The organism is Vibrio sp. St2 (assembly GCF_947311885.1).
GTDB classification, from domain to species: domain Bacteria; phylum Pseudomonadota; class Gammaproteobacteria; order Enterobacterales; family Vibrionaceae; genus Vibrio; species Vibrio coralliilyticus.
In genome coordinates this window covers 115,344-294,480 of record NZ_CAMZNA010000005.1, presented here as the reverse complement: position 1 = coordinate 294,480, position 179,137 = coordinate 115,344, and the positions used below count along the sequence as shown (strand labels likewise).

The 179,137-nt window shown below is 45.0% G+C and carries 168 protein-coding genes, 3 tRNA genes, 1 pseudogene and 2 riboswitches (1 of these 174 running past the window's edge); of the genes and pseudogenes, 91 read left to right on the top strand and 81 right to left on the bottom strand.

Annotation, left to right across the window (positions count from 1 at the left end):
* Positions 1-2: 2 nt before the first annotated feature.
* Positions 3-75 (bottom strand) — tRNA-Asn (locus tag QMA41_RS16870).
* Between the two features lie 551 nt (positions 76-626).
* Between QMA41_RS16870 and uvrB the strand changes: the two genes are divergently transcribed.
* From uvrB to luxU, 3 genes are all read left to right on the top strand, one after another.
* Entirely contained in the window at positions 627-2,657 is a 2,031-nt protein-coding gene (gene uvrB / locus QMA41_RS16865) for an excinuclease ABC subunit UvrB (protein ID WP_281630218.1), read from the top strand.
* Positions 2,658-2,920: 263 nt separating this feature from the next.
* A complete protein-coding gene (gene luxO, locus QMA41_RS16860; RefSeq protein ID WP_019275536.1) occupies positions 2,921-4,315 on the top strand; it encodes a quorum-sensing sigma-54 dependent transcriptional regulator LuxO in 1,395 nt (464 codons plus the stop codon).
* Positions 4,316-4,318: 3 nt separating this feature from the next.
* A complete protein-coding gene (luxU, locus tag QMA41_RS16855; protein WP_029236080.1) occupies positions 4,319-4,663 on the top strand; it encodes a quorum-sensing phosphorelay protein LuxU in 345 nt (114 codons plus the stop codon).
* Here the strand turns inward: luxU and QMA41_RS16850 are convergent.
* Positions 4,649-5,536: a YvcK family protein gene (locus tag QMA41_RS16850; RefSeq protein WP_281630217.1), complete on the bottom strand. Its 888-nt coding sequence runs from the start codon at positions 5,534-5,536 to the stop codon at positions 4,649-4,651. The two genes, luxU and QMA41_RS16850, sit on opposite strands and share 15 nt — an antisense overlap.
* A gap of 179 nt (positions 5,537-5,715) precedes the next feature.
* Positions 5,716-5,853, top strand: a riboswitch (molybdenum cofactor riboswitch).
* On the opposite strand from QMA41_RS16850, the gene moaA reads away from it, so the two are divergent.
* From moaA to moaE, 5 genes are all read left to right on the top strand, one after another.
* Positions 5,842-6,831 carry a GTP 3',8-cyclase MoaA gene (gene moaA / locus QMA41_RS16845; protein ID WP_171346949.1) on the top strand — a complete coding sequence of 330 codons (990 nt, stop codon included), beginning with the start codon at positions 5,842-5,844 and terminating at the stop codon, positions 6,829-6,831. It overlaps the preceding riboswitch by 12 nt.
* An 89-nt stretch (positions 6,832-6,920) precedes the next feature.
* The gene (moaB, locus tag QMA41_RS16840) at positions 6,921-7,433 is read left to right on the top strand and encodes a molybdenum cofactor biosynthesis protein B (protein WP_006963014.1); all 513 of its coding nucleotides are present in this window, start codon (positions 6,921-6,923) and stop codon (positions 7,431-7,433) included.
* A gap of 12 nt (positions 7,434-7,445) precedes the next feature.
* A complete protein-coding gene (moaC, locus tag QMA41_RS16835) occupies positions 7,446-7,925 on the top strand; it encodes a cyclic pyranopterin monophosphate synthase MoaC (protein ID WP_006963013.1) in 480 nt (159 codons plus the stop codon).
* On the top strand, positions 7,922-8,167 hold the full coding sequence (moaD, locus tag QMA41_RS16830) for a molybdopterin synthase sulfur carrier subunit (protein ID WP_281630216.1): 246 nt from the start codon (positions 7,922-7,924) through the stop codon (positions 8,165-8,167). Before moaC ends, moaD begins: the two co-directional genes overlap by 4 nt.
* On the top strand, positions 8,167-8,622 hold the full coding sequence (moaE, locus tag QMA41_RS16825) for a molybdopterin synthase catalytic subunit MoaE (RefSeq protein ID WP_281630215.1): 456 nt from the start codon (positions 8,167-8,169) through the stop codon (positions 8,620-8,622). Before moaD ends, moaE begins: the two co-directional genes overlap by 1 nt.
* A 41-nt stretch (positions 8,623-8,663) precedes the next feature.
* Here moaE and QMA41_RS16820 read toward each other — a convergent pair whose 3' ends face one another.
* Positions 8,664-9,617, bottom strand: a complete 954-nt coding sequence (locus QMA41_RS16820; protein WP_281630214.1) for a GGDEF domain-containing protein — start codon at positions 9,615-9,617, stop codon at positions 8,664-8,666.
* A gap of 85 nt (positions 9,618-9,702) precedes the next feature.
* On the opposite strand from QMA41_RS16820, the gene nrtS (QMA41_RS16815) reads away from it, so the two are divergent.
* The 6 genes from nrtS (QMA41_RS16815) (at position 9,703) to QMA41_RS16790 (ending at position 16,329) form a co-directional block, all read left to right on the top strand.
* Positions 9,703-9,912: a nitrate/nitrite transporter NrtS gene (gene nrtS / locus QMA41_RS16815; RefSeq protein WP_006963009.1), complete on the top strand. Its 210-nt coding sequence runs from the start codon at positions 9,703-9,705 to the stop codon at positions 9,910-9,912.
* A gap of 114 nt (positions 9,913-10,026) precedes the next feature.
* The gene (locus QMA41_RS16810) at positions 10,027-10,443 is read left to right on the top strand and encodes a CBS domain-containing protein (RefSeq protein WP_006963008.1); all 417 of its coding nucleotides are present in this window, start codon (positions 10,027-10,029) and stop codon (positions 10,441-10,443) included.
* Positions 10,444-10,522: 79 nt separating this feature from the next.
* Positions 10,523-11,986, top strand: coding sequence for an MATE family efflux transporter (locus QMA41_RS16805; RefSeq protein ID WP_281630213.1), 1,464 nt, complete (start codon positions 10,523-10,525; stop codon positions 11,984-11,986).
* A 61-nt stretch (positions 11,987-12,047) separates the two neighbouring features.
* Positions 12,048-14,354: a zinc/cadmium/mercury/lead-transporting ATPase gene (locus QMA41_RS16800; protein ID WP_281630212.1), complete on the top strand. Its 2,307-nt coding sequence runs from the start codon at positions 12,048-12,050 to the stop codon at positions 14,352-14,354.
* Positions 14,355-14,622: 268 nt separating this feature from the next.
* The gene (udp, locus tag QMA41_RS16795) at positions 14,623-15,381 is read left to right on the top strand and encodes a uridine phosphorylase (protein ID WP_006963005.1); all 759 of its coding nucleotides are present in this window, start codon (positions 14,623-14,625) and stop codon (positions 15,379-15,381) included.
* 219 nt (positions 15,382-15,600) lie between these two features.
* On the top strand, positions 15,601-16,329 hold the full coding sequence (locus QMA41_RS16790) for an outer membrane beta-barrel protein (protein ID WP_281630211.1): 729 nt from the start codon (positions 15,601-15,603) through the stop codon (positions 16,327-16,329).
* Positions 16,330-16,364: 35 nt separating this feature from the next.
* Here QMA41_RS16790 and QMA41_RS16785 read toward each other — a convergent pair whose 3' ends face one another.
* The 4 genes from QMA41_RS16785 to metG form a co-directional block, all read right to left on the bottom strand.
* Complete coding sequence (locus QMA41_RS16785) at positions 16,365-16,835, bottom strand: hypothetical protein (protein WP_281630210.1); 471 nt, start codon at positions 16,833-16,835, stop codon at positions 16,365-16,367.
* The gene (locus tag QMA41_RS16780) at positions 16,832-17,554 is read right to left on the bottom strand and encodes a winged helix-turn-helix domain-containing protein (protein WP_281630208.1); all 723 of its coding nucleotides are present in this window, start codon (positions 17,552-17,554) and stop codon (positions 16,832-16,834) included. Before QMA41_RS16780 ends, QMA41_RS16785 begins: the two co-directional genes overlap by 4 nt.
* 127 nt (positions 17,555-17,681) lie before the next feature.
* A complete protein-coding gene (locus QMA41_RS16775; RefSeq protein ID WP_019276533.1) occupies positions 17,682-18,494 on the bottom strand; it encodes a hypothetical protein in 813 nt (270 codons plus the stop codon).
* A gap of 203 nt (positions 18,495-18,697) precedes the next feature.
* Positions 18,698-20,758, bottom strand: coding sequence for a methionine--tRNA ligase (metG, locus tag QMA41_RS16770; protein ID WP_281630223.1), 2,061 nt, complete (start codon positions 20,756-20,758; stop codon positions 18,698-18,700).
* Between the two features lie 155 nt (positions 20,759-20,913).
* Between metG and apbC the strand changes: the two genes are divergently transcribed.
* The 4 genes from apbC (at position 20,914) to QMA41_RS16750 (ending at position 26,096) form a co-directional block, all read left to right on the top strand.
* Entirely contained in the window at positions 20,914-21,987 is a 1,074-nt protein-coding gene (gene apbC / locus QMA41_RS16765; RefSeq protein WP_281630207.1) for an iron-sulfur cluster carrier protein ApbC, read from the top strand.
* 235 nt (positions 21,988-22,222) lie between these two features.
* Positions 22,223-22,864: a uridine kinase gene (udk, locus tag QMA41_RS16760; protein ID WP_006962998.1), complete on the top strand. Its 642-nt coding sequence runs from the start codon at positions 22,223-22,225 to the stop codon at positions 22,862-22,864.
* A 157-nt stretch (positions 22,865-23,021) separates the two neighbouring features.
* On the top strand, positions 23,022-25,187 hold the full coding sequence (locus QMA41_RS16755; RefSeq protein WP_281630206.1) for an AsmA family protein: 2,166 nt from the start codon (positions 23,022-23,024) through the stop codon (positions 25,185-25,187).
* A gap of 135 nt (positions 25,188-25,322) precedes the next feature.
* Positions 25,323-26,096 carry a hypothetical protein gene (locus QMA41_RS16750; protein ID WP_281630205.1) on the top strand — a complete coding sequence of 258 codons (774 nt, stop codon included), beginning with the start codon at positions 25,323-25,325 and terminating at the stop codon, positions 26,094-26,096.
* 63 nt (positions 26,097-26,159) lie between these two features.
* Here the strand turns inward: QMA41_RS16750 and QMA41_RS16745 are convergent.
* A pseudogene (locus tag QMA41_RS16745) lies at positions 26,160-26,336 on the bottom strand (cob(I)yrinic acid a,c-diamide adenosyltransferase); the annotation flags it as partial.
* Between the two features lie 222 nt (positions 26,337-26,558).
* Here QMA41_RS16745 and QMA41_RS16740 point away from each other — a divergent pair.
* From QMA41_RS16740 to QMA41_RS16705, 8 genes are all read left to right on the top strand, one after another.
* Complete coding sequence (locus tag QMA41_RS16740) at positions 26,559-27,059, top strand: toxin-activating lysine-acyltransferase (RefSeq protein WP_021458402.1); 501 nt, start codon at positions 26,559-26,561, stop codon at positions 27,057-27,059.
* Entirely contained in the window at positions 27,049-28,410 is a 1,362-nt protein-coding gene (locus tag QMA41_RS16735) for a protein adenylyltransferase SelO family protein (RefSeq protein ID WP_281630204.1), read from the top strand. The genes QMA41_RS16740 and QMA41_RS16735 overlap by 11 nt, the downstream gene beginning before the upstream one ends.
* Before the next feature lie 11 nt (positions 28,411-28,421).
* Positions 28,422-29,597 (top strand): glycosyltransferase family 2 protein, encoded by a 1,176-nt coding sequence (locus tag QMA41_RS16730; RefSeq protein WP_281630203.1) that lies wholly within the window; start codon positions 28,422-28,424, stop codon positions 29,595-29,597.
* 51 nt (positions 29,598-29,648) lie between these two features.
* On the top strand, positions 29,649-29,924 hold the full coding sequence (locus QMA41_RS16725) for a hypothetical protein (RefSeq protein WP_021454904.1): 276 nt from the start codon (positions 29,649-29,651) through the stop codon (positions 29,922-29,924).
* Between the two features lie 507 nt (positions 29,925-30,431).
* On the top strand, positions 30,432-31,364 hold the full coding sequence (locus QMA41_RS16720) for a radical SAM protein (protein ID WP_281630202.1): 933 nt from the start codon (positions 30,432-30,434) through the stop codon (positions 31,362-31,364).
* A 28-nt stretch (positions 31,365-31,392) separates the two neighbouring features.
* Positions 31,393-32,679 carry an HlyD family efflux transporter periplasmic adaptor subunit gene (locus QMA41_RS16715; RefSeq protein WP_281630201.1) on the top strand — a complete coding sequence of 429 codons (1,287 nt, stop codon included), beginning with the start codon at positions 31,393-31,395 and terminating at the stop codon, positions 32,677-32,679.
* A 2-nt stretch (positions 32,680-32,681) separates the two neighbouring features.
* Positions 32,682-34,832, top strand: a complete 2,151-nt coding sequence (locus QMA41_RS16710) for a peptidase domain-containing ABC transporter (RefSeq protein WP_281630200.1) — start codon at positions 32,682-32,684, stop codon at positions 34,830-34,832.
* Positions 34,819-35,475 carry a DapH/DapD/GlmU-related protein gene (locus QMA41_RS16705; RefSeq protein WP_006962988.1) on the top strand — a complete coding sequence of 219 codons (657 nt, stop codon included), beginning with the start codon at positions 34,819-34,821 and terminating at the stop codon, positions 35,473-35,475. The genes QMA41_RS16710 and QMA41_RS16705 overlap by 14 nt, the downstream gene beginning before the upstream one ends.
* Before the next feature lie 56 nt (positions 35,476-35,531).
* Here the strand turns inward: QMA41_RS16705 and cobO are convergent, their stop codons facing one another.
* The 5 genes from cobO to folK form a co-directional block, all read right to left on the bottom strand.
* The gene (cobO, locus tag QMA41_RS16700; protein ID WP_171352386.1) at positions 35,532-36,137 is read right to left on the bottom strand and encodes a cob(I)yrinic acid a,c-diamide adenosyltransferase; all 606 of its coding nucleotides are present in this window, start codon (positions 36,135-36,137) and stop codon (positions 35,532-35,534) included.
* A 72-nt stretch (positions 36,138-36,209) separates the two neighbouring features.
* Positions 36,210-36,923 (bottom strand): dihydromonapterin reductase, encoded by a 714-nt coding sequence (gene folM / locus QMA41_RS16695; RefSeq protein WP_281630199.1) that lies wholly within the window; start codon positions 36,921-36,923, stop codon positions 36,210-36,212.
* Complete coding sequence (folE, locus tag QMA41_RS16690) at positions 36,920-37,558, bottom strand: GTP cyclohydrolase I FolE (RefSeq protein ID WP_006962985.1); 639 nt, start codon at positions 37,556-37,558, stop codon at positions 36,920-36,922. Before folE ends, folM begins: the two co-directional genes overlap by 4 nt.
* Positions 37,555-37,932: a dihydroneopterin triphosphate 2'-epimerase gene (folX, locus tag QMA41_RS16685; protein ID WP_281630222.1), complete on the bottom strand. Its 378-nt coding sequence runs from the start codon at positions 37,930-37,932 to the stop codon at positions 37,555-37,557. Before folX ends, folE begins: the two co-directional genes overlap by 4 nt.
* A 113-nt stretch (positions 37,933-38,045) precedes the next feature.
* Complete coding sequence (folK, locus tag QMA41_RS16680; RefSeq protein ID WP_281630198.1) at positions 38,046-38,537, bottom strand: 2-amino-4-hydroxy-6-hydroxymethyldihydropteridine diphosphokinase; 492 nt, start codon at positions 38,535-38,537, stop codon at positions 38,046-38,048.
* A gap of 273 nt (positions 38,538-38,810) precedes the next feature.
* On the opposite strand from folK, the gene QMA41_RS16675 reads away from it, so the two are divergent.
* Positions 38,811-39,266, top strand: a complete 456-nt coding sequence (locus QMA41_RS16675) for a low molecular weight protein-tyrosine-phosphatase (protein WP_281630221.1) — start codon at positions 38,811-38,813, stop codon at positions 39,264-39,266.
* Between the two features lies 1 nt (position 39,267).
* Here QMA41_RS16675 and QMA41_RS16670 read toward each other — a convergent pair whose 3' ends face one another.
* The 3 genes from QMA41_RS16670 to sodB all read right to left on the bottom strand — a co-directional run bounded on the left by QMA41_RS16670 (position 39,268) and on the right by sodB (position 41,355).
* Positions 39,268-39,930: an SDR family oxidoreductase gene (locus QMA41_RS16670; RefSeq protein WP_006962981.1), complete on the bottom strand. Its 663-nt coding sequence runs from the start codon at positions 39,928-39,930 to the stop codon at positions 39,268-39,270.
* 198 nt (positions 39,931-40,128) lie between these two features.
* Positions 40,129-40,638 carry a VC2046/SO_2500 family protein gene (locus tag QMA41_RS16665; protein WP_019276522.1) on the bottom strand — a complete coding sequence of 170 codons (510 nt, stop codon included), beginning with the start codon at positions 40,636-40,638 and terminating at the stop codon, positions 40,129-40,131.
* 132 nt (positions 40,639-40,770) lie between these two features.
* Positions 40,771-41,355, bottom strand: coding sequence for a superoxide dismutase [Fe] (gene sodB, locus QMA41_RS16660; RefSeq protein WP_006962979.1), 585 nt, complete (start codon positions 41,353-41,355; stop codon positions 40,771-40,773).
* Between the two features lie 255 nt (positions 41,356-41,610).
* Between sodB and QMA41_RS16655 the strand changes: the two genes are divergently transcribed.
* A complete protein-coding gene (locus tag QMA41_RS16655; protein WP_006962978.1) occupies positions 41,611-41,946 on the top strand; it encodes a Grx4 family monothiol glutaredoxin in 336 nt (111 codons plus the stop codon).
* A 94-nt stretch (positions 41,947-42,040) separates the two neighbouring features.
* Positions 42,041-44,005 carry a DNA topoisomerase III gene (locus tag QMA41_RS16650; protein ID WP_281630197.1) on the top strand — a complete coding sequence of 655 codons (1,965 nt, stop codon included), beginning with the start codon at positions 42,041-42,043 and terminating at the stop codon, positions 44,003-44,005.
* On the opposite strand, the gene QMA41_RS16645 is transcribed toward QMA41_RS16650, so the two are convergent.
* The 3 genes from QMA41_RS16645 to QMA41_RS16635 all read right to left on the bottom strand — a co-directional run bounded on the left by QMA41_RS16645 (position 44,002) and on the right by QMA41_RS16635 (position 46,137).
* Positions 44,002-44,787, bottom strand: coding sequence for an AraC family transcriptional regulator (locus QMA41_RS16645; protein WP_281630196.1), 786 nt, complete (start codon positions 44,785-44,787; stop codon positions 44,002-44,004). The two genes, QMA41_RS16650 and QMA41_RS16645, sit on opposite strands and share 4 nt — an antisense overlap.
* A gap of 14 nt (positions 44,788-44,801) precedes the next feature.
* The gene (locus tag QMA41_RS16640; protein WP_171354488.1) at positions 44,802-45,335 is read right to left on the bottom strand and encodes a YbhB/YbcL family Raf kinase inhibitor-like protein; all 534 of its coding nucleotides are present in this window, start codon (positions 45,333-45,335) and stop codon (positions 44,802-44,804) included.
* 121 nt (positions 45,336-45,456) lie between these two features.
* Positions 45,457-46,137: an SDR family oxidoreductase gene (locus tag QMA41_RS16635; RefSeq protein WP_281630195.1), complete on the bottom strand. Its 681-nt coding sequence runs from the start codon at positions 46,135-46,137 to the stop codon at positions 45,457-45,459.
* A 258-nt stretch (positions 46,138-46,395) separates the two neighbouring features.
* On the opposite strand from QMA41_RS16635, the gene QMA41_RS16630 reads away from it, so the two are divergent.
* On the top strand, positions 46,396-47,322 hold the full coding sequence (locus QMA41_RS16630; protein WP_082314230.1) for a histone deacetylase: 927 nt from the start codon (positions 46,396-46,398) through the stop codon (positions 47,320-47,322).
* 9 nt (positions 47,323-47,331) lie between these two features.
* Positions 47,332-47,814 carry an NUDIX domain-containing protein gene (locus QMA41_RS16625; protein WP_281630194.1) on the top strand — a complete coding sequence of 161 codons (483 nt, stop codon included), beginning with the start codon at positions 47,332-47,334 and terminating at the stop codon, positions 47,812-47,814.
* Between the two features lie 178 nt (positions 47,815-47,992).
* Here the strand turns inward: QMA41_RS16625 and QMA41_RS16620 are convergent.
* The 4 genes from QMA41_RS16620 to QMA41_RS16605 form a co-directional block, all read right to left on the bottom strand.
* Positions 47,993-48,083, bottom strand: a tRNA-Ser gene (locus QMA41_RS16620).
* A gap of 246 nt (positions 48,084-48,329) precedes the next feature.
* Positions 48,330-50,456, bottom strand: a complete 2,127-nt coding sequence (locus QMA41_RS16615; RefSeq protein WP_281630193.1) for a TRAP transporter permease — start codon at positions 50,454-50,456, stop codon at positions 48,330-48,332.
* Between the two features lie 29 nt (positions 50,457-50,485).
* Positions 50,486-51,496, bottom strand: a complete 1,011-nt coding sequence (locus QMA41_RS16610) for a TAXI family TRAP transporter solute-binding subunit (protein WP_281630192.1) — start codon at positions 51,494-51,496, stop codon at positions 50,486-50,488.
* A 290-nt stretch (positions 51,497-51,786) separates the two neighbouring features.
* The gene (locus tag QMA41_RS16605) at positions 51,787-53,142 is read right to left on the bottom strand and encodes a sigma-54 dependent transcriptional regulator (RefSeq protein ID WP_281630191.1); all 1,356 of its coding nucleotides are present in this window, start codon (positions 53,140-53,142) and stop codon (positions 51,787-51,789) included.
* Positions 53,143-53,309: 167 nt separating this feature from the next.
* Here QMA41_RS16605 and QMA41_RS16600 point away from each other — a divergent pair, with 167 nt between their 5' ends.
* Positions 53,310-55,364 carry an ATP-binding protein gene (locus QMA41_RS16600; protein WP_281630190.1) on the top strand — a complete coding sequence of 685 codons (2,055 nt, stop codon included), beginning with the start codon at positions 53,310-53,312 and terminating at the stop codon, positions 55,362-55,364.
* A 61-nt stretch (positions 55,365-55,425) separates the two neighbouring features.
* Here the strand turns inward: QMA41_RS16600 and QMA41_RS16595 are convergent, their stop codons facing one another.
* The 4 genes from QMA41_RS16595 to nrtS (QMA41_RS16580) all read right to left on the bottom strand — a co-directional run bounded on the left by QMA41_RS16595 (position 55,426) and on the right by nrtS (QMA41_RS16580) (position 58,271).
* Positions 55,426-56,175, bottom strand: a complete 750-nt coding sequence (locus QMA41_RS16595; RefSeq protein ID WP_281630189.1) for an antibiotic biosynthesis monooxygenase — start codon at positions 56,173-56,175, stop codon at positions 55,426-55,428.
* 167 nt (positions 56,176-56,342) lie between these two features.
* Complete coding sequence (locus tag QMA41_RS16590) at positions 56,343-57,062, bottom strand: EAL domain-containing protein (protein ID WP_043008788.1); 720 nt, start codon at positions 57,060-57,062, stop codon at positions 56,343-56,345.
* Positions 57,063-57,099: 37 nt separating this feature from the next.
* Positions 57,100-58,029 carry a methyl-accepting chemotaxis protein gene (locus QMA41_RS16585; RefSeq protein WP_006962965.1) on the bottom strand — a complete coding sequence of 310 codons (930 nt, stop codon included), beginning with the start codon at positions 58,027-58,029 and terminating at the stop codon, positions 57,100-57,102.
* A gap of 2 nt (positions 58,030-58,031) precedes the next feature.
* Positions 58,032-58,271 carry a nitrate/nitrite transporter NrtS gene (nrtS, locus tag QMA41_RS16580; RefSeq protein WP_019275264.1) on the bottom strand — a complete coding sequence of 80 codons (240 nt, stop codon included), beginning with the start codon at positions 58,269-58,271 and terminating at the stop codon, positions 58,032-58,034.
* A gap of 426 nt (positions 58,272-58,697) precedes the next feature.
* Between nrtS (QMA41_RS16580) and QMA41_RS16575 the strand changes: the two genes are divergently transcribed.
* The gene (locus tag QMA41_RS16575; protein WP_281630188.1) at positions 58,698-60,611 is read left to right on the top strand and encodes a methyl-accepting chemotaxis protein; all 1,914 of its coding nucleotides are present in this window, start codon (positions 58,698-58,700) and stop codon (positions 60,609-60,611) included.
* A 158-nt stretch (positions 60,612-60,769) separates the two neighbouring features.
* Here QMA41_RS16575 and QMA41_RS16570 read toward each other — a convergent pair.
* From QMA41_RS16570 to QMA41_RS16560, 3 genes are all read right to left on the bottom strand, one after another.
* Positions 60,770-60,846: transfer RNA gene (locus QMA41_RS16570), tRNA-Pro, on the bottom strand.
* A gap of 53 nt (positions 60,847-60,899) precedes the next feature.
* A complete protein-coding gene (locus tag QMA41_RS16565; RefSeq protein WP_281630187.1) occupies positions 60,900-62,705 on the bottom strand; it encodes a DUF3413 domain-containing protein in 1,806 nt (601 codons plus the stop codon).
* 27 nt (positions 62,706-62,732) lie between these two features.
* Complete coding sequence (locus QMA41_RS16560; RefSeq protein ID WP_006962962.1) at positions 62,733-62,957, bottom strand: YejL family protein; 225 nt, start codon at positions 62,955-62,957, stop codon at positions 62,733-62,735.
* A gap of 85 nt (positions 62,958-63,042) precedes the next feature.
* Between QMA41_RS16560 and yejK the strand changes: the two genes are divergently transcribed.
* Positions 63,043-64,044, top strand: coding sequence for a nucleoid-associated protein YejK (gene yejK, locus QMA41_RS16555; protein ID WP_006962961.1), 1,002 nt, complete (start codon positions 63,043-63,045; stop codon positions 64,042-64,044).
* A 109-nt stretch (positions 64,045-64,153) separates the two neighbouring features.
* On the top strand, positions 64,154-65,386 hold the full coding sequence (locus QMA41_RS16550; protein ID WP_043008778.1) for an Hpt domain-containing protein: 1,233 nt from the start codon (positions 64,154-64,156) through the stop codon (positions 65,384-65,386).
* Positions 65,387-65,444: 58 nt separating this feature from the next.
* Here the strand turns inward: QMA41_RS16550 and QMA41_RS16545 are convergent, their stop codons facing one another.
* Positions 65,445-66,047 carry a class I SAM-dependent methyltransferase gene (locus QMA41_RS16545; protein WP_065741421.1) on the bottom strand — a complete coding sequence of 201 codons (603 nt, stop codon included), beginning with the start codon at positions 66,045-66,047 and terminating at the stop codon, positions 65,445-65,447.
* A 217-nt stretch (positions 66,048-66,264) separates the two neighbouring features.
* Here QMA41_RS16545 and QMA41_RS16540 point away from each other — a divergent pair, with 217 nt between their 5' ends.
* Positions 66,265-66,693, top strand: a complete 429-nt coding sequence (locus QMA41_RS16540) for a VOC family protein (protein ID WP_006962957.1) — start codon at positions 66,265-66,267, stop codon at positions 66,691-66,693.
* Between the two features lie 47 nt (positions 66,694-66,740).
* Here the strand turns inward: QMA41_RS16540 and nhaC are convergent, their stop codons facing one another.
* A complete protein-coding gene (nhaC, locus tag QMA41_RS16535) occupies positions 66,741-68,174 on the bottom strand; it encodes a Na+/H+ antiporter NhaC (RefSeq protein WP_019275259.1) in 1,434 nt (477 codons plus the stop codon).
* A gap of 448 nt (positions 68,175-68,622) precedes the next feature.
* Here nhaC and asd point away from each other — a divergent pair, with 448 nt between their 5' ends.
* Positions 68,623-69,738, top strand: a complete 1,116-nt coding sequence (asd, locus tag QMA41_RS16530) for an aspartate-semialdehyde dehydrogenase (protein ID WP_281630186.1) — start codon at positions 68,623-68,625, stop codon at positions 69,736-69,738.
* A gap of 102 nt (positions 69,739-69,840) precedes the next feature.
* On the opposite strand, the gene QMA41_RS16525 is transcribed toward asd, so the two are convergent.
* Both QMA41_RS16525 and QMA41_RS16520 read right to left on the bottom strand, forming a co-directional pair.
* Complete coding sequence (locus QMA41_RS16525; RefSeq protein ID WP_006962954.1) at positions 69,841-70,683, bottom strand: ion transporter; 843 nt, start codon at positions 70,681-70,683, stop codon at positions 69,841-69,843.
* Between the two features lie 51 nt (positions 70,684-70,734).
* Positions 70,735-71,373, bottom strand: a complete 639-nt coding sequence (locus tag QMA41_RS16520; RefSeq protein ID WP_006962953.1) for a YchE family NAAT transporter — start codon at positions 71,371-71,373, stop codon at positions 70,735-70,737.
* Positions 71,374-72,010: 637 nt separating this feature from the next.
* On the opposite strand from QMA41_RS16520, the gene adhE reads away from it, so the two are divergent.
* Positions 72,011-74,713 (top strand): bifunctional acetaldehyde-CoA/alcohol dehydrogenase, encoded by a 2,703-nt coding sequence (gene adhE / locus QMA41_RS16515; RefSeq protein WP_038156109.1) that lies wholly within the window; start codon positions 72,011-72,013, stop codon positions 74,711-74,713.
* A 205-nt stretch (positions 74,714-74,918) separates the two neighbouring features.
* On the opposite strand, the gene minE is transcribed toward adhE, so the two are convergent.
* The 3 genes from minE to minC are packed head-to-tail and all read right to left on the bottom strand — an operon-like array spanning position 74,919 to position 76,678.
* Positions 74,919-75,182, bottom strand: coding sequence for a cell division topological specificity factor MinE (minE, locus tag QMA41_RS16510; RefSeq protein ID WP_006962951.1), 264 nt, complete (start codon positions 75,180-75,182; stop codon positions 74,919-74,921).
* Positions 75,183-75,995 carry a septum site-determining protein MinD gene (gene minD / locus QMA41_RS16505; RefSeq protein ID WP_006962950.1) on the bottom strand — a complete coding sequence of 271 codons (813 nt, stop codon included), beginning with the start codon at positions 75,993-75,995 and terminating at the stop codon, positions 75,183-75,185.
* 20 nt (positions 75,996-76,015) lie between these two features.
* Positions 76,016-76,678: a septum site-determining protein MinC gene (gene minC, locus QMA41_RS16500; protein WP_006962949.1), complete on the bottom strand. Its 663-nt coding sequence runs from the start codon at positions 76,676-76,678 to the stop codon at positions 76,016-76,018.
* 162 nt (positions 76,679-76,840) lie between these two features.
* On the opposite strand from minC, the gene QMA41_RS16495 reads away from it, so the two are divergent.
* From QMA41_RS16495 to QMA41_RS16480, 4 genes are all read left to right on the top strand, one after another.
* On the top strand, positions 76,841-77,122 hold the full coding sequence (locus QMA41_RS16495; protein WP_006962948.1) for a YcgL domain-containing protein: 282 nt from the start codon (positions 76,841-76,843) through the stop codon (positions 77,120-77,122).
* A 61-nt stretch (positions 77,123-77,183) separates the two neighbouring features.
* Entirely contained in the window at positions 77,184-78,155 is a 972-nt protein-coding gene (locus QMA41_RS16490; RefSeq protein ID WP_019275252.1) for a lytic murein transglycosylase, read from the top strand.
* Positions 78,156-78,205: 50 nt separating this feature from the next.
* A complete protein-coding gene (locus QMA41_RS16485; RefSeq protein WP_281630185.1) occupies positions 78,206-79,153 on the top strand; it encodes a LysR family transcriptional regulator in 948 nt (315 codons plus the stop codon).
* Positions 79,154-79,374: 221 nt separating this feature from the next.
* Positions 79,375-80,574: a NupC/NupG family nucleoside CNT transporter gene (locus QMA41_RS16480; protein WP_045984969.1), complete on the top strand. Its 1,200-nt coding sequence runs from the start codon at positions 79,375-79,377 to the stop codon at positions 80,572-80,574.
* A 34-nt stretch (positions 80,575-80,608) separates the two neighbouring features.
* On the opposite strand, the gene QMA41_RS16475 is transcribed toward QMA41_RS16480, so the two are convergent.
* Entirely contained in the window at positions 80,609-80,857 is a 249-nt protein-coding gene (locus QMA41_RS16475; protein WP_080748865.1) for a YkgJ family cysteine cluster protein, read from the bottom strand.
* Positions 80,858-81,119: 262 nt separating this feature from the next.
* Here QMA41_RS16475 and QMA41_RS16470 point away from each other — a divergent pair, with 262 nt between their 5' ends.
* The 3 genes from QMA41_RS16470 to QMA41_RS16460 all read left to right on the top strand — a co-directional run bounded on the left by QMA41_RS16470 (position 81,120) and on the right by QMA41_RS16460 (position 83,939).
* Positions 81,120-81,527, top strand: coding sequence for a DUF2850 domain-containing protein (locus tag QMA41_RS16470; protein WP_281630184.1), 408 nt, complete (start codon positions 81,120-81,122; stop codon positions 81,525-81,527).
* Between the two features lie 148 nt (positions 81,528-81,675).
* On the top strand, positions 81,676-82,116 hold the full coding sequence (locus QMA41_RS16465; RefSeq protein WP_043008763.1) for a YcgN family cysteine cluster protein: 441 nt from the start codon (positions 81,676-81,678) through the stop codon (positions 82,114-82,116).
* Positions 82,117-82,331: 215 nt separating this feature from the next.
* A complete protein-coding gene (locus tag QMA41_RS16460) occupies positions 82,332-83,939 on the top strand; it encodes a mechanosensitive ion channel family protein (RefSeq protein ID WP_235284679.1) in 1,608 nt (535 codons plus the stop codon).
* Positions 83,940-83,988: 49 nt separating this feature from the next.
* On the opposite strand, the gene QMA41_RS16455 is transcribed toward QMA41_RS16460, so the two are convergent.
* The 10 genes from QMA41_RS16455 to gap all read right to left on the bottom strand — a co-directional run bounded on the left by QMA41_RS16455 (position 83,989) and on the right by gap (position 94,035).
* On the bottom strand, positions 83,989-84,273 hold the full coding sequence (locus tag QMA41_RS16455) for a putative quinol monooxygenase (RefSeq protein WP_281630183.1): 285 nt from the start codon (positions 84,271-84,273) through the stop codon (positions 83,989-83,991).
* Positions 84,274-84,310: 37 nt separating this feature from the next.
* Complete coding sequence (locus QMA41_RS16450) at positions 84,311-84,706, bottom strand: VOC family protein (protein ID WP_281630182.1); 396 nt, start codon at positions 84,704-84,706, stop codon at positions 84,311-84,313.
* Positions 84,707-84,790: 84 nt separating this feature from the next.
* On the bottom strand, positions 84,791-85,096 hold the full coding sequence (locus QMA41_RS16445; protein ID WP_019275315.1) for a ribbon-helix-helix domain-containing protein: 306 nt from the start codon (positions 85,094-85,096) through the stop codon (positions 84,791-84,793).
* Positions 85,097-85,221: 125 nt separating this feature from the next.
* Positions 85,222-86,799 carry an alkaline phosphatase gene (locus QMA41_RS16440; protein WP_281630181.1) on the bottom strand — a complete coding sequence of 526 codons (1,578 nt, stop codon included), beginning with the start codon at positions 86,797-86,799 and terminating at the stop codon, positions 85,222-85,224.
* Positions 86,800-87,212: 413 nt separating this feature from the next.
* A complete protein-coding gene (locus QMA41_RS16435; RefSeq protein ID WP_019275317.1) occupies positions 87,213-87,569 on the bottom strand; it encodes a hypothetical protein in 357 nt (118 codons plus the stop codon).
* A gap of 201 nt (positions 87,570-87,770) precedes the next feature.
* Positions 87,771-88,697: a ChaN family lipoprotein gene (locus QMA41_RS16430; RefSeq protein ID WP_281630180.1), complete on the bottom strand. Its 927-nt coding sequence runs from the start codon at positions 88,695-88,697 to the stop codon at positions 87,771-87,773.
* Between the two features lie 83 nt (positions 88,698-88,780).
* Complete coding sequence (gene rlmA / locus QMA41_RS16425) at positions 88,781-89,605, bottom strand: 23S rRNA (guanine(745)-N(1))-methyltransferase (RefSeq protein ID WP_281630179.1); 825 nt, start codon at positions 89,603-89,605, stop codon at positions 88,781-88,783.
* 120 nt (positions 89,606-89,725) lie between these two features.
* Entirely contained in the window at positions 89,726-91,762 is a 2,037-nt protein-coding gene (locus tag QMA41_RS16420; RefSeq protein ID WP_281630178.1) for a methyl-accepting chemotaxis protein, read from the bottom strand.
* Between the two features lie 238 nt (positions 91,763-92,000).
* Positions 92,001-92,885, bottom strand: coding sequence for a D-hexose-6-phosphate mutarotase (locus tag QMA41_RS16415; protein WP_281630177.1), 885 nt, complete (start codon positions 92,883-92,885; stop codon positions 92,001-92,003).
* A gap of 154 nt (positions 92,886-93,039) precedes the next feature.
* Positions 93,040-94,035 carry a type I glyceraldehyde-3-phosphate dehydrogenase gene (gene gap, locus QMA41_RS16410; RefSeq protein ID WP_006962931.1) on the bottom strand — a complete coding sequence of 332 codons (996 nt, stop codon included), beginning with the start codon at positions 94,033-94,035 and terminating at the stop codon, positions 93,040-93,042.
* Between the two features lie 336 nt (positions 94,036-94,371).
* On the opposite strand from gap, the gene msrB reads away from it, so the two are divergent.
* Positions 94,372-94,791 carry a peptide-methionine (R)-S-oxide reductase MsrB gene (msrB, locus tag QMA41_RS16405; RefSeq protein ID WP_019275322.1) on the top strand — a complete coding sequence of 140 codons (420 nt, stop codon included), beginning with the start codon at positions 94,372-94,374 and terminating at the stop codon, positions 94,789-94,791.
* 38 nt (positions 94,792-94,829) lie between these two features.
* Here msrB and QMA41_RS16400 read toward each other — a convergent pair whose 3' ends face one another.
* Positions 94,830-95,651: a DUF2989 domain-containing protein gene (locus tag QMA41_RS16400; RefSeq protein WP_171352356.1), complete on the bottom strand. Its 822-nt coding sequence runs from the start codon at positions 95,649-95,651 to the stop codon at positions 94,830-94,832.
* Positions 95,652-95,758: 107 nt separating this feature from the next.
* On the opposite strand from QMA41_RS16400, the gene QMA41_RS16395 reads away from it, so the two are divergent.
* Positions 95,759-96,046 carry a DUF1315 family protein gene (locus tag QMA41_RS16395; protein WP_019275324.1) on the top strand — a complete coding sequence of 96 codons (288 nt, stop codon included), beginning with the start codon at positions 95,759-95,761 and terminating at the stop codon, positions 96,044-96,046.
* A gap of 66 nt (positions 96,047-96,112) precedes the next feature.
* Here QMA41_RS16395 and QMA41_RS16390 read toward each other — a convergent pair whose 3' ends face one another.
* From QMA41_RS16390 to QMA41_RS16375, 4 genes are all read right to left on the bottom strand, one after another.
* Entirely contained in the window at positions 96,113-96,607 is a 495-nt protein-coding gene (locus QMA41_RS16390; protein WP_171340652.1) for a YchJ family protein, read from the bottom strand.
* 18 nt (positions 96,608-96,625) lie between these two features.
* Positions 96,626-97,843 carry an EAL and HDOD domain-containing protein gene (locus QMA41_RS16385; RefSeq protein ID WP_281630176.1) on the bottom strand — a complete coding sequence of 406 codons (1,218 nt, stop codon included), beginning with the start codon at positions 97,841-97,843 and terminating at the stop codon, positions 96,626-96,628.
* Positions 97,844-97,908: 65 nt separating this feature from the next.
* Positions 97,909-98,655, bottom strand: coding sequence for a UDP-2,3-diacylglucosamine diphosphatase (gene lpxH / locus QMA41_RS16380; RefSeq protein WP_019275327.1), 747 nt, complete (start codon positions 98,653-98,655; stop codon positions 97,909-97,911).
* A gap of 56 nt (positions 98,656-98,711) precedes the next feature.
* The gene (locus tag QMA41_RS16375; protein WP_006962924.1) at positions 98,712-99,206 is read right to left on the bottom strand and encodes a peptidylprolyl isomerase; all 495 of its coding nucleotides are present in this window, start codon (positions 99,204-99,206) and stop codon (positions 98,712-98,714) included.
* A 203-nt stretch (positions 99,207-99,409) separates the two neighbouring features.
* On the opposite strand from QMA41_RS16375, the gene cysS reads away from it, so the two are divergent.
* Both cysS and QMA41_RS16365 read left to right on the top strand, forming a co-directional pair.
* Positions 99,410-100,792, top strand: a complete 1,383-nt coding sequence (cysS, locus tag QMA41_RS16370) for a cysteine--tRNA ligase (protein ID WP_019275328.1) — start codon at positions 99,410-99,412, stop codon at positions 100,790-100,792.
* A 73-nt stretch (positions 100,793-100,865) separates the two neighbouring features.
* The gene (locus QMA41_RS16365) at positions 100,866-101,444 is read left to right on the top strand and encodes a thymidine kinase (protein WP_281630175.1); all 579 of its coding nucleotides are present in this window, start codon (positions 100,866-100,868) and stop codon (positions 101,442-101,444) included.
* Between the two features lie 90 nt (positions 101,445-101,534).
* On the opposite strand, the gene infA is transcribed toward QMA41_RS16365, so the two are convergent.
* The 3 genes from infA to aat all read right to left on the bottom strand — a co-directional run bounded on the left by infA (position 101,535) and on the right by aat (position 103,251).
* The gene (gene infA / locus QMA41_RS16360) at positions 101,535-101,753 is read right to left on the bottom strand and encodes a translation initiation factor IF-1 (protein ID WP_001040192.1); all 219 of its coding nucleotides are present in this window, start codon (positions 101,751-101,753) and stop codon (positions 101,535-101,537) included.
* A gap of 80 nt (positions 101,754-101,833) precedes the next feature.
* A complete protein-coding gene (locus QMA41_RS16355) occupies positions 101,834-102,532 on the bottom strand; it encodes an arginyltransferase (RefSeq protein WP_038156056.1) in 699 nt (232 codons plus the stop codon).
* Entirely contained in the window at positions 102,529-103,251 is a 723-nt protein-coding gene (gene aat, locus QMA41_RS16350; RefSeq protein WP_038156054.1) for a leucyl/phenylalanyl-tRNA--protein transferase, read from the bottom strand. The genes QMA41_RS16355 and aat overlap by 4 nt, the downstream gene beginning before the upstream one ends.
* A 17-nt stretch (positions 103,252-103,268) precedes the next feature.
* Here aat and QMA41_RS16345 point away from each other — a divergent pair, with 17 nt between their 5' ends.
* On the top strand, positions 103,269-103,724 hold the full coding sequence (locus QMA41_RS16345) for a glycine zipper 2TM domain-containing protein (protein WP_019277764.1): 456 nt from the start codon (positions 103,269-103,271) through the stop codon (positions 103,722-103,724).
* A gap of 159 nt (positions 103,725-103,883) precedes the next feature.
* Positions 103,884-105,164 carry a 3-phosphoshikimate 1-carboxyvinyltransferase gene (gene aroA, locus QMA41_RS16340; RefSeq protein WP_006962918.1) on the top strand — a complete coding sequence of 427 codons (1,281 nt, stop codon included), beginning with the start codon at positions 103,884-103,886 and terminating at the stop codon, positions 105,162-105,164.
* Positions 105,165-105,208: 44 nt separating this feature from the next.
* Here aroA and QMA41_RS16335 read toward each other — a convergent pair whose 3' ends face one another.
* Positions 105,209-105,457, bottom strand: coding sequence for a YciN family protein (locus QMA41_RS16335; protein ID WP_019277762.1), 249 nt, complete (start codon positions 105,455-105,457; stop codon positions 105,209-105,211).
* 365 nt (positions 105,458-105,822) lie between these two features.
* On the opposite strand from QMA41_RS16335, the gene topA reads away from it, so the two are divergent.
* The 4 genes from topA to QMA41_RS16315 all read left to right on the top strand — a co-directional run bounded on the left by topA (position 105,823) and on the right by QMA41_RS16315 (position 112,604).
* On the top strand, positions 105,823-108,450 hold the full coding sequence (topA, locus tag QMA41_RS16330) for a type I DNA topoisomerase (RefSeq protein WP_095571737.1): 2,628 nt from the start codon (positions 105,823-105,825) through the stop codon (positions 108,448-108,450).
* 519 nt (positions 108,451-108,969) lie between these two features.
* Positions 108,970-110,187 carry a glucose-1-phosphate adenylyltransferase gene (gene glgC, locus QMA41_RS16325; protein ID WP_038510427.1) on the top strand — a complete coding sequence of 406 codons (1,218 nt, stop codon included), beginning with the start codon at positions 108,970-108,972 and terminating at the stop codon, positions 110,185-110,187.
* On the top strand, positions 110,177-111,634 hold the full coding sequence (gene glgA / locus QMA41_RS16320) for a glycogen synthase GlgA (RefSeq protein ID WP_281630174.1): 1,458 nt from the start codon (positions 110,177-110,179) through the stop codon (positions 111,632-111,634). Before glgC ends, glgA begins: the two co-directional genes overlap by 11 nt.
* Before the next feature lie 166 nt (positions 111,635-111,800).
* On the top strand, positions 111,801-112,604 hold the full coding sequence (locus QMA41_RS16315) for an alpha/beta hydrolase (RefSeq protein WP_281630173.1): 804 nt from the start codon (positions 111,801-111,803) through the stop codon (positions 112,602-112,604).
* Here the strand turns inward: QMA41_RS16315 and QMA41_RS16310 are convergent.
* The 5 genes from QMA41_RS16310 to torD form a co-directional block, all read right to left on the bottom strand.
* Positions 112,601-112,912 carry a DUF2007 domain-containing protein gene (locus QMA41_RS16310; protein WP_281630172.1) on the bottom strand — a complete coding sequence of 104 codons (312 nt, stop codon included), beginning with the start codon at positions 112,910-112,912 and terminating at the stop codon, positions 112,601-112,603. The two genes, QMA41_RS16315 and QMA41_RS16310, sit on opposite strands and share 4 nt — an antisense overlap.
* Positions 112,909-113,604, bottom strand: coding sequence for a TVP38/TMEM64 family protein (locus QMA41_RS16305; protein ID WP_006962911.1), 696 nt, complete (start codon positions 113,602-113,604; stop codon positions 112,909-112,911). Before QMA41_RS16305 ends, QMA41_RS16310 begins: the two co-directional genes overlap by 4 nt.
* A 139-nt stretch (positions 113,605-113,743) precedes the next feature.
* Positions 113,744-114,337, bottom strand: a complete 594-nt coding sequence (locus QMA41_RS16300; protein ID WP_006962910.1) for a TfoX/Sxy family DNA transformation protein — start codon at positions 114,335-114,337, stop codon at positions 113,744-113,746.
* Positions 114,338-114,523: 186 nt separating this feature from the next.
* A riboswitch (cyclic di-GMP riboswitch) is annotated at positions 114,524-114,610 on the bottom strand.
* Positions 114,611-114,755: 145 nt separating this feature from the next.
* Complete coding sequence (gene purR, locus QMA41_RS16295; RefSeq protein WP_281630171.1) at positions 114,756-115,763, bottom strand: HTH-type transcriptional repressor PurR; 1,008 nt, start codon at positions 115,761-115,763, stop codon at positions 114,756-114,758.
* 216 nt (positions 115,764-115,979) lie between these two features.
* Positions 115,980-116,627, bottom strand: a complete 648-nt coding sequence (gene torD, locus QMA41_RS16290) for a molecular chaperone TorD (RefSeq protein WP_019277757.1) — start codon at positions 116,625-116,627, stop codon at positions 115,980-115,982.
* Between the two features lie 237 nt (positions 116,628-116,864).
* Here torD and torR point away from each other — a divergent pair, with 237 nt between their 5' ends.
* Positions 116,865-117,578 (top strand): two-component system response regulator TorR, encoded by a 714-nt coding sequence (gene torR, locus QMA41_RS16285; RefSeq protein WP_019277756.1) that lies wholly within the window; start codon positions 116,865-116,867, stop codon positions 117,576-117,578.
* Positions 117,579-117,630: 52 nt separating this feature from the next.
* Here torR and elyC read toward each other — a convergent pair whose 3' ends face one another.
* Positions 117,631-118,434: an envelope biogenesis factor ElyC gene (gene elyC / locus QMA41_RS16280; RefSeq protein WP_019277755.1), complete on the bottom strand. Its 804-nt coding sequence runs from the start codon at positions 118,432-118,434 to the stop codon at positions 117,631-117,633.
* Between the two features lie 114 nt (positions 118,435-118,548).
* Here elyC and cmoM point away from each other — a divergent pair, with 114 nt between their 5' ends.
* From cmoM to mukB, 4 genes are read left to right on the top strand one after another with little or no spacing between them, the layout of a single operon-like run.
* Positions 118,549-119,340 (top strand): tRNA uridine 5-oxyacetic acid(34) methyltransferase CmoM, encoded by a 792-nt coding sequence (cmoM, locus tag QMA41_RS16275; protein WP_038156044.1) that lies wholly within the window; start codon positions 118,549-118,551, stop codon positions 119,338-119,340.
* A gap of 2 nt (positions 119,341-119,342) precedes the next feature.
* Complete coding sequence (gene mukF / locus QMA41_RS16270) at positions 119,343-120,680, top strand: chromosome partition protein MukF (RefSeq protein WP_006962904.1); 1,338 nt, start codon at positions 119,343-119,345, stop codon at positions 120,678-120,680.
* Positions 120,661-121,389, top strand: coding sequence for a chromosome partition protein MukE (gene mukE / locus QMA41_RS16265; protein WP_006962903.1), 729 nt, complete (start codon positions 120,661-120,663; stop codon positions 121,387-121,389). Before mukF ends, mukE begins: the two co-directional genes overlap by 20 nt.
* On the top strand, positions 121,386-125,846 hold the full coding sequence (gene mukB / locus QMA41_RS16260; protein ID WP_281630170.1) for a chromosome partition protein MukB: 4,461 nt from the start codon (positions 121,386-121,388) through the stop codon (positions 125,844-125,846). Before mukE ends, mukB begins: the two co-directional genes overlap by 4 nt.
* Positions 125,847-125,875: 29 nt before the next feature.
* Here the strand turns inward: mukB and QMA41_RS16255 are convergent, their stop codons facing one another.
* On the bottom strand, positions 125,876-126,925 hold the full coding sequence (locus QMA41_RS16255) for an AraC family transcriptional regulator (protein WP_281630169.1): 1,050 nt from the start codon (positions 126,923-126,925) through the stop codon (positions 125,876-125,878).
* A 179-nt stretch (positions 126,926-127,104) separates the two neighbouring features.
* Between QMA41_RS16255 and QMA41_RS16250 the strand changes: the two genes are divergently transcribed.
* A complete protein-coding gene (locus QMA41_RS16250; RefSeq protein ID WP_281630168.1) occupies positions 127,105-128,583 on the top strand; it encodes a coniferyl aldehyde dehydrogenase in 1,479 nt (492 codons plus the stop codon).
* A 98-nt stretch (positions 128,584-128,681) separates the two neighbouring features.
* Positions 128,682-130,316, top strand: a complete 1,635-nt coding sequence (locus QMA41_RS16245; RefSeq protein ID WP_281630167.1) for a GMC family oxidoreductase N-terminal domain-containing protein — start codon at positions 128,682-128,684, stop codon at positions 130,314-130,316.
* Positions 130,317-130,377: 61 nt separating this feature from the next.
* Here QMA41_RS16245 and QMA41_RS16240 read toward each other — a convergent pair whose 3' ends face one another.
* The 6 genes from QMA41_RS16240 to QMA41_RS16215 all read right to left on the bottom strand — a co-directional run bounded on the left by QMA41_RS16240 (position 130,378) and on the right by QMA41_RS16215 (position 136,591).
* Complete coding sequence (locus QMA41_RS16240; RefSeq protein WP_006962898.1) at positions 130,378-131,367, bottom strand: alpha-L-glutamate ligase-like protein; 990 nt, start codon at positions 131,365-131,367, stop codon at positions 130,378-130,380.
* A gap of 3 nt (positions 131,368-131,370) precedes the next feature.
* Positions 131,371-132,876 (bottom strand): inactive transglutaminase family protein, encoded by a 1,506-nt coding sequence (locus QMA41_RS16235; RefSeq protein ID WP_043008715.1) that lies wholly within the window; start codon positions 132,874-132,876, stop codon positions 131,371-131,373.
* Positions 132,877-132,884: 8 nt separating this feature from the next.
* Positions 132,885-133,631: an ATP-dependent zinc protease gene (locus QMA41_RS16230; protein WP_019275894.1), complete on the bottom strand. Its 747-nt coding sequence runs from the start codon at positions 133,629-133,631 to the stop codon at positions 132,885-132,887.
* A 216-nt stretch (positions 133,632-133,847) separates the two neighbouring features.
* Positions 133,848-134,828 (bottom strand): tRNA 5-methoxyuridine(34)/uridine 5-oxyacetic acid(34) synthase CmoB, encoded by a 981-nt coding sequence (gene cmoB, locus QMA41_RS16225; RefSeq protein ID WP_021454969.1) that lies wholly within the window; start codon positions 134,826-134,828, stop codon positions 133,848-133,850.
* 65 nt (positions 134,829-134,893) lie between these two features.
* The gene (cmoA, locus tag QMA41_RS16220) at positions 134,894-135,631 is read right to left on the bottom strand and encodes a carboxy-S-adenosyl-L-methionine synthase CmoA (RefSeq protein ID WP_021454970.1); all 738 of its coding nucleotides are present in this window, start codon (positions 135,629-135,631) and stop codon (positions 134,894-134,896) included.
* 93 nt (positions 135,632-135,724) lie between these two features.
* Positions 135,725-136,591 carry a DUF72 domain-containing protein gene (locus QMA41_RS16215; RefSeq protein WP_065741452.1) on the bottom strand — a complete coding sequence of 289 codons (867 nt, stop codon included), beginning with the start codon at positions 136,589-136,591 and terminating at the stop codon, positions 135,725-135,727.
* Between the two features lie 276 nt (positions 136,592-136,867).
* Here QMA41_RS16215 and aspS point away from each other — a divergent pair, with 276 nt between their 5' ends.
* On the top strand, positions 136,868-138,646 hold the full coding sequence (aspS, locus tag QMA41_RS16210) for an aspartate--tRNA ligase (protein WP_281630166.1): 1,779 nt from the start codon (positions 136,868-136,870) through the stop codon (positions 138,644-138,646).
* Between the two features lie 79 nt (positions 138,647-138,725).
* Here the strand turns inward: aspS and QMA41_RS16205 are convergent, their stop codons facing one another.
* Entirely contained in the window at positions 138,726-139,418 is a 693-nt protein-coding gene (locus tag QMA41_RS16205; protein ID WP_281630165.1) for a pseudouridine synthase, read from the bottom strand.
* Positions 139,419-139,720: 302 nt separating this feature from the next.
* On the opposite strand from QMA41_RS16205, the gene QMA41_RS16200 reads away from it, so the two are divergent.
* The gene (locus tag QMA41_RS16200; protein WP_281630164.1) at positions 139,721-141,946 is read left to right on the top strand and encodes an NADP-dependent isocitrate dehydrogenase; all 2,226 of its coding nucleotides are present in this window, start codon (positions 139,721-139,723) and stop codon (positions 141,944-141,946) included.
* A 94-nt stretch (positions 141,947-142,040) separates the two neighbouring features.
* On the opposite strand, the gene cspD is transcribed toward QMA41_RS16200, so the two are convergent.
* Positions 142,041-142,262: a cold shock domain-containing protein CspD gene (gene cspD / locus QMA41_RS16195; protein ID WP_006962882.1), complete on the bottom strand. Its 222-nt coding sequence runs from the start codon at positions 142,260-142,262 to the stop codon at positions 142,041-142,043.
* A 464-nt stretch (positions 142,263-142,726) separates the two neighbouring features.
* Between cspD and clpS the strand changes: the two genes are divergently transcribed.
* Together clpS and clpA are read left to right on the top strand one after the other, a co-directional pair.
* On the top strand, positions 142,727-143,047 hold the full coding sequence (gene clpS, locus QMA41_RS16190) for an ATP-dependent Clp protease adapter ClpS (RefSeq protein WP_006962880.1): 321 nt from the start codon (positions 142,727-142,729) through the stop codon (positions 143,045-143,047).
* 42 nt (positions 143,048-143,089) lie between these two features.
* A complete protein-coding gene (gene clpA, locus QMA41_RS16185; protein ID WP_171340633.1) occupies positions 143,090-145,363 on the top strand; it encodes an ATP-dependent Clp protease ATP-binding subunit ClpA in 2,274 nt (757 codons plus the stop codon).
* Between the two features lie 52 nt (positions 145,364-145,415).
* On the opposite strand, the gene QMA41_RS16180 is transcribed toward clpA, so the two are convergent.
* Together QMA41_RS16180 and QMA41_RS16175 are read right to left on the bottom strand one after the other, a co-directional pair.
* The gene (locus QMA41_RS16180) at positions 145,416-146,048 is read right to left on the bottom strand and encodes a YdcF family protein (protein ID WP_281630163.1); all 633 of its coding nucleotides are present in this window, start codon (positions 146,046-146,048) and stop codon (positions 145,416-145,418) included.
* A gap of 15 nt (positions 146,049-146,063) precedes the next feature.
* Complete coding sequence (locus tag QMA41_RS16175; protein ID WP_281630162.1) at positions 146,064-146,885, bottom strand: NAD-dependent epimerase/dehydratase family protein; 822 nt, start codon at positions 146,883-146,885, stop codon at positions 146,064-146,066.
* 247 nt (positions 146,886-147,132) lie between these two features.
* Between QMA41_RS16175 and QMA41_RS16170 the strand changes: the two genes are divergently transcribed.
* Complete coding sequence (locus QMA41_RS16170) at positions 147,133-147,843, top strand: transporter substrate-binding domain-containing protein (protein ID WP_242704121.1); 711 nt, start codon at positions 147,133-147,135, stop codon at positions 147,841-147,843.
* On the opposite strand, the gene QMA41_RS16165 is transcribed toward QMA41_RS16170, so the two are convergent.
* On the bottom strand, positions 147,836-148,069 hold the full coding sequence (locus QMA41_RS16165; protein ID WP_019275767.1) for a TIGR02647 family protein: 234 nt from the start codon (positions 148,067-148,069) through the stop codon (positions 147,836-147,838). The genes QMA41_RS16170 and QMA41_RS16165 overlap by 8 nt on opposite strands.
* Before the next feature lie 457 nt (positions 148,070-148,526).
* On the opposite strand from QMA41_RS16165, the gene focA reads away from it, so the two are divergent.
* Positions 148,527-149,369, top strand: a complete 843-nt coding sequence (gene focA, locus QMA41_RS16160; RefSeq protein WP_029236100.1) for a formate transporter FocA — start codon at positions 148,527-148,529, stop codon at positions 149,367-149,369.
* Positions 149,370-149,427: 58 nt separating this feature from the next.
* Here the strand turns inward: focA and QMA41_RS16155 are convergent, their stop codons facing one another.
* Positions 149,428-149,568 (bottom strand): hypothetical protein, encoded by a 141-nt coding sequence (locus QMA41_RS16155; RefSeq protein WP_019275766.1) that lies wholly within the window; start codon positions 149,566-149,568, stop codon positions 149,428-149,430.
* A 215-nt stretch (positions 149,569-149,783) separates the two neighbouring features.
* Positions 149,784-150,581 (bottom strand): ABC transporter permease, encoded by a 798-nt coding sequence (locus QMA41_RS16150; protein WP_281630161.1) that lies wholly within the window; start codon positions 150,579-150,581, stop codon positions 149,784-149,786.
* Positions 150,582-151,066: 485 nt separating this feature from the next.
* On the opposite strand from QMA41_RS16150, the gene torE reads away from it, so the two are divergent.
* The 4 genes from torE (at position 151,067) to QMA41_RS16130 (ending at position 157,278) form a co-directional block, all read left to right on the top strand.
* On the top strand, positions 151,067-151,246 hold the full coding sequence (gene torE, locus QMA41_RS16145) for a trimethylamine N-oxide reductase system protein TorE (protein ID WP_006962866.1): 180 nt from the start codon (positions 151,067-151,069) through the stop codon (positions 151,244-151,246).
* 50 nt (positions 151,247-151,296) lie between these two features.
* Positions 151,297-152,481 (top strand): pentaheme c-type cytochrome TorC, encoded by a 1,185-nt coding sequence (torC, locus tag QMA41_RS16140; protein WP_006962865.1) that lies wholly within the window; start codon positions 151,297-151,299, stop codon positions 152,479-152,481.
* A 24-nt stretch (positions 152,482-152,505) separates the two neighbouring features.
* Positions 152,506-154,968: a trimethylamine-N-oxide reductase TorA gene (torA, locus tag QMA41_RS16135; RefSeq protein WP_021454981.1), complete on the top strand. Its 2,463-nt coding sequence runs from the start codon at positions 152,506-152,508 to the stop codon at positions 154,966-154,968.
* Positions 154,969-155,346: 378 nt separating this feature from the next.
* The gene (locus QMA41_RS16130; protein WP_281630160.1) at positions 155,347-157,278 is read left to right on the top strand and encodes a metallophosphoesterase; all 1,932 of its coding nucleotides are present in this window, start codon (positions 155,347-155,349) and stop codon (positions 157,276-157,278) included.
* A gap of 133 nt (positions 157,279-157,411) precedes the next feature.
* Here the strand turns inward: QMA41_RS16130 and QMA41_RS16125 are convergent, their stop codons facing one another.
* Positions 157,412-159,115: a protein adenylyltransferase SelO family protein gene (locus QMA41_RS16125; RefSeq protein WP_281630159.1), complete on the bottom strand. Its 1,704-nt coding sequence runs from the start codon at positions 159,113-159,115 to the stop codon at positions 157,412-157,414.
* 164 nt (positions 159,116-159,279) lie between these two features.
* Here QMA41_RS16125 and QMA41_RS16120 point away from each other — a divergent pair, with 164 nt between their 5' ends.
* A complete protein-coding gene (locus QMA41_RS16120) occupies positions 159,280-159,945 on the top strand; it encodes an SDR family NAD(P)-dependent oxidoreductase (RefSeq protein WP_281630158.1) in 666 nt (221 codons plus the stop codon).
* Positions 159,946-159,965: 20 nt separating this feature from the next.
* On the opposite strand, the gene QMA41_RS16115 is transcribed toward QMA41_RS16120, so the two are convergent.
* Positions 159,966-160,706 (bottom strand): transporter substrate-binding domain-containing protein, encoded by a 741-nt coding sequence (locus tag QMA41_RS16115; protein ID WP_281630157.1) that lies wholly within the window; start codon positions 160,704-160,706, stop codon positions 159,966-159,968.
* Between the two features lie 353 nt (positions 160,707-161,059).
* Here QMA41_RS16115 and QMA41_RS16110 point away from each other — a divergent pair, with 353 nt between their 5' ends.
* The 18 genes from QMA41_RS16110 to nadA all read left to right on the top strand — a co-directional run bounded on the left by QMA41_RS16110 (position 161,060) and on the right by nadA (position 178,407).
* A complete protein-coding gene (locus tag QMA41_RS16110; RefSeq protein WP_038510504.1) occupies positions 161,060-162,031 on the top strand; it encodes a porin in 972 nt (323 codons plus the stop codon).
* A gap of 377 nt (positions 162,032-162,408) precedes the next feature.
* Positions 162,409-164,148 carry an alpha-galactosidase gene (locus QMA41_RS16105; protein WP_281630156.1) on the top strand — a complete coding sequence of 580 codons (1,740 nt, stop codon included), beginning with the start codon at positions 162,409-162,411 and terminating at the stop codon, positions 164,146-164,148.
* A 68-nt stretch (positions 164,149-164,216) separates the two neighbouring features.
* Complete coding sequence (gene ruvC / locus QMA41_RS16100; RefSeq protein ID WP_006962853.1) at positions 164,217-164,738, top strand: crossover junction endodeoxyribonuclease RuvC; 522 nt, start codon at positions 164,217-164,219, stop codon at positions 164,736-164,738.
* Between the two features lie 123 nt (positions 164,739-164,861).
* Positions 164,862-166,313: a methyl-accepting chemotaxis protein gene (locus tag QMA41_RS16095; RefSeq protein ID WP_281630155.1), complete on the top strand. Its 1,452-nt coding sequence runs from the start codon at positions 164,862-164,864 to the stop codon at positions 166,311-166,313.
* Between the two features lie 78 nt (positions 166,314-166,391).
* Positions 166,392-167,009: a Holliday junction branch migration protein RuvA gene (gene ruvA, locus QMA41_RS16090; protein WP_029236098.1), complete on the top strand. Its 618-nt coding sequence runs from the start codon at positions 166,392-166,394 to the stop codon at positions 167,007-167,009.
* A gap of 20 nt (positions 167,010-167,029) precedes the next feature.
* A complete protein-coding gene (gene ruvB, locus QMA41_RS16085; RefSeq protein WP_229630384.1) occupies positions 167,030-168,034 on the top strand; it encodes a Holliday junction branch migration DNA helicase RuvB in 1,005 nt (334 codons plus the stop codon).
* A 459-nt stretch (positions 168,035-168,493) separates the two neighbouring features.
* Positions 168,494-170,080: a cytochrome ubiquinol oxidase subunit I gene (cydA, locus tag QMA41_RS16080; protein WP_281630154.1), complete on the top strand. Its 1,587-nt coding sequence runs from the start codon at positions 168,494-168,496 to the stop codon at positions 170,078-170,080.
* 15 nt (positions 170,081-170,095) lie between these two features.
* Positions 170,096-171,232 carry a cytochrome d ubiquinol oxidase subunit II gene (cydB, locus tag QMA41_RS16075; RefSeq protein WP_281630153.1) on the top strand — a complete coding sequence of 379 codons (1,137 nt, stop codon included), beginning with the start codon at positions 170,096-170,098 and terminating at the stop codon, positions 171,230-171,232.
* A 12-nt stretch (positions 171,233-171,244) separates the two neighbouring features.
* Positions 171,245-171,352, top strand: coding sequence for a cytochrome bd-I oxidase subunit CydX (cydX, locus tag QMA41_RS16070; RefSeq protein WP_000270284.1), 108 nt, complete (start codon positions 171,245-171,247; stop codon positions 171,350-171,352).
* Positions 171,345-171,647: a cyd operon protein YbgE gene (ybgE, locus tag QMA41_RS16065; protein WP_281630152.1), complete on the top strand. Its 303-nt coding sequence runs from the start codon at positions 171,345-171,347 to the stop codon at positions 171,645-171,647. The genes cydX and ybgE overlap by 8 nt, the downstream gene beginning before the upstream one ends.
* Before the next feature lie 165 nt (positions 171,648-171,812).
* Positions 171,813-172,232, top strand: coding sequence for a tol-pal system-associated acyl-CoA thioesterase (gene ybgC / locus QMA41_RS16060; protein WP_281630151.1), 420 nt, complete (start codon positions 171,813-171,815; stop codon positions 172,230-172,232).
* Entirely contained in the window at positions 172,222-172,920 is a 699-nt protein-coding gene (tolQ, locus tag QMA41_RS16055; protein ID WP_019275754.1) for a protein TolQ, read from the top strand. The genes ybgC and tolQ overlap by 11 nt, the downstream gene beginning before the upstream one ends.
* Positions 172,921-172,925: 5 nt before the next feature.
* Positions 172,926-173,369, top strand: coding sequence for an ExbD/TolR family protein (locus QMA41_RS16050; RefSeq protein ID WP_006962844.1), 444 nt, complete (start codon positions 172,926-172,928; stop codon positions 173,367-173,369).
* A gap of 13 nt (positions 173,370-173,382) precedes the next feature.
* A complete protein-coding gene (tolA, locus tag QMA41_RS16045) occupies positions 173,383-174,456 on the top strand; it encodes a cell envelope integrity protein TolA (protein WP_006962843.1) in 1,074 nt (357 codons plus the stop codon).
* Between the two features lie 10 nt (positions 174,457-174,466).
* Positions 174,467-175,819, top strand: a complete 1,353-nt coding sequence (tolB, locus tag QMA41_RS16040; RefSeq protein ID WP_031342152.1) for a Tol-Pal system beta propeller repeat protein TolB — start codon at positions 174,467-174,469, stop codon at positions 175,817-175,819.
* 37 nt (positions 175,820-175,856) lie between these two features.
* On the top strand, positions 175,857-176,396 hold the full coding sequence (pal, locus tag QMA41_RS16035) for a peptidoglycan-associated lipoprotein Pal (protein WP_006962841.1): 540 nt from the start codon (positions 175,857-175,859) through the stop codon (positions 176,394-176,396).
* 15 nt (positions 176,397-176,411) lie between these two features.
* On the top strand, positions 176,412-177,188 hold the full coding sequence (gene ybgF / locus QMA41_RS16030; RefSeq protein ID WP_281630150.1) for a tol-pal system protein YbgF: 777 nt from the start codon (positions 176,412-176,414) through the stop codon (positions 177,186-177,188).
* Between the two features lie 157 nt (positions 177,189-177,345).
* Positions 177,346-178,407, top strand: a complete 1,062-nt coding sequence (nadA, locus tag QMA41_RS16025) for a quinolinate synthase NadA (RefSeq protein ID WP_006962839.1) — start codon at positions 177,346-177,348, stop codon at positions 178,405-178,407.
* A gap of 68 nt (positions 178,408-178,475) precedes the next feature.
* Here nadA and QMA41_RS16020 read toward each other — a convergent pair whose 3' ends face one another.
* Complete coding sequence (locus QMA41_RS16020) at positions 178,476-179,015, bottom strand: disulfide bond formation protein B (RefSeq protein ID WP_281630149.1); 540 nt, start codon at positions 179,013-179,015, stop codon at positions 178,476-178,478.
* A 10-nt stretch (positions 179,016-179,025) separates the two neighbouring features.
* Positions 179,026-179,137, bottom strand: the 3' portion of a protein-coding gene (locus tag QMA41_RS16015) for a DUF5993 family protein (RefSeq protein WP_281630148.1). It continues 44 nt past the right edge of the window; the window shows 112 of its 156 coding nt (coding positions 45-156); its start codon lies beyond the right edge, outside the window — the gene reads right to left on this strand; it ends in the stop codon at positions 179,026-179,028.

Here is a 179,137-nt window from a genome sequence, read left to right as displayed (position 1 = left end):
GGCTCCCCCTGCGGGACTCGAACCTGCGACATACGGATTAACAGTCCGCCGTTCTACCAACTGAACTAAGGGGGAATTGCGTTTAAGCGCTGCGAATATTATCGGTGAGACGAAACGCTGTCAACCTCAAAATCGCCTGAATGGTCTAAATTTTTTTGCTAAAAAGTGCTTTACTTTTTTGTAGCCCTTGATGTGCCTAAGCTAGATTTACTTATCCACCAAAATTGTGGATAACTATGTTGATGAATCTTGAGCAATGAATAAGCTGAGCAATAATAGGTGTTTAGCTCTAAAAATAATCATAAAAGATCATTAGCTAACTTGTTGTATATTAAAGCATCAGGTGAAGGTTAGATCTGTTCTTATGATTTTTAGGATTTTTTGATCAATGTGGACAAGTTGAGATTTTAACTAGAAATGTGAATAAGCTGTGTGAGAATTTTGGGAGATTATTAAGATGGTTCCCGAGTAGGGCGAGAGATAATAGCAGGATTGAATATTGGGATCTAGCGCTAACAGTGCAAAATTTCTAAAACAGAGAGTTATTTTCTCTCTAGCTATTGTTTCTGTATATTTATACAGTCAAAATAGACCGAATTTATTCTTCATGTGCGGGTGAGGTGCAAATGAGCAAAGTTTTTGATTTGGTTTCGGATTACCAACCGTCAGGTGACCAGCCAACAGCGATTAACCAGTTACTGGAAGGGTTGGATTCAGGTCTCGCTCATCAAACTTTACTGGGGGTTACTGGCTCAGGTAAAACTTTTACCCTTGCCAATGTGATAGCACAGGCTCAGCGCCCTGCGATTCTACTCGCACCGAATAAAACTCTGGCTGCACAGCTTTATGGTGAGATGAAATCATTTTTCCCTAATAACGCTGTCGAGTACTTCGTCTCTTACTACGACTATTACCAGCCTGAAGCCTACGTACCGACGACCGATACATTTATAGAGAAAGATGCCTCTGTAAACGCCCACATTGAACAAATGCGCCTGTCCGCGACCAAAGCCTTACTTGAACGCAAAGATGCCATTATTGTGGCGTCTGTTTCCGCAATTTACGGTCTGGGTGATCCTCAGTCTTATCTACAAATGATGTTGCACGTACGCCGCGGGGATGTAATGGATCAGCGAGATATTTTGCGCCGTCTGGCTGAATTGCAATACAGCCGCAACGATGTGGCATTTGAGCGAGGACAGTTCCGTGTTCGTGGTGAAGTGATCGATGTTTTCCCGGCGGAATCCGATCAAGATGCGGTACGTATTGAAATGTTTGATGATGAAGTCGACTGTATCAGTATCTTCGACCCACTGACGGGTGTGGTCAAGCAGCGCGATTTACCTCGTTTTACCATCTATCCGAAAACGCACTATGTTACGCCAAGAGATAAGATCTTGGATGCGATTGAAAATATTAAGGTTGAGCTGGAAAGTCGCAAAAAGCATTTGTTGGATAACAACAAGTTACTTGAAGAGCAGCGCATTTCTCAGCGGACTCAATTTGATATTGAAATGATGACAGAGCTTGGCTTCTGCTCTGGTATCGAAAACTATTCTCGCTACCTCAGTGGTCGCAGTGAAGGCGAGCCGCCACCGACCCTATTTGATTACTTGCCCCATGATGGTTTGTTAGTGATCGACGAATCTCACGTAACCGTGCCGCAAATTGGCGCCATGTTCAAAGGTGACCGTTCACGTAAAGAAACGCTGGTGGAATTTGGCTTCCGTTTGCCTTCTGCTTTGGATAACCGGCCGCTCAAATTCGAAGAGTTTGAATCTCTCGCACCACAAACCATTTTTGTATCCGCAACGCCAGGTAACTACGAACTAGAGAAATCAGATGGCGAGGTGGCTGATCAGGTCGTTCGTCCAACAGGTCTGCTTGATCCTGAATTGGAAGTTCGCCCAGTGGCGACTCAGGTGGATGATCTGCTATCAGAAATCCGTATTCGATCTGCTAAGGACGAACGTGTGTTGGTCACCACGCTAACAAAACGTATGGCAGAAGATTTAACAGAGTACCTGACGGAACATGACGTACGTGTTCGTTATCTCCACTCTGATATCGACACGGTTGAACGTGTGGAAATTATTCGAGATCTGAGACTGGGTGAATTTGACGTTTTGGTCGGGATCAACTTGCTTCGAGAAGGTTTGGATATGCCGGAAGTGTCGTTGGTCGCTATTCTGGACGCTGACAAAGAAGGTTTCCTACGTTCCGAGCGTTCGCTGATTCAGACTATTGGTCGTGCGGCACGTAATATTAGCGGTAAAGCTATTCTTTATGCCGATAGTGTAACGAAATCTATGCACAAGGCGATGGGAGAAACCAACCGTCGTAGAGAGAAACAACAAGCCTATAATGATAAGATGGGCATCGAGCCGCAGGCACTAAAACGTAATATTAAAGATATTATGGAACTTGGCGATATTGCTAAGAGCAAAAAACAACGAACTAATAAGCAGGTTCCGTTGTCCAAGGTCGCAGAGCCGTCCCAGTCTTACAATGTGATGACACCACAACAGCTTGAAAAAGAGATTAGCAAGTTGGAAGCACAGATGTATCAGCATGCTCAAGATCTGGAGTTTGAAGCGGCGGCTGAGAAACGAGATCAAATTGAAAAATTGCGTCAGCAGTTCATTGTGAATAGCTGATTTCGTGTTATGGCCTCCGACTGACAGATAAAAAAATAGCCAGTAGAAATAAATTCTATTGGCTGTAATTTGTGAATACTAAGTTCACTAACAACGTCAGTTGGCTAGGTGACCCATAAGGGTCAATGTTATAACAGCATTTAACGTGCCAATTTTTTTACGCCAATTTTAGGGCGTTTCTCGTTTTTTAAGCATTAAATTTGCAAAATGCAAAGCGCAATGCAATCATTTATACAAATTGCGAAGAAAAATTCGGCTAGGTTATGCAACATAATACGCAAACACAAAAGTCCAAATATCTTTTGATGGTTGAAGACACTGCGTCGGTCGCGGCGTTGTACCGTTCTTATCTCACCCCTCTGGGTATCGATATCAACATTGTTGGTACCGGGCGCGATGCCATTGAAAGCCTCAACTTTCGCACTCCTGATTTAATCCTATTGGACCTTCGTCTTCCCGACATGACAGGTATGGATGTTTTGCATGCAGTGAAACAGAAAATGCCTGATGTTCCAGTGATCTTCATGACGGCCCATGGCTCGATTGATACCGCTGTAGAAGCGATGCGTCATGGTGCTCAGGATTTCCTTATCAAGCCGTGTGAAGCGGACCGACTCCGTGTCACGGTTAACAACGCTATTCGCAAAGCGACCAAGTTGAAAAATGAAGCTGATAATCCGGGTAACCAGAATTATCAAGGCTTTATCGGTAGTAGCCACACTATGCAGGCTGTGTATCGTACCATCGACTCCGCCGCATCCAGTAAAGCCAGTATTTTCATCACTGGTGAAAGTGGTACGGGTAAAGAGGTGTGTGCAGAGGCCATTCATGCGGCAAGTAAGCGTGGTGACAAGCCCTTCATCGCGATCAACTGTGCGGCTATTCCAAAAGATCTGATTGAAAGTGAATTGTTTGGTCATGTGAAAGGCGCGTTTACCGGCGCTGCCACTGATCGACAAGGCGCGGCTGAGTTGGCTGATGGAGGCACGCTGTTCCTTGACGAACTGTGTGAGATGGATCTGGATCTGCAAACTAAGCTACTACGTTTTATTCAGACGGGTACCTTCCAGAAAGTCGGCTCTTCGAAAATGAAAAGCGTCGACGTGCGTTTCGTCTGTGCAACCAACCGAGACCCTTGGAAAGAGGTGCAGGAAGGTCGCTTCCGTGAAGACTTATATTATCGTTTATACGTAATTCCTTTGCACCTACCTCCTTTGAGGGAGCGTGGCGATGATGTCATAGAAATTGCTTATTCTCTGCTAGGCTTTATGTCTAAAGAGGAAGGAAAAGACTTTGTCCGACTGGCACCAGAAGTCGTAAGCCGCTTCGCTCAATACGAGTGGCCGGGTAATGTTCGTCAATTGCAAAACGTACTGAGAAACGTCGTGGTTCTTAACAACGGTGAAAACATCTCCATGGATATGTTGCCGCCTCCATTGAATCAGCCAGTCGAAAATCAGATCAGGGTAGACTTGCAGGACAAAGACAGTTTTTCTGTGCATGACATTTTCCCTCTGTGGTTAACAGAGAAGAAAGCTATTGAGCAAGCGATTCAGGCCTGTGAAGGGAATATTCCTAAAGCCGCGGGCTATTTAGATGTCAGTCCATCAACGCTTTATCGCAAGCTGCAAAACTGGAACACGAAGGAAACACAGTAATCGATCATGGAAGTGTTAAATCAAACTAAAATAGACCGACTGGCAAGTGAAATTGGTGCTGATAATGTACCGATTTTGCTTGATATCTTTCTTGGGGAACTAGCGCAGTACATCGAAAAGCTCAGTACCGACGAAGGACTGGATAAAGATGCTTATCTCAAAGAAATTAGTCATGCTCTGAAAAGCAGTGCTGCAAGTTTTGGGGCTGAATCTCTATGTGCGTATGCGGTGGAAGTGGACGCGAAAGCTAAATCAGGTCAGACGCTCGATATCTCAGCGACGCAGCAACAGATGGTAGCGCTGTTGAGTGAAACCCAACAGCGCTATAAAGCGTTACTCGCACAATAACGACTCAACGGCAGACTGTAATTTGCTTCTGTCGTGTCGCCAGTCTCGATTCGGTGAAGCGAGAGGAATTGTTATGCAATTCCAATCACTTAACTCAGGGTGAGGTTCCTCGCCCAATACCACATCAATCTTTCGACCGCGGCAGGCGCGTTCGCACCATTCCAACTTCTCTTTCAGAGTCATCTTACCCGCAGGACCGTATTCTGGAGAGAGGTTCTCGACGAAGACAAGCTGGGCTTTTTGGTTGTCCTCAATGGCTCGGCCAATTTCAGGTAACAGCAATGGTGGCATAATACTGGTTAGAAAACTGCCCGGGCCAAGAATGATCGCATCCGCTTGTTCTATCGCAAATACACCCTCACTGGTTGCGGGAACTTCAGGCTCCAAGTCGAGACGAACCAGTTTTTCAGGCATTTCATCGACACTGGTTTCTCCTGTTACCCACTGACCGTTAGGAGCAAGCGCTTTAAGGTCAGCAGGGTGCTCCGTCATTGGGATGATATTCACATCGACTTTAAGCATGTTGCGGATAAGGTTAATGGCATCCAAAGGTCGAACTGAGAGGTTATCGAGGCCAGTCAGCATTAAGTTACCTAAGTTGTGACCATCCAATTCGCCAGACCCTTTGAAGCGATATTCAAACATCATCGAACTGATTGAGGGTTCAGTAATTAACTGGTTAATGCAGTTGCGGGTGTCACCCCAGGCGATACCGCCCTGACAATTACGTATCCTACCAGTTGAGCCGCCATTATCTGTAGTGGCAACAATGCCTGTCGCATTTTCACCAAAGTCTTTCAAAGCCGCCAGCATGCGTCCAAGGCCGTGGCCACCACCAACGGCGACCACTTTTTTCGTGCAGTACAGAGTCATTAATTTTGTTCTTATTTGATTATATTCATCTACAATCTAGAATAATCGAACCGCTCAAAGTACTCAATACGGGGTATTTTGGGCGCTGGGTGTGATTTTTTTATCTTGAGGGTAGAAACACGCACAATTATTAAGTATTTTATCGTCAGCTACTGTTGTTAAGTATTGGTCTTAATAGGCAGTTGCCATAACTCCGAGCTCATCAGGCTAAGTTCATAGTGAATAAGCGTGCTGAGCCAGTGACAAATTGTCACAAGGGCATAATTGGAAATGATTATCGCCTCCCGTGTTTGGAAAGGTGTTCCGTGGCGCAACAATTCGAAGATAGATTTCAACGCAAGTTTTATTACTTGCGTCTCTCCGTTACAGATGTCTGTAACTTTAAATGCACATATTGTCTGCCTGATGGTTATAAACCTTCGGGACAGAAAAACTCGTCTTTTTTAACGCTTCCTGAGATAAAACGTGTGGTCAGAGCATTTGCTGACTGTGGTACGTCGAAAGTTCGTATCACAGGAGGTGAACCGAGCTTGCGTAAAGACTTCACTGATATCATTCATACTGTGGCCGAAACTGAAGGTATCAATAAGGTGGCAACGACCACCAATGGCTACCGAATGGAGAAGCAGGTTGCTGACTGGAAGCAGGCTGGACTGACACATATTAACGTTAGCGTTGATAGCCTCGATCCTCGCATGTTTTATCAGATCACTGGTGAAAACAAATTTACCGAAGTGATGGCTGGTATCGACCGAGCCTTTGAAGTCGGCTATGAGCAGGTCAAGGTGAACGTGGTATTGATGAAAGACCTCAATTCTCATGAGTTGCCAGCGTTTCTAAACTGGATCAAAGACCGCCCAATTCAGCTGCGTTTTATTGAACTGATGCAAACTGGTGAGATGGATCAGCTCTTCCACAATCATCATGTTTCAGGTGTAGCGATTCGTAATCAGCTGATTGCCAATGGTTGGCTACTTAAAGCGCGTGCAAACAACGATGGACCTGCTCAGGTGTTTATCCATCCTGACTATCAAGGTGAAATCGGTCTGATTATGCCTTACGAAAAAGACTTTTGTGAGAGCTGTAACCGCTTACGTGTATCGGCCAAAGGCAAATTGCACCTGTGTCTGTTTGGTGAACATGGTGTTGAGCTGCGTGATTTACTACAGCAAGACTCGCAAGAAAATGCGTTAATTCAGCGTATTCAGGAGCAGTTACAGACTAAATCAGTGAGCCACTTCCTCCACGATGGTAATGCGGGCATGACGCCGCATCTGGCGTCGATTGGTGGCTGAACACTGATACTCAATTCTCAAATCATATTATGTTGGGCTAAGCCTCAGCTTGGCGCAATCTGAACAAATCGAAATAGGTAGGTGAACAAATGGGTCACGCAGAAAGTAAATTTCAACCAGCAAACATTGCCGTACTAACCGTCTCTGACACACGCACAGAAGAGAATGATACTTCTGGCGCGTATCTGGTTGAGAACGCAAAAGAAGCGGGTCACAACGTTGTGGACAAGCAGATCGTGATTGACGATATGTACAAAATCCGTGCGATCGTTTCTCAGTGGATTGCGGATGAAAGCGTGCAAGCTGTGATGATTACCGGTGGTACGGGCTTTACCTCTCGTGATAGTACACCAGAAGCACTTAAGCCTCTGTTTGACAAAGAAGTAGAAGGTTTTGGTGAGCTGTTCCGTCAGGTGTCGTACGAAGAAATCGGTACATCGACCATTCAATCACGCGCGATTGCGGGCTTTGCGAACCATACTGTCATTTTTGCAATGCCGGGTTCGACAGGTGCTTGTCGTACTGGCTGGACAAAAATCATTAAGCAGCAGTTGGATGCCAGCCATCGCCCTTGTAACTTCATGCCACACCTTTCTGTATAAGCAGGTAGCACTATGAGTCAGTTCACTCACATTAATGCCTCCGGTGAAGCCAATATGGTCGACGTATCGGCAAAAAATGACACTGTTCGTGAAGCGCGAGCTGAAGCTTTCGTTCATATGGCACCGGAAACCTTGCAGTTGATTGTTTCGGGTCAACATCATAAAGGGGACGTGTTTGCGACCGCTCGTATTGCGGGTATTCAGGCAGCGAAGAAAACTTGGGATCTGATCCCGCTTTGCCATCCGCTTCTTCTTTCAAAAGTCGAAGTTCAGTTGGAAGCGATTGAATCTGAAAACATGGTTCGTATTGAGTCTGTGTGCAAACTTGCAGGTAAGACCGGGGTTGAGATGGAAGCTCTAACCGCGGCGTCAGTGGCGGCGTTAACCATCTACGACATGTGTAAAGCGGTGCAGAAAGACATGGTTATTGGTCAGGTTCGTCTGCTGGAGAAAACCGGCGGCAAGTCAGGTCATTTTAAGGTGGATGCATGATTAAAGTACTGTTCTTTGCCCAAACCCGTGAATTGGTTGATACCAATGAACTTGAACTAGAAGCTCGTTTTGAGACCGTTGAAGCACTACGCGCAGACCTTGCTACCCGTGAAGGTAAATGGGACTTAGCGCTGGAGCCTGGTAAATTACTGGCAGCGGTTAACCAGTCCATTGTGCCTTTTGAGCATCCTTTGAACGATGGCGATGAAGTGGCTTTCTTCCCTCCTGTGACAGGAGGTTGATGATGGAACGTGTGTCTGTTCAGTTCGAAGACTTTTCTGTTGGCGCTGAGTACGAAGCTCTCGCACAGTGCACAGCCTCTGGCGCCGTCGTTACATTTGTTGGCAAAGTACGAGACATGAACCTTGGCGACAATGTTACAGGGCTCTCTCTGGAGCATTATCCGGGGATGACAGAAAAAGCACTCGGCGAGATTTGTCAGCAAGCCGAGCTGCGCTGGCCTTTGCTTGATGTTCGCGTTATTCACCGTGTCGGTGATTTGGATATTGGTGATCAAATCGTATTTGTTGGTGTGTCTAGTGCGCACCGCGGTGCGGCGTTTGAAGCGTGCGAATTCATCATGGATTATCTAAAGACCAAAGCACCGTTCTGGAAAAAGGAACGCACAACGGAAGAGACTCGCTGGGTTGAATCCCGAGAGTCGGATGCGAAAGCCGCCGAACGTTGGAAATCATAAAAAACAGGCCCTCTTGATGACGGGCCTGTTTTGTATTTGATTTACATTTTGTGGATGGTGCCTCGTTGGTGTTTTTTGGCAAAGAACAAGGCTTTGTCTGCAATTCCCACAAACTTTTCTGCGGTCATATCTGCGGGGATTGGATCGCAATGACGAATTCCAACGGTAATTGTCAGGTATTGGGTAACGTGTGATGTCCTATGCTCCAGCGCAAGTTGCGCGATCGCATCAAGTAGGTCTTGTGCGTGCTGAATACACGTATGTTCCGATATGCCGGGAACAAACACCAGAAACTCATCGCCACCATAACGAAAGCATAGATCGTTGTTGTGCGCCCACTGTTTGATTGCACTACCGACCGCTTTTAATGCTTCATCTCCTTTGATGTGCCCATAGTGATCATTGAACTCTTTAAAGCAATCGATATCGATCATAAACACGGCTGCTCCCATGCCCTTTACTCTTGCCAGCTCAATAGAATCCGGTAATAAAGCATCCATGGCATAGCGGTTATAAACTTGGGTCAAGTGCTCAATTAAGGTCAGCCGCTCGAGCTCACTTTGCTGCTCTGCCAGTTTATTGAGAGCGCGTTGATATTCAGAGATGTTGCGTACGGTCCAAAGCACATACTCCGTATTGGGTAAAGGGATTACCAGAGCGCTAAAGTATTGGATCTCCGCTGGTCCCTGGATGCCTTCAAAGCAAGTGAGGTCTTTGGGATCAAGCGAGTAGCTGAGCTCAGCGGGTTTTTGATTATCGATGACATCAACAATCACTTGACTGAACCACACTGCTTTGTCTGCAGGTAGCACCTGATATTGATTGAGCCCGATTAGTGATGCTGGGTTGTGATGGCGTTTGGTGTCTGTGCCACCCCAAGCCTCAACATAGATACCGGATTTATTGATCAGAAAGGTAGGCTCAGGCAGTGATTCAAAAACAGCATGCATGAGGTCTGGGTTTCTGGCGATTGCCGCTGAAAATGTCGAATTCACGAGCCTCATCCTTAACTGCTTTCTGTCTTCTAACTATAGTTTATTCAGAGAACACAGTACTTATACAAACATAAGGCTCAATAAGATGAATGTGCAAATGACGAAAAGAGCGCTGATCATTGCGGCGGTGGTGGGCACCTTACTCAATTTGATCAATCAGTATGATGCAATTCTGGGAGAAGGTTCTGTTAATTGGGCCAAAGCGTCTTTGACCTACTGTGTGCCATTTTGCGTCTCACTATTCAGTAGCTGGTTGGCGGCACGTGACGCTCAGGCTAACTGTCCCGGCGAGTAGTTTTGTGATAGGTAACGCCTATTGGAAAAATTGTTGTTTTCAATTTAGTAAAATCAAGAAATTAGACAACAATTACAATATGGCAAGCGTGACTTGCTCGTTAAGGAGACACAAATGGAATCATTGAAAGTAAGAGATTACATGACATTGCAAGCCGTGACGTTTAAACCTGAAATGTCACTAAGTGCTGCGCTGGAAAAAGTGATGAAGTCGAGTTATCTCGGTGGACCGGTTATTAACGAAAAAGAAGAAGTGATTGGTTTTCTTTCAGGACATGACTTGCTAGATAAACTGGTTAAGGTCAGTTACTACTGTCAGGATACTCACATTGTGTCGGACTGCATGCATCCTGATGTTATTTCGGTTGGTCCAGATACCTCGATTATTGAGCTGGCAGATATGATGCAAGTGGGTAAACCGAAAGTGTATCCGGTGATTGATAACGGCAAGCTCGTCGGCATTATTACGCGTCGAGATGTGCTCAGAGCGGTGGCGAAGAATCTGGACGATTGCTTTAAGCATCCGGTATAGTGATGTGTTACAAACTGTAAAAGAGGCGCAAATATGCGCCTCTTGTTGTTATTGATACCAGCAAAGTCCGGGGAGAAGCATGCAGAATCAGAGCGCTAAATTTGTTGAAGGTTCAACCATGCGCCACATATTGGTGATGTCCGGCGCAGGTTCTGTTGGTTTAATGGCCCTGTTTGTTGTCGACTTACTGGATATGCTGTTTATCAGTATGTTAGGGCAAGTGGAGCTGGCGGCTGCGGTCGGCTTTGCTGGCACACTGGTGTTTTTCTCTACTTCAATTTCTATTGGTACATCCATCGCAATGGGGGCACTAGTCTCTAAGGCAATAGGGGCTAAGCAGCGCGATCATGCCAGGCAACTGAGTAGCAGCATTATTGCCACCGCTTTTGTCATCAGCAGCGTAGTCAGTGCGGTCATGTTTTTCTATATTCCCGAATTGCTGCACGCGATAGGTGCTAAAGGGTACGTGGCAGAGCGCGCCGAAGCTTATCTGAGAATCCTTATTCCGAGTGGCCCTGTGATTGCCATTGCCATGTCTGCGGGCGCGGGCTTAAGAGCAGCTGGAGATGCGAAACGCTCAATGTGGGCGACACTGGCAGGTGGTATTGCTAACGCTATTCTCGATCCAATTTTCATCTTTGGTTTTGGATGGAATGTGGAAGGTGCCGCGATTGCTACCGTTTTTGCTCGATTTACCGTGCTGTTTTTCTCTATCTACCCTCTGATTCGTGTTCATAACTTGGTTGCACGCTTGTCGCTGCCTGCGTGGAGTAACAATCTCAAAGCAATTCTGACTATTGCGATTCCAGCCATTATCACCAATATCGCGACCCCGATTGGCAACGCAATCGTAACAACGTCAATCGCGCAATATGGCGAAGATTTTGTTGCAGGTTATGCGGTTATCGGACGATTGATTCCTGTATGTTTTGCGGTGATATTTGCTCTGTCTGGGGCCGTTGGGCCAATCATCGGCCAAAACTTCGGAGCAGAGCGATTTGATCGTGTACGTGACACGTTAAACAACTCACTAATCGTGACCACCACCTACACGATTCTGGTTTGCTTCATTCTCTACTTCGCACAATCGTTGGTGATTTCTGGGTTCAGCTTGAAAGGTGATGCCGCCGTTATTGTCTCCGCCTTTTGCACCTATGTGGCCGTGAGCTTCATTTTTAATGGGGCGCAATTTGTCGCCAACACCTCTTTCAATAATCTTGGTAAACCGCTTTATTCGACAGCATTAAACTTAGGTAAAGCGACGTTAGGGACGTTGCCGTTTGTTTATTTAGGTTCGAGTTGGTTTGGGGCACTGGGCGTGCTGTATGGTCAAGCGCTTGGCTCGATTGTATTTGGCATCCTGGCGACCTTTGTTTTACGCATGCACTTGGCTGATTTAATGAAAGGTGAAACCACTGAGCTGGTGGAGGAAGATCCGTCGATTACCAGTATCAACTCTCAGCCGTTTTGTACTCATGATGCAGTCTTGATTGATGAAGTAGCCAGTCAGAAAGAAATTTTGCCTCAGGAAGCAAAAAAATAGTTGACCTTGGAGTAGACTCCAAGGTTTATGATTAAGGTGTACATTCAATGGAGATAAGTTTATGTGCACCAAACATCAAGCATGTCGTTCAGACAAAGTGGCGGTTAATCCCTCAAATACAGGCTCTTGTGCCAGCCCAAAAATTTCAACTATTAAGATGGTAGGCGTAGAAACGGCGGATTCTGGCTGCTGCAGCTCAGACAGTTGTGGCAGTGGCACTGATCCAGCCGATGAAGAAAGTGACTCCGGTCTGTCACAAAACCCTCGAATGACGCAAAGCTGGAAAATCGGTGGTATGGACTGCCCATCCTGCGCGCGAAAAATTGAAACTGCCGTTAACAAAGTTGATGGTGTTGTTGAAGCCAAAGTTCTGTTTGCGACAGAAAAATTGGTTGTAAAAGTAGACCACTCTGGTGTGGCGCAACTGGTAGAACAAACCATTCTAGATACTGGCTTTAGCTTTGCCAGCCCCAACTCTTCTTCTAATCAAAAAACGGCTTCTGGCTGGAAACATATCTTTAAGCAAAACGCGCAGATTATCGCCATTGCATCGGCGATGGCAATTGCAGCAGTGCTCAAACCCGCTCTTCCTCTGGTCAGCGAATGGATGTTTATCCTGACGTGTTTGGCTGGCCTGTATCCTATCGGTAAGAAAGCCATTGTATTAGCCAAATCAGGTACGCCCTTTGCCATTGAAACACTAATGAGTGTGGCTGCACTGGGTGCTCTTTATCTGGAGGAGACCGTTGAAGCGGCCATGGTATTACTGCTGTTTTTGATTGGTGAGCAGTTAGAGGCCTTTGCGGCTTCTCGTGCCCGCAGCGGCGTGCAAGCCTTGATGGAATTGGTGCCGGAAACCGCGACCAAAATCATTGACGGTCAGCGCGTTGAAGTCTCAGCCAGTGAGTTACAACCTGGCGATATCATCGAGGTCTCGCCCGGAGCAAGATTGCCTGCAGATGGCAAATTGGTCGGTGATGCAGCCAGTTTTGATGAAAGTGCATTGACTGGTGAATCCATCCCAGTCGAGCGTTACCAAAACGAATCTGTCATGGCTGGTGCTGTTGTGGTGGACAAAGTGGTGCGCTTCACGATTACCTCTAAACAAGGTGAGAATGCCATTGATCGTATTCTTCATCTGATTGAAGAAGCAGAATCACGTAAAGCGCCTCTGGAACGTTTCTTAGATAAATTTAGTCGTTGGTACACACCACTCATGATGATGGTGTCGCTGTTTGTGATTATCGTGCCGCCAATGTTCTTTGCTCAGCCATGGGAAACTTGGGTATATCGTGGTCTGGCGTTGCTGTTGATTGCATGCCCTTGTGCACTGGTGATCTCCACACCAGCTGCGATTACATCGGGGCTGGCTGCGGCAGCAAAACGTGGGGCTCTAATCAAAGGTGGAGCGGCGCTAGAACAGCTTGGAAAGATTGAAACCATCGCCTTCGACAAGACGGGTACTTTGACTAAAGGTAAACCGGAAGTAACGGACATCATTACTCTTGGTGATGTGCAAGAGTCGGAGTTGCTTGAGAACATTGCGGCTATCGAAGTCGGCTCAAGTCATCCGCTGGCTGTCTCGCTGGTTAACAAAGCCAAATCAGCAGGTATTCACTTACCAGAAGCTTTGGACAAACAGGCATTGATAGGTAGTGGTGTTCGCGGTGTGGTGAATGGGGTTGTGTATCAGGCAATTGCACCAAGTAAGCTTGGGTTTGAGATGAGCGGTGATATCGAATCTCGTATCCAGCAGATGGAAGAGCAGGGCAAAACGGTAGTAGTAGCCGTGCAGAACGAAAACACAGTAATGGGCCTGATTGCTTGGCAAGATACCTTGCGTGAAGACTCCGCGCAAGCAGTGAAAGCGTTGAGAGGCTTAGGCATCAATTCGATTATGTTAACGGGGGATAACCCGCGCAGTGCGCAAGCGATCAGCTCAATGATCGATATTGATTTCAAAGCCAGCCTGCTGCCTCAGGATAAAGTAACCTATGTTGAGGAGCTGTCCTCCAACGCGAATGTCGCTATGGTTGGTGACGGCATCAATGATGCTCCTGCGATGAAAGCATCAAGCATCGGTATTGCTATGGGTGGCGGTACGGACGTTGCTCTTGAAACCGCAGATGCTGCAATCACTCACAACCGTTTAGTGGAGCTGGCAGGTATGATTGATCTGTCGCGTGCGACACTAAGCAATATTCGTCAGAATATCTTCTTAGCTCTGGGTCTGAAGGGAGTGTTCTTAGTGACCAGTTTATTGGGTATTACTGGCCTCTGGGTGGCAGTATTAGCAGATAGTGGGGCAACAGCGATTGTGACGCTGAATGCGCTTCGGCTATTGAAATTCAAGTCTCAGCAGGATTAGCCCATTCACAACATTTCTGGTTAAACGCTCAGCCTCTGTATCTATGGTGCAGAGGCTGTTTTTTATGCAACACCAGAAGCTGATTTGTATAAAAATGTGATGCCAACCGATTTTATGTGCAATGCTAATACTGTTTGCGCTCATCAATGTGAGTTTTATCACTCTTTGGGGGGCGTGAGTCAGATAAAGTATTCCTGTACCCAATGAAATTTATAGAACGAACAGGTTCGTGTGTTGAATCAAGTTTCGTCAAACTAAGGAGCCCCCTATGTCTCAAGCCGTATTTCACTTAGGCGTTACTGAAGCTGATCTTGCAGGTGCAACATTAGCGATTATTCCAGGTGACCCTGCGCGCGTTCAAAAGATCGCAGAAGAAATGGAGAATCCGGTATTTTTGGCAAGCCACCGCGAATACACGCTTTACCGTGCTGAACTAGACGGTAAGCCGGTTGTTGTTTGTTCTACTGGTATCGGCGGCCCTTCTACTTCAATCGCTGTTGAAGAGTTAGCGCAGCTAGGTGTTCGTACTTTCTTACGCGTGGGTACAACGGGCGCAATTCAGCCACACGTTAATGTTGGTGACATGATCGTTTCAACAGGTTCTGTTCGTCTAGATGGTGCAAGTCTTCACTTTGCTCCAATGGAATTCCCAGCAGTTGCTGATTTTGAAGTAGCTACAGCAATGAAAGCTGCTGTTGAAGAGTCTGGTGCAGATGTCCACATGGGTGTAACTGCATCTAGTGACACGTTCTACCCTGGTCAGGAACGTTACGATACTTTCTCAGGTCGTGTAGTGAAGCGTTTCCAAGGCTCTATGAAAGAGTGGCAAGATATGGGTGTGCTGAACTTTGAAATGGAGTCTGCAACACTGCTAACGATGTGTGCGAGCTCAGGCTTGAAAGCTGGCTGTGTGGCGGGTGTTATCATCAACCGTACTCAGAAAGAGATCCCGGATCATTCAACGCTAAAAGAAACTGAAGCGCGTTCAATCAAAGTTGTGGTTGAAGCTGCACGTAAGATGCTTTAATCAAGCAAACTTTTCCCTTTCTAAAGCCCTGCTCATTGAGCGGGGCTTTTTATTTACTCTATACACATATGCTCTCAAAAAAGCTAAAAACACGGTTTTAGCTTTTTCAGAACCAGTAAGAAACCTTCCGTTCCTATCTCAGCCTAGCTTCTTTACTTTGTGCCAGCTTTGAACGACAGCCAGTCGTTAGGAATTACACAAGTTTTATGAGGGAAATCCGTGTCAAAAATATTCTTCGCTATCAGCACACTTATTCTAACCAGTCAGTGTTATGCCCTAGAAAACCCATTTGATCACGTTTCAGCTGGCCTGCACATTAGCAATGCGGGTGAGGGACTGTATGGAGACGAGGATGCAAGAGAAGGTTTAGGAGCCTATTTGGATGCTTCTTGGAACTTCTATGATCAGCTTTTTATTCAGGCTCGTTACGATGAGTCAAGTATAGAGGGAGCTGAGCGTCAGACCAGCAACGCATCTTCGCAGTACTCAGGTAAAGAACATTTCGGGAGCGCGAATCAATACATTGGTCTGGGTTATTTCTTGTCGTTGGGAAGATTTAAGCCATATGCAGCTGTTGGTTGGAGTGAGCTTAAAAAGAGTCAAAGGTCTTTCACCAATGAAGAATACGATTCTATGCATCCGGAAGATTATGTTGCTGTACGTGATGAGGTGATTCGGTTTGAAGATGGTATGTCGTTGGAATTAGGAAGCGTCGTTAGCTTAAGTGACAATGATAGACTGAACATTTTTTACAACATCAGTTATTTCGAAGAGGACGGCATGGACATCTATAAGCACGAAATCCACTTAAACAATGACTATTACTTTTCGAATCACTGGGCGCTCAACACCAATTTTGTCTATCGAGAGCTAAAATTTGCAGATTTTGATTTGGAAAAAAAAGCGAACGACAACATTTTTCAGATAGGGGCGACGTACTCCTTCTAGACAGATTTAGCTGCCTCTTCGGTAAGAGGCAGCCTCTATTCTCTAGTGATCATTAGCGTTTTTAGTTCACCTTCTTTTGCTTCGACTATCAGCTTATCTTTGTCACGATAGATAACGTTGAATGAATCGACCAAGGTCAAGTCTTCAGAAAAGTACAGTTGTGTGTAGGGTTCCGAAATCAGCTCCGGTAGTGAAGTCTCTTGCATTGATTTAGTTTTAGAAACGATCTGATAGGCATATTCGGCATCTTTATTGAGTTGGCCAAATACAGAGAAGACTTCAGTTCGTGGCAGCTCATTCCCTTCTAGGATGAGTGTTGCATGAAAGCTACCATCTTCATTGATCAAAATATTGATATTCTCTTGCCATTTTTCTGCTTTGTATGGGTGAGTAATAATATTGCTGTTGAATACGCCACCTCTGAAATTAATATCACTTTCAAAAACAACAGAACCCCAAATCGCTAAAGAACTAATGATAAGTAAAATATAATACCGCTTCATCATTCATTGCCCCATTTTTTTATAAATACATCCCATTCTTCTTTATCAATAAAGTAATTGTTACTACTCTTATTTTTTGAACTAAATGTTGATAATTCATAAGTGTCTTTATTCTTATAATAAAAATAGGAACACTCGCAAGGCATATCCTTTATTCTATCGATAAGCTCTTGAGGTAAAGGCTGATCCTTGCGTTTTAATACCGTCTTAGTTGATATTTTCATAATGTGGTATTGTTCATCAATAAAGGTTGTATTAAAAAAGTAATTGTTACTGACAGACCACAGCGCAGTGCTAAGCATTATCGCTGAAAGAGAGACAATACTTGCTTTGATGAATTTTTGGGGGACTTTTTCAACCCGAGAGGCGGCCATATTCTCGCTTTCTCTTTCAACACGTTTTGCTTCAAAATAATTGCAAACCCACATATAGCCTTTATTAGGAATAGTTTTTATTTCGATGGTTTTGGAGTGTCGAGTTGCTGAGCGAAGATTAAAAATAGCTTTGTGCAACGAGGAGTCAGTAACAATACTGTCTGGCCAGCCTACTGAGATAAGGTGATTCTTTGATATGACCTGATTATTATTTTCCATAAAGTGGATAATAATCATTAGTTCATTATAGTTTAGTTTGTTTTCATGACTATCTATTTTTATAGACATTTCTTTTCTGTCTAAGATTAAGTCATCACAATAATAAACGATACTATCGTTTTTACTCATAGAAAAATAGAATTAAGATTTTAAGTCAATTCTATAATTTTAGACTAAGTTGTAAAGTTTGAATTAAGATATTTTATGTAATTTTTACATTATAAGAGCGCCACAAATCATGTGGCGCTACTACTCATTAGTTAAAAGCAACTTTAGGCAGGGGTAAATACAAACTTTCAGTGATGTTTGACAACATCTGGTCGTACACCTGAGAAATGATTAGGGAGATGTCTGTCGTCAGTTGGTATAGCTCTTCTACGGAAAGCACCATGTCATCGGAAGCCCCGATTTCAGACAAAGTATGCATGGACTTTGAGCTTAGCGGTGAGGCAATCGACATTGGGCAAATCAGTGATAGCTGATTGAGCTTACGCCTAGATTTATCACAATAGTATTTCACACGCAACATTCCTTCAGGGTAGTGAGCTTCCTGAATGGAAACACGCAGTTGAGTGAGCACTTCCATGCTGTCGAGGACTTGTTGCCAGTTAAGGTGATACTCATCACTCAATTCTCCTCGCCCAGATTCGATCAACCAAGCGATGGCGACTTCATCCATTAAGAACATACAGTGGCGAATGGCGTGTCCGTGAACGACTTGATTGCGAGCGATTGAACGATGAGACCATTCTTTATGTAATCCCTTGAGTTTCAATTGCAGAATTCGATACATAGGTTTGTTTTCAAACTGTGCAACTGCAATAAGCTCGCCCGATTTCTCCATCATTTGGTCATAAATTCGTTCTAACTCAGGAAAGCTCTGAGATTGATTTTGGTTGGATAGCGCTTGATGAGTGAGCGATCTGTGCTGTCGACCAAGCAGCAAAACTTGCCTAAGTAATACGAGAATGTCGAATTTTCTCTGTAGTGTCGTTTGACGATGTTTTGAAAAGTGAAACAGCGTCAGCAAAATGCCTACGGATATAATGATAGAAATGAGTACAAACATGACTGACTCCTTGTTGCTTGATACCTCTTAATGGGTAGAGCAGCTTTGATGCCAGAATTTTATCTATTATATTTCAATAACTTAATTTTATTAGGTGCTCTTCTGTGCTCTTAGAAGGTGCATGAACTCACCAAAAGTGTGAATTAGGGCACAAAAAAGCCCCGCTTTAGAAGCGGGGCTTATGTAACTAAAAGTCAGTTGACTTACATGACACGCATGCCTGGCTGGGCACCTTCGTGCGGCTCTAGGATCCAAAGATCACTGCCACCTGGGCCTGCTGCCAGTACCATGCCTTCAGACATGCCGAACTTCATCTTACGTGGTTTAAGGTTTGCCACCATCACCGTGTGCTTACCGATCAGATCTTCAGGTTTGTAAGCGGACTTAATGCCTGCAAATACCTGACGCACTTCACCACCGATATCCAACTTCAATTTGAGAAGCTTGTTTGCTTTTGGTACTTCTTCACACTCAACGATTTTAGCAATACGAAGATCAACTTTCGCAAAGTCATCGAATTCGATTTCGTCCGCAATTGGCTCTTTATCAAGCTCAGTCTGACTCGCTTTGTTCTTTGCTGCTTCTGCCGCTTCTTTTGCTGCAACTTCTGCTGCTGCGTCTTCTTTTGAAGCTTCAACCATTGCTTCAACCTTCTTAGGATCGATGCGGTTGAATAGCGCTTTGAACTTAGTGATTTCGTGACCAGTTAGTGGTGCAGCGATACCTTCCCAAGTCAGTTCTTCGTTTAGGAAGCCTTCAGTTCGTGCAGCAAGCTCTGGCATAACTGGTTTCAGATAAGTCATCAGAACGCGGAATAGGTTAATACCCACAGAACAGATGTCTTGCAGTTCTTGGTCTTTACCTTCTTCTTTCGCTACAACCCACGGTGCTTTTTCATCAACGTATTGGTTTGCTTTGTCTGCCAGTGCTGTGATTTCACGGATAGCACGGCCAAACTCACGAGTCTCAAAAAGCTCTGCGATACGATCAGCAGCTGCAACGAATTCGTTGTATAGCTCAGGCTCAGCGAAGTTGTCAGACAGCTTGCCTTCGAAACGCTTACTGATGAAGCCTGCGTTACGAGACGCTAGGTTAACGATCTTGTTGACCACGTCAGCGTTAACGCGCTGAGTGAAATCTTCAAGGTTAAGATCGAGATCATCGATACGGCTGTTTAGCTTAGCAGCGTAGTAGTAACGCAGACATTCTGGGTCTAGGTGGTTTAAGTAAGTAGCGGCTTTGATGAATGTGCCTTTTGACTTAGACATCTTAGCGCCGTTTACGGTTACGTAGCCGTGCACAAATACGTTGTTTGGCTTACGGAAACCACTGCCTTCAAGCATTGCAGGCCAGAATAGAGAGTGGAAATAAACGATGTCTTTACCGATGAAGTGGTAAAGCTCAGTGGTACTGTCTTTCTTCCAGTACTCATCGAAATCTAGGTCATCGCGCTTGTCACATAGGTTTTTGAATGAACCCATGTAACCGATAGGGGCATCTAGCCATACGTAGAAGAACTTGTCTTTCTCACCTGGGATTTCAAAGCCGAAATATGGTGCATCACGAGAGATGTCCCACTGTTGAAGGCCTGACTCAAACCACTCTTGCATCTTGTTTGCAGTTTCCGCTTGCAAAGAGCCAGAGCGAGTCCACTCTTGCAGCATGCTTTCAAACTGAGGTAGATCGAAGAAGAAGTGCTCAGAGTCTTTCATTACTGGAGTTGCACCAGATACTGCTGACTTAGGATCAATCAGTTCAGTCGGGCTGTAAGTCTCACCACAGTTATCACAGTTATCACCGTATTGGTCTTCTGACTTACACTTAGGACAAGTACCTTTTACGAAACGGTCCGGTAGGAACATCTCTTTTTCAGGGTCAAACAGCTGAGAGATAGTGCGGCTAGAGATAAAGCCGTTCTTTTTCAGCTCTAGGTAGATGTGTGAAGCCAGCTCACGGTTCTCTTCAGAGTGTGTGCTGTGGTAGTTATCAAAGCTAATATCGAAGCCAGCGAAGTCTTTCTGGTGCTCTTCACTTACTGCAGCGATCATCTCTTCTGGCGTAATACCCATCTGTTGTGCTTTTAGCATGATTGGCGTGCCGTGAGCATCGTCAGCACAGATGAAGTTTACAGTGTTGCCACGTAGGCGTTGGTAGCGAACCCAGATGTCAGCTTGAATGTGCTCAAGCATGTGACCTAGGTGAATCGAACCGTTAGCGTACGGGAGGGCACAAGTGACCAGTAGTTTTCTTGGATCGTTTGCCATACTTAATAATCGCTTCTTAAGGTGTATAAAAATAGAGAGTAATACTACCTTATCCCACCAGTGACTCCAAGGAGTCATCAGCGCGATTACCTTAGTTTTTTCGGGGTTCAGTCCTGCGCTGCTCAGTGCTACGATTAGATGCATAAGGAGGACCTATGCGTCAGTTCACTTCAAAGCAAGATTTTTGTGCTTGGTTAAACCAATTTGAGCACCCGAGCTTAGCTCCGCAATGGGCATCTGTGGCCAATATTGTCACGGTCGGAGCAAATGCTATCCAGATCGCCATTCCATTTGCTGCTAAAGCACTCGTTAGCGAGTTGTCTGAATGGGTTCAGTCTCAGCAACAAGGCGGTGAGGTTGCCGCTTTTGAGTGCGAGATTACCGTGGTACCTAAACCATTGGAAACTCATGTTGGCCATGAAGTTAAAGGGGTGAAAAATGTCATCGCAGTGACGTCTGCGAAAGGTGGTGTCGGTAAATCCACAACTTCAGTCAACCTAGCGCTCGCCATGGCGCAATCAGGGGCAAAAGTCGGGTTACTTGATGCGGATATTTATGGGCCGTCCGTACCTATGATGCTTGGCCAGCAAAATGCGACACCGGTTGTTCGCGATGATAAGTGGATGCAGCCTATTGCTGCGCATGGCATTTACACACATTCGATTGGTTATCTGGTATCGAAGGATGAAGCAGCCATCTGGCGCGGGCCGATGGCGTCTAAAGCGCTGGCTCAATTGCTAAATGAGACAGAGTGGCCAGAGCTGGATTATCTGGTGATCGATATGCCGCCGGGGACGGGAGATATTCAGTTGACACTCGCGCAGCAAATTCCGGTGACCGGAGCTGTGATAGTGACCACACCACAAGATCTCGCATTAGCAGACGCGCGCAAAGGTGCGGCAATGTTTGAGAAGGTGCAAGTTCCAGTTGTGGGGTTAGTTGAGAACATGAGTTACCACATTTGCAGCCATTGTGGTGGTAAAGAACACATCTTTGGAGCGGGTGGCGCCGAGAAGATGTCGAGTGAATATGGTCTCGATTTATTGGCTCAAGTTCCTCTGCACATCTCTATGCGTGAAGACATTGATAACGGTTGTCCGACGGTGGCAGCGCGGCCAGATTCTGAACATGCAGCTCAGTATATTCAACTGGCTGAATCCGTATGTGCCCGAATGTACTGGCATGGCAAAGAAAAGCCGGCATCTATCCAATTTACAATGGTCGAGTAACGATAAAATGAGTGCTTTTTAAGCACTCGTTTCTTCATCTTATAGCTTGTAATCGTTTGCGTTGCGCTTATTTATTCCATTTGTAGGTTTGGGCTAAATCCTCACTAGTAACTGCAGGCCGAACTCCCTATAATCAGGCGGTTTATCTATTACACACTAATACACAATGTGTGCTTTTATGCACAATGCTAGTATTAGAACACGACACCAATTCAATTCATCGGGTGCAAGAATAATGTCTGATAATAATCAATGCGTCATCGTCGGTATTGCTGGCGCGTCTGCTTCTGGAAAAAGTTTAATCGCCAGCACTATCTACAACGAGCTTCGTGAGAAAGTGGGCGATCATCAAATTGGTGTGATTACGGAAGATTGCTACTACAACGATCAGGGTCACCTGAGCATGGAAGAGCGTGTTAAGACCAACTACGACCACCCGAGCGCGCTGGATCATGACCTTCTGTGTGAGCATCTTGAAATGCTGACTCGTGGCGAAGCAGTCGAAGTACCAGAATACAGCTATACAGACCACACACGTACAGAAAATACCTCATCTATGACACCAAAGAAGGTGATCATTCTGGAAGGTATTCTTCTTCTGACTGATCCACGTTTGCGTGATTTGATGCACGCGACCGTCTTTATGGACACGCCTCTCGACATTTGTTTGCTGCGCCGTGTGAAGCGCGACGTGGAAGAGCGAGGCCGTACAATGGAATCAGTACTGAAGCAGTACCAAGAAACAGTGCGTCCTATGTTTATGCAATTTATCGAACCTTCAAAGCAATACGCGGACATCATCGTTCCTCGTGGCGGTAAAAACCGTATTGCTATCGATGTACTAAAAGCTCACATTGCAAAACTTTTGAAAGCTTAAGCCCTTATCTCATTCAGGCGCTTTATTTTTTATGTAAGAAGTGGCACTTTAAGTGCCACTTTCTTTTTATGTCTCATAAAAGTTTTCCGACAAGACTTATACTTGGGATATTTGTCCACTCACGTCTGGCAATACCCGAATAGCAAGGATAATGCTGATGAAGAAACTGTTCCTATTTATAGCGATTCCTCTAGTAATCATTATCGGTGCTCTATTGGCACTGGTACTTTTGGTTAACCCAAACCAATTTAAACCTCTTATTGTTGAGCAAGCGCAGAAACAAACTGGCCTTGAGCTAGTGATTGAAGGCGATATCAGCTGGCAATTCTTCCCATCTATCGGCTTTGAGCTAGGCAAAACGGAACTGCGTAACCCACAGGGTTTTAGCCAGCCAAACATGTTCAAAGTAGAAACTGTGGGCGTTGATGTCTCCGTTATGCCTTTATTCAGTCAGCAGCTTGAAATTGGCAACATCACTCTTGATGGCGCAGAGTTTTACCTCGAAACACTCAAAGATGGCCGTAAGAACATTGATGCTTTGACACAGGCTCAAAATACGCAGACGGAAGCCGTGACAACGGATGCGCCAAACACAGAAGCGCCTGCGGATTCTGCTCCGACAGAGTCAAGCCCAAGCCCAGCTTCTACTTGGACGATCAATCTTGCTGGAGTCACAGTCTCTAATGCTGCGGTTGAAATTCAGGATAAGCAGGCTGGTTCCTACACTAAGCTCTACGATGTGTCGCTCAACTTGTCTGAGTTTGCGGTAGATACTTGGACCAAAGCTGATTTTGCCGCCAAAGGCGAAAACAACCAGCAAAAGTTCACGGCGCAAGGTAGTGCCGAATTTAAGCTAGCAAAAGGCTTTGCTGAGTATGCGCTGCGTAACATTGACCTCAATGCGAGCTTTAGCGACCCGGCAACCAAGATGGATTCAATCAAGTTAGGGTTGGAAACGTTTGAGTTTGATAAAGCAAATGCTTTGACTTACAGCATTGCAGGTCAAGCGGCTGGTCTTGACATCAATATGAAAGGCGCTGGTGCACTGACGGTAGACAAAGCGATTTCTAAAGTGGTGATGAACAAACTGACGTTGGATGCAACATTCAAAGGTGACTCGCTGCCGCAATCGCCAATGAAAGTGGATATGGCATCCGATCTGACGTTTGATCTGACAAAAAGTCACTTGAGCTTTGTGTTAGAGAAGTTAACCGCCAACGCACTCGCTTTTGATGGTAAGGCGGACGTGACGCTAGGTGATATTCCAAAAGTGCGTTTTGCTCTGCACAGTCCAAACATTGACTTGGATGAGTTCCTTGGTCTGAATAAGACAGCAGAGAATACTTCAGCATCAGGTACAGCAGGTACGCAAAATACAGGCTCGACAAGCTCTAGTAGCGCTTCTGCATCGACAAGTAAGCCACAGGCCGAAGTAGAACCTGATCTGTCAGCGTTGAAGACGTTGGACGTCAAAGGTGACATTACCATTGATGAGTTCAAAGCCAGCAACGCCAGAATGCAGAACGTCAAAGCGAGCTTCTATGTCAATCGAGGTATTGCTGAGTTGACATCGTTCTCATCAAACTTGTACCAAGGTTCAATTACTGCAACCGCTAAATTGGATGCACGTAAGAGCCCAGCTTCTTACACAGCGAAGAAGAAAATCAAAGGAGTTAAAGTTCAGCCGTTGCTGAAAGACGTGGCAAATAATGACATGCTGGAAGGGACGGGTAATATTGATGTTGACGTTAAAGGCAGTAGCTTGACGCCAACAGGTATTCAGAAAAACTTGGTAGGGACTATTGGCATTAACTTCACCGATGGTGCCGTTAACGGCATCAACGTTGCACAATTGATTCGTGAAAACTACGCCAAAATAAAAGGCCAGAAAGTTGAGTCCAGCAATGAGACGCAAAAGACGGACTTTAGTGCGATGAAGGCGACGCTGAAACTAAACAAGGGCAACGTGTCGACCAACGACTTAACCATGCAATCACCACTGCTGCGCATTCGTGGTAATGGTAGCGCCAATTACCTGAATCAAACTGTCGACTTCACGGTCAGCACTTCAATCGTTGGCTCGCTAGAAGGGCAGGGTGGTAAAGACATTGATGAGTTGCGTGATGTAACGATTCCAATCAACATCTCTGGTTCTTGGCAGCAGCCTAAATTCAAGCTGGTTTTCGATGATGTTCTGAAGCAAAAAGCGCAGAAAGAAATTGATCGCGGCCTGAAGAAGCTCGATGAAAAACTGGGCGACAAGATCAAAGATGAAAAGACCAAAGAAGCGGTGAATAGCTTACTGAAAGGTTTATTTAACTAATCTACTTGGATATCAATTGAAAGCGCACCCTAGGGTGCGCTTTTTTGTTTCTGGCCCGCTTACAAAGTCATTACAAGTGCTTACAGATTCATATTGTGAATGTGAGTAGAGTGGAGTTCTGACTAAGGAGGGAACATGAAACGACTGATTTTTCTTTTACCATTTATGGCCGTGCCAGCGCAGGCTGGGGAATTCGATCCTAGCCCCTACGCTAAACAAGGCTGTCCGGCTGATTTCCTTACACAAAAAGCAACGGTGTTTAATGCTGTTACGATTTGTGCAACGAACCAGGTGCCGATTGATAAACTGCGCCACGCTGCGAATGTTGCCGCACAGTGGTTGGACAACGATCAAGATGGTCAGGTTGACCAAACGGGTATGGTTAATGAGCTTCAGGGTAATCGAGCAACCTTGGTTATGAGTGCCAGAGGATTTAGTGACCAAGCGTTTGAGCAAATGGACATCGATGGCATTGTTGGGCAGGACTTGTCCGCCGAAGAAACCAATCCAGATGCGGATCGAGATGCCTCCCAAGAAGAGATTCATCATTTGATCCTGAACGCAGGCTGGCAGGGGCTGTTTCCGAATGTATTCAGCGATCAAAATTCGCAGCAGAGTGAATTGTATCGCCAATGGCAAACGGCAGAACAGAAAGGTTACTACTTTTATGATGACCCGACCTGCGATGATGCGTGTAAAGTTACCGAGTTCTTCTATCTGGCAACCGCTGCGTATTCAGGCTCTCAGGCGGATTTGTTTTCTGATGAGATGAGACTTAAAACGAGAAAAGCATTGAGCGATAAATTGCCCGGTACAGTTGCTATCATGGAATCAGAAAGCTATCACTACCCCAATCACATATGGCCTGATGGACATTATAAGCATCAAAACAACATCCATATTGAATAGAGATACAGTGCCAACGGCACGTAAGAGTGGCGTAGACTGACTACGCCACTGACCAGCAAATCTTTACCAATCAACACCCTTGAGCGCTTTCACCCCAGATTCAAAAGCATGCTTGACGTTTTTCACTTCTGAAACAGTATCGGCCATTTCGATCAACGTACGATGCGCGCCGCGACCTGTGATGACAACAGATTGCATCTTTGGTCAGTTGTTCAATGTTTCGACGATTTCATCAAGATCACATCGATAGAGCTTATTGTTTTTTATGCCACATATTTTACATGTGGCATAAAAATGACAAGCAGTTTGCGATCAAAAATGAAGTATCTTGCAACTGATATATTTGTCATAGGCATACTTTAAAGAGGTCATTCGAATACGTTTCTTACCATTATTCTCTTTCGTCATAACTACCTGTAATTTAGCCACCAACAGAAAGTCATTATAGATCATAGTGTTGTTATGAAAGAAAAGACAGTTTCGTATTACAACAACCAGATAACAGGTATGCCTTATGGAGCTCTATCGAAAGCAGAAGCAACGCATGAGCTAGGCCGATTTGTTGAAACCATGTCTAAGAGTAAGTTGCGACAAAATTTAAACTTGTCGTCCTTCATACATTGGATCAAACCAGCTGTTCTCCATCGGCAATATAAGTTCCTTAAGCTAACTAGTGATGTTGAATATACCGGATATGTATTATGGGCATGGGTGGATGACTCGACTTTGACAAAGTACATGACTCAGCCTCGATTCTTTTTAAAACCAATGCACTGGAATGAAGGTAATAACTTAATAATTGTCGATTGGTTTGTTGAAAAAAACAAGAATAGCCAATTAAGAGAATTATATAGATACATTACTTCATCCACAGATATTAATAGAAGTGCGGTCAATATTTGTATTCGAGACGATCAAGGTCGGATTGTTAGAACAAATAAGCGGAGTATTTATGGGTACTGAACTACTAAAAACGCACAAGCTAGTTGGAGTAGATAACACCCCGTGCATAGGAAATTTATTACCAGAGGAATCTTTTGTCTCTTTTGATGCTTATAAATTGTCAGGAACAGAGGTTGTCTGGATTAATAAAAAACTTCTTCAAGATTATGGAATTAACGGCGACGAGAATTTAATTAAAAATGAGTTAGTTAAAAATTTTAGCTATGTTTCCAAAGATTATGCTAAGAAGGATCGGATTAATATAAATGATAAGAAACAATTCATGGCTGATCAATACGGCTCTCGACATGAAGTTTGTAATGGAGGCAGTGCTAGATGTGGAATAAATGGTAATTTTCAGGTCAAAGGTATTGGACGAAATCCACTAATCTCTCAAAATGTTTCTGAAAGCCACTCTCATGGAAAGTTATTTATCGACGAAGCCATTAGCGAAGCTATATGGGGTGAGATCTGTCACAAACATTTACCATATGGAGCAATACGTACATTAGCCATTATTAAAACCAATACCAAACATGCTTTTACGTATCAAGATGGTACTCCAAATAAGCACTGTGCACTAGCAATCAGAGAAATGTCAGTTCGTCCGGCACATTTTGAACGATGCACATTTTTTTGGCCAGAGGAGAGTTACAGCTTCCTGCGTGATAATGATGCTAACCGTGTAAGGAAAGCAGTACCGTATCTCTCTAAATTGTTAGGTGGGATGGAGGATATCCCTCTTGGTGAAGTTCTAAACGAATTGATAAACCGCCTTGCTTCTCAGGTCGCTGCGTCGAGAGTAAAAGGAATTCCACATGGCTCACTAACGAGTTCAAATATATCGATAGATGGTAGGTTTTTGGACTTTGGAACGATAACAGCGGTTCCAGACTTTGGAAACTACGTACTGGCTAATGGAGTGGGTGCCGTATGGGATGACCACGAACTAATCGAATCTTGGCTAGAAAATTTGTTTGATACAGTTAATCACTATTCAAAAGGTGAACTTACTCCAAATCAAATTAAAGACTTATCGTATGGTTTCTCAAAAGCACTTTGTGACTATGAAAATCGGTATTTATTAGATGAATTAGGAATCGAGGATCACTCCGAGAGGAATTTGCAAAGTGCAAATACTTTAAAGGAGCGACTAAAGGGAGATGAAAGGAAATTTATTACTCGATTCAATGATAATGAGTTTCGACAGAAAGTTTTAGTTGAGTCAAAAAAATTAGGTTTCAATATTAGCCATACAAAATTTCCTTTAAGAGAAGGAAAGTATTCAGCATTTAATATGCATCAAAATCACCTACATAAAAAATATGATTATAAATCTATTAGTTGTCTTATTAATAGTTATTTATCATAAGTGGAATAATTATGATTGATGTGATCGAAATGATATTAATTTCTACGTCCCTATTGTCATTTATTACAACTCTTGTTTTATTTGGTTGTTATAAACTGAGAAAGTCTAAGTGTAAAAATGATAACGACCCAGAAGTTTCCGTATTTCTGCCTTTTTACAACGAAAATGAAGAGCATTTAATATGTGCACTGAACAAGCTAAATGAGCAAAACTATTCAAGTCGACTTCAGGTTATTGTTATTGATGATGGTTCTACAAACGATGCAATAAGTAGGGTTAAAGCGTGGATTACTAGCACCGAGATAAACCACGACTTCCAAATTGTAGAAAGGGCAGTAAATGGTGGTAGAAAAGGTTTCGCCTTAGATCATGTCCTTCATCTTGGCGTTGCAACTGGGGATGTTTACGTCGTGGTAGATAGCGATACTTATATCGAACCCAATGGCATCTATGAGCTGGTCGCGAAGCTTTGGTCTGATGAAAAATACGCTGCAGTTTGTGGGTATATCACACCAGAGAACCATGAAGTCAGTTTTATAGGTAAATTGCAACACTATGAACATATTAGCTTTTATGGTGCGATAAGAGCCGCGCAAGACAAACTTGGTTGTGTTCCAGTATTAGCTGGCGCGTTTGTAGCCCACCGAGCTTCAGTTGTGAAAAAGCTAGGGGGATGGAGCGAGTGGTTAGTCGAAGATATCGCTTGGTGCTGGAAGGCCATTTCTAACGGCTATCGAACAGGATATGCACCTAAGGCAAAGGCAACAACACAATGCCCTACCGATGCTAAAGGGTTGTTTAATCAACGCAGGCGATGGGCGCGAGGTCGGGTGGAAGCCTATACGGAAGCATGGAAAACTCATTGGAGCGCGGGTTTGTGTGCATCTCCTTGGTTTTTACTTACGGCGGCACAGTATATATTCCCATCTAGCATTATTTTGTTTGTATTTATGGTTGCGACAGGTATTTGGGTTCCGATTGCTATAGGTACTTTAAATATTATGTTTTATTTTTTACTTGTTAATTCATATGTAAGAGATTTTGATCTTTCGGATGATTTATCAAACCAGCAAGTTATTAAAGCGCCAATATATTCAGCCTTATTAGAGTCAATTACGTGGATACCTAATTTACTCGGATATTCAGATGAAATCCTAGGCAAGAAGAAAGGATGGCTAACAAGATAGATTCTATGAGCACAGTACTCTTTTACTGTAAAAAATATAAGGAAATAACTTATGTATAACTTAAGCGTTGATGAGATTTCAATGGTTGATGGTGGTGGTGATGGTAGTGTAGGGACTATTATAGGCAATATCGGCTGTGGAATAGCAGGGACAGTAGTTGGTGCAGCTACGAGAAATGTGATAGTAGGGACTGCTTCCGGTATTTTGTGTTCCCAAATGGTCAGTAATAGTGCTAACGGCAACAGTGGAAGCAATGGTCGGGGTGGTAGCATGAGTATGAGCAATGTTCAAGGTAATGCAGGCTTCGCAGGTGGTCGAGGGTTGTAACCTATAAATATCCCCACCGACATATTGTGGGGATAATTTATAGAGACAGTATGAATGCTTTCCTAATTGTAATGTTGAACATCTAAATGATAGTTACTTAGATATAAAACATCCTTCACGACGAGAATTAAGGAGGGATGATAGGAATGAATGCAATGAAAAAATGCCCTTCATGTAAAAATAACGTTAATCTTTTTCGACTGTTAACTGGTTTAAAATTGAATAGACCTTTTAAGTGTTCCAACTGTGGTTTGAGATTAAGTATTTCTAAATGGTTTTATTTATATTTTATGCTGCCCCCATTTATTGTTTTGCTATTAAATGACTATACTAATCTAGATTGGTTATCTGTAACTATAGCCTCCTTTGTATTATCGATGGTTGCCGCATATTTATCGTTAGCTTTATCTATTGTTTCAAAATGAAGTTTTGAGGGAAGTGATGTGTAGTTATAGTTATTTATATAACAAAAGGGTTAGAAAGGGTTTTTATATAAACTGGGCTTTGATGAATACTTGTAATTATAAGTGTCGTTATTGTCACTCAGATTTGAATGGGGGAACTATTAAGGCTCCTAGTTATCAAGCTGTACTAGGTTTTGTTAAGCATATACTTGATAGTATAGAAGATCCCAATGATAAACCATATTTTGAGTTCGGTGGGGGGGAAGTAACACTTCTAAGCTATTTTAGCGATTTATTACAGTATATTTCATGGGGAGGAGGGGATGTAACAATTGTGTCTAACGGATCAAAAAAAGTTTCTTGGTGGCGAGACAATGCTGAGTACTTATCGGGCGTGAGCCTTAGTTATCATATTAACGATATCAAAAGCGAATCCCATTTTGTTGCGGTATCCAAAGTTCTTGAGGCATCTCAAAATACACGCTTCCATGTCAATATCATGATGATTCCAGAGCGTTTCGATGACTGCTTAGAGTTTGCAAATAGGCTAAAACAAGAAGTTCGTTGCTCTATTGCTCTCCAGCCACTTTTTGAAGGCTTCGGCAATGGTGGAATTACTAAGAAGTATTCGTATACCCCTGAACAAGAACAGATAATGAAAGACTTTCGTGGTAGGCCGGAACTTAAAACACTACCCCCGTCAATGGCTGAACTAGAAGTTAAATATATTGATGGTACAGCTAGGAATTTGTCTACCTTTGACCTAATCGCTAATAATCAAACCAACTTTGTTGGGTGGGATTGCTATGCTGGTATTGATAGTTTAGTCGTGACGTTTAGCGGAGATATTTATCGCTCTTGGTGTATGCAAGATAGACCTATTGGTTCTATTTATGACGAAAATTTTGAACTTCCCGATACTCCAACCAAGTGTAGAACTAAGATTTGCCAATGTGGTGTAGACCTGTCGGCTACAAAGGTGAATACAAAGTTAATTTCACATAAGCAACAAGAAATTTCAGTAACGCAGGTTTAGCCTTATTTGTTTCGGGAAAGGATTACCAGTGTTAGCAAGAGCCAAGCATTTATACCGGCCAGAGTATTTTGAGGCGCAAAGATCAGACAATCAAGGTTCAATTTTAATTGATGCTTCAGTTAGTCAGAACTTGTTTGTTGGCTCATCTGTATTCGTTTTATTGACGATCATTTTTTTCGTTGTTTTTGCTGAATATACTCGGAGAGATACACTGACTGGAGTGGTAAGCCCTACGGGCGGTATTGTTAAGATACAGTCTAACGATGAAGGGTATGCCGAAAATGTATTTGTTACTGAAGGCCAGAAAGTTCTCGCTGGAGAAGCGTTGTACGAGATAAAAACAGAGCGATATGATGAGTTTGGCCAAGGTGTAAAAAAGCGCATTGTTAGTACCATTGAAAATCAAATCACCTTGCTAAATGAACGTCGAAATAAAGAAGTAGAAAAATCCCAACATCAACGAGAAGTCATTGAGGATGACCTAGTGCGCCTGTCAGAAGAAGAAAGCATACTGAAAGTTGTCGTTGATTTATCTGAACAAGAACTAAGCCTTGCACAAAGCCTAGTTGATAAGCAACAAGTGTTAGCCAACAAACAATTCATCTCTTCTATTGAGCTTCAAAAACAAAGGCTTGAGCTAATAACACTAGAGGCTAAGGTACAAACTCAACGTCTTAGTTTACAGCGCTTGGTCAGAGAAAAAGCTAAGCTGGAAGAATCGAAAGATACCCTCCAATTGGAACTTGATATTGCCCTACAGGAAATAGACGGCCAGCTTCAGCAAATTACTCAAAACAAAATAGAATACTTTTATCAGACAGACACTCAGGTTGTGTCACCGATAGACGGTGTCGTCGCGTCAATCTTCGTCAAGGAAGGCCATTCAGTTAATAAAGGTCAGCCTTTACTTGTTGTTATTCCAGAGGGTGAAGACCCAGTCGTTGTTGAGCTTTATGCCCCCAGTCGTAGCATTGGTTTTATTGAAGAAGGTCAGGATGTTCGCTTACGGTTTGACGCGTTCCCTTATGAAAAATTTGGTGTTCAGCAAGGCGTTATCGCATCTATATCAAAATCTGCAGTCTCCGCGGAGATGTTACCAAATAGTCCACTAATACAAAGTCAGCTTTCTCGTACTCTTGGTGGTGTTGGTTTGTACCAAGTGAGAGTTAAATTAGATAAGCCAACCATCACGGTATATGGGGAGGAGCAAGTATTTGTGTCAGGAATGACGTTAACTGCAGACATTGAATTGGATACACGTAAGGTCTACGAGTGGCTTTTAGAGCCTTTGTACACGATTAATGGGCGAATATAGCGATGCATGCAGATGGTCTAATAGGTTGGGGGTGGGGAAAGAAACTCCCATTGATCCGACAGACTGAAAAGGCGGAATGTGGTATTGCTTGCTTGGCGATGGTTGCCGATTGGTATGGTTACAAAACCGATCTTAGGTCATTGAGGGTAAAATGCGGCATTACCCAGCATGGGATGTCGTTTGCCCGGCTAATTGAATGTGCTTCTCTTCTCAAGCTTTCTGGCCGAGCGGTGCGCTTGGACCTGCATGAATTAGAACAGTTAGCCACACCTTGTATTTTGCACTGGAATCTAAATCATTTTGTTGTGTTAAAGAAAGTGAGTGGGAGGAGAATTGAAATTCATGATCCTGCAAATGGAGCATTGACACTGAGTTATGATGAGGTGAACAAACATTTTACAGGTATTGCTCTAGAGTTAACACCCACTCATGACTTTGAAGAAAAAGTCGAAAGCAAAGCCGTTCGGCTATCAACCCTTATTGGTAAAACAGTTGGCCTAAAAGGGGCACTAGGGCGAATTTTTGTTTTTGCATTGGTATTGGAGGTATTAGCCCTTACGTTACCTATCTTCAATCAAATCGTGATTGATGAAGTGTTGGTTGGGTATGACAAAAATCTACTTGTACTCGTCATTGGAGCCATCCTTATGATAACGGCGACTCAAACCTTAATCGGTCTCGCCCAGCAATGGGCGACAATCAAGCTTTCAGTAAATTTTAATATGCAGTGGGCTGCGAATGTTTTCCATCATTTGTTCCGATTACCGATAGATTGGTTTGAAAAAAGGGATATAGGGAGTATTAATGCTAAATTTTCTGCTGTAAATGTCATTCAGCAGACGTTAACAACCAGTGTAATTCAAGCTCTACTCGACTTAGTATTAGTCGTTGGCACGCTGTCGGTTATGTTGGTTTATAGTCCTCAACTCTCATTCATTGCCATCGCTGCTGCGTTGGGCTACATCGCTCTCAGGTTGGCATGGTTTGGTGCGTTTAAACGCGCTGAAGAAAATACTTGGGAAGCTAGTACTCAAGAAGAAAGCTATTTCATTGAGACTGTTCGCGGTGTATTAAGTTTGCGAGTAAATGGGACGCTACCTTGGCGAGAGTCGTCATGGAGAAACCTTAACATTAATCGCAGAAATGCGCAGCTATACGAGCAAAAGCTAGGAATGATCTACAACACAATGAATGTGAGCATTGTTAGCCTTGTATCTGCGAGTGTTCTTTGGTTTGGTGCGAATTTGGTGTTAGATGGACTCTTTACTATCGGTATGTTAATGGCGTTCCTGTCTTATCAAGGGCGCTTTTCGGCCAGCATTAGCTCCCTAATAGATAAGTATTTCGAGTTTAAGATGTTATCCGTGTATAACGAGCGTCTTGCAGATATTGTCTTAACGGAAAAGGAAACAGATAGCGCTCCAGATGTTACGGAACTACCTAGTGTGATTAATGACCAGAATGAGAGTGCCATCGAGTTCGACGATGTATACTTTTCCTATGGGAAAGACCTGCCCCCTATTCTTAGTGGTGCTAGCTTTAGTATCAAAAACGACGAAATTGTTGCGTTAGTCGGGCCATCTGGTTGCGGTAAATCTACGATCTCTAAGCTTCTATTAGGCATATACTCAGTCACATCTGGAGACATTTGCTATTTTGGTAATAGATCGACAGCTTCTAAATCACTTAGAGCTCAAGTCGGAGCAGTATTACAAGAAGATCAGCTATTTAGTGGTTCGATTATCGAGAATATTACGTTCTTTTCAGGCGATCTAGATGAAGAGTGGCTCGTTGAGTGTGCTCGAAGGGCAGGTGTTCATGATGATATTGAACGTCTAAATATGGGGTATCACACACTGGTTGGTGAAATGGGCTCCAGTCTCTCCGGAGGTCAAAAGCAAAGAATCCTTATCGCGCGAGCTTTGTACAAGAAACCTAAATTTTTGGTGTTGGATGAAGCCACAAGTAGTTTAGACATCTATACCGAGTCGTTTGTCTGTCAGATGTTTAAAGAAATTAATATTCCCATCCTGATGATCGCTCATCGCCCAGAAACCATAGCATCGGCCGATCGAGTTTTACTTATGGACGGAGGGGTAGTCCAGGAGATACCTAATAATTTTAGGCAGGAGGGTTCAAATGTATCACTCTGAACGCATACTGTGTCCGGATAAGCATTCTGGATTGTCAGGGACTGAATTGATGCAACAGTTTGGGGAGTACTGTGGTGTAGATAATTGGGTGACATTTTCGGGCTGTCCATCAGTGACGCTAACTAAAGTTGGAACAGATAGTTTTGGTAACCACCCCAAAACCAATGAAGTTATTTGTATCGGTTCTAGCTGTTATATTGAGTCCACTCATCTTCCTGCATTTCCTTCGGGAATAACAAAGTTAACTAGTGTATCTATTAAAAACCGTCCATTTGGAAAAATTGAAATCGGGAACAGCTGTGTTCTCCAAGGTACTTCTATCTGTTCTTATCAAGAGATAAAGATAGGGAACAATGTCATTTTTGGCCCTAATGTAGTCATTATGGATTGCAGTGGTCATTCTTTGGCTAATCGAGGTCACGCGAATGAGCTAGATAGCCTAGAAGCTAAGCCTGTTACGATAGGTAACGACGTCTGGGTTGGATACGGGTGCATTATTTTACCTGGCGTCCATATTGGTGATGGGGCAGTTATCGGAGCAGGTAGTGTTGTCACGAAAAGCATCCCTTCCTACTGTCTGGCGGCGGGCAATCCATGTAATATCAAGAGAAAGAACTTACAGGGTCAAAGCACTGAGCGATAGTCATTGTCAGTGCTGTCATTCGTGTTGTTGTTTGTAATGATAGTGGGCAGCCTAGACTACCAATCAACACCCTTGAGTGCTTTCACTCCAGATTCAAAAGCATGCTTGACGTTTTTCACTTCTGAAACAGTATCGGCCATTTCGATCAACGTACGATGCGCGCCGCGACCAGTGATGACAACAGATTGCATCTTTGGTCGGTTGTGCAATGCTTCTACGACTTCATCAAGTTCAATGTAGCCGTAGCTGATCATGTAGGTTAATTCATCAAACAGAATCACGTCGATAGACTCATCGCTCAACATTCGCTTACATTCTTGCCAAACTTTCTGCGCGGCTTCGGTGTCGGTGGCTTTATTCTGAGTTTCCCAAGTAAAGCCAGTCGCCATGACTTGGAATTCTACTCCGAGTTTTTCTAGCAAGTTACGCTCACCGTTGTCCCACGTTCCTTTAATGAACTGGGCGACTGAGCATTTGAAGCCATGGCCAACAGCGCGCGCGATAGTGCCAAACCCTGAAGTGGATTTACCTTTACCGTTACCAGTTATGACCAGTAGCAGGCCTTTTTCTTCCTGAGCAGCAGCAACTTTAGCGTCGATTTGCTCTTTCACTTTTTGCTGACGCGCTTGATGGCGTTCTTGCTTTGAATTTTGATCAGGCATGAATGCTTCCTTAAGTGTATTTGGCCTTATCATAACCAAAAAAATTGCTGGTAAATACCAGCAATCGTTGTGTCATTTCAAGTGCCTACCACCATCGAGATAGATGTTCCTGCCAGTCATGTATTCGCTAGACATGATAAACCGAATCGCTTCTATCACTTCTTCAAAACCTGCTTCATGGGGTATAAGCGCTTTGGTCAGAGCCTTTTGCTTGTACGCATCATCATCATGATCATTAAACTTAAGAAGGGCTGGAGAAACGGTGTTCACTTTAACCTTTGGCGCTAACATAGCTGAGAACGAGAGCGTAAGATTGTTAAGCGCAGCTTTACTGGCTGCATAGGCTGCATGCTTTTTACTGCCTTTTTCAGCAACATAGTCACTAATGTGAATAATATCGCTGGTGCCAGAGCCCTTGGAGAGTAATCCTTGTAGTGCCAAGTTCATCTGGTATGGTGTGCTCACATGAACCGCCATCATTTTTTGCAACACCTGAGCGTGATTGTTGGACCCTGCAGGCTCATCCGGGCTCCAGTCTGAAGCATTATGAATAACCGCCCGCAGCTCAGAGTACTCAAGATTGAGATATTGGATAAAAGCATCGAGGCTTGCAGGCTGATAGAAATCAACTTGATGCAAGTCAGCTCCTTGTGCCTGTAAAGTTTCAAGTTCTGGGTATGCGGTGCGATAAGTACCGATCACTCTATAATCTTGAGCGAGAAAATCTTTCGCCAATGCTAATCCCAGTCTTTTACCAACACCTGTTATTACCACCGCTCCTTTCATCCTAGAAACTCCGCGCGGGTCTGAGGGTTGGTTTTGAAGATGCCACCCAGTGCAGTAGTCGATGTCTCTGAGCTAGTATCCATGACACCTCGAGATTTAACGCAGTAGTGAGTGGCTTTTATAGACACTGCGACATTTTCAGTTTCCGTCAGGGTTTGAATCGCCACTAAGATTTGTTGAGTGAGGCGCTCTTGTACCTGTGGTCGCTGTGCAAAGAAGCGTACAATGCGATTTATTTTCGACAAACCAATGATTTTGTTCGACGGAATGTAAGCGACTTGAGCTAGGCCATCAATAGTGATGAAGTGATGCTCACAGGTCGACGTGATGTTCACATCCGATACTTTGACCATTTCATCAACGGCCATTTTGTTTTCAATCACACTGATTTTTGGAAAGTTCTGGTAATCCAGACCAGAGAAAATCTCATGCACGTACATTTTTGAAATACGATGAGGTGTTTCAGCCAAGCTATCGTCGGTAAGATCCAGTCCTAATGTGCTAATGACTTCGGTGAGTAGACCTCGAATACGTTGATATTTCTCATCTGCCGTCATTTCAGAGGGAACGAGTGGCGTTTCCAATCCACGTGCGATTAATGCTTCTTGTACTTTTTGAGCTTCTGGTGAAATCATGCCTTGTCTCCTGTTTCTGCCGTGTAGTTCAAAGTGAGAGAAACAGAGTCTGCAAATCTCAGAGCATGAGGTTTATCAATCTTAACTTGAGCATAAGAGACCCAAGGATGATCGATACAGATGCCGAGAACGTCGCTGGTGAGTTTTTCTAACAGTAAGAACCTGCCATTTTCGACATAGTTAATGATTCCTTTACAGATGGTTTTGTAATTCAAGGCATTATCAATATTGTCTTCTAAACAAAGTTTATTAGCTGGGTAGTGGATTTCTGCGTTGATAATGATGTCTTGCTGCTTCTTTTTTTCCTCTTCGTTGAAACCGATGTAGGTACGAAGTCTGAGGTTAGTAATTGTTATTATTGCGTTGTGATTCATCATATTTTCCTAATTTAGGACCGTATCAACCTTTACGTAATAGCCGCTTGCTGAGATCAATTTGCATATAGCGGTAAGAGGGAAGACTGATTGAGATAGGAAGGATGAGCAGATTAAGGCCAAGTGAAATCGGTCACGGTGACATGCTGACTGCTTTTGTCGTATTCACTCCAAAGTTGCTCGTATGTCTTTGTTGTTAGTGGATGAGTTTCGTGTGGAATAATGTCTGCTAGCGGGCGAAGCACAAACGCGTTTTCGGTGATTTCGCCTCGAGGGAGCTCAACACCATCAATGATTCCGACTAGATCATCGAAAGTGAGTATGTCGAGGTCTAGTGTTCTTGAAGCGAATTTTTCTCCACTTCTAACGCGATCACTTTCATCTTCGATTTGTCTAAGTAATGTTGCTAGGTCACTTACGGATTGAGAGCACTCAAACCCCACTACCAAGTTTAGAAAGTTTTCACCCTCAAAGCCAACAGGTACACAGTCATAAGATTTAGATACGGTCAGAGGCGCGAAAAAGTGATCAAGTGCGTTCAACGCTTTGTAAACGTAAAACTCTCTGTCGATGTTGCTGCCAATGCTGACAGTTACGTGATGCATTGTCGTAGGCTTCCCTATGTCTCTTCTCAAACGGTGCCAACCAAAGTTTGTTTTTGGTTAACGCACCCTTGCCTTACTACTTGAATTACGTCCTTAAGTTACGTGAAGTGGGGCAGAAAGGATCATGAATTGATTGGTATTCGACATATGCAAAAATAGAGTTTTGAGATCTGCACTTTACTGGTAATAACTTGAGAAGGTGTTTTAATATTAAATTATGTGAATATTGAGTACGGGATTTGGCAGCGTTATAGGTTTAAAGCTATGAATAATATAAAGAAACCATCAATACTTGTGGTATGCATGGGAAACATTTGCCGTTCTCCCACGGGAGAGGCAATTCTGCGCGCGAAAGCAGAGCAAATGGGCGTGGATGTCGAAGTGGATTCCGCGGGTACGATTGGCTACCACCAAGGTAACCCAACAGATCCTCGCTCGAAAGCCGCGGGTGAACAACGAGGTTACTCATTCAAAGGGATTCGTTCTCGCAAAGTTGTTGATAGCGACTTTGAGCACTTTGACCTGATTTTAGCGGCTGATCGAGACAATTTAGCTGACTTGAAAGCACAATGCCCATCTCAGTATCAAGAGAAGCTCAGGCTGTTTCTTAGCTTTGGAGAAGCGTGTGAAGAGGAAATTCCAGATCCCTACTACGGCGGTGATAAGGGGTTTGAGTTGGTGTTGGATTTGATCGAAGAAGCATCAGAAAAACTTCTTCGATCTCTTTAGCTTAGGCGGCCATCACTCGGCCGCTGAAATAATCGTTTGAAACAATGTATTCCGTATTGCGGATCAGCTCATCGTGGATTTTAGCCCAGTGGGTTTCTTCTTGTTCGTAGCAAGGGACCACACCACCGACTCGAATATTAAACGGTGTCAGTTCTTTTGCCCAGCTCTGGGTAAATCCGGCAACCATAGAAGTCGCGTTTTCAAATCCGGATAAATCATGGTAATCCGCGTGAGCAATCACATTCACAATCACACCGTTTTTCTTATCCTGACGCATTTTTTCTGCTGTAGCCTGGCCAAAACTAAACAATGTCGCGGCCATTAGTGATAAGTGCTGCGTAAAGACATCTCCCGCTCGATCATCAAAAAACTTGGGCATAGCCTGACTGGTCAAGGCATTGATCAAAACATCCGGTGATTGATGAACCGATTGATCAATAAATCCGAAAAGAGAGTGGATAGAGTCCACTGAATGATCCGGCAAAGCGTATTGATATATATCTGGTGAAATGGCTTTGCAACGGACAAAAGTTTCATTCAATTGAGCCGCGCTTTTATCGCAAAGAACAACGGTGGCACCCAGTGAAGCAAAGTGCGTAGCGAGCGTACTACCAAGCTGTGAGCCTGCCGAAGTGATTAAAATCACGGCACTTTTTATATCCATATAGTGAGCCTCCGTCCATAGCTAAAAAGGTTGTCCACATAGCATGGTAGATTAGTTGTTGCTTAAGTGTGAATAAGCTCAAATAACTTGTGCATATCTTGTGCTTGGGGTAAATAATTTGCACTCATTCACATTTATAAGTGATTGATTGAATATAAAGGAAAATCGAAGACAGGATTGTGTGATCTCGATTGATCTTCAAACTTGCGTTTGGATCTGGAAGGTTCGCTGGGCTTTGATCAGCTGATTGTAGAGATCGATAGGTATCAGTTCCTTGGCGTCTTTTTCGCCTAACTGGCGGCGTTGATGGCCAGATAAATTATTGTAAATCTCTTCAGGAAGGTTGTGAGTATCTTCTGGCATGTATGTCAGAACTTCAGGGTGAAGGTAGTGAGTCAGTTTGGCACTTGGTAAGCCTGCGCGATGAAACATATCGGCTTGCATCGCCGAGATAGGGTAGGAGTCCTGATCAGAACGAATTTGCTGGGGAGGTTGCAGTTCGAATCGGCGCCTCAAAGCTTCTTCAGTTGCGTCCTGCTCGTTTACCTTCTCGATGGGGGTGTTATCGCGAACGTCATCAGAAAACATCGACAGAATCAAAGCGAAGTCGGCACGACGCCCTTCGTGAACAGCATGGTTAATCCCCTTGCCGAACTGAAGTTCGTTAATAATACCCGCTTTATCTAAGGTGTGAATCTGAGTTTGCATGTTACCTCGCTTGATGCCTATGTAGCGGCAACATCGAGGTGAACTTTAGGGGAAATGACTGACTAGAAAAGAAAAAAGCCAGCTAAGTGCTGGCTTTTTAAGCGACTAAATTTTAAATCCTATAGGGGAGGATTATTTAGCTAGGTTTTCTGCTACGAAGTCCCAGTTAACTAGCGCCCAGAAACCATTCATGTAGTCTGGACGAACGTTACGGTAATCGATGTAGTAAGCGTGTTCCCATAGGTCAACAGTAAGAAGTGGAGTTGTACCTTCTTCTGTTAGAGGAGTCGCTGCGTTAGAAGTGTTAACGATGTCTAGAGAACCGTCAGCTTTCTTAACTAGCCAAGTCCAAGAAGAACCGAAGTTGTTGATTGCTGAATCAGTGAACTTCGCTTTGAACTCTTCGAAAGAACCGAATGCAGCGTTGATTGCGTCAGCAACTGCGCCTGTTGGTTCACCGCCCGCGTTTGGAGCTAGACAGTGCCAGTAGAACGTGTGGTTCCAGATCTGTGCTGCGTTGTTGAATACGCCACCAGTAGACGTTTTGATGATTTCTTCTAGCGTTTTGCCTTCGAACTCAGTACCTGGGATAAGACCGTTTAGCTTAACTACGTAAGTGTTGTGGTGCTTACCGTGGTGGAAATCTAGAGTCTCTGCTGAGATATGTGGTTCTAGCGCGTCTTTCGCGTAAGGAAGAGCTGGTAGTTCAAATGCCATTGCTCGATTCTCCATTGATATGAAAGAGTTAAACTCTCTCGATTGCTTCCAGTGTTATTTATTATTCATGGCTCGCCACAGGCCAACCATGTCATTCTGCTGACTTGCGTTATAGTCTAACAAGTTTTTACTTTAATAAAAGCGCCTCGACAAATTTCTTTCTTCTATAAAACCATAGATATTATAGGCTTTTTATTCTCCGCCAATGGTTTAAAATGTGTCAATAACTTGCAGTAACTCCATGAAGAGGAAGTAATGGAAACCATCGACAAAATCAAACAGCAAATCGAAGAGAACGCTATCCTTCTTTACATGAAAGGTTCTCCAAAGCTACCTAGCTGCGGCTTCTCATCTCAGGCTTCACAAGCACTAATGGCATGTGGTGAAAAATTCGCTTATGTAGATATCCTACAAAACCCGGATATCCGTGCTGAGCTACCTGCATACGCACAGTGGCCAACATTCCCACAACTTTGGGTTGAAGGTGAGCTGATTGGCGGTTGTGACATTATTATTGAGATGTTCCAGAAAGGTGAACTTCAGCCACTGATTAAAGAAGCAGCTGAACGCGCTGGTGCAGACGAAGAATAATAGAGAAACTACTGTTTAAATTTACAGTTTTTCTTGATTTTTAAGGGCCACATTCGATAATGTGGCCCTTATTGTATCTGCCTGATTAAGTTTTATGTCACGTCTGTTTATTGCTGAAAAACCGAGCTTAGGTCGAGCTATCGCTGCGGCGTTGCCTAATCCGCAAAAGAAAGATCAGGGTTTTATTCGTTGTGGCAATGGCGACGTGGTGACGTGGTGCATTGGTCACTTGCTTGAGCAGGTAGAACCGGATGCTTACGACGATAGATACAAAAAATGGAATCTGGCTGATTTACCAATCGTTCCCGAACACTGGCAACTACGTCCTCGCAAGTCGGCGTCTAAACAGCTGACTGTAGTTAAGAAGTTACTCAAAGAAGCGTCTGAAATCATTCACGCTGGCGACCCGGATCGTGAAGGCCAGTTATTGGTGGATGAAGTGTTGGATTACTGCAAAGTCAGTAAGACGAAAAAAGAAGCCACGCAGCGCTTATTGATTAGCGACCTCAACTTACCAGCGGTCAAACGCGCGCTAAATCAGATGCGCAGTAACCACGAGTTTATTCCTCTTTCGGTTTCCGCTCTTGCTCGCTCCCGAGCTGACTGGTTGTATGGCATGAATATGTCTCGTGCTTATACGCTACTGGGGCAAAAAGCGGGCTATCAAGGGGTGCTGTCAGTCGGCAGGGTTCAGACACCCGTGCTTGGGCTGGTGGTTCGTCGTGATGAAGAGATTGAGAACTTCGTCCCTCGAGACTATTTTACCTTGCATGCATTGATTCCTTATCAGGACGGAAATAGCGCGTTTGATATCCGTGCCCGTTGGAAACCGAGCGACGCGTGTAAGCCTTGGCAAGATGAAGAAGGGCGGGTTCTCAATCGTAAACTGGTCGAGAACGTTGCCAATCGCATTACGAATCAGCCTGCCAAGGTTGTCGAGTCGGAGCAAAAGCAAACCAAGCAATCGGCTCCGTTACCTTATTCTCTCTCTGCGTTACAGATTGACGCTGCCAAGCGTTTTGGCATGAGTGCTCAGCAGGTTCTGGATACCTGCCAATCTTTGTATGAAAAGCACAAGCTCATCACTTACCCTAGGTCGGATTGCCGATACCTGCCGATGGAACATTATGGACAGGCCAAAAGTGTTTGCGATGCGATATCGAACAACTGTAATGAGTTAGGTCAGGCTGTTCATGGCGCTGATTTAAGTCTCAAATCCAAAGCATGGAATGATAAAAAAGTGGACGCGCACCACGCGATCATTCCCACGCCTAAAAAGGCTTCCGTAAATGCACTGTCAGGCAATGAGATGAAAATCTATCAGCAAATTGCTCGCCAGTATCTAATGCAGTTTTATCCAGCCGCGGTTTATGCAGAGGCGAAACTGGTATTTGATATCGCTGGCGGGACTTTTATTGCTAAAGGTCGCCAGCTTGTTTCGGCTGGCTGGAAAGCGTTGATGGGAAAAGTGGATGATGACGACACGGGCGTTGACGCGGTTCCCCCGCTTGATGAGGGCACAGTACTGACTTGTCGTGAAGGCGAGATCAAAGACCGTAAGACTGAGCCACCTAAGCACTTTACTGAAGCGACTTTACTGCAAGCGATGACAGGCATTGCCCGTTTTGTTGAAGACAAAGAGCTGAAAAAGATCCTCAAAGAAACCGATGGCCTAGGTACCGAAGCGACTCGCGCAGGGATTTTGGATACGCTGTTTAAGCGCCAACTGCTGCAACGGCAGGGCAAAACAATCCTCAGTTCACCAGCGGGAAGAGGGCTAGTGCATGCATTGCCTTCCGAGTCGACTTATCCCGATATGACGGCACACTGGGAGCATCAGCTTCAAGGAATGGCTGAACGTAATCAAGCCTACAGCCCATTTATGCAGGCATTGCAAACGCGTATTGATGGTTTAATGCAGCAAGTGAAAGGCGGCGAAGTGCGTGAGTCACTGCGTCATCTACCTAAGGTGGAACGTCCTGCCTTTAAGCGTAAGCGGAGAAGCAGTGCGAAAACTGGTGGTCAGAAACGTGCGACCACGCGCCGTAAGAGCAGTTAATGTTCATTGCCAATAGTTCGTTGATACTCTCTTGGCGTGACGCCAAACCTTTCTCTAAAACGCTGACGAAAGCGTTCTTCTGACTGATAACCGCACATTTGCGCTAACTGGTAGCCATCGTATTGATATTTTTGCATCAATTGCAATGCATGGCTGAGGCGCACCTGTGCTAGTAATTGCCGATATTGACTGCCTTCCTGCTTCAGCTTTCGGATCAGCGTTGCCCGGCTCATACCAAAATGATCGGCGACGCCTTCAAGAGAGTGTTCGTCCGCTGGTGCGATGGAAAGGTATTGGGTAATAGTTTGCGTCAGTGATGCTTGGGAAGAGCGAAAAATCTTATGCAGAGCGCCTTGTTCTGCCAACTGCTGATAAAGCGGCATTATCCAATACTGTTGAGTGCGGGGGCTCATCGCCTTTAGGTTAACCGTTGCAAGTGTATTGAGTGTGTCTCTGATTGGTTTGTCGACTAAGTAGTAAGAGGGACTCGATGAGTGAGCGGCATTTTCGCTCAAATCGAGCATTTCCTGACTAGGTAAATAGTGGAAGCTAAACACTCGTGACAGGAATGGCCCTTTTTCTGGAAGATTGGCAAAGTTCCATGAGCTGGCTGCGCTGCACAATATGAGCGAGTCAGGTGTTAGCGTGACAGACTCTTCCTGCCAGAACAGTCTTTTGTTGCCGGATAAAATCTGGATGATGCTAGGGGAGTGAATCGTCACATTTCTCAAAGCTTGTAAGTGCTGGGCACGAAACTCAGTGATCTGAAATTGGTGGGCCATCACTCCTCCTTCAATTAACGGGTATAGGTCGCTGTCAGCGTCGTTTTCGCTAATGCGATGCTATTAAGGGTAAAGCCAACCACAGCCGCCGGTGTATCCTCATCCAACTCCAGCTTTGCTTTTGGTAGTGCCCAAACCGTGAACTGATAACGATGCATACCATCACCCACGGGTGGACAAGCTCCACCAAAGCCTTTGGTGCCATAGTCAATACGGGTTTCTAAACCACCCAGCTTGCTGATATCTGCCCCTCTAGGTAGCTGACTGACGTCAGCAGGAATATCGATTGCAATCCAATGCCAAAAGCCACTTTCGGTCGGCGCATCTGGGTCGTAAGCTGTAATGGCGAAACTCTTGGTGCCCTTTGGTGCGTTGTCCCAGCTTAACTGCGGCGACAAATTATTGCCTGAGCATCCCCAGCCAGAAAATTCGAAGGTCTTCTCCATTGGATGACCTTCCTGAATATCCTGACTGGTTAGATCAAAGGCAAATGTGTTGCCTGACAGCATCAAGCCAGCTGTCATTAGTGCTAATGTGATTGCTTTCATGTTGAGCTCCTTGTGTCTGATTTAGTGTCAGTTTAACGAGCTCAATCTGTTTCTATGGATCTAAAAGTATCACATTCAATCTAATATTAGTTAATAGTGATACTTTTTGTTGATTTTGATATTACCAAGGAAGTGCGGTGCCATCGTAGTTGATAAATTCGCCAGAGCGGCTGATATCGGCACTCTCGATCACTTCAACAAGTCCCGCCGCGGATGTTTGCGTATCAATTAACGCATTTGGCCCGCCCATTTCTGTTTGTACCCAACCTGGGTGAAGCGCTAAAACGGTGAAATCTTGACTGGAAAGGTCGTTACTCAGGCTTTTTACTACTGAGTTAAGTGCGGCTTTGGACGAGCGATAAATATAACCGCCACCAGACGTATTTTCCGTCATGCTACCCACTTTAGAAGAGAGGCAGGCAATCTTTTTAAGCTGACCTCTTTGTAGGTTGGGGAAAAGTGCTTCAACGAGTTTTAGTGGCGCGATGGTGTTAATTTCAAGTACTTTGCGCCACTCGTCGATATCGGTATTACCAAAGCCATAGCCTTTTGGTCCATAGTAGCCTGCATTATTGATCAGCACATCAAGCGCTGGCAGAGCGTTGGCGAACTCACTCAGCCCTTGATAATCCGTCACGTCGAGCGGATGGCACGTCAGGTTGTCACCTTCCAGCTCAAGGAGATCTTGCGAGCTTTTCTCCGAGCGATAGGTTGCGTGAACCTGCCAGCCTTGAGCAAGGTAGTTTTTGACTAAGCTCAGCCCGATACCACGGTTAGCTCCGGTGATTAGAACAGTTTTCATGGTGAACCCCTGTTAAAGTATTTGGGCTATTTTGCTAAGCGGTCAACGTAAAATCAACCAGCCACCACGCAAAGACCAGCATCAGGGAAAACAAAGATATAGCGCCAACTGAACCGGCTATGATTCCTAGCAGTAAAAACAGTTTTGGATGATGCATAAGATTAAATAACTCAAATGATAATTATTACTATTTAAGTTGTTTTGCAACCGTGATGCAACTTGTTACCATACTCAAAACTCAAATATCGACTGATATCAATGATCCCACTGATTTATCATTCCATCTATTCAGAGCTGCCGTTACCTCAAGGCCACCGATACCCGATCCATAAGTATCGTCTGTTATTCAATGAGATCGAGAAAGTGCGCTTTCGTGACGAGCAGTGGCAGGCGTTTTTCCACTACTGTGAACCTCAAGCTTTGACATCAGAGGAAGTGATGAAGACGCACTGTGAACAGTACGTGTCTGAGCTGTTTTCTGGTGGCCTGCCTGCAGCGCGGATGCGACGTATTGGTTTCCCGTGGAGTGAGTGCCTTATTGAACGCACATTGACGTCGGCTGGTGGAACCTGTCTGACGGCTGAAAAAGCGATTGAACATGGTGTGGCTATCCACCTGAGTGGCGGATACCACCATGCACATTATGATTTTGGCAGTGGGTTCTGTTTACTTAATGATTTGGTATTGGCGGCGAAACGTGCACTAACGCATGAAGGCATCGAAAAAGTGCTGATTGTTGATAGTGACGTCCATCATGGTGATGGGACGGCAACGTTATGTGCAGATCAGGATGACATCGTGACGCTATCCTTTCATTGCGATAAAAACTTTCCTGCACGTAAGCCAGATTCAGATATGGATGTGGCTTTACCACGTGAAACCAGTGATGAAGAGTTTCTTAGCTCGTTTTCCTCAGTTGTTGAAATGGCGATTAATCTGCATCAACCGGATTTGATCCTTTATGATGCGGGTGTAGATATTCATCAAGACGACGAGCTTGGTTACTTCAATGTTTCTACTCAAGCGATTTACCAACGAGACGTTGTCATGTTTGAGCTGGCAAAAGCGAACGTAATTCCGATAGGCTGTGTTGTTGGAGGCGGCTACCGCACTGACCACAGCGAATTGGTACCGATCCACATGCAGTTACTTAATGCGGCCTTTCAGGTCTATGGCAATCAATAAAGGTTAACAATGGAACAGAGAATTCGGGCTGCAGGCATACTCATCGACAATGGCGCGATACTGCTTTTGAAAGTAAGAGACTTTACGGGAGAGTATTGGATCCCACCGGGTGGTGGCATGGAAGCGGGCGACAGAAGCTCAAAAGATTGTGTTGTGAGGGAGTTCAAAGAGGAAGCTGGGCTGGATATTGAAGCAGGAGAGCTGATTTGTGTGCGCGAGTTTCTTGAAACGCACAAAAACCGCTATCACTCAGAATTCTTCTATCGCGTCTCCCACTATCATGGTGAACCTCATATCGAGAACCTTACTGGACTTAATGACGAAGAATACATCCAGTCTGTGGAATGGGTGCCTTTGACTGAACTGAACGACAAGCGTATGTATCCGAAAGAGCTCAAAGATAAAGTACTGGAACTGATTCAGACCGAGAGCTTTTCTACTCATCTTGGCAGTTACGCGCAAGGCGATCAGGAAGATATCAATCAGTTATAGGCTGAGTGAAATTTTGCCGATTAGAGAAGGTGACATGAGAGTAAAAAGTCCGCTCAGATATGAGTGGGCTTTTTATAGGAAGGTGGGTTGCACTCCACTAGGTGAATAGACAACTTCCGTTTCCGAACAACAAGAATGAAAAAAGCCGCTAATTGCTTAGCGGCTTTTTTACTGAATGTGGCGGAGAGATAGGGATTTGAACCCTAGATACGCTATTAACGTATGCCGGTTTTCAAGACCGGTGCTTTCAACCACTCAGCCATCTCTCCGTTGTTGAGGCGAATAATATATAGGTTGGTTTTTCTTGTAAACCCCTAATTTTACTGATTGCTTTAATTGTGAGCACTTGAAGAGGAAAACTAGATCAAGTGCGTGTTTTTAGACCAAATATGACGAATAAACAGAGAGTTATTCGGTAGTGAGCTGTGAAAAATAGATTCATGGAGAATAGAAAGAGCGCTGTGATAATCACAGCGCTCAGAAGTATAGCGCTCTTTACTTAATCATCCCGTCGACTAAGAGGAAACAGGCTGTTGTAACGGCGCTGGTTGATAGTGTTTTCGGCTGTACCACACGAAAGCAATCAATATTGCACAGCATGCTAAGCGCACAATCAAAGCAGTTTCAGGCCAGACGAGGGCGCAACCGATAGCGACAAGTAAGATACGCATTACCAGATGGATTTTCCCTTCCAGATAACCTTCCATTGCGCCAACAAATGCATAAGTGCCCAAAATAGCGAACACCCCTGCTTCCAGTACTGACACCGTATCCCAGCTGACAATACCACTGTAGGCGATCAGCAGCGGAACCAGATATAAACCCTTGGCTATTTTCCATGCCGTAAAGCCGGTTCGCATCGGTGGAGTGCGGGCAATGGTCGCGGCGGCAAAGGCTGTTAAACACACTGGCGGCGTGACATTGCTGTCTTGCGATAACCAGAAAATGATCAGGTGCGCGGACAGCAAAGCCAGACTGACGGTTTCCAGCCCCAAGCTTTGTTCGAGTAATGTCTGCATAAAATCAGCAGGTACTTGGGAGAGCAGTTGCTGAGCCGTTTCCAATGACATAGGAGCGGCAAGTGTGTTGAGTTGATCCGGTGCGGTGAGCATAAAGATAGACATCGCCTCTTGTGGCAGTTGACCGGACACCATGAGGTCGAGCAGCTGTTTCTCTGCCAGCAACTCATACAGAGCAGGCGCAGACAGCGTGCCTAGTACAATGTAAGACGCGGTGACAGGTAAGCCCATTCCCAGTATCAAAGAGGCTAGGGCAACAAACAGGATCATCAGCAGCAGTTGTCCGTTTGCCCAGTGATGAATCATAAGTGAGAAGGTGTTGCCAATACCCGTGGTACTGATGACATTCACCACTAAACCAATCCCGACCAAAAGCACGGCGGTGGTGGCCATGTTTTTTGCGCCTTGTGCCAATGCTTCAAAAATAGCGCGTGGGCCCATTCTGTGCTGTTTTGAAAACCATGACGCGACCACAACGGACAAAATGGACAGTCCTGCGGCATAAGTAGGTGTAAATCCTTGCACCAACAGCGTCACTAATACTGCTAATGGAATCAGGTTATGCCAGCCAGATAGTAAGACGCGGAGCAATGACTCGCCACCAGTCGACACCTTTTGTACGCCACTACGTTTAGCTTCAATCCGCACGAAGAAAGCCACAGAGAGAAAGTAAATCAATGCAGGTAACAGAGACACTAAGATGATGTCGACATAGGGGATTTGCGTGTAAGAGGCGATGATAAATGCACCAGCACCCATAACAGGTGGCATGAGCTGCCCTCCGGTTGATGCAGCCGCTTCGACGCCGGCTGCGAAGCGAGGTGGAAAGCCTGCTTTTTGCATCAGAGGAATGCTGATGACGCCCGTGGAAACGGTATTGGCGACACTTGAGCCAGATACCGAACCCATTAAACCCGAGCCGATAACGGCGATAAAACCGGGCCCACCTATGATTTTTCCAGCGGCTGCTTTTGCTACAGCAAGAATGTAGTCACCAACGCCTGAACGGACCAGAAAGGCGCCAAATAGAATGAACATGAAGACAAACGTCCAGCTTATGCGCGAAATGGGGCCGAACATCCCTTCCGAAGAGTAGAAGCTTCGATAGAGCAGAGTCTCAAAGCTCAACCCGGGAAAGTGGAATAAACCGGTTGTCCATTTCCCCCACAGTACCACGTAACTGAGGCAGACAAGGATCAGGACCGGAATGAACCAGCCCATGGTGCGGCGTATGAGTTCTATGACGATGGCGATTGCCAGTACAGAAAAGAACCAGTCGCTGGCAATAAAGCTCATGCCTCGCTCGTAGAGTGCATCTTCAGCAAACGGGAGGTAGACGACACAAGCGAGGATGGCGATGACGAGCCCAATATCTGCAACAAGTGCCGTTCGATTTCCTTTTAAAGACCCGTTTGCCGGGTACCAGAGTGCACATATGATGGCGAAACCAGCAAAGTGAATGGCGGAAATCCATAACTCAGGCAGTGTCGCTATGGTGTTAAACCAGATATGTAATAGAGAGAGAACCACACCGAGTGTTGTGATGACTTTCCCAACCAAGGGAAAGTCAGTACGTGTGGGCAGTTCAAACTTTTGCAGTTCTTGCTGAAGTGAATCCTTCATAACAAACTCCATGCGTGCAGGTGAACGGCTTAACGAACGATCAACTCAGGTGGAAGAACGATACCCATTTCTCGGTAATAGCGAGCTGCGCCTGGGTGCAGTGGTACTGGCAGGCCAGAGGTGCCTTTTTCCAACGCCATCGCTTTGGTGGCTTTGTGGATGCCTTGCAAGAAGGATAAGTTTTCGTAGATTGCTTTCGTCAGCTGATAAACGTCTTCCTCTGGTATATCGTCGCGCACCGCAAGGAAGTTTGGCTGAGCAATTGTAGTGATGGGTTTATCTACGCCCGGGTAGGTGTTGGCTGGTATCTCATATTTGGTCCAGATGTCATATTCCTGATTTGCCTGTTTGATTTGCTCATCGGTAAAAGAGAGAATTTGAATGTCACTGCCAAGCGCGGCAAACGCTTGAGTAACCGCACCAACAGGAACGCCCGCTGGTGTGTTCATACCATCAATGGTGCCGTTTTGCAGTGCGCTGGCGCTACCACCATAGCCCATGAAGGCCAATTTGAAATCTTCCGGATTAATAGAGAGGCTGCGCAGTATCTGACGCCCCGAGTTCTCTGTACCTGAGCTTTTCTTACCAATAGAAAATTTTTTGCCTTCTAGCTTTTCAAGGTCACTTACAGTTCCTGTCTGCGCTAAGTTTGAACGTACAATAAAATGTTCCACGTTTTGCCACAGCATGGAAACTGAACGCAATTGAGTCTGACTGCCTGACTTCTGGTAAGGCCCCGCTCCTTGCCATGCCCAAGCGCCATACAGCCCCTGCAAAATCGCAAATTGTGCCTGATTGTCATTAAGAAGCTTAATGTTTTCTCCGGAACCTGCAGAGCTGATGGCGGCCAGTGAGAAATGTTGCTTAGGGGCGAGTTTCACCTTACTTAACGTTGCCAGTGCCACGCCTACCGGATAGTAAGTTCCACCGGTTGAAGCGGTCGCGAGAATATAGCTGCGATCGCTAGCGAGAGTTGGATGAGTAAATGCCAGCGTGCTGAGTGTAAGTGCTGTGGCTGTGAAGATCTGTTTTAACGTCATGATGATGCTCCATATCATTAGATGTTATTAAAATTGGAAAAACACATAGAGCAAGCAGAATGCCAAAGTTTAAGTTAATGTAATAAAAGGTTTTTTTATTAAAGCACACCCCAAATAAGCAGTTGGTTGCTTATTTGGGGTGGTTGCCGTAAGCAAAAAATGGCTCATCAAGAAGGGAGTGCAGCGAATGACGTCTCAGCCCCTAAATAGCGTGACTATTGCTAGTCGGTAAATGGCGCCGAGACGTGCAGCATTCAGATAAGCGGATTTTTGCCTATCGGCTGAAAAAGCTAAGAGGAGATATAGTCGCTTCGATTTAGTGCGTACTTGACCATCTTTTGGTTGAGTGTTCGTCGAGGTAAATCCAGCTCTTCCATCACATCATTGATGCAGCCTTGGTGGCGCCTCAAGGCGTCGTGGAGAATTTTTCTCTCGAAGCTCTGCATCTGAACGGCGAGTGGTAAACCTTGCTTGATACCCGCTGTGGTAGCCTGTGGACGGCAAGAGAGAATGTCACCAACGGTCAGTGAGTCATCCAGTGCGAAGCGAATTGCGACATTACGCAGCTCACGAACATTGCCCGGCCAAGGGTAGCTGAGCAACGCTTGTTGATCGGCAGGGCTGGCACGTCGTGTGTTGGGGTTGGCTTCCTGAGTAAAATGTTCAAACAGCAGTAAGGCGTCTTCTTCTCGGTCTTTCAGGGCAGGTAGATGCAGCTGGGCGATGTTCAAACGGTAAAACAGATCTGGGCGAAAATCAGAGTGATTGAGCAAGTCACACTTAGCGGCTGAGATGACGCGCAAGTTGACCTGTTTAGCGTGATTACTGCCCACACGTTCGACGGTACTTTCTTGCAGAGCGCGCAGTAGCTTGACCTGCATTGCTAAGGGCAAGCTTTCTATTTCATCAAGGAATAAGGTGCCTTTGTCGGCAAATTCTATCTTGCCGATGCGTCGCTTGGCAGCGCCAGTATAAGCCCCGGCTTCATGACCAAACAACTCACTTTCAAACAAGTTATCTGGTATTGCGCCGCAATTGAGTGGTACGAATGGATGCGATTGTCGGGCGCTAAAGTGATGCAGGCAGTAAGCGACCAGCTCCTTTCCACACCCTGTGTCACCATAAATGATGACGTTGGTGTCAATATCGGCGACTTTCTGCACCTGCTCACGCAGCTCGCACATGACTTGACTGCGACCAATCAATATTTGCTCAATACCTTCAAGTCGTTGGAGGTATGCCTGTCGTGATTGCCACTTTTGAGATTCGATATAAGGCTGGATGGCTTGGTTGACGGTGTGCGCTAAGCGCTCCGGCTCAAATGGTTTTTCGATGAAATCGTAGGCGCCCTGTTGAAGGGCCTTGACTGCCATATCGACATCACCATGCCCGGTAATGAGGATCACCGGAATTCCCGGAGCCTGTTGCTTCACCTGCTGTAGCAATTCTAGGCCGTTGATTCCCGGTAAACGAACATCACTGATGATCGCCATAAACTTATGCTGAGTAATTTCGGCAAGCGCCGCCTGGCCATTGTCAAAGGTGGTGATATCAAAACCAGCCAGTTGCAGCCATTGAGCGGTCGTCTGGCGAACGATAGGGTCGTCCTCGATCAGCGCTATAGGGTGTTTAGTTACTTGTTCCATATCTAACGTCGTTGTCTTTTTTCCGTCACGTTAAGGAAATTGTCCTCAGGCGGAAAGGAGCTGGCTCTCACTTTATGCAACTAGTTTGTCCGTTTTAAAACCGAGCAGTGTAATTCGTCAAAACCTAGTATGTGTGGCCTCAATAAGTGATAAAGGATGAAATTGCTATGGTGGCTCCACAACGATATGGCTTGTTTGCCGTTGCCCTTTTGCTGATAGGCTTGATTCAGATTGTAAGTGAGGAAGTGGTTAAACAGTGGAAGCTGGAAAGTAAGCAACGTCACGCAGAAGCGCGTTTTCTCGGTTATATCGAAGAAGTTCGCCGCACATTACGTCGTTTTGACTACTTGCCTTTCTTAGTCACTAAAGATGAAGAGAGTGTGCGTTTTTTAGGCGGCGAGCAACAGCTTTATCGAAAGATTCAGCAGCAACTGATACAACTGGACAAGGCGGCTAACACCAAAGGTTGGTATGTACTTACCGATAAAGGTACGCTTAAAATTTCCAGTGTTCAATCTAGTCAGCTCGCTGGTGGCAGCGCCAAGGAAATCGCGGCCAAAATTCAGCAACATCGTGGCGTGATTTCTCATGTGTCCACCCGTCCAAACAGCTCGGATTATTTTATTGCCGCCCCCCTGTACAGTGGCGTGACTATCATCGGTATTGTCGCGGTTCAGATAGATCTGACTCTTCTAATCGATCAATGGTTTTCTCAGGGAGAGGCGATTTTGGCGCACCATCCTGACAGCCAGTTTTTTCTCTCCAGTAACCCTTTCTTTTCATCCACCTGGTTTAATCAGCACTTCGATAGTGGAAAAATGATGGAGTACCGAACCCTGTATGATGGAACGCGCATTGAAACCTGGCAACTAAAGGAAAAAAGATATTTAGTTCAGTCGGTTACCTTAGATGATCTCAATTGGAGGTTGGTGTACCTAACTCCCTTGCAGTCGATGTTACGCACTACACGCTGGATTAGCGCGAGTACTGTGGTTGGGTGTTTGATCATCATGCTACTGATGGTGATCAGATATCAACGACATCAGAAACTGCTTAGCCAACAGCGTATACAAAAGCTGGTGGAGGCTTCTGAGAAAAGGCTGAATGTGATGCTCAGTAAAACCCATGTCGGGTTGATATTGATTGATGAAAGTGGCCATATCCAAGACATTAACCCGATGGCAAAGAAGTATTTTAGTTTATCGGATTCGATGACACGTCATATCAAGGTATGGCAGTTGTTTGACAGCAGCCGTTCGGATTCTCCCACGTTAGAACTGCTGAGAAACTTCGATAAGCACACCTATTTGGCTGAAATGACGGAAGTAGAAATTTTAGGTCAGCGCAGAGACGGTAGCTGTTTTCCCGTGATGCTCTCACTCAGCGCTTTACCTTGGCATGAAAGAGGCTATTACCTATGTACTGTGATTGATATTAGCAAGCGAAAACGCGCTGAAATGGCTTTGAAACAGTCAAACCAGATGTTGCAGGTGCGAGTTGAAGAGCGGACGAAAGCACTCGACAATGCTCAGCAAGAGTTGATTGAGTCGAGCAAAATGGTCGCGCTTGGAAGAATGTCCAGTGCCATTGTGCATGAACTTAATCAACCACTGACAGGGCTCAAAACGCTATTTTCGAGTAACCAATTGTTGCTCGAAAGAGGTGAAACAGAGTTACTGAAAGACAATATGTCATTGGCAATGACGTTATTTGAACGTATGGCGTCGATGACGCGTCAGCTTAAGTCGTTTGCATTTCAGCGACTCGAGGCTCCACAGCCTGTGTCACTCAAGGAAGCGTTGGATGAAGTGCTGCAAGTTCATCAAGCGCGCTTGGACAAGGTGGATTTCGAACTTCGTACCGAGAGCGGAGAGCTGATTGTGCTTGGCGAAGAGGCTAGGCTGCGCCACGTACTAGGAAACTTGGTTGGCAATGCTCTGGATGCCATGGTGGATACTGACTTTCCTCGACTAGACATTGAGGTGAGCTGTTCATCGAATGAAGTAGAAATCAGGATCATCGACAACGGCTGTGGTGTGGAACAAGATAATCTAGAGCGTATGTTTGAGCCTTTCTATACTAGCAAAAAAATCGGTGAAGGACTGGGGCTTGGATTAGCGATTGCAGCGAACAATGTCCGTGATATGCAAGGAAGGTTAACTGGGATAAACAATGCCACAGGCGGGATGACGTTTACGCTGGTTTTACGAAAAGCTTGCTGATTGACAGTGTTGATTTCAAGCCTGCTTAACCAGCAGGCTTGTGAACACGTGGTCTCGCTGCTCAGTGCTGGAGCAACTCAATTACTTGGTAAGTCTGGATACCAGCGAGTACGCCTTGCTCCCAACCACCTTCAACCAGAGTCGAGGCATTTTGTTTCATTGCAGCAGCAACGCCACCATTAAAGTGCGCATCAACTCCGGCTTGATCAGCGAAGAAATCTACGATGCCGAAGCGATCATCGCCAAAATGAATGGCAAACCAATGGAGTGTGCCGGGCTCTTGCGTTGTTACGATGTGAGCGCCTTGTTTGAGTAATTCCGCGAGCTTTTGTTCTTGACCTGGCTTTGCCTTCAAGGGGATAAAAGTGGCAATCTTGATACTTTCCTGCGTATTTTTGCCGACTTTTGAAGCAATAATGTCAGCATTGTGGATGTTAGGTAGCACGCCGTCGTTCCATCCACCTTTAACTAGTGTCGCAGCACTTTCACTCAGTGCTTTCGGGATTTTTCCAGCAAAATGCGCATCCTGAGCAGCTTGAGAGCCAAAAGCGTCGAAGATCACAAAGGTGTTTTTATCTTCGGTTTGAAGTGCAGACCAGAACAGTGTGTCAGGTTCGTTGTCCTGAACGAGCTGTGCACCAACCGAAAGGAAGTCAGCAAGGGCGGTGTTTTGTCCCTGTTGAGCGGTAATCTCAATAACGCTTGCTCTTGTATGAATGTGTTCCGTGGTTTCAGCGTTTGCCCCCATAGTGGCTGCAAGAAGCGAAAGGGCAGAACAAGCGCGAGTGATTGTGTTGAGTGGTTTTAACATCTGGTATACCTCTTCAAGTTAGGTGGATTTGTTCGACTTGAAGCAAAGTATACTTGTCAGTATTTTTGGATAAATACAGCAGAAACTGATTTATAGTCTCAATAAATAGAACAATAAGAACAAAAACCCAACGATACATCTTTAGTTGATAGTTGGAGTGTGGTTCCTCAGATGAGTGGCCGTGGCTTATCAAAAAGATAGCCTTGTGCGAGGTCGATATTCAGTTGCTGCGCCATATCGAGTTGGGCTGGCTCTTCAATCCCTTCAGCCAAAACCGCGCCGCCGTAGTCATGAACCGCTGTGACGACGGTTTTAATTTCATCGACCAGAGTAGAATCAAACGTAAGCCTGCTGACGATTTTTATGCACAGTTTAACCACCTCTGGTTTAACTTCATCGATCAGCGCCAAATCAAAGAATCCACAGCCAACGTCATCAAGCCAAAACTGGTAGCCCCGTTTCCTCAATTGAGCCATTCGTTGTTTTATTGGCTGCCAGTCCCGTATCGGTAAGTGTTCGGTAAGCTCGATCTTAATTTTTTCGGCGAGCGGATAGCGGCTAAGTATCTGGAATACGGTCTCATCTAACAATAGGTTAGGAGTGAGGTTAACGGTGTAACACCCTATGGGAGCGTGGGCGACAATGTTTTCAAGATGAACGTCGAGGATGACAATTTCCAATTGCCTGCTGAGTTGCTGTGATTGAGCTGCAGCAAACAATTGATCGGGGCGATGCCACAAGGAATCTGAAGGACCACGAACCAAAACTTCATGTCCATAGGTAGTTTGGCTCTTAAGATCTCTAATAGATTGAACATATGATGATAGTGAACGCTCACTTAAGATATCATTCAGTGAGATAGAAACACTCATTTCAATTTTATCCATGTGGCTTCTCTCCTTATTTGCTCACACGCTAACGGTGTTAAGCGCTTTCCTTTCGACCTGCGTGACCACCTAGCTCCAGATAAGATAAAGAGTTGACGATTTGTTCCGCGAGTTCATGGTTATTACCTGAAAGGCTGATTGACAGCTTGGTGTCTTCAACTAAGGCTTCCATGTTTTGCTTAACCGTATTTGAGTCTGACAGCTGCGCTTCAATGGCATCCATGATGGTTTTGGAGGAGGTTTTACTTTCAATCGACATGTCCATCAGGTTCTGCATTTTTAGCATGGTGTCTTTAGTGACTTCTGAACTGAGAATAATGACGTCCTCGACTTCTTTTTGCTTATTGAAAATGCTGTCTGATATTTTTGAAATCGACGCCATTTCAGTATCGATACTCTCTGCTGACTGGTTCGCTGTGTTCGCTAACTGACGGACTTCGTCTGCGACCACCGCAAAACCGCGACCGTGCTCTCCAGCTCGAGCCGCTTCAATCGCGGCATTAAGCGCTAACAAGTTTGTCTGTGCCGCAATGCCTTTGATGGAATCCACCAATTGGGTGACGTTCTTGTTTATCTCATCTAATGATTCAAGAAGGTCACTGAACTGACAGATCTTTTCCTTAGAAACCAGCACCTGTTCTTCCAAAAGTTCCAGCTTATCGATGGTATTGGCTGCAGTTTCAGCCGTTTTGCTGGAATATTGGTGACTCTCACAAGACAGTTTATTAATGCTTTCCGATTGCTCGATAAAGTGATTGACCAGTTCGTAGCTTTGCTCGATAGATTCAGCGCGACTTCGTGACGCTTTATGGACATTGGCCGCATTGACGTGAATTTTCTTGGCATAGTTGGTGGGATCATTCTGTTTGAATAGCGAGTACTTATCAGAGATTTGCTCTAATTCTTCGAGGTGACTGGTTTTGACCTCAACAATATCTGGAGACTGTTTTTTAAAGGAAAATTTCATGATTAGGCGGCCTTGTTTCGTGATTGTAGAGTTGCAGAAACGCTTGCTTGGGTAGATACACAAAAAGGAACGCAGTAAGTCATTAATATCTTGATAACCAGTGTTGCGTCGATGTTGCTGGAGAGCAATTTGTCGCCGTGATTAATGAACATAAGAATAGTGCCAACTATAAGAGAAACCTTTAGCGAGCGTTTTAGTATCGCGGGTTCGCCTGCGGTTTTAAAAAACTGAGCTAGATACATCTGCAACCTCTGTTTGGATTAATTATTGTTCTTGTGAATCATATACCCTGTTGAACGATCGTTCAAATTGATAGTAGTGATCAACGGCAACTTACGCAAAGCTAATTGCTGCATATTCAATAGCTAAAGGTTCTATGTATCGTTGAGATCGTTTGTCGAACAGGCTGTTTGATATTGGTGACTAAAAGCGCTTAAGCCTTATTTAGCTGGCTTCAGTTGTCATGAAACATCGAGGAACGATAAACGGTATTTTTTCGGGCTCGAATACGATTAATCTTCTATTAACTATCAATACTTACAATGACTTAGAAAGATGTTGTTAACTTTATTAATAGTGTGATCAGCGTAAAAATTTAGATGAAAACAAGGAGCATTATGCAATTGCGATGATACATTCGTCTCACTTATGAAACAGTGGTAAAGGATATGAGTGTTTTAAACAGTTTTAAGGGCAGGATCGTTGCTGTTGTCATTCTCTTACTGACAGCATCACTTACGGTTTCTAGCTTCCTTTCTTACAGACAAATTTCTTCGTCGATTCACGAGCGGGTTAATGAATACTCGATGCTAAAAATCAGTACAACCAGCGATACGATCTTAACTTGGATTGACTCAATTAAGTCTGGGCTGGTGGCGAACGCGCCTGATTTTGTTCCAGACTACAACGATGACCAAATCTTATTGATGATCAGACAGATCGCAAACACCTCTCCTGCATCGGATATTCTGGTTGGTTACGAAGATGGCCGCTCTTATGGCAATAACAGCGGTAAGCGGGACTTAGCCAAATATGACCCACGTAAACGCGACTGGTACCAACTTGCAAAGCAGAAGCGCGGTACGATTGTCACGGAAATCTACAGTGATGCTTTGACCAAGAGTCTGATGGTGAGTGTTGCAGAACCTTTTTACGCACAAGGTCAGCTAAAAGGGGTCTTGCTGGCCGATATCGAATTGAGTTTATTGGATGAGCTAGTCAGAAAAGCGCCTTTCCCAGGTGCGATGATGGGTCTATATGACCACAACAGTCTGACAATTGCCTCAAACGGCGAAGTGGATGTTCCCGGTGAAACGAAATTGTATGACTTTGCTGAATTAAATCCTTTGACCGACGCTTTGCTGTCTCAGCCGACAGGGATGAAGGATTATAGTTTAGGAGGCATTGAGAAGGTCGCTTTCTTCCAGACAATTCAATTGGATGAGAACAACAGCTGGCATTTGTTGGTCGGGGTGAATAAATCCGTTGCTTATGCCGAAGTTGACGAAGCACTGAAAAATTCACTCTATACAGCACTGGTGTTACTCGTTGTCGCTTTTATCATCTTGTTCGTCATTCTTAATTATGCCTATCGTCCAATTCTAGCGTTAAAGAGTACTGTCCTCGATCTGTCTCAGGGCAATGGTGACTTAACACGTCGCCTTGAAGTCAAAACTGACGATGACTTAGGCCAGATAGCTCAGGCAGTAAATACCTTCATTGGTAACCTGCAATCAATGATGCTGGAAGTGTCGAAATCGTCCAATCAAATTTCAGAAAACATTGAGCTATTAAAATCGCAGACCGACAGTAATGCTCAAGTGCTGACATCTCATGCAATGGAAACCACCCAAGTGGTAACGGCGATGAATGAAATGAGTTCAACCGCCGAAAGCGTAGCACAAAGTGCATCTCAAACCGCGGAGTTTACTCGTGTAACCAATGATGAAGCCGAGCAGTCGAAACTGGTCGTTGCCAGTGCCGTTCGCAGTGTTGCTGACCTGATCGAAGAAGTTGAATCGATGGCGAAAAGTATTCAGGCTATGAACGAAGACTCGCAGAAGATAGGATCTGTGTTGATGGTGATCGGTGAGATTGCTGATCAAACCAATCTGTTGGCGCTGAACGCGGCGATTGAGGCGGCGCGAGCAGGTGAGCAAGGGCGTGGATTCGCAGTGGTTGCGGACGAGGTTCGCGCTTTAGCTGCCCGTACTCAGCAAAGTACCTCTGAAATCAACAATATGCTGGATAACCTTAACGAGGGCACCAGAACGGTTGTTAAAGCGATGGATGACACTAAGCAACGTTGTCAGGAAACTGCTGAGACGACGGAGAATGTGAATGAGAGCCTGGATCGTATGGTTAATTCTATCGTGCGTATAAATGATCTTGGACTTGAAATCGCGACAGCAGCAAGTCAGCAAAATGCGGTGACAGAAGAAGTCAGCCGCAATATGACGACCATTCAAAGCATGGTCGACGAGCTCACTAGTAATGGCTCACAAACGATGGACAGCACTACTGGTTTGGCTAACAACAACCAACAGCTTTCACAGATAGTCGGTCAGTTTAAACTGCGCTAGTACTGGTTAAGCCCAGTTTTACTATTCTAAAGCCGCCATTGAGGCGGCTTTTTTATTGTTAGCCTATTGTGAGTTGAGCTAACGAGGCGTAGCACGATAAGGGATACAAATAGCCAAAAACAAAAAAGAGAGCCGAAGCTCTCTTTTTCTAGGTGTAATGGTCGGACTGACTGGATTTGAACCAGCGACCCCCGACACCCCATGACGGTGCGCTACCAAGCTGCGCTACAGTCCGATGCAAATAATCTACCCATAATTTACGGCGAGGTCAATTACTAAGGCTATGATTTAGTTACTTTTTACGTAAAAACGCTGTAGCTCTGTCAGACCTTGCATTAAAACTGGTAATGTCGGATTTTCGTCTTTCAGGCGTTGGTAATTATTGTCATACAATTTGTAGTTACCAAACTTATCGATCACTGTGGTGTCTTTATTTGTGATTAATGCCAGCTCTCTTGTGTCGCCTGCAAGTATCCACTTTCTAGAGCGTTCATCAAACAGGTTTTGACCGCTGCTGAAATCTGATGGGTTAGAAGATACACCCAGCAGATCCTGAAGAAGAGTCACAGATAAATCAAGGTGGCTAGTGCGGTGATCGTATTTTCCAGCAACTTTGCCAGGCCAGTGAATAATCATTGGTACTTCAAGTTGGTAGCGGCTGTAGTTACTGTTTGAACCCCAGCTATTGGTCTTAGTCTCGTTAAACTCAGTACCATGGTTTGATGTGATGACAATAACTGTTGAGTCACCAATATCCAGTTCTTTGATCTTCTCGAACAGCACGCCCAGTTCTTCATCGGCGTTGTTCACAGACGTGTGATAGCCCTGTTTCAAGGTCTCTAACGTAGACGTGTTGTTACCTGTTTCGTTATAGGCGCTAAAGTTATCGACCGTCGTGAGTTCAATAAAGCTAAACCAAGGTTGCTTCTTCTTCTGAGACACCCACGTTGCCCAAGCATTAATGGCTTGAGTATCAGGTGATGTACTGTCATTAAAGGCAATGCCAGTAAAGTTCAGACCACGGAAGACGGTTTCACCATAAAGCGTATCGTCGAAGTTATCGCCACTGAACAAGCCGAAGCTGTACTCTTTATCGAGCAGTGTATCAAGCAAGATTGGGCGAGAACCTTGAGTTTTGATGCTGCTGACATAGCTACTTGGCAGGCCATAGAACAAACCAAACACGCCGAAAGTATCGTTGCTGGAGCTATAGTGATTCGCAAAGTTGAGGTTGTTCGAGGCAAACTCAGCAGCATTTGGCATCAACTGTGGCGTCAGTACATCACCTCGTAGGTTATTAACACTAACAACCAATACATTGAGAGGGTTAGCTCTACGGTTGAACTCAAGCTTTTCAAGAGGGTAGCGAACTAAGTCTGTGTTGGCTTCACTCTCTTTGAGACGTTGAAGGTATTCTTCTCTATCCAATAAACCATGACGCTCCATAAAGGACTTCGCCGTCATTGGGTACGAAAGAGGGAAGTTGGCTTTTTGCGCCGTAATTGGGTTGTAGAAATAAGCATCAGCCCAGACGTAAATCAAATGGCTGGTAATAAAGCTGACAAAGAATAACGCGGCAATTGGACGACCGACATGTTTGTGAGACAGACGACGTTGTTTACGCCACACCCACTCTGATAGCGCCAGTTGTAATAGGAATATCAGTGGAAGTACCACAAACAAGTGCTGTAGATCTATGCTGATCGAACTGCCTTCCTCACTAAACAACACTTCCCACACGACAGGCGTGAGGTGGAGGTTAATTTTTTGATAGGCTTGAGTGTCAATCAGAAGCACCGTCAATCCGACGGTGGCAAAGCAAACCGCCACTAAGCGAAATAGCTTGCGTGACGGTATCAAGAAGGTTAGCGGAAACAGAACCAGTAGGTAGAGTGCAAAAACGAGGAAACCGAAATGCCCCACCCAAGATACGGCCAGATAGAATTGTCCTAAAAGGGTTTCGGGCCAGGGAGACTGAGTGATGTAACGGGTACCAATTAACATGGCCGCTATGATGTTGAAAAAGGCAAACCAATGCCCCCAACCCACTAAACGCGATACGCGCTCGCCGTATGTATTTCCGTTATCTACCATGTACTGTTCTATTGTCCGTTTATTTTTCTAGTGAGTGTTTTCTTCAATAGAAGACAACAGCGCCTGAGCAAATTTTTCAGCAAGTGCTTTACGTTGTGAAGCATTAACGTTTTGATTTAAGACATTGGTAGCGATATTTCCCGCAATCATCAAAGATAATTCCGGACCCGCACCGTGTTTGTCTAACACTGCAGCCACTTCTGATAGAATAGCTTCAACTTTGTCGTCGCTGTATTTAGATGTAATCGGCATAAAGACTCTAATGGTGATAGTAAAGCGGCTTATGATAACCTACAATGCGTCGCAACTGAAACCTACACGACGATAAAAATTCATCATGAGTCTTCATCTTTCAAACGTTATCTTACACCAGCTACGAAAAAACGATTCAGACGAACTTGTTGTTAACTTCCGAGCTGACTCTCTGGCTAATGACGCATCGACTGAAAACCTAGTGGCTGAGCTTCATCGTGTCTTTAATTCAAAAGCTGGCAAAGGGTTCGGCTCATTCAAATCTGACAGCGAATTCCAGAACTGGTTGCATGAACTTCGTAAAGGTGAGAGAAGCTTCTATGATTTCTCACAAGAAAGTGCAAACCGTCTGAAAGATGAGTTAAGTAAGTACCCGTTTGCTGATGAGGGTATTCTGGTCATTGCTGAATATCAGTCTCTGGCGACAGATTACCTTTTTGTTGCCATCATTCCTTCAAATGAAAGCCTAAAAGTGACAGAAGGTCTCGAAATTAGTGCGACTGATTATCTAGATCTGAGCAAAATGGATATCGCAGCGCGTATTGACCTGACCAGTTATGAGACTGACAAAGAGTCAAACCGCTACCTTGCCTATATTAAAGGTCGAGTTGGGCGTAAAGTCGCAGACTTTTTCCTTGATTTCTTGCAGGCGGAAGTAGGACTCGATACTAAGCAACAAAACCAAGTTCTCATGCAGGCGGTTGAAGATTTTTGTACAGACTCTAAGTTAGAGAAAGATGAAGCCATCAGTTACAAAAAGCAGGTAGCGGACTACTGTAACGAACAAATTAAAAGTGGTGACGAAGTTCAGGTTCGTGAGCTGTCGGGTGAGTTACCTCCTTCTCAGGATGGTACCAGCTTCCTTGATTACACGCAGGAACAAGGTTATGAACTTGAAGAAAGCTTCCCAGGCGACAGAACGGCAGTACGTAAACTGACTAAATATGTTGGCGCAGGCGGTGGCCTAACGATTAACTTTGACAGCTTGCTGCTTGGCGAGCGTATTTTTTATGATCCAGAAACCGATACACTGACGATCAAAGGTACGCCACCAAACCTGCGTGATCAGCTGACACGCAACCGCTAATTCCTCACTAAATCAGGACTAAGTCGAAGAAATATGCACTTAGTCCTACCTTTCTCAAACTTTGCGTATATGCTTGTAATTATGGAATTTATTCAAAGACGAGCATGACATGGAACGCAAAGCGCTCAAGCTGAGTTGGTTGATTATTGTTGTCTGGGTGATAGGGACAACAGTGCTGTCTCTAAGCTATCGCTCAAACGTAATGACAATGAGCCAAGTCGGAGAATTGAGTAATAGCATAGATGAACTTAAGTATTCCTTGTTTCAAGAACCTGCCTACAGAGCGGAATTGACCGATGGCCAGTCTCTCAACTTACAGCTTATCTACGCTCTTCGCCTCCAAATTGAAGCGACTTATGAGCAGAGCTGGCTGACACCAGACATTAACCAACTGCTTTATACCACCGATCGATTTATAGAGCAGACCAAAGTCTTCCTTGATAATGAACTTGCTTTAATTTCGTTGGTGGACCAAGTTCGGTTTATTCGCGCAAAATACCAAGACAACAATGAGCTGATGTCACATTCTTACCATTTGAGTGCGAATGTTTTAGAGGCTTTGTTCAGCTCCAACAGATCCAATCCTCAGGTTTTCCGCGAGCTTGATCAGCTTTACGTAGCATCTGAATCTCTTCCAGCGCTGCAAAAGCAAGATCTTCAACAATTGCTTTCACAAACTTCAGCTGTATTGGGTAGCTACGCGCAAGGAAGTTATGTCATCGAGAAAATGATGACACATTCCATTCACACCCAGATCAATGTGGTCGAATCGCAATATCAGTCGCAGCAGCGTAATCTCGTCATTGGCGGTGTCATTTTTAGCGGAATTTGTTTGCTAGCGATGATGCTCATTACTTATCGATTTACAGGAGTCCAACGTATGGTTGAGCGTTCAGAAAAAGTTGCAGATAACTCTCAGAAAGAGGTTCAATCTATAGTTGAAACAGCTAAAGAATCAGCACCCATGGTTACTGCAGCCGCTGCGTTGGACGATGGTCCAGAGATTGATTTAGACGGCATGCTTGATTCATTGGGAAATGACTACGAATCGGTGTGTATGTTGCTACAGGTATTTGTCGATGACCATACTGGAGACGCTGAACGAATCACTCAACTGCTCAATGACTCTCCTGAAGAAGCGTTGCGTAAAGCCCATAGTCTAAAGGGGGTTGGTGGTAATTTAGGCGCACTAAAACTTCGTGAATCAGCAGGTAAGGTTGAGCAGGCAATTAAAGATGACATTGGTTCTGTGTCAGGTTTGCTGGATGAGCTCAAAGCTCGTTTGGATAAGGCGATTCTTGAAGCACAAACGTTTCTTAACGAACAAGATGTTAATGGTTGATTCAACTAATTAGTTGAAATCGAGATATAAATACAGCAGAGAGCAAAGGCTCTCTGTTTTATTTTCTAAGTACCAAAGTAAAGTCAGCGTCAGAGTAATCGTCAATTAAAGTGACATTAGGTGTTACTGTTTGGCAAAACTGCAATACCTCAAGCTTGTTATAGGCTTGCAATACCTGTTGGTCAGGAAATGCCTCAATGTTAAGAAGATTAAAGATAGTTGCCTCTTTGCATGCAGAGAACATACGCATGATCATTTCGTTCAGATAGTCTGGGTTTTTCGTTCGGTAATTCAGCGATCCACTGGCGACGATGATATCCATCTCCGGTAAGGTTGCTCGGCTGATGTCGGCGAATTTAAATCGGCATTGTGAGGAGCCTATCCGCTTTCTAGCTTGGTGAAGGAAAGACCAATGTTGGTCGAAACCGAGATAAAACCCAGGGCGTTGGTTCTCTGAAAGGTAGTCATACAACTCTCCCAGCCCACAGCCGAGATCCAACACACGTTTGCCTTTGAACTTCATGTTTCGGGCGAAAGTCTCGAAGCGCACTTGTTGTTCTTCATGGCTGGACCAGCCTTGCACCTTATGATTTGTCCCATTCCAACGCCGAATTCTTTCTTTATGGAATAGGTAGATTTTCAAGCGATCGGCAAGATGCATAATGCTCAGAAAATAAAGGATGATAGATTCAGGTTACCCGTTTTCACTGTTGGTGCAAGCGAGTATTTCCTCCGCCTTCATTCAATCGAATTAAATTTAAAAAAGTACTTTACCTAAAGTTAACTTGAGGAATTAGAGTTAAATCAGTGAAGACAAGATTAGGCGGTAACGCGCTGATTCTTAAATTAACTATCTAATTACTCAAAAGGACTGAATTATGAAAGGCTATGTTGAGCACGCAAATATTGGTGTTGTTGATCCAAACAAAACGGTGAAACTGCTAACGACGGCTTTACCTGAATGGCGAATCCGTGGTGGAGGTGAATACGTTAATGGTCAGGGTGAGACGATTCAGTGGTGTCACGTCGGTGATGAAAACTCTTACATAGCACTTTCTTCAACAGGAAAAGGGGAGGCGCCGGACTGGCAAACACGATTCACTGGGGTTAAGCACGTTGGGATAGTGGTAACCGATCTAGATGCGATGGAAGCAAGGTTGGCTAAGCAAGGCTATTTTGTCGATCATCGAGGAGATGAACACCCTCATCGCAAGAACGCCTATTATATGGATGATCATAACTTGCAATTTGAGTTTATAGAGTACCTCTCAGAGCAACCAGAACAGAAGAACGATTACTCGTTATAGAGTTAATAAAAAAGCGCCGTTTTGGCGCTTTTCTTTTTGGTTATCTATCAAGCGGTTTGTTTGCTTAACTCTGGTGTCTCTTCTGCACTTGCTGGAGCTGTGGGTTCGCACTTATCGACAAACCAACCCATGTACGAGGTAATAATCGTTACCAAAATACACACAAAACTTAGCCACATAAATGGCGCGTATGAAAGTGTGGCGACACCTAAGATGCTTGCCATATAGATACCGTTGTCACTCCACGGAACCATGCCAGATGTTAGTGTACCGCCGAATTCGGCATTTCGTGACAGGTTCTTACGCTTGTAGCCAAGGCGATCGTAGTTTTTCGCGCAGATCTTCGGAGTGAGGATCAGGGAAACATACATCGCAGAGCCAAACACGTTGCCTAGGAAAGCAGTACCAATAGTGCTGGTTGCCAGTGAGCCTGAACTCTGGACACGGCGCTCAAACAGTTTGGCGATGGTTTCCAATACGCCGACTTTGTCCAATAGACCACCAAAGCCCAGACCAAAGACGATCACAGCGACAGAACCTAACATAGAAGACATACCACCACGGTTGAGAATTGAGTCGATAAACCCAACGCCAGACTCGATATGGAATGGTGCCCACGCAGTATTAAATGCCTGAAGGAAGTCAACATCTTGAATCATCACCGCCCAGATAATCCCCAGTAGTGAACCAAAGCTGATCACTGGGAAAGACGGCATGCGCATCGCTAACAGGCCAAGTACGATCATGACAGGGACGAACGAGTATGGCGTGATGTAGAACTGACTTTCCATGGCATCGATGACTGACTGCACTTGTGTCATGTCAACATTACCGGCGTAGTGGAAGCCAAAAGCAGTAAACATGATACCAGTGATGATGTAACTGATCAGAGCAATCGGCAGCATACCTTTGATGTGCTCAACGACTTCAACGTTAGACATTGATGATGCCAAAATTACGGAATCCGAAAGCGGAGACATTTTATCGCCAAAGTAACAACCTGACAGAACAGCACCTGCTGTGATTGGTGCAGGAACGCCTAGACCTTGGCCAATACCCATCATGGCAATACCAGCAGTACCAGCTGCACCCCACGATGTTCCGGTTGCAAGTGCGGTCAGGGAACAGATGATCATGGTCGCCAGAAGGAAGATAGACGGATGAATCGCTTTCAGGCCGTAGTAGATGATGGTTGGAACAATACCGCCTGAAATCCAAGTGCCGACCAAAGCGCCGACCGCTAGAAGAATTAAAACAGCACCTAGACCATTAGAAATGCCATTAAGCGCTGCTTTTTCTAAATCTTTATACTGGTGACCGAGACGAACACCAAGAATCATGATGACAAACCAGCCTATGTAGAGTGCTAGCTGAATAGGCAAATCCAATTGGGCTGTGAAAGAGAAAGCCATTAGCAAAAACAAACCAAGCGCAGCGATAACTTGCAGCAGGCTTGGTAAACGGGGAGTGAGTTGCGTCATGCAGAGCCTCTTATATGTGTTATATGCCATATGCTCCTATGTGTATGGGGAAGGAACATATAGAGAGTGTTTACTCATTTGGGTACTGGATGCACTTTACATGACTCAGAATAATATTTCGAACAAATACAACTCCTATGTGATTTAAATCTATTGATGTATTTGTTGCTAGTTAAAAATATTAAAAATGGTTAAATTTAATGGTTTGAAATGAGTTGTTTTGTGAATGGTATGTAGCACGTGAATCTCTCTTATGTACATTAATTCGCATGTTTTGTTGTAACTTGTGACTGGTGAGCAAAGAAGCAACAAAAAGCCATTTGGTGGAGATATTTAAAAAAAGGATGCAAAAGTTACAGAAATAAGTGAATTTTTCCTTGAGATTTTGTTGGGAAAATTGAAATATTGAGGAATTCCTTTTTTAAATATTGTACACGGAGAGTTGAGAATGAGAGTAGGTTTAGTCGGTTGGCGTGGCATGGTAGGTTCAGTGCTTATGCAGCGCATGGTTGAAGAAAAAGATTTCGACCTTATTGAGCCGGTATTTTACAGCACTTCTCAGGTAGGTATCCCTGCTCCAAATCTTGGTAAAGAAGCAGGTCTCCTACAGGATGCATTTGACATCGAAAGTTTAAAACAGCTTGATGCAGTTGTTACCTGTCAAGGTGGTAGCTATACAGAGAAAGTCTACCCTGCACTTCGTCAGGCGGGATGGAAAGGCTACTGGATTGATGCGGCATCAACGCTGCGCATGGCTCAAGACTCAATCATCACTCTTGATCCGGTGAACATGGCTCAGATTCAACAAGGCATCCATGGTGGCACCAATACGTTTGTTGGTGGTAACTGTACAGTGAGCTTGATGCTTATGGGCTTGGGTGGCCTGTTTGAAAAAGGCTTGGTTGAATGGACCAGTGCGATGACTTACCAAGCCGCATCTGGTGCGGGTGCGCAGAATATGCGTGAGCTGATTTCTCAAATGGGCATTATCAACGACTCAGTAAGCTCAGAATTAGCAAACCCATCAAGCTCTATTCTTGATATCGATAAAAAAGTGGCTGACACCATGCGCAGCGGCTCATTCCCAACGGACAAGTTTGGTGTGCCACTGGCGGGCTCTTTGATTCCATGGATCGATGTGAAGCGCGATAATGGTCAGAGTAAAGAAGAATGGAAAGCGGGCGTTGAAGCGAACAAGATTCTCGGCTTCCAAGATGCGCCAGTACCAATTGATGGCACTTGTGTGCGTATCGGCGCAATGCGTTGTCACTCTCAAGCGCTGACCATCAAGCTTAAGCAAAATGTACCAATGGATGAGATCGAAGAGATGATCGCTACCCATAATGATTGGGTTAAAGTGATTCCGAATGATCGCGACATCACTGCAGAAGAGCTAACACCAGCGAAAGTGACTGGTACGCTGTCGATTCCTGTCGGCCGACTACGTAAGATGGCGATGGGTGATGACTTCCTTAATGCCTTTACTGTAGGTGACCAACTGCTGTGGGGTGCGGCAGAACCACTGCGTCGCACACTACGCATCATCCTTGCTGAAAAAGCATAGTTTTCAAAGCGAAGAACCATCTCATTCTTGAGTTGCAAGATTTGTATAAAGGAAGGGTTGACGTATAACGTCAACCCTTTCGTTTTTCCTGTTGTCTATTTTCTAGTCTTCTTCGACGACTATCCTTTGGTCAGGATCGGCCAACTCACTTCCACAATGTTTGCAATGCATAGCATCTGACTCATGTCCTGACTTAGAGCAGTTTGGGCATTTGACCAAAGACTTGTGGGTGCGCATTTCTTGATTGAGCTCGGCGGTGATGATCCCTGTCGGCACGGCCAATATAGAGTAACCAAGTAACATAGTGATGGATGCAACGGCTTTGCCCAAATTGGTTTGAGGAACAAGGTCACCATATCCGACAGTTGTGATGGTGACGATTGCCCAGTAGATACTTTTAGGGATGCTAGTAAAGCCGTTTTTCGGCCCTTCAATGACAAAGATCAGCGCGCCAAAGATGGTAACAAGGATGGCGACCGTACTGAAAAAGATGAAGATCTTTCTTCTCGCCATGAGCAATGAGCGCAACAAAATATTGGAGTCTTGCAGGTAACGCACCAACTTAAGTACGCGGAATATTCGCATTACGCGTAGCAACCTGATGACACCCATGAATGACGCAGACGGAAAGAAAAACGCTAGGTATGTTGGCAGAATAGCCAACAGATCGACGACGCCGTAGAAGCTTTTTGCGTAAGCCACGGGTTTTGGAGAGCAATAAAGGCGCAGCAGGTACTCGATAGTGAAGAGAGCGGTGAATGTGTATTCCAAGTAACGCAGCTCTGTTCGCCATTGGGATGCGACCGCTGGAATTGATTCCAGAACCAGTACCAGTAGCGATGAAAGAATCGCAATAATTAATGCGATATCAAAGGCACGCCCAGCCTTGGTATGCGTGCCAAAAATAATGATATAGAGATGGTGTTTCAGGGATTTGCGTGGCATGACGGTACTACCTTTTAATCGATAGCGCTAATCATACCTGCAACACTCTTGTCAGGCTAATCCAGGGAATAAGTTACGTAAGCCATTGGCGATAAATTCAATGCCAAGTGCTCCGAGAATCAAGCCCATGATCCTTGTGATAACGTTAATTCCTGTCTGACCAAGAAAACGTACAATCAACGGCGCAGAGCGGAACAGGAACCAAGAGCAAAGGCAGAATAAGCTGACGGTAATAATGATGCCGACGGTATCCAGCATGGTCGGGTAACGTGCACCATAAACGATAGTAGAACTGATAGCACCGGGACCGGCCATCAGCGGCATAGCCAGAGGAACCACGCCAATTTGTTCGCGGCTGACATACTCGGACTTCTCCTGTTTGTTTTGCTTATCTTCACCTAACTTACCGCTCATCATTGAGAAGGCGATACTAAGTAGAAGTAAGCCACCAGCGACACGGAATGAATCCAGTGAAATACTGAACATATCGAGCAGCATCTGACCTGCCAGTAGAGATACGATTAGAATCACGGCGACGGCGAGATTAGCAGTTGCTGCGGTCTTATGTTTTTCTTCCAGCGTCATATGGCCTGTTAGAGAAACAAACACAGGCATGATTCCGACAGGGTTAACGGCTGCGACTAAGCCCAGAAAGAACTGTAAAAAAATTGCGATTTCGAACGTTTGCATTGCGTTTGCCTACACAAAGTAAAGACCAGAACAGGATCACCAGAGTGATAGGCGGAATATAGTCGAAAATTTGCTGAGTCACGAATGAAAAAATCTAAAGCTAATCTGAATTCATTACTGAGAAAATCTAATTCCTGACAGAAACGTAAACACTAATGACATACTTTGTTACGTACAATATGTGTGCAGTTTCCTTCGATTTACACAAACGTTAACATTTGCACATTTTTGGTAAAAAAAAGGAGGGACTATAGTGCCTCATTTACGATTGGATATAAGCTTAGTAGCACAACATTAGTGGACCACATGTAAGTTGATGGTCAAGAAATGAAACTTTTTTACAGTTTGTGTGCGATTCGATATCTGAGATACGTAATAGTTGTAAATTTATTTCGTGTTTGGATTTCTTTTTATTTTTTAAAATTCAACTAGTTAGATTTTATTTTTGATGTGGGATACCACTTAGTAGGTAAATAATATTTCAGAACTGATCTGGGTCAATTTTTTTCACAACCTGAAATAATATAATCAGCTCTGAAAGCAATTTACTAAGAAACACTGTTGAATCAACTAACAACGAGCACACAGTTTACTTACTAAAAAGTTTTTAATATTTGTTAATTTTAGGAGATTCCCTATGCCTGTAACTAATATGGCTGAACTAGATGCAATGATTGCACGCGTTAAAAAAGCGCAAGAAGAGTTCGCGACATACTCTCAGGAGCAAGTCGACAAGATCTTCCGCGCAGCGTCTCTTGCAGCTAACCAAGCACGTATCCCGCTAGCTCAACAAGCGGTTGAAGAATCTGGTATGGGTATTGTTGAAGATAAGGTAATCAAGAACCATTTTGCCTCTGAGTTTATCTACAATAAATACAAAGACGAACAGACTTGTGGCATCCTAGAAGAGGATGACAACCTAGGTACTATGACTATCGCTGAGCCTGTAGGTATCATCTGCGGTATCGTACCAACAACTAACCCAACGTCTACTGCAATCTTCAAATCTCTAATTTCTTTGAAGACTCGTAACGGTATCATTTTCTCGCCACACCCACGTGCGAAGAACTCTACTAACGACGCAGCAAAACTTGTCCTAGATGCAGCAGTTGCAGCGGGTGCTCCAAAAGACATCATCGGCTGGATTGATCAGCCATCTGTAGAGCTTTCTAACGCTCTAATGAAGCACGATGATATCGCTCTTATTCTTGCAACTGGTGGACCAGGCATGGTTAAAGCAGCTTACTCTTCTGGTAAGCCAGCAATCGGTGTAGGTGCAGGTAACGTTCCTGTAGTTATCGATGAAACCGCTGATATCAAACGTGCAGTCGCTTCTATCCTAATGTCTAAGACTTTCGATAACGGTGTTGTATGTGCTTCTGAGCAAGCTGCAATCGTTGTTGATTCTGTATACGACGAAGTAAAAGAACGTTTTGCTTCTCACAAAGCTTACGTTTTGACTAAAGCAGAAGCTGAGAAAGTACGTAAAGTTCTGCTCATCGATGGCGCACTAAACGCAAAAATCGTTGGTCAACCAGCTCCAGCAATTGCTGAAATGGCAGGTGTTAGCGTTCCAGCAGACACTAAAGTGCTGGTAGGTGAAGGCCTAGGCAAAGTGTCTTACGATGACGCATTTGCTCACGAGAAACTGTCTCCAACTTTAGGTCTATTCCGCGCAGATGACTTTGAAGATGCTGTGGCACAGGCTGTGACTATGGTTGAGATTGGCGGCATAGGCCACACATCTGGCCTATACACTAACCAAGATGTTAACGCAGACCGCATCCGTTACTTCGGTGACAAGATGAAGACCGCTCGTATCTTAATCAACATCCCGACAACTCACGGTGGTATCGGTGACCTGTACAACTTCAACGTTGCACCTTCTCTAACTCTAGGTTGTGGTTCATGGGGTGGTAACTCTATCTCTGAGAACGTAGGTCCTAAGCACCTAATCAACAAGAAAACTGTAGCGAAGCGAGCTGAAAACATGTTGTGGCACAAACTACCTAAGTCTATCTACTTCCGTCGTGGTAGCCTTCCAATCGCACTGAGCGATCTAGAAGGTAAGAAACGCGCATTCCTAGTTACTGACCGTTTCCTATTCAACAACGGTTACGCTGATGACGTAGTTAGCCTGCTTAAAGCTCAAGGCATGGAAGTTCAGACGTTCTTCGACGTAGAAGCAGATCCAACTCTATCTGTAGTAGAGAAAGGTGCTGAAGCGATGAAGAGCTTCCAGCCAGACACTATCATCGCGCTAGGTGGTGGTTCTCCGATGGATGCAGCGAAAATCATGTGGGTAATGTACGAGCACCCAGATACGCACTTCGAAGAACTAGCAATGCGCTTTATGGACATCCGTAAACGTATCTACAAGTTCCCTAAAATGGGTCAAAAAGCTGAGCTTGTTTGTATTACTACAACTTCAGGTACGGGTTCAGAGGTTACACCATTCGCGGTGGTTACTGACGACAAGACTGGTGCTAAGTACCCACTAGCTGACTACGAAATCACGCCAAACATGGCTATCGTAGATGCAAACCTTGTTATGAACATGCCTAAGTCTCTAACAGCATTCGGTGGTTACGATGCAGTAACTCACGCTCTAGAAGCTTATGTATCAGTTCTAGCAAATGAATACTCTGACGGTCAGGCTCTGCAAGCACTTAAGATGCTAAAAGAGTACCTACCATCAAGCTACGCAAATGGTGCAGCTGACCCAATCGCTCGTGAGAAAGTGCACAACGCGGCAACTATCGCTGGTATCGCGTTTGCTAACGCATTCCTAGGTGTTTGTCACTCTATGGCGCACAAGATTGGTGCTGAGTTCCACCTACCACACGGTCTGGCGAACGCACTACTAATCTCTAACGTAGTACGTTACAACGCGAACGATAACCCAACTAAGCAGACTGCATTCTCTCAGTACGACCGTCCACAAGCACGTCGCCGTTATGCTGAAGTAGCTGACCACCTAGGCCTTAGCCAAGAAGGTGACCGTACTGCTCAGAAGATTGAACGTCTACTAGCATGGCTTGATGAGCTAAAAGCTAACCTAGACATCCCAATGTCTATCCAAGCTGCTGGCGTTTCTGAAGCGGACTTCGTTGCTAAACTGGACGAACTAGCGGTAGAAGCGTTCGATGACCAGTGTACAGGTGCTAACCCTCGTTACCCTCTAATCACTGAGCTGAAAGAAGTTCTACTAGCGTCTTACTACGGTAAAGCGTTCGTTGAAGGTGAGACTTTCGAAGGTACGACTGTTATCAAGAAGAAAGCAGACCAGGTAGCCGCAAAAGCAGCGCCAAAATCAAAAAAAGCAAAAGCTAACGCATAAGTAGGAGCGTTGGTGTTGAGATAGGTTTTCGCTAGCACGAAACCTAACTATCGGGAAAAGGTTTAGCCCCAATCGAAAGGTTGGGGCTTTTTTTCGTTACAAGAATTGCTGAAAAGGTGTTGATAGAAGTTACGCGCGGCAAAACTTGCAGCCATTAAAAAAGCCAATGCTCTCGCATTGGCTTTTAAATTCTATTTCACTGGTTTTACTTCTCGTCTTCCGGAAGTTTTACATTTAGCTCCAGCACCGAAATATCGTCGTCTTTGTGTTCAAAAGAGAGATCAACCATAGAAGGATCCACAGCGACGTATTTACCAATTACCTTCAGAATGTCTTCTTTGAGCTGTGGAAGGTACGAAGGTGACGGGTCACCCTGACTACGACGTTCCGCAACGATGATTTGCAGACGCTCTTTGGCCAAATTGGCAGACGTTTTCTTCTGCGGGCGGAAAAATTCAAGTAATGACATTTAGCCTCCGAATAGTCGTTTGAAGATCCCTTTCTTCTGCTCGGTTAGGAAGCGGAAATCCACTTGTGATCCTAATAAGCGCTCGACAGTGTCGTCGTAAGCCATACCCGCGTCTGTCTCGTTATCGAAGATCACTGGTACACCTTTGTTTGAAGCATTCAGAACCGCCTGACTTTCAGGGATTACGCCAAGCAGTGAGATATGCAGAATCTCTTCGACATCTTCTACGCTCAGCATTTCACCTTGTGTAACGCGTGCTGGATTGTAACGGGTTAGCAGCAGGTGCTGTCTAACTGGCTCTAGTCCTTCTTCAGCACGGCGAGACTTCGAGTCTAAAATGCCCAAGATACGGTCTGAGTCTCGAACCGAAGAAACTTCAGGGTTCGTTGTTACAATGGCTTCATCTGCAAAGTATAGCGCCATCAGTGCGCCTTGCTCGATACCTGCCGGAGAGTCACAGATGATGAAATCAAAGCCCATTTCATCCAGTTCATCAAATACACGGCGAACCCCATCGCGAGTCAGTGCATCTTTATCACGCGTCTGAGAGGCAGGTAGAATGAAGAGGTTGTCTGTACGTTTGTCTTTGATCAATGCCTGATTAAGCGTGGCTTCGCCATTGATTACGTTCACGAAATCGTAAACTACGCGGCGTTCACAACCCATGATCAAATCTAGGTTGCGTAGACCGATATCAAAATCGATCACTGCGGTTTTCTTTCCTTTAAGTGCCAGGCCTGAAGCAATAGCGGCACTTGACGTGGTTTTACCTACACCACCTTTACCTGACGTGACAACAATAATGCGTGCCATTATGTGTTCCTTATTAATCTTTAAACGGTTAACAACTCGAACTTGAGCGAGTCATTGTCCAAACTGAACATAACTTTCTTCTGCCAGTATTCATCAGCAAACTGTTCTGTGAGCCAATAGTGACCGGCAATTGACATTAATTCGGCATTAAGCTTATTGCAGATGATCACTGCACCCGTGTTGCCACTGGCGCCAGCAATCGCACGACCACGGAGTGTTCCGTGAATGTGAATAGAACCATCTGCAATAACCTCTGCACCCTCACTGACGTGGCTTAAAACTACCAGATCACAGTCCTTGGCGTAGATCTGCTGACCAGATCGTACCGGAGTGCGAATAATCTTGGTTGGTGCCATTTTTGCTGGAGCCTGAGAAGGGGATTTACTGGCTGACATAACAGCAAAACCAGCCTCTGAAGCCAGATTCTGAGTGCGTTTATCGCGACCGCCTGTCACACCAACTGGAATCATTCCAGCGTGTGAAATCCCTTGTTTTAGTCTCGCAAAGTCAATATCACCATCAACTTTTGAAATATTGATGACAACAGGGGCTTGAGCGAAAAAAGCCGGCGCTTGTTCGACTTTTTCACTGAGAAATTGGAGTGTGTTTTCAACATCGTTATTTGAAAGGTGTAAAACGGACAAAGTAAAACTACTACCTTTCAGGTCCGGTGAATTCGACATCTTTTTTTGGGAACCTCGTAAGGACGTTGCCTGAGACTAGGGTTGTCATGTTATATTCCCACAATAAGCACAGCAAGTTATCTTGCGCTCAATTGAGTGTTTTGCTCTCAAAAATAGCGAAACATTGACGTTCTCTGAATCTAAACAGACAAAAGGCTTCCCATGCTTTGTGCAATTTACAAAAGTTCTAAAAAAGAAGGCGCGTACCTATATATCCCGAAAAAGGATGATTTTTCACAAGTTCCTGACACATTGATGCAAATGTTTGGCAAACCTACCATGGTCATGATGGTGAATTTGGACGGGCGTGAGCTGGCTCAAGTCGACATTGAAAAAGTGAAACAATCGATGAAAGACGAAGGCTTTTTCCTTCAGTTGCCGCCACCGCCAAAAAACCTGTTGGACGAATACAAAGAACAAAAGGCGCGCCAGCAATCAGAATAATTTCTCTCATCTATAATAGGGAAGTTGTTGGCGAATCATAATATTGCTCAAGGAGGGCAATGTGAAAAAATTATTGTCAGTCATACTAGGTGCGACGATTGCGAGCTCAGCTTGGGCTAATGAGCTGAGCTTTGAGCAATACGTTGAAGGATTAAAACAAGAGGCGCGACAAAAAGGCATCTCTGAGCAAACAATTTCTGCGGCTTTTGAGGACGTGACGTATAAACCACGGGCCGTGAAAGCCGATCGTAACCAACCAGAAAAAAAACTCACGCTGGATGAATACATTCCTCGTGCAGTGCCTGACTGGAAAGTAAAACAGGCCAAAGAGCTGTACGTGAAGCATAAAGAAGAGCTGCAGCGTATTGGTGAGGAATATGGCGTTCAACCTCGCTTTATTGTCGCGCTTTGGGGCGTTGAGAGTAATTTTGGCAAATTCACCGGCAATTACAGCGTGATTGATGCGCTGTCGACCATGGCTTATGACGGTCGCCGTGAAGCGTTTTTCCGTAATGAAGCCATGGCAGCGTTAACGATTCTTGATGAAGGGCATATCAAGCCTGAGGACATGAAGGGATCATGGGCAGGGGCGATGGGCCAGTGCCAGTTTATGCCGAGCTCTTTTCTTTCTTATGCCGCGGATGGCAGCGGTGACGGCAAGAAAGACATCTGGGATAACGAAGCCGATGTATTTGCTTCCGCAGCCAATTACTTGAGCCAGTCTGGCTGGACCGATTCCTATACTTGGGGGCGTCAGGTTAAGCTGCCACACGGTTTTGATACTAGCATTCAGGGTCGCAGTGAAGAGAAAGGGAAATACCTTCAGGAATGGAGCAAAATGGGGGTCACTCGCTATGACGGACGCCCACTACCTCAATTGGATGAAGATATTAAAGCTTGGTTGATTGCCCCTGATGACGCCAATGGCCGCGTTTATCTGGTATACAACAACTACAATGTGTTGATGAAGTGGAATCGCTCTTATTACTTCGCTTTAGCCGTTAGCCATCTGGCCGATAGAATCGCACTTTAATTGTTTTGATTAGGAGCTCTTCGGAGCTCCTTTTAGTTTGTGGAGTCCTTGTGCTGTCTGATCGTGCGTCTCAAATGGTGGTGTTTGCCGCCTTACTTACTCATAAAAACTTTACTCAGGCTGCCAAGAACCTTGGAGTCTCTGTATCCCATGTCAGTAAGCAGCTGGCGCTGTTGGAAGAGTCGTTAGGGGTCAAGTTAGTCCAACGCACCACAAGGACTTTTACGCCGACTGAAGCAGGGGAGCAGTTTTTCTATCATTGCCAGAAAGTAGTACGAAGTGTTGAAGAAGCGCATCTGGAAGTTGAAAGCCAAAAAGATGAAGTGGCGGGTTTGATTCGAATCGGCTTATCGCAGTCGTTTGGCACCTTGCATATTCTCCCTGCGATTGATGAGCTGCGAATGCAGTACCCTAATCTGCAAGTAGAGATGCATTTGTTTGACTACAAGGTCGACATGCTGCAAGAGGGGCTTGATCTCTGGATCACCAACAACGAGACGCTGCCTGAAGGATACGTCGCACAGCGGTTAGCGGACAGTCAGTTTGTGGTAGTCGCTTCGCCAGAGTATCTGATGAAACACGATACCCCTCATCATCCGAACGATTTGGCTGAGCATAATTGCCTGATTTATCGAAGCTGGGAGCGAGATTACACCAGCTGGGCATTCTCCAATCGTGACGATCAGCTAAATGTGAAGGTGTCTGGAAATTACTCGGTTGATCTGGCTGAAGCTGTGCGGGATGCCGCTGTTGCCGGGTGGGGAGTCGCTTACCTTGCTACTTATCTGATTCGTGACGAGTTCAAGCAAGGTCAGTTGATTCAGCTTTTACCTGAGTGGATACCCAGTCAGAACATGCCATTTTATGCGGTTTATCCTAGCCGTCGTTACCTGTCGACAAAGACAACAGCAGTGATTGAGTTCATTAAGAATAAAATTGGTTCACCTTGCTACTGGGATAAACGATTGTCTCCCTATATCCATCGACCTAAAGCCTAATTTTCTCCCTGAGATTGTTTCTGTTTTTGGAAACATCTTTGCTATATGGAAAAAATAGCGAAAAGCAAACGTTTATCTTGATTGAAAACAGCAGCTTAACGCGTTGATTAAAGTTTGAGTTGTGGAAAGTAAACCGGATTTTAACAACTTGGATTTGCATCTCATTTGTAACGGAATATTATCCGACGCCATTCTTAAGCCCCTTTTAGTCGGATATCTCCATGAACTCGATCCTCGGAATTATCGCCATTCTTGCACTGGCATGGCTACTTTCCACCAACAGAAAAAATATTAACCTAAAAACGGTGTCCTTAGCCTTTGCTCTGCAGATTACCTTTGCGCTGTTAGTTCTCTATGTGCCAGCAGGTAAAGAAGTGCTGAACAATGTCACTGGAGCAGTGTCGAATCTTATCAACTACGGTCAGGAAGGGATTGCCTTTTTGTTTGGTGGGTTGGCAACCGGTGGTTTTACCTTTGCCATCAACGTGTTGGGTATCATTGTCTTCTTCTCTGCGCTGATCTCCGGTCTGTACCATATTGGGCTAATGCCGAAAGTGATCAATGTGATCGGCGGCGGATTGCAAAAACTGCTGGGGATAGGCCGTGCAGAATCCTTGTCTGCTACGGCAAACATTTTCGTCGGTATGATTGAAGCGCCTCTAGTGGTGAAGCCCTATCTGCGCCAGATGACAGATTCGCAGTTCTTTGCTGTGATGACAGGCGGTCTTGCCTCCGTAGCGGGTGGTACACTGGTTGGTTACGCGTCGCTGGGCGTGGACCTCAATTTCCTGATCGCTGCAGCGTTTATGTCGGCCCCTGCCGGTTTGCTGATGGCTAAAATCTTAGTCCCTGAAACGGAAAAAATTGACGCTCAGGTTGAAATGGACAATGTCGATATGCCACGCGCGACCAATGTCGTTGAGGCGATGGCGGATGGTGCGATGTCCGGCTTACGAATAGCTGTCGCGGTTGGTGCCACCTTGCTAGCGTTCATCAGTGTGATTGCCATGCTGAACGGTATGCTGGGCTGGATTGGTGGTCTGGTCGGCATGGAGCTGAGTTTTGAGCTTATCTTAGGCTACTTGTTTGCGCCAGTGGCTTGGCTGCTGGGTGTTCCGTGGAGTGAAGCGATTACCGCGGGTTCTCTGATTGGTAACAAAGTGGTGGTTAATGAATTTGTTGCCTTTATTCAGCTAATGGAAGTGAAATCTCAGCTTAGTGAGCATTCACAGGCGATTGTGACGTTCGCTTTGTGTGGTTTTGCGAATATTTCGACAATGGCAATGCTGATTGGTGGGCTGGGCAGCTTGGTACCTGAGCGTCGCAGCTTTATTTCCCAGTATGGATTCCGTGCCATTGCAGCAGGGGTAATGGCCAACTTAATGAGTGCCTCAATCGCTGGTGTGATACTAAGCCTCTAAAACGAAAAAGCCGCTTTATGATAAAGCGGCTTTTTTATGTCAGTTTTTCAAGTTCAGTAATGTTGTCGATCGCTTGCTGGTTCGTACTACCACAGACGACAGGACAGGGTTTAAATTCGTGGCACACTTTCGGTCTTTCTGGTTTACCAAACAACTTACACAAATTATCTTCATTGAGCTGAATACATCTTGTGCCAGCCGGTTTGCCTTTCGGCATGCCCGGAATCGGCGAAGAAATACTTGGCGCGATACAACACGCTCCACAGCCTAATCGGCATTCCATATTGATGACCTCATCAAAAACAGGGGCGCGATAGTAGCAAAAAAGATTGCCGTTAGCAGTATGAAATTCGCTCAATGCATCATTTGCTTGCTTAATGACATTCATGACTTGGTCGCCTATATGACAGGAGCGTGAGTGGATGCAGTCTCCCTCTAATCAATATTTTTGTTAGTTTTGAGCGTGTTCCACTAGACTTAAAGGTTAGGGGAAACGCTTTTTAGGCGTTTTGAAATGAAAAATACAATCGGGAGTGTCTCGTCATATGAGCGATAATAGCTTTTGGACAAAACATTCCAGTAAAGTCGCGACGGCCCTTGGCATAGCTGGTGCAGTTATGGTTGGTGTCGGTATCTATTTTGTCGTTGACTACGAACACCAACAGGCTCGTCAGGAACTGCTTGGTGTATGGGAAGAGTCGAATGTGGCGACCTATGCCGCCAATACGTTGCATGTGGCGGAAGAAGGGATCTATTGGAACGAAGATTTAATCAGCACACACTTTGCGTTTGATGGGGAAACGTTGGAGTTTAATCTAGGCAGCAGTGAGCAGCGTTATCATCTCGATAGATTAAGAGGGACCTTGGTGCATCTCAATGGCAATTACAAAGCAAAATACCTCAAACAATCACCAAAGACTTACGCGCTTGGTCATCGTGCCAGAGGCCGTTGAACTCGCTAACCTATTGCTTATCTGAGAGAGTTTCGGTAAGCCTTTTAAATACTGCCTTTACTTATCTGTTCCGTACAAAAATTGCCCTTGAACTTTACGCGTCTAAACGGTATAAAACGCTCCCCTTGTCCGATACCGAAGTAATGTTATGAGCCAGCCATTTTGGGAAAGCAAATCACTAGAACAAATGACCGAGCAGGAGTGGGAAGCACTCTGTGATGGTTGTGGTAAGTGCTGCCTGCATAAGCTCATGGATGAAGACACGGACGAAATCTACTACACCAACGTGGCGTGCAGTTGGTTAAACAGTAAAACCTGCTCGTGCAAAGACTACCCGAACCGATTCACATCAGGTGAGGAATGTACCAAGCTAACCCGCGATGATATTGATGACTTCACTTGGTTGCCGCACACCTGCGCTTACCGCTTATTAGCGGAAAAGCAGCCGATTCCTGAATGGCACCCTCTGATTACAGGATCTAAGTCTGCGATGCATGCGGCAGGCGAAAGTGTTCGTAACAAAGTTGTATACGAGATCGACGTGGTGGACTGGGAGGATCATATCCTTAACCATCCTGATCGAGCATAATAGATTTCATACAAAAAACAGCCGCTAATAGCGGCTGTTTTTGTATTTGCCAATTGCTAACATGGCAAAGACTCGCCAATACGCTTTGTTGATATACACTGTTTAGTAATCATTGTTTAAACAAAAGCTTGCACAAGAAGAGTGCCGCTTTCGAGGTGTATATGAACCACAACTTTGGATTCACCAATCGATCTTTTATCAGCCTGTTCATTGTTATGTTGATGGCGTGGGTGCTGAGCTTTCAAGCATTAGCGCAAACTCCTACAGTATCAAGGGCTGAAGCGGCGATCACCAAGATAAACGCTGACCTTAAAGAACTGACAGTGACACTTGAAAGTGCGATTGGTGATGAAAGAGATGCGCTGCAACTGAAACTGTTCCAAAAAAATGAGGAACTAAGGTCGATTCTGGCCACTGCCATTGAACAAAATAAGCTGCCTAAAGAGGCGTTGATTGAGCAGGTCGCAACTCAGCAAGCTTATTCTCAAGGGGCATCCGAGTATCTTGAAGGTAAGATAAAGTCACTCAGCGAAAAACTCAATGAAGCGAAAGACGAACAGCGTCTGACTATGCTAAATGATTATCAGGAGCTACAACATTATCTTGATACTGTTATTGAGTCGAGTTGGCAGAATATTCAGTGGCTCAAGCAATTGGGTGTCGATGAGACTCTAGAAGAAAAGCAATTTAAAAGTTTTATCACCAAGCGATTGCGTCTGGTCTCTGCGTCGGTGGAGTACTTCAGCCAGCAGATTGATGTGGTGGATAAGCAGCTTTCCATTAGTCCAGAGTCAGAAAAATCCAGCCTGCAACTCAGTCGATTGGTGACCCAGCAAAGGCTCAATATTGCTGGTGATAGCCTGAGCTCCTTAGTCTCCATTGCCGATCAACTATCGGTTAAGACCGCAGAGTATAAGCGTCTGATGTTTGAAGTCACAGGTAGCGTGACGCAGGATTTGTTGGACTGGCAGGTCGCACTTTCTGTGGTAACGCATTGGTCGGAAAATTTCTGGAGTTGGATTGCCAACAATGCCCCGCAGCACTTGTTTCAGTTGTTCGTTTTTATTCTGATTCTACTGGTAACTAAGGTTCTTGCTAAGCTGGCGCGTAAAGTCGTCAGCAAAACGGTGGTTTCAAAAAACCTCAAAATGTCACAGCTGATGCAAGATTTCTTTATCGCCATGTCAGGCAATGCGGTATGGATTATTGGTATTCTGATTGGGCTGTCTCAAATAGGGCTTAACCTTACGCCTGTGTTGACGGGTTTTGGTATTGCTGGGGTGATTGTCGGCTTTGCGCTTCAGGATACGCTTTCGAACTTCGCAGCAGGTATGATGCTGCTCATCTACCGCCCATTTGATGTTGGGGATTTTGTCTTTGCTGGTGGCGTCGATGGCAAGGTGAGTCACATGAGCTTAGTTAACACCACCATCAAGACATTCGACAACCAAATCATTATTGTGCCGAACGGCAAGATCTGGGGTGATGTGATTAAGAATGTTACCCATGAACGAGTGCGTCGCGTTGATATGGTGTTTGGCATTGGTTATAGCGATGACATTCTTCAAGCAGAGAAAGTGCTAAAAGAAATTGTCGACTCTCATCCAGCGGTATTACGTAATCCCGAACCTAATATTCGTGTACATTTGTTGAACACGTCTTCGGTCGATTTTATCGTTCGCCCTTGGGTGAAAACCGATGATTACTGGGATGTGTACTGGTATGTCACACGTGAAGTGAAACTGAGATTTGATCAGGAAGGCATATCGATTCCTTTCCCACAACAAGATGTGCACTTACATATGGTTAAACAGGGTGATTAAATCACTTTGATGAGATAAGAATAAGAGCGCCAATGGCGCTCTTTTGCGTTTATAGCTGGTCGTAAAAGGTGATGGTCGGTTCCTGCTCTAGCAAACCTTCCAAACTGTCTAAAAGGTTGAGAAAGTGTGCCTGTTTGCAATGTTCATCAAAAGCCTGCTTGTCGGTGAACTGCTCTTGAAACATAAATATTGCCGAGTTGCTGCTGTCCTTTAACAGGTCATAGCGAAGGCACCCTGGCTCATTTCGGGTAGGTTCTAGCATAGCGATTAACAAGGACTGCAATACGCTTTCTTGGCCAGCTTTTGCGTGAAAAGTCGCGGTTAAATTTATCATTATGTTTACTCTGTAATTATTGATTTTTCGTTGTTGTTTATTGGTATCTTCCCTGACGTTGTAGGAATTCGATTTTGTATCCATCGGGATCGGTAATGAAAAAGAAAGTAGCGAGATCAATACCTTGATGCTGCATGGTTTTCGTTTCAGAGGGAGCTAATCCTAGCGTGCTGAGTTTGACATGCGTCTGATGAATGTCATCGACACAGACTGCAATATGCCCGTAGCCGTTTCCGTGACTATACGGTTCTTTCGTATCGTGATTGTGGGTCAACTCTAACTCGAAACCAGTTTCGTGGTTGGCTAGGTAGGTAAGGGTAAAGCTGTCAAAAACGAATTGGTCTTTCACCTCAAGTTCAAGTGCTGTGCGATAAAACTCAATCGAAGCGGTAAGGTCTTGTACTCTCACCATAGTGTGAATTAGCTTCGTCATTATCTTCCCCTTGCTCTGTTGGTGAGAAGAATAAGGGGAAATGTTTAGCGGAAGGTAGTACCGGAGTACGACAGCGAAAAGATTTTAACTATTCACGATGAGTTGCTGTTTGACGGCTGCCATAACATCATCGGGCTGGCGAAGATAGATGAGGCAAGCACAGCGAAGTAGGGAGGTGAAGTTTTTGATTTCCCCATTGTATTTCAATGCTTCAGCGTAAATCGCGCTGATAAAGCGGGGAAGTGTCATTGATTGTTGCTGCGCGATCTCCTCTAAAATCTGCCAGAAACTGGCTTCGAGCTTAATGCTGGTCGCGTGGCCATCAATTCGGATCGAGCGAGCAATAATCTGATAGTTTTCTTGAGGCTGATTAGAAAATATTTCACACATAATATGATGCTGAACAATGATAAACCGCTATTTCTAACCTGCCATTCATTACGAGTCAACAGAAAACGATGTCACTAAAAAACGCCCCGAAAGGCGTTTTATTTTATTGAAGGTTCAAAGTACGCTCATTTAACTTGTGTCTTGATGTATTCACCCAGCTCCGAGTGATGCATGATTTTAGACATAGGAATAATGGCCTCTGCTGGCCCCCAGGCAAACACGTTTACCGGTGTATGTGTGTGCGTACCCGTGCCCCAAACAATGTTTTGGCCAGTGGCCTGCTCTCGTGCAAGCAGGTTACCGCGATCGTTATATGGGAAGAAGGCGTCGAAGTCGTTAATTGCCGGAACTTCTTCAACAGACAAATATTTATGTCCTGCTAAACGATATGGGTTAGGTTTACTGGCAAGGACATTTGCTGCTTGACCGGAAGTGATTGGGAAGTCGGTATTCTTGTTCACCATTTCTGCAAACTTAGCGGCAGTTTGCTGATTTTTATCCAGCTTTTGGAACTCACTCACGATGCCGTAGTAGCTCTTCTTCTGGTTGTATAGACCATCTAAGATCTGAAATGCACCAAAGTTAAAGTTAGGGGCGTAACTACGCTCGGCAAAAGCTTCGCCATCACGTTGCTCAGGTTTTGGCAGATCCTGAGAGGAGTAGCTGAAGCCAAAGGATCCCGTTTCATGATCAGCGGTGACGATGACAATGGTATCTTCACGGCCTTGTGCCCATTGATAAACGGTATTGACGGCTTCATCAAATTTGATCATCTCATGCAGCATGGTGCCGGCATCATTACTGTGTCCAGCCCAGTCAATTTGGCCGCCTTCAACCATGAGGAAGAAGCCGTCTTCGTCCTTCGAAAGGATATCCAGCGCTTTATCCGTCATTTCTTTAAGGCTTGGTTGGGTGCGCCCTGGATCATTTTTACTCATGCTATAAGCAATGCCGTCGTTCATACCAGAGTAGGAGAACAGACCAAGCAGCTTATCGCCTTGCGCTTTTGCCATCATGTCACGGTTAAAGGCCAGTGAGTAACCGTCTTGCTGCGCTTCAGTGAGCAGGTTACGGTCATCTTTGCGCTTAGACTTAAGGTAAACATCGCCCTGAGTCAGCGTTTTCAGTTGGTTGTATATCTCACCTTTGTCGTTGGTCGACTTTGGAATCCAGTGACGAAGACCGCCGGATAGCATGACATCTGCTCCCGTTTCCAACATGTCAGATGCAATGTCATTCTCTAGAGATCGGTGAGGTTGGTGCGCGGCAAATGAGGCTGGGGTAGCATGAGTGAGGCGGGTATCAGAAACCAACCCGGTTGCTTTGCCCATGCTTTTAGCTTTTTCTAAAACCGTCTGAACATGGTTACCTTGAGAGTCGATACCAATGACTTCTGAGCCAGTATAAATACCCGTTGAAAGCATGGTTGCCGAACATGCTGAGTCAACCACAATCGCATCTTCAGGGTGGGTCAGTGAGGAACCGATAACGCCTTCCTGAGCGAGTTTAAACAGTGCCGTCGGTTGACCTTGGTAAATGGAATTCGGGGCTTGATTGGCATAAGTTTCTAGCAGGCCAACCTGCTGTGGGCCCATCCCATCACCAATCATCAGGATAACGTTTTTAATTTCTGCAGAAAGTGCATTAAAAGAGAGCGCAGAAGTCGCGACTGCCGCTACAAGAGGTTTTGTTAAGTGCTTCATCGAATTGTCCTTATTTGTAAAAGCGTCCTGATTAAATCACTGTTACATTTCCCATTTGTGTCATCAATGAATTAATTTATAAAATCGATTGCATGGTGATTTTTGTGTTGATTAACACGAAATAAAGTTCATTTAAGTGAGTCTTTTGATATTAAAAGTAGCGGTAACATTGAGAGGTGAGCAGCAGTGCTTTGTTAGGGGAGGTCGGGCAAGTAAAACTGGAAGAACTGTATTTTCTTCGCAATAGAAAGATGGCGGGCTTAGCGCAAAGTGAAAAAGCCGTTGTCAGTTGAGCGTAACCGAAATGAAATGTGCCACAAATTATGGAGCTACAGCTAGACGTGGAGAGGTGACACTATTTAACTTAGCGTCAATTAAGCTTGATGAAGAAAAAACAGCTGGTCGGAATAACTCTATATCAGAGCTAGAAGTATTCCGCCAACTGTTGCCGCTGCGGAAAGATATTGCCCCGCAGAATAAGCACCATCATCTTCTTCTTTGATTTCGTCAGGTTTATCAATACCTAACGCACCATGTGTGAAGGATTCTACTTGATCGCCGACGGTTTTATCCGCCTTCTCTGCGGCTTTCGCTTCCTTATCAATTTCCTGCAAAGCGGCAAGCAACGCCTTTCCTTCATCAGAAAGCGTGACTTTATTTTGCTCCACTTTAAGCGGAGCCGGGCCATTATTTGGCTCACTTTGATTCGCTTGAGGCTTGACCTGCTGGGCTGGTGTCAGCTTAGCTGGCTCCATTCCTACTGGTGTCATAGCGATCTCCTTACATCATCCTCATGGAATATATCGACCAATGAGCGAAAAACTTGTGCAAAATATGTCGATTTTGTATGAAATAGAATCAAGCACAAAGCATGCCTGATTTATCCATTACATATCAAAAACTACTATTTATTGAATTTACATGATGTTAGTTCAATGGATCTTATCAAAGTGAGCAAAATGGATGCCGGGTTAGAGGCAAGATAAATCCTCGTTTCTTTTCGTTAGGTTGTGGTAAGCCTTCATTCGATTCTCCATTTGTACATATCGCGCTGGAGGAGCGAGTACCTCTAGTTGGTAGTCGTCGCTTTCAGAGATAACGTCACCTGTTGGCGTAATCACAACAACACGTAAATCTGGATTTCTAGAGAGAATCGATGCTTTGGTCCCTAATCCGTCTTCAATATGAAACTTGCCGGCGATATGAACGATCTGTTTGGAAGGGTTCTGCTCCAGATAGCGAGTCATACTTTCTGCCATGGTTTCATCCCAAGCCACCTGAGCGGCAAACTGTTTTTCTGTCTGTTCAGGTTTTCCATGGTGCATCGAAGCCATGAATTTATCTTTGTATGGGCTCGATGTGACATTCACTTTCTCGGCCACATTCGCGCGTTGCTCAGGGGGAAGTTTATCGAGGTAACCAACCCCTTGCCGCCCAATGCAGCGAACGATGGGTTTCGGCGCATTCGCCGCGATAACATCGAGCTGATTGGCTTTTGCCAGTTCAACTAGCGCGCGATAGTCACTTTCATAGTTTGGCCAAGCGCTGGCGTTTTTAATCAGCGTTTGCTCCCCAATTTCACCAGATAGGTACTGATTGACGATATCTTGGCTGTCACGTGAGAATTGCTCCATAGAGACAGCCACATTATGGCCTTGTGAAAAAAGCGCTTTGACTAAGTCGGTTTGAAAGCGATGAACTCCGGAATGGGTATGCCATTCACCCACCAAAATAATGTCAGCTTTTTGAATGTCTTCGGGAAGACTGGTTAGGGAAACGGTTGTAGCGTGTGGGGTGAAGAGTTGATAGTCGTAGAAACTGGTTATTTCTTGATGAGGAGCAGTGGAACAAGCTGACAAAGTCAGACATGCCAAAGATATAGTGAGAAGCTTACGCATGAAATGCCTCCAAAATATGATGCGAGCATACTAATGGAGGCAGGAAGATAACTCAATCTAAATGAGAATTATTATCTAGTGAATTAATCAGGCTGTTTGCGATAGATACGAATCATAAAGTCTGCCTCGCATTCAAATAACTTAGCTGATTTCAGACGATCGCGCAGCTCTTCACTAGCTTTCCATGCAAAAGGTGTCATTTGGAGCAAATCATGTGCATCGCCACCTTGCAATGGCATGGTGTAAGTGAGTTTGAGTGTTTCTTCAAGACTAAATCCATCAATGATTTCTGCTTCTTCGCTATGCAATCTGACATCCTGATAGATACGTTCTCTAAGTTGGTAGAGGTGACGACCCGCAGGCGTGGCTGTGATGACGACACCATTGTCATTCACGACTCGTGCTAACTCTTCTGCTTTACAAGGTGCATAGATACGTAGCACGGCGTCAAGGCTGTTGTCTGGAAAAGGCAGGCGAGTACTCGACGCTACGCTAAATGAACAGTTGGTATAACGTTTAGACGCGTAGCGAATAGCCACTTTAGATATATCGAGACCATAAGTTACTGCTTGTGAGTGCTGTGTTGAAAGCTGCGTCGCGACCTCTGTGGTGTAGTAACCCTCACCACAGCCAATATCAAGTAACTGGTGCTGAGTGCCTTCAAGGTATTTAGCACAGATCTCAGCCACTTTCTCTTTCATCGGGCGATAGTAGTCTTTCTCTAAAAAGCGACGACGGGCCTGCATCATCTCTTTGTTATCACCCGGATCTTTAGAACGCTTATGCTGAACTGGCATCAAGTTGACGTAGCCTTCTTTGGCTAAGTCAAAAGCATGGTTGTTCTCACAGCGATAGGTGCGCTCAGTGAGTGACAGGCTTTGATGACATAAAGGGCAGGTATAAGACATAACGATCTCAGGATGACAAAATGAGCGCGAATTCTAACAGGAACCGTGTTTTCAGACTAGCATGGGAAGGGCGACATAGAGGTAAAAAAGGGCAGAAAAAGTCCTGCCCATTTTTTCGTATTAGTGGAAGAAGTCGACTTGTTGTTTCAACGAACCGGCTTGAGTTTGCAGCTCTTCAGCACTTTGAGTGGTCTTAGCGCTGGTTGCTCGGCTTTCTCGGTTCAATTCACTGATCGAATTCGCATTGGACGCAATCTCTTGTGATACATTCGCTTGCTCTTCAGAAGTCGCCGCTATCGTATCAGCCTGAGTGGCAATAGATTGCACTTGTGACGCAATGGCCTCCAGAGCTGAGCCTGCCTCTTGGGCTTTATCCAATACCTGATTCGCATTACTTTGGCTCTGAGTCATAAGATTCACGGCGTTACCTGTAGAGGTTTTCAGCTTCTCGATGATCGATACGACATCCTGAACAGACGTCTGTGTGCGATGCGCTAACGTACGGACTTCATCAGCTACAACAGCAAAACCACGGCCTTGTTCTCCTGCACGTGCTGCTTCAATTGCAGCATTCAGAGCAAGCAGATTGGTTTGTTCGGCGATTTCATCAATCATCTTTGTGACAGTTTGGATAGCTTCACTGTCTTTGTTTACTTGTTCAATGGCTTGCGCGGAATTATCTAGCTGATCGTTGAGCTGTGCGACATCAATACAAACTCCTTCAACTTTTTCTAGCCCCGACTGGCTGTCTTCGTTGGTGAGACGGACGTTTTCAGCAATTGCTTCTACTTGCTCGGCTACTGATTGTGCGGAAGATGCCATTTCTTCAATAGCAGTTGCTACTTGCTCAACCTGTTGCTGCTGCAGGTCTGATTGGCTGAGATTCTGGTTGGCATCCTGCGAGACACTACGCGACGCTTCCTGAACTGCGTCACTCGTAGAGCGAATCTCGCTGACCAGGGCATTCAGTTGTCCTGCCATATTGGCGACGCCGTTATTCAGGTTAATGATTTCATTCTTAGATGCTTTGCCTGTCGCTGGTATATCTAAACTTACTTCACCTTTTGCTAGGCGAGACATATACCCGTTCAGTACCGTTAGTGGTTTGAGGTTACGGTTCAGGAAAATAGTCAAAATGATGAAGGTGGCAATCGCCACTACCGTAGCAATCGTAATGATCAGCTTGAGCAAGGTGTCACTGCCTTTGGTGACTTCTTTGATGAACGTTCCACCAAGCAGCTTCCAGTTCCAACCAGGTACTTCTGTGTAAACTAGGTATTTCTCTCCAACTGTGCCCTGATATTCGTATGGGTAGCGGATCAGGCCACTTTTCTGTTCGAAAATCTGATGGAAAGGTTTATTGCCATTGTAGTCGGCGACATCGATGATGGGTGGAGCGTTTTCATCATGAATTGGGTGCAATAGGTAGCGACCCAAATTGTCCTCTCGGTTATCTACTACAATGCTATATCCTGTATCGCCCCACTTTATTGAACGTAATGATTCAAACAGATCTTGAGTCGCTTGTTCGACTGGTAAGCCAATAAAGGTCACGCCGGTCACCTTGCCCTGATAGTCTTTGAGGGGGGCGTAATAGGTAATATAGTTTTCGCCAAAAAGCTTAACTTGAGCGTAGTAAGGTTGGCCGCTCATTAGCTTGTTATAACCCGGATGGTTTTTGCCTAATGTTGTACCAACCACGCGATTACCTGATGGGTTTTTGAGTGAGGTTGACACTCGAATAAAGTCGCCATCTAACGGAGCAAATAGCGTGGCTACTGCTCCTGTATCACGGGTAAAACTATCAACCAGTTTTTCATCATTGATGAGGCTCTCACCATATTGAGTCACATTTAGAACCTGTTTACCATTGAAGTCGACGGTGTAGTCTTCAACATAGACGCCTGCCAGATAACCATTTCTAAAGGTGGATTCCAAAACTTTTGCGGTATGAAGGTAAGCGTTAAATTGGCCGGCAATGGTCATTGCCATTGCTTCGACCTCTGATTGGTGGCCCTTGAGTGTGGTATCAAGGAGCACTTTAGAGGCATTACGGTAAACGAGGGTAGCGGTCCCCACGAAAGAGACCAACAAGCAAAGCAGTATCACCAACTTTAATTGAAAGCCAACACTTTGGTTTTTGAATTTCTCGAACATTTTTTAATTATCCTGTCTTTAGAGACGTGTCTTATCGCTGAAAAATAGAGCTCTTATTGTAAATTAAGAATAATAATAACGACTTATCCATTTGTTAAAATTGATTCCTATTAATTATTCAAACAATAAGCAAGTCAAAAAATGTGTTTGTACAGCGGGTGTAGAGTAAAAGACCTGAGCGGGCATAGAATAATTTCGGGAGGGAGGTACTGCAGGCTAATAGCCTGCAGAAAAAGAGTTATTGAGCGGAAATAGAGGTGATAATTTGATGTGACTCACCAGGTTGAAGTGTTTTTCCTAGTTCAATGCTTGGTGCGTGAAGAGTAGATTCGACACACATCATTGTTAAATACCCGTCATTCGTCATATCTGACATAGATTCAGCACCTTGTGCCCATGGGTTCCATAATACAGCCGAGTTGTGGCCTTGGTTCTCCACGCTTAGTGTTCGATCCAACACTGGATCTTTCACTAAAATTTGCGCTTCTGGCTGAGTATAAACGCGGTCGATAGTATCAGTAAGTTGAAGAACTTTGTCCCCTTGGCAGATTTCACCTGCTTTTAGGCTATCGATGTACTCAGGACCCATCCCAGTAGTTTGTGCTTGTTTGATGTTGCCTACGTTAAGATACGTGTGCAATGCCCCTGAAAATGCCCAAGGTGTCGTATCAGTATTGGTGACGTCGAGCGTCACTTTAAGCTCGTTGCTGACTTCTATTATTAAACGCGCATCAAATTTATGTGGCCAGATTGATAGCGTTTGCTCTGAAGGTTTCAGTCCGATCTCAATCACAACTCCTTGTTCATTTTCACGATGTTGTAGCAGTGACCACTCACTGTTGCGAGCAAAGCCATGTGCAGGCGCAGCAATGCGGCCAAACCAAGGCCAGCAAATTGGAATGCCACCACGAAGCGCTGCCTTACCATCGAAAATGGCGCTGTCGCTCATCCAAATCAGATCTTCTTGGCCTACTGGCGTGAACGATACGACATGTCCACCGTGCAGCGCGATGCCTGCCGTTGCTTTTTCATGAATAACGCGGACGACTTTAACCTGATCAACTTCAACGATAGTGATGTTGTCAGATAACACGGTCAGGGCTGGGAGAGTTTTTAAATCCATGTGTAGTTTCCTATCGCTGGGGAGAGCTTTTCGACATATTTCGCACATTATATGCTATGTCGGGTTTGTATTACTCAAAGTCCAGATACAAAAAAGGCGACTCTAGAGCCGCCTTTTCTTTAACGAAGTTATTCGCTAATTGCTAACTATCTAATTACTTAGAGATGTGAGCGATTAGGTCTAGAACTTTGTTTGAGTAACCGATTTCGTTGTCGTACCAAGATACAACTTTAACGAAGTTATCAGTTAGAGCGATACCAGCTTTAGCATCGAATACTGAAGTTTGAACTTCGCCGATGAAGTCTTGAGAAACAACTTGGTCTTCAGTGTAACCTAGAACACCTTTAAGCTCGCCTTCAGAAGCTTCTTTCATTGCTGCACAGATAGCTTCGTAAGATGCGCCTTCTTTTAGGTTAACAGTTAGGTCAACTACAGAAACGTTAGCAGTTGGTACACGGAAAGCCATACCAGTTAGCTTGCCGTTTAGTTCTGGAAGAACAACGCCTACAGCTTTAGCAGCACCAGTTGAAGATGGGATGATGTTCTGAGAAGCACCACGACCACCGCGCCAGTCTTTAGCAGAAGGACCATCTACAGTTTTTTGAGTTGCTGTAGTAGCGTGAACTGTAGTCATAAGACCAGATTCGATACCGAACTTGTCGTTAAGAACTTTAGCGATAGGCGCTAGACAGTTAGTTGTGCAAGAAGCGTTAGAAACGATGTCTTGACCAGCGTAAGTGCTGTCGTTAACACCCATTACGAACATTGGAGTTGCGTCTTTTGAAGGACCAGTTAGAACAACTTTCTTAGCACCAGCAGTGATGTGCTGACGTGCAGTTTCGTCAGTTAGGAAGATACCAGTTGCTTCAGCTACAACGTCAACACCGATTTCGTCCCACTTAAGGTCAGTTGGGTTACGCTCAGCAGTAACACGTACAGTCTTACCGTTAACGATTAGGTTACCACCTTCAACTTCAACAGTACCGTTGAAACGGCCGTGAGTTGAATCGTACTTAAGCATGTATGCCATGTACTCTACATCGATCAGGTCGTTGATACCTACAACTTCGATGTCGCTACGCTCTTGTGCTGCACGGAATACGAAACGACCGATACGGCCAAAACCGTTAATACCTACTTTGATAGTCATTATAGTTGCTCCACAACTTAATTTCTGATTAAAGATAACTGGTAGTAAAATTACAGAATCCAGTCAAAATCTGCAACAGATAATCGGACTTAACTTGTTTAAAGTCAAAAAAAAGCGTCGCTTTTTTTCACAATCAGTCGTAATTGACTATCTTTTGAACGGATTATAGGTTTTTTGTCTAACCAGTTGACGTAAAATAGATCAAACGCTTTCACTTTTGATCAAAGTTTAAGCGTCCTTTTATGGATTCAAAGTATGTGCTACAAACAATAAATTGCGCAAGTTTTTGAGAAAAAAAGTCACAGTAATAGTGATTAATTCGGAGAAAAAGACAAAGTGGAACAGGATAATAAAAAAGTCATCAAACCAAATGAATACTGGCGTGAAAAGCTTTCTGAAGAAGAATATCGAGTATGTCGAGAGCAGGGAACAGAAGCACCGTTCACAGGTAAGTTACTGCACAACAAGGAAACTGGGGTATATTCTTGTACTTGCTGTCAGGCCCCTCTATTTCAATCAGATAACAAGTATGATTCCGGTTGTGGTTGGCCAAGTTTTGATGCCCCTATTAATGATCAGGCTATTCGTTATTTGGAAGATCTAAGTCACGGAATGGTGAGAACAGAGATTAGGTGTGCAGCTTGTGATAGCCACTTAGGTCACGTTTTTCCAGATGGGCCAAAGACAACAGGCGAAAGATTCTGTGTAAATTCTGTGTCGTTAATTTTCAACAATTCAGTAAAAAGCGGTGATTAAATCACCGCTCATTGTTTAATCCTTTCAACTTGCCGACACTAATTGAAGCTAGGAACCATATTTCTTTGATAAGTGCCGCTATCTAGTGCGCTTTCTATACTATCGGCAATACCGTCAAGCTGTTTGTACTTGTCTTTACTGAACCCGTAAAGAATCTGCATTTCTTGTTCTGAGCCAATAATGGGGACTTCAAAGCGATTTGCGACCATTGCCCAGATGTAAGCTTGTTCTTTGCGATTCAATTGATAGGTAATGCTGGCGAGTGTTTTGAAGATATCCGTGTTGAGGTTCTTGCCTTTACTCAGCTCAAGTGACTTGTTGAGCAAGTTTATGGTTTTCTCCAGATCGCGGCTGGTATAGAACGTCGCCAGTGCATACTGCATTTCTGGCGTGTCTAAAGCGGGTGTACCTTCGAGTTGGAGAAAGCTTCTTTGCGCTTCATCATCGCCAGTTTGGCTCCATAGAAAATAGAGTGATTCTGGTGAAGAAGACTTGCGAATTCGTTCGACTAATTTTTCCAGGTCTTCGCCGGAGTTAATCAGCGCGTTAAATCGGCGCTCTTTGAGTCCGGCTTGCTCAATCGGTTGGATTTGCGATGCTAACTCAAGACATTTCTTATACGCAGCCAGAAAATGGTATTCATCAATAATATTGCTGTCGGTCGGTTGTTTACGTACTTCATTACGATGCCAAATCAAATCGGTTCTAGGAACACGGCATTGACCATCGTTCATATTAAGCCGTTCACATTGTAAGCTAGGGTTGTCTGCGCACAGTTTGTCGGTGTTCTGACGGTTTTCGAAACACCCTGATAGCGCAATAGCCAGACTGAAGATTAGTAGTGCTTTTATATGATTCATATTTTGATTTGCTTGTGATCCGTTACACTTATTCTTGGGTGCAATCTTGACTCAGAATGCCAGCCAGTTATGTTCTTTCCATCTCAGTTACAACTTAAGGATAGACCATGGACGCAGAGCAGTTAATTAATGCCATTACACCAGAGGCATACGAGCGTCTACTCTATGCTGTAGAAACGGGGAAGTGGCCTGAGGGTACACCACTTTCTCAAGAGCAGCGAGATTCGTGTATGCAAGCTGTGATGTTGTATCAATCTAAGCACAATGCAGAAGCGCAACATATGACAGTGGCCCAGGGGGGCGAGATCAGTTTTAAGTCAAAAGCGGAACTGAAAAAGCAATTCAATCAAGATCAGCAAGATATTGTGAGAGTTAACCCGAATAATGACGCTTAGTGCTTTACTAAGCTCAGAAACTAAAAGCAGGATACTCATCCTGCTTTTTTACTATCTAGCCTGTAGTTAACCGCAACATTTCTTAAACTTTTTACCGCTACCACAAATACAAGGATCGTTTCGGCCGACTTTGAAACTCTTTATAGTTTGATTGAGCCGTGGATCAACGTCTGGCTCTGGAAACGTACCGTCGATGTAATACCATAGCCCATTTTCTCGCACAAAACGTGAGCGCTCTTCGAGACAGTGTTGCACGTTATCTTCTTTGAAATAAGCCTTGAAGGTAACGAAGCCTTCGTCTTTATCGCTGCCTGCTTCTGTATTGATGACTTCAAGTTTGCACCAATCGCTTTCTACCGATTGTTGAATCCCTTCACGTTGTTCAATGGCATTGCAACTTGGATGATAAGTGTCTACGACGTAATCGACCAGATGCTTAACGTGTGCGCTATAGCGGGAGCGCATTAATTTTTCAGGAGTTGTGGCTTTAGAATGATCGAGGTGAATTGGCTCGCAGCATTCGCTGTAGCTTTTTTCTGTACCACAAGGGCAGTGTTGCATGATGGCTCCAATGAAGCGCTATTTTGTTGATACTGAGAGAAGATCTGCAGTCCATTTAACGGATGCGTCATAGCTTTTACTTAAATCTTGTGGATTCAAGCCTAAAGACTCGCTAAGGTCGGATACCTCTTCCCAATCAGCTAACTCATACGCTTCGGTTAACATGAGAATGCTGCCTAGTATGCCTTCATTCTGCGTCAATGCCAGCTTTACGGTTTCTTCAATAGGAATCTCAGTCACTATTACATCCAATGGTTTGTCTAACAGGCTGTCTAGTAGTGAGAACATACCGGTAAGAAAAGCTTGCCCGGACTCAAGTTCTACTTGAAGCCTCTCTCCGATCAGCTCGCAAAACCGCGCACGCTGTATAGATAGCCCATATAAGTAATCTGGTTTACTATCTTGAGTGGATGCCAGCGATACCAAAGAAATGAATTTACGTAACTTATCCTCGCCAAGATAAACCAAAGCCTGATGGAAAGACTGAATCTGTGTCTGAACGATGGCTGACGAATTGACAAAAGTCAGTAGCTTGTAGGATAACGATAAGTCTTTACTAATTAGTGATTCGATGGCTTTGTAGTCAATCTCATCTTTCGAAATCTCGGTCAACAGTTGAATAACTGTCATGAAAGAGGGTTCCAACGCTTTTTTACTGATCATTTCAGGCTTGCTGAAAAAATAGCCTTGGAAATATTCAAATCCTGCTTTTTTTGCTTGTTCAAACTCTTCATAGGTTTCTACTTTTTCCGCCAGAAAGCGAATGTTACTTCCCTCGAGCCTTTTCATAAAAGCATGGGCTTTTTCGATGGGCACTAACCGGATATCAAACTTAATCAATGAAACATAAGGAAGAAAAGGGCGCCATTCCTTATTAGGGATAAAATCATCTAGTGCAATGGTATAGCCTTTGGCTGCCATATCTTTTATTGCATCAAGCAGTTCTTCAGTTGGTGGGCAGTCTTCTAAAATTTCGATGACAAAGTTCTCTGATGGGAACAAAGTCGGCACTCGATTTATCAGACTTTGGTACGGGAAGTTAACAAAGCCAAGTTTATCCCCAAGAGTCTCATAATGTGTATTTAGAAAGTGATCAGACAATAAACGACTGGTGGCATGTTCAGGGTCAATTTCAGGGAAGGTATTTTTAGGACCGTCCCTGAACAAGAGTTCGTACCCTACAGTTTGTTTATCTCGGTTTAAAATCGGTTGTCTGGCTATGTATGAGTTTTTCAAAACCTAGTTCCAACGTCTCATTATTAGTAATGGAATTGGCCAAATTCCAATGAATAATTAAGAGTTTAGTCAGCTTCTTCCACTGAAGTCTGAAATGGCCTAGCTTCCAACTCGAAGCTATTTTTAGCATAGACCAGAACTGAGCCTTGAGTGTACCAATCCCCTAAAACAATACGGGTTTTTTTAGTATTGTTCGCGGAGAATACGTGTACATTAGGGCGGTGAGTATGTCCGTGAATCATCAAATCGACGTTGTGGTATGCCATGACCGCTTCCACTTCAGTTTGTGTCACGTCCATGATGTCGAGTGATTTGGTTTGTTTGTCGGTGCGAATATCAGATTGAACTTTCGATACAATCTTCTTTTTAATAAACATTGGGATGCGATTGAACAACCATTGTAGCCAAGGTTGATGTACTTTCTCTCGATACTGGAGGTACTTTACATCTTCAGTACACAGTGTGTCGCCGTGCAAAACCACGGCTTTTTTGCCGTATAGGTCAATCACTGTCTCATCACCCAGCAAGGTGACACCAGTTTGCTTGGCAAAGCGCTTACCGACGAGGAAGTCGCGATTACCTTGTGTGAAGTAGCAAGGTACCCCAAGAGAGGTCAGTTGCTTGAATTCGCGACGAATTTGCTTGGCAAAATCTGAGCGGTCATCATCGCCAATCCAAAACTCGAACAGGTCGCCGAGAACGTATAAGGCGTCAGCATGAACGGCTTCTTCACGCATAAAGCGAATAAAGCAATCAGTGATGTCTGGTGTGGTAGAAGAGAGATGGAGGTCTGAAATAAATAATGTGGTCATATTTTATTAACCTGAAGAAACAACGAGGGAGAGCTTAGTGCTCTCCCTGACAATCATTATTCTTCGATTGTGGTACCTGTGATGACAACGTCTTCAAGAGGTACGTCTTGGTGCATGCCTTGAGAACCTGTGCTTACACCTTTAATTTGGTTAACGATATCCATGCCTTCAACCACTTCAGCGAATACACAGTAACCCCAACCGTCTAGGCTCTCGCTACGGAAATCTAGGAAAGTGTTGTTGTTCACGTTGATGAAAAACTGTGAACTTGCTGAATGCGGTTCCATGGTACGTGCCATTGCTAGCGTGCCCACTTTGTTGCTCAGGCCATTGTTCGCTTCGTTTTTGATTGGTGCGCGAGTTGCTTTTTCACGCAGACCAGATTCCATGCCGCCACCTTGGATCATGAAACCGTCGATAACACGGTGGAATAGCGTGTTGTCGTAGAAACCATCACGGCAGTACTGCAGGAAATTCGCGCATGTTTCTGGTGCTTTCTCTTCGTTTAGCTCAACTTTGATGTCACCAAAATTAGTGTGAAGGGTGATCATGATGATGTCCTTTATTTATGACTTTGACTTAAAAACTGAATTCTATATTAACTTTTGCCACTTTTATACGTGAAAAGTGGCTCTCTAGAGGTGAATAATGAGTTTGGTGGTGGCTTTTTGAGCATTTCAGGGATGACCTGAAGGTAAGCATATTGGTATACTGAGCCACTATTTTGTTTCACCTAAATAATTAGATAGAGATCATGTTAAAGATATATAACACACTCACAAGACAGAAAGAGGAATTCAAACCAATCAATGCTGGCAAAGTTGGCATGTATGTCTGTGGAGTAACCATCTACGATCTCTGTCACATCGGTCATGGTCGTACATTCGTTTCTTTCGACGTAGTGTCTCGTTACCTGCGTTACCTTGGCTATGATCTGACCTTTGTTCGTAACATCACCGATATAGACGATAAGATCATCAAGCGCGCCAATGAAAACGGCGAGAGCTGTGATTCTCTAACAGAGCGCCTTATTGGTGAAATGCACGCTGACTTTGATGCATTGAATATGAAGCGCCCAGATGTTGAGCCTCGTGCGACGGAGTTTATTGCTGAAATTATCGAGCTGGTTGAAAAACTGATCGAGCGCGGTTTTGCATACGTTGCAGACAACGGTGACGTCATGTTTGAAGTTGGCCAGTTTGACGAATACGGTAAGTTATCTAAGCAAGATTTAGATCAGCTTCAGGCTGGCGCGCGCGTCGATGTAGAAAGCGCGAAACGCAGTCCGCTAGACTTTGTGCTGTGGAAAATGTCTAAGCCAGGCGAGCCAACATGGGAATCGCCATGGGGCGCGGGTCGTCCAGGTTGGCATATTGAGTGTTCAGCAATGAACTCATCAATCCTAGGTAATCATTTCGATATTCACGGTGGTGGCTCGGATCTTCAATTCCCGCATCACGAAAATGAAATTGCTCAGTCATGCTGTGCTCACGACACTCAATACGTGAATACTTGGATGCACAGTGGCATGGTGATGGTCGACAAAGAGAAGATGTCGAAGTCACTGGGTAACTTCTTTACCATTCGTGACGTACTTGGTCATTATGACGCAGAAACGGTTCGCTATTTCCTAATGTCAGGGCATTACCGTAGCCAGCTGAACTACAGTGAAGAAAACCTGAATCAGGCTCGTGCATCTCTTGAGCGTCTATACACCTCGCTGCGTGGTTTGGACCTAACAGTCCCAGCAGCTGGTGGTGAAGAGTACGTTAAGCGCTTTACCGAAGCCATGAACGATGACTTCAATACGCCAGAAGCATATTCTGTGTTGTTTGACATGGCTCGCGAGATCAACCGCATTAAGAATGATAACTTAGAGCAGGCGAGTGCGATGGGTTCACTAATGCGTGAATTGGCGGATGTGATAGGTATTCTTCATCAAGAACCAGAAGCGTTCTTAAAAGGTGATGCAGGTAATGATGATGAAGTGGCTGAGATTGAAGCGCTTATCAAACTGCGTAACGACTCGCGTGCGTCTAAAGACTGGGCAAATGCCGATATGGCGCGCGACAAGTTAACTGAGATGGGAATCGTGCTTGAAGATGGCCCAGAAGGGACGACTTGGCGCCGCAAGTAACTGAATTTTATTGAGGGCTGTTGATTCAGCCCTTTTTCTTTTTTTATTTATATTTTTATACGGGTAGCAATCAGTGGCTCAGATGTACTTCTATTACTCTGCGATGAACGCGGGTAAATCCACCACTCTTCTTCAATCCTCATTTAACTACCAAGAACGAGGCATGACGCCTGTGATTTTTACCGCTGCATTGGATGACAGATACGGCGTCGGTAAAGTGAGCTCTCGTATCGGTTTACAGTCGGATGCTCAATTGTTTCGTCATGACTCTGATCTCTATCAGGATATTGCCGCCTTAAACGAGGTGGAAAAGCGCCACTGTATTCTAGTTGATGAGTGCCAGTTTTTGACTAAAGAGCAAGTTTACCAGCTGACAGAAGTAGTGGATAAGCTGAATATCCCGGTGCTGTGTTATGGCCTGAGAACGGATTTTCTGGGCGAGCTATTTGAAGGCAGTAAATACTTGTTGTCTTGGGCAGATAAGTTGATTGAACTAAAAACAATCTGTTACTGCGGACGCAAGGCGAACATGGTTATCCGTACGGATGAGCACGGTAATGCCATTGCTGAAGGCGATCAAGTTGCGATTGGTGGTAATGACCGCTATGTGTCAGTGTGTCGCCAGCATTACAAAGAAGCGCTTGGCAAGTAGGAGCGTAAATGCTAGACAACAAAAAACGGAGCTTCAAGCTCCGTTTTTTGTTGTATTCGACTAATTCGGATTGCGCAAAGCAATCAGAGATTAACGAGCACGGAAGACGATGCGACCTTTAGATAGATCGTATGGAGTCATCTCTACAGTTACTTTGTCACCAGTAAGAATACGGATGTAGTTCTTACGCATTTTACCAGAGATGTGAGCAGTAACTACGTGACCGTTTTCTAGCTCAACACGGAACATTGTGTTTGGAAGAGTATCAAGGACAGTGCCTTGCATCTCAATTACGTCTTCTTTAGCCATTTAATCCTCTTTTAAAAATGGATAATTTCAACCGGCTAATTTCGCCGATAAAAATGAAATAAGTAAAGTTGGGGCGTATTCTACCCTTGCCAACGCTGATTTACTAGCCTTTGATGGCGCTGAAAGCGGACTTTGTAATTCATTGCAGGGCATTCGTCAATCTGATAACCCAAATAGAGCCACTGTTTTCCTTGCTGCTGGCAGTATTCGAGCTGAAATAACACCCCCAGTGTTCCCAAAGATAATTCGTAATCCGGGTCAAAAAAGGTGTAAAACGCGCTGGCTGAGTTTGACAAAATATCTGTTACTGCTATCGCAATGAGTCGATCTTGGTCATAAACATGCAGATATTGAGTATTGAGCCAGTGACATTGTGAAAACTGGGCAAACTCATTTTGTTTAGGCGGGTACATGGTGCCATTGCTATGGCGAGCCTCAATATACTTTGAATAGAGCTCAAACCAGCCTGGAATCATTTCATCTCGTAATTCCCATTTTAGGTGTTTGGCTTTATTTCTTAAGCGTTTTTGACTCTTTGAAAGCTGGATGTCAGGCACAGAGACTCTAAGAGCTTGGCAAGATTGGCACTGGTCGCAATGAGGTTTATATATCGTATCACCACTACGACGAAATCCATTCGCCAGCAGAACTTCATAACTTGATGCTGTGTGCATGGTTGGATCTAGAGCCACAGCAACACGTTCTTGCTTGTCTTGAAGATAACTACAAGGGTGACTATCTGTTAACCCGATACGGATTTGTTGCAGATCAGAACTCATTGATTCTCCTCTGAAGACAGCTCAAGCCACTGAGCTTTAAAGCTGTTTTCAACAACCTTTTCCTGTCTTAAGGATAGCAGGCTTTGCATGAAGTCATCTCTATCGAGTTCCTGAGCACCAAGGGATTTCAAATGTGGATTCATCACCTGACAATCGATTAATTGTCCTTTCATCGACTTGAAATGTTCGCAGAAATACCACAACGCGATCTTGGAAGCGTTGGTTTCTCGGCTGAACATCGACTCGCCGCAAAAAACTTGTCCTATAGATAGGCCATACAAGCCTCCAATAAGCGCTTCATCTTTCCACACTTCCACTGAATGGCAGTGCCCTAGCGTTGCCAGTTTCTTGTATGATGCGCGCATTTCTTCATTGAGCCAGGTTTCGTGTTCTGGCCGCATTGATGCGCAATTATCGATAACAGCCTCGGTCGCAAGGTTGATGCTGATCTGATATTGATGCTTTTTCTGAAACTTTTTAAGACTTTTAGCGGGTTTGAATGTCTTAGGATCAAACACTGCTCTCGGTGATGGACTCCACCAAAGAAGAGGCTCACCTGGCCCATACCAAGGGAAAATCCCATTCTGGTAAGCGAGCAATAGACGGTCAGGAGACAGGTCGCCACCGAATGCAAGCAACCCATTTGGATCATTTAGGGCTTCGTATGGAGATGGAAACCAAAGTTTGTCTTCGTCGAGTTCAGTTAAATAAATCGCCATGACGCAGGAGAACTATGATGAAAAAATGGCTTTGGATCTTATTCATTTTTCCGCTCGTTGCCAATGCAGCATATGAGAGAAATCAAGCCAGACCTGTGAATCAAGTCGTGTTTGGTGAAGTTGATTCCGTTCGCTATCTCACTCAACAAGATATTGTTAAAGCTGAATCTTCTGGCTGGGAAACGCTGCTTGGTGCTGTCGTGGGCGGCGTTATCGGCAATCAATTTGGTGGTGGGACCGGTAAACAAGTCGCCACTGGCGTTGGCGCTGTGGCAGGAGCAGGCATTGCACACAATCGCGCTAATCAAGAATATAAAGTGGAGTACAAGCTGGTCGAATTGTTGATAAAAACGGACGACGATAAGCTGATCGATGTCATTCAGGATGTCGACAACACTATGTTGTTTGAGCGGGGCGACAAGATACGAATCCTGTATTTCGATAACGGTGTTAGAGTTGATAAAGAGTATTGATTCGCCCTGTGTATTGCTATTGCATAAGCCAAATAAAAGATCACGACTAATTGTGATTTTGGTCTAGTTTTAGATGTCGATTTTAGATAGGCTGCAACTACGAAGAATTTTTCATCGCTTGCTTAGGAAGGCAAAGCGATCAAGGAATAACTGAATTTAATGGAAAGCCTTACGTTACAACCTATCAACAAAGTCAATGGTGAGGTCAACTTACCCGGTTCTAAGAGCGTTTCTAACCGTGCGTTATTGCTAGCAGCACTCGCTAAAGGGACGACTCGTCTAACTAACCTTCTAGACAGTGACGACATTCGCCATATGCTGAATGCACTGACTCAACTTGGTGTGAATTATACGTTGTCGCAAGACAAAACGGTTTGCGAAGTGGAAGGGCTAGGTAAAGCCTTTGATGCTCCGGAAGCATTAGAGCTCTTCTTAGGTAATGCGGGTACGGCAATGCGACCTCTCGCTGCTGCTTTATGTCTAGGTAGCGGAGAGTATGTGCTGACGGGCGAGCCTCGTATGAAAGAGCGCCCGATAGGCCACCTAGTTGAAGCCCTTCGTCAGGCTGGTGCTGACGTTGAATACCTAGAAAATGAAGACTTTCCTCCACTGAAAATTAAAGGAACGGGCCTGAAGGGCGGTACGGTTGAAATTGACGGGTCGATCTCAAGTCAATTCCTGACGGCATTCTTGATGTCTGCGCCGCTGGCACAAGACGATGTAACCATTAGAATCGTTGGTGAGTTGGTGTCGAAGCCATACATCGATATTACTCTGCACATCATGTCGCAGTTCGGTGTTGAAGTAGAGAACAATGACTATCAGGAATTTGTCATCCGTAAAGGTCAGTCTTACGTTGCTCCGGGTGATTTTCTGGTCGAAGGCGACGCCTCTTCTGCTTCTTATTTCCTGGCTGCTGCTGCTATTAAGGGTGGCGAAATTAAAGTAACAGGGATTGGTAAGAAGAGCATCCAGGGTGATATCCAATTTGCTGATGCGCTAGAAAAGATGGGTGCTGAAATCGAATGGGGTGACGACTACGTTATCTCTCGTGTTGGCGAACTGAATGCGGTTGATATGGATTTCAACCATATCCCTGATGCTGCAATGACAATTGCTACTACCGCACTGTTCGCTAAAGGCACAACGGCGATCCGTAATGTCTACAACTGGCGAGTGAAAGAAACTGATCGTTTAGCAGCGATGGCAACAGAGTTGCGCAAAGTAGGCGCAGAAGTGGAAGAAGGCGAAGATTACATCGTTGTGACACCACCTCAACAGCTAACTCATGCGGCTATTGATACCTATGATGATCATCGTATGGCGATGTGTTTTTCTCTGGTTGCGTTGAGTGATACACCTGTAACGATCAATGACCCGAAATGTACGTCAAAGACCTTCCCTGATTACTTTGACAAGCTGGCTTCACTGAGCTGCTAACATAATGAACCCTGATGCTCGTCATCAGGGTTTTATTCTGCTTTCTAATCTTCTAGGGTAAATTCTTTCGACAGTTGATGCGCTAAGTATTTGAACATATTAAATACAGCGGTAGTGTTTGCTGTTGGCAGACCTGCATCATCCAAAAAGTAATTTCCTTTGAACACTAAAACTTCATCTTTTTCTTCGACGCTGTCTGCTCGCATTCCTTCAACATAGTCTTCATGCTCCTGAATGATGTGGTTGGCTATCAGCAACAATTCGAATTTGGAAATGACTTTCTTCTCGCTCATATTTATCACTCGCTTATCAACGCGTTTATATAATAGAGGGGATTGTAGAAGGGTTAATAACGAAAGCAATTGCGTCAGATCAATCTAGCTTGTCCCAATGTTAAACGGGCAATGCGATGGGTTTTGTGACCGAAGGCAAAAATTTTTTTGTTGTACTAGCGGAAGCATCTTTGCCACGTTTAGTATGTGGCACTTTCTAAGCGTCGAGACAATTACCATTCGTCGAATTGTCGACCAGTCAATGTTGAATTTAAAAAAAGATATTGATCTTCTTGGTTTCTCGCTCAATAGTAAAAAAAGAAGCAATATATTAAGTATGTCGTGCGTTAAATCGCCGAAATCATATTAAGGACACTTGAGTCAATATGGGTAAGTCACTCGTTATTGTGGAGTCGCCGGCTAAGGCTAAAACCATCAATAAGTATTTAGGTAAGGACTTTATTGTTAAGTCCAGTGTGGGTCACGTACGCGATCTACCTACCGCAGGTCAGAGTACCGGCCAGAAGGCAGCGGCTGTCTCTACGAAAGGTTTGAGTGTTGAAGAGAAAGCTCGAATCAAGAAAGAAAAAGACCGCAAAGCGCTGATCAAAAAAATGGGCATCGACCCATTTAACGGCTGGGAAGCGAATTATCAGGTCTTGCCTGGTAAAGAAAAAGTGGTTGCTGAGCTACAGAAGCTCGCGAAAGACGCAGATAGCGTCTATCTCGCAACCGATTTGGATCGCGAGGGAGAAGCCATCGCTTGGCACCTTCGTGAGATCATCGGTGGCGATGAAGAGCGATACAAACGAGTTGTCTTTAACGAAATTACTAAGAACGCGATTCAACAAGCTTTCCAGAAACCGGGTGAGCTTAGTATGGATGGCGTTAATGCCCAACAGGCACGCCGTTTCATGGATCGTGTTGTGGGCTTTATGGTTTCACCACTGTTGTGGAAAAAGGTCGCGCGTGGCCTGTCTGCTGGCCGTGTTCAATCGGTGGCGGTAAAACTATTGGTGGAGCGTGAGCGCGAAATCAAAGCGTTTGTTCCAGAAGAGTTTTGGGATATTCACGCGGATACTAAAACTGCTAACAAAACGGATTTCCGTCTTCAGGTTGCCCAGAAAGATGGTGTGGCATTTAAGCCGTCGAATGAAGCTGAAACGCAGTCAGCGATTGCTGTGCTGGAAAAAGCAGCGTACGAAGTTTGCAAACGTGAGGACCGCCCAACGTCGAGCAAGCCTTCTGCTCCGTTCATTACGTCAACGCTTCAGCAAGCAGCCAGCACTCGTTTAGGTTACGGCGTTAAGAAAACGATGATGTTAGCTCAGCGTTTGTATGAAGCGGGTTATATCACGTATATGCGTACCGACTCGACGAATTTGAGCGCAGAAGCTGTAGAAACCGTTCGTGGATTCATTGGCGATGAGTACGGTGACGCTTACCTTCCGGCTAAACCTAATGTGTATGGCAGCAAAGAAGGTGCACAGGAAGCGCACGAAGCAATCCGACCTTCAGATGTGGCAGTTAAAGCTGACGAACTCAAAGGCATGGAAGCGGATGCGCATAAACTGTATTCACTTATCTGGAATCAGTTTGTCGCGTGTCAGATGACACCTGCAAAGTATGATTCTACGACAGTGAGCGTCAAAGCTGCTGAGTACACGCTTAAGGCCAAAGGCCGCATTCTTAAGTTTGATGGTTGGACTCGTGTTCAACGTCCACTAGGTAAGAATGAAGACCAGATCCTGCCTGCCGTTCAGGTTGGTGACAAGGTTGATTTGATTCAATTAGATCCTAAACAACACTTTACCAAACCGCCTGCACGTTTCACTGAAGCGGCTTTGGTTAAAGAGCTTGAGAAGAGAGGCATTGGCCGTCCGTCAACGTATGCGTCTATCATTTCGACCATTCAGGATCGTGGTTACGTTAAAGTTGAACAACGTCGATTTTACGCTGAAAAAATGGGTGAAATCGTAACGGATCGCTTGGATGATAGCTTCCATGAGTTGATGAATTATGAGTTTACGTCTCGCATGGAAGAAAAGCTTGACCAAATTGCTGAAGGTGAAGCGAACTGGAAGAAGGTTCTGGATAACTTCTTTGGTGACTTTACTGGAGATCTGGAAAAAGCGGAGCAGGATGAAGATCATGGTGGCATGAAGCCAAACCATATCGTCTACACCGATATCGAGTGTCCAACTTGTTCTCGTGAAATGGGTATCCGAACAGCATCGACAGGTGTATTCCTTGGATGTTCAGGTTATGCATTACCACCAAAAGAGCGTTGTAAGACCACCATCAATTTGGGTGACGAAGAAGGCATCATTAACGTTTTAGAAGAGGACGTTGAAACAGCAGCACTTCGTGCGAAAAAGCGTTGTCCGATTTGTGAAACCGCAATGGACGCTTACCTGATCGACGATAAGCGTAAGCTACACGTGTGTGGTAACAACCCTAATTGTGATGGGTACATCGTTGAGCATGGCGAGTACAAGGTGAAAGGGTACGACGGCCCTGTCGTTGAGTGTGACAAGTGTGGCAGTGACATGGTTCTAAAGAACGGTCGCTTTGGTAAATACATGGATTGTACTAGCGAGACATGTAAGAACACGCGTAAGATCCTTAAAAACGGTGAAGTCGCGCCGCCTAAAGAAGATCCCGTTCATCTTCCTGAGTTACCATGTGAAAACTCAGATGCATACTTTGTATTACGTGATGGTGCTTCTGGTCTGTTCTTGGCAGCAAGTACTTTCCCTAAATCGCGTGAAACTCGTGCTCCTCTTGTAGAAGAGTTGGTTCGATTTAAAGATCGTATTTCTCCGAAATTCCATTATCTGACAACAGCGCCTGAAAAAGATCCAGACGGTCTTCCTATGGTAGTACGTTTCAGCCGCAAATCGAAAGAGAACTATGTTCGATCTGAGGTTGATGGCAAACCATCAGGCTACACAGCGTTGTACATCGATGGTAAATGGGAAATTACCGATAAGCGTAAGAAGTCCGCAAAGTAAAGCCATTAATCCTACATTTAAAAAAGCAGCCTCTTTAGGCTGCTTTTTTATTATTCGTTGAGTAATCAATGGATATTGTTCAGAACAATGGATTAGCTAAGAAATGCATTCGGATTAGGCGATTCATGAAACTGCCATCTGCTCGTAATATCATCTTGACAATAAATTGTGAACTGCGATCAAAGTCACCACTTTGTATGCGTCGTGTTAACGGCTTGTGTTAAAAGCCCTTGATTCTGTGAGCTGCTTCAGGGCAGGGCAAAGTAAACTTTGTCGCGTTCAAGGTATAGCATCTTTTAAATTGTAAATTTAACGAAATACGGTAATTTATAGTAAACCCTGTGCACAAAGAATTGATGATTATTAGACGAAACATAAAATGGATTTATGTTCGAAAAAACAGGCTAAGCATTCCATATCGTATGTCTGCGTGAAATCAGACTAGCAACTAGGAAGACAAAGATAAGTCCCCGAAATAGAAACTTATCCGCAATTAAAAATTATTATGGAGAATAAATAATGGCTGGTGTTTTAGGAATGATCCTTGCTGGTGGTGAAGGTTCACGCCTTCGTCCGTTGACGGAGTCTCGTAGCAAGCCCTCGGTTCCTTTTGGCGGTAGTTACCGTCTTATTGATTTCGCTTTAAACAACTTCGTAAATGCTGATTTGATGCGTATCTATGTATTGACTCAGTTCAAATCCCAATCCCTGTTTCATCACCTCAAGAAAGGCTGGAATATCAGCGGTATCACTGATCGATTCATAGACCCAATTCCAGCGCAGATGCGTACTGGTAAACGTTGGTATGAAGGCACGGCAGATGCTATCTACCAAAATTTACGTTTTATGGAACTGGCTGAGCCAGAGCAAGTATGTATTTTTGGTTCTGACCATATCTATAAAATGGATATCAAACAGATGCTCGATTTTCATAAAGAAAAACAAGCATCACTGACGGTTTCGGCATTGCGTATGCCTCTGTCTGAGGCGTCTCAGTTTGGTGTTATTGAAGTGGATGAAGATGGGCGAATGATCGGCTTTGAAGAAAAGCCTGAACAACCTAAGCCGATTCCTGGTGATCCTCAACATGCGTTAGTTTCAATGGGCAACTATGTTTTTGAAGCTCAACCTTTGTTTGCTGAACTGATTGAAGATGCGGATAACCCAGACTCTTCTCACGATTTCGGTAAAGACATCATTCCGAAAATGTTCCCGCGTGGTGACGTGTTTGTTTATGATTTCAGTACCAACCGAATTACTGGCGAGAAAGAAGAAGTTTATTGGCGTGATGTCGGTACGATTGACGCCTACTGGCAAGCACACATGGACTTGCTTGAGAAAGACGCTCCATTCTCTCTTTATAACCGAAAGTGGCCTCTTCACACATTTTACCCAGCACTGCCACCTGCAACATTTACTGACTCGGATAATGGCCGTGTGCAGATCATTGACAGTCTAGTATGTAACGGCAGTTATGTTCGTGGCTCACGAATCGAAAAATCTGTACTAGGTTTCCGCAGTAATATTGCATCTGCGTGTGATATTAGCGAAAGTATCCTTTTGGGCGACGTGAAAGTAGGCGAGGGTTGTGTACTACGTCGCGTCATCATCGACAAAGACGCAGATATTGCACCTGGTACGCAAATTGGTGTGAACCTCATGGAAGACAAAAAGCACTTCCACGTCTCTGACGATGGTATTGTTGTCATTCCTAAAGGAGCACGAATTGGCTACTAAGAATTTATCTATTCTGTTTGTAGCATCGGAAGTTGAAGGACTCATCAAGAGTGGTGGCTTGGCCGACGTGGCCAAGGCGCTACCCGAGGCTCTCCTCAAACTTAATCAAGATGTACGAGTAACATTACCTGCTTACCAAAAAATACCTCAAGTCACATCAGCTCCAGTGGTGTTGAAGACGACACTCGAGCACTGGCCTCATACTGAGTATTTGGTTCGGGAGCTGCACGTTGCAGGCTTAAAAGCCTACGCGATTGATTGTCCTAAGTACTTTGATCGTCCAGAGATGTATGCCGAAAACAATCAGGCATACAGCGACAATGGTGAGCGCTTCGCTTTCTTTAGTGCTGCCTGTTTGGATATGTTACCTAAGCTGGGTTTCCAACCGGATATTATTCACGCTAACGACTGGCATACGGGATTTGTTCCTTATCTGCTCAAACACCGATATGGCCGTACAGACTTTTTTGCCCAAACCAGAAGTATTCTGTCTGTGCACAATGCGGTATTTAAAGGTGTATTCAGCTACGAGGAGCTTCAGGTTTTGCCTGAAATGCATACTCGCTACGCACCGGACGCGGCAGTAAGCTCAACACACGTAACCATGTTAAAAGCGGGTGTGATGAATGCTGACAAGATCAATGCAGTCAGCCCAACTTATGCAGAAGAGCTCAAAACAGAACTAGGTAGCCATGGTATGGCTGCTGAGTTCAAACAGCGAGAAGGCGACTTAGTTGGTATATTGAACGGCTGTGACTATTCTGCTTGGAATCCGGAGACTGATCATTACTTGCCAACCAATTACAAGGCGAATCGTCAAAGTATGGTGCGCGGCAAAAAAGCCTGTAAGCGAGCTCTTCAGGAGCGCGTTGGCTTAGCGGAAAATGACGGCGCAGTGTATGGCATGGTATGTCGGCTGACGAACCAGAAAGGTGTCCATTACTTACTGCCGATACTCGACCAGTTTTTGCGTTATGAGGTTCAGCTGGTCATTGTTGGTACAGGTGACCCAGTTCTGGCATCTAAGCTTAAAGATATCGAAGCCTTACACAGTGATAAGTTCAAGTTTATAGAGGCCTACGACAACGAATTGGCTCATCTGGTGGAAGCTGGGTCTGATTTCTTCCTAATGCCGTCTGAGTTTGAGCCCTGTGGTTTAAATCAGATCTACAGCATGGCTTATGGCACATTGCCGATTGTTCGGGGTGTTGGAGGATTAAAAGACAGTGTTAATGATTACGATGCTGATCCAGAGACCGCTACTGGCTTTTTGTTTGAACTGCCAGAGCCTAAAGAATTGCTTTTAACGCTGCAACGCTCATTACTGTTGTACGCTCAGCAGCCCGGTGAACTCAAGCGTGTTCAGTTATACGCAATGCAACAAGATTTTTGCTGGAACAAAGCGGCGGATGAGTATTTGAGTTTGTATCACAGTGCATTAGATTAATAACAATTACTATGAAAAAAGGCGCCTATATGGCGCCTTTTTTGAGTTAAATTTAGGGTTAATTTGTGGTAATTGTGGGCTTAATTGGCATAAGCTGACTTAAAAGATTGAGAGTTTGTGATACTCTGCCCGACACAAAATTATTGACCTAACTGACTGCGAGAATATGAGCGAAACGCTTCTCTTCCATAAAACATATTTGCACCCAACCAGTAATGAGTGGGTGGTTTTTGTGCATGGTGCAGGTGGCAGTTCATCTATCTGGTTCAAGCAGATCAAAGCTTATCGACAGCATTTTAACTTGTTGTTGGTGGATCTTCGTGGACACGGTAAGTCTAACCCTTTCATCAAAGAGTTGATCTCAAATCGTTATACATTCAAAGCGGTTACCGCGGATATTCTTAAGGTTTTGGACCATTTAAAGATTACATCAGCGCATTTCGTTGGTATGTCTTTAGGAACCATTATCGTAAGAAACTTGGCTGAAATGTCGACTGGCCGGGTTAAGTCTATGGTTCTAGGAGGCGCTGTAACGCGTTTGAACACGCGTTCACAAGTTTTGGTTAAGCTGGGTAACTTGTGTAAGCACATCGTGCCTTATATGTGGTTATACAGCTTATTTGCTTATATCGTCATGCCACAGCGTACACAAAAAGAATCTCGTCACCTGTTTATCCGCGAAGCGAAGAAGCTATGCCAGAAAGAGTTTAAACGTTGGTTTATTCTCACGGCTGATGTGAATCCGATGATGCGTTACTTTAAAGAGCGTGAATTGTCAATTCCTACATTGTATCTAATGGGGGAACGGGACTACATGTTTATTCGCCCGGTCAAAGAAATGGTCGCAGCGCACCAGAAGAGTACGCTACTGGAAATTCCCGATTGTGGCCACGTGTGCAACGTAGAGCGTCCAGAAGAATTTAATCAACACTCTATTGCCTTCATTAAACAACAAGCCATTACCAATTAAGCAGGGCCAACGGCACCACACTGCCAGCAGATAGCGAATTGTGCTTCGTTAGTTTCTCCGCATTCCTCACATTGCCATTCCGAGCCAATCAGTGTTTGCTGCATATATTGTTCAATGATAGCGCTGGCTTGATTATGCATCTTGCTATCGAGAAGCCATATATAGGGTTGGGAGTTTTCACCGAAAGGGACTTCACCCTGCAAGCCAAACATACCTTCTCCTCGCACTTCACATGGAATGCGGTTTGATTTAAGAAGCTCGCAAACAATGTGAGCTTCTGGTGGGTTATCGGCGGTGAATATCTTCAAGAAGGGCTCCCATTTTGTGCTTGAGGCGCGCCTTTAATTTTTGCCATTACCCATTTAGCAATGACAGGGAAAAGCCCTAGTAGTGCGAATGAGGCTAAGACAGACGGAGATACGATTCCTGACAAGCTGTCAATTTGTGCCAATTGTGTACCTGCATTCAGATACACCGCAGTGCCTGGCAGCATACCTAACTGGCTAACGAGATAAAATCTCGCTGTTGAAAGTGGTGTTAGACCCATTAGAAGGTTGATCAGGAAAAACGGGAATACGGGGATCAGGCGTAATGAAAATAAGTAAAAAGCACCGTCTCTTTCAACGCCTTGGTTGATGGCATTCAGCTTGTCGCCAAACTTACTCTGAACCCAGTCACGCAAGAGGAAACGACTGCTCAAAAAGGCTAGTGTCGCACCTATGGTACTGGCAAAAGAAACAAGTAGTAGACTGGTCCAGAAACCAAACAAAGCTGCGCCGAGTAGAGTGACCACCGCTGCACCAGGGATCGAAAAGGCGGTAATGGCGACATAAGCCAAGAAATAAGTAACGGCTGCAAGCACAAAGTTGTTATTGATGTATTCAGAAAGCGCTATTTGTTGGGCTTTCGCGTTTTCTAAGGTGAGGTATTGACCAAAGTTAATACCGAGAAAAACGATCAGGCCAACCAGCAGGACACCCAACACAAGTTTTTTATTCATAACGACTTCCTCTGTTTCGAGTCTCAGGCTTACGACTCAATAAAAATTGTTAACAAATAAGAACCGTTTGGCAAAGATTAAATTTCACAAACAATAAAAAAGCCAACCCGATTGGTTGGCTTTTCATCAATTTTGTCGATCAGTTATTGAGTTTGTTGACCAGCTCTTGTCGTCGCTCTGGTGGAATCACTGACCAGTGTTTTCCGTTAATCGCCCCTTCAAGCGCCCATAGCAATTCAAGAGAGACCTCAGCAGAGTGCGTTGCCTGAATGGCCCTAAACGCTTCTACTGAACCTGCCTCTTCAAGGTTTTCAACGCTATCGATACCTGCTTTCTTTAGCATTCGTTCTGTTGCCAGACGGAGGTTCGGTAGGTCTTTGAGGCGATTTGGTCGTGTTTTAGCCTGCGACGTTTTCTCTTTCTTAGCTATCGCCAATGCACTTTGTGCGAGGGCGAGAGCACGAGTTGGGCAGGAAGCCACATCGTCAGTTAAAGCGAAATATTTGGTAACGACCGGAAAACCTCGTTTTTTATAAACGTAGGGTTCTAAGCCTTCAGATTTGAATTGACTAGCCAGTTTGTCATCCGCGCGGATGTGAAGTTTATCGTTGACCACCAATGCGAACATTGTGTCGTCTGCGAAGATTCCGAATCCGCCGAACATCGAACGCGATTTTATACGACCAAGCTGATCAAAAAGCCGCATCGAGTCTTTAAGTATTGGTTTATCCATGCTGTGTTATCTCGGTGTATATTATTATACGCCACCAAATTCAGGTCCGAGAGAATAGCAAAATAATGCAGATAAAGTGTCAGTAAGGTGTCATACCGAAATAAAACTCACACGTTAGTTACTTAGCTCTAGATAACAATTACAGTGTACTGTTTTAAACGATACGGATCGTTTGCATTTTTGCCCATCGGCAACCCCGCTACCTTTCAGTCTCCTGAGTCAGGCCGGAAGCTTTGCGTCCCACTCTTTCGAAGTGGTTTGCCCTGTTCGTGGCATTAGTCGAACATTTTAAGGATAAATAAAATTTGAGGTAAGTATCACATCCCTATTGATCAAATGTGATCTTGGTTCAAGGAAATTGCGTCAAAATGATATGTCCGACTAATAGATTGAGTTATTAGTCGGACTATTGAGCATGCTATTTGTTTAAGTTGTACACCGTATCACGCACGACAATTTCAGGGTGCATTTCGAATACACGCTTTTCGTGTTCTTTGTCCTTGATACGCTCTAGAAGGATTTCAAACGCGTTTTTACCAACACGACGTTTAGGTTGGTGAACCGTTGTTAGCGGTGGTGAGAAGTACTCAGCAAGCTCAATGTTATCGTAACCAATCACAGAAATATCTTCAGGTACGCGAATACCTTTCTGCTGTAGACGACTCATTAAGCCAAGTGCCATAGTATCGTTGAAGCAGAATACTGCAGTTGGCTTGTCGTCCATGGCGACAATTTTGTCTGCCGCTAATACCGCAGTATCACATTCGAAGTTACCTTCAAGAATCCAATCTTCTTTCACGGTTAGGTTCTCTTCACCCATTGCACGACGGAACCCTAGGATGCGTTCCTGACAAGCAGCCTTTTCAAAGTGTCCGCTCAAGCAAGCAATGTCTTTGTGACCGTTATCGATAAGGTATTTCGTCGCGAGGTAGCCACCTTCTTCTGAGTTATCAATGATCTTATCGGCTTGAGAACTCTCAGGGCCCCAGTCCATAACGACTTTAGGGATGTCTTTATGGCGGTCCAGCATTTCGCTCAGTTCTTCAGTCAGGTCAGAACACATAACCAAAATGCCATCGACACGCTTTTCTGCCAGCATGCGAATGTAGTCGCGTTGCTTTTCGTAAATACCACCAGTGTTACACAAGATCAAAGTGTAGCCTTGACGATAACAGTAGCTCTCAACACCATCGATGACTTCAGAAAAGAACAGATTGGTAGATTGAGTAACAAGCATACCAATGGTGCGTGTACTGTTGCACTTTAAGCTACGGGCAACAGCACTGGGGGCGTAATTCAGTTCGGTAACGGCTTCCATTACCTTTTCCTGAGTCGCTTCAGCAACAAAGCGAGTTTTGTTAATTACGTGAGAAACGGTTGTAGTAGACACGCCAGCTAAGCGTGCCACGTCTTTTATAGTGGCCATAAGGTTCTGTCCTGTCGATGACTGCCAGGAAGCATATTCAGATTGTAGAATAATTTGGCAGAAAGTATCAGAAACACAAAAACCGCTGTATTCAGCGGTTTGTCTCTAGTTCATTCGTTTTTATCGTTTGCGGTCACGATTTTAGACCGCAAACAACAGAAGAGCAAATAAAAAACGTAACAGTGATAAGTTATGTATCACACAATTACTATATGGTTACTCGCCTTTCAGATAGGCACAATCCAACTCAAGAAAGGCGATCAACAGCAATGAAACTGCAGAATAAAATCCAAACTCATCTAACGCCTGACACTTTTTACTAAATTGTGGAATCCAACTGAGGAGCTGTTGCTGGATAAACTGCTCTTGCTCTGAAAACGCTTCTTCCATATGTCGGTCTTGCTCTAACTCATTAGAACGGATGATCAGATTGCCAAGGAAATCGAGCTCAATAGCGATATGGTCAGCTGGTTCATTAAGACCCTTTTCGACCTCGATGCCATGCTCTGCCATCAGCTTTTCCATATCAGTAGCAGGCTGATCATTGAGCAGGCCAGACTTGCCAATGTACATTGACGCGTAAGGCAGTGCGGAATCCTTATCTGACTTTAGAAACAAATCGCAGAAATCAGCGGCGAGTTCCAGTTGTGCATCATCGCGATCCATCAGTCGATTTAATGCGTCAATTACGCGCTCTATTGCTGGCTTAAGGTGGGAGTTTTCACCAAGTCCGGTCAAGAAAGATCGGATCTCTGCTGAGTGATACTGCTGAAGGTTTTCTTCTGTAAGCTCTTTGGCATAAAGGCTCGACAGCCACCAGTATATTTCGGCACGTTTTTCGTTGAATGCTTTGATTTCTTGCATTAGTTCAGACTCCTGAAAATTCTACCTATTAGTTTAACGAATAAAAATGAATAGCGGTAATGGTGGTTGTTTCAGGTTGAGTGCAAAAATGGAAAGTTATGAACGCCAGAGACTAGGTTTGTTTTGAATCAATAAACACTCAGGTTTCTGGATAGTAAGCGGACAAAGACTAGAATTGTTACTGATTATGAATAGAATACAAGTGAAGACAATTCCAAGTGTAATTAAGTGGTGTAAATGAGCTATCACGTATTAGTAGTTGAAGATGACGCAGTGACTCGCAGCAAGTTGGTTGGATACTTTCAAAATGAAGGTTATCAGGTCAGCGAAGCCGAAAGCGGCGAGCAAATGCGCGACACGCTACAAAATCATGCGATTGACTTAGTGATGCTGGATATCAATCTTCCTGGTGAAGATGGGTTGATGCTCACTCGCGAACTTCGCAGTCAGTCGGATATTGGAATTATCCTGGTAACAGGACGCACGGATAGCATTGATAAAATCGTAGGTCTAGAAATGGGCGCAGACGATTATGTAACCAAACCGTTCGAACTTCGTGAACTGCTTGTTCGTGTTAAAAACCTATTGTGGCGAATTGCCGCTGCTCGCAATGCCATCGACGTCAATGAGCAGAATAAAAATGAGGGCAATGTGGTACGTTTTGCGGAATGGACTTTCGATGTTCAGCGTCGCGCTCTAAGTAAAAATGGCGAACCCGTGAAACTGACCAAAGCCGAATACGAGCTGTTAGTAGCCCTTTCCTCATACCCGAATCAAGTACTGAGCCGTGAACGTATCCTGAATATGATCAGTCACAGAGTCGATGCACCTAATGATCGCACCATCGATGTGTTAATTCGACGCATGCGCGCTAAGATGGAATTTGACCCCAAGAACCCACAAATATTTGTTACCGTCCATGGTGAAGGGTACATGTTTGCCGGTGATTGACCTAAACAGATAAGCAAAAAAATACCGAGGCATGCCCTCGGTATTTTTTTAATTAAACATTACTATCGGAAGCTTGTATTGCTTTCTCTTCGTAATCGGATGCCCAGTCACGCAGAGATTGCCAGATACGGCCTAATGTTTCGTGCCAATAGCGCTCTGTTTGCTCTAGATAGACTGCCTTCGGTGCGTATTTTGCCCAAGCCTGTGTCACCTTATCGTGCGCCAAATAGTTAGTCGGAGCAGGGTAAGGTTTAAGGCCCGCAGAATGGAATTCATTCAGCGCGCGTTTCATATGGCTGGCTGATGTCACCACAACCAGTTTTTTGCGTTTAACAAATGCCGCCGCTTGCCTTGCCTCTTCCCACGTATCTTTTGCGGTTTCGAGCAAAATAATATCGGATTTTGAAACCCCCAGTGCTAGAGCCACTTTCGCCATCATACGTGCGTTACTGACTTCAGACCCTCCGGCGTACCCAGACAGGATCAATTTAGACCCCGGATAGATGCGCATAATGCGAATACCTTCTGCCAATCGCATCAGGCCGGTGCGACTAAGCTCAGAAGTGGGCGGAATTTTATCATCCACCACATGACCACTGCCCAAGACCATAACGTAGTCGATCGTCTCATCGACAGGGAAAAATGCAGAATACTGACGCTCAAGTGGCATCAGGAGACGAGATGAAACTGGCTGGAATGCAATGAGAAAAATGCCAATGAAAGAGAATAGAACAACAAAACAGCCTGTTTTTTGCTTCCTTGTAAACATAATCAGCATCAGACCTAAAAAACCGATGATCAGCATTGCTGGCAAAGGCATTAAAAGGGATGACACCACTTTTTTCAGCTCAAACATACTTAAATAGTCCGAAAAAACACCAATTGATTTTAATTTAAGAGAATCCCTCTTTATATCTGCCTTTCTTATGACAGAATAGCAGCACGATTCGACATGATAACCTAAGCCGCCGTGACTGAAGACCGCAATTTCGACGATATTGCCCACAAATTTGCAAAAAACATCTACGGCTCCGATAAAGGAGAGATACGCCAAGTCATTGTTTGGGAAGAACTTGAACAACTACTTTGTGCGGTTAATGGTAGCAGGAAAAGCCTCGATGTGCTGGATGCTGGCGGTGGTTTAGCACAAATGTCGCAAAAGCTGGCTAAACTCGGACATCGCGTCGCTTTATGTGATCTATCTTTGGAAATGCTGCAACTAGCCAAGCAGGATATTGAAAAAAATGGCTTGCTTGAGCAGTATCGCTTGATTCATTCGCCAGTTCAGAACATTGCAGAACATCTGGAGCAGCCCGTTGATGTGGTCATGTTCCATGCTGTGATGGAGTGGTTGGCAGACCCGAAACCCGCTTTAGAAACGGTGCTTGAGCAGGTGAAACCGGGGGGCGCAGCTTCCATCATGTTCTACAACCATCATGGTCTGGTCTACAAGAATGTCGTATGTGGCAATATTCCTCATGTATTAGAGGGCATGCCGCATCGAAAACGATTTAAGTTACAGCCGCAGAAAGGGCTTAAACCAGAAGAGGTCTACAAGTGGATCGAAGACGCTGGCTTTGAAATCTGTGGCAAAGCTGGTATTCGCTGTTTTAGTGATTACATCGGAAACAGAGAATACATGGGCGACTATAAGACAGAAGATGTGGTGGCACTTGAGCGACAGCTGTGTCGACAAGAGCCCTACCTCTCGCTAGGCCGATATATACATGTATGGGCCAAAAAGAAAGAAGAACAGGAATAATAATGAGTGAGATGACTCTCAACGCTGCTGAGCAACCTATTGATGAATTGGTTGGCTGGGTTAAGCAGCACGATTTCTCATTAAACCTGCCGACTGAACGTCTCGCATTTCTCATCGCTATTGCAGTGCTTAGCAATGAGAGGTTTGATGAAGAATTGGGTGAAGGTGAATTGCACGATGCATTTACTATCGTCACTCGGTTATTTGAGGATACCGGAGAAGCGTCTGCTTTTCGGGCTAACAACGCAATTAATGAGATGGTAAAGCAGAGGCTGATTAGCCGCTTTACCAGTGAAGTGAACGATGGCGCAAGTATTTATCGCTTGTCGCCGCTCGCGATTGGGATTACGGACTATTATGTTCGCCATCGTGAGTTTTCTAAGCTACGCCTCTCTATTCAGTTGTCGATGGTGGCGGATGAAATGGCGAAAGCGATTGAATCTGCTCAGCAAGGCGGGACGCCGGGTCACTGGAAAAAGAACGTTTATGGCGTGCTCAAATATTCTGTGGGCGAGATATTCGATCAAATTGATCTCAACCAACGTGTTATGGATGAGCAGCAACAATCCGTCAAAGTGCAGATTGCTGAGCTACTGAACAAAGATTGGCGTGAAGCGATCAACAACTGTGAAGAGTTGTTATCTGAAACGTCTAGCACCTTGCGTGAGCTGCAAGATACATTGCAAGCAGCCAGCGATGAGCTACAAACTCAAATCCTTGATATCCAAGAAATTGTTTATGGACAAGATGAACTGGAATTTATTGAGGAGGCCTTGTTTGGCTTACAGATGAAACTAGATCGCATCACAAGCTGGGGCCAACAAGCTATTGATTTATGGATTGGTTACGACAGACACGTCCATAAATTTATCCGCACCGCAATTGACATGGACAAGAACCGTGCCTTCAGCACGCGTTTGCGTCAGTCAGTCAAAGATTACTTCGACACACCTTGGTATCTGACTTATGCCGATGCAGAAAGGTTAGTCGATCTCCGCGATGAAGCACTGGTTCTTCGAGATGACGAAGTCACCGGACAAGTGCCTCTGGAAGTGGAGTATGAAGAATTCCAACAAGTGAATGATGAGCTTTCTGAGCGCATAGGTGACATGCTCAAAGTACATAAGGAGCAGGGTACAGCTATCCATCTGGGAGCCGTATTACGCGACTACCTAGCACAGCATCCGCGCACTCATCATTTCGATTTAGCTCGTATCGTCATTGATCAAGCAGTACGTCTGGGTTACTCCGAATCGGATTATCAAGCGATTCAGCCAGACTGGCAGGCAATTAACGAATACGGAGCAAAGGTACAAGCAAATGTCATCGACCGATACTAATGATTACATGTCAGAAAATCTGGCAAAAGCGATTTCAAATCCACTTTTCCCGGCGCTAGACAGCATGCTTCGTGCCGGACGTCATATTTCTACCGAAGATCTCGACAATCACGCGTTGCTGTCTGACTTTGAAGTTGAGCTTTCTTCATTTTACCAACGCTACAACACTGAGTTGGTCAAAGCACCAGAAGGTTTCTTTTACCTTCGCCCTCGCTCTACGTCCCTGATTAACCGCAGTGTGCTGTCTGAGCTCGACATGCTGGTGGGCAAGGTCTTGTGTTTCCTATACCTAAGCCCAGAGCGTCTAGCTCACGAGGGAATATTTACCAATCAGGAACTGTATGAAGAGCTGTTGGCTTTATCTGATGAGAAAAAGCTGATGAAGCTGGTCACCAACCGTGCGACTGGTTCAGATTTAGATAAAGAAAAACTGTTTGAAAAAGTCCGCACTTCTCTGCGTCGTTTACGCCGTCTGGGCATGATCATCAACATCGGTGAAACCGGAAAATTCAGTATCAGTGAGTCGGTATTCCGCTTTGGTGCTGATGTCCGTGTGGGCGACGACATGCGTGAAGCGCAGTTACGCTTGATCCGTGATGGTGAAGCAGTTGTGCATACCAAAGAGCCAAGCCAAGGCAGCTTACTGGCAGAATCAGAACAAGGTGATGAGTCATCTCAATCAGAAAAATTAGAAGAAGGTGAAGCATGATTGAAAGAGGTAAATATCAATCGCTGACCATGGTCAACTGGAACGGCTTCTTTGCACGAACCTTTGACATTGATGGCTTAGTTACCACGTTATCCGGGGGTAATGGTGCAGGTAAATCAACCACAATGGCGGCATTTATTACAGCCTTGATACCTGACCAGACGCTGCTGCATTTCCGAAATACGACCGAGGCGGGCAGTAGCCAGTCTTCACGTGACAAAGGCCTCTACGGTAAATTGCAACCAGGTGCCTGTTATGCGGCACTGGATGTTGTGAACTCACGTAATCAGCGCTTACTGTTTGCGGTTAAGCTGCAGCAGGTCGCGGGTCGCGATAAGAAAGTGGATATCAAACCGTTCGTGATTCAAGGGCTGCCAAGCACTGTGAAGCCGACGGATATCCTGATTGAAAGTGTTTCTGCGACTCAGGCGCGTGTTCGTCAGATCAACGAAATCAAAGAGTCAGTAGCTCAATACGAAGGTGTCCAGCTTAAGACTTTCAATTCGATTGTCGAATACCACGCACAAATGTTTGAATTTGGCGTGATTCCTAAGAAATTGCGTAACTCCAGTGACCGTTCTAAGTTCTATCGCTTGATTGAAGCGTCGCTGTACGGTGGTATTTCGAGTGCGATTACCCGCTCATTACGTGATTACCTACTGCCTCAGAATGGCGGAGTAAAGAAAGCTTTCCAAGACATGGAATCGGCGCTGCGTGAAAACCGCATGACGCTGGAAGCGATTAAAACGACTCAAGCCGATCGAGACCTATTTAAACACCTGATCACCGAATCGACGAATTACGTGGCGGCTGACTACATGCGCCATGCAAACGATCGTCGTAATAAGCTAGAGCAGACTCTATCTCTGCGCTCTGAATTGTTTGGCTCACGTGAAACACTGGTTGAGCAAAACAGCTTGCTTAATCGCGTTCAAGAAGAGCTTGAACTGCTGGTGGAGTCCGAATCTGCTCTAGAGCAAGATTATCAAGCGGCTTCCGACCACTTACAGCTTGTCCAGAATGCGTTGCGTCAGCAGGAAAAGATCGAACGCTACCAAGAAGATCTTGAAGAGCTGAGCGAACGACTTGAAGAACAGATGATGGTCGTTGAAGAAGCGCAAGAGCGTGTTCTGATGATGGAAGAGCAAGCGACGGTTGCGGAAGAAGAGGTCGACAGCCTTAAGACTCAGTTGGCGGATTATCAGCAAGCGCTGGACGTTCAGCAAACCCGCGCACTTCAATACCAGCAAGCAGTGCAAGCGCTTGAGAAAGCGAAAACCTTGCTGGGGGATGAAGACCTGACTGCTGAGCGCGCGCACTCGTTGGTCTCTGAGCTGAAAAATCAGGAATCAGAAAGCACGGCAGCTTTGCTGTCGGTGAAACACAAACTGGATATGTCTTCAGCTGCCGTTGAGCAGTTTGAGACGGCGCTTACCTTGGTTCGTAAGATTGCTGGCGACTCAGTGGAGCGTAAAAATGCTGCTGAAGTTGCAAAGGAGTCGATTCGTCAAGCGCGAGATGCTGAGCAAATTGCACAAAATGAACAACAATGGCGAGCGCAGCACAGAGATCTAGAACGTAATCTCAATCAACAGCGTCAGGCCCGTGAGTTAGTCGACGCGTATCAGAAGCAACATCATGCAGAGCTCGTTGATGAGTTAACCTTTGAGCAGGAGCGTGAACGTCACGCAATGCAGGTTGAATCGCTTGAGATGGCTCAGGAAGAGGTACGTGAGCAGCGCAGCGAACAGCGTCGCTTAGAGCAGGATTCTGCTAGCGAAATCGAAAAGCTTGAAGCCATTGCGCCAACTTGGATTGCAGCTCACGATGCGTTGGAAACGCTCAAAGAGCAAAGTGGTGCTGATCTGTATGACAGCCAAGCTGTTATGTCCCAGATGCAAGTGGTGCTGGAGCAAGAAAAGCAACAGTCATTGGCGAAAGAAAAGCTCGCTGAGCGCCGTGCTCATTTAGAGAATGAAATTGAACGGTTAGCATCACCGGGTGGCTCCAATGATCCTCGTCTGAAAGGCTTGGCTGATACATTAGGTGGTGTGCTGCTTTCAGAGATCTATGACGATATCACCATTGGCGATGCGCCTTATTTCAGTGCGATGTACGGTCCATCTCGTCATGCGATTGTGGTGTCTGACTTAACGGGTATTGAAGAAAAGCTGGTTGAGCTGGACGATTGTCCTGAAGACCTTTACATAATTGAAGGCGATATCGATGCCTTTGATGACAGCTCATTTGATGCTGAAGAACTGGAAGGGGCGGTTTGTGTTCGCATGAACGATCGCCAGATGCGTTACTCACGCTTCCCAGAAATTCCTCTGTTTGGACGTGCTGCGCGAGAACAACGTTTAGAGCTGCTACGTAATGAACGAGAAGAAGTGGTTGAACAGCATGCGAAAGCTGCGTTCGATTCGCAAAAACTTCAGCGTCTATATCAGGCATTCAATAACTTCGTTGCCAAGCACATTCAGGTTGCTTTTGAAGCGGATCCGGAGCAATCGCTGACAGTGGCTCGTGAGAAGCGTAACCAAGTGTCACGAGTACTGGCAGATTTGGATGCCAAAGAGCAGCAGCAACGTTCTCAGCTGTTAGCGAGTAAGCAGGCGTTGTCATCGCTTGATAAATTAGCACCAATGATGGCGTTGATTGAAGATGATTCACTGACACTGCGTTTCGAAGAGCTTGAAGAAAAAATCGCTCAACTGTCTGAAGCAAAAGCATTTTTGATCAGCCACGCGAAAACAGTTTCTGAACTGGAAAAAATTGCTTCAGCGCTTGAAGCCGACCCTGAGCAATTCGATGCGTTAGAAGCCGAATATAAGGCAGCGGATGTTCAGTTACAGGAACTTAAGAAGCAGATCTTTGCGTTGTCTGACTTGGTGGAGCGTCGTCATTACTTTGCTTATTCTGACTCTGTGGACTTGCTAAACAAGAGCAGTGAACTGAGTGAACAGCTTAAAGCTAAGCTTGTTGAAGCAGAGAGGCAGCGTACGCGTTCGCGTGACGAACTGAAGCAATCTCAAGGTCAGATGAACCAGTACAACCAAGTCTTGGCTTCATTGAAGAGTTCTCATCAGGCTAAGCAGGAAACGGTTCAAGAATTTAAGCAAGAGCTTCAAGAGTTTGGTGTCACTGCTGACGAAGGCGCACAAGAGCGCGCTATGCGTCGTCGAGATGAGTTGCAGGAGCGTCTGCATACGTCACGCAGTCGTAAGAGTGAATACGAGCGTACCATCACGTCGACTGAGCTGGAAATGAAAGGTCTGGCAAAGCGTCTTAAGAAGGTTCAGAAAGAGTATATTGAGCTGCGCACCTTTGTGGTTGCAGCGAAAGCAGGTTGGTGTTCCGTACTGCGCTTAGCACGTGAAAACGATGTCGAACGTCGTCTGCATAAGCGTGAGCTGGCCTATATGTCAGCGGATGAATTACGTTCGATGTCGGATAAGTCGTTGGGTGCGTTACGTCTGGCGGTGGCAGATAACGATGACTTACGTGATGCGTTGCGTCTGTCGGAAGACAATGCACGCCCTGAGCGTAAGGTACTGTTCTATATCGCAGTGTACCTGCATCTGCGTGAACGCATTCGTCAGGATATCATCCATACCGATGACCCGGTTGAGGCCATTGAAGAGATGGAAGTGGAGCTGGCGCGATTGACCGAAGAACTGACGCAACGTGAAAATCGCCTCGCGATCAGTTCTGAATCTGTCGCTAGCATCATTAAGAAAACGATTCAGCGTGAGCAAAACCGCATCCGTATGCTAAACCAAGGCTTGTCGAACATTGCCTTTGGCCAGGTAAAAGGTGTTCGCTTGAATGTGAAGATTCGGGAAAGCCACGAAATTTTGCTTCATGGTCTAGCTTCGCAGCAAGAGCAGCACAGAGACTTGTTTGAAACTTCTCGTTATACCTTCTCAGAAGCGATGGCGAAATTGTTCCAGCGCGTTAACCCACATATTGATATGGGACAACGCAGCCCTCAAGTTCTGGGTGAAGAGCTGCTGGACTATCGCAACTACCTAGAGCTGAGTGTTGAAGTCTGCCGTGGTTCAGATGGTTGGCTACAAGCGGAATCTGGTGCGTTGTCTACGGGTGAAGCGATCGGTACTGGTCAGTCGATTCTTCTGATGGTTGTTCAGAGCTGGGAAGAAGAATCTCGTCGTCTACGCAGTAAAGACATTGTTCCTTGTCGACTCTTGTTCCTTGATGAGGCGGCGCGTTTGGATGCTAAGTCAATTTCGACTCTGTTTGAACTGTGTGACCGTCTGGATATGCAATTGTTGATTGCGGCACCAGAAAACATCAGCCCAGAGAAGGGCACCACTTACAAGCTAGTGCGTAAAGTATTTAAAGACCATGAGCATGTTCATGTGGTTGGTCTAAGAGGCTTTGGACAAGCTGAGCAAGACAAGTCAGAAGCTCAAGAACTGATTGAAGAGCTATAAAGACAAGCTGATAGAAAATACCCGCTGAGTTAGCGGGTATTTTTTTGTTTAGCGTCAGCGGCTTGGTTACGAAACGCTTTCGGTGAGCAGCCATTCCATTTGCGAAACGCGTGGCGGAAATTTGCACTGTCTGAGAAGCCTACCCGCTCAGAAATTTCTTCGATATTTAAGCCTGTTGAAACAAGGTAATGTTTCGCGAGGTTAAAGCGGACGTGATCCAATATTTGTTGGTAGCCTGTTTGTTCGGCCTTGAGGTGGCGACGTAATGTACGAGATGACATTCCTAGTTCTGAAGAGAGCGCTTCAATCGAGGGGTAGCGACCAGGCCGCTCAATGAATATCTGAGTAATTTTTTCTTTCAAATTTGGCGTGCTGCTAACTTTAGCCAACATCTCGTCACAGGACTTTAAGCACATCTGTAGCGTCATTGCGTTCGCTGACGGCAGAGGGGTGTGTAATTGGCTAGCGTCAAATTCCCATTCCAGCTCTTGGCTATCAAATTCAATTTGGCAGCGAAACAGCTCGTTATATAAGTCTCCATACTCTGGCTTCGGGTAAGGAAACTTAAGTACATGGGAAGGAAAGGGTTGTTGCATTACTTCTTCACACAGATTCTGAATGGTAGCAAACCAGTACTCGCAGCAAAAAGGAAGCAGCGAATCGAGTTCGATAAGTTGCTCTGCGCGAAAATAACCGCGATTTTGTTCAATCCACATTTTCTTTCTTAGTACAGGGCCGGCAAGACGCAGATATTTGAAGCCCAGTAGCAAGGCATCGAGTAGCGTGCTGCTGCTAAAAGCTGCATAACCAAGAACACCAAAGTCACTGAAACGTGCTTGTTGACCTATTTTTAAGCCCAGAGCAGGCTCGTTTGATAGGCTTGTCGCATTACTAAAAATGATTAGCTTCTGAGCGAGGGTGATATGTGTGTCTGGAGAGTAGAGCTCCGCAAGTGATATACCACTGCCTTTCAGCAGATCTTCGATTGGAATCTGATGTTCCAGATACCTAGTTAGCAGCTGTACATCTAGGATACCAAAAGCCTGCATATCGGGTTCATAAACCGCACTATACTCCATTTCCCTTCCTTACTTCCTTTTCCTTTGCACATTGCCAGCTTGAGGTTTCTTTATAGCCTAAGGATGTCATTAGGTCTGTTATTTGTGTCCGAATTTCACCGTTTTCTGTCTCTCTAACACCTGTGCGTCATGTTAGCGAAATGTTGTAATAAGGTATTGGAACATGCGAGGTCACTCAGATGAATACGATGGCAACACACCTAGCCGACAGCGATACACTGGCGTCTGACGCTTCAGTAAGTGAGCTGACAACTTGGTTCAATGAGCTTCAATTGGCATACCAAAATGAACCGCTGCCAAGTTTGAGCGTCAGGAAGCAACGCTTAAGAGCACTTAAGCAACAGTTATCTCGATATCAAGATGTTCTCGCGGATGCGATGAGTGAAGACTTTGGTGGGCGCAGTCATACCGAGTCGATTATGGCGGATGTCCTAGCCCCGATACTGGATATCAATCATGTCTTGAGCCACATTGGACGCTGGATGAAGCCAAGTCGTCGTCCAACGGAGTGGCTATTCAAAGGCAATAGGCTTGAGGTGAGATATCAGCCCAAAGGAGTGGTTGGTATTATCTGCCCATGGAACTTCCCTATTTACCTTTCTGTTGGTCCGCTCGTTACTGCTTTAGCCGCGGGCAATCGCTGCATGATAAAAATGCCACCGAACTGCCCAGCCGTGACGAGAGTACTGACCAAGCTATTGAGCGAGATTTATTCAACCGACTTAGTCCGCGTCGTAGAGGGTAGCCATCCACAAGCGATGGATATTTCGAGTCTTCCATTTAACCATCTTGTTTTTACCGGCTCACCGAAGAGCGGCAAAGTTATTATGGCTAATGCGGCTAAAAATCTTACTCCGGTGACGTTGGAGCTAGGGGGAAAGTCTCCGGTTATTGTTTTTGATGACTTTGATATTGAGTTTGCTGCTCAACGGGTCGCTCATGGCAAAGGATTTAACTCTGGGCAGATATGTATCGCGCCAGATTATGCGTTTGTCCCCGAAGACAAAGTGGAGCGGTTTGTCACTGCCGTGTCCCATGCGCACAAAGCAATGTACAAATCGATTAGAGATAACCATGACTATACCTCTCTAATCGATGATGCTCAGGCGCAACGATTCCAAGAATTGTTAGAGGATGCTCGTCGCAAAGGAGCGGTCATCACTCAATGTTCAGAGGGTGGAGAGGGACGCAAGACGCCTTTGTTCATCGCCACCCAACTAACGCCTGAGATGCGTATCTGCCAGGAAGAGATTTTTGGTCCACTGCTTCCGGTCCTCGGTTATCAGAGTCTAGACCAAGTTATCCATTACATTACTCAGCGCCCAAGACCTCTCGCGTGTTATCTATTTAGTCATGATCAGCAACAGCGTGAAACGTTACTGGCTCGAACACACAGTGGTGGTGTGACGATCAATGACTGGGGATGGCATGTGCTGAATCATTCAGTGCCATTTGGCGGGGTTGGCAATTCTGGAATCGGCAATTATCACGGGGAAGAAGGCTTTTGTGAACTTAGCCACGCGCGCAGTGTGTTGCAGATGCGTCGGTGGTTTCCAATCGCTTTGTTTACGCCGCCCTATGGAAATCCGATTCAGAAACTGGCGGTTCGATGGTTTGTTGGAAAACCCGATCCTGCACTCAAAGAACAAGCCAAATAGGTTCGCAGATCAGTCTGCATATCTAAGTGCGTACTTGTGCGAGTAGGGACGTTTCCCCACTTCTATATGCCGCTGAATTTGTGCTGAGGAGTTAACTGATGGACAGTTATGATTTTATTATTGTAGGCGGAGGCTCTGCCGGGTGCGTGTTAGCGGCTCGCTTATCTGAAGATCCCAGTATCAGTGTATGCCTATTAGAAGCTGGTGGTAAAGATACCAGCCCCTTTATTCATACTCCTGTCGGAATGGTCGCAATGATGCCGACTAAACACAATAACTGGGGTTTTGAGACGGTTCCACAGAAAGGCCTCAACGGGCGCAAAGGCTATCAGCCACGTGGTAAAACACTGGGTGGTTCAAGTTCGATCAACGCCATGATGTACGCACGCGGGCACCGTTATGACTATGATTTGTGGTCAAGTTTAGGCAATGTCGGCTGGAGTTATGACGAGTGTTTGCCTTACTTCAAAAAGGCTGAGCATAACGAAGTCCACCAAGATGAATTTCACGGCCAAGGTGGACCGCTGAATGTCACTGATCTACGTTGCCCAAGTGAGATGCTTGAGAAGTACCTGCAGGCATGTGAATCTATTGGTATACCGCGAAACAAGGACATCAATGGCGTTGAACAACTCGGCGCTATGGCAACTCAAGTGACTCAGCTCAATGGTGAACGTTGTAGTGCGGCTAAAGCGTACCTAACTCCCAATTTATCTCGTCCTAATCTTACCGTCGTGACTAAAGCTACAACTCATAAAGTCCTGTTTCGTGATAAGCAAGCTATTGGTGTGGAGTATGGCTTAGGAGGAAAGTGCTTTCAGATTACGTGTCGAAAAGAAGTCATTCTTTCGGCTGGGGCATTTGGCTCGCCACAAATTTTGCTGCTATCTGGTGTTGGACCGAAAGAAGAGTTGGATAAGCACGGTATTTATCAGGTCCATGAACTCGCAGGCGTGGGTGAGAATTTGCAAGATCATATTGATCTGATCCATTCCTATAAATGTAATGCTAAGCGTTCAACTTTTGGTATTTCACTACAAATGGCCGCGGATATAGGTAAGGCGATCCCCCAATGGCGACGTCATCGGAAAGGAAAGTTAACCAGTAACTACGCAGAGGGAATTGGGTTCTTTTGCTCAGATAATGATGTACAAGTCCCTGATCTTGAGTTTGTTTTCGTTGTCGCTGTCGTTGATGACCACGCGCGGAAAATCCATCTGAGTCATGGCTTTAGTAGCCACGTTACCTTGCTCAGGCCCAAGAGCAAAGGAACAGTCAAACTCAGAAGTGCAGACCCGTATGATTCACCAAGCATTGACCCTGCTTTCTTCAGCCACCCCGATGATATGTCGGTGATGATTAAGGCGTGGAAAAAGCAGCATCGGATGCTAGAAAATGAGGCGTTTGATGATGTGCGAGGAGACAGTTTTTACCCCATTGATGTGAGTGATGATAGTGCGATTGAGCAGGACATTCGAAATCGTGCTGACACTCAATATCATCCGGTCGGAACTTGCAAAATGGGAACAGAGCAAGATGCATTGGCTGTGGTAGACAGTAATCTTTCCGTCTATGGGATTGAGGGCTTAAGAGTTGTTGATGCCTCAATTATGCCCACTTTGGTAGGCGGCAATACCAATGCACCAACAATAATGATTGCCGAAAAAGTGGCAGATAAGATCAAGTTAAAATACGGTTTGTGCAAGGAGCATGCTAGTGTGAATTTGGCTTGATCGTTTTACTTCAGCGATTAAAAAACCCGCATGTCGCGGGTTTTTGAGTTATTGAAAGCTTTTAGCTTGTCACTTCATTGGCGAATATACCAAACTGCTTGGCCGCATAAGCGACGCGTTCTTCTGCGCTTGGATAAACTCTTGGTGAGCCAAGGTTCTCTATATGATGCAGTCTAGGCAGTAGCCCCGCGCCATTGGCGATTTGGATAGCCAAGCCCGGACGTGCGTTTAGCTCAAGCACCATAGGCCCTTCTTCTTTATCCAGAACCATGTCAGTGCCCATGTAGCCCAAGCCTGTCATTTCCCATGCACTCGAAGCCAATGTTAACAAGCGTTCCCAATGAGGTACTTGCAGCGTAGCCAGTTCTTTACCTGTATCGGGGTGATGCGTAACGGGTTGATCGAATTGTACGGCTCTCACTGCACGACCTGTCGCGATATCAATACCGACACCTACCGCACCTTGGTGTAAATTCGCTTTACCATCAGAGGCGGCAGTGGAACAACGCATCATCGCCATAACAGGGTAGCCCTTGAAAACAATAATACGCACATCGGGTACACCTTCGTAGCTGAACCCGTCGAAGCAGTCATCAAACTTAATCAGGTTTTCAACCACAGCAACATCGTTTTTACCACCTAGCGAAAAAAGCCCCGCCAGTGCGTTACTTATATGGCGTTCAACGTCTTCTTGGTTGATCGTAGCGCCCGACGGTTTTGTGTAGATGCCGTCCTTGTGAGAGGTGATTACCAAGATGCCCTTACCACCACTTCCTTGAGCAGGCTTAATAACGAAACCAGGCCAGTCTTTGACCATCTTATGAATGGTTTTGACTTCCACTTGGCTACTGATCACGCCAATTAACTCAGGTGTCGTGGCACCATGCTGCTGAGCAATAATTTTTGTTTTAAGCTTGTCATCTACCAGCGGATACTTTGAGCGATCATTGTAACGACCAATGTAGCTGTGGTTACGTTGATTCATGCCCATAATGCCTTTATGGCGAAGCTTATCTGGCGATGTAAACTGCGAAGTTAAACGTGTCAGCATCGTTTAGTCCTCCGCTAGTGGTTTAAAGCGACGTAGCTCTGTTAGGCGGTAACCCGTGTAAGTACCAAGTAGCAGAATGCCTGCTAGAACAATCAGCTGAAGACCAATAAAGTTGAAAGTCAGGTGCTGAATGTAAGTGCTGGTCATTGCTAGGTAAACCAGTACGGCAGTTGCCAATGAACCGCCACCTTGCAGCATAACTTCTTTAGCGCCTTCTTCTTCCCATAGAATCGACATACGTTCGATGGTCCAAGAAAGGATGATCATCGGGAAGAAGGTAATAGACAGACCCTCTGTCAAACCAATCTTAAATGCGACTACCGTGAAGACCGAGATGATCATGATGACCGTGATAATCACGGCAGAAATCCGAGCGACTAACAGCAAGTTTAGTCTTGAGAGATAACTTCGTATCACCAGCCCAGTACCTACAATCAGCAAAAAGCCGACAATACCAGTGACAAGCTGAGTCTGAACGAAGGCAACCGCAATCAGGACTGGCATGAAGGTACCGGAGGTTTTCAGGCCAATGATGACACGTAGGAACACCACAATCAGTGCACCAATCGGAATCAGCATGATGGTTTTAAACATCGCCTGCTCTTCAAGTGGCAAACTATGGATAGAGAAGTTAAGTAGACCGTCTGCTTCAACTTTGTCCAGAGTTGCCTGTTTTGGTGAGACTTCCTGAGCGATCATCGAGAAGTGAACTTGGCTGTTTTGGCCGCCGATGATATCGAGCAGTGATACGTTGGACTCATCCCAGACAAGGATGTTCTCAGCAATGACTTGATTAGCGTTCTGAGGATTAAACAGAATCCACTCTTTACCATCCCATACCTGGTTCATCTGCTGAATAGTCTGGCGTCGACGGCCATCTTCTAGCTCGATGACACCAACCACTTTGCTTGGTATTTGAGCGTGAGCAAGGATTTTATCGACCGCTTCCACTTTGGACATTTTGTTCAGCAATAGAGCAGCGTTTTGGCTATCTGAATCATTAAGGATTTTGATCAGTTCACGAGTGAACGTGATGTCATCAGCAGAGCGTTTGTTGGCGCGTTCAATTAAAGAGATCGCCGCGGCTTCTGTCGGACCGTCAAAGGTTGGTGGGGTGATATCTTGATCTGGCTTGAGTGGTTCGACTTTCGCCTGAGGATCCACAAGGAATTGCGCTTTGTAGTAGATAGTTTGTGCGCCCACTGCGTGGCGAATTGACCACTCAGCTCTTCTCCCAGTTTCAGTATTAACGTATGAAACGCCGTAGCCTGGTGATGAAGAAGATTCACTGATCAGCGTGAACCCGTTTTGAGTATGTGGTGCGGCTAGTGACGCCTTAACAGGTTTAGCCTGAGCATTAAACTCGACACGGGCTTCAATATCCCAAACTTGACGGGTTTCTCCCGGTGTCCAAGGAACGCCATAAGTCTGATGCCTGAACATACTTAAAGCGATGCCTGCAATAATAAGCAGGACGACCGATATATAAAAAGGGACTTTAGACGTCATAAGCTACCTTATTGTATTTGTTCGTTTTTCGTTTGGATGTATTGTTTACTGACATCCACCACTGCAATATCTCGGATAAATTCACGACCCAATAACACAGGATGGGTCATCTGAGAACGATCTGCCAAAGTGAACTGTGTTTTTTCGTGAATCTTGCCCAATCTTACCCACAATTCTACGACCGCGCGGCGTTCCATTTTATCGCTTGTTGCTTGTCGTATTTTCACAAAGCGGATGATAGGGGCTTCAATCCAATTCGTGTCATCTAACGCGGTTTCACCATCTGATAAGTGAAAACGAACCCAATTCTTGCCATTACGCTCGAATTCTTCGATGTCTACGGCATTGAGTGAAGACGTGGCTGCACCGGTATCGATGCGAGTGTCAAATGCCTGCTTGATAGAATCTATGGTCACTTTTTCAATCTCACCTAACACAACGTCTTGAGTCGGTGCAGCTTGAACTTGGACTTGAGTAGGCACCAGTACTGGTTCGCGCTTTTTCTTTACTTCGGCCATGGCTTCGTATTTGAACTTCATCAGCTCTTTATCCAGCATGTCGACCTTAGATTGTAGATTTTCAATGTGTTCGGCTTGATCGCTTACCTGACTCTCTAAACGAGTAAATTTTTGTGTGAGATTTGTTTCTGAAGATTGAATCGCTGCAAGGGTTTCCTGATGGTATTGCTCACTGTTGGTGAGCGTGCAGCCTGAAAGTAAGGCAATCGCAATGACCGGAGTCAATTTGGTAAACATTGAAAATCCTGAATTAGATTAAGTTGTTTATAAATTAGGAGTTTAGATCATTACTCGTTGGTCTCACAAGGCACATTGCCCTGATAGATTGTATTGAGTATTGATTAGTGATGCACTGCAAAAAAATAGGACGCAGTCAGCATCCTAAATTTTAGAGTCTTTTAGTGTTTAGATTAAGTATTTGAAGTACCTAAAAAGTTAGGAGTCTGTCAATAATTAATCATAATTAGGTTTTTTGGCGACAAGTACTGCTCGACGAGGTGCCGGATGACCTTCCACTGTTTTGCTTGGGTCGTTGGCATCAAGATAGTCTGGCAGGGAATTGTGTGTCATCCAGTCAGTTGTGCGCTGCTCATCGACAGAAGTGACGTTTTCGTCAACGATGCGAACATCTTCAAATCCGACTTGCTCTAGCCACACTTTGAGGGCTTTTGAAGAAGGGAAGAAGTAGACATTACGCATTTGAGCATAGCGGTCAACTGGTACAAGCACGGAAGTTTCATCACCTTCAATGACTAACGTTTCCAAAATCAACTCACCACCCGCTACAAGCTGATCTTTAAGTTGAATCAAGTGGTCGAGTGGAGAGCGGCGGTGGTATAGCACGCCCATGCTGAACACAGTATCAAATGCTTCAAGTTTCGGTAGCTGCTCGATACCCAGTGGCAGCAAATGCGCCCGTTGGTTATCGCCCATTAGCTTGCGTACTGCTTCAAACTGAATCAGGAACAAATGTGATGGGTCTATACCGACACACAAGCGCGCACCTTCACCCAGCATTCGCCACATGTGGTAACCGTTGCCACAGCCAACATCAAGGACACTACGGTTCTTAAGTGGTGAGATGTGTGGTAGCACGCGATCCCATTTCCAATCGCTGCGCCACTCTGTATCAATGTGAATACCGTGCAGATGATATGGGCCTTTACGCCAAGGGTGGAACGTACGAAGCAGGTTTTCTAGCTTTTTCAGCTCACCAGTATGGAATGGAGTATCGTTCGCGATAGTGACAGAGTGCTTCAGATCAACCTGATCAGGTGAACCTTCAGGGATTTTGTTGAGCGCTTTTAGCCAGCGCCCAAAATCACCATGCTCTGCGTTTTGCCAATCGGTTAGCTGCTGAGGTAAAACATTAAGCCATGACTGGAGTCGGGTATCCGTGGCAATTAACTGATAAAAATTGGCAAAGTTAAACATAGTTTTTCACTGATAATAAATTAAACAATTTAGCCCAACATACTGAGCGAACGACTCATTTTTCGCTACTTTATCGCGAACATTGAACCAAAGTTGAAACACTGGAACCAGACATCGAAGCTACTAAAACCGATTTCGGCAAAGCGTTCTTTGTGTTCTCTCTTAGAGTCAGGGCGCATGACGTTTTCAATCGCACTGCGCTTTTGACTGATTTCTAATTCGCTGTACCCGTTGGCGCGTTTAAAGTCATGATGAAGGTCGATGAGCAGTTCATTAGACACTTGGTCTTCGAACACATACTTTTCTGACAAGATCAAAATGCCACCCGGACGCAGACCCGCATAGATTTTCTCCAGCAAAGTATACCTATCCTGAGGTGAAAGAAACTGCAGCGTGAAATTGAGTACCACGACAGAAGCGTTTTGGATTTCAATATTGCGAATGTCTGCTTCTACCACATCCACAGGCGTATCGCTGCGATAAGCATTGACGTGCAGTTTACAACGCTCAACCATAGCGGACGAGTTATCGACTGCAATGATTTGGCAACCTTCCTGCTGAATATGACGACGCATGGATAACGTCGCGGCACCGAGTGAGCAGCCAAGATCGTAAATGTTTGAATGCGGTTTAACGAACCTTTCGGCCAACATGCCAATGGCAGAGATGATATTACTGTACCCAGGAACAGATCGCTGAATCATATCAGGAAAGACTTCTGCAACACGTTCATCAAACGTGAAGTCTCCTATTTTATCGATAGGAGCGGAAAACATCGTATCTGGATTGCTCTTAGGGTTCATAATCGATTCTCTGACAAGTTTCGCAGTGGCATCAAAAAAGGCGCGTATTTTATGAGAAAATCGCGCCCGTGTCATGTGTTGAGACAATTCTACTCAGAACATCTGTAACTGCGAATTGCCATCATTTGCCGGGAATGCTGATAAGTCAGGCAATTGAGTATTGTTTTGCAGCATTTTGTACAAATTACTCGCAAGTTCTGGCGCAATAATATTGTCGGCGGTATGAATCATTACATAAGGTTGCTTACCTTCGGCTATCCACTGTGGTAGCTTTTTCAGCCAAGGGGTGAAAAAAGCGTAGTTTTCAGACTCCGTTGGATGACCGATAAAGCGAATCATTGGGTGTGAGGCTGTGGCGATAGCGTGCACTGGGACTTTAGGTTTCTTTTGTTGTGCATCAATGATGGCTTCATTGTCCGGTTTTGCTGCAAACACAGGCCGGCTATCCATGATGATCCGGTCGTAGCCTTTCTCGTGCAGCCACTGGTTCAATTGACGCTCTTCTTCACCTTTAGCGAAAAAAGCGGGGTGTCGAACTTCAACGCCAATAGGGAAGTTTGGTGGGAATAAATCGCAGAATCTTTGCAGGTCGCTGAGATGTTCTGGGCCAAAAGCCGCTGGCAACTGAATGGTCCACTGACCAATACGGTCATGCAAAGGTGCCATAATTTGCATGAACTCGTTGAGTGGCCCTTGACTGCCTCGTAGCATTTGTTGGTGAGTAATCGCTTTTGGCAGCTTAAAAGTGAATTTGAAATCATCATGCGTCGCAGCTCGCCAGTTCTGCACGGTTGAAACACTTGGTGTGGCGTAGAATGTCGTATTCCCTTCGACAGTATGGAAAACCTGAGCGTACTTTTCTAGCCTTTCGGCGGGCTTGGTGCCACTGCCGTAGAAGCTTTGTTGCCAGTTGTTGTGAGACCACATGGTCAAGCCAAGTCTTAGGGGTAATCCATCCATATTGAGCCATCTCTACCTTTAACGCTCAACCACTTTACGAGAGTTTTGAAGAGAACGGTACTTTCAAGCTATAATCAGCGCCAATTTTTTCTGATTGATGTGGTTTTGCTCTTTTATTGCGCTAAAAAGCATCAAAACCGGATAAATAGCAATAAATTGTATTCTGAGTAGTCGATTTTGAATGACTTTCAGCGTATAAATGGATCTTTGCGCTATCAGCTAGGAAAACGCTGATATCGAGTAATTAACAAATTTAAAGAGATTGGGAAATTCATTATGCGTACCCATTACTGTGGTCACCTGAACAAGTCCCTTGCAGGACAAACTGTAGAACTTTGCGGCTGGGTTAATCGTCGTCGTGATTTAGGCGGTCTTATTTTTATCGATATGCGAGATCGTGAAGGCGTCGTTCAGGTAGTTGTTGATCCAGATATGGCAGATGCGTATGAAGTAGCTAACACACTTCGTAATGAATTCTGTATCAAGCTAACTGGTGAAGTTCGTGTTCGCCCAGATAGCCAAGTAAACAAAGATATGGCAACGGGTGAAGTTGAGATCATCGCGAAAGGTCTTGAAATCATCAACCGTGCGGACGTTCTGCCACTAGACTTCAACCAGAAGAACTCGGAAGAGCAGCGTCTAAAGTACCGTTATCTAGATCTTCGTCGCCCTGAAATGAGCGACCGCATTAAGCTACGTGCTAAAGCTTCTAGCTTTGTTCGTCGTTTCCTAGATGACAATGGTTTCTTAGACATTGAAACTCCAGTACTAACTAAAGCGACCCCTGAAGGCGCACGTGACTACTTAGTACCAAGCCGCGTTCACAAAGGTTCGTTCTACGCGCTACCTCAGTCTCCACAGCTATTCAAACAGCTGCTAATGATGTCTGGTTTTGACCGTTACTACCAAATCGTTAAGTGTTTCCGTGATGAAGACTTACGTGCTGACCGTCAACCAGAATTCACTCAGATCGATATCGAAACGTCTTTCATGACGGCTGATGAAGTTCGTGCAACCACTGAAAAAATGGTTCGCGATATGTGGCAAGAGCTACTAAACGTAGACCTAGGACAATTCCCGGTGATGCCTTTCTCTGAAGCGATTCGTCGTTTCGGTAGCGATAAACCAGATCTACGTAACCCACTAGAGCTAGTCGACGTTGCTGACCTAGTGAAAGACGTTGAGTTCAAAGTCTTCTCCGGCCCTGCAAACGATGAGAAAGGTCGAGTTGCAGTAATTCGCGTACCGGGTGGTGCTTCTCTGACTCGTAAGCAGATTGATGGTTACGGTGAGTTCGTTGGCATCTACGGTGCGAAAGGTCTTGCATGGATGAAGGTTAACGACCGTGCAGCAGGCATGGAAGGTATCCAGTCTCCAGTAGCTAAGTTCCTAAATGAAGATGTGATCAACGGCATTCTGGATCGCACTCAAGCTGAGTCAGGCGACATCATTCTATTCGGCGCAGATAAAGCGAACACAGTTGCAGAAGCAATGGGTGCGCTACGTCTGAAACTGGGTAAAGATCTAGAGCTAACAGACGAAAACGCATGGGCACCGCTATGGGTTGTTGACTTCCCAATGTTCGAAGAAGACGACGAAGGCAACCTGCACGCAATGCACCACCCATTCACTTCTCCATTAGGTGTGAATGCTGAAGAATTGAAAGCAAACCCAGCAGCAGCGAACTCAAATGCTTACGATATGGTTATCAACGGCTACGAAGTTGGTGGTGGCTCTGTTCGTATTCACAACGCAGAAATGCAGGCAGCGGTGTTTGATATTCTAGGTATCGATGCAGAAGAACAGCAGCTTAAGTTTGGCTTCCTACTTGACGCTTTGAAATTTGGTACGCCTCCACATGCAGGTCTTGCATTCGGCCTAGACCGTCTGGTTATGCTGCTATGTGGTACGGAGAACATCCGTGACGTTATCGCGTTCCCTAAAACAACAGCGGCGGCGTGTCTACTTACCGATGCACCAAGTGTTGCAAACTCAGCAGCACTTGAAGAGCTTGCGATTGCAGTAACGGCTGCAAAAGAGAAAGACGCAGAATAAGCTTTTCGCTGATAGTGAATATAAACGGCGCTTCAATTGAAGCGCCGTTTTTGTATGTGCGGAGTAATCGTGTCTGTAATTAGATCAGGATTTCTTTCCATTCACCTGGCTGTAATTCACCTAGCTTAATATCGCCCATTGAATATCGAATTAGACGTAGAGTTGGAAAGCCAATATTGGCCGTCATGCGGCGAACCTGACGGTTTCTTCCTTCGATAATGGTGATTGCCAGCCAAGTAGTCGGAATGTTAGCTCTAAAGCGAACGGGAGGGGTGCGTTCCCATACACTGGGCTCTGCCATCACTTCAACTTTTGCGGGTAGAGTCATGCCATCTTTAAGCTCAACCCCTTCCCTTAATTTATCGAGATCAGACTCTGACGGTGCGCCGTCAACTTGCACCCAATACGTTTTCGGTGACTTAGATTTTGGTTGAGTCAGCTTTGCCTGCAGTATGCCATCATTAGTCAGTACCATTAGGCCTTCGCTATCTCTGTCCAAGCGTCCAGCGGCATAGACATCTTTTACTGGGATAAAGTCAGCGAGTGTTTTTCGGCCTTCACCATCAGTAAATTGGCTCAAAGTATCAAATGGTTTATTAAACACGATCACCTTGCGATCTTCAGGAGCTACTTTAGGCTTAGTACTCGCCGGTTTTTTACGGTTCTTTGACGAATGGTGCTTGGTTTTATTGGTCGAAGTCGGGTGTTTAAAACCGGGTTTACGCGAACGAGAGGAAGGCGTGGAGGACTCACGGCGTGAGCGTGGTGACATGTTAACTACCTTGCAAAAATGTAAACGAAGTGTGGGCGAAAATTTTCAAAACCATCCATTTTAGGCTATGATGTGCGCGCCCGAAAACAGGATTGGTGCACAAGATAATAGACTATTCTTCCGATTTTGTTTAATTATAAAAGTACAGTTCTCACGGATCTTACGCTTAAGCAAACGTAAGGAAAAAACAAAAGAGACAATAAATCGCAAACAAGTGAGGGGATGACAATTCAACTTGTTGGCGGACACACAACCCAAAGCCGTTCATCCGACGGACTTTGTAAGAACAATAGGGAAATTTCATGCCTACAGAAAAACCTACAATTATTTACACCATCACTGATGAAGCTCCTGCACTAGCAACGTATTCACTGCTACCAATCATTCAGTCTTTCACGGCTTCATCTGGTATTGATGTTGATACTCGTGATATCTCTCTAGCTGGGCGTATTATTGCAAACTTCCCAGAGCATTTGACTGAAGAACAACGCATTGGTGACGCACTGGCTGAGCTAGGTGAGCTAGCAAAAACACCTGAAGCTAACATCATCAAACTTCCAAACATTTCTGCTTCTATCCCACAGCTTAAAGCTGCAATCAAAGAACTTCAGGACAAGGGCTATAATCTGCCTAACTACCCTGAAGAGCCAAGCACATATGAAGAAGAAGCTATTAAAGCGACTTACGACAAAATCAAAGGTAGCGCAGTAAACCCTGTACTACGTGAAGGTAATTCAGACCGTCGTGCGCCACTGTCGGTTAAGAACTACGCGAAGAAAAACCCTCATTCAATGGGTGCATGGTCAAAAGATTCTAAGTCCCATGTATCAAGCATGTCTGGTAACGATTTCTTTGGTAGCGAAAAGTCTCACACTGTAGAAGGTGCGACCGAGGTTAAGATCGAATTCACTGCGGCTGACGGTACAGTTAAAGAGCTTAAAGCACCATTCGCTCTTCAAGACCAAGAGATCATTGATTGTTCAGTAATGAACAAAAAAGCATTAGTAGAGTTCTTTGAAAAAGAAATTGCTGATGCGAAACAGCAAGATGTTCTTCTATCGCTTCACATGAAAGCGACCATGATGAAAGTGTCTGACCCAGTGATCTTCGGTCACGCGGTTAAAGTTTACTATAAAGATGTGTTCGCTAAGTACGGTGACGTATTTGATCAGCTAGGCGTAGATGTGAACAACGGCATTGGCGATGTTTACGCTAAGATTGCCTCTCTACCAGCTGCTCAAAAAGAAGAAATCGAAGCTGCGCTGCAAGCTGTTTACGAAACTCAACCACCGCTAGCTATGGTTGATTCAGATCGTGGTATCACTAACCTTCACGTGCCAAGTGACATCATCGTTGATGCTTCTATGCCTGCAATGCTGCGTTCTTCTGGCCAAATGTGGGGCCCAGATGGTAAGCAGAAAGACACCAAAGCGATGATTCCTGATCGTAGCTACGCAAGCATCTATCAAGCGGTTATCGATTTCTGTAAAGAAAACGGTGCGTTTGACCCAACGACAATGGGTAGTGTGCCAAACGTAGGCCTAATGGCTCAGAAAGCGGAAGAGTACGGTTCTCACGATAAAACGTTCATTCTTGACCAAGCGGGCACAATCCGTGTTGTTGACGCTGCTGGTGCAGTGCTACTAGAGCAAGCGGTTGAGGAAGGCGATATCTTCCGTATGTGCCAGGTGAAAGACGCTCCGATTCAAGACTGGGTGAAACTGGCGGTAACACGTGCTCGCGCAACAGGTGTACCAGCGGTGTTCTGGTTAGATGAGAATCGTGCACACGACGCTCAGCTGATCAAGAAGGTGAATGCTTACCTACCTAACCACGATACAGCAGGTCTAGAAATCAAGATCCTAGCACCACTGGATGCATGTAAGTTCTCGCTAGAGCGCATCAAAGAAGGTCAGGATACTATTTCTGTAACAGGTAACGTACTGCGTGATTACCTAACGGACTTGTTCCCGATTCTAGAGCTTGGTACGTCAGCTAAAATGCTTTCAATTGTGCCACTAATGAATGGCGGTGGTCTGTTTGAAACTGGAGCGGGTGGTTCGGCACCTAAGCACGTTCAACAGGTTGAGAAAGAAAACCACCTACGTTGGGATTCTCTTGGTGAATTCCTTGCACTAGCGGCGTCTCTAGAGCACCTAAGTACAGTGACTGGCAATGCTAAAGCTCAGGTACTGGCTGATGCACTAGACAAAGCAACCGGTGAATTCTTGGATAACAACAAGTCACCTTCGCGTAAAGTCGGCGAGTTGGACAACCGTGGTAGCCATTACTACCTAGCAACCTACTGGGCGCAAGCGCTAGCAGCTCAAACTACTGATGCAGACCTTGCTGCAGAGTTTGCTCCTGTTGCTGAAGCACTATCTTCAAAAGAAGACGCGATCGTTGCTGAGCTTAACGGCGCGCAGGGCGTGGCAGGTGAACTAGGTGGTTACTACGCACCTGAGTTTGACAAAGCTGCACCGCTGATGCGTCCAAGCGCAACATTAAACGCGATCATCAATGACTAATTAGTCATTTTGAAATTGAAAAACCCGCCAAGTGGCGGGTTTTTTTATTTCTCTATTACGACACTTTAGGTGTCGAACGTTGTTTGGCAGCGTATTATTTAATGGCTTGAGCTTCTACTGGTACCACAGAACTTGCGTGATACCCTTTAGGACCTTCTTCCACTTCAAATGTGACTTGTTGGCCTGCTTTCAGAGTACGATACCCATCCATTTTGATTGTGGAGTAGTGCGCGAAGACATCACCGTCTTCACCCTCCGGACAGATAAAACCAAATCCTTTGGCGTTGTTAAACCATTTTACTGTACCTGTAGCCATGCTATACATCCCTCATGCATATTGTTACTGAAGTTGTGTGATTACACGATGATTCCGTGTGTAAACAAAAAGTGAATATCCATTCAGCCGCTGCCAAATTTTGAGTCACTATTTGACCAATGTAGCCAATGATTGAGTTCAGTCAATAGGAAAAACGTATCACACTCAACATATTTGCAAACAAATCACTTTTAAGATTTACATTTTTGCAACGAATTTCAGCGTAATCCGGTCTGTTGTATTTATGTCCTGAATGGTTTTTGGTGTCTTTTTAATCAATTAGATAGAGAATGCTGTTTGATAGAAATCTTTTATTTGCAGCGATACAATTGCTGCATTAGTCTCTAAGTAAGGGCACAAATTTGCTTGGCTCAATTTGTTCTTACTTATAAGAGCTAAATCGATAACTTCCGCACAGTGAAGTGGTAAAATTATCTTAAGCAACTTTCTAAACACGATTAGTCATGAGCAAGCAATTTGAATGGGTCACTCCAGACTCTGATTTACTGGAGCTAGAAAAAACAAAAGTAAAGCCGCCGTCCATGTATAACGTTGTTTTGAATAACGATGATTACACACCAATGGACTTTGTGATTGAAATCCTAGAGCGTTTTTTCTCTATGGATATAGACAAGGCAACACAAGTGATGCTCAAAGTGCATTACGAAGGCAAAGCGATATGTGGCACGTTCACTGCCGAAGTCGCGGAAACCAAAGTAGCGCAAGTCACTATGTATTCTCAAGAAAACGAGCATCCTTTGCTTTGTACAATGGAGCAAGCGTAAAGCTGAATCAAGCAACCCAAGTTGCTGCCAAAGGAGGTACTTATGCTGAATAAAGAGTTAGAGTCGAGTCTAAACGGCGCATTCTCCCGCGCTAGAGACAAACGACATGAGTTCATGACTGTCGAGCACCTCCTGCTAGCATTGTTGGAAAACGATGCTGCAAGGGAAGCCCTTCTTGCCTGTCAGGCAGATATCGATGCATTAAGAAGCGAGTTAGATATCTTCATTGATCAGACAACTCCTCTTATCCCTGAAAATGATGAAACTCGCGAAACCCAACCTACATTAAGTTTTCAACGTGTCCTGCAGCGCGCGGTGTTCCACGTGCAGTCTTCAGGACGCAGTGAAGTAACAGGCGCCAATGTTTTGGTCGCTATCTTTAGTGAACAAGAGTCTCATGCGGCTTATCTTCTGAAGAAGAATGATATTAGCCGTCTGGATATCGTTAACTTTATTTCACATGGTATTACCAAAGCATCAAGCTCAGGTGATGACTCTTCTTCATCTGACTCTTTCAGTAGCAGTGACAGTACTGAAGAAGCAGGTTCGGAAGAGCGCCTAGAGAGTTTTGCTTCCAACTTGAACCAGCTTGCTAAGCAAGGCCAGATTGATCCACTGATCGGTCGCGACAAAGAGCTAGAAAGAACTATTCAAGTATTGTGTCGCCGCCGCAAAAACAATCCACTTCTAGTGGGTGAAGCGGGCGTTGGTAAGACAGCCATTGCTGAAGGTTTGGCGTGGAGAATTGTTGAAGGACAAGTTCCTGAAATTATTAAGAATAGTGTAATTTATTCTCTGGATATCGGTTCGCTACTGGCTGGCACCAAGTATCGTGGTGATTTTGAAAAACGTTTCAAAGCCATTCTTAAGCAACTAGAGAAAGAAGATGACGCGATTCTTTTCATTGATGAGATCCATACCATTATTGGTGCTGGTGCAGCATCTGGTGGTCAAGTTGACGCGGCTAACCTGATTAAGCCTCTGCTAAGTAGTGGTAAATTACGTTGTATTGGCTCAACCACCTATCAGGAATACAGCAATATCTTTGAAAAAGAACGTGCTCTGTCTCGCCGTTTCCAGAAGATTGATATTGTTGAACCATCGCTTGATGACACAACGAAAATCCTGATGGGCCTCAAGCCTAAGTATGAAGCTCACCATGAAGTGCGTTACACCAATAAAGCACTGCGTGCTGCGGTAGAACTTTCGGCGAAATACATCAACGAGCGCCACTTGCCAGATAAAGCGATTGACGTAATTGATGAGGCTGGTGCTCGCCATCGCCTAGCGCCTGCGAGCCGTCGTAAGAAAACCGTTGGTGTGGCCGATATTGAGGCGATGGTAGCGAAAATGGCTCGTATTCCTGAAAAGTCTGTGTCTTCTTCCGATAAAGAGATTCTTCAGAATTTGGATGAGAAGATGAAAATGCTGGTATTTGGTCAGGATGATGCCATTGACGTTCTGAGCGAAGCCATCAAGCTGACACGTGCTGGTCTTGGTGCCGATAACAAACCTGTGGGGTCATTCTTGTTTGCTGGCCCTACTGGGGTGGGTAAAACGGAAGTCACGGTTCAGCTGTCTAAATTGATGGGCATTGAGCTACTTCGTTTCGATATGTCTGAATACGGTGAACGTCACTCTGTGAGCCGTTTGATTGGTGCGCCACCGGGGTATGTTGGTTACGATCAAGGCGGCTTGTTAACCGATGCGGTAATCAAACACCCACACTCTGTTGTACTTCTGGATGAAATTGAGAAAGCTCACCCAGATATCTTTAACCTGCTTCTTCAGGTTATGGATAATGGTACCTTGACGGATAATAACGGTCGTAAAGCGGACTTCCGTAACGTCATTCTTGTAATGACAACCAACGCAGGCGTTCAGGAAACGGTGAAGAAATCCATCGGCCTGATCCAGCAGGATCACAGCCACGATGCGATATCAGAGATCAAGAAGGTGTTCACGCCTGAGTTCCGTAACCGTCTGGACAACATCATCTGGTTTAACAGCCTTGATGAACATGTTATCCATCAGGTGGTTGATAAGTTTATTGTCGAACTTCAGGCGCAACTGGATGCGCGTGGTGTATCACTGGAAGTATCGGATGATGCTCGCCATTGGTTAGCAATAAAAGGTTACGACAAGGCGATGGGTGCGCGTCCAATGGGACGTGTTATTCAAGAACAGCTTAAGAAACCTCTTGCCAATGAGCTGCTGTTCGGTACGTTGGTTGACGGCGGCACCGTGAAAGTCAATCTTAAGAAAGATGAGCTTAAGTTTAAGTACTTAAGTGAAAAAGAGGCGGCTGTACACTAAGTCGTGTGTTGAATGAAAAAGCCAGAGCGTGTGAAGCTCTGGCTTTTTTGTGTCAATTGAAAACGGATCTTAATGCGAGATAGGACGTCTCAATGTGTAGCGGTATTTCCTGTTCTATCTGGAACCCTTTTTTGGGGTATTCTTTTATTCGCTCAAAGTCACCCAACATAGCTTCAACGGTAACATCAAGAGATATCTCTTCGCTAAAGTAATCAATAAAAGCGGTTTTAGGGGATGTCACGCAGACATGGTTGACTTCAGTTGGCCATTGTTTCATGAAAGTAGCGTAAGCTCGCCTCTCCATATAGGGCTTTTGGACCAATATGAATGAGCGAAAATCGTAGCAAAGTTCGGTGAGAAGTTTGGCCGTTAACTGTATATTTTCACCGGTATTGGTCGCTTGATCTTCGAGGATGATATCAATTGAGGGTACCCCGAGATCTCTAGCTATAGCAGCAAAAGTATGTGCCTCGGTTTGATCAAAAATACCGTCTGTTAGTCGTCCAACGCCCCCAGAAAATACAATCTTATTTGCCCAACCATCGTGATAAAGTTTTGCTGCATGCTCTGCAACCCTAACGTCGTTGCTACCAAGTACAAATAGGCAGTCAGCTTTATGTAATGGCTGAGCGAGTTGCATGTAATCCCACAGGTTTTCTATGTGTTGGAAAAGCTTGGTGCTCATATCGGATTCCCAGTGCTATACAAGTTCTAAAGTGTGCTGGTAATGAAAGCGATAGCCCAATTTTTGCAAGCGATCCGCTAGAATTCGTTTGTCTGCTTGTTGTACAACAGGTGGTAGGCGGACATCAGAGCCGACACTGTTGAGCGCTGCTTGATAAAACTCTGCCTTGCTAACTGTGTTGGGTGTCGTCGCATTGATTACAACGTTCTTGCAGTTGAGTGCAACGAAGCTTGTTGCACCTATTGCATCGGTCAGATGTAGCATATTGGCTGGTGCAAGTTCACTGACTTGTTTCAATTTATCGACAAAGCGAGAAGGGTGACGATCAGGTCCAACGAGTCCACTACAGCGCACAACTCCGTAATCAAGCCCTGAATCAATTACATACTGCTCTGCTTGTAGCATCGTAGCTGCTTTTTCCGAGAATAAGTTGCTGTTGTGCGCTTTATTGAGAGAGGCAGCATCTTCATCTAAGGCGTCAGCTAGGTTGGGGTATACGGTGGTCGAGCTGACCATGATGACTTTCTTAACCTGAGCAACCAGGCAAGCCTGGCAGAGCATATTCCAGTGTTGAGCGTACTGTTGTCCTATCCCTTTTCTAAAACCGGGAGGGAAACAGCCAATCACAATGTCCGCTTTAGTGTTACTAATGGCTTGAGCGACAATATCCGGATTAGTCTGTAAGTCGATTTTTAGCCCTGCGAGATGCTGAGCTTCCAGCTCTTTTACACCATCATCAGTGGTGCGGCTCACATACACTTTGTGCCCTATGGTTTCTAGGTAATGGGCGAGAGGCTTACCTAGCCATCCGCCACCAATGATCAATATGTTTTTCACACTAAGTCCTTGTCCAAAGTGATTTTCCATTTAACTATCTTAAAGACGCTGAGAATAATCAACAGTTAGTTTGATGGTTTCATAGCCTTTGCTTCGCTTCACCAACAAACCCAATCTCTTATTATTGAGTCTATTATTAAGTATTGGGTGCGTTTTGCCACTCGACTTTTTAGGTAAGTACATGAAGTGGTGTTTGTTATGGGCCACCTTGTTTTGCTCAAGTGTAGCGGCCGAACAAAAAGTTTATATGACATCTCTAGAGTGGCCACCTTATTCAGGCGCAGACTTGCCTGAAAATGGTTACTCTGTTGCCGTTGCTCGCGAGGCTTTTGCAGCAATGGGATATGAGCTGGTGGTAGACTTTCAACCTTGGGTGAGAGCTGTGGCATTAGCTACTAAATCTGACAGATACATGGGCTATTTCCCCGAATATTTTTTTGAAACCTCTGATTTTATTTTCTCTGACTCTATAGGCAGTGGCCCATTGGGCTTTGTCGAAAATACCCGCTTTCCGATTGAGTGGGAAAGTCTCTCTGATCTCAGATTCCTTCGCATTGGTGTTGTACAAGGTTATGTCAATACCAAAGAGTTTGACCAAATGGTGGCAGAAGGTCACCTGCAAGTTGAGGCATCAGCTAATGACACCAGAAACATTCATAAAGTGGCCAAAGGAAGACTGGATGCGGCCGTGATTGACCCAAATGTCCTAGAATATCTTATCAGTGTTGATGTGCGAGAGGGGCTGTTGAGGAAACGTTTGAGAATGAATGCTAGATTGCTTGAGAATAAGCAGCTTTATATGGCGTTTAAAAATCAGCCGGAAGGTAAAGCGATAAGAGAAATATTTAATCAAGGATTGGAAAAAATAGATATAGACTCAATCGTCAGTCGGTTAAAGCAACCGACTGACAACAAGAACGCCTTAAGCAGTGTTCCTACGATAGACAAATCTAACTAGATAAAACGCGTAAAATTTTGTCTGCATGTTCGGCAACTTCGATGCCCTCGTCAGTGAGGTAACCGCCGTCAGGGAGAGTACATAGGCCTTTATCAAATAGTCGTTGAACCGCCGATTGCATATCTTCTGATGCATCATGATGAACTTTAATGCCAGTAGCGGCGCTGCTAATGTCGAATTGAAGTAACAGGTTTAATTCGGCGATCTTATCAGCGGTATATTTCATAATGAATTCCTTAGAGAAAGTATTAAAACAACCATAATCCTCGTATTGGTATTCATCAATTATGGGCAAAGAGAAATGTTATCTACCCCTTAATTTGCATAAAAATAGACGTTGATTCGATTAGTTATTGACCAACTGTTTAACTGTGTTTAAGGTGTTTTTCTTAATGCTTAAATTTCATAACGGTGAAGGTTGATATGAAGAAATTGACTAAATGCCTTTGATGAAAATATTACTGACTTCAAATGAATTCTAATCAATTGATTTAATGTAATATTACTCATTTTAAAGGTTCTTATTTTACCTTCTTTTATTATTCTAAACCTGACAAACACTCGAAGTTTTTATTGTTTTAAAGCCACTTCGTTGCGCGCAGGGAATTAAGGCTTGAAATTGAGCACAATAAGAGTAATTATCCGCGCCCACAAATCCACATTAATTTAAATGTTTTACCATGATGAACTTAAACCAGTTTGATTCTCTATTGCCGCCACAGATGGCGGAACGTGCCGCTGAAATCGGTGTAGGTAAAGTGACGAAAGACCCGATGAAGTCGTTTCTTCTGGCCATTTCGGCTGGTATTCATATCGGTATTGCGTTTGTCTTCTACACAATAGTCACGACTGGGGCCGGGGACTTACCTTGGGGCCTTACTCGCTTGTTAGGTGGATTAGCATTCAGTTTAGGTTTGATACTCGTTGTCGTTACCGGTGGCGAGTTGTTTACCAGTTCAGTTCTCACCTTGGTTGCCCGTGCGAGTGGTAAGATTACGTGGAAAATGCTGATGAAAAACTGGGCTGTTGTGTACAGTGGAAACCTCATCGGTGCGTTATTGCTAGTGGTGTGTATGTTGCTAACCAAGCAGTATATGTTCGATGGCGGCCAAGTTGGCCTCAACGCTATGGCTATCTCTCAGCATAAACTGCATCACAGTTTTGTTTCTGCGGTCGCGCTGGGCATTATGTGTAATGTTTTAGTCTGCATCGCGGTTTGGATGACATTTAGTGGGCGTACACTGACAGATAAAATTGCTGTGATGATTTTACCTGTGGCGATGTTCGTCTCTGCTGGTTTTGAGCATTGCATCGCAAATATGTTTCAGGTGCCGATGGCTATTGGTATCAAGTTTTTTGCACCTGCTGAGTTTTGGCAGATGACGGGAGCGAATATTGCTGATTACGCGGATTTGAATTTGCTCAACTTTATCACCAACAACCTTATACCTGTGACTCTCGGTAACATCATTGGTGGTGGTGTCTTTGTTGGGATGTGGTATTGGATGATTTATCTGAGAGACTAACCCGAATTGAATGAATAAAGGCTCGTTGAAGAACGAGCCTTTTTTGATCTTGCGGATCTCAATGAAGTTGCCCCCACGGCTCTTCAATGATGTCATCCATTTCCAATATTTCTTCTGGTAGAGAGACTAACCAGTCACGACTATCTTCGTTTTCCAGTTGGACTACGTCGTTAGGGCGATAGAAAGCGTCAAGTTGCATGTTTTTAACCTCACAAGATCAATTGTCTAAAGCATAATCTCGGGATTTGACGGTTTTATGACGTCGTTTGAGCTAATTCATATGCATATGAATACTAACAATTTTTACTGACTAGAATACGTTTGAGAGGAAGAATCGAAGTTATCCTGAGTAGTATGACATGGTTATCCACAGATTCTGTGGATAAGATCTTTTCTACTCGTGGATCCTTATTGTCATGACGGTGTGTTATTAAGACCCACTAAGACTCTTCCTTCTTTATTAATGCAGCTTCGAACAGATAAGCTGAGGGTCAAACTGATGGAGACAGACAGCATGACAAAGATCGCGACCATGATCATTAACTGATACTTGATCGCGATAAGTGGGCTTGCTCCTCCTAAAATCTGGCCTGTCATCATTCCTGGCAATGTAACTAGGCCGCTAGTGGTCATTGAGGCCAAAGTGGGAGCTAGGGACTTTTTAATCGACTCTCTTACAAAGGGCAATGTGGCGAAATGAGGAGAAGCGCCTAAGGCAAGCGCAGCCTCATATTCACTGCGACGAGTATCGATTGAGGTAAACATATTCTGTAATGCGACGATATTGCCGCTTAGTGAATTTCCCAGAAGCATTCCCGCCAAGGGGATCAGATACTGTGCATTAAAGAGCGGTTGTGGCTGAACGATCACGACACAGATGAGTATCAGAATGGGTAAAAGGCCGACGAGTAAACCAGCGGTAACAGGGTACATTAAAGGCTTCCTAGGCAACTTAGCCTTGCTGATGATGGAGCTCGCACCAATTAAAGTCATGACCAGCAACCACAAAACGTTTACAAGCAGGCTGTTTATAGTGAACAAGTACTGAAGGTAAACACCGACCAACAATAGCTGTATGGTCATTCTAGCGACGCTAATGAGCGCTTCTCTTTCGATATTAAGCCGGTAATAGCGACTGATGAGTACTGGGATCGTCAGAGTACAAAAAAATAATGCCAGCAGTGGCCAAGAAATATCTACAACGCTGCTCATGATTTCTCCCCTAAAATTTCAATGCGCATTGTATACCTAAAAACTTTAGTAAGGGTCGAATTCCACGAAAAAGTGCCCGATTCAGTTCTAGTACATTCGACTTTTACATGTTTAAGTTGCCTGAATTTTATACATTACTAGATACAAATTATTAACATTTAGGTGTTCTTTTCTGGTGTGGATAACGTGCTACACCCTTAAAAACACTCGTAAAATGTTGCTTATTTGTTGTTTGTTGGTTGTTTTTTTAACAATGTATGTCTGTTAATAAATCTTCATAAACTTATGCATGTTGATATATGAATTATTAATCAAACACATCTCTGGATGAGCTCAAAAAAGTGTTGAATAACAAGGTGTGGTGGGGCGGATTTAATTGAACCCTACGATTAGTATGGTCTAACATTTTTATCTAGAGATTGTAAAAAACGTTAGCTCGGTTACAAGAGCTATCCAATAACACTAAATACAAAATAGGCAAATGTATGAGTGATGTTAACAAAATTGAGAGTGGTGAAAAACGCTCGCTGGAGTGGAAGTCTTTTCTCTTCATCGCGGTTGTTCTCTTCCCGGTTCTAAGTGTGGCTTTCGTAGGCGGCTACGGATTCATTGTTTGGATGCTGCAAGTATTCTTCTTTGGACCACCTGGCGCCCATGGCATGTAAGCCAGTGAGCTCATTTCCACATTTTTGAAAAGATTTTAAGAGAGCAAACCATGAAATCATTTATCGTTAAACTGTGGCGTACCATGACGCGCCCAGCAGTACATATCAGCCTTGGCGTGCTGACTATGGGCGGTTTTATCGCAGGTGTCATCTTCTGGGGTGGTTTCAACACAGCACTAGAAGCAACGAACACCGAAGAATTCTGTATCAGCTGTCATACCATGCGTGACAACGTATACGTTGAACTTCAGGAAACTGTTCACTGGAAAAACCATTCTGGTGTTCGCGCTACTTGTCCTGACTGTCACGTTCCTCATAACTGGACTGATAAAATTGCTCGTAAGATGCAAGCCTCTAAAGAAGTATTCGCCCAAGTGTTTGGTAACTACGACGAACCAGGTGTATTTGAAGAGCGCCGTATCGAACTCGCTAAACACGAATGGGATCGTTTCTCTGCAAACAAATCCTTGGAGTGCAAAAACTGCCACAACTATGAGTCAATGGACTTCGAACAAATGTCCCCAACGGCTCGCATCCAAATGAAGCAAGCGGCGGAAAAAGATCAGAGTTGTGTTGACTGTCACAAAGGTATTGCCCACAAACTTCCGGCCGGTATGGACAGTATTGGTGGGATTGTTGGTGAACTGGAGCAACTGACTTCCAGCACAGATTATTCCGTGGGTAACGCCTTGGTGAGCGTTCGCCATTTACCTGTCTACTTTGATGAAACGGGTGCTGAAGAAGCGGGCCTGCTTAACCCAGCATCGACAGTTACAGTTCTAGAAGACAAGGGCGAAATGATGAAAGTTGAAATTGATGGCTGGCGCAAAGCAAAAGGCTTTGGTCGAGTTATTCAGGAAGACTTTGGTATGAACATCGCAGTTGGTTCACTACTTAAAGAAGCGGCAACCAGTGATGATGTGGTTACAAAAGGCGAGAAAAAAGTCGATGAGCTAACTGGTCTTCCGTGGGAGAAAGTCGCAGCTACAGTTTGGATGAAAAAAGAAGCAATGCTAAACGACGTCACTCCAATTTGGGAAAAAGCGAGCGAAGCGTACAAGACCAACTGTTCAGTTTGTCACACACAGCCTGATGAAGCGCACTTCGATGCGAACACTTGGCCTGGTATGTTCAACGGTATGTTGGCGTTTGTTAACTTCGACACAGATAGCGAAGCCCTAGTATTGAAGTACCTACAGAAGCACTCTTCAGATTTTGCTGAAGGTCATCACTAATAAGCGTCGGATGGAGTAATTGAAATGGCTATTACACGAAGAAGTTTTCTTAAAGGTGTAGCAACGACCAGTGCAGCGTCAGTAATCGGTCCAAGCTTATTGGCATCTGCTTCTGCAAGCGCAGCTGAAACAACAGGAACTTGGAAAGTCTCCGGTTCTCACTGGGGCGCATTCCGTGCCCATATCTACGCGGGTAAAGTCCAAGAGATCAAGCCGCTAGAAACAGATACCAACCCAACTGATATGATCAATGGTATCAAAGGTGTTATTTATAACCCGTCTCGTGTCCGCTACCCAATGGTGCGCCTAGATTGGTTGAAAAAGCACAAGTACAGCGCCGAAACTCGCGGCGACAACCGTTTTATTCGTGTCACTTGGGATGAAGCTTTGGATCTGTTCTACCGTGAGTTAGAGCGCATTCAGAAAGACTATGGACCTTGGGCATTGCACGCAGGCCAAACGGGTTGGCGTCAGACAGGTCAATTCCATAGCTGTACCAGCCACATGCAACGTGCGGTAGGCATGCATGGTAACTTCATTACTAAAGTTGGTGACTACTCAACAGGTGCAGGTCAGACGATTCTGCCTTACGTTTTGGGCTCGACGGAAGTTTACGCTCAAGGTACATCGTGGTCTGAGATTCTGGAAAACTCAGATAACATCATCCTATGGGCTAATGATCCGGTGAAGAACCTTCAGGTTGGTTGGAACTGTGAAACTCACCAGTCATTCCCTTACTTAGAGCAACTGAAAGAGAAAGTCGCTAAAGGCGAAATCAACGTACTTTCTGTTGATCCAGTGAAGAACAAAACTCAGCGCTTCCTACAAAATGATCACTTGTACATTAACCCAATGACTGACGTTGCGTTTATGTTGGCGGTCGCTCATGTGTTGTACAACGAAAAACTTCACGATCAGAAGTTCATTGATACCTACTGCCTTGGTTTCGACGAGTTTATTAAGTACGTTCAAGGTGAGACGAAAGACAAACTTGAAAAAACACCGGAGTGGGCTGCTGAGATCTGTGGCGTAAGCGCTGACAAGATCCGTGAATTTGCGCGCATGCTGGTTAATGGTCGTACACAGATCCTGATGGGATGGTGTATTCAGCGTCAGGAGCACGGTGAGCAGCCTTATTGGGCGGCGGCAGTAGTTGCTGCAATGGTTGGTCAAATTGGTCTTCCGGGTGGTGGTATTTCTTATGGTCACCACTATTCTGGTATCGGCGTACCTTCAACTGGCTTCGCTGCACCGGGTGGTTTCCCACGCAACCTTGACCAAGGTATGAAGCCAAAATGGGACAACAATGACTACAACGGTTACAGCAAAACCATTCCTGTTGCCCGTTGGATTGACTGTCTGTTGGAACCGGGTAAAGAAATTCGCTACAACGGCAGTAAAGTGAAGTTACCGGGTTACAAAATGATGGTGATTTCAGGTAACAACCCATGGCATCACCACCAAGATCGCAACCGTATGAAGAAGGCCTTCAAGCAGCTTCAGACCGTGGTGACTGTGGAGTTCGCTTGGACTGCAACGTGTCGATTCTCTGATATCGTTCTACCTGCTTGTACCCAGTTTGAACGTAATGACATCGACGTCTACGGCTCATATTCAGGTAAAGGTTTGATTGCGATGCACCGTCTAGTGGATCCATTGTTCCAATCTAAGACAGACTTCGAGATCTTCACCGAGCTCAGCCGTCGATTTGGTCGCCATAACGAGTACACGCGTGGTATGGATGAAATGCAGTGGGTTCGTTCATTGTATGATGATTGTCGTGCGGCTAACAAAGGTAAGTTCGACATGCCATCGTTCGACGATTTCTGGGAACAGAGTGTTCTTGATTTCGGTGAAGGTAAACCTTGGGTTCGCCACGCTGATTTCCGTGAAGATCCAGAAATTAACGCACTTGGTACACCTTCTGGCTTTATTGAGATTACCTCCCGTAAGATTGGTCGTTATGGCTATGAGCACTGTCAGGAACACCCAATGTGGTTTGAAAAGACAGAACGCTCACATGGTGGACCGGGTTCAGACAAGTTCCCATTCTGGCTGCAATCGTGTCACCCTGATAAACGCCTACACTCGCAGATGTGTGAGTCGGAAGAGTTCCGTGCAACCTACGCGGTGCAAGGTCGTGAGCCGGTTTACATCAACCCTCAGGATGCAAAAGAAAAAGGCATCAAAGACGGCGACTTAGTTCGCGTGTTTAACGACCGTGGACAATTGCTGGCGGGTGCTGTCCTCATGGATAGCTATGCCCGTGGCGTTATTCGTATTGAAGAGGGCGCATGGTATGGTCCTCTGAACGAAAAAGAAGGTGCGATCTGTACTTACGGCGACCCGAATACGCTAACAATGGATATCGGCTCTTCAGAGCTTGCTCAGGCAACCTCTGCCAACACCTGTATCGTTGATTTCGAGAAGTTCACTGGTAAGGTACCACCAGTAACCTCATTCGGTGGCCCAATCGAAGTCGCTTAATTGTATTGAATATGAGCCTGTTATGTGTTGATTAATACTTAGCAGGTTCATTTTTATTCTGAAATTTTTATTGAGTAACATATGTCGAACTAACTCGACCAATAGATATTTTAAATAGTATTAATTTATCCCTAACTACCATATATATAAACTCCTTTCTATTTTGTTAATTCTTTTATTATTAATTTTACTAGATATATGTTTCTTGTATTTATCTAATAAAATTCATATTAATATTTTTGATTTATGAAATATTTTTTAATAAAAGAGTTAAATTTAATGTCATCAATTTAAAATCAAAATTGACCAATATTTGTCGCTCTTTAAATTTTTAGTAGAGAGTAACTTTTGAAAAACCAAATAATAGTTTTATCTTTAGTGCTGACACTGATTGGCTGTCAGGAGGAAGACAACGTAGTCTCTTTGAATACTAGGGAGCAGGTCAACTTCATCATTCATCCGTATCTACAAATGCCTAGTAGTGACAGCATGACAGTACGTTTCGAGACCGTCGATAAGCATACTCAAGTTTGGGCTAGGCCTAAGGGTAGTTCTGATGGTTTCATCGTGGTAGATGCCGAGTTGATAGATGAGTCTATTTCCGATACTCGAACAGTTGTGCTCGAAGGGCTAAAACCATCAACAATGTATGAATACTTTATCGTTGCGCTTAACCCTCAAGATGAAGAAAAAATAGAATCCAAGTCTCCTACGTACGCATTTAAAACTCTCCCTAATCAGGGGGATAATACAGAGTTGAATATTGTGGCAATAGGAGATACCCAAAATGGTGATACGATAGGTGTACTCGCCGATGTGGTTAATAAAGGTATTATTCCTTATGCATGTGAGGATAATGAAGCAACATGTGCTGAAAAAATATCAGCAATAACTATTGCAGGGGATATTGTCTCTACTGGTAATGTTATGGCGCAGTGGCGCTATGAACTTTTTGAACAAATGAAGAATATTACTCCTTATGTCCCATTAATTACGGTTCCAGGTAATCACGACTATTATGACGGTTCAAATTTAAGTATATACAAACACTTCTTTGAAAAACCGACAAATGAAGTAGAAGGATACGAAGAGACTTGGTATTCGATGGACTTGGGGCGTTTACGTATTATCGGCTTAGACAGTTTTCCAATCTCGCACGATCACTCAAATTTTCAAAAGGATGTAATGGCGACCCAACGTCAGTGGTTGAGCGAGAAACTGAATTCGACGAAAAACAACGAAAACATAAAGTATGTATTTTCCATGTTCCACCACCCATGTTTGTCTGAGTTATGGATCACCGGTGAGAGCTTGGGCTCTTGTGAGTTAGTAGCGGAAACAGAAAAATACTCAAAAGATACGGGGAATATTTCTGGGCATTTTTTTGGGCATACGCATGCTTATTCGCGTGGACAATCGATGGACACCAATCACCTTTGGGTTAATGCATCAACATCACAAGGTTATCGTGAGCCAATTCATGACAATCATATGCTCTACGATGTTCATGATTACAATACCTTTGCGATCAGTAGAAGCGAATTTGGCTTCAATATATTGACCTTTAACGTTGGCGGCAGTGAGAGCGTCAATATGAAGCGATACTCTGCAACGGTGGCGAATAAAGTGGGTGGATACGGTTCACTTCAGGATGGGTTTGAAATGACAGACGAAGTTACAGTGAATCCGGGTAAGACGGTGCTTGCCGCTCCACAGATCATCTCTCCTAATGGTGAAGTGAATACCAAGGACATCATGCTTGAAATTAGCCATAGTGATCCGGATTCGATTTATGAAGTGCAATGGCAGCTGTCTAAAGACGATAAGTTTGAGAACGATGTCTATGACTTATGGGGTAACCATACGCGTAAACACAATGTAATGCCCAAACCTAAACAGGGTGAAGATCCTGGAGACGAAGTAGATCCAACATGGCGCGAAGGCGATCTAGTGGATAGCCAAGAAGGCGTGGATCTTACAAAATTGGCGCTTGCTGACTTTATTGAAAAGTTCTATATCGGTGGTGATGAAGCTTACAAATGGAGTAATCATAAATACACCGAAGAACATCAGCATATGAGTGAAAATGATTCAGTGGAAGGGAATGAAGTCACGGCAGGCACCGTGCGTCGTGAGAAAGTGACTCATATCAGTTCATACGATAGGTTCTCAGGTCAGGGCAACCGAGCACCACAATTCGATATTAAACATGGTGATAGATGGTATTGGAAAGTACGTGTTCGCAGCGCTGACATGAATTGGTCTGAATGGAGTGAGACGAGTGATTTTGAGCTCGACCTGCTCCCGTAATCTATGGTTTGATTAAATGATGCAGTTGCATACAACTGGTGTGCAACTGCTATTGTTCAATTTTTATGTTTGCCTGTTTTTACTAGGGTAAGGTTTGCGCAAACTTCGTTGGATCTGTGACTATTGAAAGTGGTTATGAAGAGCAGCTGTAATGAGAGACCCCGCCTGCTGCGAAATATTCTAACGGTTTTAGCTTGTAGTATTTCTCTTCGACCTCTTTAGATTGCTCACCATACGGATCAGCTAATATCTCTTCTAACTCATGGATAAGTGTAAAATCTCCCAGTCTAGCTTGCTCATAAGCAGGGACAATAAGCCATTCGCGCCAAGTGTATTTAGGGTTTACTTGCTTCATGTTCCGAGAGATAGCCTCGATACCTTTTTCAACATTCAGTGACTCACGCCATGATGTTAACCACTCACTCCACTCATTTTCTAATAGCTCATCAGGCTCAGTGTAAAAGCTCTTGGCAATTTCAGAGACATCCTCTGGAATATTACAGAGCTCACGGAAGAACATTGTGTAATCGACATGGGTCTTCATCATCAGAGCGAGTAGCGAGTTAAATAGAGGAGCATCAAATGTGTCAAGCCCCAATTTGTCTGCCCACATCTGGGTAATTTTGTCTTGCATGAGTGAAGAGAAGCCATCGCGAATCTCATCCAATTGTTGGATGAGCTCTGGGGAAGACTGCAGTAACACTTCTAACGCGGAGCAGAAAGATTCAAAGTTCTTTTCGGCGGCCAATGGCTGGTTAAAGAAGGCAAAGTGTCGACCACCACCTGTCCAAGGTTGAAAATAGGGTTCAAAGCGTTCGCAAAACCCGAAAGGACCATAATCTAAGGTGAAGCCACCTACTGCACAGTTGTCACTGTTAAAGTTGCCCTGACAGTAACCGACACGTAGCCAGTGTGTAATTAATGTCGTGAGCCGTTCGCGAAACTCGATGGCTAACCGGAGTGTTTTGTCAGCCAAAGGAAGGTTAGCATCTATCTTATCGTCATACTCTCGTTCAATCATGTGTAAAGCCATCATCTCCAGTTCAACTACAGCGTTGGGATGTTCCTGACAACGAGCTCGGCGGCCGAAGAGTTCAAGTTGACCAACACGCAAGAAAGACGGCGCGACGCGAGTTGAGATCGCCACAGGGTTTGAGACCATGACATCAGGATCTTGAGAGCGAGAACCTTCACGATACCAAGGACGATCAACCGTTTCCGATTGGGATACAAATAAGCTTAAAGATCGTGATGAAGAAACCCCAAGAGCATGCATATGTTCTTGTGCAAGGAATTCGCGGACACTTGAACGAAGTACCGCTCTGCCATCTGCACCGCGGCAGTATGGTGTTGGACCACCGCCTTTTAACTGCATTTCCCAGCGCTGGTGGTTGAGTACTCCTTCAAAGACTGAGATAGCACGTCCATCACCATAACCATTGCCGGTTCTAAATGGGCACTGTTCTGTGTATTCATTACCAAAGATAGACAAAGCGTAACCTGTCGCCCAGCCTAGGTTGCGCATGGGAGCTGGTACCTGACTCACATCACCAGAAAATAGCTGTTTGAATTCTTCGCTTAGTGCAAGGCTGTCTTGCAAGCCGAGCTCTTTAAAAAACGGGCGACTGTGGCTGACATAGACAGGGTCAGAAATGGGAGTAGGTCTGACTGGCACGTAATGACCTGAAAACACCTGTCTTGGGGAGTGATCTTCGCCATCTTGTGTCGCATCTGGGTCACAGATAAGCGTGTTGAGCAAAGAGTAGTCAGAGGCTCGGGCAAGATCGGCCAAGTTATCAATATCTACTGGGCGTTTCATCCCTTCCTGTTTATTCATGCTTTTTATAATTCCTGACGGCAAGTAGAATCTATCAGCAATGATACGTCGGTAATGGGCAAAAGGCATCAATAGCCGATGATTAAATCTTGGCCGACCTCTTGATCGACAATCGCACGCTTTGTTAGGTCCAGTATGGTTAGGCGCAACATGAAAGGAATATTATGATTGTAATTACAGGTGGCAGCAGCGGATTGGGCGCGGCGCTAGCAAAACGACTTGATGCGGATGGGCAGGCGGTTTTGTTAACTGGTCGCAGTCGAGAGAAGCTTGCAGCAGTCGACGCGCAGCTATCGGAGCAATCAAGCTACCAAACATGTGATCTGGCTAATCACAGCTCGGTCTCTGATTTGTTTGATGGTTTTCAGGGCCTGCCGACTACCTTAATTCACTGTGCGGGCTCAGGGTACTTTGGTCTGCTTGAGCAGCAAGAACCTGATGCGATTCAAGCGTTAATCGACAATAACCTGAAATCGGCAATTAATGTGCTGCAAGAAGCGGTCAAGCGATACCAAGATAAACCCGTTAATGTAGTTATGGTGATGTCGACAGCCGCTCAACGACCAAAAGCTCAGGAATCGACTTATTGTGCGGTCAAGTGGGCAGTTAGAGGTTTATTGGAATCGGTGCGCCTAGAACTGAAAGGCAAACCAATGAAGTTGATTGCGGTGTACCCTGGCGGTATGGATACAGAATTCTGGCCCTCAAGTGGTAAGGAAGTGAACACGAGCGGCTTTATGGGCGCAGAGGACGTCGCTGAGATGATTCATTCGTCGTTGTCTAGCCTCGGCAATGGCTTCGTTTCTGACATTACGATCAATCGGGTTTAAAATCCTCTAAGCTGAAAGTACTAGTCAGCCAAGCCGTACTTTATTTTCAGGTCATGAAGTTTCTGCTCCGCGTTATGTTTAAAATACAGGTTGAGCGCTGTCACGATTTGCTCGGCTTGAGGATGATCTTTTCTCACTGCGGCGTGCAGTGGGGTTGAGTCAAGATAGGCTTCGCTAAAATGAAGCCTTTCCTTTTTGATTCGCATCTCTTTCACTGTCCATCTTCCCACTGCTTCATCTGTGACGAGAACATCTGCCCGATCGGTAAGCACCAAGCGGATGCTATTGGGTAAGTCTATCGAGTCTGCTGGGATCATTTCTTTGTAGTCACGCAATCCAGCGCCGTAGGCATAGTTGTTGATTAACGCAACACGTAAGCCTTTCAAACTGTTCATTGAGTTGTATTCAAAGTTGGTGTCGGTACGAGAAATAAAGGCCATCTGGTTATACATATATTCTTCTGTGAATAAGTAATCTTTGTTGCGTTGTTCTGTCTTCCAGATGGCGATGATGACGTCATTTTTGCCGTTAATGGTTTCTTTAAGCACCCTAGACCAGGGTTTGACAGAATATTCTATTTCAAAACCAGCGGAAACTAACGCTTCTGTCACCAAATCATGGGCGATCCCGCTACCAAGTGCAGAGTTCATGACGTAAGGAGGCCATAAGTCTTGCGCGAGTCGTAATGGCGCAGCCGATCCTAGGCCACTCCATAGGCTGAGAGTAAGGAAAATCAATTTTCCAATTTGGTATCTATACACCAGTCTGTTCCATCAAACCTCTTAGTAATTAAGTTTAGTTGAGGTTGAGAAAGCCAAAAATATTTTTATCATCAGAGTTATCTTTGTGCTCATTTTGCAATGAGTATTTACTTCCGCGTATTCGAGCGTGGCCTCACGGCTTTTACGTTCAGAATAGAAATTTCTCTTTATATTGAGTTGTTTGTCATTAGTAATTAAGGGAGCTTGACCTTTTTCGTGAATCTTAATTAGGTGACTACGTTTATTTTTTATTGATTTATTTGTTAATAATGGTTGGCGCCAATAGTTTCTATAGCCAGAGCGAGCAGATGGTATTTGACGCTCATAAATAAAAATCTATAGGAACATAGAAAATGAAAAAGACAGCATTAGCAGCAGCCCTATCTCTTGTTGCAGGTTCAGCCGTAGCAGCAGAAGCACTTTCAGGCGACCAATTCACAGTATCTGGTGAAATCGCAGTTGGTGGTTACTACCAAACAGACCGTAAAGAAAATGGTGCGGTAAACAACATTGAAAGACAAAAAGATGAAGAGTTTTACAATGGTGGTGTAACGGGCTTTGATATCTTCGCTGATTACGAAAACGGTAACATCGTTGGTAAATTTGGCGGTGAGTTTGACGTAGAAGATGATTACGGTACATCAGATTCAGAGTTCAATATTACTGACACTTGGGTTGGTTACAAAACTGGTGCTGGTGTTGTTTCTGCTGGCTATGCAAATGACACTGCTCTAGACGCGGTTGATGGTGCAGCAGACCAAACTATCGAGTTCCTATGGTCACCAAATGATGCATCTGACGCACGTCAGGTAGTTAAATTTGAAGGCGATAAAGAAGGCGTTAAATACGGTATCTCTTATTACGGTGACCGTAACTACGAAGGTAGCGACCGCCAAGCGGGTTACAACGGTTACCTAGGCTACGAAAATGACACTTTCATGGTTAACTTTGGTTACGAAGACAACGATGAAGATCAAGGCGATACAGACAAACTATACCTAGTGAACGGTTCGGTGAAGCTTGGTTCTGTTGGCATCGGTGCTACTTTTGCTGAAGAAGAATTTGCAGATGGCAAAAAAGTTAAGATGTACAACACATCTGCCGGTTACACCATTGATGCACTATACCTAGCTGCAGGTTACGTAACGATTGAAGATACTCGTGAAGCAGTGAACTTCGGTGGTTCTTACGCGTTTACCGATAACGTGACTGCACTAGTTGATATTGCTTACCACATTTCTGATGAAGGCTTTAACTCTACGACAGGTGTTGGCGCAGAAGAAGGCGACATCGAATCATTCGTTAAACTAGCTTACGCATTCTAATTTAACGATCAGGTTTATTCATATCTCTTAAAGCCCACAAAGGTGGGCTTTTTTAAGCAGGACGCTTATCGCAATAATCCACTGCCTTTTCGCCCTCCGGAGTTGGAGGGCTTTTTCATTTTAAGACACCCCCAGATTCATCTCCTACTAGGGTTCTTTCATTCTTTCCCTCAAAAACTCTTCCTGTGAATGGATGCTAATACCGCTTTGTGCGGGCAGGCATCTAAAAGTGATTTTTCATCACCTTCACAAATGATATGAAGACAATTCGTGACCCAGACCAATATTACCTAAGTTAGTGATTGGACAATAAAAAAACCTAGTGCTCTAATTTGATTAAGGGCACAGCAAATTTGATTGATCTGGGGGGCTCATTTATGTCGTTTTCAGTCAGCTTGGAAAATGGTCGTACTCTGCGGGTCAGAGACATCAATTTGCAAGCCGAGCTCCATCACAATGAAATCGCGTTTAGTTATCAAGGCTTGAATAATGACCGTATCAGTGGGCGCTATGTTCTGGCGATTACGGAGTTTGAGTTCGAACATAATGCGACTCTGCTAGGTGATGGTTTCCAGATGCTTGCTCAGACTACGGGTACCGTCGACAACCCTGTGGATATTGGACGCTGCCCGGACAACTCTTCAAGTTATCGTATCTATTCTTCAGCAGGACCAAAGCGCTATTACAATTATCTGGTGGTTGAAGACTCCTTAGGTTATACCTTGTTTGGCTTTACTTCTTGCCACCGTTTTGCGGGTTATTTTGAAGTTGTAGAGTTAGAGAATCACAACTGGTTGAAGATCTGCATTGACGGCGAAGGTACTTATCCATTGGATTGGGCATCCAATCAGTTGGAATCTGTAGCGGTTCTTCAGGGAGAATCGTTATCAACACTCTTTTCTGAGTATGCACAAATGATTTCGCGTCATCACTCCCCAAGAGCTGGCGTGAAGAAGACAGCACCTATTGGTTGGTGCTCCTGGTACGCTTACTATGCTGACGTTACGCAGAGCCATGTCATCGAGAATTTGAATCGTATGAAGGATGAGTTGGCATCGCTCGAATATGTACTGCTGGATGACGGTTATCAGGCTTTTATGGGAGACTGGCTCACGCCGTCTGACAAATTCCCCTCTGGCGTAAAAGCGCTGATAAAAGAAATCAAACTTCAGGGCAAGAAGCCCGCAATTTGGTTAGCCCCTTTTATTGCTCAGCCAGAATCGGAGCTTTTTAAGCAACATCAAGATTGGTTTGTGACTCATGAAGATGGTTCGCTACTGAAAGCCGAAGACGTGACTTATGCTGGTTGGCGCTGCACACCTTGGTATATCTTGGACACGTCTCACCCAGATGTGCAAGAGCATCTTACCCAAGTGGTTAAAACGATGCGAGAAGAGTGGGGGATAGAGCTGTTCAAGCTTGATGCGAATTATTGGGGAACGCTAAAAGGGCGACGAGATCAGAGCGGTATCACTGGTGTTGAAGCGTATCGATTGGGTATGGAAGCCATTGCCGAAGGAGCGGGTGATGCCTTAATTCTTGGCTGTAATGCTCCAATGTGGCCATCGCTAGGACTTGTCGATGCGATGCGAGTGTCAGACGATGTGGAACGAGATGAACGGCGCTTTGAGCAAATCGCGAAAGAAACGTTTTATCGCAGCTGGCAGCATCGAAAACTGTGGCAGATTGATCCAGACTGCGCCACGTTCGTCTCTTTGCCGAATCAGGCCACAGAGCGTCGTTATTACGAGTTTCATCGGGACACACTGTTAGCCTGCGGTGGCATGTTGTTATCTGGTGACCCGTTGCCCGAACTGACGCCCTTCGCTCAGAAAACACTCTCCCGTCTGTTTATCCGCCAAAAACATAGCCAAAACGCGGCTAGATTTACTTCGTTGAGCTTGCACCATGCTTATTTGAAAATGACGGAGCAGAATGATCTGCACTGTTTGTTTAACTTCCAGCAACCTGCTCGAGAAGTGACTTTAACCTCTGACTTTCCAGTGTATTGGTATGATTACTGGAGCGGCGAAAAACTCAGTCATGAACGTACTGCGGTGATCGAAGTCACCTTGGATGCTGGATTATCAAGCAGAGCGATTGTGACCGCACGGTGAAACCTCGCTAAAGATCATGGGGTAAGCTAAGATACGCGCTGGCTAAACGAATAGGTTTTATAAGCACTATGTCAATCATCTTGGGCATTGACCCAGGTTCCCGCATCACCGGATACGGCGTCATCCGCCAGACCGGACGTCACCTCCACTATTTAGGCAGTGGTTGCATTCGAACATCAGAAAAAGAGCTGCCCGGTCGACTGAAGCAAATTTACGCCGGAGTCACAGAAATCATCACCCAATTTCAACCGGATGTGTTCGCTATTGAGCAAGTGTTTATGGCGCGCAATGCGGACTCCGCCTTAAAGCTTGGTCAAGCCCGCGGCAGTGCGATCGTAGCTGCCGTCAACGCCGATCTCCCTGTCTATGAGTATGCGGCGCGCTTAATTAAACAAGCGGTAGTTGGAACAGGGGGCGCAGATAAAGAGCAGGTGCAGCACATGGTACAGTCAATGCTCAAGTTGCCTGCTAAGCCTCAAGCGGATGCCGCGGATGCCCTAGGCGTTGCTATCTGTCATGCGAATACCAATAAAACCTTAGTTGCTTTGGCTGGCAAAGCAACCAGTGCACGACGAGGTCGTTACCGTTGATTGTGCGTAGTGATTTCAAAATTGAGACGTCCTAAACAGATCTAATAATGCGATTTGTTATGAAAATGTTGTAAACCTATAGTGGTCGGAGGTCTTACAACTTTCAATCAAGGATGATTGACAATGAACCCAGCCACTCTCTGGCGTCGTGCGTGTATGCCGAGCCAACACAATTGGACAAAATCACAACAGCGACAGGCTGATATCCTGTCTCTATTCACTTTTATTGCTTTCCTCGTCGGCCTTTATAGCTTTATTAAATGGAGTAAACACAGCCATGACAGCTTAGTGCTGACTTCTGTGTTTCTTATTGTATTAGAGCTGATTTCTGCGGCGTGTTTGAAGTGGTTTAAACATCCCGGTTTTGCGCTCAATCTTGGGTTTGTCGGCATGACGGTCCATGCGCTCAACATCATTTATCAAAGTGGTGGCGTCGTCGAGTCAACTCAAACCTATTGGGTACCTTTACTGGTTGTTGCATTTTTCCTCTCGGGTACCCGCTTCATGGCGATCTGTTGGAGTGCGATTGTCATTTCGCTGTCGGCAGCCATGACCCATCTTCATCTCTCTGATTTTAGCTTTCCTCAATTGATTCTGTCTGAGTCGGCATTGCGCATTGAAATATGGTCAGGAACGATTCTCCCGCTGGTGGTGATATGCATTGCTCAAGCATTTACGGCGAAACAGCGTGACCAAGCGATTGAGCTAGCAGAGGACGCAAAGCAAAAAAGTGAAGCGGTAGCCGATAAAGCTACGCAAGGTGAGCGCCATTTATCGAGTGTACTAGATCAGGCAAATCAGAATTCTCATCAATTGAAAGAAGTCTCGCAAGCTTTGGAGTCTCAGTCGGAAGCCCTCGACAGCCAGGTCAGTCAGCTCAACATTAATAGTGAATCTCAGGCCAGTGCCGCTGAACAGATGAGTCAGCAAGTGCATCAGATGACCGAGGGGCTTGAAGATTCTAGCCACTTTGTCACTGAGTTGCGCGGACGAAGTGACGCTGTTCATAAACAGGCGGAGAAAAGTTCAGAACTGCTTGAAGCTTCTACCAGTGCGATAAGCCAGATCATCGACAGCCATGAGCAAATCATGAAAGTCGCTGATTTGATCACTTCGGTTGCGGAACAAACCAATTTACTGGCACTGAATGCAGCGATTGAAGCCGCTCGTGCAGGTGAACAGGGCAGAGGTTTTGCTGTGGTGGCGGATCAGGTACGTGAGTTATCAGCTAAGAGTAGTGAGTCTGCGGTGGAGATTCGTAACTTGCTTGACCGAAGCGAACAGGAAGTGCGTCACGGTCAACAGGTGGTCCATGCTAGTGCGACGCGAATGAAAGAAGTCATCGAACAAGTGACGGGTATCTCGAAAGATGTAAACGGCTTAGCCAATATCATGACTAACCAAATGTCGGCACTCAAAGACCTGGATGAAGCGAGCAGTGAAGTGGCCAATGGTGTGGTGGAGACCAAGACCATTTCCGAGCTTGTTGCACAAAATGGTGCGCAGTTAAACGGGCAGGTCGAGACCGTTCGTACTCTCACATCCCAACTTGATCTAGTGGTCTCAAAAATCTAGATACACTGTATAAAGAACTGGATGTCTATCCAGTTCTTTATTATCCTGTCGCAAATTCATTTCCAAAGAGTATTGAGTGTGATTGGACGTTTGCGTGGCATTCTGCTTGAAAAGCAACCCCCTGAATTGTTGATTGAAGTAAACGGTATTGGCTATGAAGTTCAGATGCCGATGAGCTGTTTTTACGAATTGCCGAATATTGGTGAGGAAGCAATCATCTACACGCATTTCGTTGTTCGCGAAGATGCTCAGCTACTCTATGGCTTTAATACCGTTAAAGAACGCGCTCTATTCCGCGAAGTGATTAAAGCTAATGGTGTTGGCCCGAAACTGGGCTTGGGTATATTGTCAGGTATGACAGCCAGCCAATTTGTTTCATGTGTTGAACGTGAAGACATTTCGACACTGGTTAAATTGCCGGGTGTTGGTAAGAAAACTGCAGAACGTCTGGTCGTTGAGATGAAAGACCGTCTCAAAGGTTGGGGAGCGGGTGATTTGTTTACGCCGCATACAGATGCAGCGCCAGTCGATTCAGCACCTCAAGTTGATCAAGCTAACGCCGAAGAAGAAGCAATTAGCGCATTACTTGCACTTGGCTATAAACCGACACAAGCTTCTAAAGTAGTGTCTCAGGTCAAAACCGCGGATATGAGCAGCGAAGAGCTAATCCGCGAAGCACTAAAGTCAATGGTTTAAGTGACGACTAGGAACTGTTAATGATAGAAGCGGATCGTCTAATCGCGCCGGAAAATGCGGTTTATAAAGAAGAAGACGTTATCGACAGGGCAATTCGCCCGAAAAAACTGGCGGATTACCAAGGACAAGATCACGTTCGTGATCAGATGGAGATTTTCATCAAGGCCGCCAACCTACGTGAAGAAGCGTTAGATCATTTGCTGATATTTGGTCCTCCTGGTTTGGGGAAAACCACATTGGCAAATATTGTGGCCAATGAAATGGGCGTAAACATTCGCACTACATCTGGTCCGGTTCTGGAAAAAGCTGGTGACTTGGCTGCGCTTCTAACCAATCTCGAAGAAAACGATGTGTTGTTCATTGATGAAATCCATCGTTTGAGTCCGATGGTTGAAGAGGTGTTGTATCCAGCGATGGAAGACTACCAGCTCGACATTATGATTGGTGAAGGTCCTGCCGCGCGTTCCATCAAGATCGATTTACCGCCGTTTACTCTGATCGGTGCGACCACACGAGCTGGCTCGTTGACCTCACCCCTTCGAGACCGTTTTGGTATTACTCAGCGCCTGGAATACTACAAAATTTCTGATCTTCAACATATTGTCCAGCGTAGCGCAGATTGCTTAGGCTTATCCATGGAAAGTGAAGGCGCGCTTGAAGTCGCAAGACGTGCTCGTGGTACGCCACGTATCGCCAACCGATTGTTACGCCGTGTGCGAGATTACGCAGAAGTGAAAGGTAACGGGCATATATGTGCAGACATCGCAGACAAGGCCCTTAACATGTTGGATGTTGACGCACAGGGCTTCGACTACATGGACCGCAAATTGCTGCTGGCCATTATGGAGAAGTTCGGTGGTGGACCTGTTGGGCTGGATAACATGGCAGCCGCCATTGGCGAAGAGAAGGACACCATTGAAGATGTCTTGGAGCCGTATCTGATACAACAAGGCTATCTGCAGCGAACGCCAAGAGGGCGTATTGCTACCGATAGGGCATACCTTCATTTCGGAATTGAAAAATAAGTTTTCAGGACCAGCTCATCATGAGCTGGTCTTTTACTATAAGTGATCGTGATCACAATAATTAAATCTCGTTACTACTAATTAGGTAACTAAAATGCACGAGTTGTTAAGCGCTTGTTTTGCATAAATACCTTGGCCTCCCTCCCAAATAACCGCAAATTAACAAAAGCTCGCTTAAACTGTTGATGTGGATCAATGTGATGGATTTTTAGACAAAAATGCCGCACAAAATTTGATACAAATCAAAGCGAAGTCCAAAGATAAACCTTTTGAAACAGACAGTTTTTAGGAGTAGCATTAGCGCCAGCTATATTAGCTGATGCTTAACAATTAACTAACCGTTACGGTACATTTTTGCAACAACATACTGTTCTTTAGCAACATTATTTGAGTTGGCTAAACGCCTACTTATGCTGCATGAATGTAGAAAGTGTCTTCAGCCGACACATAGGAGTAAACATGATTGATGTAGTCGATCTGTCGCGGTTGCAGTTTGCGCTCACTGCGATGTATCACTTCCTCTTCGTACCATTGACTCTGGGTATGGCTTTCCTTCTCGCCATCATGGAATCTCTGTACGTAATGACGGACAAGCAAATCTACAAGGACATGACAAAGTTCTGGGGTAAGCTTTTCGGTATTAACTTCGTACTTGGTGTTGCCACCGGCCTGACCATGGAATTCCAGTTTGGTACTAACTGGTCTTACTATTCTCATTATGTCGGGGATATCTTCGGGGCTCCACTGGCCATCGAAGCTCTGGTTGCCTTCTTCCTTGAGTCCACTTTCGTTGGCCTTTTCTTCTTCGGCTGGGACCGACTGACAAAACGACAACACTTAGTTGTAACTTGGTTAGTCGCATTGGGTTCTAACTTCTCGGCACTGTGGATCTTGGTTGCAAACGGCTGGATGCAAAACCCAGTTGGCGCAGAATTCAATTTTGAAACCATGCGAATGGAAATGGTGAGCTTTGCTGAGGTTGTACTTAACCCAGTTGCTCAGGTGAAATTCGTACACACAGTAGCTTCTGGCTATACGACAGGCGCGATGTTTATTCTTGGCATCAGTTCTTACTACCTATTAAAAGGTCGTGACATCGCTTTCGCTCGTCGTTCATTCGCCATCGCTGCCTCTTTTGGTATGGCGGCAATCCTGTCTGTAATCGTGCTTGGTGACGAATCTGGTTATGAACTAGGTGAAGTGCAGAAAGTAAAACTGGCAGCAGTTGAAGCTGAATGGCACACCGAACCAGCACCAGCCGCTTTCACTTTGTTTGGCCTGCCAAATCAGGAAACCATGCATACTGATTACGCGATCAAGATTCCTTACGTCATGGGCATCATCGCAACTCGTTCTTTGGATGAGCAAGTAACAGGTCTACGTGATCTTCGTGATGAACACGTTGACCGTATTCGCACTGGTATGTACGCCTATGAACTGCTTGAAAAGCTTCGTGCAGGCGATAAGTCAGAAGAAAACATGACTGCCTTTGATGAAGTGAAAGGCGACCTAGGTTACGGCCTTCTTCTGAAGCGTTACACAGAAAACGTAGTTGATGCGACTGAAGATCAAATCCAAGCGGCGGCGGATGATTCTATCCCAACAGTTTGGCCACTATTCTGGTCGTTCCGAATCATGGTTGCGTGTGGCTTTATCATGCTATTCGTATTCGGTGCCGCATTCATCCAGACTTGTCGCCAGAAGATCGAGCAAAAACCATGGGTACTAAAAGCCGCGTTGTTGAGTATTCCACTGCCTTGGATTGCTATCGAAGCAGGTTGGTTTGTTGCTGAATTCGGTCGTCAGCCATGGGCTGTGGGTGAAATTCTACCTGTACATGTGGCGGCATCTGCACTCACCGCTGGAGAAATCTGGACGTCACTGTTTGCAATCTTGGCGCTATACACCGTCTTCCTGATTGCAGAAGTGTACTTGATGCTGAAATTTGCTCGCAAAGGTCCTAGCAGCCTGAAGACAGGTCGTTACCACTTTGAGCAAAACGCTGACTCTGTTGAAGACAAAGTTAGTCGTCAAGTAGACGCGTAAAGCAAGGAGAAACATATGTTTGAATACGAAATCTTGCGACTTATCTGGTGGGTTCTGATCGGTGTTCTCCTGGTAGGTTTCGCAGTGACTGATGGCTTCGATATGGGTGTTGGCGCGCTAGTACCTGTAATCGGAAAAAATGATACTGAACGTCGTGTGATGATCAACTCGATCGCACCTCACTGGGAAGGCAACCAAGTTTGGTTGGTGACAGCGGGTGGTGCTCTATTTGCTGCATGGCCTTTAGTTTACGCAACGTCGTTCTCTGGATTCTATCTGGCGATGATTCTAACGTTGGCTGCTTTGTGGCTAAGACCGTTGGGCCTCTCTTATCGCTCAAAGATTGAAGATACTAAGTGGCGTCAAACGTGGGATATTTGTATTTCTATCAGTGGCTTCGTTCCACCAATTATCTTTGGTGTGGCGTTTGGTAATCTACTACAAGGTGTACCATTCCAGTTGACTGAATTTTTGATGCCAACGTATCACGGTTCATTCTTTGGTCTGTTAAACCCATTCGCATTGTTATGTGGCTTAGTTAGCTTGTTCATGATCTTAATGCAGGGCGCTACTTGGCTACAGATGAAGACCACAGACGAAGTTCACGCTCGCTCACGCAGTGTTGCACAAATCATGGGTCTACTAACGGTTGCGACTTTCGTTGCTGCTGGTTTCTGGGTTCAAAACATTGAAGGCTACGTGATTACCAGCGCTATTGACCATAATGGCGCGTCTAACCCACTTGCTAAAGAAGTAGTTCGTGAAGCGGGTGCTTGGATGAACAACTTCGAGCAGTACCCGTTGATGTGGATTGCTCCGACGCTGGGTGTAGTGATGTCTCTTGTTACTGTACTGGCTTCACGTCTTGAGCGTGGTGGTATCGCATTCTTTGCTTCAAGTCTAGGTAATGCAGGTATTATTTTCACAGCGGGTCTGGCGATGTTCCCATTCATCATGCCTTCTGATTTGATGCCTAACCACAGCCTGACCATGTGGGATGCAACGTCATCTGAATTGACGCTCAACCTAATGACAGGTGTAGCCTTTATCATGGTGCCTGTTATCTTGGCGTATACAATTTGGACTTACTACAAGATGTTCGGTCGTCTGGACAGAAAGTTCATTGAAGACAACAAAAACTCACTTTACTAAGGAGCTATTACTATGTGGTATTTCGCATGGATTCTAGGTGTACTACTTGCTTGCGCATTCGGTATCATCAATGCTCTTTGGCTAGAGCACTCAGAAATGATGGATAAAGACAGTGAGTAATCCCGCTGAGCAGGTAGCTAAGCTGCATGCGCCAATGGATAAGGCTCTGTTTAGAGCCTTATCGCTGATTCTTGGTTTTTATCATGTTGCTATGGTGATGTGGGATCCGGAGCAGTATTCAGCTTCAATAGGCGGTTTCAATGCACTGATCTCACCGCTGATGATTTGGGCAATTTGTTCCAGCATGATCTTTGGCTTGAGCTTCAAACCAAAAAACTGGTATTGGCAAGTATTATTCAGTCCTTATTTTTCCTTAACGATTCTAATTTATTTAACTCTAATACGTGTTTTGTAAATTGAACTGACTGAAAATTATCCACTAATTAGTCACAATAGCGCCACTATTTGATAGCTGGCGCTATTTTTTTGTTTCAATCTTTGAAAACCTCCATTAACCCTTGCATAAACGGCAATGAGTTGCGTTATAGTAAAGCACCTCAATTGTTAGAAAGGGATTGATGTGCAAAGCGAACCTGCTGTATTTGAGCTGCCTGTAACGGTTTATTATGAAGATACTGACGTCGGTGGGCTGGTATTTCACGCCAATTACGTTAAGTATTTTGAGCGTGGCCGTTCTGAATATCTGTCCAGTATTGGCGTTTCACAATCGACTCTTTTGGAACAAAACATCGGTTTCGTAGTCCGACACATGGACATCGATTTTCTGCAAGGCGCTCGTCTCGAAGACCGTCTAATGGTTAAGACATCAGTTGCAGAAGCGAAGAAAGCAAGCCTTATTTTCTGTCAGGAGATCGTAAATCCTGCCGGTAAAACATTGTGTAAAGCAATGGTTAAGGTAGCATGCATCGATAATGAAAAAATGAGGCCAAAAGCGATCCCTCAATCAATAGTTATGGAGTTTACTCACAGTGACCGCTGATATTTCAATGCTTGACCTGTTTTTGCAAGCAAGCCTGCTCGTAAAAATGGTGATGTTGACCTTGTTAGGTATGTCGATTGTTTCTTGGGCAATGATCATTAAGCGCAGTAAAGTGCTATCCCAAGCTGCGAAAGGAGCTGAAACATTCGAAGATAAGTTCTGGTCAGGCACTGATCTTTCCGTCCTTTATCAAAACGCTAAAAAGCGCAAAGACGAACTGGCAGGAACGGAAGAGATCTTCTACTCCGGTTTCACTGAGTTTGCTCGCCTAAGAAAATCCAACGCTGACTCACCTGACTTCATTATGGAAGGCACTGGCCGCGCAATGCGTGTTGCTGTTGCCCGTGAAGTCGATGAGCTTGAAACCAACCTACCATTTTTGGCAACGGTTGGCTCAATCAGCCCTTACATCGGTCTATTTGGTACAGTTTGGGGCATCATGCATGCCTTTATCGCACTTGGTGAAGTTAAGCAGGCTACTTTAGCGATGGTTGCGCCGGGTATCGCTGAAGCATTGGTTGCAACTGCGATGGGGCTATTTGCAGCGATTCCAGCTGTGATGGCTTACAACCGATTGAGCAATAAAGTGGGTAAGTTGGAACACAACTACGCCACTTTCTCTGAAGAATTCCACAGTATCCTGCACCGCCAAGCGATGGCTGGACGTGATTCTGCCAACAGGGATTAATGGATATGGCAGGCTATCAACCTAAAAAACGTAAGATGACGGCAGAGATTAACGTTGTGCCTTACATCGACGTTATGCTTGTGTTGTTAATTATCTTCATGGTGACGTCGCCTTTCGTAACACAGGGTGTTGATGTTGAGTTGCCAAAAACAGCAACAGCGAAACCTGCATCAGAGCTCGCTGGAGATAGTGATTCAAGCTTCATCATTGTAGAAATTGATCGTGAAGGCAATTTAGGCCTGAGTGTGAACGATGAAGAAGTCATGCGTGGTATTTCGCTGCAGGACGTGATTGTACGTGTGAAAGCAGAACTGTCCTTGAAGCCAGAGTCACCTGTCGCTGTTGGTGGTGATGCAGCGACTCCTTATGCTGAAGTGGTACTGGTTCTGGACGAATTAAGTCGTGCTGGGATCCCTAAAGTGGGTCTTCTTACGGACATAAAGGAATAAGCGCTCTCAGGTTATGAAAGAGACTAAACCAAAGAAAAAGAGTGATTACACCAAGCCGATAGCGATATCTGCGGCTTTGCATGCACTGTTGGCTGTGGCGCTTATTTGGGGAACAGACTTTACCATGTCAAAGCCAGAGCCTTCTGGTCAGATGGTTCAGGCGGTTGTTATTGACCCCAACTTGGTGCGCCAGCAAGCTCAGCAAATTCGCAGTCAACGCGAAGAAGCAGCGAAGAAAGAGCAAGACCGTTTAGATAAGTTGCGCCGCGAAAGCGAGCAGCTTGAGAAAAACCGAAAAGCGGAAGAAGAACGCATTCGTAAGCTGAAAGAGCAGCAAGCACGAGAAGCGAAAGCTGCACGCGAAGCTGAGAAAGCCAGACAGCAGAAAGAAAAAGAGCGCCAAGCCGCTGAAGAGCGAGTTAAGAAAGAGCGCGAACGTGCGGCTAAATTGGAAGCTGAGCGTAAAGCGAAAGAAGAGGCGATCAAAAAAGCGGAACAAGAACGTTTAGCGAAAGAAGCTGCCATCGCTAAAGCAGAGAAAGAACGTGTAGCTCGCGAGAAAGCAGCAAAAGAAGCGGAAGAAAAGGCACGTCGTCAACGTGAAGCGGCTGAAAAAGCTGAAAAAGAACGTATAGCGAAAGAGAAAGCTGCTAAAGAAGCCGCTGAGAAAGCACGAAAAGAGAAAGAACGTTTAGAGCGCTTGGAGCGCGAACGTAAAGAACAAGAAGCCGCTCTAGATAACATCTTCTCTGGTCTAGAAACTGAGGCTGAGCAAAATAGTTCAGCTAGGCAGCAACACGTGAATAGTGAAGCGGATCGATACGGCGCTATTTATACCCAATTGATTCAGCAGAACCTGCTACTGGAGGACAGTTTCAGGGGAAAGTCATGCCGGGTTAACCTGCGCCTGATTCCTACAGGTGCTGGTGCCATTGTCGGTAATCTAAGCGTGCTTGATGGTGACAATCGACTATGTTCGGCGACGCGACGAGCGGTTGCGCAGGTAGGAAGTTTTCCTTTACCTAAAGAGCAAGACGTCATCAATCAGTTAAAGAATATCAATTTAACCGTAGAACCTAAGTCATAAGGAAAAGCTTGTGTTAAAGCGACTAGTATTAGGATGTTTGCTCACAGTGATGAGCGCGTTTCAGGTAGCCAATGCGGCGCTGGAACTTGTGATTACAGACGGCATTGACTCTGCACGTCCGATCGCTATCGTCCCATTTAAGTGGGAAGGTTCAACTAAATTACCTCATGATGTTTCCGCCATTATTGCTTCTGATTTGCAACGCAGCGGTAAATTCAGCCCAGTTGCGACCAGCAAGATGCCGCAAACACCATACAGTGAAAGTGAAATTAACTTTGATGCTTGGACAGGGTTAGGCGTTGATGCGTTACTAACAGGCACTATTTCGCAAAATGCGGAAGGTAACTATGTAATCAACTACCAGTTGGTGGACGTAGTTCGTGGTCAATTAACTCAAGGGCAAAGCAAAGCGCTAAGTACTGATGGCCAGCTCGTGTTGTCTAAAGATCACGTTCTTTTCAACAAGCGTGCAACAGTGCCGGGAGAGCGTATGCGTGAATATGCTCACCGAATTTCAGACTTGGTATACAAAGAGTTAACTGGTGAGCGTGGTGCGTTCCTGACTCGAATTGCTTACGTTGTGGTTAACGATAAAGACAGCTACCCGTATCAACTACGTGTTGCTGACTATGATGGTTATAACGAGCGATTGGTTCTACGTTCTAAGCAGCCACTTATGTCTCCAGCTTGGTCACCAGATGGTAAGAAACTGGCTTATGTGAGTTTTCAAAATGGTCAGGCAGAAATCTTCATCATGAACATCTACACAGGTGAGCGTGAAAAAGTAACGTCATACCCTCGTCACAATGGTGCGCCACGATTCTCTCCTGATGGTAATAAACTCGCTCTCGTGTTGTCAAAAACAGGCAGCCTGCAAGTTTATACATTGGATTTGAAAACCCGCAAGTTGACGCAAATAACACGTGGTAGATCAAATAATACAGAACCATTCTGGCATCCTGATGGCAAATCACTGATCTTTACCTCGGATCGGGGTGGTAAACCTCAAATTTATCAAGTAGATTTGGCAAGTGGTTCAACCAACCGCCTTACCTGGCAGGGTCGCCAGAACCTAGGTGGGCAGATTACACCTGATGGACGATTCCTGGTAATGGTCAATCGTAGTAACTCGGGCTTCAATTTAGCAAAACAGGATCTTGAAACGGGCGCCGTTCAGGTTCTGACAAAAACATTGCTGGATGAATCACCGAGTATCGCGCCAAACGGCGGTATGGTTATTTATAGCTCTATCTTCAATAAAACCAATGTGCTTTCAATGGTTTCAATAGATGGACGCTTTAAAGCTCGATTACCGGCAACAAACGGTCGCGTTCGTGCACCTGCATGGTCACCGTTTTTGTAGCAAGTAATAAGTATCAAAAAGTAAGGAAAATATAACAATGCAACTAAACAAAGTTCTTAAAGGGCTATTGATTGCGCTACCAGTTCTAGCTGTTACAGCATGTAGTTCAAGCGATGACGCAGCTAACGCTTCTGGTTCTGAAACTAACCAATCAACGTCTGGCTCTGCTAACGGTGTTGATACAACTGTAGTTTCACCAATCGGTGAGAACGGCCAACTTTCTGAGCAAGAGCTTAAAGAGCAGGCACTTCGTGAGTCTCAAACAATCTACTTCGCGTTTGACAACGCAACCATCGCTGGTGACTACGAAGAAATGCTAGCTGCACACGCGGCTTACCTAAGCAAAAACCCTGCACTAAAAGTGACTATCGAAGGTCACGCTGATGAGCGTGGTACTCCTGAGTACAACATCGCACTAGGCGAGCGTCGTGCAACTGCAGTTGCTAAGTACCTACAAGCACTAGGTGTTCAAGCAGACCAAATCTCAATCGTGAGCTACGGTGAAGAGAAGCCTCTTCTACTAGGTCAGTCTGAAGATGTGTACGCTAAGAACCGTCGTGCGGTTCTAGTATACTAATCAAGGAAATACCTTATGTTCAGTAACCTTAAGCGCGTAGTTACGCTTACGTTACTGGCAAGTGCAGCGAACACTGTGTTCGCTGCACCAGCTCCAGTATCTGATCTTGGTGGTAGCAACTCTGCACCATCGTCTTCTGCCGTACCGGCAAATGAAACCGAAGTTCAACGCCTCGAACGCTTGTTAGAAAACCGCAATCGCGTTCAGTTGCAAATGCAACAGCAGCTTGATGAAATGGCGTTGGAAATTAGTGACCTTCGTGGTCAGCTAGAAAAGAATAATTACGACATGCAGCAGATGCTGCAGCGTCAGCGCGAATTGTTTATCGAGCTTGATAAGCTTCGCGGCCAGATCAACAGCGCTCCAGCAGTCGATAATGCAGCTAAAGATGACCAAGCGAAGCCTGTTGGTAAATTCAGTACTAATGTGGATGAGCAGACTGCGTATCAGAATGCCGTTGATCTTATCCTTAAGAAACGTGATTACACGGGTGCTATTGCTGCATTCCAGCAATTTCAGAAAGACTTCCCTGACTCAACGTTTGCACCAAACGCCCATTACTGGCTAGGGCAGCTTTATTTTGCTAAGAAGCAGGATAAAGAAGCAGTTAAGAGCTTTGCCTCGGTAGTGTCTTACAAAGACTCGAATAAACGTGCAGATGCTCTGGTTAAACTTGGTGACCTTTCGCAGCGTAACAACAATGCAGTGCAAGCGAAAAAGTACTATCAACAGGTACTTGACGAGTATCCAGATAGTGCGTCTGCAAAACTTGCGGCAGAACGTATTAAGTAGATAAACAAAGGAGCGCAGAGTCGCTCCTTTTCAATACCCTTTGTACAGACATTCCATTCACTATTTACTCAACAAGTAATTCTTGCGGAAACTGGCATCTTGATCTGGGTTAAGGTTACAATACCCGGATTACTGGAAGTTGCGTAGAGCAAGAGCAATGAGCCACATTTTAGATACAATCGAAACTGTTTACCCATTCCCACCGAAACCAACACCGCTGACAGATGACCAAAAGCAAGCGCACATTAAAAACATTAAAGAGCTGCTTAAAGAGAAAGATGCGGTACTTATCGCCCACTATTACACTGACCCTGAAATTCAAGCGCTTGCTGAAGAGACCGGAGGGTTTGTTGGTGATTCACTAGAGATGGCCAAGTTTGGTAACCGCCACCCTGCGAGCACATTGATTATCGGTGGTGTGCGCTTTATGGGCGAATCTGCAAAAATTCTGACGCCTGAAAAACGCATCTTGATGCCAACGCTAGAAGCGGAGTGCTCATTAGACTTAGGTTGTCCAGCGGACAAATTCACAGAATTCTGTGATGCACACCCTGATCACACTGTTGTGGTTTATGCGAACACGTCAGCCGCTGTGAAGGCCCGTGCTGACTGGGTGGTGACGTCAAGTATCGCTTTGGAAATCGTTGAGCATTTAGACGCTGAAGACAAACCTATTATCTGGGGCCCCGATCGCCATTTAGGTTCTTACATCGCCAATCAAACCGGTGCTGATATGCTGTTGTGGCAAGGTGAATGTGTCGTTCACGATGAGTTCTCTGCTGATGCATTGCGTAAGATGAAAGGCCTCTACCCTGAAGCGGCGATTTTGGTACACCCTGAATCGCCAGCGAGTGTAGTCGAGCTGGCGGACGCCGTCGGCTCAACCAGCCAACTGATCAAAGCGGCTAAAGAGCTACCTCAGCAAAAAATGATCGTTGCGACTGATAAAGGTATCTTCTTCAAGATGCAGCAATTGGTGCCTGAAAAAGAACTGATTGAAGCACCTACTGCTGGTGCTGGCGCCACTTGTCGTAGCTGTGCACACTGTCCTTGGATGGCAATGAACGGCCTGAAAGCAATCGAAGAAGCATTGCGCGATGGTGGAGAACAACACGAAATTTTCGTTGATGAAGCATTACGTGTGAAATCGCTTATTCCATTAAATCGTATGCTTGATTTTGCAGAGCAACTGAACATGCAGGTTAAGGGTAACGCTTAAACCCGTACTCTAAGATCCCAAAAGCCAGCTTAATTAAGCTGGCTTTTTTGTCTCTGACTAACCATGTTCTAGTTAAGCAGCCAGTAACTTACTGGGTTATCTGGGCACTGGTATGGCCCGCACTCAACAAACGTCGATAGCATATTGAGTGCCACTACCGATATCGCAAGCAGACACACCCAGCGACCAATATTACTCATTTCGAAAGGCTCAGCATTCCATGCCTCGTTCCACATCATAAGTAGTATCGCGACAGCCAAAATAGTCGCTGAGAACAAGACGAACGCCCAAGTGTAGTAATGCATACCAAAGATAGCGCTGCCATACCCAGGAGTACCAGGGATAACGTGTAATGAGACTTGGCGAAGAGCGGTCGCTGCCCCAAACAGTGCCCCTATCAACACGACACCATAATGTCGTTGCTGTGGACCGTATTTTACGTTGAGCAGAAAGCCAAACATCACCATGACAAAACCAATGCGCTGAAGTAGGCAAAGGGGGCATGGCAGCTCGTTGAGCGAGAATTGGAGGACAAAGCCAATTAGTAAGACTAACGTCATGCCGAAAAGGCCGAGCGTATTAAGAATATTGATTTGATTTCGGTTCATCGTGCTCCCCTTACAGTAAAATAGAAAGAGCGTCGTTGGCATGGTGGTTAAACCAATACAAACCAATCAATATCGATGTGGCAAACAGAATGTAGCCAAGTGACTTTTTGCCGCAGAATGCA

Coding starts and splice junctions, on each gene's coding strand:
- QMA41_RS16585 (WP_006962965.1), bottom strand. CDS start 58,029: ATGAAATTTTCCTTTAAAAAACAGTCTCCAGATATTGTTGAGGTCAAA.
- QMA41_RS16445 (WP_019275315.1), bottom strand. CDS start 85,096: ATGTGTGAAATATTTTCTAATCAGCCTCAAGAAAACTATCAGATTATT.
- QMA41_RS16540 (WP_006962957.1), top strand. CDS start 66,265: ATGAAAGGCTATGTTGAGCACGCAAATATTGGTGTTGTTGATCCAAAC.
- QMA41_RS16665 (WP_019276522.1), bottom strand. CDS start 40,638: ATGCAAACTCAGATTCACACCTTAGATAAAGCGGGTATTATTAACGAA.
- QMA41_RS16415 (WP_281630177.1), bottom strand. CDS start 92,885: ATGGATTTAAAAACTCTCCCAGCCCTGACCGTGTTATCTGACAACATC.
- QMA41_RS16240 (WP_006962898.1), bottom strand. CDS start 131,367: ATGCTGACACGTTTAACTTCGCAGTTTACATCGCCAGATAAGCTTCGC.
- gap (WP_006962931.1), bottom strand. CDS start 94,035: ATGACTATCAAAGTAGGTATTAACGGTTTTGGCCGTATCGGTCGTTTC.
- QMA41_RS16170 (WP_242704121.1), top strand. CDS start 147,133: ATGACATCTCTAGAGTGGCCACCTTATTCAGGCGCAGACTTGCCTGAA.
- QMA41_RS16645 (WP_281630196.1), bottom strand. CDS start 44,787: ATGGCCCACCAATTTCAGATCACTGAGTTTCGTGCCCAGCACTTACAA.
- QMA41_RS16615 (WP_281630193.1), bottom strand. CDS start 50,456: ATGAAGGATTCACTTCAGCAAGAACTGCAAAAGTTTGAACTGCCCACA.
- QMA41_RS16355 (WP_038156056.1), bottom strand. CDS start 102,532: ATGAGTTCTGATCTGCAACAAATCCGTATCGGGTTAACAGATAGTCAC.
- QMA41_RS16205 (WP_281630165.1), bottom strand. CDS start 139,418: ATGTCACCACGCTCACGCCGTGAGTCCTCCACGCCTTCCTCTCGTTCG.
- luxO (WP_019275536.1), top strand. CDS start 2,921: ATGCAACATAATACGCAAACACAAAAGTCCAAATATCTTTTGATGGTT.
- ruvC (WP_006962853.1), top strand. CDS start 164,217: ATGTCAATCATCTTGGGCATTGACCCAGGTTCCCGCATCACCGGATAC.
- lpxH (WP_019275327.1), bottom strand. CDS start 98,655: ATGACCACATTATTTATTTCAGACCTCCATCTCTCTTCTACCACACCA.
- QMA41_RS16595 (WP_281630189.1), bottom strand. CDS start 56,175: ATGTTAAAACCACTCAACACAATCACTCGCGCTTGTTCTGCCCTTTCG.
- QMA41_RS16565 (WP_281630187.1), bottom strand. CDS start 62,705: ATGGTAGATAACGGAAATACATACGGCGAGCGCGTATCGCGTTTAGTG.
- nhaC (WP_019275259.1), bottom strand. CDS start 68,174: ATGACGCAACTCACTCCCCGTTTACCAAGCCTGCTGCAAGTTATCGCT.
- QMA41_RS16655 (WP_006962978.1), top strand. CDS start 41,611: ATGGAAACCATCGACAAAATCAAACAGCAAATCGAAGAGAACGCTATC.
- QMA41_RS16390 (WP_171340652.1), bottom strand. CDS start 96,607: ATGCAACACTGCCCTTGTGGTACAGAAAAAAGCTACAGCGAATGCTGC.
- minD (WP_006962950.1), bottom strand. CDS start 75,995: ATGGCACGCATTATTGTTGTCACGTCAGGTAAAGGTGGTGTAGGTAAA.
- QMA41_RS16610 (WP_281630192.1), bottom strand. CDS start 51,496: ATGACGTTAAAACAGATCTTCACAGCCACAGCACTTACACTCAGCACG.
- ybgF (WP_281630150.1), top strand. CDS start 176,412: ATGTTCAGTAACCTTAAGCGCGTAGTTACGCTTACGTTACTGGCAAGT.
- QMA41_RS16375 (WP_006962924.1), bottom strand. CDS start 99,206: ATGATCACCCTTCACACTAATTTTGGTGACATCAAAGTTGAGCTAAAC.
- QMA41_RS16305 (WP_006962911.1), bottom strand. CDS start 113,604: ATGAATAAAAAACTTGTGTTGGGTGTCCTGCTGGTTGGCCTGATCGTT.
- cysS (WP_019275328.1), top strand. CDS start 99,410: ATGTTAAAGATATATAACACACTCACAAGACAGAAAGAGGAATTCAAA.
- QMA41_RS16525 (WP_006962954.1), bottom strand. CDS start 70,683: ATGCCACGCAAATCCCTGAAACACCATCTCTATATCATTATTTTTGGC.
- QMA41_RS16720 (WP_281630202.1), top strand. CDS start 30,432: ATGAATACTTGTAATTATAAGTGTCGTTATTGTCACTCAGATTTGAAT.
- cydA (WP_281630154.1), top strand. CDS start 168,494: ATGATTGATGTAGTCGATCTGTCGCGGTTGCAGTTTGCGCTCACTGCG.
- QMA41_RS16165 (WP_019275767.1), bottom strand. CDS start 148,069: ATGAAATATACCGCTGATAAGATCGCCGAATTAAACCTGTTACTTCAA.
- QMA41_RS16300 (WP_006962910.1), bottom strand. CDS start 114,337: ATGGATAAACCAATACTTAAAGACTCGATGCGGCTTTTTGATCAGCTT.
- QMA41_RS16520 (WP_006962953.1), bottom strand. CDS start 71,373: ATGCAAACGTTCGAAATCGCAATTTTTTTACAGTTCTTTCTGGGCTTA.
- QMA41_RS16400 (WP_171352356.1), bottom strand. CDS start 95,651: ATGAATCATATAAAAGCACTACTAATCTTCAGTCTGGCTATTGCGCTA.
- QMA41_RS16435 (WP_019275317.1), bottom strand. CDS start 87,569: ATGACACCAGTAGGAATGGAGCCAGCTAAGCTGACACCAGCCCAGCAG.
- QMA41_RS16755 (WP_281630206.1), top strand. CDS start 23,022: ATGAAGAAACTGTTCCTATTTATAGCGATTCCTCTAGTAATCATTATC.
- metG (WP_281630223.1), bottom strand. CDS start 20,758: ATGGCAAACGATCCAAGAAAACTACTGGTCACTTGTGCCCTCCCGTAC.
- aat (WP_038156054.1), bottom strand. CDS start 103,251: ATGGCGATTTATTTAACTGAACTCGACGAAGACAAACTTTGGTTTCCA.
- QMA41_RS16560 (WP_006962962.1), bottom strand. CDS start 62,957: ATGCCGATTACATCTAAATACAGCGACGACAAAGTTGAAGCTATTCTA.
- QMA41_RS16245 (WP_281630167.1), top strand. CDS start 128,682: ATGGACAGTTATGATTTTATTATTGTAGGCGGAGGCTCTGCCGGGTGC.
- rlmA (WP_281630179.1), bottom strand. CDS start 89,605: ATGTCTTATACCTGCCCTTTATGTCATCAAAGCCTGTCACTCACTGAG.
- QMA41_RS16545 (WP_065741421.1), bottom strand. CDS start 66,047: ATGCATCTTGCCGATCGCTTGAAAATCTACCTATTCCATAAAGAAAGA.
- QMA41_RS16480 (WP_045984969.1), top strand. CDS start 79,375: ATGAACTCGATCCTCGGAATTATCGCCATTCTTGCACTGGCATGGCTA.
- QMA41_RS16805 (WP_281630213.1), top strand. CDS start 10,523: ATGCAGAATCAGAGCGCTAAATTTGTTGAAGGTTCAACCATGCGCCAC.
- ruvB (WP_229630384.1), top strand. CDS start 167,030: ATGATAGAAGCGGATCGTCTAATCGCGCCGGAAAATGCGGTTTATAAA.
- QMA41_RS16250 (WP_281630168.1), top strand. CDS start 127,105: ATGAATACGATGGCAACACACCTAGCCGACAGCGATACACTGGCGTCT.
- yejK (WP_006962961.1), top strand. CDS start 63,043: ATGAGTCTTCATCTTTCAAACGTTATCTTACACCAGCTACGAAAAAAC.
- QMA41_RS16120 (WP_281630158.1), top strand. CDS start 159,280: ATGATTGTAATTACAGGTGGCAGCAGCGGATTGGGCGCGGCGCTAGCA.
- QMA41_RS16200 (WP_281630164.1), top strand. CDS start 139,721: ATGCCTACAGAAAAACCTACAATTATTTACACCATCACTGATGAAGCT.
- QMA41_RS16050 (WP_006962844.1), top strand. CDS start 172,926: ATGGCAGGCTATCAACCTAAAAAACGTAAGATGACGGCAGAGATTAAC.
- cydB (WP_281630153.1), top strand. CDS start 170,096: ATGTTTGAATACGAAATCTTGCGACTTATCTGGTGGGTTCTGATCGGT.
- nadA (WP_006962839.1), top strand. CDS start 177,346: ATGAGCCACATTTTAGATACAATCGAAACTGTTTACCCATTCCCACCG.
- uvrB (WP_281630218.1), top strand. CDS start 627: ATGAGCAAAGTTTTTGATTTGGTTTCGGATTACCAACCGTCAGGTGAC.
- mukF (WP_006962904.1), top strand. CDS start 119,343: ATGAGTGAGATGACTCTCAACGCTGCTGAGCAACCTATTGATGAATTG.
- nrtS (WP_006963009.1), top strand. CDS start 9,703: ATGAATGTGCAAATGACGAAAAGAGCGCTGATCATTGCGGCGGTGGTG.
- minE (WP_006962951.1), bottom strand. CDS start 75,182: ATGTCATTACTTGAATTTTTCCGCCCGCAGAAGAAAACGTCTGCCAAT.
- QMA41_RS16180 (WP_281630163.1), bottom strand. CDS start 146,048: ATGAGCACCAAGCTTTTCCAACACATAGAAAACCTGTGGGATTACATG.
- QMA41_RS16640 (WP_171354488.1), bottom strand. CDS start 45,335: ATGAAAGCAATCACATTAGCACTAATGACAGCTGGCTTGATGCTGTCA.
- QMA41_RS16440 (WP_281630181.1), bottom strand. CDS start 86,799: ATGAAGCACTTAACAAAACCTCTTGTAGCGGCAGTCGCGACTTCTGCG.
- QMA41_RS16780 (WP_281630208.1), bottom strand. CDS start 17,554: ATGAGTAAAAACGATAGTATCGTTTATTATTGTGATGACTTAATCTTA.
- QMA41_RS16020 (WP_281630149.1), bottom strand. CDS start 179,015: ATGAACCGAAATCAAATCAATATTCTTAATACGCTCGGCCTTTTCGGC.
- QMA41_RS16315 (WP_281630173.1), top strand. CDS start 111,801: ATGAGCGAAACGCTTCTCTTCCATAAAACATATTTGCACCCAACCAGT.
- minC (WP_006962949.1), bottom strand. CDS start 76,678: ATGTCGAATTCACCGGACCTGAAAGGTAGTAGTTTTACTTTGTCCGTT.
- folE (WP_006962985.1), bottom strand. CDS start 37,558: ATGATTTCACCAGAAGCTCAAAAAGTACAAGAAGCATTAATCGCACGT.
- folK (WP_281630198.1), bottom strand. CDS start 38,537: ATGCATCACGTAACTGTCAGCATTGGCAGCAACATCGACAGAGAGTTT.
- udp (WP_006963005.1), top strand. CDS start 14,623: ATGTCTCAAGCCGTATTTCACTTAGGCGTTACTGAAGCTGATCTTGCA.
- QMA41_RS16105 (WP_281630156.1), top strand. CDS start 162,409: ATGTCGTTTTCAGTCAGCTTGGAAAATGGTCGTACTCTGCGGGTCAGA.
- QMA41_RS16335 (WP_019277762.1), bottom strand. CDS start 105,457: ATGAGCGAGAAGAAAGTCATTTCCAAATTCGAATTGTTGCTGATAGCC.
- cobO (WP_171352386.1), bottom strand. CDS start 36,137: ATGCCTGATCAAAATTCAAAGCAAGAACGCCATCAAGCGCGTCAGCAA.
- tolA (WP_006962843.1), top strand. CDS start 173,383: ATGAAAGAGACTAAACCAAAGAAAAAGAGTGATTACACCAAGCCGATA.
- QMA41_RS16635 (WP_281630195.1), bottom strand. CDS start 46,137: ATGAAAACTGTTCTAATCACCGGAGCTAACCGTGGTATCGGGCTGAGC.
- QMA41_RS16705 (WP_006962988.1), top strand. CDS start 34,819: ATGTATCACTCTGAACGCATACTGTGTCCGGATAAGCATTCTGGATTG.
- QMA41_RS16470 (WP_281630184.1), top strand. CDS start 81,120: ATGAGCGATAATAGCTTTTGGACAAAACATTCCAGTAAAGTCGCGACG.
- apbC (WP_281630207.1), top strand. CDS start 20,914: ATGCGTCAGTTCACTTCAAAGCAAGATTTTTGTGCTTGGTTAAACCAA.
- focA (WP_029236100.1), top strand. CDS start 148,527: ATGAACTTAAACCAGTTTGATTCTCTATTGCCGCCACAGATGGCGGAA.
- topA (WP_095571737.1), top strand. CDS start 105,823: ATGGGTAAGTCACTCGTTATTGTGGAGTCGCCGGCTAAGGCTAAAACC.
- QMA41_RS16125 (WP_281630159.1), bottom strand. CDS start 159,115: ATGAATAAACAGGAAGGGATGAAACGCCCAGTAGATATTGATAACTTG.
- QMA41_RS16255 (WP_281630169.1), bottom strand. CDS start 126,925: ATGGAGTATAGTGCGGTTTATGAACCCGATATGCAGGCTTTTGGTATC.
- QMA41_RS16215 (WP_065741452.1), bottom strand. CDS start 136,591: ATGGATGGATTACCCCTAAGACTTGGCTTGACCATGTGGTCTCACAAC.
- torA (WP_021454981.1), top strand. CDS start 152,506: ATGGCTATTACACGAAGAAGTTTTCTTAAAGGTGTAGCAACGACCAGT.
- QMA41_RS16810 (WP_006963008.1), top strand. CDS start 10,027: ATGGAATCATTGAAAGTAAGAGATTACATGACATTGCAAGCCGTGACG.
- purR (WP_281630171.1), bottom strand. CDS start 115,763: ATGGCCACTATAAAAGACGTGGCACGCTTAGCTGGCGTGTCTACTACA.
- infA (WP_001040192.1), bottom strand. CDS start 101,753: ATGGCTAAAGAAGACGTAATTGAGATGCAAGGCACTGTCCTTGATACT.
- asd (WP_281630186.1), top strand. CDS start 68,623: ATGAGAGTAGGTTTAGTCGGTTGGCGTGGCATGGTAGGTTCAGTGCTT.
- udk (WP_006962998.1), top strand. CDS start 22,223: ATGTCTGATAATAATCAATGCGTCATCGTCGGTATTGCTGGCGCGTCT.
- folM (WP_281630199.1), bottom strand. CDS start 36,923: ATGAAAGGAGCGGTGGTAATAACAGGTGTTGGTAAAAGACTGGGATTA.
- QMA41_RS16450 (WP_281630182.1), bottom strand. CDS start 84,706: ATGACGAAGCTAATTCACACTATGGTGAGAGTACAAGACCTTACCGCT.
- QMA41_RS16155 (WP_019275766.1), bottom strand. CDS start 149,568: ATGCAACTTGACGCTTTCTATCGCCCTAACGACGTAGTCCAACTGGAA.
- QMA41_RS16465 (WP_043008763.1), top strand. CDS start 81,676: ATGAGCCAGCCATTTTGGGAAAGCAAATCACTAGAACAAATGACCGAG.
- cmoB (WP_021454969.1), bottom strand. CDS start 134,828: ATGTTTAACTTTGCCAATTTTTATCAGTTAATTGCCACGGATACCCGA.
- QMA41_RS16475 (WP_080748865.1), bottom strand. CDS start 80,857: ATGGAATGCCGATTAGGCTGTGGAGCGTGTTGTATCGCGCCAAGTATT.
- QMA41_RS16735 (WP_281630204.1), top strand. CDS start 27,049: ATGGGTACTGAACTACTAAAAACGCACAAGCTAGTTGGAGTAGATAAC.
- folX (WP_281630222.1), bottom strand. CDS start 37,932: ATGAATCACAACGCAATAATAACAATTACTAACCTCAGACTTCGTACC.
- QMA41_RS16630 (WP_082314230.1), top strand. CDS start 46,396: ATGATCCCACTGATTTATCATTCCATCTATTCAGAGCTGCCGTTACCT.
- QMA41_RS16800 (WP_281630212.1), top strand. CDS start 12,048: ATGTGCACCAAACATCAAGCATGTCGTTCAGACAAAGTGGCGGTTAAT.
- QMA41_RS16590 (WP_043008788.1), bottom strand. CDS start 57,062: ATGGATAAAATTGAAATGAGTGTTTCTATCTCACTGAATGATATCTTA.
- QMA41_RS16740 (WP_021458402.1), top strand. CDS start 26,559: ATGAAAGAAAAGACAGTTTCGTATTACAACAACCAGATAACAGGTATG.
- QMA41_RS16670 (WP_006962981.1), bottom strand. CDS start 39,930: ATGGATATAAAAAGTGCCGTGATTTTAATCACTTCGGCAGGCTCACAG.
- QMA41_RS16600 (WP_281630190.1), top strand. CDS start 53,310: ATGGTGGCTCCACAACGATATGGCTTGTTTGCCGTTGCCCTTTTGCTG.
- QMA41_RS16775 (WP_019276533.1), bottom strand. CDS start 18,494: ATGTTTGTACTCATTTCTATCATTATATCCGTAGGCATTTTGCTGACG.
- sodB (WP_006962979.1), bottom strand. CDS start 41,355: ATGGCATTTGAACTACCAGCTCTTCCTTACGCGAAAGACGCGCTAGAA.
- QMA41_RS16095 (WP_281630155.1), top strand. CDS start 164,862: ATGAACCCAGCCACTCTCTGGCGTCGTGCGTGTATGCCGAGCCAACAC.
- QMA41_RS16725 (WP_021454904.1), top strand. CDS start 29,649: ATGTATAACTTAAGCGTTGATGAGATTTCAATGGTTGATGGTGGTGGT.
- QMA41_RS16605 (WP_281630191.1), bottom strand. CDS start 53,142: ATGGAACAAGTAACTAAACACCCTATAGCGCTGATCGAGGACGACCCT.
- QMA41_RS16730 (WP_281630203.1), top strand. CDS start 28,422: ATGATTGATGTGATCGAAATGATATTAATTTCTACGTCCCTATTGTCA.
- elyC (WP_019277755.1), bottom strand. CDS start 118,434: ATGTTTGAGCTGAAAAAAGTGGTGTCATCCCTTTTAATGCCTTTGCCA.
- QMA41_RS16395 (WP_019275324.1), top strand. CDS start 95,759: ATGGACGCAGAGCAGTTAATTAATGCCATTACACCAGAGGCATACGAG.
- clpA (WP_171340633.1), top strand. CDS start 143,090: ATGCTGAATAAAGAGTTAGAGTCGAGTCTAAACGGCGCATTCTCCCGC.
- QMA41_RS16150 (WP_281630161.1), bottom strand. CDS start 150,581: ATGAGCAGCGTTGTAGATATTTCTTGGCCACTGCTGGCATTATTTTTT.
- torE (WP_006962866.1), top strand. CDS start 151,067: ATGAGTGATGTTAACAAAATTGAGAGTGGTGAAAAACGCTCGCTGGAG.
- pal (WP_006962841.1), top strand. CDS start 175,857: ATGCAACTAAACAAAGTTCTTAAAGGGCTATTGATTGCGCTACCAGTT.
- QMA41_RS16550 (WP_043008778.1), top strand. CDS start 64,154: ATGGAACGCAAAGCGCTCAAGCTGAGTTGGTTGATTATTGTTGTCTGG.
- QMA41_RS16625 (WP_281630194.1), top strand. CDS start 47,332: ATGGAACAGAGAATTCGGGCTGCAGGCATACTCATCGACAATGGCGCG.
- mukB (WP_281630170.1), top strand. CDS start 121,386: ATGATTGAAAGAGGTAAATATCAATCGCTGACCATGGTCAACTGGAAC.
- QMA41_RS16785 (WP_281630210.1), bottom strand. CDS start 16,835: ATGATGAAGCGGTATTATATTTTACTTATCATTAGTTCTTTAGCGATT.
- clpS (WP_006962880.1), top strand. CDS start 142,727: ATGAGCAAGCAATTTGAATGGGTCACTCCAGACTCTGATTTACTGGAG.
- adhE (WP_038156109.1), top strand. CDS start 72,011: ATGCCTGTAACTAATATGGCTGAACTAGATGCAATGATTGCACGCGTT.
- moaE (WP_281630215.1), top strand. CDS start 8,167: ATGATGGAACGTGTGTCTGTTCAGTTCGAAGACTTTTCTGTTGGCGCT.
- mukE (WP_006962903.1), top strand. CDS start 120,661: ATGTCATCGACCGATACTAATGATTACATGTCAGAAAATCTGGCAAAA.
- cspD (WP_006962882.1), bottom strand. CDS start 142,262: ATGGCTACAGGTACAGTAAAATGGTTTAACAACGCCAAAGGATTTGGT.
- aspS (WP_281630166.1), top strand. CDS start 136,868: ATGCGTACCCATTACTGTGGTCACCTGAACAAGTCCCTTGCAGGACAA.
- QMA41_RS16750 (WP_281630205.1), top strand. CDS start 25,323: ATGAAACGACTGATTTTTCTTTTACCATTTATGGCCGTGCCAGCGCAG.
- QMA41_RS16110 (WP_038510504.1), top strand. CDS start 161,060: ATGAAAAAGACAGCATTAGCAGCAGCCCTATCTCTTGTTGCAGGTTCA.
- glgC (WP_038510427.1), top strand. CDS start 108,970: ATGGCTGGTGTTTTAGGAATGATCCTTGCTGGTGGTGAAGGTTCACGC.
- torD (WP_019277757.1), bottom strand. CDS start 116,627: ATGCAAGAAATCAAAGCATTCAACGAAAAACGTGCCGAAATATACTGG.
- QMA41_RS16650 (WP_281630197.1), top strand. CDS start 42,041: ATGTCACGTCTGTTTATTGCTGAAAAACCGAGCTTAGGTCGAGCTATC.
- QMA41_RS16420 (WP_281630178.1), bottom strand. CDS start 91,762: ATGTTCGAGAAATTCAAAAACCAAAGTGTTGGCTTTCAATTAAAGTTG.
- torR (WP_019277756.1), top strand. CDS start 116,865: ATGAGCTATCACGTATTAGTAGTTGAAGATGACGCAGTGACTCGCAGC.
- QMA41_RS16430 (WP_281630180.1), bottom strand. CDS start 88,697: ATGCGTAAGCTTCTCACTATATCTTTGGCATGTCTGACTTTGTCAGCT.
- cmoA (WP_021454970.1), bottom strand. CDS start 135,631: ATGAACCCTAAGAGCAATCCAGATACGATGTTTTCCGCTCCTATCGAT.
- QMA41_RS16455 (WP_281630183.1), bottom strand. CDS start 84,273: ATGATAAATTTAACCGCGACTTTTCACGCAAAAGCTGGCCAAGAAAGC.
- nrtS (WP_019275264.1), bottom strand. CDS start 58,271: ATGTATCTAGCTCAGTTTTTTAAAACCGCAGGCGAACCCGCGATACTA.
- QMA41_RS16495 (WP_006962948.1), top strand. CDS start 76,841: ATGCTTTGTGCAATTTACAAAAGTTCTAAAAAAGAAGGCGCGTACCTA.
- moaB (WP_006963014.1), top strand. CDS start 6,921: ATGGGTCACGCAGAAAGTAAATTTCAACCAGCAAACATTGCCGTACTA.
- torC (WP_006962865.1), top strand. CDS start 151,297: ATGAAATCATTTATCGTTAAACTGTGGCGTACCATGACGCGCCCAGCA.
- QMA41_RS16460 (WP_235284679.1), top strand. CDS start 82,332: ATGTTGATGGCGTGGGTGCTGAGCTTTCAAGCATTAGCGCAAACTCCT.
- moaD (WP_281630216.1), top strand. CDS start 7,922: ATGATTAAAGTACTGTTCTTTGCCCAAACCCGTGAATTGGTTGATACC.
- cydX (WP_000270284.1), top strand. CDS start 171,245: ATGTGGTATTTCGCATGGATTCTAGGTGTACTACTTGCTTGCGCATTC.
- moaC (WP_006963013.1), top strand. CDS start 7,446: ATGAGTCAGTTCACTCACATTAATGCCTCCGGTGAAGCCAATATGGTC.
- QMA41_RS16575 (WP_281630188.1), top strand. CDS start 58,698: ATGAGTGTTTTAAACAGTTTTAAGGGCAGGATCGTTGCTGTTGTCATT.
- QMA41_RS16235 (WP_043008715.1), bottom strand. CDS start 132,876: ATGACGTCTAAAGTCCCTTTTTATATATCGGTCGTCCTGCTTATTATT.
- QMA41_RS16710 (WP_281630200.1), top strand. CDS start 32,682: ATGCATGCAGATGGTCTAATAGGTTGGGGGTGGGGAAAGAAACTCCCA.
- QMA41_RS16850 (WP_281630217.1), bottom strand. CDS start 5,536: ATGACTCTGTACTGCACGAAAAAAGTGGTCGCCGTTGGTGGTGGCCAC.
- QMA41_RS16230 (WP_019275894.1), bottom strand. CDS start 133,631: ATGTTTACCAAATTGACTCCGGTCATTGCGATTGCCTTACTTTCAGGC.
- QMA41_RS16345 (WP_019277764.1), top strand. CDS start 103,269: ATGAAAAAATGGCTTTGGATCTTATTCATTTTTCCGCTCGTTGCCAAT.
- aroA (WP_006962918.1), top strand. CDS start 103,884: ATGGAAAGCCTTACGTTACAACCTATCAACAAAGTCAATGGTGAGGTC.